Source organism: Nocardioides sp. JCM 18998 (genome assembly GCF_055391535.1).
The window spans coordinates 57,672-282,470 of sequence record NZ_AP043886.1; the positions used below are offsets into that span (position 1 = coordinate 57,672).

214 protein-coding genes, 3 tRNA genes and 1 riboswitch (2 of these 218 running past the window's edge) are annotated in these 224,799 nt (G+C 70.9%); of the genes, 73 read left to right on the plus strand and 144 right to left on the minus strand.

Going from position 1 to position 224,799, the window contains the following annotated elements:
• The 3 genes from ACZ5L9_RS00285 to ACZ5L9_RS00295 form a co-directional block, all read left to right on the plus strand.
• Positions 1–321 carry the 3' end of a response regulator gene (locus ACZ5L9_RS00285; RefSeq protein ID WP_464532156.1) on the plus strand. 321 nt of this gene lie to the left of the window's left edge, so the window shows 321 of its 642 coding nt (coding positions 322–642); its start codon lies off the left edge, out of view; its stop codon occupies positions 319–321.
• Positions 322–557: 236 nt separating this feature from the next.
• Positions 558–797, plus strand: a complete 240-nt coding sequence (locus ACZ5L9_RS00290) for a Flp family type IVb pilin (RefSeq protein WP_464532160.1) — start codon at positions 558–560, stop codon at positions 795–797.
• A gap of 142 nt (positions 798–939) precedes the next feature.
• Positions 940–1,137: a Flp family type IVb pilin gene (locus ACZ5L9_RS00295; protein ID WP_464532165.1), complete on the plus strand. Its 198-nt coding sequence runs from the start codon at positions 940–942 to the stop codon at positions 1,135–1,137.
• A gap of 33 nt (positions 1,138–1,170) precedes the next feature.
• Here the strand turns inward: ACZ5L9_RS00295 and ACZ5L9_RS00300 are convergent, their stop codons facing one another.
• The 4 genes from ACZ5L9_RS00300 to ACZ5L9_RS00315 form a co-directional block, all read right to left on the minus strand.
• Entirely contained in the window at positions 1,171–2,436 is a 1,266-nt protein-coding gene (locus ACZ5L9_RS00300; RefSeq protein WP_464532168.1) for a M48 family metallopeptidase, read from the minus strand.
• The gene (locus ACZ5L9_RS00305; protein ID WP_464532171.1) at positions 2,433–3,683 is read right to left on the minus strand and encodes a hypothetical protein; all 1,251 of its coding nucleotides are present in this window, start codon (positions 3,681–3,683) and stop codon (positions 2,433–2,435) included. The genes ACZ5L9_RS00300 and ACZ5L9_RS00305 overlap by 4 nt, the downstream gene beginning before the upstream one ends.
• A 55-nt stretch (positions 3,684–3,738) precedes the next feature.
• A complete protein-coding gene (locus ACZ5L9_RS00310) occupies positions 3,739–4,659 on the minus strand; it encodes a C40 family peptidase (protein ID WP_464532175.1) in 921 nt (306 codons plus the stop codon).
• An 83-nt stretch (positions 4,660–4,742) separates the two neighbouring features.
• Positions 4,743–4,911, minus strand: a riboswitch (cyclic di-AMP (ydaO/yuaA leader).
• Between the two features lie 153 nt (positions 4,912–5,064).
• Positions 5,065–5,271 carry a hypothetical protein gene (locus ACZ5L9_RS00315; protein WP_464532179.1) on the minus strand — a complete coding sequence of 69 codons (207 nt, stop codon included), beginning with the start codon at positions 5,269–5,271 and terminating at the stop codon, positions 5,065–5,067.
• 167 nt (positions 5,272–5,438) lie between these two features.
• Between ACZ5L9_RS00315 and ACZ5L9_RS00320 the strand changes: the two genes are divergently transcribed.
• Positions 5,439–6,392 (plus strand): phosphatase PAP2 family protein, encoded by a 954-nt coding sequence (locus ACZ5L9_RS00320; RefSeq protein ID WP_464532183.1) that lies wholly within the window; start codon positions 5,439–5,441, stop codon positions 6,390–6,392.
• Here the strand turns inward: ACZ5L9_RS00320 and ACZ5L9_RS00325 are convergent.
• Positions 6,340–7,602: an NYN domain-containing protein gene (locus ACZ5L9_RS00325; RefSeq protein ID WP_464532186.1), complete on the minus strand. Its 1,263-nt coding sequence runs from the start codon at positions 7,600–7,602 to the stop codon at positions 6,340–6,342. The genes ACZ5L9_RS00320 and ACZ5L9_RS00325 overlap by 53 nt on opposite strands.
• Positions 7,603–7,672: 70 nt before the next feature.
• Here ACZ5L9_RS00325 and ACZ5L9_RS00330 point away from each other — a divergent pair, with 70 nt between their 5' ends.
• Together ACZ5L9_RS00330 and ACZ5L9_RS00335 are read left to right on the plus strand one after the other, a co-directional pair.
• Positions 7,673–9,463, plus strand: coding sequence for a DEDD exonuclease domain-containing protein (locus ACZ5L9_RS00330; protein WP_464532189.1), 1,791 nt, complete (start codon positions 7,673–7,675; stop codon positions 9,461–9,463).
• A 10-nt stretch (positions 9,464–9,473) separates the two neighbouring features.
• The gene (locus ACZ5L9_RS00335; RefSeq protein WP_464532192.1) at positions 9,474–9,752 is read left to right on the plus strand and encodes an Lrp/AsnC family transcriptional regulator; all 279 of its coding nucleotides are present in this window, start codon (positions 9,474–9,476) and stop codon (positions 9,750–9,752) included.
• Between the two features lie 37 nt (positions 9,753–9,789).
• Here the strand turns inward: ACZ5L9_RS00335 and trpD are convergent, their stop codons facing one another.
• The 3 genes from trpD to ACZ5L9_RS00350 are packed head-to-tail and all read right to left on the minus strand — an operon-like array spanning position 9,790 to position 12,467.
• Positions 9,790–10,821: an anthranilate phosphoribosyltransferase gene (trpD, locus tag ACZ5L9_RS00340; RefSeq protein WP_464532195.1), complete on the minus strand. Its 1,032-nt coding sequence runs from the start codon at positions 10,819–10,821 to the stop codon at positions 9,790–9,792.
• A gap of 7 nt (positions 10,822–10,828) precedes the next feature.
• Positions 10,829–11,236: an Rv3143 family two-component system response regulator gene (locus ACZ5L9_RS00345; protein ID WP_464532197.1), complete on the minus strand. Its 408-nt coding sequence runs from the start codon at positions 11,234–11,236 to the stop codon at positions 10,829–10,831.
• Positions 11,237–11,261: 25 nt separating this feature from the next.
• Positions 11,262–12,467: a hypothetical protein gene (locus ACZ5L9_RS00350; RefSeq protein WP_464532199.1), complete on the minus strand. Its 1,206-nt coding sequence runs from the start codon at positions 12,465–12,467 to the stop codon at positions 11,262–11,264.
• A gap of 63 nt (positions 12,468–12,530) precedes the next feature.
• Between ACZ5L9_RS00350 and ctaE the strand changes: the two genes are divergently transcribed.
• From ctaE to ACZ5L9_RS00375, 5 genes are all read left to right on the plus strand, one after another.
• Positions 12,531–13,178 (plus strand): aa3-type cytochrome oxidase subunit III, encoded by a 648-nt coding sequence (gene ctaE, locus ACZ5L9_RS00355; RefSeq protein WP_464532203.1) that lies wholly within the window; start codon positions 12,531–12,533, stop codon positions 13,176–13,178.
• Positions 13,179–13,209: 31 nt separating this feature from the next.
• Complete coding sequence (gene qcrC, locus ACZ5L9_RS00360) at positions 13,210–14,088, plus strand: cytochrome bc1 complex diheme cytochrome c subunit (protein WP_464532207.1); 879 nt, start codon at positions 13,210–13,212, stop codon at positions 14,086–14,088.
• Positions 14,085–15,179 carry a cytochrome bc1 complex Rieske iron-sulfur subunit gene (qcrA, locus tag ACZ5L9_RS00365; protein WP_464532211.1) on the plus strand — a complete coding sequence of 365 codons (1,095 nt, stop codon included), beginning with the start codon at positions 14,085–14,087 and terminating at the stop codon, positions 15,177–15,179. Before qcrC ends, qcrA begins: the two co-directional genes overlap by 4 nt.
• Positions 15,176–16,855: a cytochrome bc1 complex cytochrome b subunit gene (qcrB, locus tag ACZ5L9_RS00370; protein ID WP_464532215.1), complete on the plus strand. Its 1,680-nt coding sequence runs from the start codon at positions 15,176–15,178 to the stop codon at positions 16,853–16,855. Before qcrA ends, qcrB begins: the two co-directional genes overlap by 4 nt.
• Positions 16,856–16,931: 76 nt before the next feature.
• Positions 16,932–17,966 (plus strand): LLM class flavin-dependent oxidoreductase, encoded by a 1,035-nt coding sequence (locus ACZ5L9_RS00375; RefSeq protein WP_464532218.1) that lies wholly within the window; start codon positions 16,932–16,934, stop codon positions 17,964–17,966.
• 2 nt (positions 17,967–17,968) lie between these two features.
• Here ACZ5L9_RS00375 and ACZ5L9_RS00380 read toward each other — a convergent pair whose 3' ends face one another.
• The 4 genes from ACZ5L9_RS00380 to ctaC all read right to left on the minus strand — a co-directional run bounded on the left by ACZ5L9_RS00380 (position 17,969) and on the right by ctaC (position 22,418).
• Positions 17,969–19,171, minus strand: a complete 1,203-nt coding sequence (locus ACZ5L9_RS00380) for a L,D-transpeptidase (RefSeq protein WP_464532222.1) — start codon at positions 19,169–19,171, stop codon at positions 17,969–17,971.
• A 201-nt stretch (positions 19,172–19,372) separates the two neighbouring features.
• Positions 19,373–19,789, minus strand: a complete 417-nt coding sequence (locus ACZ5L9_RS00385; protein WP_464532224.1) for a cytochrome c oxidase subunit 4 — start codon at positions 19,787–19,789, stop codon at positions 19,373–19,375.
• Positions 19,786–21,498: an aa3-type cytochrome oxidase subunit I gene (gene ctaD / locus ACZ5L9_RS00390; protein ID WP_464532228.1), complete on the minus strand. Its 1,713-nt coding sequence runs from the start codon at positions 21,496–21,498 to the stop codon at positions 19,786–19,788. Before ctaD ends, ACZ5L9_RS00385 begins: the two co-directional genes overlap by 4 nt.
• Positions 21,495–22,418, minus strand: a complete 924-nt coding sequence (gene ctaC / locus ACZ5L9_RS00395; RefSeq protein ID WP_464532232.1) for an aa3-type cytochrome oxidase subunit II — start codon at positions 22,416–22,418, stop codon at positions 21,495–21,497. Before ctaC ends, ctaD begins: the two co-directional genes overlap by 4 nt.
• 110 nt (positions 22,419–22,528) lie before the next feature.
• On the opposite strand from ctaC, the gene ACZ5L9_RS00400 reads away from it, so the two are divergent.
• Positions 22,529–23,659 carry a cysteine desulfurase family protein gene (locus ACZ5L9_RS00400; RefSeq protein WP_464532234.1) on the plus strand — a complete coding sequence of 377 codons (1,131 nt, stop codon included), beginning with the start codon at positions 22,529–22,531 and terminating at the stop codon, positions 23,657–23,659.
• The gene (locus ACZ5L9_RS00405; protein WP_464532239.1) at positions 23,656–23,886 is read left to right on the plus strand and encodes a sulfurtransferase TusA family protein; all 231 of its coding nucleotides are present in this window, start codon (positions 23,656–23,658) and stop codon (positions 23,884–23,886) included. Before ACZ5L9_RS00400 ends, ACZ5L9_RS00405 begins: the two co-directional genes overlap by 4 nt.
• Positions 23,887–24,021: 135 nt before the next feature.
• On the opposite strand, the gene ACZ5L9_RS00410 is transcribed toward ACZ5L9_RS00405, so the two are convergent.
• On the minus strand, positions 24,022–24,999 hold the full coding sequence (locus ACZ5L9_RS00410) for a carbohydrate kinase family protein (protein ID WP_464532242.1): 978 nt from the start codon (positions 24,997–24,999) through the stop codon (positions 24,022–24,024).
• A 64-nt stretch (positions 25,000–25,063) separates the two neighbouring features.
• On the opposite strand from ACZ5L9_RS00410, the gene ACZ5L9_RS00415 reads away from it, so the two are divergent.
• The 4 genes from ACZ5L9_RS00415 to ACZ5L9_RS00430 all read left to right on the plus strand — a co-directional run bounded on the left by ACZ5L9_RS00415 (position 25,064) and on the right by ACZ5L9_RS00430 (position 28,565).
• Positions 25,064–25,294, plus strand: coding sequence for a hypothetical protein (locus ACZ5L9_RS00415; RefSeq protein ID WP_464532245.1), 231 nt, complete (start codon positions 25,064–25,066; stop codon positions 25,292–25,294).
• Between the two features lie 84 nt (positions 25,295–25,378).
• Positions 25,379–25,726, plus strand: a complete 348-nt coding sequence (locus tag ACZ5L9_RS00420) for a hypothetical protein (protein ID WP_464532247.1) — start codon at positions 25,379–25,381, stop codon at positions 25,724–25,726.
• Positions 25,726–27,927 carry a WXG100 family type VII secretion target gene (locus ACZ5L9_RS00425; RefSeq protein WP_464532249.1) on the plus strand — a complete coding sequence of 734 codons (2,202 nt, stop codon included), beginning with the start codon at positions 25,726–25,728 and terminating at the stop codon, positions 27,925–27,927. Before ACZ5L9_RS00420 ends, ACZ5L9_RS00425 begins: the two co-directional genes overlap by 1 nt.
• Positions 27,927–28,565 carry a hypothetical protein gene (locus ACZ5L9_RS00430; protein ID WP_464532252.1) on the plus strand — a complete coding sequence of 213 codons (639 nt, stop codon included), beginning with the start codon at positions 27,927–27,929 and terminating at the stop codon, positions 28,563–28,565. The genes ACZ5L9_RS00425 and ACZ5L9_RS00430 overlap by 1 nt, the downstream gene beginning before the upstream one ends.
• Before the next feature lie 33 nt (positions 28,566–28,598).
• Here the strand turns inward: ACZ5L9_RS00430 and ACZ5L9_RS00435 are convergent, their stop codons facing one another.
• The 12 genes from ACZ5L9_RS00435 to ACZ5L9_RS00490 form a co-directional block, all read right to left on the minus strand.
• The gene (locus tag ACZ5L9_RS00435; protein ID WP_464532256.1) at positions 28,599–29,474 is read right to left on the minus strand and encodes a hypothetical protein; all 876 of its coding nucleotides are present in this window, start codon (positions 29,472–29,474) and stop codon (positions 28,599–28,601) included.
• Complete coding sequence (locus ACZ5L9_RS00440) at positions 29,471–30,130, minus strand: hypothetical protein (protein ID WP_464532260.1); 660 nt, start codon at positions 30,128–30,130, stop codon at positions 29,471–29,473. The genes ACZ5L9_RS00435 and ACZ5L9_RS00440 overlap by 4 nt, the downstream gene beginning before the upstream one ends.
• On the minus strand, positions 30,130–32,853 hold the full coding sequence (locus ACZ5L9_RS00445; RefSeq protein ID WP_464532264.1) for a BTAD domain-containing putative transcriptional regulator: 2,724 nt from the start codon (positions 32,851–32,853) through the stop codon (positions 30,130–30,132). The genes ACZ5L9_RS00440 and ACZ5L9_RS00445 overlap by 1 nt, the downstream gene beginning before the upstream one ends.
• The gene (locus ACZ5L9_RS00450) at positions 32,850–33,257 is read right to left on the minus strand and encodes a pilus assembly protein TadG-related protein (RefSeq protein WP_464532268.1); all 408 of its coding nucleotides are present in this window, start codon (positions 33,255–33,257) and stop codon (positions 32,850–32,852) included. Before ACZ5L9_RS00450 ends, ACZ5L9_RS00445 begins: the two co-directional genes overlap by 4 nt.
• A complete protein-coding gene (locus tag ACZ5L9_RS00455) occupies positions 33,254–33,607 on the minus strand; it encodes a TadE/TadG family type IV pilus assembly protein (protein ID WP_464532272.1) in 354 nt (117 codons plus the stop codon). The genes ACZ5L9_RS00450 and ACZ5L9_RS00455 overlap by 4 nt, the downstream gene beginning before the upstream one ends.
• Positions 33,608–33,654: 47 nt before the next feature.
• A complete protein-coding gene (locus ACZ5L9_RS00460) occupies positions 33,655–34,062 on the minus strand; it encodes a TadE/TadG family type IV pilus assembly protein (protein ID WP_464532275.1) in 408 nt (135 codons plus the stop codon).
• Positions 34,062–34,289: a hypothetical protein gene (locus ACZ5L9_RS00465; RefSeq protein WP_464532278.1), complete on the minus strand. Its 228-nt coding sequence runs from the start codon at positions 34,287–34,289 to the stop codon at positions 34,062–34,064. Before ACZ5L9_RS00465 ends, ACZ5L9_RS00460 begins: the two co-directional genes overlap by 1 nt.
• A gap of 60 nt (positions 34,290–34,349) precedes the next feature.
• Entirely contained in the window at positions 34,350–35,273 is a 924-nt protein-coding gene (locus ACZ5L9_RS00470; RefSeq protein WP_464532282.1) for a type II secretion system F family protein, read from the minus strand.
• Complete coding sequence (locus tag ACZ5L9_RS00475) at positions 35,273–36,139, minus strand: type II secretion system F family protein (RefSeq protein ID WP_464532285.1); 867 nt, start codon at positions 36,137–36,139, stop codon at positions 35,273–35,275. The genes ACZ5L9_RS00470 and ACZ5L9_RS00475 overlap by 1 nt, the downstream gene beginning before the upstream one ends.
• Positions 36,136–37,476, minus strand: coding sequence for a CpaF family protein (locus ACZ5L9_RS00480; RefSeq protein ID WP_464532287.1), 1,341 nt, complete (start codon positions 37,474–37,476; stop codon positions 36,136–36,138). Before ACZ5L9_RS00480 ends, ACZ5L9_RS00475 begins: the two co-directional genes overlap by 4 nt.
• Positions 37,477–37,684: 208 nt before the next feature.
• The gene (locus tag ACZ5L9_RS00485; protein WP_464532289.1) at positions 37,685–38,452 is read right to left on the minus strand and encodes a hypothetical protein; all 768 of its coding nucleotides are present in this window, start codon (positions 38,450–38,452) and stop codon (positions 37,685–37,687) included.
• Positions 38,449–39,204, minus strand: coding sequence for an SAF domain-containing protein (locus tag ACZ5L9_RS00490; RefSeq protein ID WP_464532292.1), 756 nt, complete (start codon positions 39,202–39,204; stop codon positions 38,449–38,451). The genes ACZ5L9_RS00485 and ACZ5L9_RS00490 overlap by 4 nt, the downstream gene beginning before the upstream one ends.
• 57 nt (positions 39,205–39,261) lie before the next feature.
• Here ACZ5L9_RS00490 and ACZ5L9_RS00495 point away from each other — a divergent pair, with 57 nt between their 5' ends.
• Together ACZ5L9_RS00495 and ACZ5L9_RS00500 are read left to right on the plus strand one after the other, a co-directional pair.
• On the plus strand, positions 39,262–43,770 hold the full coding sequence (locus tag ACZ5L9_RS00495) for an FtsK/SpoIIIE domain-containing protein (protein WP_464532295.1): 4,509 nt from the start codon (positions 39,262–39,264) through the stop codon (positions 43,768–43,770).
• Between the two features lie 75 nt (positions 43,771–43,845).
• Positions 43,846–44,148 carry a WXG100 family type VII secretion target gene (locus tag ACZ5L9_RS00500; protein ID WP_464532299.1) on the plus strand — a complete coding sequence of 101 codons (303 nt, stop codon included), beginning with the start codon at positions 43,846–43,848 and terminating at the stop codon, positions 44,146–44,148.
• A 165-nt stretch (positions 44,149–44,313) separates the two neighbouring features.
• Here ACZ5L9_RS00500 and erpA read toward each other — a convergent pair whose 3' ends face one another.
• Entirely contained in the window at positions 44,314–44,733 is a 420-nt protein-coding gene (erpA, locus tag ACZ5L9_RS00505) for an iron-sulfur cluster insertion protein ErpA (RefSeq protein WP_464532302.1), read from the minus strand.
• A gap of 82 nt (positions 44,734–44,815) precedes the next feature.
• Positions 44,816–45,901: a glycerate kinase family protein gene (locus tag ACZ5L9_RS00510; RefSeq protein WP_464532305.1), complete on the minus strand. Its 1,086-nt coding sequence runs from the start codon at positions 45,899–45,901 to the stop codon at positions 44,816–44,818.
• A 44-nt stretch (positions 45,902–45,945) separates the two neighbouring features.
• Here ACZ5L9_RS00510 and nadA point away from each other — a divergent pair, with 44 nt between their 5' ends.
• Positions 45,946–47,100 carry a quinolinate synthase NadA gene (gene nadA / locus ACZ5L9_RS00515; RefSeq protein ID WP_464532307.1) on the plus strand — a complete coding sequence of 385 codons (1,155 nt, stop codon included), beginning with the start codon at positions 45,946–45,948 and terminating at the stop codon, positions 47,098–47,100.
• Positions 47,101–47,102: 2 nt separating this feature from the next.
• Here nadA and ACZ5L9_RS00520 read toward each other — a convergent pair whose 3' ends face one another.
• From ACZ5L9_RS00520 to ACZ5L9_RS00570, 11 genes are all read right to left on the minus strand, one after another.
• On the minus strand, positions 47,103–48,566 hold the full coding sequence (locus ACZ5L9_RS00520) for a sensor histidine kinase (protein ID WP_464532310.1): 1,464 nt from the start codon (positions 48,564–48,566) through the stop codon (positions 47,103–47,105).
• A gap of 16 nt (positions 48,567–48,582) precedes the next feature.
• A complete protein-coding gene (locus ACZ5L9_RS00525; protein WP_464532312.1) occupies positions 48,583–49,320 on the minus strand; it encodes a response regulator transcription factor in 738 nt (245 codons plus the stop codon).
• 61 nt (positions 49,321–49,381) lie between these two features.
• Positions 49,382–51,298, minus strand: coding sequence for an efflux RND transporter periplasmic adaptor subunit (locus tag ACZ5L9_RS00530; RefSeq protein ID WP_464532314.1), 1,917 nt, complete (start codon positions 51,296–51,298; stop codon positions 49,382–49,384).
• Positions 51,295–52,242, minus strand: coding sequence for a DUF5666 domain-containing protein (locus ACZ5L9_RS00535; protein WP_464532316.1), 948 nt, complete (start codon positions 52,240–52,242; stop codon positions 51,295–51,297). Before ACZ5L9_RS00535 ends, ACZ5L9_RS00530 begins: the two co-directional genes overlap by 4 nt.
• Before the next feature lie 9 nt (positions 52,243–52,251).
• Complete coding sequence (locus tag ACZ5L9_RS00540; RefSeq protein WP_464532319.1) at positions 52,252–53,481, minus strand: ABC transporter permease; 1,230 nt, start codon at positions 53,479–53,481, stop codon at positions 52,252–52,254.
• On the minus strand, positions 53,478–54,224 hold the full coding sequence (locus tag ACZ5L9_RS00545) for an ABC transporter ATP-binding protein (protein ID WP_464532322.1): 747 nt from the start codon (positions 54,222–54,224) through the stop codon (positions 53,478–53,480). Before ACZ5L9_RS00545 ends, ACZ5L9_RS00540 begins: the two co-directional genes overlap by 4 nt.
• On the minus strand, positions 54,221–55,450 hold the full coding sequence (locus ACZ5L9_RS00550) for an efflux RND transporter periplasmic adaptor subunit (protein ID WP_464532324.1): 1,230 nt from the start codon (positions 55,448–55,450) through the stop codon (positions 54,221–54,223). The genes ACZ5L9_RS00545 and ACZ5L9_RS00550 overlap by 4 nt, the downstream gene beginning before the upstream one ends.
• A gap of 156 nt (positions 55,451–55,606) precedes the next feature.
• On the minus strand, positions 55,607–56,194 hold the full coding sequence (gene pspAB, locus ACZ5L9_RS00555; RefSeq protein ID WP_464532327.1) for a PspA-associated protein PspAB: 588 nt from the start codon (positions 56,192–56,194) through the stop codon (positions 55,607–55,609).
• A 16-nt stretch (positions 56,195–56,210) separates the two neighbouring features.
• Positions 56,211–57,137 (minus strand): zinc metalloprotease HtpX, encoded by a 927-nt coding sequence (gene htpX, locus ACZ5L9_RS00560; protein WP_464532330.1) that lies wholly within the window; start codon positions 57,135–57,137, stop codon positions 56,211–56,213.
• Between the two features lies 1 nt (position 57,138).
• Positions 57,139–57,417: a PspA-associated protein PspAA gene (gene pspAA, locus ACZ5L9_RS00565; RefSeq protein ID WP_464532332.1), complete on the minus strand. Its 279-nt coding sequence runs from the start codon at positions 57,415–57,417 to the stop codon at positions 57,139–57,141.
• Complete coding sequence (locus tag ACZ5L9_RS00570) at positions 57,414–58,205, minus strand: PspA/IM30 family protein (RefSeq protein ID WP_464532334.1); 792 nt, start codon at positions 58,203–58,205, stop codon at positions 57,414–57,416. Before ACZ5L9_RS00570 ends, pspAA begins: the two co-directional genes overlap by 4 nt.
• A 147-nt stretch (positions 58,206–58,352) precedes the next feature.
• Here ACZ5L9_RS00570 and ACZ5L9_RS00575 point away from each other — a divergent pair, with 147 nt between their 5' ends.
• Complete coding sequence (locus ACZ5L9_RS00575; protein WP_464532336.1) at positions 58,353–58,943, plus strand: DUF3043 domain-containing protein; 591 nt, start codon at positions 58,353–58,355, stop codon at positions 58,941–58,943.
• A 56-nt stretch (positions 58,944–58,999) separates the two neighbouring features.
• On the opposite strand, the gene dapB is transcribed toward ACZ5L9_RS00575, so the two are convergent.
• Positions 59,000–59,752 (minus strand): 4-hydroxy-tetrahydrodipicolinate reductase, encoded by a 753-nt coding sequence (dapB, locus tag ACZ5L9_RS00580; protein WP_464532338.1) that lies wholly within the window; start codon positions 59,750–59,752, stop codon positions 59,000–59,002.
• An 84-nt stretch (positions 59,753–59,836) separates the two neighbouring features.
• Between dapB and ACZ5L9_RS00585 the strand changes: the two genes are divergently transcribed.
• Positions 59,837–60,352, plus strand: a complete 516-nt coding sequence (locus tag ACZ5L9_RS00585; RefSeq protein WP_464532340.1) for a class I SAM-dependent methyltransferase — start codon at positions 59,837–59,839, stop codon at positions 60,350–60,352.
• Between the two features lie 89 nt (positions 60,353–60,441).
• Here ACZ5L9_RS00585 and ACZ5L9_RS00590 read toward each other — a convergent pair whose 3' ends face one another.
• From ACZ5L9_RS00590 to rpsO, 3 genes are all read right to left on the minus strand, one after another.
• Positions 60,442–61,833, minus strand: a complete 1,392-nt coding sequence (locus ACZ5L9_RS00590; RefSeq protein ID WP_464532342.1) for a M16 family metallopeptidase — start codon at positions 61,831–61,833, stop codon at positions 60,442–60,444.
• A complete protein-coding gene (locus ACZ5L9_RS00595) occupies positions 61,830–64,058 on the minus strand; it encodes a polyribonucleotide nucleotidyltransferase (protein WP_464532344.1) in 2,229 nt (742 codons plus the stop codon). The genes ACZ5L9_RS00590 and ACZ5L9_RS00595 overlap by 4 nt, the downstream gene beginning before the upstream one ends.
• Positions 64,059–64,213: 155 nt before the next feature.
• Positions 64,214–64,489 carry a 30S ribosomal protein S15 gene (gene rpsO, locus ACZ5L9_RS00600; RefSeq protein ID WP_224125380.1) on the minus strand — a complete coding sequence of 92 codons (276 nt, stop codon included), beginning with the start codon at positions 64,487–64,489 and terminating at the stop codon, positions 64,214–64,216.
• Positions 64,490–64,652: 163 nt separating this feature from the next.
• On the opposite strand from rpsO, the gene ACZ5L9_RS00605 reads away from it, so the two are divergent.
• On the plus strand, positions 64,653–65,348 hold the full coding sequence (locus ACZ5L9_RS00605) for a L,D-transpeptidase family protein (protein WP_464532347.1): 696 nt from the start codon (positions 64,653–64,655) through the stop codon (positions 65,346–65,348).
• A 14-nt stretch (positions 65,349–65,362) separates the two neighbouring features.
• On the opposite strand, the gene ACZ5L9_RS00610 is transcribed toward ACZ5L9_RS00605, so the two are convergent.
• Positions 65,363–67,522, minus strand: a complete 2,160-nt coding sequence (locus tag ACZ5L9_RS00610; protein ID WP_464532349.1) for an MMPL family transporter — start codon at positions 67,520–67,522, stop codon at positions 65,363–65,365.
• A 130-nt stretch (positions 67,523–67,652) separates the two neighbouring features.
• Here ACZ5L9_RS00610 and ACZ5L9_RS00615 point away from each other — a divergent pair, with 130 nt between their 5' ends.
• A complete protein-coding gene (locus ACZ5L9_RS00615; protein WP_464532351.1) occupies positions 67,653–68,849 on the plus strand; it encodes a sensor histidine kinase in 1,197 nt (398 codons plus the stop codon).
• Entirely contained in the window at positions 68,801–69,442 is a 642-nt protein-coding gene (locus ACZ5L9_RS00620; protein ID WP_464532354.1) for a LuxR C-terminal-related transcriptional regulator, read from the plus strand. The genes ACZ5L9_RS00615 and ACZ5L9_RS00620 overlap by 49 nt, the downstream gene beginning before the upstream one ends.
• Positions 69,443–69,469: 27 nt before the next feature.
• On the opposite strand, the gene ACZ5L9_RS00625 is transcribed toward ACZ5L9_RS00620, so the two are convergent.
• From ACZ5L9_RS00625 to rimP, 8 genes are all read right to left on the minus strand, one after another.
• A complete protein-coding gene (locus tag ACZ5L9_RS00625) occupies positions 69,470–70,537 on the minus strand; it encodes a DUF475 domain-containing protein (protein ID WP_464532357.1) in 1,068 nt (355 codons plus the stop codon).
• 56 nt (positions 70,538–70,593) lie between these two features.
• Positions 70,594–71,571, minus strand: coding sequence for a bifunctional riboflavin kinase/FAD synthetase (locus ACZ5L9_RS00630; protein ID WP_464536772.1), 978 nt, complete (start codon positions 71,569–71,571; stop codon positions 70,594–70,596).
• Positions 71,572–71,594: 23 nt separating this feature from the next.
• Complete coding sequence (gene truB / locus ACZ5L9_RS00635; RefSeq protein ID WP_464532359.1) at positions 71,595–72,482, minus strand: tRNA pseudouridine(55) synthase TruB; 888 nt, start codon at positions 72,480–72,482, stop codon at positions 71,595–71,597.
• Positions 72,482–72,931 carry a 30S ribosome-binding factor RbfA gene (rbfA, locus tag ACZ5L9_RS00640; RefSeq protein ID WP_464532361.1) on the minus strand — a complete coding sequence of 150 codons (450 nt, stop codon included), beginning with the start codon at positions 72,929–72,931 and terminating at the stop codon, positions 72,482–72,484. The genes truB and rbfA overlap by 1 nt, the downstream gene beginning before the upstream one ends.
• Before the next feature lie 66 nt (positions 72,932–72,997).
• Positions 72,998–75,904 carry a translation initiation factor IF-2 gene (gene infB / locus ACZ5L9_RS00645; protein WP_464532363.1) on the minus strand — a complete coding sequence of 969 codons (2,907 nt, stop codon included), beginning with the start codon at positions 75,902–75,904 and terminating at the stop codon, positions 72,998–73,000.
• Between the two features lie 94 nt (positions 75,905–75,998).
• Positions 75,999–76,325: a YlxR family protein gene (locus tag ACZ5L9_RS00650; RefSeq protein ID WP_464536774.1), complete on the minus strand. Its 327-nt coding sequence runs from the start codon at positions 76,323–76,325 to the stop codon at positions 75,999–76,001.
• A 263-nt stretch (positions 76,326–76,588) separates the two neighbouring features.
• Positions 76,589–77,566: a transcription termination factor NusA gene (nusA, locus tag ACZ5L9_RS00655; protein ID WP_464532365.1), complete on the minus strand. Its 978-nt coding sequence runs from the start codon at positions 77,564–77,566 to the stop codon at positions 76,589–76,591.
• A complete protein-coding gene (rimP, locus tag ACZ5L9_RS00660; RefSeq protein WP_464532368.1) occupies positions 77,566–78,078 on the minus strand; it encodes a ribosome maturation factor RimP in 513 nt (170 codons plus the stop codon). The genes nusA and rimP overlap by 1 nt, the downstream gene beginning before the upstream one ends.
• Positions 78,079–78,232: 154 nt before the next feature.
• On the opposite strand from rimP, the gene ACZ5L9_RS00665 reads away from it, so the two are divergent.
• Complete coding sequence (locus ACZ5L9_RS00665; protein WP_464532370.1) at positions 78,233–78,670, plus strand: hypothetical protein; 438 nt, start codon at positions 78,233–78,235, stop codon at positions 78,668–78,670.
• Positions 78,667–79,080 (plus strand): DUF4439 domain-containing protein, encoded by a 414-nt coding sequence (locus ACZ5L9_RS00670; protein ID WP_464532372.1) that lies wholly within the window; start codon positions 78,667–78,669, stop codon positions 79,078–79,080. Before ACZ5L9_RS00665 ends, ACZ5L9_RS00670 begins: the two co-directional genes overlap by 4 nt.
• A gap of 42 nt (positions 79,081–79,122) precedes the next feature.
• Here the strand turns inward: ACZ5L9_RS00670 and ACZ5L9_RS00675 are convergent, their stop codons facing one another.
• The gene (locus ACZ5L9_RS00675; protein WP_464532375.1) at positions 79,123–80,928 is read right to left on the minus strand and encodes a proline--tRNA ligase; all 1,806 of its coding nucleotides are present in this window, start codon (positions 80,926–80,928) and stop codon (positions 79,123–79,125) included.
• Between the two features lie 92 nt (positions 80,929–81,020).
• Between ACZ5L9_RS00675 and ACZ5L9_RS00680 the strand changes: the two genes are divergently transcribed.
• Together ACZ5L9_RS00680 and ACZ5L9_RS00685 are read left to right on the plus strand one after the other, a co-directional pair.
• Positions 81,021–81,992 (plus strand): GGDEF domain-containing protein, encoded by a 972-nt coding sequence (locus ACZ5L9_RS00680; protein ID WP_464532377.1) that lies wholly within the window; start codon positions 81,021–81,023, stop codon positions 81,990–81,992.
• Between the two features lie 174 nt (positions 81,993–82,166).
• Positions 82,167–82,697, plus strand: a complete 531-nt coding sequence (locus tag ACZ5L9_RS00685) for a hypothetical protein (protein WP_464532379.1) — start codon at positions 82,167–82,169, stop codon at positions 82,695–82,697.
• Between the two features lie 9 nt (positions 82,698–82,706).
• Here the strand turns inward: ACZ5L9_RS00685 and ACZ5L9_RS00690 are convergent, their stop codons facing one another.
• The 5 genes from ACZ5L9_RS00690 to dxr form a co-directional block, all read right to left on the minus strand.
• Positions 82,707–83,072 (minus strand): DoxX family protein, encoded by a 366-nt coding sequence (locus tag ACZ5L9_RS00690; RefSeq protein ID WP_464532381.1) that lies wholly within the window; start codon positions 83,070–83,072, stop codon positions 82,707–82,709.
• A gap of 63 nt (positions 83,073–83,135) precedes the next feature.
• Positions 83,136–83,981 carry a GNAT family N-acetyltransferase gene (locus tag ACZ5L9_RS00695; protein ID WP_464532383.1) on the minus strand — a complete coding sequence of 282 codons (846 nt, stop codon included), beginning with the start codon at positions 83,979–83,981 and terminating at the stop codon, positions 83,136–83,138.
• A gap of 101 nt (positions 83,982–84,082) precedes the next feature.
• Positions 84,083–85,228 (minus strand): flavodoxin-dependent (E)-4-hydroxy-3-methylbut-2-enyl-diphosphate synthase, encoded by a 1,146-nt coding sequence (gene ispG, locus ACZ5L9_RS00700; protein ID WP_464532386.1) that lies wholly within the window; start codon positions 85,226–85,228, stop codon positions 84,083–84,085.
• Between the two features lie 33 nt (positions 85,229–85,261).
• A complete protein-coding gene (locus ACZ5L9_RS00705) occupies positions 85,262–86,602 on the minus strand; it encodes a M50 family metallopeptidase (protein WP_464532389.1) in 1,341 nt (446 codons plus the stop codon).
• Positions 86,599–87,720, minus strand: coding sequence for a 1-deoxy-D-xylulose-5-phosphate reductoisomerase (gene dxr, locus ACZ5L9_RS00710; protein WP_464532392.1), 1,122 nt, complete (start codon positions 87,718–87,720; stop codon positions 86,599–86,601). The genes ACZ5L9_RS00705 and dxr overlap by 4 nt, the downstream gene beginning before the upstream one ends.
• Positions 87,721–87,900: 180 nt before the next feature.
• Here dxr and ACZ5L9_RS00715 point away from each other — a divergent pair, with 180 nt between their 5' ends.
• Complete coding sequence (locus ACZ5L9_RS00715) at positions 87,901–89,277, plus strand: NAD-dependent succinate-semialdehyde dehydrogenase (RefSeq protein WP_464532395.1); 1,377 nt, start codon at positions 87,901–87,903, stop codon at positions 89,275–89,277.
• A gap of 80 nt (positions 89,278–89,357) precedes the next feature.
• Here the strand turns inward: ACZ5L9_RS00715 and ACZ5L9_RS00720 are convergent, their stop codons facing one another.
• On the minus strand, positions 89,358–90,587 hold the full coding sequence (locus tag ACZ5L9_RS00720) for a saccharopine dehydrogenase family protein (RefSeq protein ID WP_464532397.1): 1,230 nt from the start codon (positions 90,585–90,587) through the stop codon (positions 89,358–89,360).
• A gap of 211 nt (positions 90,588–90,798) precedes the next feature.
• Between ACZ5L9_RS00720 and ACZ5L9_RS00725 the strand changes: the two genes are divergently transcribed.
• The 4 genes from ACZ5L9_RS00725 to ACZ5L9_RS00740 all read left to right on the plus strand — a co-directional run bounded on the left by ACZ5L9_RS00725 (position 90,799) and on the right by ACZ5L9_RS00740 (position 95,591).
• Complete coding sequence (locus tag ACZ5L9_RS00725) at positions 90,799–92,166, plus strand: aspartate aminotransferase family protein (protein ID WP_464532399.1); 1,368 nt, start codon at positions 90,799–90,801, stop codon at positions 92,164–92,166.
• Between the two features lie 64 nt (positions 92,167–92,230).
• The gene (locus ACZ5L9_RS00730; RefSeq protein WP_464532401.1) at positions 92,231–93,172 is read left to right on the plus strand and encodes a nitrilase-related carbon-nitrogen hydrolase; all 942 of its coding nucleotides are present in this window, start codon (positions 92,231–92,233) and stop codon (positions 93,170–93,172) included.
• Positions 93,169–94,212, plus strand: coding sequence for an agmatine deiminase family protein (locus ACZ5L9_RS00735; RefSeq protein ID WP_464532404.1), 1,044 nt, complete (start codon positions 93,169–93,171; stop codon positions 94,210–94,212). The genes ACZ5L9_RS00730 and ACZ5L9_RS00735 overlap by 4 nt, the downstream gene beginning before the upstream one ends.
• Complete coding sequence (locus ACZ5L9_RS00740; RefSeq protein WP_464532406.1) at positions 94,209–95,591, plus strand: flavin monoamine oxidase family protein; 1,383 nt, start codon at positions 94,209–94,211, stop codon at positions 95,589–95,591. The genes ACZ5L9_RS00735 and ACZ5L9_RS00740 overlap by 4 nt, the downstream gene beginning before the upstream one ends.
• 108 nt (positions 95,592–95,699) lie before the next feature.
• Here the strand turns inward: ACZ5L9_RS00740 and ACZ5L9_RS00745 are convergent, their stop codons facing one another.
• The 4 genes from ACZ5L9_RS00745 to ACZ5L9_RS00760 are packed head-to-tail and all read right to left on the minus strand — an operon-like array spanning position 95,700 to position 100,171.
• Positions 95,700–97,004, minus strand: a complete 1,305-nt coding sequence (locus ACZ5L9_RS00745) for an ABC transporter permease (protein ID WP_464532409.1) — start codon at positions 97,002–97,004, stop codon at positions 95,700–95,702.
• Positions 97,001–97,849 carry an ABC transporter permease gene (locus ACZ5L9_RS00750; protein ID WP_464532411.1) on the minus strand — a complete coding sequence of 283 codons (849 nt, stop codon included), beginning with the start codon at positions 97,847–97,849 and terminating at the stop codon, positions 97,001–97,003. Before ACZ5L9_RS00750 ends, ACZ5L9_RS00745 begins: the two co-directional genes overlap by 4 nt.
• On the minus strand, positions 97,849–98,997 hold the full coding sequence (locus ACZ5L9_RS00755) for an ABC transporter ATP-binding protein (RefSeq protein ID WP_464532414.1): 1,149 nt from the start codon (positions 98,995–98,997) through the stop codon (positions 97,849–97,851). The genes ACZ5L9_RS00750 and ACZ5L9_RS00755 overlap by 1 nt, the downstream gene beginning before the upstream one ends.
• Positions 98,981–100,171 carry a polyamine ABC transporter substrate-binding protein gene (locus ACZ5L9_RS00760; RefSeq protein ID WP_464532416.1) on the minus strand — a complete coding sequence of 397 codons (1,191 nt, stop codon included), beginning with the start codon at positions 100,169–100,171 and terminating at the stop codon, positions 98,981–98,983. The genes ACZ5L9_RS00755 and ACZ5L9_RS00760 overlap by 17 nt, the downstream gene beginning before the upstream one ends.
• A 148-nt stretch (positions 100,172–100,319) precedes the next feature.
• On the opposite strand from ACZ5L9_RS00760, the gene ACZ5L9_RS00765 reads away from it, so the two are divergent.
• Positions 100,320–100,802, plus strand: coding sequence for an Lrp/AsnC family transcriptional regulator (locus ACZ5L9_RS00765; protein ID WP_464532418.1), 483 nt, complete (start codon positions 100,320–100,322; stop codon positions 100,800–100,802).
• Positions 100,799–102,166 carry an NAD(P)/FAD-dependent oxidoreductase gene (locus ACZ5L9_RS00770; RefSeq protein ID WP_464532421.1) on the plus strand — a complete coding sequence of 456 codons (1,368 nt, stop codon included), beginning with the start codon at positions 100,799–100,801 and terminating at the stop codon, positions 102,164–102,166. Before ACZ5L9_RS00765 ends, ACZ5L9_RS00770 begins: the two co-directional genes overlap by 4 nt.
• A gap of 8 nt (positions 102,167–102,174) precedes the next feature.
• Here the strand turns inward: ACZ5L9_RS00770 and ACZ5L9_RS00775 are convergent, their stop codons facing one another.
• Both ACZ5L9_RS00775 and ACZ5L9_RS00780 read right to left on the minus strand, forming a co-directional pair.
• Positions 102,175–103,464, minus strand: coding sequence for an HNH endonuclease signature motif containing protein (locus ACZ5L9_RS00775; RefSeq protein ID WP_464532424.1), 1,290 nt, complete (start codon positions 103,462–103,464; stop codon positions 102,175–102,177).
• A 495-nt stretch (positions 103,465–103,959) separates the two neighbouring features.
• Positions 103,960–105,369, minus strand: coding sequence for a M1 family metallopeptidase (locus tag ACZ5L9_RS00780; protein WP_464532427.1), 1,410 nt, complete (start codon positions 105,367–105,369; stop codon positions 103,960–103,962).
• Between the two features lie 34 nt (positions 105,370–105,403).
• Between ACZ5L9_RS00780 and ACZ5L9_RS00785 the strand changes: the two genes are divergently transcribed.
• A complete protein-coding gene (locus ACZ5L9_RS00785) occupies positions 105,404–106,321 on the plus strand; it encodes an LOG family protein (RefSeq protein ID WP_464532431.1) in 918 nt (305 codons plus the stop codon).
• Between the two features lie 9 nt (positions 106,322–106,330).
• Here the strand turns inward: ACZ5L9_RS00785 and ACZ5L9_RS00790 are convergent, their stop codons facing one another.
• The 8 genes from ACZ5L9_RS00790 to ACZ5L9_RS00825 form a co-directional block, all read right to left on the minus strand.
• On the minus strand, positions 106,331–107,545 hold the full coding sequence (locus tag ACZ5L9_RS00790; RefSeq protein WP_464532433.1) for a glycosyltransferase family 4 protein: 1,215 nt from the start codon (positions 107,543–107,545) through the stop codon (positions 106,331–106,333).
• A gap of 83 nt (positions 107,546–107,628) precedes the next feature.
• Positions 107,629–108,612: a DUF2332 domain-containing protein gene (locus tag ACZ5L9_RS00795; protein WP_464532437.1), complete on the minus strand. Its 984-nt coding sequence runs from the start codon at positions 108,610–108,612 to the stop codon at positions 107,629–107,631.
• Between the two features lie 19 nt (positions 108,613–108,631).
• Entirely contained in the window at positions 108,632–109,762 is a 1,131-nt protein-coding gene (rlmN, locus tag ACZ5L9_RS00800) for a dual-specificity RNA methyltransferase RlmN (protein WP_464532442.1), read from the minus strand.
• Between the two features lie 98 nt (positions 109,763–109,860).
• Positions 109,861–112,218 (minus strand): phospholipase C, encoded by a 2,358-nt coding sequence (locus ACZ5L9_RS00805; RefSeq protein ID WP_464532445.1) that lies wholly within the window; start codon positions 112,216–112,218, stop codon positions 109,861–109,863.
• Between the two features lie 80 nt (positions 112,219–112,298).
• Positions 112,299–113,546, minus strand: coding sequence for an iron uptake transporter deferrochelatase/peroxidase subunit (efeB, locus tag ACZ5L9_RS00810; protein ID WP_464532450.1), 1,248 nt, complete (start codon positions 113,544–113,546; stop codon positions 112,299–112,301).
• On the minus strand, positions 113,543–114,850 hold the full coding sequence (locus ACZ5L9_RS00815) for an EfeM/EfeO family lipoprotein (RefSeq protein WP_464532455.1): 1,308 nt from the start codon (positions 114,848–114,850) through the stop codon (positions 113,543–113,545). Before ACZ5L9_RS00815 ends, efeB begins: the two co-directional genes overlap by 4 nt.
• 207 nt (positions 114,851–115,057) lie before the next feature.
• Complete coding sequence (locus ACZ5L9_RS00820; RefSeq protein WP_464532459.1) at positions 115,058–116,971, minus strand: purple acid phosphatase family protein; 1,914 nt, start codon at positions 116,969–116,971, stop codon at positions 115,058–115,060.
• 131 nt (positions 116,972–117,102) lie between these two features.
• Positions 117,103–118,353, minus strand: a complete 1,251-nt coding sequence (locus ACZ5L9_RS00825) for a HupE/UreJ family protein (RefSeq protein ID WP_464532462.1) — start codon at positions 118,351–118,353, stop codon at positions 117,103–117,105.
• A 114-nt stretch (positions 118,354–118,467) separates the two neighbouring features.
• Between ACZ5L9_RS00825 and ACZ5L9_RS00830 the strand changes: the two genes are divergently transcribed.
• Positions 118,468–119,157: a BMP family ABC transporter substrate-binding protein gene (locus tag ACZ5L9_RS00830; RefSeq protein WP_464532464.1), complete on the plus strand. Its 690-nt coding sequence runs from the start codon at positions 118,468–118,470 to the stop codon at positions 119,155–119,157.
• 29 nt (positions 119,158–119,186) lie between these two features.
• Here the strand turns inward: ACZ5L9_RS00830 and ACZ5L9_RS00835 are convergent, their stop codons facing one another.
• The 6 genes from ACZ5L9_RS00835 to rpsB all read right to left on the minus strand — a co-directional run bounded on the left by ACZ5L9_RS00835 (position 119,187) and on the right by rpsB (position 123,795).
• Entirely contained in the window at positions 119,187–119,555 is a 369-nt protein-coding gene (locus ACZ5L9_RS00835) for a hypothetical protein (RefSeq protein WP_464532466.1), read from the minus strand.
• 65 nt (positions 119,556–119,620) lie between these two features.
• Positions 119,621–120,499, minus strand: coding sequence for a phosphatidate cytidylyltransferase (locus ACZ5L9_RS00840; RefSeq protein WP_464532468.1), 879 nt, complete (start codon positions 120,497–120,499; stop codon positions 119,621–119,623).
• 15 nt (positions 120,500–120,514) lie between these two features.
• A complete protein-coding gene (gene frr / locus ACZ5L9_RS00845) occupies positions 120,515–121,069 on the minus strand; it encodes a ribosome recycling factor (protein ID WP_464536776.1) in 555 nt (184 codons plus the stop codon).
• Between the two features lie 39 nt (positions 121,070–121,108).
• The gene (gene pyrH / locus ACZ5L9_RS00850; RefSeq protein ID WP_464532469.1) at positions 121,109–121,822 is read right to left on the minus strand and encodes a UMP kinase; all 714 of its coding nucleotides are present in this window, start codon (positions 121,820–121,822) and stop codon (positions 121,109–121,111) included.
• A 240-nt stretch (positions 121,823–122,062) separates the two neighbouring features.
• Complete coding sequence (gene tsf / locus ACZ5L9_RS00855) at positions 122,063–122,872, minus strand: translation elongation factor Ts (protein ID WP_464532472.1); 810 nt, start codon at positions 122,870–122,872, stop codon at positions 122,063–122,065.
• 44 nt (positions 122,873–122,916) lie between these two features.
• Entirely contained in the window at positions 122,917–123,795 is an 879-nt protein-coding gene (gene rpsB / locus ACZ5L9_RS00860; protein WP_464532474.1) for a 30S ribosomal protein S2, read from the minus strand.
• A 317-nt stretch (positions 123,796–124,112) separates the two neighbouring features.
• On the opposite strand from rpsB, the gene ACZ5L9_RS00865 reads away from it, so the two are divergent.
• Entirely contained in the window at positions 124,113–124,757 is a 645-nt protein-coding gene (locus ACZ5L9_RS00865; RefSeq protein ID WP_464532478.1) for a M23 family metallopeptidase, read from the plus strand.
• Positions 124,758–124,761: 4 nt separating this feature from the next.
• On the opposite strand, the gene ACZ5L9_RS00870 is transcribed toward ACZ5L9_RS00865, so the two are convergent.
• The 26 genes from ACZ5L9_RS00870 to ACZ5L9_RS00995 form a co-directional block, all read right to left on the minus strand.
• Complete coding sequence (locus ACZ5L9_RS00870) at positions 124,762–125,706, minus strand: tyrosine recombinase XerC (RefSeq protein WP_464532481.1); 945 nt, start codon at positions 125,704–125,706, stop codon at positions 124,762–124,764.
• 9 nt (positions 125,707–125,715) lie between these two features.
• Positions 125,716–126,870, minus strand: a complete 1,155-nt coding sequence (dprA, locus tag ACZ5L9_RS00875) for a DNA-processing protein DprA (protein ID WP_464532483.1) — start codon at positions 126,868–126,870, stop codon at positions 125,716–125,718.
• Complete coding sequence (locus tag ACZ5L9_RS00880; protein WP_464532486.1) at positions 126,867–128,450, minus strand: YifB family Mg chelatase-like AAA ATPase; 1,584 nt, start codon at positions 128,448–128,450, stop codon at positions 126,867–126,869. The genes dprA and ACZ5L9_RS00880 overlap by 4 nt, the downstream gene beginning before the upstream one ends.
• On the minus strand, positions 128,450–128,818 hold the full coding sequence (locus ACZ5L9_RS00885) for a YraN family protein (RefSeq protein WP_464532488.1): 369 nt from the start codon (positions 128,816–128,818) through the stop codon (positions 128,450–128,452). The genes ACZ5L9_RS00880 and ACZ5L9_RS00885 overlap by 1 nt, the downstream gene beginning before the upstream one ends.
• Positions 128,819–128,956: 138 nt before the next feature.
• A complete protein-coding gene (locus ACZ5L9_RS00890) occupies positions 128,957–130,810 on the minus strand; it encodes a pilus assembly protein TadG-related protein (RefSeq protein ID WP_464532490.1) in 1,854 nt (617 codons plus the stop codon).
• Positions 130,810–131,289: a TadE/TadG family type IV pilus assembly protein gene (locus ACZ5L9_RS00895; protein WP_464532492.1), complete on the minus strand. Its 480-nt coding sequence runs from the start codon at positions 131,287–131,289 to the stop codon at positions 130,810–130,812. Before ACZ5L9_RS00895 ends, ACZ5L9_RS00890 begins: the two co-directional genes overlap by 1 nt.
• Before the next feature lie 117 nt (positions 131,290–131,406).
• Entirely contained in the window at positions 131,407–131,715 is a 309-nt protein-coding gene (locus tag ACZ5L9_RS00900; RefSeq protein ID WP_225286816.1) for a DUF2469 domain-containing protein, read from the minus strand.
• A complete protein-coding gene (locus ACZ5L9_RS00905) occupies positions 131,712–132,440 on the minus strand; it encodes a ribonuclease HII (protein ID WP_464532494.1) in 729 nt (242 codons plus the stop codon). Before ACZ5L9_RS00905 ends, ACZ5L9_RS00900 begins: the two co-directional genes overlap by 4 nt.
• Entirely contained in the window at positions 132,437–133,309 is an 873-nt protein-coding gene (gene lepB, locus ACZ5L9_RS00910) for a signal peptidase I (RefSeq protein WP_464532496.1), read from the minus strand. Before lepB ends, ACZ5L9_RS00905 begins: the two co-directional genes overlap by 4 nt.
• A 108-nt stretch (positions 133,310–133,417) precedes the next feature.
• Positions 133,418–133,771 (minus strand): 50S ribosomal protein L19, encoded by a 354-nt coding sequence (gene rplS / locus ACZ5L9_RS00915; RefSeq protein WP_464532499.1) that lies wholly within the window; start codon positions 133,769–133,771, stop codon positions 133,418–133,420.
• Between the two features lie 202 nt (positions 133,772–133,973).
• Positions 133,974–135,152, minus strand: coding sequence for a tRNA (guanosine(37)-N1)-methyltransferase TrmD (gene trmD, locus ACZ5L9_RS00920; RefSeq protein WP_464532503.1), 1,179 nt, complete (start codon positions 135,150–135,152; stop codon positions 133,974–133,976).
• The gene (rimM, locus tag ACZ5L9_RS00925) at positions 135,152–135,730 is read right to left on the minus strand and encodes a ribosome maturation factor RimM (RefSeq protein WP_464532507.1); all 579 of its coding nucleotides are present in this window, start codon (positions 135,728–135,730) and stop codon (positions 135,152–135,154) included. The genes trmD and rimM overlap by 1 nt, the downstream gene beginning before the upstream one ends.
• Before the next feature lie 40 nt (positions 135,731–135,770).
• Positions 135,771–136,625 carry a CHAD domain-containing protein gene (locus ACZ5L9_RS00930; protein WP_464532510.1) on the minus strand — a complete coding sequence of 285 codons (855 nt, stop codon included), beginning with the start codon at positions 136,623–136,625 and terminating at the stop codon, positions 135,771–135,773.
• Positions 136,626–136,702: 77 nt separating this feature from the next.
• A complete protein-coding gene (locus ACZ5L9_RS00935; RefSeq protein WP_464532513.1) occupies positions 136,703–136,945 on the minus strand; it encodes an RNA-binding protein in 243 nt (80 codons plus the stop codon).
• Positions 136,946–136,947: 2 nt separating this feature from the next.
• Positions 136,948–137,418 carry a 30S ribosomal protein S16 gene (gene rpsP, locus ACZ5L9_RS00940; RefSeq protein ID WP_464532515.1) on the minus strand — a complete coding sequence of 157 codons (471 nt, stop codon included), beginning with the start codon at positions 137,416–137,418 and terminating at the stop codon, positions 136,948–136,950.
• A gap of 163 nt (positions 137,419–137,581) precedes the next feature.
• Entirely contained in the window at positions 137,582–138,637 is a 1,056-nt protein-coding gene (locus tag ACZ5L9_RS00945; RefSeq protein ID WP_464532517.1) for an amidohydrolase family protein, read from the minus strand.
• Between the two features lie 268 nt (positions 138,638–138,905).
• Complete coding sequence (locus ACZ5L9_RS00950) at positions 138,906–140,951, minus strand: glycoside hydrolase family 3 protein (protein ID WP_464532520.1); 2,046 nt, start codon at positions 140,949–140,951, stop codon at positions 138,906–138,908.
• A gap of 91 nt (positions 140,952–141,042) precedes the next feature.
• A complete protein-coding gene (locus tag ACZ5L9_RS00955; RefSeq protein ID WP_464532523.1) occupies positions 141,043–141,420 on the minus strand; it encodes a hypothetical protein in 378 nt (125 codons plus the stop codon).
• A gap of 15 nt (positions 141,421–141,435) precedes the next feature.
• Positions 141,436–143,004, minus strand: a complete 1,569-nt coding sequence (ffh, locus tag ACZ5L9_RS00960; RefSeq protein ID WP_464532526.1) for a signal recognition particle protein — start codon at positions 143,002–143,004, stop codon at positions 141,436–141,438.
• A gap of 55 nt (positions 143,005–143,059) precedes the next feature.
• Positions 143,060–145,276 (minus strand): [protein-PII] uridylyltransferase, encoded by a 2,217-nt coding sequence (locus ACZ5L9_RS00965; RefSeq protein ID WP_464532529.1) that lies wholly within the window; start codon positions 145,274–145,276, stop codon positions 143,060–143,062.
• A gap of 13 nt (positions 145,277–145,289) precedes the next feature.
• A complete protein-coding gene (locus tag ACZ5L9_RS00970; protein WP_464532532.1) occupies positions 145,290–145,628 on the minus strand; it encodes a P-II family nitrogen regulator in 339 nt (112 codons plus the stop codon).
• Between the two features lie 67 nt (positions 145,629–145,695).
• Positions 145,696–146,964: an ammonium transporter gene (locus ACZ5L9_RS00975; RefSeq protein ID WP_464532535.1), complete on the minus strand. Its 1,269-nt coding sequence runs from the start codon at positions 146,962–146,964 to the stop codon at positions 145,696–145,698.
• Between the two features lie 193 nt (positions 146,965–147,157).
• A complete protein-coding gene (gene ftsY / locus ACZ5L9_RS00980) occupies positions 147,158–148,315 on the minus strand; it encodes a signal recognition particle-docking protein FtsY (RefSeq protein WP_464532538.1) in 1,158 nt (385 codons plus the stop codon).
• A gap of 34 nt (positions 148,316–148,349) precedes the next feature.
• A complete protein-coding gene (locus tag ACZ5L9_RS00985; RefSeq protein ID WP_464532541.1) occupies positions 148,350–148,541 on the minus strand; it encodes a hypothetical protein in 192 nt (63 codons plus the stop codon).
• A gap of 71 nt (positions 148,542–148,612) precedes the next feature.
• Positions 148,613–149,074 (minus strand): acyl-CoA thioesterase, encoded by a 462-nt coding sequence (locus ACZ5L9_RS00990; RefSeq protein ID WP_464532543.1) that lies wholly within the window; start codon positions 149,072–149,074, stop codon positions 148,613–148,615.
• The gene (locus ACZ5L9_RS00995) at positions 149,071–149,850 is read right to left on the minus strand and encodes a helix-turn-helix transcriptional regulator (protein WP_464532547.1); all 780 of its coding nucleotides are present in this window, start codon (positions 149,848–149,850) and stop codon (positions 149,071–149,073) included. Before ACZ5L9_RS00995 ends, ACZ5L9_RS00990 begins: the two co-directional genes overlap by 4 nt.
• A 54-nt stretch (positions 149,851–149,904) precedes the next feature.
• On the opposite strand from ACZ5L9_RS00995, the gene ACZ5L9_RS01000 reads away from it, so the two are divergent.
• On the plus strand, positions 149,905–151,104 hold the full coding sequence (locus ACZ5L9_RS01000; protein ID WP_464532550.1) for an MFS transporter: 1,200 nt from the start codon (positions 149,905–149,907) through the stop codon (positions 151,102–151,104).
• Here ACZ5L9_RS01000 and smc read toward each other — a convergent pair.
• Positions 151,101–154,673 carry a chromosome segregation protein SMC gene (smc, locus tag ACZ5L9_RS01005; RefSeq protein ID WP_464532554.1) on the minus strand — a complete coding sequence of 1,191 codons (3,573 nt, stop codon included), beginning with the start codon at positions 154,671–154,673 and terminating at the stop codon, positions 151,101–151,103. The genes ACZ5L9_RS01000 and smc overlap by 4 nt on opposite strands.
• A 122-nt stretch (positions 154,674–154,795) precedes the next feature.
• Between smc and ACZ5L9_RS01010 the strand changes: the two genes are divergently transcribed.
• Positions 154,796–156,235, plus strand: a complete 1,440-nt coding sequence (locus ACZ5L9_RS01010) for a DHA2 family efflux MFS transporter permease subunit (protein ID WP_464532557.1) — start codon at positions 154,796–154,798, stop codon at positions 156,233–156,235.
• Between the two features lie 66 nt (positions 156,236–156,301).
• On the opposite strand, the gene ACZ5L9_RS01015 is transcribed toward ACZ5L9_RS01010, so the two are convergent.
• A complete protein-coding gene (locus ACZ5L9_RS01015) occupies positions 156,302–156,499 on the minus strand; it encodes a hypothetical protein (protein ID WP_464532559.1) in 198 nt (65 codons plus the stop codon).
• 178 nt (positions 156,500–156,677) lie between these two features.
• Here ACZ5L9_RS01015 and ACZ5L9_RS01020 point away from each other — a divergent pair, with 178 nt between their 5' ends.
• A complete protein-coding gene (locus ACZ5L9_RS01020; RefSeq protein ID WP_464532561.1) occupies positions 156,678–157,676 on the plus strand; it encodes a hypothetical protein in 999 nt (332 codons plus the stop codon).
• Positions 157,677–157,722: 46 nt separating this feature from the next.
• On the opposite strand, the gene mutM is transcribed toward ACZ5L9_RS01020, so the two are convergent.
• From mutM to ACZ5L9_RS01060, 8 genes are all read right to left on the minus strand, one after another.
• The gene (gene mutM / locus ACZ5L9_RS01025; RefSeq protein WP_464532563.1) at positions 157,723–158,589 is read right to left on the minus strand and encodes a bifunctional DNA-formamidopyrimidine glycosylase/DNA-(apurinic or apyrimidinic site) lyase; all 867 of its coding nucleotides are present in this window, start codon (positions 158,587–158,589) and stop codon (positions 157,723–157,725) included.
• A 24-nt stretch (positions 158,590–158,613) separates the two neighbouring features.
• Positions 158,614–159,366, minus strand: coding sequence for a ribonuclease III (rnc, locus tag ACZ5L9_RS01030; RefSeq protein ID WP_464532566.1), 753 nt, complete (start codon positions 159,364–159,366; stop codon positions 158,614–158,616).
• Entirely contained in the window at positions 159,321–159,506 is a 186-nt protein-coding gene (gene rpmF, locus ACZ5L9_RS01035) for a 50S ribosomal protein L32 (RefSeq protein ID WP_464532569.1), read from the minus strand. Before rpmF ends, rnc begins: the two co-directional genes overlap by 46 nt.
• A gap of 105 nt (positions 159,507–159,611) precedes the next feature.
• Positions 159,612–160,160, minus strand: coding sequence for a YceD family protein (locus ACZ5L9_RS01040; protein ID WP_464532571.1), 549 nt, complete (start codon positions 160,158–160,160; stop codon positions 159,612–159,614).
• A 21-nt stretch (positions 160,161–160,181) separates the two neighbouring features.
• The gene (gene coaD, locus ACZ5L9_RS01045; RefSeq protein ID WP_464532573.1) at positions 160,182–160,673 is read right to left on the minus strand and encodes a pantetheine-phosphate adenylyltransferase; all 492 of its coding nucleotides are present in this window, start codon (positions 160,671–160,673) and stop codon (positions 160,182–160,184) included.
• 22 nt (positions 160,674–160,695) lie between these two features.
• Entirely contained in the window at positions 160,696–161,268 is a 573-nt protein-coding gene (gene rsmD / locus ACZ5L9_RS01050; protein ID WP_464532575.1) for a 16S rRNA (guanine(966)-N(2))-methyltransferase RsmD, read from the minus strand.
• Positions 161,265–163,505, minus strand: a complete 2,241-nt coding sequence (locus ACZ5L9_RS01055) for an ATP-dependent DNA helicase RecG (protein WP_464532577.1) — start codon at positions 163,503–163,505, stop codon at positions 161,265–161,267. The genes rsmD and ACZ5L9_RS01055 overlap by 4 nt, the downstream gene beginning before the upstream one ends.
• Positions 163,502–165,163 carry a DAK2 domain-containing protein gene (locus ACZ5L9_RS01060; RefSeq protein ID WP_464532579.1) on the minus strand — a complete coding sequence of 554 codons (1,662 nt, stop codon included), beginning with the start codon at positions 165,161–165,163 and terminating at the stop codon, positions 163,502–163,504. Before ACZ5L9_RS01060 ends, ACZ5L9_RS01055 begins: the two co-directional genes overlap by 4 nt.
• Before the next feature lie 193 nt (positions 165,164–165,356).
• Here ACZ5L9_RS01060 and rpmB point away from each other — a divergent pair, with 193 nt between their 5' ends.
• Together rpmB and ACZ5L9_RS01070 are read left to right on the plus strand one after the other, a co-directional pair.
• Positions 165,357–165,542 carry a 50S ribosomal protein L28 gene (gene rpmB / locus ACZ5L9_RS01065; RefSeq protein WP_028645381.1) on the plus strand — a complete coding sequence of 62 codons (186 nt, stop codon included), beginning with the start codon at positions 165,357–165,359 and terminating at the stop codon, positions 165,540–165,542.
• Between the two features lie 89 nt (positions 165,543–165,631).
• The gene (locus tag ACZ5L9_RS01070; protein WP_464532581.1) at positions 165,632–166,348 is read left to right on the plus strand and encodes an RDD family protein; all 717 of its coding nucleotides are present in this window, start codon (positions 165,632–165,634) and stop codon (positions 166,346–166,348) included.
• A 10-nt stretch (positions 166,349–166,358) separates the two neighbouring features.
• Here the strand turns inward: ACZ5L9_RS01070 and ACZ5L9_RS01075 are convergent, their stop codons facing one another.
• Positions 166,359–167,339, minus strand: coding sequence for a thiamine-phosphate kinase (locus tag ACZ5L9_RS01075; RefSeq protein ID WP_464532584.1), 981 nt, complete (start codon positions 167,337–167,339; stop codon positions 166,359–166,361).
• An 88-nt stretch (positions 167,340–167,427) separates the two neighbouring features.
• Between ACZ5L9_RS01075 and ACZ5L9_RS01080 the strand changes: the two genes are divergently transcribed.
• On the plus strand, positions 167,428–167,664 hold the full coding sequence (locus ACZ5L9_RS01080; protein ID WP_464532588.1) for an Lrp/AsnC ligand binding domain-containing protein: 237 nt from the start codon (positions 167,428–167,430) through the stop codon (positions 167,662–167,664).
• A gap of 30 nt (positions 167,665–167,694) precedes the next feature.
• Positions 167,695–168,636, plus strand: coding sequence for a D-alanine--D-alanine ligase family protein (locus tag ACZ5L9_RS01085; RefSeq protein ID WP_464532591.1), 942 nt, complete (start codon positions 167,695–167,697; stop codon positions 168,634–168,636).
• Between the two features lie 174 nt (positions 168,637–168,810).
• On the opposite strand, the gene ACZ5L9_RS01090 is transcribed toward ACZ5L9_RS01085, so the two are convergent.
• Both ACZ5L9_RS01090 and ACZ5L9_RS01095 read right to left on the minus strand, forming a co-directional pair.
• Positions 168,811–169,887: a D-alanine--D-alanine ligase family protein gene (locus ACZ5L9_RS01090; RefSeq protein ID WP_464532593.1), complete on the minus strand. Its 1,077-nt coding sequence runs from the start codon at positions 169,885–169,887 to the stop codon at positions 168,811–168,813.
• A gap of 10 nt (positions 169,888–169,897) precedes the next feature.
• A complete protein-coding gene (locus ACZ5L9_RS01095) occupies positions 169,898–171,286 on the minus strand; it encodes a UDP-N-acetylmuramoyl-tripeptide--D-alanyl-D-alanine ligase (RefSeq protein ID WP_464532596.1) in 1,389 nt (462 codons plus the stop codon).
• A 24-nt stretch (positions 171,287–171,310) separates the two neighbouring features.
• Between ACZ5L9_RS01095 and ACZ5L9_RS01100 the strand changes: the two genes are divergently transcribed.
• From ACZ5L9_RS01100 to ACZ5L9_RS01110, 3 genes are read left to right on the plus strand one after another with little or no spacing between them, the layout of a single operon-like run.
• Positions 171,311–172,378, plus strand: a complete 1,068-nt coding sequence (locus ACZ5L9_RS01100) for a trans-sulfuration enzyme family protein (protein ID WP_464532598.1) — start codon at positions 171,311–171,313, stop codon at positions 172,376–172,378.
• Between the two features lie 7 nt (positions 172,379–172,385).
• The gene (locus tag ACZ5L9_RS01105; RefSeq protein ID WP_464532601.1) at positions 172,386–172,823 is read left to right on the plus strand and encodes an N-acetyltransferase family protein; all 438 of its coding nucleotides are present in this window, start codon (positions 172,386–172,388) and stop codon (positions 172,821–172,823) included.
• 56 nt (positions 172,824–172,879) lie between these two features.
• Positions 172,880–173,659, plus strand: a complete 780-nt coding sequence (locus tag ACZ5L9_RS01110) for a PP2C family protein-serine/threonine phosphatase (protein ID WP_464532603.1) — start codon at positions 172,880–172,882, stop codon at positions 173,657–173,659.
• Here ACZ5L9_RS01110 and ACZ5L9_RS01115 read toward each other — a convergent pair.
• Together ACZ5L9_RS01115 and ACZ5L9_RS01120 are read right to left on the minus strand one after the other, a co-directional pair.
• Positions 173,656–174,657, minus strand: coding sequence for an NAD(P)H-dependent glycerol-3-phosphate dehydrogenase (locus tag ACZ5L9_RS01115; RefSeq protein WP_464532606.1), 1,002 nt, complete (start codon positions 174,655–174,657; stop codon positions 173,656–173,658). The two genes, ACZ5L9_RS01110 and ACZ5L9_RS01115, sit on opposite strands and share 4 nt — an antisense overlap.
• A complete protein-coding gene (locus ACZ5L9_RS01120; RefSeq protein WP_464532608.1) occupies positions 174,654–175,454 on the minus strand; it encodes a lysophospholipid acyltransferase family protein in 801 nt (266 codons plus the stop codon). Before ACZ5L9_RS01120 ends, ACZ5L9_RS01115 begins: the two co-directional genes overlap by 4 nt.
• Positions 175,455–175,550: 96 nt before the next feature.
• On the opposite strand from ACZ5L9_RS01120, the gene ACZ5L9_RS01125 reads away from it, so the two are divergent.
• Positions 175,551–176,177 (plus strand): CofC family guanylyltransferase, encoded by a 627-nt coding sequence (locus tag ACZ5L9_RS01125; protein WP_464532611.1) that lies wholly within the window; start codon positions 175,551–175,553, stop codon positions 176,175–176,177.
• Positions 176,178–176,332: 155 nt separating this feature from the next.
• Here ACZ5L9_RS01125 and ACZ5L9_RS01130 read toward each other — a convergent pair whose 3' ends face one another.
• Positions 176,333–177,316, minus strand: coding sequence for an HU family DNA-binding protein (locus tag ACZ5L9_RS01130; protein WP_464532612.1), 984 nt, complete (start codon positions 177,314–177,316; stop codon positions 176,333–176,335).
• Positions 177,317–177,513: 197 nt separating this feature from the next.
• Between ACZ5L9_RS01130 and ACZ5L9_RS01135 the strand changes: the two genes are divergently transcribed.
• From ACZ5L9_RS01135 to ACZ5L9_RS01150, 4 genes are all read left to right on the plus strand, one after another.
• Complete coding sequence (locus ACZ5L9_RS01135) at positions 177,514–178,020, plus strand: SigE family RNA polymerase sigma factor (protein WP_464532615.1); 507 nt, start codon at positions 177,514–177,516, stop codon at positions 178,018–178,020.
• Complete coding sequence (locus ACZ5L9_RS01140) at positions 178,017–179,243, plus strand: hypothetical protein (protein ID WP_464532618.1); 1,227 nt, start codon at positions 178,017–178,019, stop codon at positions 179,241–179,243. The genes ACZ5L9_RS01135 and ACZ5L9_RS01140 overlap by 4 nt, the downstream gene beginning before the upstream one ends.
• 97 nt (positions 179,244–179,340) lie before the next feature.
• The gene (locus ACZ5L9_RS01145; RefSeq protein ID WP_464532621.1) at positions 179,341–179,820 is read left to right on the plus strand and encodes a SigE family RNA polymerase sigma factor; all 480 of its coding nucleotides are present in this window, start codon (positions 179,341–179,343) and stop codon (positions 179,818–179,820) included.
• Positions 179,817–181,562, plus strand: a complete 1,746-nt coding sequence (locus ACZ5L9_RS01150; RefSeq protein WP_464532623.1) for a hypothetical protein — start codon at positions 179,817–179,819, stop codon at positions 181,560–181,562. Before ACZ5L9_RS01145 ends, ACZ5L9_RS01150 begins: the two co-directional genes overlap by 4 nt.
• 70 nt (positions 181,563–181,632) lie before the next feature.
• Here the strand turns inward: ACZ5L9_RS01150 and leuD are convergent, their stop codons facing one another.
• A complete protein-coding gene (gene leuD, locus ACZ5L9_RS01155; RefSeq protein ID WP_464532626.1) occupies positions 181,633–182,238 on the minus strand; it encodes a 3-isopropylmalate dehydratase small subunit in 606 nt (201 codons plus the stop codon).
• Between the two features lie 20 nt (positions 182,239–182,258).
• Positions 182,259–183,683 carry a 3-isopropylmalate dehydratase large subunit gene (gene leuC / locus ACZ5L9_RS01160; RefSeq protein ID WP_464532630.1) on the minus strand — a complete coding sequence of 475 codons (1,425 nt, stop codon included), beginning with the start codon at positions 183,681–183,683 and terminating at the stop codon, positions 182,259–182,261.
• Positions 183,684–183,797: 114 nt separating this feature from the next.
• On the opposite strand from leuC, the gene ACZ5L9_RS01165 reads away from it, so the two are divergent.
• Positions 183,798–184,517, plus strand: a complete 720-nt coding sequence (locus ACZ5L9_RS01165) for an IclR family transcriptional regulator (RefSeq protein ID WP_464532633.1) — start codon at positions 183,798–183,800, stop codon at positions 184,515–184,517.
• A gap of 78 nt (positions 184,518–184,595) precedes the next feature.
• Here ACZ5L9_RS01165 and ACZ5L9_RS01170 read toward each other — a convergent pair whose 3' ends face one another.
• Positions 184,596–185,081 (minus strand): methylated-DNA--[protein]-cysteine S-methyltransferase, encoded by a 486-nt coding sequence (locus tag ACZ5L9_RS01170; protein WP_464532636.1) that lies wholly within the window; start codon positions 185,079–185,081, stop codon positions 184,596–184,598.
• Positions 185,081–186,571, minus strand: coding sequence for a DNA-3-methyladenine glycosylase 2 family protein (locus ACZ5L9_RS01175; protein ID WP_464532639.1), 1,491 nt, complete (start codon positions 186,569–186,571; stop codon positions 185,081–185,083). Before ACZ5L9_RS01175 ends, ACZ5L9_RS01170 begins: the two co-directional genes overlap by 1 nt.
• 119 nt (positions 186,572–186,690) lie before the next feature.
• Between ACZ5L9_RS01175 and ACZ5L9_RS01180 the strand changes: the two genes are divergently transcribed.
• The 3 genes from ACZ5L9_RS01180 (at position 186,691) to ACZ5L9_RS01190 (ending at position 192,642) form a co-directional block, all read left to right on the plus strand.
• On the plus strand, positions 186,691–188,466 hold the full coding sequence (locus ACZ5L9_RS01180) for a putative bifunctional diguanylate cyclase/phosphodiesterase (protein ID WP_464532643.1): 1,776 nt from the start codon (positions 186,691–186,693) through the stop codon (positions 188,464–188,466).
• Positions 188,467–188,512: 46 nt separating this feature from the next.
• On the plus strand, positions 188,513–189,730 hold the full coding sequence (locus tag ACZ5L9_RS01185) for an LCP family protein (protein ID WP_464532649.1): 1,218 nt from the start codon (positions 188,513–188,515) through the stop codon (positions 189,728–189,730).
• 200 nt (positions 189,731–189,930) lie between these two features.
• A complete protein-coding gene (locus ACZ5L9_RS01190; protein WP_464532653.1) occupies positions 189,931–192,642 on the plus strand; it encodes a hypothetical protein in 2,712 nt (903 codons plus the stop codon).
• 191 nt (positions 192,643–192,833) lie between these two features.
• Here the strand turns inward: ACZ5L9_RS01190 and ACZ5L9_RS01195 are convergent, their stop codons facing one another.
• Both ACZ5L9_RS01195 and ACZ5L9_RS01200 read right to left on the minus strand, forming a co-directional pair.
• On the minus strand, positions 192,834–194,003 hold the full coding sequence (locus ACZ5L9_RS01195) for an acyl-CoA dehydrogenase family protein (protein WP_464532657.1): 1,170 nt from the start codon (positions 194,001–194,003) through the stop codon (positions 192,834–192,836).
• 23 nt (positions 194,004–194,026) lie between these two features.
• The gene (locus ACZ5L9_RS01200) at positions 194,027–194,875 is read right to left on the minus strand and encodes a 3-hydroxybutyryl-CoA dehydrogenase (RefSeq protein ID WP_464532662.1); all 849 of its coding nucleotides are present in this window, start codon (positions 194,873–194,875) and stop codon (positions 194,027–194,029) included.
• A 73-nt stretch (positions 194,876–194,948) separates the two neighbouring features.
• Between ACZ5L9_RS01200 and ACZ5L9_RS01205 the strand changes: the two genes are divergently transcribed.
• Positions 194,949–195,605 carry a TetR/AcrR family transcriptional regulator gene (locus ACZ5L9_RS01205; RefSeq protein ID WP_464532666.1) on the plus strand — a complete coding sequence of 219 codons (657 nt, stop codon included), beginning with the start codon at positions 194,949–194,951 and terminating at the stop codon, positions 195,603–195,605.
• Positions 195,606–195,662: 57 nt separating this feature from the next.
• Here ACZ5L9_RS01205 and ACZ5L9_RS01210 read toward each other — a convergent pair.
• From ACZ5L9_RS01210 to ACZ5L9_RS01235, 6 genes are all read right to left on the minus strand, one after another.
• Positions 195,663–195,738: transfer RNA gene (locus ACZ5L9_RS01210), tRNA-Glu, on the minus strand.
• Between the two features lie 155 nt (positions 195,739–195,893).
• Positions 195,894–195,969 (minus strand) — tRNA-Glu (locus tag ACZ5L9_RS01215).
• 39 nt (positions 195,970–196,008) lie between these two features.
• Positions 196,009–196,080, minus strand: a tRNA-Gln gene (locus tag ACZ5L9_RS01220).
• Between the two features lie 70 nt (positions 196,081–196,150).
• Complete coding sequence (locus ACZ5L9_RS01225; protein ID WP_464532669.1) at positions 196,151–197,113, minus strand: lysostaphin resistance A-like protein; 963 nt, start codon at positions 197,111–197,113, stop codon at positions 196,151–196,153.
• Positions 197,114–197,118: 5 nt separating this feature from the next.
• Positions 197,119–198,660, minus strand: coding sequence for a glutamate--tRNA ligase (gene gltX / locus ACZ5L9_RS01230; RefSeq protein ID WP_464532672.1), 1,542 nt, complete (start codon positions 198,658–198,660; stop codon positions 197,119–197,121).
• Positions 198,657–199,472 (minus strand): fumarylacetoacetate hydrolase family protein, encoded by an 816-nt coding sequence (locus ACZ5L9_RS01235; RefSeq protein ID WP_464532675.1) that lies wholly within the window; start codon positions 199,470–199,472, stop codon positions 198,657–198,659. The genes gltX and ACZ5L9_RS01235 overlap by 4 nt, the downstream gene beginning before the upstream one ends.
• A 116-nt stretch (positions 199,473–199,588) precedes the next feature.
• On the opposite strand from ACZ5L9_RS01235, the gene ACZ5L9_RS01240 reads away from it, so the two are divergent.
• Together ACZ5L9_RS01240 and ACZ5L9_RS01245 are read left to right on the plus strand one after the other, a co-directional pair.
• On the plus strand, positions 199,589–200,404 hold the full coding sequence (locus ACZ5L9_RS01240) for a 3-methyladenine DNA glycosylase (protein WP_464536778.1): 816 nt from the start codon (positions 199,589–199,591) through the stop codon (positions 200,402–200,404).
• Positions 200,405–200,546: 142 nt separating this feature from the next.
• Positions 200,547–201,038: an N-acetyltransferase family protein gene (locus ACZ5L9_RS01245; protein ID WP_464532680.1), complete on the plus strand. Its 492-nt coding sequence runs from the start codon at positions 200,547–200,549 to the stop codon at positions 201,036–201,038.
• 8 nt (positions 201,039–201,046) lie between these two features.
• Here the strand turns inward: ACZ5L9_RS01245 and ACZ5L9_RS01250 are convergent, their stop codons facing one another.
• Positions 201,047–201,610: a TetR/AcrR family transcriptional regulator C-terminal domain-containing protein gene (locus ACZ5L9_RS01250; RefSeq protein WP_464532684.1), complete on the minus strand. Its 564-nt coding sequence runs from the start codon at positions 201,608–201,610 to the stop codon at positions 201,047–201,049.
• Positions 201,611–201,694: 84 nt separating this feature from the next.
• On the opposite strand from ACZ5L9_RS01250, the gene ACZ5L9_RS01255 reads away from it, so the two are divergent.
• From ACZ5L9_RS01255 to ACZ5L9_RS01275, 5 genes are all read left to right on the plus strand, one after another.
• Positions 201,695–202,312 carry a biotin transporter BioY gene (locus ACZ5L9_RS01255; protein WP_464532688.1) on the plus strand — a complete coding sequence of 206 codons (618 nt, stop codon included), beginning with the start codon at positions 201,695–201,697 and terminating at the stop codon, positions 202,310–202,312.
• Positions 202,309–203,028 (plus strand): energy-coupling factor ABC transporter ATP-binding protein, encoded by a 720-nt coding sequence (locus ACZ5L9_RS01260; protein ID WP_464532691.1) that lies wholly within the window; start codon positions 202,309–202,311, stop codon positions 203,026–203,028. Before ACZ5L9_RS01255 ends, ACZ5L9_RS01260 begins: the two co-directional genes overlap by 4 nt.
• Entirely contained in the window at positions 203,025–203,621 is a 597-nt protein-coding gene (locus ACZ5L9_RS01265) for an energy-coupling factor transporter transmembrane component T family protein (RefSeq protein WP_464532694.1), read from the plus strand. The genes ACZ5L9_RS01260 and ACZ5L9_RS01265 overlap by 4 nt, the downstream gene beginning before the upstream one ends.
• A 17-nt stretch (positions 203,622–203,638) precedes the next feature.
• Positions 203,639–204,796 (plus strand): GGDEF domain-containing protein, encoded by a 1,158-nt coding sequence (locus ACZ5L9_RS01270; protein WP_464532697.1) that lies wholly within the window; start codon positions 203,639–203,641, stop codon positions 204,794–204,796.
• A 114-nt stretch (positions 204,797–204,910) separates the two neighbouring features.
• Entirely contained in the window at positions 204,911–206,083 is a 1,173-nt protein-coding gene (locus ACZ5L9_RS01275; RefSeq protein ID WP_464532702.1) for a GGDEF domain-containing protein, read from the plus strand.
• Between the two features lies 1 nt (position 206,084).
• On the opposite strand, the gene ACZ5L9_RS01280 is transcribed toward ACZ5L9_RS01275, so the two are convergent.
• Complete coding sequence (locus ACZ5L9_RS01280) at positions 206,085–207,506, minus strand: amidase (RefSeq protein WP_464532706.1); 1,422 nt, start codon at positions 207,504–207,506, stop codon at positions 206,085–206,087.
• Positions 207,507–207,572: 66 nt separating this feature from the next.
• On the opposite strand from ACZ5L9_RS01280, the gene ACZ5L9_RS01285 reads away from it, so the two are divergent.
• The 3 genes from ACZ5L9_RS01285 to ACZ5L9_RS01295 all read left to right on the plus strand — a co-directional run bounded on the left by ACZ5L9_RS01285 (position 207,573) and on the right by ACZ5L9_RS01295 (position 211,647).
• Positions 207,573–208,160 (plus strand): M23 family metallopeptidase, encoded by a 588-nt coding sequence (locus tag ACZ5L9_RS01285; protein WP_464532711.1) that lies wholly within the window; start codon positions 207,573–207,575, stop codon positions 208,158–208,160.
• 206 nt (positions 208,161–208,366) lie between these two features.
• Positions 208,367–209,869, plus strand: a complete 1,503-nt coding sequence (locus ACZ5L9_RS01290; protein ID WP_464536780.1) for an ABC transporter transmembrane domain-containing protein — start codon at positions 208,367–208,369, stop codon at positions 209,867–209,869.
• A complete protein-coding gene (locus ACZ5L9_RS01295; protein ID WP_464532715.1) occupies positions 209,866–211,647 on the plus strand; it encodes an ABC transporter ATP-binding protein in 1,782 nt (593 codons plus the stop codon). Before ACZ5L9_RS01290 ends, ACZ5L9_RS01295 begins: the two co-directional genes overlap by 4 nt.
• Before the next feature lie 18 nt (positions 211,648–211,665).
• Here the strand turns inward: ACZ5L9_RS01295 and cimA are convergent, their stop codons facing one another.
• A complete protein-coding gene (gene cimA / locus ACZ5L9_RS01300) occupies positions 211,666–213,234 on the minus strand; it encodes a citramalate synthase (RefSeq protein WP_464536782.1) in 1,569 nt (522 codons plus the stop codon).
• Positions 213,235–213,905: 671 nt separating this feature from the next.
• Between cimA and ACZ5L9_RS01305 the strand changes: the two genes are divergently transcribed.
• Positions 213,906–215,165, plus strand: a complete 1,260-nt coding sequence (locus tag ACZ5L9_RS01305) for an HNH endonuclease signature motif containing protein (RefSeq protein ID WP_464532720.1) — start codon at positions 213,906–213,908, stop codon at positions 215,163–215,165.
• A gap of 77 nt (positions 215,166–215,242) precedes the next feature.
• Here ACZ5L9_RS01305 and ACZ5L9_RS01310 read toward each other — a convergent pair whose 3' ends face one another.
• Positions 215,243–216,007, minus strand: a complete 765-nt coding sequence (locus ACZ5L9_RS01310; protein WP_464532724.1) for a DUF6801 domain-containing protein — start codon at positions 216,005–216,007, stop codon at positions 215,243–215,245.
• A gap of 166 nt (positions 216,008–216,173) precedes the next feature.
• Entirely contained in the window at positions 216,174–216,917 is a 744-nt protein-coding gene (locus tag ACZ5L9_RS01315) for a DUF6801 domain-containing protein (RefSeq protein ID WP_464532728.1), read from the minus strand.
• A gap of 118 nt (positions 216,918–217,035) precedes the next feature.
• Between ACZ5L9_RS01315 and ACZ5L9_RS01320 the strand changes: the two genes are divergently transcribed.
• Positions 217,036–217,464 carry a CoA-binding protein gene (locus tag ACZ5L9_RS01320; protein ID WP_464532733.1) on the plus strand — a complete coding sequence of 143 codons (429 nt, stop codon included), beginning with the start codon at positions 217,036–217,038 and terminating at the stop codon, positions 217,462–217,464.
• A 10-nt stretch (positions 217,465–217,474) separates the two neighbouring features.
• On the opposite strand, the gene ACZ5L9_RS01325 is transcribed toward ACZ5L9_RS01320, so the two are convergent.
• The 7 genes from ACZ5L9_RS01325 to ACZ5L9_RS01355 form a co-directional block, all read right to left on the minus strand.
• Positions 217,475–218,392 (minus strand): hypothetical protein, encoded by a 918-nt coding sequence (locus tag ACZ5L9_RS01325; protein ID WP_464532737.1) that lies wholly within the window; start codon positions 218,390–218,392, stop codon positions 217,475–217,477.
• A gap of 76 nt (positions 218,393–218,468) precedes the next feature.
• A complete protein-coding gene (purE, locus tag ACZ5L9_RS01330) occupies positions 218,469–218,987 on the minus strand; it encodes a 5-(carboxyamino)imidazole ribonucleotide mutase (RefSeq protein ID WP_464532741.1) in 519 nt (172 codons plus the stop codon).
• A gap of 2 nt (positions 218,988–218,989) precedes the next feature.
• The gene (locus ACZ5L9_RS01335) at positions 218,990–220,174 is read right to left on the minus strand and encodes a 5-(carboxyamino)imidazole ribonucleotide synthase (RefSeq protein WP_464532744.1); all 1,185 of its coding nucleotides are present in this window, start codon (positions 220,172–220,174) and stop codon (positions 218,990–218,992) included.
• A 46-nt stretch (positions 220,175–220,220) separates the two neighbouring features.
• On the minus strand, positions 220,221–220,520 hold the full coding sequence (locus tag ACZ5L9_RS01340; RefSeq protein WP_464532748.1) for a winged helix-turn-helix domain-containing protein: 300 nt from the start codon (positions 220,518–220,520) through the stop codon (positions 220,221–220,223).
• A gap of 138 nt (positions 220,521–220,658) precedes the next feature.
• Positions 220,659–221,606, minus strand: a complete 948-nt coding sequence (locus ACZ5L9_RS01345; protein ID WP_464532751.1) for an adenylate/guanylate cyclase domain-containing protein — start codon at positions 221,604–221,606, stop codon at positions 220,659–220,661.
• Position 221,607: 1 nt separating this feature from the next.
• Positions 221,608–222,093, minus strand: coding sequence for a PH domain-containing protein (locus ACZ5L9_RS01350; RefSeq protein WP_464532754.1), 486 nt, complete (start codon positions 222,091–222,093; stop codon positions 221,608–221,610).
• 34 nt (positions 222,094–222,127) lie between these two features.
• Positions 222,128–222,925: a biotin--[acetyl-CoA-carboxylase] ligase gene (locus ACZ5L9_RS01355; RefSeq protein ID WP_464532756.1), complete on the minus strand. Its 798-nt coding sequence runs from the start codon at positions 222,923–222,925 to the stop codon at positions 222,128–222,130.
• An 80-nt stretch (positions 222,926–223,005) separates the two neighbouring features.
• On the opposite strand from ACZ5L9_RS01355, the gene ACZ5L9_RS01360 reads away from it, so the two are divergent.
• Positions 223,006–224,598 carry an acyl-CoA carboxylase subunit beta gene (locus ACZ5L9_RS01360; RefSeq protein ID WP_464536784.1) on the plus strand — a complete coding sequence of 531 codons (1,593 nt, stop codon included), beginning with the start codon at positions 223,006–223,008 and terminating at the stop codon, positions 224,596–224,598.
• Positions 224,595–224,799, plus strand: the 5' portion of a protein-coding gene (locus ACZ5L9_RS01365; protein WP_464532759.1) for an acyl-CoA carboxylase subunit epsilon. The gene runs 92 nt beyond the window's last position; 205 of the gene's 297 nt are visible here — the first part of the coding sequence; it begins with the start codon at positions 224,595–224,597; its stop codon lies beyond the right edge, outside the window. Before ACZ5L9_RS01360 ends, ACZ5L9_RS01365 begins: the two co-directional genes overlap by 4 nt.

Here is a 224,799-nt window from a genome sequence, read left to right on the forward strand (position 1 = left end):
AGCCAGGAGGTCGTACGGGCCGCGCGGCACGCCGCCGTCTCCCCGCGATCGTTCGTCTGCTCGGGGCTGATCGGCGCGATGATGCGGCGCCAGAGCAGCGAGTCCACCCGGCTCTCCGAGCGCGAGCACGACGTCCTGCTGCTGCTCGCCGACGGGCTCGGCGCGGCCGCCATCGGCGAGAGGCTCTACCTCTCCGAGTCGACCGCGAAGTCGCACATCGCGCGGATCTACCAGAAGCTCGGCGCCGCCAACCGCGCCCAGGCGCTGGTCACCGCGATGCGGATCGGGCTGCTCTCCAGCATCAAGCGCACCGGCACCTGACCCGGACTCCGGGCCGGACTCTGACCCGGACTCTGGGCCGGACTCTGGGCCGGACTCCGGGCCGGACTCTGGGCCGGACTCCGGGCCGGACTACGGGCCGGACTACGGGGTCCCGCTGCTAGCCCGAAAGGACTAGGACCGTCGGCACCATCGCCCGATCCGCCGCACGCCCCGCTCGGCGACGATGGATGTGTCGGGCGGCACAGCAGCCCCCGGAAACGACCGAGGGGGATCCCATGTTGAGCTACCTGACCGCCATGTTCACGATGCGTCGTCGCGACAACGACCGTGGCGCCTCCGCCGTCGAGTACGGCCTGCTGATCGCCGGCATCGCCGCGGTGATCGTCTCCGTCGTCTTCGTCTTCGGCGGCAAGATCTCGAATGTCTTCAAGGACACTAGCGATTGCATCGGCAGTAGCGGCACCAGTACAACGAGCTGCCACACGACGAGTGGCACGCCGTCCCCCGGCGCCTGACCTTCTCACCCTCGAGGGAACCCCGAGGCGCCGCAGCCCCCGCTGCGGCGCCTCGCCCCCGCCGGAGGCCTGGGAGGGACCTCCGGCGCCAGGACACAGCCACACAGCCACCGAAAGCACCGGAAGTACCGGAAGGAGCCGGATGACCCGGCAGCCACGCCGCACCGACCGCGCCGATCGCGGCGCCTCGGCGGTCGAGTACGCCCTGATCGCGGCCGGCATCGCCGCGCTCATCGTGCTGGTGGTCTACACCTTCGGCGGGCGGGTGAACAACCTGTTCCACAACACCTGCGACACGGTCACCGCCCAGACCGGCCAGACCGGCTGCACCCAGCACTGATCCCGGCTCCCAGACCCTGCGGCAGCCGCAGGCTCAGCGGCCGTCCAGCACCCGGCCCGCCAAGGCGATCCGCTGCAGGGACGTCGGGTGCGAGCCGAAGACGAACTGCGACCAGGTCGGCGGCGTCGGATCGGCCAGCGCGCTGATCGCGAGCCGCTTCTGCAGCGCGACGAAGGACTCCTCGTCCTGGGTCACCTGGAGGGCGGTCACGTCCGCGCGCGTCTCGATCTGCCGGCTGATCGTGTTCTGCACCGGCAGCGACAGCGCCGAGGCGACGGCGAAGAGGGCCAGCAGCAGCGGGACGACCTCCGCCGACCTCGTGGTCAGCACCGTCGAGTCCGCACCGCTCTCGCCGTACCGCCGCCGCGTGAGCGGCCCGATCAGCAGGCCGAGCACGCCGACCGCACCGAAGGCCGCGGCGACGCCCAGCAGGGTGCCGGTCAGCACGTCGTCGTACTTGGCATGGCCGAGCTCGTGCGCGACCACCGACAGCACCTGGCCGCGCGGCAGGTCGTCGATCAGGTTGTCGTAGAGCACGACGCGGCGGGTGGAGCCGAAGCCGGTGACGTACGCGTTGATCTGGGTGGTGCGCCGCGATGCGTCGGCCACCAGGACGTCGTCGAGCCGGACGCCCTCCTCATCGGCGATCTGCATGATCTGGGTGCGCAGATCGCCCTGTGGCAGCGAGGTGAAGTCGCTGAAGAGCGGCTGGACCAGCACGGGGTAGACGAATGAGCCGATCAGCACCAGCGCCGCCAGCACGGTGCCCGCGATCGCCGGCCATGCCCGCGGCCAGCGCCGTGCGATGGCGAGCAGCACGACGACCGCGATCGAGGTGGCCACCACACCGACGAGGGTGTCGATGGCGGCGTTCTGGAGGTAGGCCGCCCAGCTCTGCCGCGACAACCCGTAGTGCCGCTGCTCGCGCTGGATCGCGATGCCGAACGGCAGCGTGGCCAGCCGGCCGATCACGGCCACCAGCAGGACCAGCACGACCGCGCGCAGCCACCACGGCCCGCGCAGGCGTCGCGCGACGGCCCGCCCGAAGCGGCTGAAGCCGAGCAGGCACGCGACCGCCAGGGAGACCAGCAGCGAGCTGCGCCCCAGCCAGCGGACGACGTGGGAGTACGCCGTGGCGCGCTCCAGCTGCTCCGGGGTGAAGACCGTGCGGGCGTCGGGGACCTGGAGCGCGCCACCGGGGTAGGGATGCCACGGCACCAGCACGGCGGCGAGGACGACGAAGGCCACCGCTCCCCCGAGGGCCATGATCAGCGAGAGGCGCCGCACCCAGCTCGTCATCGGGCCAGCTCCGTGAGCTCCTCGCGCCAGCGCGCGGTGAAGGCGGCGACGCCGAGACCGGTGTCGCGGCGCATCGCGGTGTCCAGCGTGGCACCGTCGCGGACGTCGTCGTAGAGCCGCACCAGCGCCGGCTCACCGGCGATCCGCGCGAGCTGACGGCAGGCCAGCCAGGCGGCCTCGTACTCCGCGCCGAAGCTCTCGGACTGGTCGTCGAACTCGGCCGCGCCGGGGAGATGATGCGGGGCGCCGTCGGCGCGGACGTCCGCGATGATCTGGCGGGCGGTGGTGGTGAGCGGGAGCGGGACGTCGCGCAGCGCGACGTAGTCGGCGAAGCCCTCCAACAGCCACGACGGCATGGTGGTGTTGCCGGCCACCGCGGTGGCGGCGTGGGTGGCCTCGTGGCTGAGCACGATCTGGGCGCCCTGGCTGTTGAGACCGCCGATCACCTGCGGATTGACGAGCACGTGCACCGGCCCGGACGCACTGCCGTCGACGGTCGCGGTCACCGCGGCGACCCCGTGGTAGCTGTCGGCCTTCGCGCCCATCATCTGCTCGAGCCCGGACTGGTCGGCCGGGATCTCGAGGACCAGGCCCGGATGCGGCCACGGCAGCACGCGGCGCACGGTCGCGACGGCACGGGTGGCCAGGGTGTCGAAGCGTTCGGCGCGCTGCTGGGCTGCAGCGCCGGAGCCGGCGAGCACCACCATCGTGTCGGCCGTACGCCTGACCTCGACCGGCCCGCTGAGCCAGATCGGCAGCCGGTCCCCGGCGCCGCCGAAGGCGGTGATCTCGACACCGCCCGGGGACGGGGCGAAGGTCACTCCGACGTCCTCGCTCGCGGTCACGGCATCGACGCCACCGAAACGCCAGGTCAGCGCCACGTCGGCGGTCCACGAGCCGTCGGCCGCGACCGCACCGGCGGGGGCGATGTAGCGCGCGGTGAAGTCCTGCACGCGCAGCCGGCCGGCGTTCTCGGCGGCGGTCCGGGCCGCGGTGCCGGGGGCCGCGTCCGAGTGCCCGTCCGCGATCGCCCGCTGCCACGCGGCGAGCGCGGCCGCGGCAGCGGTCGGCTGCTCGGCGGCGGCGTGCTCGGAGCCGTTGGAGGTCGGCACAACGTAGGTGTCGTCGTGCGCATGCCGGATCGACAGGCCGATCACGGCCGCGATCATCACCACCCCGGCGACGATGACGAGCCGCAGACGACTGCGGACCGCCCCTCGTGCTGAGGGGCGGTCCGTGTCAGTCATGGCGCGAGTCAATCAGACCCGTGGTCGCGCGGGTCGAGGAAGGCTCAGGCGGGCGTCAGCCCGGGCGGACGGCGCCGACGTACGGCATGTCGTGCAGGCCGGTGACCTTGACGCCGACGCTCGGGTTCTCGGCGTTCACGATGAGGCCGTTGCCGATGTACATGCCGACGTGGCTGATCGGGCTGTAGTAGAAGACCAGGTCGCCCGGCTGCAGCTCGGACTCCGAGATGTGGCGACCGGAGTTGTACTGCGCGGCCGAGGAGTGCGGCAGCGAGACGCCGGCGGCGCCCCAGGCGCGCATGGTCAGGCCGGAGCAGTCGTAGGCGCTGTCGCCGGCCGCGCCGTAGACGTAGGCCTTGCCGACCTGGGCCATCGCGAAGTCGATCGCGGCAGCGGCACTGCCGCTCGCGCCGATGTCGGAGGCGGAGACGCGGGTGGAGTCACGCGAGAGCAGGGCCTCGCGCTGCTCGGCCTGGAGGCCGTCGAGCACCTTCTTGGCCTCGGCGAGCTTGTCGTCGATCTCGGCCTTGGCCTTCTTGAGGTCGGCCTCGGTCGCGGCGACCTGGTCGGTGCGGCTGGCGGTCGCCTCACGGCGCAGCTCGAGTGCGTTGACCTGGTTGGCGTAGTCGGTGAGCAGGCTGTTCTGGATGCCGTCGTAGGCCGACATCGTGGAGAGCCCGGCGAGGAACGCCTTGGGGTCGTCGCTGGTGACGACCTGGCCGACCGCTGACATGTTCGAGCCCTCGAACTGGCCCAGCACGGAGTCGCGGACCTGGTCGCGCACGCCGCTGAGCTGCTGGCCCTGGTGCTTCTGGTCGGCCTGGAGGTCGACCAGCTCGGCACGGAGCTGCTTGAGGCGCAGGTTGGCGGCGTCGAAGCGCTCGCCGGCGACGTCGGCCTGGCGGTAGAGGTCGTCGACCTTCGCCTGGACGTCCTTGATGGACGGGGCTGCCTGGGCGGGGTTGCTGGGAAGCATCCCGACGACTCCAGCGACGGCGAGCGTCGCAACACCAGCAGCGATGAGTCGGTTCCGGCCGTGGGTCACGAGCGGGCGTTCTCCCTTGTTCTGTCGTACGCCTACCGGGTGAGCTGACGGATTCGGACACGACATGTCCTACCCCTGCTCCTCGTGTCCTGGGTGGACACGCCTCGCGGGAGATTCACCCCAGATGACGGCCAGGCCGTCGATGGTTCCCCGGCTCGCGCCCCGCTCCGGAGAGCGACTCACGACTCAGCGCGGTGCCCGCGCGAATCTGTGTGATCCGCAGCGTCGAGCACCAAGTGCCCTAGACCATAACCGAGGCCGACACGACCGTGCCAATCGCTTGGGGCGGCGTGTTGCGCCTCATTCGTCACAGAGGCCACATCCGGCCCAGCAGCATCAGGCGGACTCCACGATGGGACCCTCCGTCGGCTCGACGAGACGCAGCGGCGGCACCAGCCCGCCGTCGGCGAGGACCTCGAGCGCGCGGCGCTCCTCGTCCCCCATGGTCAGCTCGGGCGGCATGCCGAGCAGCACCGTCACCACGCAGTCGTGGCACTCCAGTCCTCGCACCACGCAGGTGCCGCAGTCGATCGTTGTGCTCATGTCGGGGACGCTCGCAGGGACCCCTGACAGTTTTGCCCCAGCGAGTCGGCCAGTGAGTCGGCCGGCGTGTCGGCCAGTGAGTCGGCCGGCGTGTCGCCCCTTATCGCCCCGTGTCGCGACGGGACCCGGGCGCCCCGGGCTCTTGCGGTGCGGGCCAGACTGTCGCCATGTGGTCCCGGCTCTGGTCTCGGCTGCGGACCCGCCGCGTCCTCGCCGTCGTCGTCTACCTCGCGCTCCTGACCGTCTGGAGCGTGACCATCGGCGTGCCGTCCGACCCGCTCGCGCTGTTCCTCTGGCTGTGGGGTGGGGCGATCGCCTGCCGCGTCGACGCGCCGGTCCGCTCCCACCTGGGCTTCGCCCGGGACTGGGCCCTGCCCGTCCTCTTCCTGCTTGCCTACACCTACAGCTACGGCCTGGTCTACCTGCTCGGCCTGCCGGTGCACTTCGAGCCGGCCATCGAGGTGGACCGCTGGCTGGGCGGCGGCGAGATCCTCGCCCAGCGCCTGCAGTACGGGATCTGCGGCGGGCCCTGCGGACCTCAGGGCGGCACGTGGATGGACACGGTGCTGACCACGACGTACCTGTCCCACTTCATCACCGCGTGGGTGCTGGCGTGGGTGCTGTGGATGCGCGACCGGCCGGTGTGGAAGCAGTGGATGACCCGCTTCGTCGCCCTCAACCTGACCGGGCTGGTCGGCTACGTGGTCTTCCCGATGGCGCCGCCGTGGATGGCCTCGCGCGACGGGCTGCTCTCCTCGCCCATCCTGGCGGCGCCGACCCGGGGCTGGTCCGGCTTCGGGCTGCGCCTCACCCGGATCCTCGACGGGCCGCTGACCAACCCGGTCGCCGCGATGCCCTCCCTGCACGCCGCCACCGCGATGCTGGTCGCGCTGTTCGCGATCAGCCGGGGCACCCGCTGGTGGCGCTGGCTCGCGCTGGCCTACCCGGCGCTGATGTGCTTCACGCTGCTCCTCTACGGCGAGCACTACGTGCTCGACGAGGCCGTCGGCATCCTGCTGGCGCTCGGCGTGCACGTCACCGTCGGCTACCTGGAGCGGCGACCAGCGCTCAGCGCACCGCCTGCAGCAGCAGAGCTGCCGGCACCGGCCGACCTCCGCTGAGCGCGACGTCGCGCGCGACCGCCCGGTCGTCGCTGACCACCAGCAGCACCCGTCCGCTCGGCTCGGCGGCCACGAGGTCCCGGATGACGTCGTCGGCGATCACCCCGGGCGGGCTGAAGACCACCCGGACCCCGCGCGGCGCGCCGGCGACGTGGCGTGCCGCCGCCCCCGGGACCGTCGCCGCGTCGAAGACGACCGTCGTCTCCGCACCGGTACGCGCGACCAGCGGCGCGAGCGCCTGCATCAGCCGGATCCGCTGAGCGTCCAGGGCCGAGGTCGGCCAGGCCTGCTTGGTGACGTTGTAGCCGTCGATGATCAGCCGGACCCGCGGCATGGCCAGGTAGCCCTCGAGCTCGCCGATGCTCGCCACCGTCCGGGCGCGTCCCGTCTCCGGCGGCTCGGTGACGGCGTAGCCGGCCTCGACGCCCTCACCCGGCGTGCCGCCGGTCTGCGGCAGTGCCAGCTCACGCTGCAGTCCCGAGGTGGCCTCCAGGAGGGTGTCGAGCAGCAGGCGGGCCCGTACGGTCGCGGCGTCCCGCTCGCTGCGGGCGGCGCGGCGGCCCTCGCCGGCCTCGGCCTCGAGCTGGGTGACCCGGGCGCGGAGCTGACGCACCTCGCGGGCGAGCGACTCCGCGCTCGCCTCCGCCTCGGCCTGGGCCGCCCGAGCCGCGGCGATCGACTCCTCGACCCCCGCCAGGGCGCCCCGGCTGCTGGCGCGGGCCTCACCGAGCCGGCGCCGCAGCAGGTTGTTCTCCTGCTTGGCGCTCTCCGCGTCCGTACGCCGGCGCTCGCGGACCTCCTGGAGCTCCGCCTCGAGCCGGTCGACCCGCAGCTGGAGGCGGGCGGCGTCCTGCTCGGCAGCCGCGGGACGGGCCTGGAGCGCGGCGATCCCCGTCTCCACCTGCTCGGACCAGCCGTCGGGCCGGGTCAGCCAGGCGTACCCGGCCGCCTCGGCGGGATCCGTCCCGGCGGGCACCGCGGCGGCACGCAGCTGGGCGCCGACCCGCTCGCGCAGGCCGCCCTCGTCCTCCGCGTCCTGATCGAGCGCGGCCAGGATCGTGGTGCCGCCGCTCTTGGCGCGGCGCGCGGGTGTGAACGCCGCGACGCGGCGCAGCGGGGCCGGCAGGTCGGGCACCTGGGGCAGCACGGCCGCGGCCAGCGCGGCGATCCGGGCGCGCACCGGCTCCGGGAGGTCTGCCAGGGTGGTCACCGCAGAAGGATAGGCGGCGCCCGCGCGTGCCCTCCCCGAATTGTCGGTGGCCCCGTCTACGGTCACCGACATGAGCACCGCAGCACCGGCACCGCCCCGATCGTCGAGCGCGTGGGAGACCCAGCGCAGCTTCGACGAGCTGGGCCGCCCGCTGCGCGACATCACCTTCTGCGTGGTGGACCTGGAGACGACCGGCGGATCCGCCGAGGGCGGCTCGATGATCACCGAGATCGGCGCGGTCAAGGTCAGCGGGGGCGAGATCCTGGGCGAGTTCCAGACGCTGGTCAACCCGCACACCGCGATCCCTCCGTTCATCGCGGTCCTGACCGGCATCAGCAACACGATGGTCGCGGACGCTCCGGGGATCGAGTCGGCGCTGCCGGCGTTCCTGGAGTTTGCCCAGGGCTGCGTGCTGGTCGCCCACAACGCGCCGTTCGACGTCGGCTTCCTCAAGCACTTCGCGGGCGCGCAGGGCCGCCCCTGGCCCGCCTTCGAGGTGGTCGACACCGCCAAGCTGGCCCGTCGCGTGATCACCCGCGACGACGCGCCCAACTGCAAGCTCTCCTCGCTGGCCCGGCTCTTCCACGCCGGCACCGAGCCCAACCACCGGGCCCTCTCCGACGCCCGGGCGACCGTCGACGTGCTGCACGGGCTGATGGAGCGGCTCGGCGGGCTCGGCGTGCACACCCTCGAGGAGCTGCAGACCTTCTCCGCCCGGGTCTCGACCGCCCAGCGCAAGAAGCGTCACCTGGCCGAGACGCTGCCGCACGCCCCGGGGGTCTACCTGTTCCGCGACGACCGCGAGCGCGTCCTCTACGTCGGCACCAGCCGCGACCTCCGCACCCGGGTCCGGTCCTACTTCACCGCCTCCGAGACCCGCTCCCGGATGGGCGAGATGGTGGGGCTGGCTAGCACGGTCACCGGCATCGAGTGCGCCACCACCCTGGAGGCCCAGATCCGCGAGCTGCGCCTGATCGCCGAGCACAAGCCGCGCTACAACCGGCGCTCGCGGTTCCCCGAGAAGATGCACTTCGTCAAGCTCACTCGCGAGCCGTGGCCGCGGCTCTCCCTGGTCAAGCGCGTCCTCGACGACGAGGCCGACTATCTCGGCCCCTTCTCCTCGAAGAGGGTCGCTGAGAAGGCGCTGCAGGTGCTGCACGACACCTTCCCGGTGCGGCAGTGCTCCGATCGGCTCGCCCGCAAGGCCTCCCGGACGCCCTGCGTCCTGGCCGAGATGGGTCGCTGCCTCTCCCCCTGCGACGGCAGCGCCGACGAGGAGGCCTACGACACCGTCGTGCGCCAGCTCCGCGACACGCTGCTGCGCCGCCCCGACGAGGTGATCGACGCCGTCACCGAGCGGATGACCATCCTCGCCGCGGCCGAGCGCTTCGAGGAGGCGGGCATCCACCGCGACCGGCTCGCCGCCTTCCTGCGCGCCGCCTCGCGCACCCAGCGGCTCTCCGCCCTCTCCCGCTGCGCCGAGGTGGTCGCGGGCCGACGGCGCGATGACGGCCGCTGGGAGGTGCACGTGGTCCGCCGCGGACGGCTGGCCGCGGCCGGCACGATGCCGCCCGGTGGCGACGCCCACGCCTACGTCGAGCAGCTGCGGGCCTCCGCCGAGACCGTCCTGCCCGCGCCCGGCCCGGTGCCCGCCGCCAGCGCCGAGGAGAGCGAGCTGGTGCTGCGCTGGCTGGAGTCCGCCGGGATCCGGCTGATCGACATCGACGGCGAGTGGACCTGCCCGGTCGCGGGCGCGACCCGCCATCTCGCTGTCCACGATGCGGTGGAGGAGTCACGCCGCACCCTGGTCCCGTTCGACGAGCGTCGCGACATCACGCCCGTCCATCAACCGGCGCGGTAACGTGCGGTCCGTGATCACCGCCATCGTCCACGTCTCCGCCGAGGTCTCCCAGATCCCCGAGGTCGCCACCGCGATCGCGGCCATCGACGGCGTCAGCGAGGTCTACTCCGTCACCGGGCCGATCGACCTGATCGTGCTGGTCCGGGTGCGCACCCACGACGACATCGCCGCGGTGGTCGCCGATCGGATCAACAAGGTCCCCGGTGTGCTCGACACCGAGACCCACATCGCCTTCCGGACCTACTCGCGCCACGACCTCGAGGCGGCGTTCTCACTCGGCCTCGACTGACCCGCGGTCGCCGCCGCGAGTCGGCGGCCCCGCGAGCTCAGCGGGACGAGCCGGCGATCCAGCGCTCCAGCGCGCCCGCCGCCGCACCCGAGTCGATCGCCGCAGCGGCGCGCTCGACTCCCGCGGCGAGCCGGTCCTCGACGCCGCCCTCGGCGTCGTCGTAGACCGCCAGCGCGGCACCGGCGTTGAGCACGACCGCGTCGCGGACCGGGCCGGCCTGGCCGGCCAGCATCCGCCGTACGACGTCGGCGTTGTGCTCGGCGTCGCCACCGCGCAGGTCCTCGGCGCTCGAGCGGGCGATCCCGAGCCGGGTCGGGTCGACCGGGTGCTCGCTCACGATGCCCCCGCGCACGGCCCACAGGGCAGACGTGGTGGTGGTGGTGAGCTCGTCGAGTCCGTCGTCACCGCGGAAGACCCAGGCGTCGGTGCCACGGGCCGCGAAGACGCCCGCCATCACCGGTGCCATCCGCGGGTCGGCACAGCCGATGGCACTGGCGCCCGCGCCGGCGGGGTTGGACAGCGGACCGAGGAAGTTGAAGGTCGTCCCGATGCCGAGCTCGCGCCGGGTGACGGCGGCGTGCCGCATCGCCGGGTGGAAGACGGCCGAGAAGAGGAACGTGATCCCGGCCTCCTCGGCGAGGGCGGCGACCCGGTCGACCGGGAGGTCGAGCCGGATGCCGAGCGCCTCGAGCACGTCGGCGGAGCCGGATGTGGAGGAAGCCGAGCGGTTGCCGTGCTTGACGACCTTCGCGCCGGCGCCGGCCGCGACGATCGCCGACATGGTGGAGATGTTGACCGACATGGAGCGGTCACCGCCGGTGCCGACGATGTCGAGCAGCCGGCCCGGGATGGAGATCGGGGTGGCGTGCTCGAACATCGCCGAGACGAGGCCGGTGAGCTCCTCGGAGGTCTCGCCCTTGGCGCGCAGCGCCACGGCGAAGCCGGCGACCTGCGAGGGGGACGCCTCGCCGGCGAGGATCTCGCCCATCGCCCAGGCGGTCTGCGCGGAGGTCAGATCGGTGCGCGCGACGAGGGACCCGAGCACGTCGGGCCAGGTGATGCTGCTCATCGGGCGCTCAGGCGGGGACGGCGGCGCTGAGCAGCAGACCGGTGACGGTCTCGGCCAGCACGAGCGGGTCCATCGGCTGCGGCACGGCGGCGTCGGCGCGCGACCAGGTCGCCAGCCAGGCGTCCTGCGGCCGCCCGGTGAGCACGACGATCGGCGGACAGTCCGCGATCTCGTCCTTCATCTGCTTGGCGATGCCGATCCCGCCGGCGGGGACGGCCTCGCCGTCGAGGATCGCCAGGTCGATCGTGCCCGCGTCGAAGTTCTGCACCACGATCGGCTCGGTGGCCACCTCGACGTACTCGACCTCGGGGAGGTCGGGGTGCGGTCGCCGGCCGAGGGCGAGGATCGCCTGCTTCCGGACGTTGACGTCGTCGCTGTAGACGAGCACCTTGAGCGGCTTCGTGGAGGCGGTCACGGGCCGGACTCTACTCGCGGATCCGTCACGGCGGGAGCATCGATCCGGCCGTCGGGATGAGGTAGTGCCCGACCCACCCGACCTGCATCCGGATCCCGAGCGCGAGGACCACCGCGAAGACCAGCGCCTGCACCCCTCTGCGCGATCCGGCCGGGGCGAGCGCCGGCAGCGGCAGCCACGGGATCGCGACGAGCAGCATGTAGCGCTCGATGGAGGTCGTCGGCCGCAGCGCCAGCATGAGGTAGAGCGCATAGCCCAGCGCCCACAGCCGTAGCTCGACCGGCCAGGCCCGCGCGGCGGGCACCACGACGGTCACCAGCAGCACCAGCAGGACGAGGATCGCCGTGACGGCGGTGCTGCCGCTGCCGTCGTAGGTGCCGCCGAAGAACCAGCCCAGGTAGCCCTGCTTCACGTCCAGCTGATTGCCCCAGGCCCGCTGGGTGGCGAAGTACGCGTCGTGACGGCCGGTCACGATCGCCGCGATCGCCGGCCACAGCAGTACGAGCGCACCGGAGGCGACGACCAGGCAGCTCATCCAGACGCGCTGGCGCAGCGTCGAGGCCCGCCAGCGCAGCAGCGCGTGGCAGACCAGGAGCGGCGCGGCCGCGATCACGATCGGCCGGGTGAGCGCCAGCGCCAGCAAGATGAGCAGCGCGACGTCGTACGAGCGCCGGGTGAGCGCCCGGACGAGCAGCACGATCAGCAGCAGCGCCAGCCCCTCGGTGTAGGCGGTCTGCAGGATCGGCGCGGACGGCAGCGCGCACAGGCCGAGAACGGTCATCACCGCGGCGAACCGGCCACCCTTGAACCCGGAGGTCCCGTCGATCACCATCCGGTAGAGCAGCACCATCGCCGCCCCGGCGCAGGCGAGACTCACCAACGACGCCGCCGGCGCGAAGCCCAGCGGCGTGACGATCATCACCGCCCGTACGATCGCCGGGTAGAGGGGGTAGAACGCCCATGCCGTCTGCGGCACCGGACCGGTCGCGGGCAGATCCCGCGGGTAGCCGTGCCGGGCGACCGTCTCGTACCACTGCCCGTCCCAGTTGCTCAGCACCGGGAAGTAGCCGGGATCCGCCGGCTTGGGCGTCTCCACGTGGATCCCGTAGGAGCCGTCCATCGCGATCTGCTGATGCGACGCGTGGGCGATGACGGCCACGTCGATCAGCCGCGTCATGACGAAGATTCCGAGGGGGGCCAGCCACCACGGCAGCCGGTCGATGAGCCTCACGGGACTGAAAACTATCCCCAAGTAAGGGGGTCGGGGTGCCCTCATGGATCGGACACCGACATAATGGCGCCCGTGGCGACAGTTTCGACTCTTCCGGCCTCCCGTCTGCACGGGCAGCACGACCGGCCCAGCATGGTCAGCGTGGGCACGATCATCTGGCTCTCCAGCGAGCTGATGTTCTTCGCGGCCCTTTTCGCGGCCTACTACACGATCCGTGCGGTCAGCCCGGACCTGTGGGCGCAGGAGACCCCGCACCTCAACGTCCCGTTCGCGTCGGTGAACACCACGATCCTGGTGCTCTCCTCCTTCACCTGCCAGTGGGGCGTGTTCGCCGCCGAGCGCGGCCAGGTGGGACGCAAGGGCTCGCTGCTCCAGATCAACAAGTGGGGCCTGCGCGAGTGGTTCGTGCTCACCTTCATCATGGGCGCGATCTTCGTGGCCGGTCAGGCGACCGAGTACGCGAGCCTCATCCACGAGGGCATCACGATGCCGAGCTCCGGCTACGGCACCGTCTTCTACCTGACCACCGGCTTCCACGGCATCCACGTGTCCGGCGGTCTGGTCGCGTTCCTCTTCGTGATCGCGAGCACGTTCGTGGCTCGTCGCTTCACCCATGAGCAGGCGGTTCGTGCCATCGTCGTGTCGTACTACTGGCACTTCGTCGACGTCGTGTGGATCGGTCTGTTCGCGACCATCTACCTCATCAAGTAGCCCGCCTGCCAGCGAAGATCAAGGACTGATTGTGCGTCTCCTGAACCGCTCCGCCGGTCGCCTCTCGCGGCACCGTCGCGGCCCCATCGCCGGCCTGGTGCTGCTGCTCCTGGGCCTGGCAATCTCCGGCGGCCTCTACGCCGCCTTCTCGCCGTCCTCCTCCGCCGACGAGGCGCAGGACCAGGCTGCCATGGCAGCCAAGGGCCGCGAGCTCTTCCTCGTCAGCTGTGCCTTCTGCCACGGGCAGAACGGCGAGGGCATGACGAGCGTCGACGGCAAGCTCCTCGGCCCCGCCCTCGCGGGCGTCGGCGCCGCCGCCGTCGACTTCCAGGTCGGTACCGGCCGGATGCCGATGGTCCAGGCCGGTGCCCAGGTCCAGAAGAAGAGCCCCAACTTCTCCCAGGACGAGATCGACGAGCTCGCCGCCTACGTCGCCTCCCTGGCCCCCGGCCCCGCCGTCCCGACCCGTGAGGACTACAGCACGGACGGCCTGAGCGACGCTGCGAAGCAGGAGGCCATCGTCCGCGGTGGCCAGATCTTCCTGACCAACTGCACCGCCTGCCACAACTTCACCGGTGAGGGCGGCGCCATGCCGCGCGGTGGCTTCGCCCCGAAGCTGCTCGACACCGACCCCAAGTACATCTACGAGGCCATGCTCACCGGCCCCCAGTCGATGGACACCTTCTCCAACGGCAACATCACGCCGGAGATGAAGCGTGACGTCATCGCCTACATCGAGTCGATGAAGAAGCAGCCGAACTACGGCGGCTTCGGTCTCGGCTCGCTCGGCCCCGTGAGTGAGGGCTTCGCCGCGTGGACCGTGGGCCTCGGCTCCCTGGTGGCCTTCGCCGTCTGGATCGCCGCCCACACCACCCGTACGAACAAGAAGAAGAAGGGAATGGCCAAGTGAGCGACTCCCACGAGATCCAGGCGCACACCGACGCGCTGCTGCCGGATCCGGGGCTTCCGGAGCACCACTGGCGTCCGACCGACGTCGACCCGAAGGCCGAGCGCCGCGCCGAGCGCCAGGTCGCCTCGCTCTTCGGTCTCTCGATCATCTGCACGATCCTCTTCGTCGTCTCGTACGTGACGATCGAGACGGGTGTCGGCGGCCCGACCTTCGCTGGTCTCGGCGCCTCCAACCTCGCCCTGGGCCTGTGCCTCGGCGGCGCGCTGCTCTTCATCGGCATCGGCGTCATCCAGTGGGCCCGCAAGCTCATGGCCGACGTCGAGCTGGTCGAGGAGCGCCACCCGGCCTCCTCGTCCGAGGACGACCGCTCCGCCACCGTCGCCGCGCTGCAGGCCGGCCTCGAGGAGTCGGGTATCGCCCGGCGCCCCCTCATCCGCAACACCCTGATCGGCTCGGTCGGCCTCCTGGTCGCCCCGGCCGTCGTGATGCTGCGCGACCTCGGCCCGCTGCCGGGTGACAAGCTCCGCCACACGGTGTGGGCGAAGAACATGCGCATCGTGCGCGACGTCGTCGGCACCCCGATCCGCCCCGCGGACCTGGAGATCGGCGACCTGGTCAACTCGGCTCCCGAGATCATCTTCGGCACCGACAAGGGCCAGCCCCTCCCCGAGGCCGACGTCCTCGAGGGCGCCGACCTGCAGGTGGCGAAGGCCAAGGCGGCCACCGTCCTCCTGCGGATGGACCCGGACGACATCGTCTCCGACGCGACCCGAAACTGGTCGGTCAGCGGCATCGTGGCGTACTCGAAGATCTGCACCCACGTCGGGTGCCCGATCTCGCTGAACGAGCGCACCACGCACCACCTGCTGTGCCCCTGCCACCAGTCCACCTTCGACCTCGCCGACTCCGGCAAGGTCATCTTCGGCCCCGCTGGCCGGCACCTCCCGCAGCTGCCGCTCGGTGTGGACGACGAGGGCTTCCTGGTAGCGCTGAGCGACTACCCCGAGCCCGTCGGCCCCAGCTTCTGGGAGCGTGAGACGAAGTCGCCGAGCGCGGTCTTCAACGAGTGGACGAAGGAGAACGGCCAGTGAGCGTCGACACGAGCAAGGTTGCCCAGAGCAACACCTCGGCGGCGACCGCGAGCAAGCCGACGCGTGTCGGCAAGGTCGCGGAGTGGTCCGACGAACGCCTCGGCCTCGCGGCCATGGGCAAGAAGAACCTCCGCAAGATCTTCCCGGACCACTGGTCCTTCATGCTGGGTGAGATCGCGCTGTGGAGCTTCGTGGTGCTGTTGATCACGGGTGTCTTCCTGACCCTGTGGTTCCGCCCCTCGATGTCCGAGGTGACCTACCAGGGCGCCTACCCGAACCTGCGTGGCATCCAGATGTCCGAGGCGATGGCCTCGACGCTGAACATCTCGTTCGACGTCCGCGGCGGTCTGCTGCTGCGCCAGATGCACCACTGGGCCGCGATGCTCTTCGTCTCGGCCATGATGATCCACATGCTCCGCGTCGCCTTCACGGGCGCGTACCGCAAGCCGCGCGAGCTCAACTGGGTGATCGGCTCGACCCTGCTGATCCTCGGCACCATCGAGGGCTTCACCGGCTACTCGCTGCCCGACGACCTGCTCTCCGGTACGGGTGTCCGCGCCGCCCAGGGCTTCATCTCGGCCATCCCGATCGTCGGCACGTACATCTCGTTCTTCCTCTTCGGAGGCGAGTTCCCGGGTGACTCGATCATCCCGCGTCTCTACACGATCCACGTGCTGCTGATCCCGGGCATCCTGCTCGGCCTGGTCGCCGCCCACATGCTGCTGCTCGTCTACCACAAGCACACCCAGTGGGCCGGTCCGGGCCGCAAGGAGACCAACGTCGTCGGCTACCCGATGCTGCCGGTCTACGCCGCCAAGGCGGGTGGCTTCTTCTTCATCACGTTCGGCGTCACCGCCCTGATGGGTGCCCTGCTGTCGATCAACTCGGTGTGGAAGTTCGGTCCCTACGACCCGACCAAGGTCACCGCGGGCTCCCAGCCCGACTGGTACATGGGCTGGCCGGACGGCGCGCTGCGCATCATGCCCGGCTGGGAGTCGCACTTCTGGGGCTCGACGTGGTCCTGGAACATCTTCGTCCCGGTCATCCTGATGCCGACGCTGTCGTGGCTCCTCGTCACGATCCTGCCGTTCCTCGAGAACTGGATCACCGGTGACAAGCGCGAGCACCACCTACTCCAGCGCCCGCGCAACGCCCCGACCCGGACCGCGTTCATCGTGTCGCTGATGACCTGGTACGCCATGTTCTGGCTCGCCGGCGGCAACGACATCATCGCGATCCTGTTCCACTCCTCGATCAACAACATCACCTACGCCCTGCGCGTGCTGGTGTTCGTCGCTCCCGCGATCGCGTTCTTCATCACGCGTCGTTGGTGCATCGCGCTGCAGCGCCACGACAACGAGGTCCTGCTGCACGGCTACGAGTCCGGCGTCATCATGCGCTCCGCGCAGGGCGGCTACTCCGAGATCCACAAGCCGATCAGCGAGAGCAAGGCGTACGCGATCACCGTCCGCGACATCGGCGAGGGCGGTGCCGGCGAGGCCGACGGCCCGAAGGAGAACGGCAAGTCCACGCTCCGCGACAAGCTCCGCACCCTCTACTACGAGGACGACGTGCAGAAGCCGACGCTCGAGGAGTACGACGACGCGCAGGCGCACCTCGCGCACGCCGACCACGCCGAGGGCCACGAGCTCGAGGGCGGTCACGGCGAGCACTGATCCGCCCGCACGACATACTGAGGGCCCGGGAGCACTGCTCCCGGGCCCTCGGTCCATTTCCGCGAGAAGGACTCCCATGCACGACGTGAAGCTCGGGCTGGACACGTTCGGCGACGTCACCGTCGACGCGTCCGGCACGCCCCTCCCCCACGCCCAGGTGCTGCGCAACGTCGTGGCCGAGGGCGTCCTCGCCGACCGGGTCGGCGTCGACGCGTTCAGCGTCGGCGAGCACCACCGCCCGGACTTCGCCATCAGCGCGCCCGACATCGTGCTGGCCGCCCTGGCGGCACGCACCGAGCGGATCGTCCTCGGCACCGCCGTCACCGTGCTCAGCTCGGACGACCCGATCCGGGTCTACGAGCGGTTCGCCACCATCGACGCCCTCTCCGGCGGCCGGGCGGAGGTCACGCTCGGTCGCGGCTCGTTCACCGAGAGCTTCCCGCTCTTCGGCTTCGACCTCGCCGACTACGGCGTCCTCTTCGAGGAGAAGCTGGAGATCTTCGAAGCGCTGCGCGCCGAGGGCCGGGTGCAGTGGGAGGGCACCACCCGCCCGCCGCTGGACGCCGAGGTGTTCCCGAAGACCGAGCGCGGCGGCATCGACGCCTGGGTCGGCGTGGGTGGCTCCCCTGAGTCCGTCGTACGCGCTGCCCGGTACCGCTTCCCGCTGACGATGGCGATCATCGGCGGGGCGCCGGCGCGGTTCGCACCGTACGTCGACCTCTACCACCGTGCGCTCGACCAGCTCCACCCCGAGCAGCCGAGACTGGCGATCGGGGTGCACTCCCCCGGCTTCGTGTGGGACGACGACGCCGAGGCGCGCGAGCTGCTCTTCCCGCACTTCAAGGCGAACCGGGACCGGATCGGGCGCGAGCGCGGCTGGCCGCCGAGCACGATCGCCGAGCTGCACGAGGAGGCCGACCACGGCGCGCTCTTCGTCGGCTCACCGGAGACGGTGGCGCAGAAGATCGCCACGACCGTCAGGACGCTCGGCCTGAGCCGCTTCGACCTCAAGTACAGCAACGGCCCGATGCCGCACGAGCAGCTGATGCGCTGCATCGAGCTCTACGGCACCGTGGTGATCCCCCGGGTCCGCGAGCTCCTCGCGGGCTGAGGTCAGCCCTTGGTGCTGCTGAGTGCCGAGCCCTTCTTGTAGTCGGCGTAGGACATGTTCCAGTCGCCGTACCCGTTGGTGACCTCCATCGGCCGGTCGGTGCCGAACTCGTCGACGACGTCGCCGATCTGGGTGAGGTGGAAGAGCCAGTCGGCGTTCTCGGTGCTCATGCCGGTGCAGCCGTGAGAGACGTTGGTGTGCCCCTGCGAGGCGACGGACCACGGGGCGGCGTGGATGAACTCACCCGAGTAGGTCATCCGCATGGCCCACTGGACGTCCTTCATGTTGTAGTAGTTCGGGTCGCCCTTGGGGATGCCGATGGTCTCGGAGTTCATCGTGTGCTTCTCGTCCTTCTCGATGATGACCTTGATGCCCGAGCGGGTCGTGAAGCCGGGCATGCCGGTGGTCACCGGGAGGGTGCGGAGCAGCTTGTCGTTGGAGTAGACCTTCATCTGGTCGGTGTCCATGTTGACCTTGTAGACGTGCTTGTCGCCGATCGTGAAGGTCGAGGTCTTGTCGCTCTGGCCGTAGATGCCGCCGCCGGCCGGGACGCTGTTCACGTCGGCGTCCACGGTGACCTTGGTGCCGGCCTTCCAGTAGTGCTTGGGACGCCAGTGCACCTCGGTGTCGGAGAACCAGTGCCACGAGCCCGGCTGGGCCGGGGTCGACTGCACGGACAGGTGCTTCTCGATGCTCGCCTTGTCGGTCACCGGCACGTCGAAATGGACGATCACGGGCATCCCGACGCCGACCTTCGAACCGGAGGAGGGCGTGATCGAGGCGTACGTCTGCTCGTCGAGGGTGAGGTCCTGGGTGCGGAAGGTGCGCTTCCACGGGGTGCTGCCGTCGCTGGGGGTCGCGGTCAGGGTGTAGGAGGTGCCGGGCTCGAGGAGCCCGTCGGCCTTCCAGGTGGCGCCGTCGGCGGCCAGCGTGCCGGGGAGCTTCTTGCCACCGGCGGGACGGAGCGCGACCGCCTGCAGTGTGCCGCCGCTGGCCGAGACCTGAACGGCGGTGTCGACCTTGACCGGCTTCGCGGCCCGGACGTTGGCGGTGATGACGGTCGGCTCCGTGGAGGCGCTCGCATCCTCTCCGGCGGTCGCGCCGACGTTCGCGGCGCCTCCGGGGTTGTCGCCGTCGGCCGAGCCGCCGCTGGAGCAGCTGGTCAGGGCGAGGGCGGCGACGGCGAGGGCGACGGTGCTCCCCATCCGCAGGCGCGTCCCCAGGCGGGCACGACGCGTCGAACGTATGGCTGCAGACATGCATGGACTCCCGGGATCGGTGACATCAGAACCCGTCCCCCATGGCGAGTCCGCATCCAGGGTAACTGCTCAGGCCGCGAGACGACCGAACCCCGCGTGCCGGGTGTCCGGCATCACGGGGTTCGGGTCGTCAGTCTGGCGTCGGGATCAGTGGCTGAACTCGCCGCGGTAGTACTCGAAGATCCAGCCGCACAGCGCGACAGCGCCGATGACGCCGGCGATGATCGCCAGCCACCACGCCGCCATCGCGAGCGCGAACACGATCGCGCCGAGGCACATCGCGGCCCACAGCGGCCACCACGAGAACGGCGGGAAGAAGCCGAGCTCGCCGGCGCCGTCGGCGATCTCGCCGTCCTTGCGGTCCTCGGGGCGGTCGTCCATCTGCCGGGCGTGGAAGCCCAGGTAGGCGGAGATCATCGCGAGCAGCAGGGTGCACATGGTCAGCGCGGACGTACCGGTCCAGTCGCCGCCGTGCTCCGAGCCGGAGGTCACGAACCAGTAGGTGGGGGTCACCAGCACGAGGAAGATCGTGCAGGCGACGAACAACCAGGCCTCGGCCTTCATCGGGCGTCTCCCTCATCGTGAACGGACTTGCCGGGAACGTGCGCGGCGAGCTCCTGCTCGGACTCGAGCTCGAGAGCGGCGATCTCCGGGTGGTGGAGGTCGAAGGCCGGGGACTCCGACCGGATCCGCGGCAGGGTGTGGAAGTTGTGACGCGGCGGCGGGCACGACGTGGCCCACTCCAGCGAACGACCCCAGCCCCACGGGTCGTCGACCTCGACCTTCGGCGCATGCCGAGAGACGTAGAGGTTCATGAACCACGGGATCATCGACAGGCTCAGCAGGAAGGCGCCGACGGTCGAGATCTGGTTGAGACCGGTGAAGCCGTCGGTCGGCAGGTAGTCGGCGATGCGGCGCTGCATGCCCTCCACGCCCAGCCAGTGCTGGACCAGGAAGGTGGTGTGGAAGCCGACGAACAGCAGCCAGAAGTGCACCTTGCCGAGACGCTCGTCGAGCATCTTGCCGGTGATCTTGGGCCACCAGAAGTAGAAGCCGGCGAACATGGCGAAGACGACCGTGCCGAAGACGACGTAGTGGAAGTGCGCCACCACGAAGTAGGAGTCGGACACGTGGAAGTCGAGCGGCGGGCTGGCCAGGATGACGCCCGTCAGACCACCGAAGAGGAAGGTCGTGAGGAAGCCGATCGACCACAGCATCGGGGTGTCGAAGCTGACGGACCCGCCCCAGATCGTGCCGATCCAGTTGAAGAACTTCACACCTGTCGGAACGGCGATGAGGAACGTCATGCCGGAGAAGAACGGCAGGTCGACAGCGCCGGTGACGAACATGTGGTGGGCCCACACGGCGACCGAGAGGATCGCGATGCCGAGCGTCGCGCCGACCAGGCCGATGTAGCCGAAGACCGGCTTGCGGCTGAAGACCGGCAGGATCTCGGTCACGATGCCGAAGAACGGCAGCGCGATGATGTACACCTCGGGGTGACCGAAGAACCAGAAGAGGTGCTGCCACAGGATCGGGCCGCCGTGGCTGGCGTCGAAGACGTGGGTGCCGAACTGGCGGTCCGACTCGAGCATCAGCAGCGCGCCGGCGAGGACCGGGAACGCGATCAGGACCAGCAGCGACGTGACCAGCGTGTTCCACACGAAGATCGGCATCCGGAACATGGTCATGCCCGGGGCGCGCATGCAGATGATGGTGGTGATGAAGTTGACCGCGCCGAGGATGGTGCCGAGACCGGCCATCCACAGACCCATGATCCACAGGTCACCGCCGACGCCCGGCGAGCGGACCGCGTTGGAGAGCGGGGTGTACGCGAACCAGCCGAAGTCGGCCGCACCCTGCGGGGTGAGGAAGCCCGAGCCGGCGATCAGGCCGCCGAACAGGAACAGCCAGTAGCTGAACATGTTCAGACGCGGGAACGCCACGTCGGGGGCACCGATCTGCAGCGGCATGATCAGGTTGCCGAACGCGAAGAACAGCGGCGTCGCGAACAGCAGCAGCATGATCGTGCCGTGCATCGTGAACATCTGGTTGTACAGCTCGTCGTTGAGCAGCTGCTGACCCGGGAACGCGAGCTCCGAGCGGATGAGCAGGGCCATCACGCCGCCGACGAGGAACCAGCAGAACGAGGTGACGGCGTACATCTTGCCGATCAGCTTGTGATCGGTGGTGGTGAGCAGCGCGTAGAGCTGCTGCCCGAGCGGCTTGCGGCCGCTCACGGTGGTGGTGGTCGGGTGAGCCGTGGCGGTCACTCTGCATCTCCCTCAGACTGGAGGCCGGCCTGGGTGTAGGCGTCGGCGCCGCCGATGAGCGGCGTGTCGGACGTGAAGCCCTTCTCCTTGAGGCCCTCGAGGTACGACTGGTAGTCGGCCTGCGAGACGACCTTCACGTTGAAGAGCATCCGCGAGTGGTACAGACCGCACAGCTCGTAGCAGGCGCCGCGGTAGGTGCCGATCTCGGTCGGGGTGACGTTGTAGTGGTTCACCCGGCCCGGGACGACGTCCATGCGCATCAGGAAGTGGTCCACGCCGAAGTCGTGGATGACGTCCGGGGAGTGCAGGTTGAACCGCGTGGTCTCGTCGACCGGCAGCACCAGCGTCGGGATGTGCGAGGCCGTGCCGGCGTCGTACACGTAGTTGCTGTACGGGAAGTTGAGGTCGGCGGCGTTGTCGTTCGCCGCCGCGTCCATCGCGCCCACGCCGTAGTTGAACGTCCACGTCCACTGCTGGCCGGTGACCTCGACCGTGTTGTCGACCTTCACGTTGTCATCGAGGATCGCATCCTGCGCCTTGACGGTGTGGAAGAAGAACACGATCACCATCAGCACCGGGGCGATCGTGTAGAAGATCTCCAGCGGCAGGTTGTACCGCGTCTGGACCGGGACCTCGTCCTCGCTGCGACGGCGGAAGCGCCAGATCGCGTAGAAGATCAGGCCCCAGACGATGACGCCGGTGACGAGTGCGGCGATCCAAGCGCCCTGCCACAGGTGGAGGACGTGCTCCCCCTGCTCGGTGGCAGGCGTCGGCATACCGAAGTTCTTGGCGGCGGTGGAGCAGCCTCCCAGCAGGACGGCGCTGGCGCCCAGTCCAGCCACCGCAGCGAGCCGGCGCACACGTGCTGCCGCCCCCTTGGCGCGCTTGGACCCCGGCGATCCGGGCATCTGCAGACCCACGAACGAGCCTCTCTCTCTACGACCAGTCACGGATATGCCGCAGACTATCGGAATCGGCTCGTGGTTGAGAGGGCGGGTCCTGCCCGTTCAGGTGTCGATAGGGTCGCGTCGTGACAAATGCCGCCGTCTATCTCGACACGGCGTCGGCCGAGCCGCTGCATCCAGCCGCTCGCGACACCCTCCTGGCCGCGCTCGAGCACGGGTACGCGGACCCGCGCCGCCTGCACGGACCGGGCCGCAACGCCCGGCTTCTCCTCGACAACGCGCGGGAGGTCCTCGCGGGTTCCCTCGGCGTGCGACGCGATGAGGTGATCCTGACCTCGTCGGGATCCCGGGCGGTTCAGCGCGGCTTGCTCGGCCTGGCCGCGGCCCGCGGATCGCGCGGCTCCCACGGAGTGATCGCGCACAGCGCGGTCGAGCACCAGGCGGTCACCGACGCCGCGTCCTGGTGGGGCGAGACGCTGGAGCTCCCGGTCGACGCGTACGGGCGGGTCGGGCTCGACGCCGTCGGCACTCTGGCACCGGAGACCATGGCGCTCGCGGTGCAGAGCGCGAACCACGAGGTCGGCACCCTGCAACCGGTTGCCTCCGTCGCCGAGGCCCTCGCCGACGCGGGTGCCGGCGTCCCGCTGTTCGTCGACGCCTGCGCCTCCATGGGCCGCCTCCCCCTGCCGGAGGGCTGGGACGCCCTCGCGGGCTCTGCGCACAAGTGGGGCGGGCCGGGCGGCGTCGGCGTCCTGGTGGTCCGGCACCGGGCGCGCTGGACCGAGCCGTTCCCGAGCGCGGACCCCTTCGCCCGTACGGACGATCCCGTCGACGTCGCCGCCGCGCTGGCCTCGGCGGCCGCGCTCCAGGCCGTCGTCGCCGAGCGGGCGGAGGTCGGCGCCCGACAGCGCGAGCTCATCGACCTGATCCGGGCACGGGTGGCGGGGATCGCGGACGTCGACGTGGTCGGTGACCCGGTCGGGCGTCTCCCCCACCTGGTGACGTTCTCGTTCCTCTACGTCGACGGCGAGGCGCTGGTCACCGAGCTGGACCGGCTCGGCTTCGCGGTGGCGAGCGGCTCGGCCTGCGCGGTCGACACGCGTGAGCCGTCGCGGGTGCTGGCCGCCATGGGCGCCCTCACCCACGGCAACGTCCGGCTCTCGCTCGGGCGGGAGACGACCCGGGCCGAGGTCGAGCGACTCCTCGACGCCCTGCCCGGCGTGGTCGCCACGATCCGCGAGCGAGCCGGTCTGTGAGCGCCGAGATCATCGACTGCCGCGGGCTGCTGTGCCCGGCGCCGGTCATCGCGCTCGGGCGGCGGCTCGGCTCGGTGCCGGTCGGTGAGCTGCTCGGCGTGGCCGCCGACGACCCGGCCGCGCGCCACGACGTGCCCGCGTGGGCGCGGATGCGGGGCCAGGAGTACGTCGGCGAGCAGGCCGCCGCGGACGGCGTCCCGGTCTACCTGGTCCGCCGGTTGAGCTAGGCGGGGTCTCGACAGGCTCGACCTCCGGGTCTCGACCTCCGGGTCTCGACCTCCGGACCTCGACGGCGGGGTCTCGACAGGCTCGACCTCCGAGTCTCGACCTCCGGGTCTCGGCCTCCGGGCTCGACCTCCGGGTCAGCCCAGGTGCGGGGCGACCTCGGCGGCGGCGCCGGCGCCGTAGGACTTCTCCAGGCGGGCGACGAACTCGGCGGGCGTGAACGCGTACTCCTGCGTCCCGACCGTCTCGACGACGTACGCCGCGAGAACGCAGCCGACCTGGGCGGCGCGCTCCAGGCTCAGGCCCCAGGCGGTCGCGGCGAGGAAGCCGGCGCGGAACGCATCGCCGACGCCGGTCGGCTCGACCGCGGTGACACCCTGGGCGGCCGGCAGCACGATCGGCTCCTCGCCCTTGCGGGTGATCCGGACGCCGTCCTTGCCGAGCGTGGTGACCTGGGTGTCGACCCGGTCGAGGACCTCCTCGGCCGACCAGCCGGTCTTCTGCTCGATCATGTGCGACTCGTACTCGTTGGAGAACAGCAGCGTCGCGCCGTCGATCAGGTCGCGGATGAGCTCACCGCTGCCGAAGGCCAGCTGCTGGCTCGGGTCGGCGATGAAGCGGTAGCCGCGCTGGCGGCACTCCTGGGTGTGGCGCAGCATGCCGTCGGGGTCGTCGGCGCCGATCAGCACGTAGTCGGGCTCGCCGACCGACGCGACGATCGGTCCGAGTTCGATGAGCCGCGCCTCGGCCATCGCGCCCGGGTAGAAGCTGGCGAACTGGGCGTGGGTCTCGTCGGTGGTGCACACGAAGCGCGCGGTGTGCTTCGACTCCGAGATCCGGACGTGGTCACAGTCGACGCCGTGGCGCTCCAGCCAGGAGCGGTAGTCGGCGAAGTCCTCGCCCGCCGCGCCGACCAGGACCGGGCGCAGGCCGAGGCGACCGAGACCGAAGCACATGTTCGGGGCCACCCCGCCGCGGCGGATCTCGAGGTCGTCGACCAGGAAGCTGACCGAGAGCTTGTCGAGCTGCTCGACCACCAGCGAGTCGGCGAACTTGCCCTGGAAGGTCATCAGGTGGTCGGTCGCGATCGAACCCGCGATCAAGAGGGTGCCCATGACGCGAAACACTACCGAGCGGTATGCATTGGGGTACCTATCGGTAACGCTTAGCGTCGCTGGTATGACCTCCAGCCTCACCGCCTACGACGACCCGTCGACCACCGACGAGATGGTCGCCGACTGCCGCGAGACCGAGCGTCGGCTCGCCTTCACGAACGTCGCCCGCGACGCTCTGCGCCCGGCTCCGAGCATCCGCTTCGAGGACCAGCGCCAGGGCCGCCCCAAGCGCGACATCGACATGCTCGAGGCCGCTCAGCGCATCTCGGGCGCCCTGGGCCTCGACCTCGACTGATCCTCCTGCTCCACGATCCGTGGTCGCCTGCCGGCGGCCACGGATCGCGTGTTTACCCGTCAGGATCGCGGGAAGTGTCCAAGCGTGAACTTCCCAGCGGATGGTGCCGGCGCTCCGTCGCTGCGCATGGACCCGGCGCTCGCCGATGCGGTGCACCAGGCGTTCCAGACCATGTCGGCCGACCTCCAGGACCACGCCACCTCGATCAGCGGCGCCCGTACGGACATCGTCGCCGGGGCCGGTGAGTTCTCCGGCAGCCTGGCCGCGGACGCCACCGTCTTCTCGACCGGCTGGAGCGACGGGCTCGGGGTGCTGTCCACCTCGGCCGGCCTGATCGCCCACAACACGAACCAGCTCTCGCTCGACCTGACGAAGGTCGACCGGGGCGGCAGCATCGACATCAGCATCGTCCCGCCGGTGAAGGTGCCCTGATGGCCGACCACTTCACCCTCGACATCCATCCGCACCAACTGCGGGCGGCCGCGCACTCGCTCGACACGGTCCGCGAGAACCTGGCCAAGCACGGCACGACGGCATCGCACGAGCCGGACGCCATCGGGCAGCGGTGGACCGGCTACGCGGCGGCGTCGGTGACCGCCGAGATGTCCGCCGTCGGCAGCCACCTCGGCGCCTTCGCCACCCAGCTGCAGAGCTGCAGCACCGCGCTGACCACCCTGGCGGGACACTACGAGAAGGCGAAGGCGACGCTCGCCGACCTCAACACGAAGTGGGCCGACAGCGAGTCGACGTACGACACCGCCTGCGACGACGCCGACAACGCGTACCACAAGTCGGTCGACAAGCTGCGCGACGCCAACGGCGGCCAGCCGCCGAACCGGGGCATCACCTCCGACCTCGACGACACCCGCACGTACGCGAAGAGCCAGGCCTACCAGGCGCAGCAGAAGACGCAGGGCGCTCTGGAGACCGACTTCACCACGCTCAAGCAGCACCTCACCACCCAGACGAGCGCCTGCGGCGCCGCCCTCTCGGCAAGCATCCCGGTCAAGAACCTCGGCCGGTGCACCGCGAAGAACCCCACCGGCCTCGACCACTCGAACCTGCTCACCGACCTGACGCTGGTCAGCGCGTACGAGGATCTCGACCAGCAGGCGAAGGACGACCAGGCGGCCGCCGATGCGGCCGCACCCGAGATCAAGGCGCTCCAGGACGCCCTGAAGGGCGACGACCCGGCGGCGATCGAGGCGGCGCTGAAGGCGATCAAGGCGCACGCCGACGGCCCGTACGGATCGGACTACTCCAAGGCGATGCTCGACGCGCTGGGCAAGGATCCCGGAGCCGTCGCCCAGGCCGTCAACGCCCTCTACAACAACCTCGACTGGGCCGTGCGCAAGAACGAGGTGAACCCGTACGACCAGAAGGACGGGATCCTCGCGCTCACCGACGCGCTGGCCGACGGTCTCAGCCAGTACGGCGACGCCGACTACGGGAGGTTCTACGGCACGCTCAGCGACATGGACCAGGGCGCCGCGCAGCTCGCGCTGATCGCCTCCTCCGGCCGTGCCGACACCCGTCAGACCAGCGGCGCACTCGCCCTGCAGAGCAGGTGGTACCACTACCCCTCGGGCTCGCGCGAGCTCTTCCCCGAGATGTTCCAGTACGCCTACGACCCGCCGCAGGACATGGTGAAGATCCTCAGCTCCCGGTCGAGCGCCGACGCCCTGGCCACCGATCTGGAGAACGTCGACCCCAGCAAGCTCGACTACATCCTCGAGTCGCTCACCCAGGTCAGCAGGGGCGATCGCCCCATGACCGACACCGAGGCGAACATCCAGTACAGCCTGTTCACGAAGACGATCGAGGTGCTCAAGCAGCACTTCATCGCGACCTCGGACGCCGACGGGCGACCGTCGACCGCGCTGGTCCACGCCCTGCAGATCGCGAAGAACGGTCACTGGGGCTCCCAGAACCTCGTGCAGCGCCAGAAGCTCGACGCGAAGCTGGACGGCGAGCTGACCTCGATCATCGACGACCCCGACTTCGTCCGTACCTACATCGACCAGTCGCTCCGGTCCTCCGACTACCCGAAGACGGTGCTGGCGGATCTGATCCACGACACGCACGCCGACAGCAAGAAGCTGATCAACAGCCTGATCGCCGCCGAGATCGGACACGACCGGGATCCCAAGCAGATCGCCACGCTGATCGGCAACCTCATGCGCGATGGCGATCTGGCCGCGATGGGCCTGGACTGGAAGGGCGCCGGCATGAAAGGCGTCGAGGAGGCGATCGACGACCTCATCGGCAAGGGCGTCGAGACTCTCGCCGAGACCAACCCGGCGATCGCCGCGGTCTACGGCCCCTTGAAGGCGGTCTTCGACGACCTGAGTGAGCAGCAGGAGAAGATCGACGAGGCGTACAAGGGCTGGAACGATGCCCAGATCAAGGACATGACCCAACACCAGCTCGCCGTGGCGCTCTACATCAAGGCGCACGCCGACGACGGTGCCTTCGCGAAGGACTTCAGCGACTACATGAACCGGCCGGAGATGAAGGGCGAGCCGGACGCGATCAACCGCTACTACGAGCACCTCATGGACCAGGGTGGCAAGACCGCCGATGAGCTGCGCGAGTACGCCGACATCATCAACGGCACCCGGGACGACAACTGATGCGAGCCCCCGCCGCACTGGCGGCCGGCCTCGCCGCATTGACGCTCGGCCTCACCGCCTGCGGAGCCTCGAAGCCCGAGGCGCTGCCCGACGACGCGACCTTCCGCTCCTGCCTCAGTGATGCCGGCGTCGCCCCCGAGGATCTCGACACGTTCGCGGCGCGGCAGGCCGCCTTCAAGGCGACGGCTGCGTGGAACTGCGTGCTCGCACTCTCGTCCGCCGAAGACCGGCACGCCGTGCTCCAGGGTGTCTATCCCGCCGACGCGCCGGCCCTGCTCGCGGCCCTGACCGGATGGATCGACACCCAGAAGGACGACGGCACCGCGATCGCCGAGAACGTCGGCACGCTGCTCGCCGCGGCCGACGACCCGATGCCGTCGGACTCCTCGAAGGCGTCGTCGCGCTCCCAGGCCGACGACATCCTCCAGGAGAAGCTCGCGATCGCGATCTACGAGCACACCGACGGCGAGCTCGCCGGCTACACCGCCTACCTCGCCCGACCCGATCTCGAGGGCGACCCGGACGCACCGGCCCGGTACTACAACGACGTGATGGACAAGGGCGGAGCCATCGCGGACCGACTGCGTGGCTACGCCAGCACCATGGACGCCACCCGCGACCGGCTCCGCGCCACCTGAGGCCACCTGAGCGGGGGCTCGGCGCGCGGAGCGTCAGCGCGCGTCGGTGACCAGCGTCTGGATCTCTCCCACCTGCAGGGTCTGCGGGGCACTCGTCGTGCCGTCCAGATCCGTCTCGACGTGGTTGCCGAGCAGGTCGAAGGCGACGTGGTAGGCGGTCCGGACCGTCACCGCGTACGCGCCGCCCACCGTGTACGCATGCTCGACGGCGCCGGTCTGGTGCACCGCGGCGTCCGCGATGCCCGTACCCGTGGCGCCCGAGCCGTCGCCGAAGTCCCACGTGACGGTGCCGGCGGTGAACTGCACCGGGATCGCGTTGCCGAAGAGGGTCACCGTCACGGTCCGGTCGGGCGCGGTGGCGTAGAAGTTGTTCGGGATGTTCACGTAGGACTGGGTGGCCGGCTGCATCGCGAAGGTCGCCTTGGGCGCGAGCGCCTGGGCCGCCTGGATCACGTCCTCACGGGTGATCGTCGGTACCTCCTCGGTCGGGGCGTTCGGACCGCGGCAGACCGTGCCGGGCTGCATCTTCCATTCGGTCGGCGGCTTGCCGGGCTCGGCGTAGACCGTGCGGGTGTAGGTCCAGAACCGGATCGCGGCATCGTCGGGGCAGGTGTTGACCGCCGCACCGCAGAGGGCGTCAGCGCCGCCCTCGGGCGCGTTGGCATCGCACGTGGGCACGTAGCGGGTCTCGGTCCACTCGGTGGGCGGCGTCCAGCCGGTCCCGGTGTCAGTGCCGCCATCGCCGCCGCTGCCGCTCTCGGAGCAGACCCACTTCACGCTCTGGCCGACGGTCTGCCACCCGCACTGCTCGGCAGACGCCGGCGACACCGCCCCGCCGAGCGCCAGGCTCATGAAGGTCAGGGTCATCGTCAGGGCGCCGAGCAGGAGCCCGATGGTCGTACGCCTCATTGGTCGGCCCCGATCCTGGCGTTGAAGTCCTCGAGCCGCCAGGTGGAGTCGGCCGCATCCCACCGCATATGGACCTCGGTGTAGTTGTCCGGGTAGCCCGGCATCGTGCCCACGGCCTTGCCGGAGGCGTCCATCACCTTCGCCGGCGCGACCTTGAACGCGACGCCGACGACGTACTCGTCGCCCTTGGCCGAGGTCGGCACAGCACCCAGGATGGTGGGCGCCTTGGTGGGCACCGCGAAGATCTGCTGCTTGGTGTCCTGCACCTCCCGGGCCGCCTTCTCGCAGCCCGGGCAGCGCTCGCCGGGCGCCACGAGGGCGAGCAGCGGCGCGACGTCACGGGTGTAGACGACACGGTAGTCGAGCAGCGTGACGTAGGTGGCGAACGCGTTCGCGGACGCCTGCGTCCTGGCCTGCGTCGCCGGCGCGCTCGGCAGCTCGGTCGGCACCCCGGAGGGCGCCGAGATCGGGGCCGGGCTCGACGCGGCGGCCGACGGCGAGGCGGACAGCGGCACGGTCGCCGGCGCGGCCTCGCTGTCCGAGCCGCAGGCGGCGAGCGGCACGGCGAGGAGCGCGAGGGCACCCAGTGCCAGGACGGAACGGGCCAGGACGGAACGGGCCAGGACGGAACGGTACGGAGCGGGACGGGCGGGCATCAGGCCTCCTGGACGTGCTCGGGGAGGAGCTCGGCGATGAGCGCCTCGGTCTCGGACTCGAGGGCGGCTCCGTCGGCGTCGAGGGCGACCACCATCTCCTCGACGACAGCGGCAGCATCGGGACCGTCGGGGTCGTCGTGCTCGGCACGCAGCAGGTCGCGCCACAGCAGCTGGGCCGCCGGCGCGAGGCGGAGCCCGGCGCGGGCCGCCTGCGCGGCGCCGCCCGGGTCGTCGCGGACGGTGATCTCGGCGAGCCGGTGCGCGGTGTCGACGACGACGTCGGCGACCTGCTGCTCGAGGCGGGTGCGCGGCAGCCACGCGTAGCGCTGGGCGGGGCGGCCGGACAGGAACGGCCCGCGCACCAGCCGCATGGCGCGGCCGAGCAGATCCCGCTCCTCGCGTACCGCAGCGCCGCGGGCGCGCTGCACCAGCGCGACGAAGGCGTGCCAGTCGACGCCGACCTCCTCGGCGAGATAGAGCCGGCCGTCGTCGGTCTGGCGCAGCAGGTAGCCGCCGGCGCTGTCGGAACCGAGCCAGTCCCGGACCCGTTCGACGGTCGCGTCGCGGACCTCGGGAGTGACGCCACGCGGCCAGATCGAGGCCGCGACGACGCTGGCATGGACCGGCGCGGGCTGCAGCGCCAGGAAGGTGGCGACCTCGGTGGCGAGATCGATGCGGCTGGGGTCGAGCCGGCCCTCGGTCCGGAGCTCGAGGTCGCCGAGGACGCCGATCCGCACGGTGGCGGTGCTCCAGGTCGCGTCGTCGGCGCCGCGCGCGTCGGTGGGCAGCGGTGCGCGGCCCGGGACGAACGGCTCGGCGGTGCGTGCCCTCGCGAAGAGCGCCGCCACCTCCTCGGCCGCGGACGCACCGAGGCGGACGGCGTCGACCTCGACGTCGAGCAGCGGGATCCGCATCCGGCCGGCCTCGTCGACGGTGAGGCGCCATCGGGCGCCGTCGAGCGGCTGCGCGGCCAGGACCCCGATGCCACGGGTGCCGGAGCGGGCGAGCTCGCCGAGCCGGGCGCCGGTCTCGGGGTCGCTCACCGTGCTGCCGAGCACGAGGTACTGGGGCGGGACGCCCGGGTGCCGGCCGAGGCGCCCGGTGAGGACGTCCTCGGCGGCGCGCGGAGCGCTCGCGGCCCAGTGCCTGACGAGTGTGTCGACGTCCTCGACGGGCTCGACGGTGGAGCCGGCGATCCGTCCGAGTGCCGGGGCGAGGTGGTAGCCGTAGACGGTCTGCTCGTCGCCCCACGGGGAGGTGGCGAGCTGGACCGCGAGTGCGGAGACGACCTCGGTGGCGACCGTCGAGGAGCCCGCGATGGAGACGATGCCGCCGGCCGCCTCGAGGTCGACGAGGACGTCGGCGCCGTGGTCGTCGCGGCCGACGCAGACCAGGCCGGGGTAGGGAGCATGGCCGGTCTCCCCCGGTGTGAGCGCGGCCCGCTCCAGTCGCCAGGTGCGACCGCCGTCGTGTGCGGACCATGGGGCCACGGCCAGGGGCACCGGCGGGGCGATCCGCAGCTCGACGGCATCATCGGTCAGCACGACGGCGTAGACCTGCGGCAGGGCGGTGCGCTCGGCACGGCACGCCGCGGAGAGTCCCCGGAGCGCCCGGTCGAGCCAGTCCGTACGGTCCGCGTCGGCACCTGCGCGCAGCGCGACCTCGGTCTCCACCTCGGCGTCGTTGGGCGCCTGGCCGCGACGCCGGCGTCGCTCGGCGAGCAGCGCGCCGAGCAGGACCGCACCGAAGAGGCCACCGCCGACCAGCGGGAGGATGCTGTGGCCCTGCTCGGCCCGTTCGACGGCGCCGCCGTCAGCGTCCGCCCGCTGGTGCGCGTGCTCCTCGGACCGGGTGGCGCGATCGCCGCGCCCCGCGGGTGCGTCGGCGAGCGCGTGCACCCGGTCGACGCTCGGGCCGGCGGCGTCGCCGGGCAGGATCAGCACCCAGCCCGGCTGGATGAGTCGACCGAGGACCAGCTGGCCGTCGTCGGGCTGGGGCCGGTCCTTGTTGAGCTCGTAGATCTCCTTCCACCGCCGCCCGTCGCCGAGGGTGCGCTCGGCGATGTCCCAGAGGTTGTCGTGGTAGCGGCCGTCCGGCGGCTGCACGATGGTGACCTTGTGACCGATGACGTCGGTCATGTCGGACGGGACACCCGGGACGTGCTCCATCCGCGGCGTCTCGTGCACCGCTTCGGCGGGAGCCTGCTCGGCGGGGACGGCGTCGGCCTGGACGCTCTGGGCAGGGGTGTGCGCGACCGATGCGGCGGCGACGGGTGCGGCGGGCGCGACCGCCTGGGCGGCGCCCGACGCGCCGAGGAAGGAGGCGCTCACCAGGACGGTGCCGACCAGGGCGCGGGCCAGCGCCTGTGACCGGCCGGAGAGCGGAACGGGCCGGGGCAGGCCGCCGCCCCGCACCAGGCTGACCACCTCGACCAGGACGCACACGGCGAACTGCAGCCAGGCCAGCCACACCACCACGCGCAGCACACCGATCAGGGTGTCGGTGGTGATCGGCTGGGTGAGCGTGTCGCGGTCCGGCAGGCCGTGCGGGACCGGCGGCGAACCGGTCAGGGCGAGCAGCGCGACCGGGATGCCGACGAGCAGGACGAGGAGCGCCAGGCCGGCGCCGAGCGCCATGGCGGCACTCGGCCGCTCCTGGGTCGCGGCCTGCTGGCCGGCGAACCGCTCCGGCCCACGGACCGGCGGTGTGCTCAGGGTGCTCATCTCGTCACTTCCTCTGCGGTGGCGGTGGCATGCACGGTGAAGGTCGAGAAGCCGACCAACCCGAGGATCTGGGTGTTACCGGTGGCGGTGCCGGTGACCGAGACCCGGCCGTCGGCGGCGACGCTGACCTGGGCGTCGGGGTAGCCGGCCGCGCGCATCCAGTCGCTCGCGGCCTGGCGGGCGGCCTCGGTGTCGACCTCGACGAGGCCGCTGTCGCGCAGCGCTTCGACGTCGATCTTGTCAGCGCCGGCACGCGCGGCCTGCTCGGCGACGTCGGCCAGTCGCATCCGGGCGTTGAGCGCGCTGCCGCCGTCGAAGACCAGGCCGGCGCACGCGAAGAGCACGACGACCAGCAACAGGAAGAAGGCGGTGGCCGTGCCCCGCTCGTCGCGGCGCCGCCTCACTCGTAGCTCCGATAGGTGTCGAGCGGCACGGTGCTGCTCGCCCGTACGGTCTTGGTGCCACCCACGCCGATCAGGCCGAGGTCGTGCAGCGGCACGTGACAGACCAGGTCGACGCGCAGCGTCGCCTGGGTCTGGGTGATCCGCGGCGGGTCGCAGTCGCTCTCCAGCGACGACGAGACCACCCGGTCGACCGCGTCACGGTCGAGGCTGCGGGTCAGGGAGACCGCGCGCGCCGAATCGCGCGCGGTGGCGTCGATGTCGCCCTGGACCGCCACGAGGCGCCCGCAGAAGACGATGAAGACCACGAACGCGAAGATCACCGGGACGATCAGCACCATCTCGACCGCCATCGAGCCCCGCTCCGATCGCCGCCCCGAACGCCGCCTCGATAGCCGCCTCACGGCTGCGCCTCCACGAACTGCTCCACCGGGGCCAGCACCCGCTCGGTGACCGCCGGCACCACGAAGTCGGGCAGGTACTGCTGGGCGCGACCACGGACCACGACCTCGACATAGCCCCCAGGGCGGTCCTCGATGGTCACCCCGTCCGTGTCGCCGTGGAACTCGAGGGTGCCGGCGCCGACGCTGCGCGCGTAGGCCATCCCGGCCTGCTCCGCGGTCGCCCGGTCGTGGGTGGTGCGATAGACCCGCGCCGTCTCACGCGCGACAGCGTTGGCCTCCTGGTTGCCCAGGTAGACCAAGCAGAACTGGACGGCGAAGAGGATGACGAGCATCAGCAGCGGCGCGTAGAGCACGAGCTCGACGTTCGACGCCCCGCGCTCGTCACGGCGCGGGGGACGGTTCATCAGTTGACGCCGCCCCCACCGCTGCCGGGCTCCTGGTCGAGGTCGAGGCCGTTGGCCTTGTCACGGAGCTTGTTCATCAGGATGAGGCCGATAGCCGCGGCGATCGCGATCAGGATCGCGGAGATGACCACCCACTCGACGGCGGAGGCGCCGCGCTCGAGACGCTGGGCCCTGGCGATCCGCCCGCGGAGAACGGTGGCCAGGAACTGGACCTGGAAGACGGTCATGGAAGGGGTGTCCTCTCCGATAGTGCGTTCGATCGGACTCTTTCCCGATCGAGCCGATGGTCAAACGCCCGAGGTGCCCGCGATCCGGGCCAGGGCGGGGTAGATCAGGAAGACGAGGAAGCCCGCGCACAGCAACAGCTGGGCGACCAGCATCGACTGGGAGCGCGCCGAGGCCCGTCCCTCCGCATCGGCCAGCTCGCGACGGCGCATCGACTCTGCACGGGCGGTCAGCGAGTCCCGGACCTTCGCACCGTCCTCGGCGACCAGCGCCAACGCCGCCGCCAGGTCGCGCAGCTCGTCGACGTCAACCTCGTCGCCGAGCGCGCCGAGCGCCGCCCACGGCGTGTTGCCCTGCAGCCGGGCGGCCTCGAGGGTGTCGCGGATACGGGACATCGCCCAGCCGTCGGAGATGCCGGAGGCGGCCTGCAGGGCCTCGGGGACGCCGCGTCCGCCGGCCAGGTTCATCGCCACCAGGTCGAGGAACGAGCTGACCACGTGTCGGAAGGATCGACGCTTCTCCTCCGCATCCCGCGTGATTCGCAGGGCGGTCCACACCAGGCCGATCAGGGCGCCGATGAGCAGCACCCACAACGGCAGCGCCGAGCCGGTCACGCCGGCGGCGGTGAGCGGTACGAGGACGACGAGCGGCGCGAAGAAGCCGATCAGGGCGCCGATCACCGACCGGGCCAGGAACATCTCCTGGGACATCCCGATCATGCTGAGGCTGGCGGCGAGGGCGCGCGGGAGCTGGAGGCCGCGCCTGTCCATCGCCTGGGCGACATCGGCGCCGAGGCGGCGCAGCCGCTGCGACTCGCCCTGGTGGCGCCGGTCGCGGGTCAGGCCGTTGTCGCGCCGGCCGCGGGCGATCCGGGCGTCGAGCTGGGCCAGCTGGGCAGCGCCGCTGGGCGGGGGCTGCAGGACCAGCCAGGCGCCGAGCAGGAGGCCGGCTCCCACCATGGCGCCCGCGAGCATGACGAGCACCATCAGCGCGCCACCTCCCCGCGGAACAGCAGGAAGCGCTCGGGCTGCTCGAAGCGCGAGAGCCGCCGCAGCCACATGATCCCGGCGCCGAAGAGGCCGATGATGAGCACCATCACGACCTGACCGACGGCGGTCCGGTAGGGCGCCAGGTAGGTCGGGTTGAAGACCGCCAGGCCGAGCACGAAGGCGAGCGTGACGGTGATGATGATCTGCACGCTGCGCTGGGTGCTGCGCCGCCCGGCGTTGATCCGCTGGCGCATCTCCAGCTCGGCGCGCGCGGACCGGGCCAGCGAGGAGAGGACGTCGCGCAGGCCCGGGCCGCGCAGTCGCGAGTTGAGGATGAGCGCGGCGATGATGAGGTCGGCGCTGGGGTCGTCCATGTCCTCGGCGAAGCGCTCCAGGGCGTCGGGCAGCGGCACGCGTACGCGCAGCCGGTCGGCCATCGTCAGGAGGCTGCTCTGGATCGCGGGCGCTGCGGCGTACGCGGTGGCGGGGATCGCCTGCTCGAGGCCGACCGCCCCGGCGACGGTGTCGCGCAGGGACTCGGTCCACGCGGCGAGCCCCTCGATCTTGGCGACCCCGTCCTTCTCGCGCCGGGTGCCGCCGAAGAGCCGGTTCCAGAAGACGACGAGGAGGCCGACCGCGATCGCCGTGACGACCCAGCGGGTGATGGCCAGGACGCCGAGACCGGCGATGATCCCGAGCGGCAGCATCCGGCCCTGAGCCCTCAGCTGGTCGAGCAGGTCCGACCTGCTCCCCGCGACGAGCGGTCGCTCGCGCGGGATCAGGGCGTAGCCGAGCAGCGCCAGTCCCCCGCCGACGAGGCCGCCGGCGAGGATGATCATCGGGACGATCAGATCCCCGTTCACACCGGCACTCCCCCGGTCATGGGCCCGGCCTCGACCCAGGTGGGTGCGGCGCCCGGCACGTACCCGACGGCCTCGAGCTCACGCAGGCAGGAGATCGCGGCGGCCGGCACGGCGTTGCCCTCCGGGCCCATCGCGAAGACCTCGCTGGAGAGCACCCGGCCGTCGACGCCGTTGACCTCGCGGATCGAGGTCACCATCCGGCGCAGCGTGCCGCCGTCGTGGTAGAGGTTCACCCGCTCGCAGAAGACGACGAAGTCGATCGCACCGCCGATGAGCATCATCGCCGCCTCGGCCGGCAGCCGCTCGGCGCTCTGGATGGCGTAGGTGCAGATCCGGTTGAAGACCTCCGCCGAGGAGTTGGCGTGGATGGTCGACAGGGAGCCGTCGTTGCCCTGGCTCATCGCGTTGAGCATCGTCACGATCTCGTCACCGAGCACCTCGCCGACGATCACCCGGCTGGGGTTCATCCGCAGCGAGCGGCGGACCAGCTCGGCCATCTGGATCGCGCCCTGGCCCTCGGTGTTGGGCAGTCGCTCCTCGAACGCGACCACGTTGGGGTGCAGGTCCGGGAACTCGCCGAGCCCGACCTCGAGGGCCCGCTCGACGGTGATCAGCCGCTCGTGCGGCTCGATCTCGTTGGCCAGCGCCCGCAGCAGGGTCGTCTTCCCGGCGTTGGTGGCGCCGGCGATCATGATGTTCTTCCGGGCCCGGACGGCCGCGGACAGGAACGCGGCGACCTCGGGCGACATCGAGCCGTAGCCCACCAGCGTGTCCAGGCTGACCCGCGAGAGGCGGGCGCGCCGGATCGAGAGCGAGGGCCGCTGGCACACGCCCATCACCGCGGACAGACGCGAGCCGTCGGGCAGGCGCAGGTCCAGTTGCGGGTTGGCGGTGTCGAAGGGACGCGAGGTGAGCCCGGAGTAGGCACCCAGCGTCTGCACCAGCTCGACCAGCTCGTCGTCGCTGTCCGCGACCGGCTCACCGATCACCTCCCGACCGTCGGCGTAGCCGATGAAGACCTGGTCACAGCCGTTGATGTCGATGTTCTCGACCTCGGGGTCGTCCAGCAGGGGCTGGAGACGACCGACGCCGAAGAGGGCGGCGTGGATGCCGTCGGCGAGCTGGGCCTCGTCCTCCTGGGCCGGAGGCGTCCGGCCGGCGCGGATCTCCTCGCGGGCGTACGCGTCGAGCACGCGGGTGACCACCGCACGGGCGAACTGGCGCTCGTCCTCGGCCGACATCGGCGGCAGGCCGTTGCCGGCGTCCTCGCGACGCTGGCGCGCCAGGACGTCGGCGACCTCCTCGCGCAGCCGGCGGACCAGGTGCTGATCGGTCATGCGGGGTCCCCGTTCGAAGCGGAGCGAAGCGAGCATTCGAATGGGGTGCTCATGCGGGGTCCCCGTTCGAAGCGGAGCGAAGCGAGCATTCGAGTGGGGTGCTCATGCGGGGTCCCCGTTCGAAGCGGAGCGAAGCGAGCATTCGCGTGGGGTGCTCATGCGGGGTCCCCGTTCGAAGCGGAGCGAAGCGAGCATTCGCGTGGGGTGCTCATGCGGACACCTCCACCGGTGCGCTGACGCCGGCGAGCTCGCGGACGGCGCCGGTGAGGGTGATCGCGGAGCGGCCGAGCAGGGAGCGTCGCACGGAGCCGAGCCGGGTCGAGGAGAGCACCGCCGCGCCCTTGTCGTCCTCGGCGACGACGCCCAGCACGACCGCATGCAGGCGGTGCGCGTCGAGGAGCTGCTGCAGATCGGCGCCGGAGCGGGTGTCGCGGTAGGTCGTGCGGACGATGACGCCGACCCGGCCGGCCTCGATCTGGCCGGCCAGCGAGCCGAGCCGCTCGCGGAGCTGGGCGATCCCCTCGACGTCGGGGCGGACCACGAAGACCACGGCGTCGGCCTTGGTCAGCACCGGCAGCACCGCCGAGCCGGGCACCACCCGGCCGCAGTCGACGATCACGTCACCGCCGTGGGCGCCGAAGACGGCCGGCAGCTGGCCCCACACGGCGCCCAGGCCGGAGAGCAGGTCGGGCGAGGGCACGCCGACCAGCACGGGCACGCCCTGCGAGGTCTCCTGCAGGTGCAGCATCAGGGCGGTCTCCCCCGCGCCGCGGCGGGTGGCGGCGCCGAGCGCCAGCAGTCCCCGGTCGGGGTCGAGCGGGTCGCCGTGGTCCGTACGCGTGCGCCAGATGACGTCGCCGCCCGCCGGGTCGATGTCGGCGAGGGCGACCGGGACGGGCCAGACGGCGGCCAGCGCGAGCGCCGTCATGGTCACGCCGGGCGAGCCCTTGGCCGACGCCAGCGCGATGACGCTCACGGGGCCGCCTCGAGCTGCACGGTGGTGGACTGGCCGCGCTTGAGCAGCGCGGCGCCGGCCTGCCCGGCGGCGGAGGCGTCGATCACCGCCGGTGCGACGCTCTTCGGGACCAGCAGGATCGCGGTGGTGGAGCCGCTCGACAGCGAGTCGCCGCCGCTGGTGGTCACGCCCATCACCAGGGCCTGGCTGATCACCTCGGCCGGACCGCTGGAGGCGCCCTTGTCGCCGGCGGTGCGCACCACCTCGATGAGGTCGCCGCCGCGCAGCGTGGATGCCGGCGCGAGCGCGGCGCTCAACGACATCGAGACCATCACCTCGTCGGTGCCGTAGGGCGCCGTCTGGGTGACGATGTTGCGATCCAGCAGGGTGCCCGGCTTGATGTCCTGGCCGGCGTACCAGGTGCCGTCGGCGAGCTGGGCCGCGTCGTCCGCGGAGATCAGGGACAGGCCGCTGGCCGAGACGCTCACCTCGCGCAGGTCCTGCGCGGTGATCCGCGAGCCCGGCACGATCTCGCGAGCCGCGACCAGCACCGAGGTGCGCGAGTCCATCCGGACCGCGAGCAGCCCGGCGAGCAGGGCCCCGCCGACGACCAGGAGGACCGCCAGGGCGGCGAGGGCGGGACGTCGCTGGCGGGGCGGCTTCACCGCGGGCCGGCCGGCTCCTCCGGAGATCGAGCGCCCGTTCGCCCCGAGCCCGCGGAACGCCCGCGAGCGCTGCTGGTCGGCCAGGCTGGTGCTGGAATCAGTGGTCACTGTGTCCTTACTCCCCCGATACGCTGCGAGCCAAACAAGGAGAAGTGGGGTCTTCTGGTGCGTTTCAGCGTGACCGCGATCGACGGCGCCAGCGGGCGTAGCGCCGATGTCCTCGTCGACGCTCTGCCCGAGCAGACGATCGGCGAGGTGCTGCCGGCGCTGCTCGACGTGCTGGGCGAGCCCGTCCATCCGCGCTTCCTCACGGGGCTGGCCGTCTACGTCGACGGGCGGCCGGTGGCGGTGGAGGAGACCGTGCGAGCGGCCGGGGTGCGCCCGGGCGCGCGGATCGCGCTGCACGAGCCCGACGCGTGGCAGCCCACATTGCCGGGCGGCGTCGTCGAGCTGCGGCTCGTCTCGGGCCCCGGCGCCGGCCGGATCCACCGGATCGGCCTGGGCGAGCACGTGATCGGGTGCGGCGGCTCCGGCATGTCCCTGCCCGACCTGCTGCTCCCGGTCGACGCGCTCACCGTCTCGGTCGGCACCGACGGCGAGCTGAGCATCGTCGCCGTCACCGTGCCGGTACGGATCGACGGCGAGGACCCCGACGCACCCGACGAGGCGGGGATCGATGGCGCCGCCGACCCGGTCGAAGAGGTCGACGACCTTCCCGACGACCTCCTCACCCGCCGCGAGCGGGCGGCGCGCCGGCGACGTACCGCCCGCGCCGACGCCGGCCCGGCCGCGCTGGAGTGGCCGCGCGGCTCCGACCTCCGCATCGGCCAGACCGTGCTGCAGTGGCACCGGGTCTGGCAGCCCGACGCGGACGTCACCGACAGCGCCGAGAGACTCGGCGTCGACTTCAACCGGCCCCCGCGGATGCTGCCGCCCGTACGGGAGAGCGCCTTCGTCATCCCCGCCGAGCCGACCGCGCCCCGTGGCCAGCGGATCCCGTGGGCGATGGTGCTCGCGCCGGTGGTGCTCGCCGGGCCGATGGCGCTGCTCCTCGGCAGCCCGCGCTACCTGGTCCTGGCGGCGCTCTCGCCGGTGATGGCGATGCTCAACTGGATCCTCAACCGCCGCGCCGGCGCACAGGACCACCGCCGGCGGATGCTGGAGTTCCGGGCCGAGGACCGGTCCGTACGGCGCCGCATCGCCCGCGCCTGGACCCTCGAGCGCGACGACCTCCGCCTTCACCAGCCCGACGCCGCCAGCCTGCTGCTCCAAGCGGTCGGCCCCGGCCACGACCTGTGGGTGCGCCGCCGGCGCGACCCCGACTACCTCAGCCTGCGGGTCGGCGTCGCCGACCGGCCCTCGGCGATCGCGATCCGCGACCGGGCGCGCAAGGAGACCGACGAGCCGCGCGCACCGCACGAGCTCGGCGACGTGCCGGTCGGCGTGCGGATGCGCCAGGACGGCGTCGTCGGGCTGTGCGGCGACGGCACCGGCGTCGATGCCCTCGGCCGCTGGCTGCTCGGCCAGTCCGCGGTGCTGCACGCCCCCGACGACCTGCGGATCGTGGTGCTGACCGGCGCCGATCGCGAGGATCAGTGGGGCTGGCTGCGGTGGCTGCCGCACTGCCGCATCGCCGGGGAGCCGGTCGGTGCGCTCATCGGCACCGAGCAGGGCTCGGTCTCGCGGCGGGTCGGCGAGCTCGGCCAGGTCATCGCCGACCGGTCGCAGCGCGACGGCCTCACCACCCAGGGCGACCTGTCGCCGCGTCCCGACTTCCTGGTCGTGCTCGACGGTGCCCGCCGGCTGCGGACGCTCCCCGGCGTCGTGCAGCTGCTGCGCGAGGGACCGGCTGTCGGCATCCACGTGCTCTGCCTCGATGACGACGCCCGCTCGCTGCCCGAGGAGTGCCGCGCGGTGCTCCAGGTCTCCGAGGGGCTGGTCGAGCTGCGCCGTACGGGCAGCGAGGCGGTCTCGCGGATCAGCCCCGACCTGGTCGAGGAGGCCTGGGCCGAGCGCGTCGGGCGGGCGCTCGCGCCGGTGCGCGACACCACCCCCGACGAGCAGGTCTCCGGCCTGCCGGCGAGCGCCCGGCTGCTCGACTCGGTCCGGATGCCCGACCCGACGCCGGACCAGGTCAGGCACCGCTGGGGTCCGGAGGCGCAGACCGAGGTCGTCATCGGCGAGGGCTTCGACGGGCCGTTCCGCCTCGACCTGCGCAAGGACGGCCCGCACGCGCTGATCGCGGGCACCACCGGCTCCGGCAAGTCGGAGTTCCTGCAGACGGTGGTCGCCTCGCTGGCGATCGCGAACAGCCCCGAGCAGATGACCTTCGTGCTGGTCGACTACAAGGGCGGCTCGGCGTTCAAGGACTGTGCCCGACTGCCGCACACGGTCGGCATGGTGACCGACCTGGACACCCACCTCGTGGGCCGCGCGCTGACGTCGCTCGGCGCCGAGCTTCGCCGCCGCGAGCACCTCCTCGCGGCGCCGGGCGCCAAGGATCTCGAGGACTACTGGGCGCTGCAGCGCCGCGATCCGTCGCTGCCGGCGATCCCGCGGCTGGCGATCGTGATCGACGAGTTCGCCTCGCTCAAGTCGGAGCTGCCCGACTTCGTGGACGGCCTGGTCACCATCGCCCAGCGCGGCCGCTCGCTGGGCATCCACCTGGTCCTCGCCACCCAGCGCCCCTCGGGCGTCATCTCCAACGACATCCGCGCCAACACCAACCTCCGGATCGCGCTGCGGGTCACCGACGACGCCGAGTCCCGCGACGTGATCGACGCACCGGACGCGGCCACCATCGGCGCGGCCCAGCCCGGCCGGGGCTATGCCCGGCTGGGGCACTCCTCGCTGCTGCCCTTCCAGTCCGGCCGGGTCGGCGGGGCCCGCCCGTCGGTCCGTACGGGCGACGAGGAGCTGCCGCCCGCGCTCGCCTGGTCGCTGCCGTGGGCCGAGGTCGGTCTGCCCGCACCCGCCCGGCCGACGACCCGCGAAGGCGGCACGGACGAGGGTGAGACCGACCTCAAGGTGCTGGTGGAGGCCATCCAGGGCGCCAACGACGCCCTCGGTCTGCCGCCGATGCACTCCCCCTGGCTTCCGTCGCTGCCGGCCGCCGTCACCGTCGCGGACCTGCGCGGGGGCTCCGCGTCGGAGGACCACGATCAGGTCACCGGCTTCTCCGCGCCCTGGGCGATGGACGACGTGCCGCAGGACCAGGCCCAGCGGCCGCGTCGGTTCGTGCTCGGCGGCTCCGGTCATCTCTACGTCGTCGGCGGGGCGCGCAGCGGCCGCTCCACCGCGCTGCGCACCATCGCCGCCGCGCTCGCCGAGACCACCGCACCACGCGACCTGCACCTCTACAGCCTCGACTGCGGCAACGGCGCCCTGCTGCCGCTCTCGGCCCTGCCGCACACCGGCGCCGTCGTGCAACGCACCGAGACCGAGCGCGCCGGGCGGCTCCTCGACCGGCTGCTCGAGGAGGTGCGGCGACGCCAGGACGTGCTCGGGCGCGACGGCTTCGCGGACATCGACGAGCAGCGCCGGGCGGCCGAGCCCGACCGGCGGCTTCCGTACGTCCTGCTCCTGCTGGACCGCTGGGAGGGCTTCCTCTCCGACCTGGCCGAGGTCGACCTGGGCCGGCTCAACGACGCGATGCTCACCCTGCTGCGCGAGGGCGCCTCGGTCGGCGTACAGGTGCTCGTCACGGGCGATCGCAGCCTGCTGAGCGGGCGGGTCAGCGGCCTGGTCGAGTCCAAGCTGCTGCTGCGCCTGCCCGATCGCACCGACTACGGCCTCGCCGGGCTGAAGGTGAAGGACGTGCCGGAGAGCCTGGGCGAGGGCCGCGGGCTGTGGTCCGAGACCGGCCTGGAGAGCCAGGTCGCCGTGTTGGCCGACGACACCTCCGGAGCCGCGCAGAGCGGGTACGTCCGCGACCTGGGCGCCCGGCTGCACGCGCACGGCGACGTGACGCCGCCCGCGCTGCGACCGTTCTCGCTGGCCGCGCTGCCGAGCGAGGTGACAGTGGCCGCGGCGCTCGACGCGGCCACTGCGGTGCCCGCCGGGACGATCCCGGTCGGAGTCGGCGGCGACGACCTCGCGCTGCTCGCCGTGGAGGCGGTGCAGAGCCCGGCACTGGTGGTGGGTCCGCCGCGCAGCGGCCGGACCAACGCCCTGATGTTCGCCGCCCGCTGGGCGGTCTCCCAGGACCGGCAGCTGCTCGGCTTCACCCCTGCCGAGAACGCGCTCACCCGCCTGCTCGACGAGCTCGGGGCAGAGTGCGTCAGCGGCACCGCCGCCGGACCGGAGGAGGTGGTCAAGCGCCTGCAGGGGCTCGGCGACGGCGCTGTCGTGCTGATCGACGACGCCGAGCGGCTGCGCGACGCCGACATGGCGCCGGTGCTGATGGCGCTCGTACGGCAGGCGCGCGACCGGGACTTCCACGTCCTCGTCGCCGGCGGCACCGCCGAGCTCGCCGCCGGCTACTCCGGCTGGATCACCGAGGCGCGCAAGGGTCGCAAGGGCGTGGTGCTCTCCCCGATGGAGGCGCTCGCGGGTGACGTCTTCGGCGGCCGGGTGGGACGCATGTCGCTCGTCGCCCGCCTCACCCCGGGCCGCGGCGTGCTCTTCGACGGCACCGGCGACCAGGTCCCCGTGCAGGCCCCGCTCTGCGAGTAGGCAGGTTTAACGCGCAGCGGCCGCGGGCAGAAGACCACCGACAGGGCGTCAACCAACGATCGGGAGTACGGACTCATGGCCGCTGAGAAGAGCATCTCCATCGACCACGGCAGCATCGCTGCCCAGGCGAAGAACCTCGCCAGCCTGAAGAACCAGCTCGAGCAGCTGCTCGACACCACCAAGGGCCAGGTCGACAGCCTGATCGCCGACGGTGGCTTCTCCGGCTCGGCCGGCGACTCGTTCAACACCACCTACGACCAGTGGACGACCGCGAACAAGAACAGCGTCGGCCTGCTGGAGGAGATGTCGACCTACCTGACGAAGGCCTCGCAGGCGTTCGCCGACATCGACAACGCCTACACCCTCAAGCAGGGCTGAGCCCCGCCACGCGAGAAAGCCCCCGCCGTTGGCGGGGGCTTTCTCGTTGCTGCCTACCTGCGATCTCCCATGCACGCGATCGCAAGGCGGAGACCCGAAGGCGGCCTTGAAGCGGAGCGGCCGCCGGGCGGCCGACTACGCAGCGAGCGTGCTGGGTGCCGCAGATCAGTGGAAGGAGTCACCGCAGGCGCAGGAGCCCGTCGCGTTCGGGTTGTCGATCGTGAAGCCCTGCTTCTCGATCGTGTCCACGAAGTCGATGGTGGCGCCGTTGAGGTAGGGCACGCTCATCCGGTCCACGACGACACCGACGCCGTCGAAGTCGGTGATGACGTCGCCGTCGAGGCTCCGCTCGTCGAAGAACAGCTGGTAGCGCAGACCCGAGCAACCGCCCGGCTGCACCGAGATGCGCAGGTTGAGGTCGTCGCGACCCTCCTGCTCCAGCAGGCTCTTCACCTTGGCGGCGGCAACGTCGCTCAGGTTGATCTGGTCGGTGCGGGTGCCGATGGCCACCGAGACCGGGGCAGCCGGAGCGCTCGCGCTCTCAGCACCGTGGTTGTGACCGCCGCCGCAACATGCGTCGCCCATGAGGACCTCCAAAGTCAAGAATCAGCGTCGTACGACAGGCCCAAGTCTCGCACACGACTGGTTATTCCCGGCCCTCGTGCGATCAGCCCGGACTCCAGGTCCGCGCGACCCTCGCCCCGAGCTCGGCCAGCGCCGCCGCCGGCTCGCGCAGCGCCCGCTCCTCACCGGCCGCATCCACGACCGCATAGGCGGACTCCACCCCGAGAGACCGCGTCTCGCGGGCGCCGAGGCCGACCCGTCCCGCGAGGACGATGGTCGGGCGGGCCCGCTCTGCGGCCATCGCGGCCAGCGCGACCGGCACCTTGCCGCCGCGGCTGGAGGCGTCGAAGGCCCCCTCGCCGGTGACGACCAGGTCGGCGGTGGCGATCCGCTCGGCGAGCCCGGTGGCGCTCGCGACCACGTCGAGTCCCGGCTCGCGGGTGGCTCCGAGCAGGAACAGCGCGAAGCCGAGGCCACCGGCGGCGCCGGCTCCGGGCTCGAGCGCGCGCACCCGGCCGCCCAGCGCGGCGAGCTGGGTCAGGGCCAGGTCGGCGCGCTGCTGGGCGTCCTCGTCCAGCCCCTTCTGGGCGCCGAAGACCTTGCTCGCGCCGAAGAGACCGGTCAGCGGGTTGTCGACGTCGCTGGCGGCGACGATCGCCACACCGGCCGTCGGCGCCGGGTCGGGCAGCTCGAGTGTCGCGATCCCGGCCAGGCCCTCCGCGCCGCGGTCCAGCGGCACGTCCGCGGTGGCACCGAGCGCGGCCAGCAGCCCGGCGCCGCCGTCGTTGGTGCCGCTGCCTCCCAGCCCGATCACGATCCGCTCGACGCCGGTGTCGAGGGCGGCGAGGAGCAGCTCGCCGACGCCGTACGTGCTCGCCTCCTCGCCCCGGACGCCGCCGGTGAGGTGCAGGCCGCAGGCCTGGGCGCTCTCCAGATAGGCGGTACGACCCGCGACCAGCACCGTCGCCGGGGTCGGGTCGCCGAGCGGGCCCCGGACCGTGACGGCCTGCAGCTCGCCGCCGAGCCCCGCATGGAGCGCGTCGACGAAGCCCGGACCGCCGTCGGAGAGCGGCGCGAGGTCGAGGATGTCGCCGGGGGCCGCGCTGCGCCACCCGGCGGCGATCGCCTCCGCCGCCTCGGCCGCCGTGAGGGTGCCGGCGTACTTGTCCGGGGCGATGAGCACGCGCATGGGCACACCGTAGTGGTGTGGGCGCCGACATTTAGGATGACGCCATGACCACCGTGGACCTCCCGCTGCTGCCGCTGGGCCGTGGCGTCGACCTCGACTCCGAGCGCGGCGTCGACTGCCCCGGCGACCTGCCGCCGGCCTCCGACCCCGACCTGGTGGCACGCGCCCGCGCCGCCAAGGAGAAGCTGGGCGGGAGGGTCTTCGTCCTGGGGCACCACTACCAGCGCGACGAGGTCATCCAGTTCGCCGACGTGACCGGCGACTCCTTCAAGCTCGCGAAGGACGCCGCGGCGCGCCCCGACGCCGAGTACATCGTCTTCTGCGGCGTCCACTTCATGGCCGAGTCCGCTGACATCCTCACCACCGATGCCCAGCAGGTCGTCCTGCCGGACCTCGCGGCCGGCTGCTCGATGGCCGACATGGCCCGCCTCCAGCAGGTCGAGGCCGCATGGGCGGCCCTCGAGGCCGCCGGCATCGCGGATCAGGTCGTGCCGGTCACGTACATGAACAGCTCCGCCGACATCAAGGCGTTCTGCGGCCGCCATGGCGGCGTGGTCTGCACCTCCTCAAACGCCCAGAGCGTGCTCGAGTGGGCGTTCGAGCGGGGCTCGAAGGTGATGTTCCTGCCCGATCAGCACCTCGGTCGCAACACCGCGGTGCTCAAGCTGGGCATCCCGCTGGAGAAGAACGTCGTGTGGAACCCGCGCAAGGCCGACGGCGGCCTCAGCGCCGAGCAGCTCCAGGACGCCACCATGATCCTGTGGCAGGGTCACTGCTCGGTGCACGGCCGCTTCTCCCCCGACACCGTCGATGAGCTGCGGGCCGAGATCCCGGGCATCAACATCATCGTGCACCCCGAGTGCCAGCACGAGGTCGTGCTCAAGGCCGACCTGGTGGGCTCGACGGAGTTCATCATCAAGACGATCGAGGAGGCACCGGCCGGCACCGCCTGGGCGATCGGCACCGAGCTCAACCTGGTGCAGCGCCTGGCCAAGGCCCACCCCGACAAGCGGATCGTCTTCCTCGACCGCACCGTCTGCTACTGCTCGACGATGAACCGGATCGACCTGCCCCACCTGGTGTGGGCGCTGGAGTCGCTGGTCGAGGGCACGGTCGTCAACCGGATCGAGGTCGACCCGCAGACCCAGGCCGAGGCCAAGCTCGCCCTGCAGCGGATGCTGGACCTGCCCGGCAAGTGACCTCAGCCGGGCAGGGCGACGCCGAACGTCGTGCTGCCCGGACGCGACAGCAGCGTCACCGTGCCGCCATGCGAGACGACGATCGCCTGCACCAGCGAGAGCCCGAGACCCGCGCCGCCGTCGCGGTACTCGCGGTGACGTGACTGGTCGCCACGGCTGAAGCGCTCGAAGGCGTGGTCGATCAGCTCAGGAGGGAAGCCCGGGCCGTCGTCGTGGACGCTGAAGCCGCCGGGCCGCACCGTCACGGTGACGGTCGTCCCCGCGGGTGTGTGCTTGCGCGCGTTGGTGAGCAGGTTGGTGATCACCTGGTGCAGTCGCAGCCGGTCGCCGGTGACGTGCACCGGGGCGGGGTCCTCGGGGTCTCCCCCGGTCGGCAGGACCAGGTGCCAGCGGTGCTGCGGGTCGACCACCCGCGCGTCGGAGACCGCCTCGAAGCACAGCTGGGTGAGATCGACACGGTGCTGCTCGAGCCCGCGTCCGGCGTCGAGCCGGGCGAGCAGGAGCAGGTCCTCGACCAGCGCGGACATCCGACCCGCCTCCTCCTGCACCTTGGCGAGCGCGGTCTTGGTGGCCTGCTCGTCGTCGGGCCGGCCGGCGGCGAGCTCGGTGTAGCCGCGGATCGTGGTCAGCGGGGTGCGCAGCTCGTGCGAGGCGTCCGCGACGAACTGGCGGACCTGCTGCTCGCTGCGGTGACGCGCGCGCAGCGACTCCTCGACGTGCTGGATCAAGGTGTTGAGCGCGGCGCCGACCTGCCCGACCTCGGTCTCCTCGTCGGTGAGACGCGCCGGAACCCGTACGGTCATCTCGATGGCGCCCGAGGCCAGCGGCAGGGCCGCGACGGCGTGGGCCGTGCCGGCGACCTCGCGCAGCGGGCGCAGCTGGCGCCGGACCACGACCACCCCGATCGCGGCGGCGACGGCGACGCCGAGCAGGGTGATCAGGGCGCCCCACCCGACCAGGTTGTGCATCGTCGAGTCGACGTCGGCGGTCGGCAGCCCTGTCACCATCACGACGTTGTCGCTCTGGCCGTCGGAGCCGCGCGCGCCGTCCGTACCGCGCTGGGCGATCACCCGGTAGCTGCCGAACCCCGGCAGTCGCAGGGTGTGGACGGCGCCGTCGCGGGGCACGGTGAGCAGTGCGTCGACGGCACTGTCGGCGAGGCCTCGGAACTGCCCGGACTCCTCGGTCAGCACACCACCGTCGGCGGGCGCCGACGGTGCCAGCGGGATCAGGGTGAGCAGCGTGCCCGGCCCGCGGTTGTGCGTGTCGGGGGCGCTGATGCTGGTCGGCAGCGCGCGGACGTCGTCGTCGAGCCGGTCGGTCAGGAACGCGCGCATCGCGACGACCGTGAGGGTGCCGCTGAGCAGGCAGACGAGCGCCACGAGCGTGACAGCGGTGACGACGAGCCGCGAGGTGAGGGAGACCCAGCCGCGCGCAGGCGTGGCGACGGGTCGGAGCGTGGACACAGGGCAGTCTTGCGCGTCAGGCCCCGTCGGCGGGAGCCGGCTTGAGGACGTAGCCGGCACCGCGCATGGTGTGGATCATCGGCGTGCGGCCGGCGTCGATCTTCTTGCGCAGGTAGGAGATGTAGAGCTCGACGACGTTGGCCTGACCGCCGAAGTCGTAGTTCCACACCCGGTCCAGGATCTGCGCCTTGCTCATCACCCGGCGCTGGTTGCGCATGAGGTAGCGCAACAGCTCGAACTCGGTGGCGGTCAGGTTGATCTCGTCACCGCCCCGGAAGACCTCGCGGCTGTCCTCGTCGAGCTCCAGGTCGCCGACGGTCAGGACCGGGCGGGCCTCCGTACGGCGGGCGCCGGCGCGGCGCATCAGCGCGCGCAGCCGGGCCACGACCTCCTCCAGCGAGAACGGCTTGGTGACGTAGTCGTCGCCGCCGGCGGTGAGGCCGGCGATCCGATCCTCGACCGCGTCGCGGGCGGTGAGGAAGACGACCGGAACCTCCGGGTCCTCGCGGCGCACCCGGCGCATCACCTCGAGCCCGTCGATGTCGGGCAGCATGATGTCCAGCACGATCGCGTCGGGCTCGAAGGTCCGGGCCGTCTGCACCGCCTCGGCGCCGGTCTGCGAGGAGCGCACGTCGAAACCCTCGTAGCGCAGCGCCATCGTGATCAGCTCCGCGATGTTGACCTCGTCGTCGACGACGAGCACACGCAACGGCGATCCGTCCGGTCGAGTCAGCTCAGAGACTGCAGCGGTCATGGGGCCAGGCTTCCGTACTCTCCTATGCAAAACCTGTGTGTCGCCCCGCCGTCCGTTGTGCTCAGCCCCCGAATGCTCGGGCCCCGCCCGCCGGGAAGGCACCGCCGCCGCTGAAGCCGCCACCGCTGAACCCGCTGCGGGTGGTGCTGCTCGAGTCACTCGTCGGCAGGTCGGTGGACATGTCGGCGAGGACGACCTCCTGGCCCGCCTTGAGCCCGTCGGTGATGACCGTACGGGCGCGCCCGACCAGGCCGGTGGTGACGCGGACCCGGCTGACCTCGCCGTCGGCGTAGACCTGGACAGCGCCATTGCTCACCGCCGAGGTGGGCACGGTCAGGACGTCGCTGGCCGAGCCGAGGGTGATGTCGACGGCCGCGGTGGACCCGGCGAGGACGCTGAGCCCCTTCTGGTCGAGGGTGACCGTCACCGGGTACGTCGAGGTCCCGGAGGAGCTCGTCGTGGGGATCCGGCTGATCCGGGTGACGGTGCCGGCGTAGGCCTGGTCCGCGCCGGCCGGGGTGACCTGGGCCTTCTGGCCGACCTTGAGCTCGGCGACCTGGGTGCTGCTCACGCTCAGCTCGACCGCGGTGGTTCCGGGCGCTATCACGACGACGGCGGCGCTGCCGGCGCTCGCCGAGCCGCCCTTCGTCACCGAGACCTGGGCGACGGTGCCGCTCGACGGCGCCTTGATGGTGGCCCCCGACAGGGACTGGCTCGCCTTGATCAGGGTGGCGCGGGCGGAGTCGATCGAGGCCTGGTCCTTGGCGAGGGTCGCGGCGGTCACGGTCTGGCTGCCGCCCATCGACTGGGACGACGAGCCCTGGGACGACGAGCCCGGGGACGACGAGCCCTGAGATGACGAGCCGGTGCTCGAGGAACCCGTGCTCTGGGTGCTGCTCTGGGTGCTGCTCTGGGTGCTGCTCTGGGAGCTCGTGCTCGGCGTCGCCTGCTGACCGGTCTTCGTGCTTCCGGTCTTGGTGCTGCCGGTCTTGGTGCTGCCGGCACTCGTGCTTCCGGTGCTCGGCGCCGAGCCGGTCGCGGCGGGCGCGGTGGCGGCCTTGGCGGCGTTGGTGAGCGTCGTCGAGAGCGCAGCGAGGGCGTCCTTGAGGTTGCCGGAGCCGGAGTACTCGGCGTCGGCGACGGCCTGCTGGGCGGCCTGGACCGCCTCGATCGCGGCCTGGCAAGCGTCCGTGCCGGACGTGTCAGCCGCCGCGCTGGCGGCGGCGGACGGGTCCGCCGAGGCCGAGGTCGCGTCGGTGGCGCAGGCCGACTGCTCCTGCTTCAGCGCCTCCTGGGAGGCGGTGATCGCCGTGTCGACGGCCTTCTGGGCGACCTCGACCGCGTGCTGCTGGGCGGCGAGCTGCGCCAGGGCCTTGCTCGTCGCGGCCGACGCACCGGTCGAGGGCGCACCGGTCGAGGGCGCACCGGTCGACGAGGAGCCGGTCGAGGCCGTGCCCTTCCCCGAGGTGCTGTTCGTGCTGTTCGAGCCGGCTGTCGGCGCCTCGCCCGTCGTCTTGGTCGACTCGCTGCTCGACGTGGTGGAGCTGCTGGTCGCACTGGTGACCGTGCTCGTCTGGGCGTCCTCGTCCTTGGCGAGCTGGGCCCGCGCGGCGGCGAGCTCGGCGTTGGCCTGCGTCACGGCAGCCTTCAGCGCGGTGGTGTCGAGGGTGGCCAGGAGCTGGCCGCGCGTGACCTTGTCCCCCACCCCGACGGTGAGCTTGGCGACCGTTCCGGAGGCGCCGAACGAGAGGTCCGAGCGGCCGGAGGGGTCGACGGTGCCGGAGAGCGCGAGGACCTGCTCGACATCGCCGAGCGTGGCGCGTGCGGTGCGGTACTGGTCGGGCGCGTTGCTGTGCGCGGCGTACGCCGCGGCGCCGCCTCCGACGACCACCGCGACGACCGCGATGCCGGCGCCGACCCGGACGACGCGAGCACGCCAGCGGCTGGGGCCGGGGCTGGGGGCGGTGGGCTGGTTCACGCCGCGCCGCCCTGACCGCTGCTGCCGGGACGGCCGGAGCCGAACCCGCTGCTGCACTCGCCGTCGACCGGGGCGCTCACGATCAGCCGGGTGGCAGCGACCGCACCGGTGTCGTCGGTCTGGCCGGTGGCGACCACGCACTGGCCGACCTTGAGCGCCGAGCTGTCCGACGACTTCGTGGTGGTGTACGTGGTCGAGGCGTCGACCGTGACCGTGCTGGTCGTGCTGGTCGTGCTGCTGTCGCCGCCCGGGAAGCTGGACTTCACGGTGAAGCTGTTGCCGTTGACCGCTGTCACCGAGCCGTTGGCACCGAAGCCGCCGCCACGACCGCCGAACCCGCTGGGGGCACCGCTCGGCATGTCGCCGCCCTGGCCGCCACCCTGGCCACCGGGACCGGCGAAGTCGGTCGGCATGCTGGTCGGCATGCCGCTGGGCGCGCCGCCCGGGAAGCCGCCACCCGAGCCGCCGCCGAAGCCGGCGGTGCATTCGCCGTCGACCGGCTGGGTGATCCGGACCGTGCCGGCGGTGATGGCGGTCTGGGTGCCGGTGTCGCCGGAGGAGGCGGAGCCGGAGCTGGCCGGCGTGACGCTGACGCAGCTGCCGACCTTGATGTCCTTGAGCGCGGCGGCGACCTGAGCGCTGACGGCGGTCTTGGCGGTGTAGGTCACCGCTACCTGACCGTCGGTGGCGTTCTGGACCTGCAGGGTGCTGCCCTGCTTGGCGGCGATCTTGCCGGTGGTGCCGGGCATCCGGCCCTGGGTGCTGCCGGTCTGCCCGTTCTGGCTGCCGCTGTCGGCGCTGGCTGCGGACGTCGGCTGGTCCGAGCTCGCGGCGTTGTCGGAGCCGGAGGAACCGCACGCGGAGAGCGAGAGCAGGGCGATGGCGGCCGTCGTGGCGGCGGCGCCGGTGATGGCCCTGTTGATGACGGGGTGGCGAAGCTTCATGGTGGTTCCTTACTCCGAACGCAGAGCGTCGATGGGGGTGAGACGGGCGGCGCGGCTGGCGGGGTAGACGCCGAAGCCGATGCCGAGGACGAAGGACGTGACGAGGGCGCCGGAGGTGGCCAGCAGGGAGAGCGACACGGGCTGGTCGATCATCGAGGGCAGCACCTGGGCGCCGACCACGGCGATCAGCACGCCGACCACGCCTCCGGCCAGGCCGAGCAACGAGGCCTCCACCAGGAACTGGCGGCGGATCACCTTCGGGGCCGCGCCGAGCGCCTTGCGCAGACCGATCTCGCGGATCCGCTCGGTGACCGAGACCAGCATGATGTTCATGACGCCGATGCCGCCGACGAGCAGCGAGATGGCGGCGATGCCGGCCAGCAGCACCGTCATGGTCTTGTTCGTCGAGTTGGCCGTCGCGACCAGAGACTCCTGACTCGAGATCGAGAAGTCGGCCTCGGCGGAGGTGACGCCGTGCAGGTTGGTCAGCAGAGCGGTGATCTCCTGGTAGGCCGCGGAGAGCGACTTCTCGCTCTTCGCCTCGACGTAGATGGTGGAGACCGAGGCGTTCGTCGACCCGGAGAGCTGCTTGGCCGTGGTCATCGGCGTGATCGCCTGGTCGTCCTCGTCGCTGCCGTTCGACGAGGCGCCGCTCGCGGCCAGCACGCCGATCACGGTGAGCTGGGTGCCGTCCACGGTCACGCTCTGACCGACCGGGCTGACCGGGCCGGCGAAGAGCTCGCTGGCGGTCTCGGAGCCGAGCACGACCACGTGCGCGGCGCTCGTCACCTCGGACTCGGTGAAGAACCGGCCGGTGGACAGGGTCCGCTTGCGCACCTCCGGCCAGGTGGTCGTGGTGCCGACGACCGAGGTCGTCCAGTTGGTGGTGCCGTTGACCAGCGAGGCGTTGGTCGAGGTCTGGGCGGCGACCTGCTTGACGTCCGGCGCAGCCGTCGCGTCACCGATCGCCTCGGCGTCCTGCAGGGTCAGCGTGGACGCCGAGCCGAAGCCGCCGCGCACGCCGGTCGAGCTGGTCGACGAGCCCGGCGAGACGATCAGCAGATTCGAGCCGAGCGCGCTGATCTGGCTCTTCACCTGATCCTGGGCGCCCTGACCCAGGCCTACGGTGAGGATCACCGAGGAGATGCCGATGACGATGCCGAGCATCGTCAGGATGCTGCGCAGCCGGTGGGCGCGGATCGCGTCCCCGCCGGCCCGGAAGGTCTCGAGCCAGTTCATACCGCCGCACCTCCCACCGCAACGAGGGCGTCAGCGGTGATCTCGCCGTCGCGGATGACCAGGTTGCGCTCCGCGCGGGCGGCGACCTCGTGCTCGTGGGTGATGAGCACGATGGTGCGACCGGCCTCGTGCAGCTCGTCGAGCAGGCCGAGCACGGCCTCCGTCGAGGCCGAGTCGAGGTTTCCGGTCGGCTCGTCGGCCAGGATCATGTCCGGCTCGGTGACCAGGGCACGCGCCACCGCGACGCGCTGCTGCTGGCCGCCGGAGAGCTCACCGGGACGGTTCTCGACGCGGTCGCCGAGCCCCACCCGCTCCAGGGCGCGTACGGCCCGGGCACGGCGCTCGGCCCGGCCGACGCCGGCGTAGATGAGCGGCAGCTCCACGTTGCGCCATGCGGGCAGCGAGGTCAGCAGGTGGAACTGCTGGAAGACGAAGCCGATCCGGCGGTTGCGTACGTGCGCAAGCTGGGCCTCGGACATCGTCGAGACGTCCTCGCCGCCGAGGTGGTAGGTCCCCTCGGTGGGGATGTCGAGGCAGCCGAGGATGTTCATCAGCGTGGACTTGCCCGACCCGGACGGGCCGATCACGGCGACGTACTCGCCCTGGTTGATCCGGATGTCGATGCCGCGCAGGGCCTCGAACTCGATGCTCCCGCTGCGGTAGGTCTTGCGGATGCCGGCGAGATCGACCACGGCCTCCGCGCTGTCCGCGGTCGTGAGGTCGGTGGTCGTGGGGCCGGTCACTGGCCACCACCGGGGAAGCCGCCGCTGCCGCCGCCGAAGTTGCTGAAGTCTGGCATCTGGCCGCCGCTCGGGAAGTTCCCGCCACCGCTGCCGTTGCGGTTCCCCGTGCTGCCGGAGCCGGACGGGATGGTGGCGCCCGGGATCTGGACGGTGTCGCCGTCGGCGAGACCCGAGGTGATCTCGGTGGTCGTGCCGTAGACGGTGCCCACCTTGACGGTGGTCTTCACGGCCTTGCCGTCGACCATCTTCATCACGTAGGTCGCGTTGCTCGCGGAGTCCGTCTGGATCGCCCGGCTGTTGACCGTGAGCACGTTCGCGGTCTGCTTGACCGTGATGGAGGCGGTGGCGCTGGTGCCGGCGTAGACGTTCTTCTGCGCGCCGGTGACGGCGATGTCGACCGGGAAGGCCGCCGCACCGCTGCTGCTGGTCTCCGCGACCAAGCCGACCGAAGAGACGGTGCCGTAGATCGCGTCGCTGGCGCCGGTCAGGGTGATCTGGGCCTGCATGCCCTTCTTCACCTTCGCGGCGTCGTCGGCCGAGACGGTCGCCGAGACGACGAACTTGTTGGTGGAGTTGACCGTCACCGCGCTGGAGCTCGTGGTGCTCGTGCTCGCCGCGTTGGACAGGCCGGTGCCGCTGGATGCGGAGTTGGATCCGGAGTTGGATCCGGAGCCGCTGACGATGTCGCCCACGGCGAGGTCGATCGTGGAGACCGTGCCCGCGATGGTGGAGCGGAGCACGGCGTCCTTGACGTCCTGCACCGCGGAGGCGAGCTGCGACTTGGCAGACAGCACGGCGGTCGAGTCGGCCGCGAGCTGGACGTCGGAGGCGCCCGCCGAGACATCGGTCGAGTGCTGCGTCACCGCGGCGTCGTACGACGCCTCGGCGGCGTCGCGGGAGGCGAGCAGCGCACTGTTGTCCACGGCGGCGATCGCCTGGCCCTTGGTCACCGTGTCGCCGGCCTTGACGTACACCTTCGTGACGGTGCCGGCGACGGCGAAGTCCAGGTCGGCGGTCTTGGCAGGCTCGAGCGTCCCGGAAGCGCTCACCGTCTGCTTGACGGTGCCGGAGCTGGCCTGGGCCGTGAGCGGCGTGGCCGTTCCGGCGTCGTCGCTACGGGTCAGCAGCCAGGCGCCGCTGCCGCCGATCACCACCAGGACGGCGATCAGGATCGCCAAGCCCCGCTTCCCGGGCCGCTTCTTCAGCCCCAGCAACCTGCGCTTCACTGCACTGCCACCTCTTCACGTTCGTTCGGACGTGAGGAGCCTTTCGGGACTGCCTGAAAGAAAGCCGTGAGCGATGCAAAGACAAGGCTGAGTTTCCGAGATCGACGCTTCCTGACGGCTTCCTGACCAGGACCAACGGCCCGGGTCGGGGCGGGATCACAGTCCCGGAGCCCCCCAGAGCGCCATCCAACGACCCAGATCGTCCTCGAGCCGGAGCTCGTGCTGGAGGGTGTCGCGGACCTGGATCTCGAGCAGGTTGTCGCGCTTGTCCGCCCCTGTCGGCGCGAACGGGTAGAACGTGCCCTGCTTGTAGAGGTAGACCAGGGCGACCCGGCGGCCCGCCGAGTCCTGGAACGGGATCAGCGAGCACAGCAGGCCGGGGCCGAACCCGTCCATCTCCAGGGTGGTGTTCACCGCGTGCAGGTCGGTGCAGAGACCGGTCAGGTCGGGGTTCTGCGGATCGAGCGGCTCGTTGTCCACGAGAAGCCAGGTGAAGCCGAAGCCGTCGGACTGGGTGGTGACCTTCGGGGCGCCCTCGCCCTGACCGATCAGCGCGACCAGGTCCTGCTGGGCGTCGGCGAAGCCAGCACCGGCGGCGGCGCGGTAGCAGACCGCGCCGTCGCCGGTCGGCACGAAGCCGAGCGCGCTCTGCAGCGTCAGCGCCGCCGACGGCACGCCGAAGAGGGCGTCGAGGTTGGCCTGCTTGGGCTTGCTGCGGCCGGTGATGGTGGTCCAGAAGCTCATGCTGTGGTGGCTCCGGTCAGGGGTTGGGCCGGCCGAGCTCGGCCTCGATCCGGGCGAGCTGGGCCAGCCGCTGCTCCAGCGACGGGTGGGTGGAGGTGAGGGTGCTCAGCGAGACGCCGGCGGCGGCCGGGGCGATGAAGAAGGCGTTCATGGGCTGGGCGGCGCGCAGGTCCTGCTGTGGGATCCGGTTGATCTCGCCGGTGATCTTCTGCAGTGCGCTGGCCAGCGCACGGGGCTTCATGGTCAGCTGCGCGCCCGCACGATCGGCCGCGAGCTCGCGGTAGCGCGACAGCAGCCGCAACAGCACGAAGCTGATCGCGTAGACCACCAGGGACAGCACCAGCACGAGCAGCCAGACCGGGACGCCGTTGTTGTTGTCGTTGCGGTCGCGCCGGTCGCCACCCCCGAAGAGCATGCCGTACTGGGCACCTCGGGTCAGGCCCCCGGCGATGATGCCGGCGCTGGACGCCACCGTCATCACCAGGACGTCACGATGGGCGACGTGGGAGAGCTCGTGGGCGAGCACACCTTCCAGCTCCTCCGCGTCGAGCCGCTGCATGATCCCGGTGGTCACCACGACCACCGCCCGGCTGGGCGAGCGGCCGGTGGCGAACGCGTTCGGCAGGTCGGTGTCGGCGATGCCGATGCGCGGCATCGGCATATCGGCCAGGGTGCAGAGCCGCTGGACCATGCCGTACAGCTCCGGTGCCTGGTGGGCGTCGACCTCGCGGGCCCGCATCGCCTTCATCGCGACGGTGTCGGAGTTGTACCACTGCCACCAGGCGACCCCGAGGCCGATGAGGGCGATGATGGGCGCCCACTGGGCTGGCAGCAGGAACATCACGGCGACGATGAGGGCGACGAAGACCGCGCCGAGCAGGAACATCACCGTGGTCATCCGGGTGGTCAGCCCGCGATCCGGTGCGAAGCGAGTGCGCGCCATGTCAGCCCGGGATCAGCCCGTCGTCGGCGAGCATCTCTCGGACCTCGTCCATCGTCGCGTCGCCCGGCGGCAGGATCAGGTCGGACTCGGCGATGTCGTCGTCCGCGTGCGGGGCGCCGACGGTGCGCACCCCGTCGAGCAGCGCGGCAAGGGCCACCCGGAAGGCACCCTCGTCGTCCGCGGCCACAGCGGCCTCCACCGCGGCGTCGAGCTCGTTGAGCTGATCGATCGCGGCGTCGGAGACGTCGTACTGACCCTCGGCCAGGATCCGGACGATCACTGCTGCGCCTCCGGCTTGGTCTCGGTCGCGGTGACGTCGATCGGCGCGGCCGTGGCGCCCTCGCCCTGCGAGATCGCCTGCGGTGCGGCGGGGGCGTCGAGGCCCTTGAGCTTGGCGAGCTCGGCCTCGACGTCGGACTGGCTGCTCAGGGCGTCGAGCTGGCGGGCGATGTCGTCACCCGGAGCAGCGGTGAGGTCGTCGAGCGCACCCGAGGCGAGGAGCTCGTCGACGGCGCCGGCGCGGGCCTGCATCTCCGCGGTCTTGTCCTCGGCACGCTGCATGGCCAGCCCGATGTCACCCATCTCCTCGCCGATGCCGGCGACGGCGCTGTTGATCTTGGTCTGCGCCTCGGCGGCCGTGTAGGTGGCCTTGATGGTCTCCTTCTTGGTGCGGAAGGCCTCGACCTTGGCCTGCAGCCGCTGCTGGGCGAGGATCAGCTTCTCCTCCTCCCCCTGAAGGTTGGCGTGCTGGGTCTGGAGGTCCGTGATCTGCTGGGCGAGGCCGGACTTGCGGGTCAGCGCCTCGCGCGCGAGGTCCTCGCGGTTGACGTTGATCGCCTGCTGCGCCTGCCCCTGGAGCTTGTCGGACTGCTGCTGCAGCTGGTTGATCTGCAGCTCGACACGCTTGCGGCTGGTCGCGACGTCGGCGACGCCCTTGCGCACGTTGGTGAGCAGCTCGAGCTGCTTCTGGTAGCTGTAGTCCAGGACCTCGCGCGGGTCCTCGGCCTTGTCGAGGGCCTTGTTCGCCTTCGCCTTGAAGATCAGGCTCATGCGCTTCATCAGACTCATGGGACGACGACTGCCTCTCTGCGGGATCTGGACCCGGTGACCCGGGGTGAGTTCACCCTATTGCGGAACGCAAGCCGCGACCAACGGATCCCCGCCGTACGCCGGTAGGCTGCTCCGCGAAACCGTCCCGTACCAGAAGGCACCTCCGTGTTCCGTCGCAAGTCCGCCGCCGAGTCCCCCGCCGACACCGTCTCCGCCGACCCCCAGCCCGGCGGCAAGGGTCGCCCGACGCCGTCGCGCAAGGAGGCCGAGGCCGCGGCCAAGGCCCGCGCCAAGGCGTCCGCGAGCGGCAGCAAGGGCGGCGCGGTCGACCGCGCGGGCCGGGCGCAGAACATGGAGCGGATGCGCACCGCGCTGAAGACCGGCGACGACCGTTACCTGCCGGCCCGCGACAAGGGCCCGGTGCGGCGCTTCGTGCGTGACTTCGTCGACGTGAAGATCACCTTCTCCGAGTGGGCGCTCCCGGTCGTGATCCTGACCCTGGTCGGCGGCTTCGTCTCCTCGACCAGCATGGCTCGCGCCCTCAGCAACTTCACCACCGTCTACATCGTGGTGGTCGCGATCAACCTGCTGCTGCTCACCGTGCAGATGCGCCGTCAGCTGGCCAAGCGCTTCCCGGGCCAGAGCACCCGCGGCCTGACCTGGTACCTGCTCGCCCGCGCGCTGCAGCTGCGCTGGATCCGCCAGCCGCGCCCGCAGCGCCGCCTCGGCGAGGAGCTCCCCGACACGTACCGCTGATCCGACATCGCGCAGAAGCCCCGGCCGCTCGGCCGGGGCTTCTGTCGTCTGCGACCTCAGTCCAGGTTGAGGAAGTGCTCGAGGCCGACCGTGAGGCCGGTGTGCTCCCCGATGGCCCGGACGCCGGTCAGCACGCCCGGGACGAACGAGGCCCGGTCCATCGAGTCGTGCCGGATGGTGAGGGTCTCCCCCGGCCCGCCGAGGACGACCTCCTGGTGGGCGATCATGCCCCGGATCCGCAGACCGTGGACGTGGATGCCGTCCACGACCGCGCCGCGGGCGCCCTGGAGGCTGGCGCCGTCGCTGGTGGCGTCCGGCACCGGGCCGACTCCGGCGTCGCGACGGGCGGCGGCGATGAGCTCGGCCGTACGCCGCGCCGTGCCCGAGGGCGCGTCGGCCTTCGTCGGGTGGTGCAGCTCCAGCACCTCGACCGACTCGTAGAACGGCGCGGCGATCGCGGCGAAGCGCATCATCAGGATCGCGCCGATGGAGAAGTTGGGGGCGATCAGGACGCCCACGCCGGGCGCCTCGGCCAGCCAGCCGCGCAGCGCGTCGAGACGGTCGTCGGTGAAGCCGGTCGTACCGACGACGGCATGGATGCCGTTCTTGATGCAGTACTCCAGGTTGGCCATCACCACGTCGGGGTGGGTGAAGTCGACGACGACCTGGGCCCCTGCCTCGGAGAGACCGGAGATCGGGTCGCCCGCGTCGATGCCCGCGACGAGCGTCAGATCCTCGGCGGCGTCGACCGCCGTGCAGATCTCCGAACCGACCTTGCCCCGTGCGCCCAGCACGCCCACCTTGATCACCCGCCTAACCTACCGGGCTGCTCAGCCGTCCTGATCAAGGACCGGTGCGCGCATCACTCGCGTGGATCTGGCAGGCTTGCCCCCATGGTGGTGCAGACGATTCCGGCGCGGATCCGCTGGGCGGTGGATTTCATGGACATCCAGCCCAGCGACCACATCCTCGAGATCGGGTGTGGTCCGGGTGCCGGCGCGGAGCTGATCTGCAGCCGCCTCGTGACCGGCAAGCTGTTCGCGATCGACCGCTCGGAGTCGGGCGTCGACCGTACGAAGCGGCGGTGCGCCAAGTACATCGACGCGGGTCGCCTGACGGTGCGTCAGATCGATCTGGCGACCCTGCGCGTGCCGGTGAAGCGGCTGCACAAGGTCTTCGCGTTCAACGTCAACCTGTTCTGGGTGCGTGACGCGAGTGCCGAGCTCGCCCTGCTGCACGAGCGCATCCTGCCCGGCGGCAGCGTCTTCATCTTCTTCGAGGCGACCCGCCGCGACCAGGTCCCCGAGATGATCGAGAAGACCTCCAAGCAGCTGGTCGCGGCCGGCTTCCGGGTCTCGATCATCGACTCGCAGCAGCCGGCTGCCGTCGGCATCATCGGCAAGCGCTGATCGAGCGAATCACCCGTCGAGAGGTCACTTCTCGACGGGTGAGTGTCCGGCGTACCGGACACTCGACCTGCAAGAAGTGACCTCTCGACCTACTGCGGGCCGACGATCGCCAGGATCTCCGGGCGTGCGAACAGCTCCGCGACGGCCTGGCACTCCTCCACCGTCACACCGGCGATCCGGTCCAGGACCTGGTCGATGGTGAGCAGCGAGTCGTGCACCAGCTCGGCCTTGCCGAGCCGCGACATCCGCGAGGCCGGGTCCTCGAGGCCGAGCACGAGCCCGCCCCGGAGCTGGCCCTTGCCACGAGCGAGCTCCTCGGGAGTGACACCGTCGGACGCGACGCTGCGCAGCTCGGCGCGGACCACCTCGAGCACCTGGTCGACCTTGCTGGGCAGACAGCCGACGCCCACGCCCACGACGCCGCTCTCGGCGTGCGCCCCGGCGAAGGAGTAGACCGAGTAGGCCAGGCCGCGGTGCTCGCGCACCTCCTGGAAGAGCCGTGAGGACGTACCGCCGCCGAGGGCCGCGTTGACGATGCCCAGCGCGAACCGGCGCTCGTCGTCGCGCCACAGGCCCTCCATGCCGAGCACGAGGTTGACCTGCTCGTACGGCTTGGTGACCCGCACCTCCCCGCCGTGCACGGCCAGCGGCGAGCCGGACCGCGGCGGGATCGGGGCGGCGGCGCCGTCGAGGAAGCCGCTGCGCGCGAAGAACCGCTCGACCAGCTCGACGACGGCGCGGTGCGAGAGGTTGCCCGCCGCCGAGATGACGACGTTCTCGGGGCGGTAGTGCTCCCGGTAGAAGGCGACGATCTGGTCGCGGGTCATCCCCTCGATCGACTCGACCGTGCCGGCGATCCCCCGGCCCAGCGGCGTGTCCGCGCCCCAGGTCTGCTCGGCGAACAGGTTGTGGACCACGTCGTCGGGGTCGTCGTCGTGCATCGCGATCTCGTCGAGGATCACGTCACGCTCCGCCTCGACGTCGTCATCGCTGATCAGCGAGGAGGTGATCATGTCGCCGATGATGTCCACCGCCAGCGGCAGGTCCTCGTCGAGGACCCGCGCGTGGAAGCAGGTGTACTCCTTGGCGGTGAAGGCGTTGAACTCACCGCCGACGGCGTCGAGCGCCACCGAGATGTCGAGTGCGGTGCGCTCCGGGGTGCCCTTGAAGAGCAGGTGCTCCAGGAAGTGCGAGCAGCCGTGCGTGGTCGGCACGCCGGGCGCGGTCGTCTCGTCGCGCGAACCGGTGCCGACCCAGACGCCGACGGCCGCCGAACGGACGGTCGGCATCTCCTCGGTGACGATCCGCAGGCCGCTGGCCAGGACCGTGCGATGCACACCCGGCTCGAGCTCCCAGGTGGTGCCGGCCGGCTGGGCGGCACCCGAGCGGGTCAGATCGGGCAGCGGGGCGGCAGAGCCGGACGGCCGGCCGGCAGTTTCCTGCCGACCGGCCGTCCGGGTGCTGCTGTCGTGGGAGGTCACTCCTCGCTCGAGCCCTCAGACTCCGCGCCCGAAGCACCCTCGGCGTCCTCGACGACCGGAGCCAGCGAGAGCTTGCCGCGGTCGTCGATCTCGACGATCTCGACCTGGATCTTCTGGCCGACCTCGACGACGTCCTCGACGGACTCGATCCGCTTGCCGTCGTTGAGCGCCTTGAGCTTCGTGATGTGAAGCAGGCCGTCCTTGCCCGGGAGCAGGGAGACGAAGGCGCCGAAGTTGGTCGTCTTCACGACGGTGCCGAGGTAGCGCTCGCCGACCTCGGGCATCGTCGGGTTGGCGATCGCGTTCACGGCGGCCCGAGCTGCTTCTGCGGCCTCGCCGTTGGTCGCGCCGATGTAGACGGTGCCGTCGTCCTCGATGGAGAGGGTCGCGCCGGTGTCGTCCTGGATCTGGTTGATCACCTTGCCCTTCGGGCCGATGACCTCGCCGATCTTGTCGACCGGGACCTTGACGGTGATGATGCGCGGCGCGTGGACCGACATCTCCTCCGGGACCGAGATGGCCTCGTTCATCACGCTGAGGATGGCCGTACGGGCGTCCTTGGCCTGGTTGAGGGCCGCAGCGAGGACCTCGGCCGGGATGCCGTCGAGCTTGGTGTCGAGCTGGAGCGCGGTGACGAACTCCGGCGTGCCGGCGACCTTGAAGTCCATGTCGCCGTACGCGTCCTCGGCGCCGAGGATGTCGGTCAGCGCGACGTACTCGGTCTTGCCGTCGACCTCACCCGAGATCAGACCCATCGCGATGCCGGCGACCGGAGCCTTCAGCGGGACGCCGGCCTGGAGCAGCGACAGTGTCGAGGCGCAGACCGAGCCCATCGAGGTGGAGCCGTTGGAGCCCATCGCCTCGGAGAGCTGGCGGATCGCGTAGGGGAATTCCTCGCGCGAGGGCAGGACCGGGAGGAGGGCGCGACGCGCGAGCGCGCCGTGGCCGACCTCGCGACGCTTCGGGGAGCCGACACGGCCGGTCTCGCCGGTCGAGAACGGCGGGAAGATGTACTTGTGCATGTAGCGCCGGTTCTTCTCCGGCGACAGCGTGTCGAGCTGCTGCTCCATCTTGAGCATGTCGAGCGTGGTGACACCCAGGATCTGGGTCTCGCCACGCTCGAACAGCGCCGATCCGTGGACGCGCGGGAGGATCTCGACCTCGGCGTGCAGCGGACGGATGTCGGCCAGGCCTCGGCCGTCGATGCGGACCTTGTCGCGCAGCACGCGCTCGCGCACGAGCTTCTTGTTGACGCTGCGGTAGGCAGCGCCGATCTCGCCCTCGCGGCCCTCGAACTGGGCGCCGATCCGGTCGAGCAGGGCGGCCTTGATCTCGTCGAGCTTGGCCTCGCGCTCCTGCTTCGGGCCGATCTGCAGCGCGGCGGCGACGTCGGCGCCGACAGCACCCTCGACCGCGTCGTACACGTCGTCCTGGTAGTCCAGGAAGATCGGGTACTCGGCGACCGGCTTGGCGGCCTGCTTGGCGAGCTCGGCCTGGGCCTCGACGAGCTGCTTGATGAACGGCTTGGCGGCGTCGAGGCCGCTGGCGACGACCGGCTCGGTCGGCGCCTGGGCGCCACCGGCGATGAGGTCGAAGACCTGCTCGGTGGCCTCGGCCTCGACCATCATGACGGCGACGTCGCCGGTCTCGGTGACGCGGCCGGCGACGACCATGTCGAAGACGGCGTTCTCGAGCTGGCTGTGGGACGGGAAGGCGACCCACTGGCCGTCGATCAGGGCGACGCGCACGCCGCCGACCGGGCCGGAGAACGGCAGGCCGGACAGCTGGGTCGACATCGACGCGGCGTTGATCGCCAGCACGTCGTAGGGGGCGTCGGGGTTGAGGGCCATCACGGTGATGACGACCTGGACCTCGTTGCGCAGACCCTTCTTGAAGGTCGGGCGCAGCGGGCGGTCGATGAGGCGGCAGGCGAGGATCGCGTCCTCACCGGGGCGACCCTCGGAGCGGAAGAACGAGCCGGGGATCTTGCCCGCGGCGTACATCCGCTCCTCGACGTCGATGGTCAGGGGGAAGAAGTCGAAGTGGTCCTTCGGCTGCTTCGAGACGGTGGTGGCCGACAGCAGCATGGTGTCGTCGTCCAGGTAGGCGGTCACGGAGCCGGCGGCCTGGCGAGCGAGGAGGCCGGTCTCGAACTTGACCGTGCGCTTGCCGAACTTGCCGTTGTCGAGAACGGTCTCGACCGCGGAGATGACGGGTTCAGTCACAGGATTTTCTCTTGTCATACGTTCAGGGGCGTCTCGCCCCCGGGAAATGGACTTTGCGTGTACGGCCCCAGCCTACCGATTCGCGCCGACAAAAACAGAACAGGCGGCTCCCCGAGGGGAACCGCCTGTTCGGACGCTTGATGATCAAGCAGAGATCAACGGCGCAGGCCGAGACGCTCGACGATCGAACGGTAGCGCTCGATCTCGGTCTTCTGCAGGTAGTTGAGCAGACGACGGCGCTGGCCGACGAGCAGCAGCAGACCACGACGGCTGTGGTGGTCGTGCTTGTGCTGCTTGAGGTGCTCGGTGAGGTGGCTGATGCGGTGCGAGAGCAGCGCGATCTGGACCTCCGGCGAACCGGTGTCACCCTCAGACTTGCCGTACTCAGCGATGATCTTCTTCTTGGTCTCCGCGTCGGTACCGATCGACATACGGGGCTCCTCTCGACTTGTTGCGCGGCGCGCCCGGGCCTGTTCACCGGGGCACTACTATCCGCGGCCGTTAGACGGCAACCGGAGAAGATTAACAGCGCACGCGCGCAGGACCGAATCGTGCGCGGCACGATCCGGCGACCCGCGTGGCACGATGCCAGGCATGAGACGCCTCGGGCTCGTGGCCATCGCCCTCACCTCGCTCATCGCCCTGCTCGGGCCCTCGGCGTCGGCGGCGCCGGCGCCGCTGGCCCATCCGCAGCGCCCCGCGTTCGCCGAGATCGTGCCGGCGAGCACCACCCAGGTGGTCCGTACGATCTCCTCGCGGCGCTGGTGCCACGAGGTCTACTGCACCGTCACCCAGGCGTGGGAGAAGCGAGCGGGCGCGTGGACGCTGCTGCGCCAGTTCCGCTCCACCATCGGCGTCCGCGGCTGGGGAAAGACCCACGAGGGCGACATGCGCTCCCCCGTCGGCGTGCTCAAGATCGCCATCACCTTCTCCACCAGCACCCGTCCCGGCGCCATGCCGTGGCGCAAACGCAACCCGACCTCCATCGTCTCCTCGGCCGCCGGACCGAGCTACAACACCTGGATCGAGGTACCGGGGGTGACGAGTGGCGATCGGCCCTCGATGCGGTGGGGCTGGTGGACCAGCTACAACAACTCCCGCGTCACGCCCGGCCGGGGCCCGGCACCCGTGCCCGGCAAGGGCAGCGGGATCTTCTACCACACCTCGAAGCCGGGACAGCCGTGGTCGCCGACCGAGGGCTGCACCCAGGTCGGCAACCCGCGATCGATGCACTGGTTGGCCCACTGGCTGAAGCCAGGGGCCAACCCGCGCATCGTGCAGGATCTCTGAGCCGGAGCTGCTCCTCAGGCCTCCGTGGCCACCAGGACCGGCTCCTCGACCCGGGAGCCGAGCGGCGCCGCGACCTTGCCCGGCCACCAGGCCTTCTCCCCCAGCATCACCAGCGCCGCGGGGAGCAGCACCTGACGCACCAGCGTGGCGTCGAGGAAGATCGCGACCGCCAGGCCGACGCCCAGGGTCTTCATCTCCAGCATGCTCAGCGTTGCGAAGATCGCGAAGACCGAGACCATCACCGCTGCCGCACTGGTCACCACGCCCGAGGTGTCGGCGATGCCCCGCTGCACCGCGAGCCGCGGCGGCAGTCCGGCCCGGACGTGCTCACGCACCCGGCTGAGCACGAAGACGTGGTAGTCCATCGAGAGCCCGACCAGCACCACCATCACGAACAGCGGCAGCCAGTCGATGATGAATCCCGGCGAGGTGAAGCCGAGGGCACCCGACAGGAAGCCGTGCTGGAAGACCAGCGTCAGCACTCCGAAGGCCACCCCGACCGAGGCCAGGTTGAGCACGCAGGTCAGCAGGGCCAGCGCGATGCTGCGGAACGCGAGCCCCATCATCAGGACGGTGAGCAGCAGCACCAGGCCGATCACCCACGGCAACCGCTGGTGCAGCTGGTGCGTGGAGTCGTAGCCCTCGGCGATCTCGCCGCCGACGTACGCGGTCCTGCTGCCGAGGACGTCGGGGACGAGCCGGTCACGCAGGTGCAGCATCGCGTCGTCGGCCCGCGGGTCGTCGTCGGTGTAGTGCGTGGTGAGGTCGAGGACGGCGACGCTGCCGTCCTTCGCCATCCGGATGTCGGCGGGCCCGGTCTCGAAGTCCGAGGTCTTCCCCGCGGCGGCCGCGAGCTCGGTCAGCTCGGCGCGGACCGCATCGGCCTGGCCCGTGGGCACGGGCACCACCACGTCGGCGCCGACCAGCTGCGAGGGGAAGGCCGCCTCGATGTCACGGTAGGTCTGCACCTGCGGGATCGACTGCGGCAGGGTGGCCAGGTTGGCCTGATGGATCTTCATCCCCACGGCAGGGGCGGCGAGGCCCAGCACGATCACCGAGCCGGCGACGAGCGCCGCGACCGGGTGCCGGACCACCGGAGCGAGGATCCGCGAGCTGACGGCGCCGGTGCCTGCGCGACGGGTGAGGCGCCACAGCAGCGGGATCCGCGGACGGTCGACCCAACGACCGAGGCCACCGAGCAGCGCGGGCAGCACCGTGATGGAGCCGAGCACCGCCACCGCGACGACCACGATGGCGCCGCCGGCCAGCGAGTCGAAGGTGACGTTGCCGACGAGGAACAGACCGGCCATCGCGGCGATCACGGCACCGCCGGAGATCAGGATCGAGTGGCCCGAGGTCGCTGCGGCGATCTCGACGGCGTCGATGGTGCTGCGACCGGCCGCGCGCTCGGCGCGCTCCCGCTTGAGGTAGAACAGCGAGTAGTCGACACCCACCGCCATGCCGATCAGCACGATCATGCTGCTGACCGACTCGTCCGCGTGGATCAGGTGCGAGATCGGCGCCATCAGCCCGATCGTGGCCGCGACGCTGGTCAGCGCCACCAGCACCGGGATGCCGGCGGCGATCAGCGCGCCGAAGGCCAGCAGCATCAGGATCAGCGTCACCGGCAGGCTGGTGATCTCGGCGGAGGACAGGTCCTGGTTCACCCGGTCGCCGACCGCTGCGTCGACCGACACGTCGCCGGTCTGGCGGACCTTCAGCTCCGGGTGTGCCTTCTGCACCGTGTCGGTGGCCGCCTGCAGCGCACTGACGTCATCGGTGCCCTTCTCGAGGTCCACGCTCACGAGCTCGGCGCTGCCGTCGGGGCTGGCCACCGGGGCGTTCACGTCGGCCACCCCGGGCAGTCCGTGGGCGCTCCGGGCGGCCTCCGCGGCGGCGGCCGCGCGCTGCGGCGCCGTGCCACCGGTCACCAGGATGCTCTCGGTGTCGGGCGCCTCCATGCCGGCGTCTCGGACGAGGGCGGCGGCGCGACCGGAGTCTCCGGTGTCGTAGTCGGCGTCGTTGGTGTTGACCGTCGGGATGGCGATCGCCAGGCCGACGGCGATGACGACGAACGCGAACCAGGCGCCGACGGCGCGCCAGGGGTGGGTCGCGCTCCAACGGGCGATCCGCAGCGGCAGACCGGCCCTGGCGGGGTGCGGGGCGAGTGACATCAGAGGCTCCTTTCGAGGGGTGTCACCAGCCTCGCGAGCCCGCGTCCTCCTGTCGGTGGTGTGCGGACCCGAACCGATGGTGGTGCTAGCACCCCTGCGCGGAGCGGTGGCGAGGAGACAGGATGGGAGCGTGACCACCGTTCCCCTGCCCCTCGAGCGGATCGAGCCGACCGTACGGCCCGCTCCGGCCGGACGACTCCGGATGACCGGGTACGCCGCCCTGCACGTCCTGCTGTGGGTACCGGTGCTGCTCGCCTTCGTGCTCAGCGCGATCGGCGGCGTCCTGACGATCGCCGTCATCGGCCTGCCGATCATCGCTGTCAGCCTTCCGCTGCTGCGCTGGGTCGCGGGCCGTCATCGTGCGATGGCCGGGCGCATCCTCGGGATCGACGCACCGCCCGACTACCGGCCGGTGCCGCCGGGCGCGCAGATCTACGAGCGCCTCATGGTCTGGGCGCTCGACCCGATGACCTGGCGCGAGCTCGCCTGGGCGCTGGTCTCGCTGACCGTCGGCTTCGCGCTGTCGCTGCTGAACGTGCTGCTCCTGGTCTGCATCGTGACCGGCGTGATCTGGTGGTACGGCACCGAGCCGATCATGGGAGCCCGGGCACGGCTCGACCTGTTGTTCCTGACCTACGGGCACACCGAGCGCCTCGAGCATCGCGTCGCGGTGCTGACCGAGACCCGCGCCGACGTGGTCGACCATGCCGCGGCCGAGCTGCGTCGCATCGAGCGCGACCTGCACGACGGCGCCCAGGCCCGGCTGGTGGCGCTGTCGATGAGCCTGGGGATGGCCGAGGAGGCGTTCGCCGACGATCCGGAGCGGGCCCAGCGGCTGGTCAGCGAGGCGCGAGCGACCACTGTCGCGGCCCTGGGAGACCTGCGCGACGTGGTGCGCGGCATTCACCCTCCGGTGCTCGCCGACCGCGGGCTCACCGGCGCGGTCCAGGCCCTCGCCCTCGACCTCCCGATCCCGGTCGAGGTGGAGGCGCGCCTCGAGGGTCGTCCGCCCGCCCCGGTGGAGTCGGCGCTCTACTTCGCGATCGCGGAGTGCCTGACCAACGTGGGCAAGCACTCCGGCGCCGGCAACGCATGGGTCCGGATGCGCCACCGCGACGGGACCCTGCGCGCGATCGTCGGCGACGATGGGAGCGGCGGTGCCGATCCCGGCTCCGGAACCGGCATGCTGGGGGTGATGCGCCGGCTGGCCGCCTTCGACGGCACGATGACCGTGTCCAGCCCAGCCGGCGGACCGACCATCGTCACCCTGGAGGTTCCGTGCGCCTTGTCCTCGCCGAAGACAACGCCCTCCTCCGGGCCGGCCTGACGCAGCTCCTCGAGGGCCACGGCTTCACCATCCTGCACGCGATCGACGACTCGGCCCACCTGGACGCCGCCCTGGCGGATCCGGCCGCGGAGGCGGCCGTGCTGGACGTACGGATGCCGCCGACGTTCACCGACGAGGGCCTGCGTGCCGCGATCGCGGCGCGCACGCTGCGCCCGGGCTTCCCGGTGATGGTGCTCTCCCAGTACGTCGAGGCGCTCTACGCCCGTGAGCTGCTCGCGTCGGGCACCGGCGCCGTCGGCTACCTGCTGAAGGACCGCGTCTCCGACGTCGCGGAGTTCGCGGAGGGGGTGCGCCGGGTCGCCGCGGGTGGCACCGTCCTGGATCCCGAGGTGGTCGCGACCGTGCTCGCCCGCCGCCGCGAGGAGCCGGTGGACCGGCTGACGCCACGGGAGCGGGAGGTGCTCGCCCAGATGGCGGAGGGGCGCTCCAACGCCGCGATCGCCCAGCGCCTCACCGTCACCGAGAAGGCGGTCGCGAAGCACATCAACGCGATCTTCACCAAGCTCGACCTGCCGGTCGACGACGACGACCACCGCCGCGTACGGGCGGTGCTCGCCTGGCTCCGGGTCTGATCCGGGCCTGGTCCGGACCGGGGCTGCTCAGGCGTCGATCTCGGTAGCGGCGTCGGCCTCGGCGTGGCTGCGGTTGTAGCGCAGCGAGCTGATCAGGGCCGCGAGGATGAAGCCGACGCCGATGAGGCCGGTGACCACCTCCGGCACCTCGTGCTCGACGCTGACCAGCAACAGCACGGCGAGCGCGCCGATCGCCCAGTGGGCGCCGTGCTCGAGGTAGACCAGCTCCGAGAGGGTGCCCTGGCGCACCAGCAGGACGGTGAGCGAGCGGACGTACAGGGCACCGATGCCGAGGCCGAGCGCGATCGTGATCGGGTCGGTGGTGATGGCGAAGGCGCCGATGACGCCGTCGAAGGAGAAGCTGGCGTCGAGGACCTGCAGGTACATGAAAAGCCAGAAGGCGGCCTTCCCGGTGGCCACCACGACCGCCTTGCCGCCACCCTCGCCGTCGCCCTCGACTCCGTGCTCGAAGCGGGACGCCGCCTGGCTGACCAGCACGTAGGTGAGCAGGCCCACGAGGCCAGCGATGAGCACGTCATGCGTGTGGTGGTCATAGACCACGGCGAAGATGCCGACGACGAGGAGCGCGATCAGCACGCTGGCGAAGCGCACCCGGCCGGCGCGCGCGATGGTCCGCTCGGCCGGGAGCCAGTGCAGGTCCTTGTCGAGGTCGATGAGGAAGTCCAGGAAGATCATCAGCAGGAAGACGCCGCCGAAGGCGGCGATCAGCGGATGCGCGTCGTGCAGGAGGTACGAGTAGCTGCCCGGGGCGTCCTGATCGCCGCGCTCGAGCGCCAGCTGCCAGGCCTTCCACGGCGAGATGTGCGCCGTCGCACCGACGATGAGCAGCGGGAACAGCAGCCGCATGCCGAAGACGGCGACGACCATGCCGACGGTGAGGAACAGCCTCTGCCAGAAGGGCGACATCCGCTCGAGGACACGGGCGTTGACGACGGCGTTGTCGAAGGAGAGCGACACCTCCAGGACCACCAGGATCGCGGTGAAGAGCAGCGCGCTCGGCCCGCCGTAGATCAGGGCGGCGACGAGTCCTGCCACCGTGAGGGCGAAGGACCAGCCGAACGTGCGCAGCACCATGCGCACACCCTAGGTGAGCAGGTGAGGCACGCCTAAAGCCGGCAGACAGGCTGCAGTCAGGATCTGTTCGACCCGTCGAGAACCGCTCGGGTCTGCTCCACGTCGGCCCGGATCTGCTCGATGAGCGGCTCGATCCCGGAGTAGGCGACCATGCCGCGCAGGTGCTCCACGAAGGCGACCTCGATCTCGACGCCGTAGAGGTCGAGGTCGGTGCGATCGAGCACGTAGGACTCGATCCGGCGCCCGACCACACCCTCGAAGGTGGGGTTGGTGCCGACGCTGATCGCCGCCGGCAGCCGCTCCCCGTCCCACGAACCGGACGCGGTGCGGCGGGTCAGCCAGCCGGCGTAGACGCCGTCCGGCGGGATGGCGCAGGCGCCGGACGCTGGCACGTTGGCGGTCGGGAAGCCGAGCTCGCGCCCGCGCTGGTCCCCCTGCACGACGGTGCCGCGCACCGCGTACGGGCGACCGAGCGCCTCGGCCGCGCCTGCCACGTCGCCGGATGCGATGCAGGTGCGGACGTACGTCGAGGACCAGACCTGCGGTCCACCGTCGAGCGGGATGCCCTCGACGGTGAAGCCCTCTCCGGCCCCGTCCCGCTCCGTGCCGAAGGCGGCCAGACAGGCGACATCGCCTGCGGCCTTGCAGCCGTAGCGGAAGTTCGCACCCACCACGACCGCGGCGGCGTGCAGGGCACCGACCAGGACGCGCTCGGCGAACTCGTCCGGCGTCCACGAGGCCATGTCGCGGTCGAACGGCAGCGCCAGCACCGCGTCGGCGCCGACCGCGCCGAGCAGGTCGGCGCGCTGCTCCAGGGTGGAGAGCATCACCGGCGCGTGCTCGGGCCGCAGCACCGCCATCGGGTGCGGGTCGAACGTCACCGCCACCAGGGTCAGGCCCCGGTCGTCGGCCAGCTCGCGCCCCCGCCGTACGACGTGCTGGTGGCCGAGGTGGACGCCATCGAAGTTGCCGACCACGACGGCGGTGCGGCCCAGATCGTCGGGGACCTCGGAGAGGCCTCGCCACAGCTTCACCACGGGCTCACCCTATCCAAGCCTCAGACGAAGACGGCGGCGGGCTTGGCCCGCGCGGCGCCGACCGGCTCGTACAGAGCGAGGAACTCCCCGTCGGGTGCGAACACGGCGGTCAGCCGGTCGATCGCGATCGCCAGCTTGCGGCCGACGCGGACGTCGGCGGCCTGGGCCTCGTCGAGGTCGAGCGAGGGGAAGGCGCGTCGCGCCGCCTCGGCCATCGGAAGCACCCGGAAGGACTCCCCGAGCTCGTCGAGCGTGTGCGCGACGTCGAGGCCGTACGGTCCGACGGCGGTGCGGCGCAGCGCGGTGAGGTGGCCGCCGACGCCGAGCGCTGCGCCCACGTCACGGGCGATCGCGCGGATGTAGGTGCCGCTCGAGCAGCGCACGGAGATGTCGACGTCGATGTAGAGCTCTCCCCCGGGACCGCCCGGATCACGGCGGACCCGGCGCACTCCGAGCTCGTGCACCGTCACCGGTCGCGCCTTGAGCTCGACCTCCTCGCCGTCGCGGACGCGCTGGTAGGCGCGCTTGCCATCGACCTTGATCGCGCTGACCGCGCTCGGCACCTGCAGCAGCGCACCGACCTGCTCGGCGAAGGCCGAGCGGATCTGGTCCTCGTCGAGCGCCGCGGTGCTCCAGTTGCCGACGAACTCGCCGTCGGCGTCGTCGGTCGTGGTCGTGACCCCGAGCCGGACCGTGGCGTCGTACGCCTTCTCGGTCAGCATGAGGTGGCCGAGAAGGCGGGTGGCCCGCTCGACGCCGACGATGAGCACGCCGGTCGCCATCGGGTCCAGGGTGCCGGCGTGGCCGACCTTGCGGGTGCCGGCGAGGCGCCGGACGCGGGCGACGACGTCGTGCGACGTCATCGCGCCGGCCTTGTCGACGACGACAAGGCCGGACTCGGCCGGCATCAGTCCTCGTCCTCTTCCCAGTCGTCCTCGTCACGCGGCTTCTTGTACGGGTCCTCGCCACCGGCGAACTCCGTGCCGCGGGCCGCGGCGACGGCGTCGTCCTGCTCCTTGGCGCGGGCGAGCACCTCGTCGAGGTGACGGGCGGTCTCCGGAAGGGCGTCGTGGACGAACTCGATCGACGGCGCGTGCCGCATGCCGAGCTGCTTGGCGACCTCGGAGCGGATCAGTCCCTTGGCCGACTCCAGCGCGGCCGCGGTCTCGGCCAGCTCGGCCGGGGTGTCGGCGCCGAGCACGGTGTAGAAGATCGTGGCCTGCTGCGAGTCACCGGTCAGGCGGACGTCGGTGATCGTGGTGAAGCCGACTCGCGGATCCTTGATCCGGCGCTCCAGCATCTGGGCGACGATGACCTTGATCCGGTCGGCGATCTTGCGAACGCGCGGGCTGCTCATGTCTCTCACTCTCTCAAATACCGAGTCGGCGCGCCCCAGGGGGACGCGCCGACTCGCTGGCGGCTATCAGCCGCGCGGAATCTCGACCATCTCGTACGACTCGATGACGTCGCCTTCCTTGATGCCACCGAAGCCACGGAGCACGGCACCGCACTCGTAGCCGGCGCGCACCTCGGTGACGTCGTCCTTCTCGCGCTTGAGGGAGGCCATGGTGAGCTCCTCGACGACCGTGACGTTGTTCCGGAGCAGACGCGCCTTGGCGTTGCGGCGGATGACGCCGTCGGTGACGTAGCAACCGGCGATGGTGCCTTCCTTGTTGTCGACCTTCGACGACTTGAAGATGGCACGGATCTCGGCGCGACCCAGGGACCGCTCCTCGAACTCCGGCTTGAGCATGCCCTTGAGCGCGGCCTCGATCTCCTCGATGGCCTGGTAGATGACGGTGTAGTACCGGATCTCCACGCCCTCCTTGTCGGCCAGCTCGGTCGCCTTGCCCTGCGGGCGGACGTTGAAGCCGATGATGATCGCGTCGGAGGCCGCGGCCAGGTCGACGTTGGTCTCGGTGATCGCACCGACGCCGCGGTCGATGACCCGGATGGAGACCTCGTCGCCACCCACGTCGATCTTCGACAGGGCGTCCTCGAGAGCCTCGACCGAACCGGACACATCGCCCTTGAGGATGAGGTTGAGCTCCTGGCTCTCGCCCTTCTCCATGGAGGCCATGAAGTCCTCGAGGGTGCGACGGACACGACGCTTGGCCTGCATGGCCGCACGCTCGCGCGCCTCGCGCTTCTCGGCGATCTGGCGGGCCATCCGGTCGTCGTCGACGACCAGGAAGTTCTGGCCGGCGCCGGGGACGGCGGACAGACCGAGCACCATCGCGGGACGCGCGGGCGTCGCCTCGGTGAGCTCGTTGCCGTACTCGTCGAGCATGGCGCGGACACGACCGAAGGCCGGGCCGGCGACGATCGAGTCGCCGACGCGCAGCGTGCCGCGCTGGACCAGGATCGTGGCGACCGGACCGCGACCGCGGTCGAGGTGCGCCTCGATGACCAGACCCTGAGCGTCCTGCGTCGGGTTGGCGCGCAGGTCGAGCGAGGCGTCGGCGGTCAGGACGACGGCCTCGAGCAGCTTGTCCAGGTTGAGGTTGGACTTGGCCGACACGTCGACGAACATCGCGTCGCCGCCGTACTCCTCGGGGACGAGGCCGTACTCGGTCAGCTGGCCACGGACCTTCGTCGGGTCGGCGTCCGGCTTGTCGATCTTGTTGACCGCGACCACGATCGGGACACCGGCGGCCTTGGCGTGGTTGAGCGCCTCGACCGTCTGCGGCATGACACCGTCATCGGCAGCGACCACGAGGATCGCGATGTCGGAGGACTGCGAACCACGAGCACGCATGGCGGTGAACGCCTCGTGGCCCGGGGTGTCGATGAAGGTGATCCGGCGCTCCTCGCCGCCCACCTCGGTCGCCACCTGGTACGCACCGATGTGCTGCGTGATGCCGCCGGCCTCGCCGGCGACGACGTTCGCGCTGCGGAGCGCGTCGAGCAGCTTGGTCTTACCGTGGTCGACGTGACCCATGACGGTCACGACCGGCGGACGGACGACCCACTCGGACTCGTCACCCTCGTCACCGAACTCGATGTCGTAGGTGGCCAGCAGCTCGCGGTCCTCGTCCTCCGGGGAGACGATCTCGACGACGTAGTTGAGCTCCTCGCCCAGCAGCTCCAGGGTCTCGTCACCCACGGACTGGGTGGCGGTCACCATCTCGCCCAGGCTGAAGAGCATCTGGACGAGCTGAGCGGCATCGACGTTGATCTTCTCGGCGAAGTCGGTCAGCGAGGCGCCACGCGGCAGGCGAACGGTCTCGCCGTTGCCCTTGCGGACGCGGATGCCGCCGATCGTCGGGGCCTCCATGGCCTCGAACTCCTGGCGACGGGCGCGCTTCGACTTGCGACCGCGACGCGACGGGCCACCCGGACGACCGAAGGCACCCTGGGTAGAGCCGCGCTGACCGGGACGGCCACCGCCGCCACCGCCACCGGGACGGCCCGGAGCGCCACCGCCACCGGGAGCACCGGCGCCGGCCGGGGCGCCGAAGCGGCCACCGCCGCCACCGCCACCGGGGCGACCTGCGCCACCGGGGCTGGGACGACCGGCACCGCCGGGACCCGGGCGACCGGGAGCACCCGGACGGCCGGGGCCGCCGGGACGGGCGCCGAAGGCGGCCGGGGACTTGGGCATCATCGCCGGGTTGGGGCGCGGCATGCCGGGACGGCCGGCACCGGCGCCGGGGGCGCCGTCGCGGGAGGCCGGGGGACGCGGCGGGCGCTGGTCGCCCGGCGTACCGCCGGCCTGACCGCCCGGCGCGCCGGCAGCGGGGCCGTCGTTGCGCGGGGCCGGGGCGGGCTTGCGGCCCATGCCCTGGCTCGACGAGAACGGGTTGTTGCCCGGGCGCGGGGTGGCACCGGGCTTGCCGACCGGACGCGGACCCGGGGCCGGAGCCTTGGGGGCCGGAGCCTTCGGGGCGGGCGCGGCCGGAGCGGCGGCCGCAGCCGGGGCCTCCGGCGCAGCGGCAGCCGGGGTCTCGACCGGGGCCGGGGCGGCGGGCGCCTCGGCGGCCGGACGCGGAGCCGGCTTGGGGCCGGGCTTCGGGCCGGTCGGGCGAGCGGCAGCCGCCGGAGCGGCCGGGGTCTCGGCGGCCGGAGCAGCGGGAGCTGCCTCGGCGGGCTTCTCAGCCTGGGGGGCGGCCTTCGGGGCCGGCGCAGCCGGCTTCTCGGCAGCCTTCTCGGGCGCCTTGCCGGCACCGAGCTCGGCGCCGTAGGTCGCCTCGAACTTCTTCACCGCGGGCAGCTCGATGCTGGACGAGGCGGTCTTTGCGAACTCACCGATAGCGCTCAGCTTCTCCAGCGCGTCCTTGCTGGTGATGCCGTACTGCTTGGCGAGTTCGGAAACTCGGGTCTTAGCCACTTCTCTCCTTGTGATGCGGCCGCAGACCCGGAGTCTCCGGGGTCCTGCGACCTTAGGGGTGGGACACGCTCATCGCGAAGTACTCATCGAGTGCTCATGAGCTGTTGCTCCAGTTCCTGGTCGTATCCATCGGGTGTGTCGAGTCGAGGTAGATCCCCACGGCAGCCGCGCTGAGCCCGCCCTCGCACCGCAGTGCTCGGCCGAACGCCTTGCGCCGGACCGCGAGGTCGTAGCACTCGGAGGTGGGGTGCAGGTGCGCCCCGCGACCGGGTGCGGCTCCCGTGGGATCAGGGACGACTGCCGGGTGGCCGTCGACGAGACCCGCGGTCACCCGCAACAACTCGCTTCTGGCGGCCCGCTTCCGACAGCCGACACAGGTCCGGACGGGTCCGGTCAGCGTCGAATCATCAGAGCGTGCCACCAAGGAAAGATCTTACCGTCTCCGCCCGGCCGTTATCGAACCGGGACCTCTTGGCACCGTCCCGCGCGAGGCGTTCGTGCCTCGCTGCTCGGTTTCGACTCGCTCGCGCGGCTTCGTCCCTCAGCCGCGTCGCTCGCTCAACCTGGGAGAGCCCACGCGAGGCGTTCGTGCCTCACTGCTCGGTTTCGACTCGCTCGCGCGGCTTCGTCCCTCAGCCGCGTCGCTCGCTCAACCTGGGAGAGCCCACGCGAGGCGTTCGTGCCTCACGCCTCGCTGCTCTCCTCATCACTACGGATGTCGATGCGCCAGCCGGTGAGGCGGGCGGCGAGGCGCGCGTTCTGGCCCTCCTTGCCGATCGCGAGCGACAACTGGTAGTCCGGCACCACGACGCGAGCCGACTTGGTCGCCTCGTCGACGATCTCCACCGAGGTGACCCGGGCCGGCGAGAGCGCGCTGGCAACGAGCGCGGCCGGGTCGTCGGACCAGTCGACGATGTCGATCTTCTCGCCGTGCAGCTCGGTCATCACCTGACGCACCCGCTGACCCATCGGGCCGATGCAGGCTCCCTTGGCGTTGACGCCCGAGGTGGTCGCCTTGACCGCGATCTTGGTGCGGTGGCCGGCCTCGCGGGCGATGGCCGCGATCTCGACGGTGCCGTCGGCGATCTCCGGGACCTCGAAGGCGAAGAGCTTCTTGACCAGCGTCGGGTGGCTGCGCGACAGCGTGATCTGCGGGCCGCGCATGCCCTTGCGGACGCTCATCACCAGGCACTTGATGCGGGTGCCGTGCTCGTACTTCTCCCCCGGCACCCGCTCGCTGACCGGGAGGAGCGCCTCGATCTTGCCGAGGTCGACCATCACGTCGTCGGGGTTGCGGCCCTGCTGGATGACGCCGGAGATGATGTCGCCCTCCTTGCCGGAGAACTCGCCGAACTTCATCTCGTCCTCGGCGTCGCGCAGCCGCTGGAGCACGATCTGCCGGGCCGTGGTCGCCGCGATCCGGCCGAAGCCGTCCGGGGTGTCCTCGTACTCGCCGATCTGCTTGCCCTCGTCGTCGAGCTCCGCGGCGAGCACGCGGACGTGCCCGCTCTTGCGGTCCAGCTCGACCCGCGCCTTGGGATTGGCGCCCGGGCTCTTGTGATAGGCCGTCAGCAGGCCCTGCTCGATCGCCTCGACGAGCACGTCGAAGGAGATCTCCCGCTCCCGCTCCAGGGATCGCAGGATGCTCAGGTCGATGTCCATCAGGCCTCTTCCGCCTCGTCGTCGTGCTTCTTCTTGAACTCGATCTGCACCAGGGCCTTGGCGATGTCCGCGTAGAGAACGGTCCGCTCCCCCGCGTCCTGGCCCTTGCCGGCGGCGACGGCGAGCGTCACCTGCTCCTCGTCGGAGGCGCCGATGCGGCCGATGACCTCACCGCCCTCGACCAGGGTCGCCTTCACCAGCCGGCCGGCGTTGCGGCGCCAGTGCCGCGGCAGGGTCAGCGGCCGGTCGACGCCGCGCGAGGTGACCTCGAGCGTGTACGGGAGCTGCCCCATCACGTCACTGGACTCGTCGTCCAGGATCTCGTTGATCGCGCGCGTCGCGTCCGCGACGTCGTCGAGCGTGATCCCACCGTCCTTGTCGACGGCGACCCGCAGCACACGGCGCTTACCCGCCGGCGTCAGCTCGATCGCCTCGATGTCGAAGCCCAGGTCTCGCAGCGGATGTGCGATGGCGTCGTCGATACGTGCTTCGGTAGCGCCGGGTCCGGCCATAGGACGTCCCTCCTGGATCCAGTTGTGGGGTGCAGTTGTGGGCTTCACCCTACCGGGTCCACAGCCCACAACCGATATGGTCGGCGCCGTGACGCGCCCGACCCCCGCCCCTGCTACGGGGCTGTCCCGACGGGCCGCTCTGAGGATCTCCGCGGTGGCCCCGTTGGCGGTCACGCTCTCCGTCGCGCTGGCCGGGTGCTCGAGCCCGGTGGTGGACGCTCTCGAGGCACCGCGCAGCACACCGCCGGCGCCGGCGAACCCCGATCAGCCGGCCGTGGACGCTGTCATCGAGGCCACCACCGGGCTGGTCTCGGCCCTGCGCCCGCTGCGCGCGAAGGACCCCGTCTTCGCCGATCTCGTCTCCCTGCACGACGCCCATCTGACGCGGCTCGGCCCCGTCGTCGCGCCGGTTCCCGTACCCACGCCGACCTTGGACGGCTCGCGAGAGCAGGTGCGCGCGCACGAGGCCCACCTCGCCGGGATGATCGCCGACCGCGCCGGCGCGGTGCAGGACGGCGACCTCGCCCGCCTGCTCGCCTCGATGAGTGCCGCCGTCTCGCAGCGCGTCACGCAGCTGGGATCGGCAGCGTGAGCACGCCGATCGCCACCCTGCGCACCGGGCTCGCCGCCGAGCACGCCGCGGTCTACCTGCTCGGCGTGCTCGCCAGCCGCACCTCCGCCGGTCCCCTGGCCGACGCGCTCGACGCCTCCTACGAGGCGCATCGCGCGACCCGCGACACGCTCATCGAGCGGCTGGCCGCCCTCGGCGATGCAAAGCCGCCCGGCGCCGCGCCGGCCTACGACCTGCCGGACGGTCTCGGGACCGAGGCGGGCGTACGGGCCGCCGCGCTGACCATCGAGCAGCGCGCGAGCGCGGGCTACGGCGACCAGGTCGCCGCGACCACCGGCACCGATCGCGCCCACGCGATCGGCTGGCTCGGCGCGGCCGCCGTTCGCCAGCTGGGCTTCGGCGGCTCCCCCGCCGAGCTCCCCGGCTCCTGACCGTCGCGCCGCGGCGCGACGGTCAGGAGCCGGGAGCGGGGCTCAGCCCTCGTACTCGTCGCCCTCCACCAGTGCGGTGACGTACGCGACCGCGTCGGGCAGGGAGACGTCGCGCTTCTCTCCGGTGGCGCGGTCCTTGACCTCGACCAAGCCGTCGGCCAGGCCACGGCCCACCGCGACGATCGTCGGCACGCCGATCAGCTCGGCGTCCTTGAACTTCACGCCGGGGCTGACCTTGCCCTCGCGGTCGTCGAAGAGCACGTCGAGGCCGGCCGCGACCAACTCGTCGACCAGGCTCCGGGCGCCCTCGAGGAGCGCCGCGTCCTTTCCGGCGACGACGACGTGGACGTCGTACGGGGCGATGTTGCGCGGCCAGCACAGGCCGAGGTCGTCGAGCGTGCCCTCGGCGATCGCGGCGACGGCACGGGTCACGCCGATGCCGTACGAGCCCATCGTGACGGTCTGGAGCTTGCCGTTGACGTCGAGGACCTGCAGGCCGAGCGCCTCGGCGTACTTCTTGCCGAGCTGGAAGACGTGGCCCATCTCGATGCCCTTGGCGGTCTCGAGGTGGCCGCCGCCGTCCACGCCGCCGCAGCTGGGGCAGTCGTCGCCGTCGACGACGTTGGCGGCCTCGATGGTGCCGTCGACGGTGAAGTCGCGGCCGGCGACCAGGTCGAGGACGTGCTTGCCGGCCTCGTTGGCGCCCGTCACCCAGGCGGTGCCGGCGACCACCCGCGGGTCCACGACGTAGCGGATCTTGCTGGCGGACTCCTCCCCGAGGGCCTCGGGACCGATGTAGCCCTTGACCAGTGCGGGGTGCTTGCGGAACTCCTCCTCGCTCATCGGGGCGACCTCGATCGGCTCGAGCTGGCCCTCGAGCCGCTTGGTGTCGACCTCCCGGTCGCCGGGCAGGCCGATGGCGAGCGGCTCGGTGGTGCCGTCCGGGTGGGTGAGCGTGACGAGCACGTTCTTGAGGGTGTCGCCGGCGGTCCAGGGGCGGTCGGCACGCGGGTGCTTCTCGTTGAGCACGGCGACCAGCGACTCGATGGTCGGGGTGTCGGGGGTGTCCTCCACATGCTTGGCCGCGAGTCCGTCGATGGGCAGCGCAGCGGGGGCCCGGACGGCCACGGCCTCGACGTTCGCGGCGTAGTCGCAGTTCGTGCAGCGGACGTAGGTGTCCTCGCCGACGTCGGCCTTGGCGAGGAACTCCTCCGACTTGGAGCCGCCCATCGCGCCCGCGGTCGCCTTGACGATCGCGTAGTCGAAGCCGAGCTGGTCGAAGATCCTGACGTAGGCGTCACGGTGCGCCTGGTAGGACGCCTCCAGGCCGGCCTCGTCGATGTCGAAGGAGTACGAGTCCTTCATGGTGAACTCGCGACCGCGGAGCAGCCCAGCGCGCGGACGCGCCTCGTCGCGGTACTTGGTCTGGATCTGGTAGAGGCTCAGCGGCAGGTCCTTGTAGGAGCTGTACATGTCCTTCACCAGGAGGGTGAACATCTCCTCGTGGGTCGGACCCAGCAGGTAGTCGGCGTCCTTGCGGTCCTTGAGCCGGAAGATGCCGTCGCCGTACTCCGTCCAGCGGTTGGTCGCCTCATACGGCTCGCGCGGCAGCAGCGCGGGGAACAGGACCTCCTGGGCCCCGATCGCGTCCATCTCCGTGCGGATGATGCCCTCGACCTTCGCCCGCACCCGCAGGCCCAGCGGCAGCCACGTGTAGATGCCCGGAGCGGCACGGCGGATGTAGCCCGCACGGACGAGCAGCTTGTGGCTGCCGACCTCGGCATCGGCCGGGTCCTCGCGCAGGGTCCGCAGGAAGAGATTGGACATCCGGCTGAGCTTCCCAGTCATGGCGCAAGGCTATCGGCGTGGCATGCGCCCACGCGAGGCGGATCCGTGCCTGAGCGATTGGACGCTCGTTAAGGTGTGGCCGAGGAGGTCCGATGAGCACGTACGACCTGGGTCCGGAGTCTCCGGACCCGCTCCTCGCGTGGGTCCCGCTGACGTGGCGCGAGCGTGCTGCGCGTGTCCGCGCGGGCGACGCCGCCGCGGCGGACGAGCCGGCCGAGGTCGGGATGGCGCTGATGGGCGGGCTGTTCGACACCATCCTGCGCAGGTCCTTCGACGCGGTCGTGCTGTGCGACCGGACCTCGGGTGAGTACCTCGAGGTCAGCGACTCGTTCTGCCGCCTCACCGGATACGCCCGTGCCGAGCTGCTGGGGCGCACCTCGGTCGAGCTCGGGATGGTCGACCCCTCCGGGCTCCGGCGGGCCATCGAGGCCGACGTCGCGCGCGGCTACGAGGGCATGTACGAGGACACCATCACCCGGCACGACGGGCAGGAGGTGGTCGTCGAGTTCACCCACAGCTTCCTGCAGGACGAGTACACCCTGGTGGTCGCCCGTGACGTCACGGCACGCAAGCTGCGCGAGGCCCAGCTGGAGCGCCACGCCCGCATCGACGAGCTGACCGGCGTGCTCAACCGCCGCGGCTTCCGCGAGGACCTCGACGTTGCACTGGCGACCGCCGCCGACACCGGCGCCGAGCTGCACGTCCTGGTGGCGGACGCCGACGGGCTCAAGCCGATCAACGACGAGCTCGGACACGAGTACGGCGACCAGCTGCTCATCTCGATCGCCCTGCTCCTCCGCGCCGCCACGTCCCCCTACGGCGTGGTCGGCCGCCTCGGCGGGGACGAGTTCGCCGCGTTCTTCTCCTTCGGCACGCCCCGGGAGGCCGCGGAGATGCTCGGCCGGCTCGGCATCGCGATGCGCCGCCGCTCCGTCGGCCCCACCCTGCGCGAACGCCCGGTCTCGGCGAGCATCGGCCTGGCGTCGGCCTCGGAGTCCGGCTACGACGCCGGCGCCCTGCTCTCACTCGCCGATGCGCGGATGTATCAGGTCAAGCACGCCTGAGGCCGCCGCCGGAGGTCGAGCCAGCCGAGACCCGTGCGCGACGGGTCGGTGGCACGGGACGGAACCCGGAGCGCCTGGCCCCGCGTCTTGTAGAACATGCACACTCGACGACGTGGCGCTCGCCTCGCCGTGGCGGCCGCTGGGGCGGCCGCGGCTCTCGCCGTGACGGCGACCATGGCGCTCGCGACCGATCGATCGCACGCGGGGCCATCGGCTACCCCGGCGACACCGCTTTCCCCGGCGAGCTTCGCCCGCACCACGCACCGCGCCCAGGCGCTGCCCGAGCCCGTCGAGAAGCGTCTGCGACGCCTCGGGATGGGCCCGTACCGGAAGCTCTTCGGTGGGTTGTCGGTCGGTGACCCGGGCAGTGACCTCACGGTCTACCTCACGCGCCTCGACCCGCCCACGGAGGCGGCGTTCCGTGCTGCCGTACCGCAGCATCGCCTCGCGTTCCGCAGGGTCGCGAACAACCTCACCCGGCTGAACCGGATGATGGCGTCGCTGGAGGCCCGACGGGACGAGATCGTCGCGAGCGGCACGCAGCTCCACGCCTTCGGCCCGGATGTGAGAACCGGCAGGCTCGACATCGCCGTCGTCGATCTCAGGCCCGGCGACGCCCACCGGCTCGCCGCGATGTTCGGCGCCACGAACATCCAGGTCCGCAGCATCACCCGGGAGGAAGCCGACTCGGACGTACTCCAGTGAAGTCCGAGGTCAGGCGGCCTTCGCTGCGCGCAGAGCGCCGCGGATCAGCGGCAGCTGGAGCGGCAGCCGGCCGAGGGTCGCGGCCCGCAGCCTGGTGTTGCTGGAGCGGCGCGCGTCGAGGGCCATCTTGATGTTTCCCGGGAACACCCCGACGAGCAGCGCGGCGCTGGCGTAGCCCGCCAGACGCCGGGTCCTCGGGTGCGCCAGGCCCGCGGCACAGACCAGCTCGGCCACCCCGCTGCCGATGACGATCTCACGATGCGCCGGCAGCTGCCGAGGGATCAGCGGCATGAAGACCTGTGGCCGCACGAGATGGACGACCCCGCTGACGGTGAACGCGCCCAGCACGATCCTGGCATCCCACGGAAGACTCATGGGCCCGACAGTAGCGGGGCCCCGGCTGACGAACCGGCGTCGGTGGACTTTCCGGCAGGCGCCTCAGAACATCACGGTGGCGAAGGTGGCGGTCTGGCGGAAGCCGACCCGCTCGTAGGCCGTGCGGGCCGGAGCGTTCCAGTCGTTGACGTACAGCGAGACCGCGGGGGCGATCTCCCGGCGGACGGTCTCGACCACGGCGGCCATCCCGCGCGAGGCGAGGCCCTCGCCCCGTCGGTCGGGGACCACGTAGACGCCCTGGATCTGAGCGGCGTACGGGGAGGCGCACGCGACCTCGGCCTTGAAGACGACCCGGCCCTCCTCGACCCGCACGAACGACCACCCGCGGCTGATCAGCTGGAGCACCCGCGCCCGGTAGAGGTCTCCGCCACCGCCGATCTCGGGCGAGACGCCGACCTCCTCGGTGTACATCGCGACGCACGCCGGGTAGAGCCGGTCGAAGTCGGCGCGGGTGGAGCGGCGCACGAGCGGGTCGGCGGGCAGCACGGGGGTGTGGTCGAGGACCAGGTGAGGTTGCACCCAGCGCTGCTCGCGGGGCCGGCCCCAGGACGCGGCGACGGTGTCCCAGAAGGCCCGGACCGGCGCGGCCGGGCCGACGATCGTGGAGACCGTACGCCCTCGGGTGAGCGCCCGCTCTCCGAACGCGCGGGCGTCGTCCGCGGTGGCGTTGATCGGCACCAGGTTGGCACCGACGTGGCAGGCGGCCGTCAGGTCCCCGCCGATCCAGCGACCCCAGACCTCGCCGCCGAGCCAGCGCGGGTCCAGGCTGGTGGTGCGCGCACGGTGATCGGCGAAGACGTTGACGACCGGGTCGCGCCCGGTGAGCTCGAGGAACGCGGGGAGGTCGGCCGGCCCGAGTGGCCGGATCCCCTGACGCATCGTGAGCATGCGGTGACTCTAGACGAGCGAGCGAGGGGCAGCGCGAGCGAGGCACGAGCGCTGGTGCCGGCCGCGAATGAGCGAGTCGGCCGCGACGCGGCCCGAGCAGGCTACGAGACGCTGACCTCGGCCGAGGCGCCCTCGACCGGCTCCATCTCCTCAGCGAGGCGCATGGCCTCCTCGATGAGGGTCTCCACGATCTTCGACTCGGGCACCGTCTTGATGACCTCGCCCTTGACGAAGATCTGGCCCTTGCCGTTGCCGGAGGCGACGCCGAGATCGGCCTCGCGGGCCTCGCCGGGCCCGTTGACGACACAGCCCATCACGGCCACGCGCAGCGGGACCTCCATGCCCTCGAGACCCGCGGTGACCTGCTCGGCGAGGGTGTAGACGTCGACCTGGGCACGGCCACAGGACGGGCAGGAGACGATCTCGAGCTTGCGCGGGCGCAGGTTGAGCGACTGCAGGATCTGGATGCCGACCTTGACCTCCTCCACCGGCGGCGCGGACAGCGAGACGCGGATCGTGTCGCCGATGCCCTTCGACAGCAGCGCACCGAAGGCGGTCGCGGACTTGATCGTGCCCTGGAACGCGGGGCCGGCCTCGGTCACGCCGAGGTGGAGCGGCCAGTCGCCGGCCTCGGCGAGCAGCTCGTAGGCCCGCACCATCACGACCGGGTCGTTGTGCTTGACCGAGATCTTGAAGTCGCGGAAGCCGTGCTCCTCGAAGAGGCTCGCCTCCCAGATCGCCGACTCGACGAGCGCCTCGGGGGTGGCCTTGCCGTACTTCTCCAGCAGGCGCTTGTCGAGCGAGCCGGCGTTGACGCCGATCCGGATCGAGGTGCCGTGGTCCTTGGCCGCGGCCGCGATCTCACGGACCTGGTCGTCGAAGGCGCGGATGTTGCCCGGGTTGACCCGGACCGCGGCGCAACCCGCCTCGATCGCGGCGAAGACGTACTTCGGCTGGAAGTGGATATCGGCGATCACCGGGATCTGCGAGTGCTTCGCGATCTCCGGCAGCGCGTCGGCGTCGTCCTGGCTCGGGCAGGCGACCCGCACGATGTCGCAGCCGGCGGCGGTCAGCTCGGCGATCTGCTGGAGCGTGGTGTTCACGTCCGAGGTGAGCGTGGTGGTCATCGACTGGACCGAGATCGGCGACTCCGATCCGACGCCCACCTTGCCGACCTGGATCTGGCGGGTCGGGCGCCGCGGCGCGAGCACCGGAGCAGGCAGTTCGGGCATGCCCAGGGAAGTCATGGCGCGAGGTTATCCATTCGGTTCGGGGCGGACTCAGTTGGCGAGGGGGTGGAGCGGGACGACGAGGTCCCCGACGATGAGCACGACACCCATCACCAGCAGGAAGCTGGCGACGACGTACGCGATCGGCAGCAGCTTGGCGGCGTCGACGTACCCCGGGTCGGGGCGTCGGCGCAGCCGCGCGAACCCGCGCCGGATCGCCTCCCACAGGGCGGAGGCGATGTGGCCACCGTCGAGCGGCAGCAGCGGGATGAAGTTGAAGAGCCCGATGAAGAGGTTGAAGCCGGCGACCAGCGAGAGCAGCCCGGCGACGCGGTCACCGAGCGGGAAGTCGGTCGCGGAGATCTCCTCGCCCGCGATCCGGCCGCCGCCGACGATGCTGACCGGGCTGTCGGCAGCGCGCTCCTTGGCGCCGACGATGGCCTCGGCCACGCCCCAGACCCGCGCGGGCAGGTGGACCAGCGCGGTCACCGAGTCCTTGGTCATGGTGCCCATCTGGCGCAGCGTGAACCACGGGCCGCCGTGGGTGACCTGGGTGTGGGACGCCGGCGCGACGCCCAGGAAGCCGACCTGCTGGAGGCTCTGGTCCGCCGGGTCGTCGCCGCTGGGGCGGGCCTCGACGGTGGTGTTGGTCTCCCCCGTCATCGCGGTCCCGTCGCGGGTGAAGCCGATGACGGCGTGACCGGCGAGGTTGCCGCGGATCAGCTCCCGCAGCTGGTCCCAGTCCTGGACGGCGGTGCCGTTGAACGAGGTGATCTGGTCACCGGGGCGCAGGCCCGCGGCGTACGCCGGCGAGACCGGGTCGCTGGCCTTGCAGGACCGGCCCGACTCGGCGTACGGCAGGACGCACTGACTGACGGTGTCGACGACCGGCGGACCGCTGTCGGCGACGACCGTGCGCGAGCCGTAGATGCCGAAGAGGCCGAGGAAGATGACGAACGCGATGAGCAGGTTGACCGTGGGGCCGCCGGCCATCACGATCACCTTCTTCCACCAGGCGAGGCGGTAGAAGAGGCGCGGCTCGTCCTCGGGGCGGATGGCCTCCCACTCGGCCGCGCGGGCGTCCGAGACCAGCTGGGTGAACATGCCGGTGTTGGACTGGCGCACCTGGCCCTCGTGGCCGTCGGCCTCGGGACCGGGCGGCAGCATCCCGACGATCTTCACGTAGCCGCCGAGCGGGACGCCCTTGACGCCGTACTCGGTCTCGCCCTTGGTCTTCGACCACACCGTCGGGCCGAATCCGATGAAGTACTGGGTGACCTTCGCGCCGAACGCCTTGGCCGGGATCATGTGGCCCAGCTCGTGCAGGCCGATCGAGACCAGGATCGCTGTCACGAAGACGACGACCCCGAGGAGGTAGTAGACGGCGGTCACGCGGTTCCGTTCAGGGCTGGGCCGATCAGGCCGGTTGCGGTGGCACGCGCCCACGCGTCGGCGGCAAGGACGTCGTCGACGGTGAGCGTCTCAGACGAGGGTACGTCCGTATGCCCAGCCACCACCTTCTCGACGGTGTCGACAATGGCGGTGAACGCGATCCGGCCGTCGTGGAAGGCGTCGACGCAGACCTCGTTGGCCGCGTTGTAGACCGCCGGGGCGGTGCCGCCACGGATTCCGACCTCGCGAGCGAGTCGTACGGCCGGGAACGCCTCGTCGTCGAGCGGCTCGAAGCGCCAGTCCTGGGCGCGGGTCCAGTCGATCGGGGTCTCGGCATCGGCGATCCGCTCGGGCCAGGCCATCCCCATCGCGATCGGCACCATCATGGTCGGGAGCCCCAGCTGGGCCACCACGGCGCCGTCGGTGAACTCCACCATCGAGTGGATCAGCTGCTGGGGATGTACGACGACCTCGATCCGGTCGAAGGGCACGTCGAAGAGCAGGTGCGCCTCGATCACCTCGAGGCCCTTGTTGACCAGGGTCGCGGAGTTGGTGGTGATCACGCGGCCCATTGCGAAGTTGGGGTGCTTGAGCGCCTGGGCCGGGGTGACCTGGGCGAGCTCGGCGCGGGTGCGACCGCGGAACGGGCCGCCGCTGGCGGTGACAACCAGTCGGCGCACCTCGTCGGCACGACCGGCGCGCAGCGACTGCGCGATGGCGCTGTGCTCGCTGTCGACCGGCACGATCTGGCTGCTTCCATCGGGTCGGCGCGACGCCACCTTCTTGACCAGCGGACCGCCGATGATCAGCGACTCCTTGTTGGCCAGCGCGAGGGTGTTGCCCGCCTCGAGCGCGGCCAGGGTCGGACGCAGACCGACCGCACCGGTGATGCCGTTGAGCACCACGTCGGCGCGCAGCGCGGCGGCCTCGATCGACGCAGCCTCCCCCAGCCCGCTGAAGGACGGCGCGAACTCGGCCACCTGCTGCTCGAAGAGCTCGGGGTGCCCCCCGCCCGCCGTCAGCCCCACGACCCGGAAGCGGCCCGGGTTGCGGCGCACCAGCTCCAGGGCCTGGGTGCCGATGGAGCCGGTCGAACCGAGGATCACCACGTCACGCACGGGCACATCCTCCCAGTCTTCGGGCCAGCCTCTGGACCCGACACCTTCCACCCCATATCGTTTGTATCCAAACATTCGAGCGCGGCTTGACCGAATCCGTCGTCTCAGATCCTTCCGGCCACTGATCCCGTCACCGTAGGGTGGAGAGGCAGACCGGAAACATCAGAACTGGAGAACCCTGTGAGCACCCAGACGCCGCCGTACCAGGTCACCGATCCCGCGACCGGCGAGATCCTCGACACCTTCCCCTTCGCGACGGACGAGGAGGTCGAGCAGGCCGTCGCCGGCGCGACCGCCGCGTTCGACGCGTGGCGCCGCCGCCCGCTCGAGGAGCGAGCCGCGATCGTCAAGCGCATCGCCGAGCTCTTCACCGAGCGCGCGCCCGAGCTGGGCGCCCTGATCACGACCGAGATGGGCAAGCGGCCCAGCGGCGCCCAGGGCGAGGCCGAGTTCTGCGCCGAGATCTTCGGCTACTACGCCGACAACGGCGCCGAGCTCCTGGCCGACAAGACGCTGCCGGGTCACACCAACGCCCGGATCGAGCACCTGCCGGTGGGCCCGATCGTCGGCGTGATGCCGTGGAACTACCCGTACTACCAGGTGGCCCGCTTCGCCGCGCCGAACTTCCTGGCCGGCAACACCGTCATCCTCAAGCACGCCGAGAACTGCCCGACCTCGGCGCTGGCGCTCGCCCAGCTCTTCGCCGACGCCGGCGTCCCCGAGGGCGTCTACAGCAACCTGTTCGCCACCCACGAGCAGGTCGCCTCGATGATCGCCGACAAGCGCGTGCGCGGCGTCTCCCTGACCGGCTCCGAGCGCGCCGGCACCGCCGTCGCCGAGACGGCCGGTCGCCACCTCAAGAAGGTCGTCCTCGAGCTCGGCGGCTCCGACCCGTACATCGTCCTCGACAGCGACGACGTCGACGCCGCGGCCGAGACCGCCTGGGCGACCCGCATGGAGAACACCGGCCAGGCCTGCAACTCCAACAAGCGGATGATCGTGATGGAGGACGTGTACGACGAGTTCGTCGCCTCGCTGACCAAGCGCGCCGCCGCGATGACGCCGCGCGCGGCCGGCCAGGACGGCGACGACCTGTACTCACCGATGGTCTCGCGCAAGGCCGCCGAGGGCCTGGCCGCCCAGGTCCAGGACGCCGTCGACAAGGGCGCCACCCTGCACGCCGGCGGCACCCTGGGCGACAACGCGTACTTCGCCCCGGCCGTCCTCACCGGCGTCACGCCGGAGATGCGGGCCTACTCCGAGGAGCTCTTCGGACCGGTCGCGGTCGTCTACAAGGTCACCAGCGACGACGAGGCCGTGGAGCTGGCCAACGCCGTCGACTTCGGCCTGGGCGGCGCGGTCTTCTCCACCGACGAGGAGCGCGCGATCGCCGTCGCCGGCCAGCTCGAGGTCGGCATGGCCAACGTCAACACCCCGGCCGGCGAGGGCGCCGACCTGCCGTTCGGCGGCACCAAGCGCTCCGGCTTCGGCCGCGAGCTCGGCCCGCTGGGCATCGACGAGTTCCTGAACAAGCGCCTGTTCTACGTGCAGCAGTAAGACCGTCGACCGACGTCATACGCCTCGCGCCGCAGTCGGGCGCGAGGCGTATGACGTTCCGGGCCGGTCTCCGGCCTCGATCAGAGTGCCTTGACGCCCCAGTCCGGGCCGTCGTACTCGTTGAGCAGCTCGAGGAACGGCAGCGCGTCGAACGCCTCCGGGCCGAGCACGCCGGAGCCCTTCCAGACACCCTTGGCCATCAGCTCGAGGGCGACGACCGGGCAGATCGCGGTCTGCCACACGACGCACTGGTGGCCGTACTCCTCCATCGACCACTCGTTGTCGACGACGTGGTAGTAGTACACGGCCTTGGGCTCGCCGTCCTTGCCGAGACCGGTGACCTTGAGGCCCGCACAGGTCTTGCCCTTCATCTGCGGGCCGAGCTTGGCCGGGTTGGGCAGCAGCGCGGCAACCACGTCGCGCGGGCTGACCTGGACGCCCTTGACGTCGACGGGCTCCACCTTGTCCAGGCCCAGCTTGGAGAGGGTCTTGAGGACCTCGATGAACTCATCGCCCAGGCCGTACTTGAAGGTGACCTTCTTGGCGTTGACGAACCGCGGCATGAGGAGCACCTCCTCGTGCTCGACGTTGACGCACTCCACCGGGCCGATGCCCTCGGGGAAGTCGAAGACCTCGGGGTCGCTGAACGGCGCGGTCGTGCGCCAGGTGCCGTTCTCCCAGATCACCGGCGGGTTGAGGCACTCCTCGATGGTCGTCCAGATCGAGAAGGACGGCGCGAACTCGTAGCCCTCCACAGTGATGTTGGAGCCGTCGCGGACGCCGAGCTCGTCGATCTCGGAGAACTCGTGGTCGGCGGCGTAGCGGGCGAAGACGTCGGCCAGGCCGGGCTCGACGCCGATGCCGACCAGCGCCAGGCGGCCGTTGGCCTGCCAGAGGTGGTGCTGGGCGAACTGCTGGTCGCCCAGCATCACGCCGGTCTTGGTGTAGGGGTCCTGCGGGTGGCGTTGGGAGAGCGACATCGCCATGTCGAGGTAGTCGGCGCCGATGATGCGCGCGGCCTCGAAGATCGGCATCACGAAGCGCGGGTCGACCGCGTTCATGATGTGGGTGATCTGGTGCTGGTGCGCGAGACCGACGACGGCGTTGACGTCGCCGGCGTCGAGCTGCGCCCACTCGAAGCGGGGGTCGACGGCGGCCGCGAGCTCGGCGGACTCGGCGTCGTAGTCGGCGATGACGATCTTCTCGTAGAAGTCGCGGCGTGCAGCGATCGCGGCGAACGCCGCGCCCACTCCGCCAGCGCCCACGAGCAGGATCCTCATCGCGGCGGTATGGGAGCCCTTGCTGGCCATTTCTACTCTCCTGTGGCTGTTCCTGCGGGGTCGCTCCCCGGAGGATACGAGGATCGTAACCCGATGTACGAAGCGCTCGCTACATTCTCCTCGGTTTGTTGTTTCGCGCAACGCAGCCCAGCCACGGCAACGGATTTCGCTACTAATCCGTACTCAAACAACGGATTCGCTTGCCAGATCGAGGAAGCGAAGGAACGATGGCCCTATGGCCATGAGCAACGAAGAGCTGCAGCGCGCCGCCAAGGACCACCTCTGGCTCCACTTCGCCAGGCACTCGGTGTACGAGTCCTCCGACGTCCCGATCATCGTCAAGGGCGAGGGCGCCTACATCTGGGACAACCAGGGCAGGCGCTACCTCGACGCCCTCGGCGGACTGTTCACCAGCCAGCTCGGCCACGGCCGCGCCGACCTCGCCGAGGCCGCCGCTGCGCAGGCCAAGCAGCTGGAGTACATGCCGCTGTGGTCCTACGCCCATCCGGCCGGGATCGAGCTCGCCGCGAAGGTGGCCTCCCTGGCCCCCGGCGATCTCAACCGCGTCTTCTTCACCACCGGCGGGGGCGAGGCCGTCGAGACCGCGTGGAAGCTCGCCAAGAACTACTTCAAGCTCACCGGGCGCCCCGGCAAGCACAAGGTGATCAGCCGCAAGTACGCCTACCACGGCACCACCCAGGGCGCGCTCTCCATCACCGGCCTGCCGGCGTTCAAGCAGCCGTTCGAGCCGCTGGTGCCCTCGACGTTCCGGGTGCCGAACACGGGCTTCTACCGCGCGCCCGAGCACGTCGCGCACGACGAGGAGGCCTTCGGTCGCTGGGCGGCGGACCAGATCGCCGAGGCGATCGAGTACGAGGGCGCCGACTCCGTCGCTGCGGTCTTCCTCGAGCCGGTGCAGAACGCCGGTGGCTGCCTGACGCCGCCGCCGGGCTACTTCCAGCGGGTCCGCGAGATCTGCGACGAGTACGACGTGCTGCTCGTCTCCGACGAGGTGATCTGCGCCTTCGGCCGGCTCGGCTACATGTTCGGCGCGGAGCGCTACGGCTACCAGCCCGACATCATCACCTGCGCCAAGGGCCTCTCCTCGGGCTACTCCCCGATCGGCGCGATGATCGCCTCCGACCGACTGATGGAGCCGTTCCTCCAGGGCTCGAACACCTTCTTCCACGGCTACACGTTCGGCGGCCACCCGGTCTCCTCGGCGGTGGCACTGAAGAACCTGCAGATCTTCGAGGACGAGAAGATCCTCGAGGGGGTCCGGGACCGCGAGGGGGCGTTCCGTGCCTCGCTGGAGTCCCTGCTCGACATCCCGATCGTCGGCAACGTCCGCGGCGACGGCTTCTTCTACGGCATCGAGCTGGTCAAGGACCAGACGACCAAGGAGTCGTTCGACGCCGAGGAGTCCGAGCGACTGCTGCGCGGCTACCTCTCCAGCGCGCTCTTCGAGAACGGCCTCTACTGCCGTGCCGACGACCGTGGCGACCCGGTCATCCAGGTCGCCCCGCCGCTGATCTGCGACCAGACCCACTTCGACGAGATCACCCAGGTGCTCCGCGTCGTGCTGGAGAAGGGCGCCACGCTCATCTGAGCATCCCCGCACCACTCGAACCACCGCCTCCCCCACATCGTCAACACGAAGGAAATCAAGCACTGTGAAGGTCATCGCCGGCCCGGCGCTCTCCTCCCCTGCCCGTACCGACTCCCCCACCCGCGGAACCCTGCGCGTCGGCCTGGTCCAGCACGCCTGGCGCGAGGACCCGGCCGCCCTGAAGGCCGCCCTCGACGAGGGCATCGGCGCCGCCGCCGAGCAGGGCGCCAAGGTCGTCTTCCTGCCCGAGCTCACCCTGTCGCGCTACCCCGCGTTCGAGGAGCCGCAGGGCAAGGCCTCGGACCTGACCGAGGACCTCGAGACCGGTCCGACCGCGACGTTCGCCCGCGAGGCGGCCCGCAAGCACGGCGTCTTCGTGCACGCCTCGCTCTACGAGCGCGCCGACCAGCCCGGTGACGACCTGGGCTTCAACACCGCGATCCTGATCGACCCCTCCGGCGAGCTGGTCGCCCGCACCCGCAAGACGCACATCCCGGTCACCGAGGGCTACGTCGAGGACAAGTACTTCCGCCCCGGCCCGGCCGACGACGCCTACCCGGTCCACCGGCCGGAGGGCCTCGGCGCCGACCTCGCCGGTGACATCGGGTTGGGCATGCCGACCTGCTGGGACGAGTGGTTCCCCGAGGTCGCGCGCTCGTATGCCCTCGGCGGCGCCGACGTGCTGGTCTACCCGACCGCGATCGGCTCCGAGCCCGACCACCCGGACTTCGACACCCAGCCACTGTGGCAGCAGGTCATCACCGGTCATGCGATCGCCAACGGCCTCTTCATCGTGGTGCCGAACCGCACCGGCGACGAGGGCCGGATCCAGTTCTACGGCTCGTCCTTCATCGTCGACCCGTACGGCCGTGTCCTGGCCCAGGCGCCGCGCGATGAGGAGGCCGTGGTCGTCGCCGACGTCGAGCTCGACCAGCGCGGCGACTGGCTGACGCTCTTCCCGTTCCTGCGCACCCGTCGTCCCGACACGTACGCGGGCCTGCTGTGACGGCAGCTGCCCCGGGCTGGCGGATGCCGGCCGAGACCGCACGCCACGACTGCACCTGGATGGCGTGGCCCTCGTCGGGCTACACGCTGGGTGAGACGGCGGCCGACGCCGAGGAGGCCCGGACGACCTGGGCGGCGGTGGCTCACGCCGTCGCCGAGTTCGAGCCCGTCCGGATGGTCGTCGACCCGTCGGCGGTCGCGATCGCCCGCCACCACCTCGGCAGCGGGATCGAGCTGCTCGAGGCACCCCTCGACGACGCCTGGATGCGTGACATCGGCCCCACGTTCGTGGTCGACGACGCCGCCACCGGTCGCCGGCTCGGCGCGGTCGACTGGATCTTCAACGGCTGGGGCGCGCAGAGCTGGGCGACCTGGGAGAAGGACGCCCGGATCGCCCGGACCATCGCGGAGTGGAGCGGCGCCGAGCTGGTGTCGTCCGAGATGGTCAACGAGGGCGGTGCCATCCACGTGGACGGTACCGGCTCCGTTCTGGTCACCCGTACGGTCCAGCTCGACCCGGGTCGCAACCCGGACTGGACCGCGGAGCGGGTGGAGGCAGAGCTGCGGCGCACCCTCGGGGTGCATACCGTCGTCTGGCTCGATCGCGGGCTGACCCGCGACTACGAGGAGTTCGGGACCCGCGGCCACGTGGACATGGTGGCCGCGGTCCCCGAGCCCGGTGTCGTGCTGCTGCACGCCCAGGCCGACCCGGGTCACCCCGACCACGCCGTGATGGCCGGCCTGCGCGGTGCCTTCCCGGAAGCCTGGCGGATCGTGGACGTGGCCGCTCCGGTGCGCACCGAGGACGAGCACGGACCGGTCGACCACAACTACATCAACCACTACGTCTGCAACGGCGGCGTGATCGCCTGCTCGTACGACGATGCGAACGACGGCCCCGCGCGTGAGCTGCTCGCCGCGGCCTATCCCGGCCGCCGCGTCGTCTCAGTGGACGCCCGCCCGCTCTTCGACCGTGGCGGCGGCATCCACTGCATCACCCAGCAGCAGCCTTCCCTGACGAACGAGAGCGACACCCTGTGAACACCCCTCAGCAGCACGACGTCATCGTCGTCGGCGCCGGCGTGACCGGGCTGGTCACCGCGTACCGCCTGCTCCAGGCGGGCCGCGAGGTCACCGTCCTCGAGGCGCGCGACCGGATCGGCGGCCGACTGCGCAACGAGACCCACGACGAGGTCGACGAGAACGGCGAGGAGGTCGACTTCGAGGTCGGCGGGCAGTGGGTCTCCCCCGACCAGACCGCCCTGATCGCCCTGATCGACGACCTCGGCCTGGAGACGTTCAAGCGCTACCGCGAGGGCGAGTCGCTGTACGTGGGTGCCGACGGCGTCGCTCGCCGGTTCACCGACGAGATGCCGGTCTCCGAGAAGACCAACGCCGAGATCGAGCGACTCACCGCCCTGATGGACGAGATCGTCGCGAAGATGGATCCCGACCGTCCGTGGGAGCACCCCGACGCGGCCTACCTCGACACGGTCTCGTTCACCCACTGGCTGCGCGAGCAGAGCGACGACCAGGAGGCGTGCGACAACATCGCGCTCTACGTCGGTCCCGCGATGCTGACCAAGCCCGCGCACTCGTTCTCCGCGCTCCAGGCGATCCTGATGGCGGCCAGCGCCGGTGCCTTCAGCCACCTGGTCGACGCCGACTTCATCCTCGACAAGCGGGTCGTCGGCGGGCTCGCCTCGGTGCCGCGCGTGCTGGCGGAGAAGGTCGGCCACGACCGGATCCGGCTCAGCAGCGACGTCACCCTGATCGAGTGGCGCGAGGACGGCGCCGTCGTCCACGTCAACGGCGAGCAGCTCAGCGCGAACCGCGTCGTGGTGGCCGTCCCGCCGACCGTGCAGCGCCGGATCCGGTTCACCCCCGAGATGCCGGCCGAGCACCGGATGGCGCGGGAGCACCAGTCCTTCGGGCTGGTCATCAAGGTCCAGCTGGTCTACCCGACCCCGTTCTGGCGCGAGCAGGGCTTGTCGGGCACGGGCTTCGCGCCGTACCTGCCGATCCACGAGATCTACGACAACACCCCCGAGGGCGACGAACGCGGCTTCCTGGTCGGCTTCATCGCCGGCCTGAGCGCCGACGAGCTCGGCCGGCTCAGCGAGGACGAGCGCCGCCAGCGCATCCTGGCCTCGGCGGCCGCGTACTTCGGCGAGCAGGCCCTCGAGCCGATCGTGTTCCACGAGTCCGACTGGCAGCACCAGGAGCTCACCGGCGGCGCCTTCGGCACCAGCTTCGACCTCGGCAGCCTGACCCGCTACGGCGCCAAGCTGCGCGAGCCGCTCGGCGTCGTCGACTTCGGCTCGAGCGACGTGGCCGGGCTCGGCTTCCAGCACGTCGACGGTGCCATCCGCATCGGCACCGAGATCGCCGCCGGAATCCTGGAGCGCGACGCGAAGTAGCAGCCCCCGGGGTTGCGAGGCTCTTAACGCTCGCACCTCGACCACCGGCTCCAACAGCAAGAGGCCCCGTCCGATGGACGGGGCCTCTTGCTGTTGCTGTGTCGCGCGTCAGGCTCCGCGGGAGCGGCGACGCCCGAGCAGCTCACCCGTCGCGACGACGGCGATCGCCAGGATGAACATGAACGTGCCGATCACGTTCACCTGCATCGGCAGGCCGCGCTGTGCGGCACCCCAGACGTACATCGGGAACGTCGTGACCGTGCCGGCGTTGAGGTTGGTGATGATGTAGTCGTCGAAGGACAGGCTGAACGAGAGCAGCGAGGCCGCCAGGATGCCCGGGAAGACCAGCGGCAGCGTGATCTTCATGAAGGTGGTCTTCTCGTCCGCGTAGAGATCCATCGCGGCCTGCTCGAGCGTGGAGTCCATGCCCGCGAGGCGTGCCTTCACCGTGGTGATGACGTACGAGAGACAGAACATCACGTGCGCGACCACGATGGTGGTCCGGCCGAGGTGGCCGCCGAGGTGCAGCGCCACGAAGAACGCCAGCAGCGCCGAGCCCATCACGATCTCCGGCGTCGCCATCGGCAGGAAGATCACCACGTTGGAGGAGGTGCGACCGGCGAAGCGGTGCCGCACCATCGCGAAGGCCGCGAGCGTGCCGATCGCGGTGGCGACGATCGTCGCGACCACACCGATGAGCAGGCTGACCTCGACCGAGTGACACATGCCCTGCGGCTTGCAGACGTTGGTCCAGTTGTCGGTGGTGAAGCCGTACCACTGGTAGACGGTCCGCTTCTGCGTCTCGTTGTTGAAGCTCATCGCCGCGACGACGGCGTTCGGGATGTAGAGGTAGGCCATCACCAGCAGACCGGCGAAGGCGATCAGGTTCCCGCGGATCCAGCCGAGCACCGAGAACCACGGGGACCGGGTCTGGAACCACGCGTTCACCGGGGCGGTGGAGAGCACCAGGAGCGGCGCGAGGACGAGGACCGCCCACACGATCGCGACCACGCCACCGACCGGGGCGCCCTTGGCGAAGAGCGTCCAGGCGACCACGACCGAGGCGACGGCCGCCGCGGTGCCGAGGCCGACCAGCCGCGACCAGGCCGCGGTGTTGCCCCGTACGGTCTCGTTGGCGCTCTTCATCGCGTACAGCGAGAAGCCGATCGCCACGACGATGACCACGACGAGCAGTGCGTAGAGCGGGCCGGCGAAGTTGAGGCCGGTGTCGTCGTGGCTGTAGCGGTACGTGGTGAGACCGATGGCCAGACCGATCAGGGCGAGGGCGCCGAGGGCGGCCAGCGCCCAGGCGATCCGGGCGCCGACCACGAGGCGGCGCGGGGCCGGGTCGTGCGCCCACTCCTCCACGTAGGAGGAGGACGGGGTGAAGAGCGGTGTCTTGGTGGTGGTCACAGGAGCTCCTCCGTACCGGCCTTGCGGACGTAGAACATCGTCATCACCAGGATCACGACGAGCAGGATCACCGAGAGCGCACCCGCGGAGGCGTAGTCACCGGTCGTGGTGAAGAGGCTCTCGATGTCCTGGCCGACCACCCGGTCGGTGGTGCCACCGAGCAGCTGGGCGTTGATGTAGTCACCGACCGACGGGATGAAGGTCAGCAGCGTCGCGCCCACGATGCCCGGCATCGTCAGCGGCAGCGTCACCTTCATGAACGCCTTCGCCGGCGAGGCGTAGAGGTCCTCGGCGGCCTCGAGCAGGCGTCGATCGAGCTTCTCGATGCTGGTGTAGAGCGGCAGGATCGCGAACGGCAGGAAGTTGTACGTCAGGCCCGCGATCGCCGCGACCGGGGTCGCCAGGATGCGGCCGTTGTCACCGATCACGTGCAGCGACTGAAGCGTCTGCACCACCCAGCCGTGGTCGGCCAGGATCAGCTTCCACGCCGAGGTGCGGATCAGGAAGCTGGTGAAGAACGGCGCCACCACGAGGACCAGCACGACGTTCTTCCACCGGCCGGTCTTGAACGCGATCGTGTACGCCAGGACGTACCCGAGGACGAGGCAGAGCGCGGTGGAGATGGTCGCCCACCACAGGGAGCGCCACATGTGCGGCCAGTACTTCGAGATCACGTGGGTGAAGTTCGCGAAGTGGAACGTGACGTCGTAGCCGGTGAGGTTCGACCCCTTCGGGTCGTAGAGGCTGTTCGCGAGCAGCGAGTAGAACGGGACCACGAAGAACAGCAGCAGCCAGACGGCGGCCGGGGCGATCAGGGCGTACGGGAGCCACCTGCGTGAGCGCATCACTCCTCCCCGGTGTCGACGCCCGCGCTGACGTCCTGACTCGCGTCGAGGAGGAAGGCGAACTCGGGGCGCCAGGTGAAGTCGACAGCGGTGCCGGGCGCCATCACGCCGCGCGCGCCGGTGTTCTGCTCGAAGGCCGTGAGCTCCTGGCCCCACGCGGTGCGCAGGATGTACTGGGTGGAGACGCCGATGAAGCTGGTGTCGACGATGGTGCCGCCGGTGAAGTGGTTGCCGGGGGCGTCGAGCTGCTCGCCGGCCGGGGCGACGAGCACCTTCTCGGGACGGATGCCGACCCAGCCCTTCGTACCGGTGACGTGCGAGCGCTCCTTCGGGATGGAGACGGTCGTACCCTCCATGTCGACCGTGACCACCGGGTGGCCGCCGAGGGTGTCCTCGCCGACGACGTGGCCCGCGATCAGGTTGGACTGACCCAGGAAGTTGGCCACGAAGGTGGTCGCGGGGTTGTCGTAGAGGTCGGCGGGCGAGCCCATCTGCTCGATCCGCCCGGCGTTCATCACCGCGATCGTGTCGGCCATGGTCATGGCCTCCTCCTGGTCGTGCGTGACGTGCACGAAGGTGAGGCCGACCTCGGTCTGGATCCGCTTGAGCTCGAGCTGCATCGCGCGGCGCAGCTTGAGGTCGAGGGCGCCGAGCGGCTCGTCGAGCAGGAGCACCTCCGGCTGGTTGATCAGCGCACGGGCCAGGGCGACGCGCTGCTGCTGACCACCGGAGAGCTGCTGCGGTCGCTTGCTCGCCTGAGCGGTCAGCTCGACGAGGTCGAGCATGTCGGCGACCGTCTTGGCCGTGTCCTTGATGCCGCGCCGCTTGAGTCCGAAGGCGACGTTGTCGGAGATGGAGAGGTGCGGGAACAACGCGTAGTTCTGGAAGACCGTGTTGACCGGACGCTTGTACGGCTTCTCGTACGTGATCTCCTTGTCGCCGATGGTGATCTTGCCGGCAGTCGGGGTCTCCAGACCGGCGACCATCCGCAGCGTGGTGGTCTTGCCGCAGCCCGAGGGGCCCAGGAGCGCGAAGAAGCTGCCCTGCGGGACCGTTAGATCGAGCGGGTGCACGGCGGTGAAGCCGTTGGCGTAGATCTTCTCCAGCTGGGTGAGCCGGAGATCGCGGGGCTCAGACGCCTGAGACATCAGAGAAGGCTCCTTCGTAGTCACGGATCTGGTACTCCTGCAGGGCCATGAACTGATGCGTCTGCTTGAGGTAGTCGGGGGTCGGGAAGATCAGCGGGTTGTCCGCGGCGTCCGGGTCGATCTTGCGCATGTACTCCTGCGCGCCCTGCACCGGACTGACGTAGAAGTTGTAGTCGGAGAGATAGGCCGCGATCTGCGGGTCGTAGTACCAGTTCACCCAGTCCTCGGCCAGCGACTGCTTCTGCGTCATGTTCGGGATCAGCATGTTGTCGGCCCAGATCATCAGGCCCTCCTGCGGCACGATGAACTTGAGGTGCTGGCGGGCCGGAGCGGCGGTGATGTCGCCGGACCAGGCGACCGAGGCGAGGATGTCGCCGCCCGCCAGGCCGTCGAGGTACTCGTTGCCGGTGAAGGCGCGGATCTGGCCGCTGTTCTTCGCCTTCGTCAGCAGATCGATCGCCTTGTTCCACTGCGCCGTGGTGAAGTTGTCCGGGTCGTAGCCGAGGCCGAGCAGGATCAGGCCCATCGTGTCGCGCATCTCGGTGAGCACGCTGACCTTGCCCTTGAGGTCGGGCCGGGTCAGCATCTCGACGATCGTCTTGGGCGGGTTCGACAGGTAGTCGGCGTTGTACGCCAGACCGGTGAAGCCGGCCTGCCACGGCGCGGAGAACTTCCGGTCCGGGTCCCAGTCCGGCGAGCGCAGCGAGCTGATGATGTTCTGGTGCAGGTTCGGCACGCGGGCGGGATCCATGGGCTGGATCCAGCCCATGTTGATCATCCGCGCGGCCATCCAGTCGGTCAGCACGAACATGTCGCGGCCCGTCGTGGTGCACGAGCCCAGCTGGTTCACCACCTTCGGGAAGAAGGCGACGTTGTCGCTGATATCGGTGCGGTAGTCGACCTTGACATCGAAGTGCTTCTCGAAGCGGGTCAACGTCGAGACGTAACCGCTCTTCGCGTCGTCCTCGTCGATGTAGACCGGCCAGTTGCTCACCGTCAGCGTCCGGTCGGTCTTCGACATGTCGGTCGCCCGGCAGTCCGCCGGGGTCTGGCGCCGGTCGGGCGTGCCGAAGAACGGCAGCACGGCGAGGCTGGCGCCTGCGAACGCGATTCCTCCGGCGCCCTTGAGCAGGGTGCGCCTTCCGAATCGTGGGGGTGGCGATGCTGCGACCACGTGAGCTCCTGTGACATGCGAGAGAGGGCGCTGGATCATTTCACGATCGTGTGTCGGATCACAATAACGTTCGCATTATTTCGGCGATGTAACAACGGACTCCGTTGTTCGGTGTCGTCCGAACAACGAAAACCGTACGCTGTCCGACATGACTCGCAAGCGGAACGGATCGGGCGGCGGAGCCGGGCTCGACGACGTCAGCAAGGCCATCATCGAGCAGCTCCAGCAGGACGGCCGCCGCTCGTACGCCGCCATCGGCAAGGAGGTCGGTCTCTCCGAGGCCGCCGTGCGCCAGCGGGTGCAGCGCCTGACGGACAGCGGCGTGATGCAGGTGGTCGCGGTGACCGACCCGCTCCAGCTCGGCTTCGCCCGCCAGGCGATGATCGGCATCACGGTCGACGGGCCGATCGAGCCTGTCGCCGAGGCGATCGCGGCGATCGAGGAGGTCGACTACGTGGTCTTCACCGCCGGTGCGTACGACCTGCTCGCGGAGATCGTCGCCGAGTCGGACGAGCACCTGCTGAGCCTGATCTCGAGCAGCATCCGGACCGTGTCGGGCGTGGCGAGCACCGAAACGTTCATGTACCTCAAGCTGCAGAAGCAGACCTACAACTTCGGCGTCCCGGCGTGAGGCCGACCGTCACGGGGTCGGTGTGGGAGACGACGGCCGGCCCGGCTCCCACAGCACGTCCCGCCCTGTCCGGGGACATGGCGTGCGACGTCGCGATCGTCGGTGCCGGCTACACCGGGCTGTGGACCGCCTACTACCTCGCCTCGGCCCGGCCCGACCTGCGGATCGTGATCCTCGAGGCCGAGACGGCCGGCTTCGGCGCCTCCGGCCGCAACGGCGGCTGGTGCTCCGCGCTCTTCCCGGCCTCGCTGGAGTCGCTCGCCGAGATGTCGTCACGTACCGCGGCGCTGGCGCAGCACGCCGCGATGCGCGCCTCGATCGACGAAGTGATCGCCGTCGCCGCCGCTGAGGGCATCGAGGCCGACATCGCCAAGGGCGGCACCATCGTGCTGGCACGCAACGAGCCGCAGCTGGCTCGTGCCCGCGAAGAGGTCGCACACGCCGGGTCGTGGGGACTCGACGACGTCCGCCTGCTCTCGGCATCCGAGGCCACCGCTCGCGTACGGGCGACGGGCGTGGTCGGTGCGACCTACACCCCCGACTGCGCGGCGGTGCACCCGCTCAAGCTCGCACGTGGCCTGGCCGCCGTGGTCGAGCGGCTCGGCGTCACGATCCACGAGCGGACCCGCGTCACCGCCATCGAGCCGCATCGCGCTGTCACCGCCCGCGGGACCGTCACCGCCGATGTCGTCGTCCGCGCGACCGAGGGCTACACGCCCGCGCTCGCCGGCCTCGAGCGCGAGGTGATCCCGGTGCACTCGCTGATCGTCGCCACCGCTCCCCTGCCGGCGTCGGTGTGGGAGGAGATCGGGCTGGCACAACGCGAGACGTTCGCCGACCACCGCCACCTCGTGGTCTACGGTCAGCGCACTGCGGACGACCGGCTCGTCTTCGGCGGCCGCGGCGCGCCGTACGCGTTCGGATCGCGCACCGGGGGACGCTACGAGGAGGACGAGCGGGTCTTCGCCGCCCTGCGTGCCACCGTCGCCGACCTCTTCCCGGTCCTCACCGGCGCGCGCTTCACCCATTCGTGGGGCGGCGCGCTCGGCATCGCCCGGGACTGGTGCGCCTCCGTCGGGCTCGATCAGACGACCGGGCTTGCGTGGGCGGGCGGGTACGTCGGCGACGGCGTCTCCACCACCAACCTCGCCGGCCGCACGCTGCGCGACCTGATCCTCGGCGAGTCCACGGCACTCACCGCTCTGCCCTGGGTCGGCCACCGCTCCCCGCAGTGGGAGCCCGAGCCCCTCCGATGGCTCGGTGTCAACGCCGGCCTCGTAGCCACCACCCTCGCGGACCGCGAGGAGGCCCTCACCGGCAAGCCCTCCTGGCTCGCCCGCGCAACAGCGCCGTTCCTGGGCTGACGCGTGGATCAGCCCGGTGGTTGAGGTGTGAGCGCGGCGAGCCTCGACGCGTCCGTCGTCCCGGTGGGGTCGACGTGGAAGGCCTGGTGGTGGGGGCTGGTCCAGAGGAACTCGCCGGGACTCAACTGGGTGTACCCCCAGCCAGCATGGGTCTTGACCCGATGATGCAGCCGACACAGGGGCGCCAGATTCGCCGAGGTGGTGGACCCGCCGTGTTCGTAGGGGTCGATGTGGTCCAGATCCGCGGTCCGGGCGCTGCGGGTGCAGTGCGGGAACACGCAGACCCGGTTGCGCAGCACGATCTGCTCCCGCAGCGTCGCTGAGGGCTGGTAGCCCGACGAGACGAGGTCGGTGTTGAGGTCGATCACCGGCCGAATGCTCACCGTCGTGCCGGGGCGGGTGAGCCGGGTGCGGAGCCGCTCGATCCCGACCACGTAGTCGCCGGAGCCGTGCTCCACACGAGCCACCTCCGGCTCGCCCACGTGCAGGTGGACGTACAGCGTCGCGGCCGACCCGCCGGTGGTGATCTCTCCGGTGGTCAGGCCGAGTGCGAGTTCGCGGCGCGCGATCTCTCCCACCGCCAACGCCCGCCGCACGTCGAGTGGCTCCTCGGAGCCGTTCAGCAGGAGTTGGTGGGCGGCGCGGGCGATCGCTGTCTCGAAGTCGCGGGCATCCACCACATCCAGGGACGCACTCAACCCGGCGCAACCACCGGTGACGTCGCGGTCATGGACGCTGACGTGGCGGTGCTCGGCAGCAGCGATCTCGTCGGCGTGGGCCTGTTCGGGGTCGAAGCGTCGGATCGCCTCGGTGACGAGGCGTTCGAGGCGCACGATCCCGATCTTGTGCGCGTCCGGTGCCACCTGGGCATCCACCCAGGCTGCCGCGTCCGGGGGCAGGGTGAGGGTCTGGGATGCGATCTGGCGGGCCTTGAACGGTTCCAACGGTCCCGACGCCATTCGTGCCCACACCAACGGGAGGCGATACCGCAGCTCGAGCACGGTCCCGAGCCACAACCGGGCCGAGTCGGCCGAGCGTCCCAGGACGGTAGCGAGCTCGGCGACGGCGAACTCCGCGACCAGCGGCGCCCCTTCGCCCGCGATCGCGAGCTCGTGGTCGGTGCCCGGCACCGTCATCGCCCGATCGATCGAGTCGGTCGAGTGCAGGTCCGCCCAGTCCAAGGCGAGGCGCATGAGCCGGATCTCGGCTTGGCGGGCGTCCTCGCGCGCCGCGCCCATCGCATCCAGGAGCCCGACAGGGGTGTCCCGGTCGAGCTCAAGGGCGAGTGCGGTGGTCATGGTTCGAATCTACGGACAGGGTCCGACAGTTTTGGATCCAGATCACCTGTTCAGAGATCCCTTTTCGAATATATCTTCCCGTGTCTCTTTCTGTGCCACGGGGCTGGTGGCCCGACGGAACTGTGCTCGTCTCGCGGTCTGTGCCAAGACACTCGACTGGCACTCTCTGTGCCGCTCTTCCCTTGAAATCGTGGCTGGGACCGTCGCCTCCGGTACGCCACCCGCCCACCGGCAGCTGCCGGTGGGCGGGTGGCGTACGTACGGCCTGCTGGCGATCACGAAGACCAACAAGAGAAGAGCGGTACAGCGGGTGCCACCTACCTGTCTTGGCACCGTCCCAGCGCGGAGCACAGCACCGTCGGACCACCATGCGTGTGGTCCCGTCCAAAGACAACGTGTCGGAGGGCCGAGTCGACCGTGCGGGAGGGCCGAGTCGGTCGTGCGGGAGGGCCGAGTCGGCGGTGCCGGAGGGCCGAGCCGGTCGTGCGGGAGGGCCTAGTCGAGGCCGTTCGCAGCCGTGCGAGCGGGGCGGCGCGGCGTCTCCAGCCACGCCTTGAAGAACCCACGGAGGTGCTCGCCCGACACGTGAGCGGCGTACTGCTCGAACTCCTTCGTCGTCGCGGCGCGGCCGGCGTGGCTGCTCGCCCAGCCCCGCATGATCAACCAGAAGTCCCGCTCCCCCACGCGGTTGCGCAGGGCCTGCAGGGTGAGCGCGCCGCGCTGGTAGACCTGCGCGGTCCACAGGCGCGACGCCCCGGGCTGGGCGACGCGGGTCGACCAGAACCGCCCGAGCAGCCGCGCATAGTCGCTCTGGAGCCGATCCTGCGCCGAGGGGCCGCCGTGGGCCTCGGTCCAAGACCACTCCATGAAGGTCGCGAAGCCCTCGTTGAGCCACACGTCGCGCCAGCGCGAGAGCCGCACCGAATCGCCGAACCACTGGTGCGCCAGCTCGTGCACCACCGTGGTGGTCCGCTCGGCGTCGAGCACCGGATAGGTCGGACGGGTCTGGTTCTCCAGCGCGAAGCCCGGGTTGAGAGCGGTGGTGACGCCGCCGACCGTCTCGAAGGGGTACGGCCCGAGCCGGCCGGTCAGCCAGTGGGTGATGGCGGGCGTCTGCCGCATCAGCCGCATCGACCGGGCCCGCTCCGGGGCCGGCAGCTCGTCGGAGACCGCGACCAGCCACGGCAGGCCGTGGCTGGTGCCCTGCGCGACCTCGTAGTCTCCGGCGGTGAAGTACGCGAGGTAAGGCGCCATCGGGTCGCGCGCGACCCAGCGGGTGGTGGCGAGCGCCCCGTCGACCGTACGGCTGACCTGGCGGCCGTTGGCGACGACCGTCTTGCTCGCGGGGACGGTGACGCTGATGTCCATCGTGGCGGCGTCTGCCGGGGTGTCGTTCGACGGGAACCACCAGGCCGCCATGTGCGGCTCGTTCATGGCGGTGACCTCGCCGCCGTCGGCGAGCCAGTCGCACTCGCCCTGCCAGCAGATCCTGCCCGGGAAGCCGGCGTAGCTGACCGTCACGGTGAAGGTCGCGCCCCGCGCGATCGGATGCGCCGGGGTGATCCGCAGCTCGTGCGCGTCGGGCCTGCTGAAGGTCGCGACGGCGCCGTCGACGCTCACCGCGGAGACGGGGAGCAGCAGGTCGAGATCGAAGACGCCCAGCGCGTCGGTCGCCCGCACGGTGAGGGTGGTGTGGCCGCTGAGCTCGCCGGTGCCGAAGTCGTACGCGTCGGCGATCCGGTAGCTCTGCACGTCGATGCCCCGGTTGCCGTCCTCGGGGAAGTAGGTGTCACCGGCGCCTGCGATGCCTGTGCCCGCCACGCCCGCATGAGCCGAGGCGATGCCGGTGCCGGCGAGCAGTCCGAGGGCGACGACCGCGACGACGGCGCGGCTGAGTGACTTCACGGGGACGACGGTAGCCCCCGTTAGCCTCACCCACGTGACCACCCGCCGACCCGTCCGCCACCGCCCTGCACCGGTCGCGCCGCCGGTGCCGCACGCGCCCGTCGACCCCGAGCGCAGCACGCTCTACCGGCCCGAGGACCTGTACAACGCCCCCGCCTACCCGGACACCCTCGACGCCCGCGCCTACTCGTGGTCGCGCGAGCCGCACACCCGCGATCGGGCCCGCGTCCGGGCGCTGCACGACTTCGGCATCGACGAGGCGCTCGACGCCTGGGTCAGCGGACGGCACATGGTCGGGGTGATGGGCGGCCACGCAGACCGGCGCGGCACCGCGTCCTACGTCGACGCCGCCCGGCTCGGCCACACGCTCGGGCAGAACCACGTCGTCGCCACCGGGGGTGGCCCGGGCGCGATGGAGGCGGCCAACCTGGGCGCCTGGCTGGCGTCGTACTCCCCCGAGACGGTGCGCACCGCGATCGAGGAGCTGGCCACGGTGCCCACGTTCACCCCGTCGATCCAGGACTGGATGGTGAGCGCGCTGGCCGTACGGGCGGGGCACGACGAGCATCCGCGGGCGACCTCGCTCGGCATCCCCACGTGGTTCTACGGCCACGAGCCGCCGAACGTCTTCTGCGACGTGATCGCGAAGTACTTCCGCAACGCCACCCGCGAGGCGATCCTGCTGGAGATCTGCGACGCGGGCGTGGTCTTCCTCCCGGGCATGGCCGGCACCGTGCAGGAGGTCTTCCAGGACGCCTGCGAGAACTACTACGCCAGCCCGGACCGGGTCGCGCCGATGATCCTCGTCGGCCGGGCCCACTGGACCGAGCGGTACCCGGCATGGCCGCTGCTGCAGCGGCTCGCGGCCGGGAGGCCGATGGAGGAGCACATCCACCTCGTCGACTCGGTCGACGAGGTGGCGGCCCTGATCAACGCGCCGGCCGGCGCCTGATCAGGAGCGTCAGGCGGCGCCGGCGATGCGGAACCGACCGAGCCGGTCGTCGATGACCTCGCGGTAGTGGTCGATGAGGCGGTCGTTGATCGACTGCCACGAGCGACCCTGGACGGCGATCCGGGCCGATCGGCCCATCGTGCGCCGCAGCACGGCGTCGTCGGCGAGGTAGTCGACGCTGCGACGCAGGTCCTCCCCGTCACCGGGACGGTAGAGCAGTCCGGTGACCCCGTCGTCGACGATGTCGACCGGGCCGCCGGAGCGGGGGGCGACCACCGGGACGCCGGAGGCGAGCGCCTCCTGCGCGGACTGGCAGAAGGTCTCGTGCCGGCCGGTGTGGACGAAGACGTCGAGGCTGGCGTACGCGGCGCCGAGCTCGGTGCCGTGCAGCAGGCCGAGGAAGTGCGCCCCGGGGAGCAGCCCCCGGAGGCGCTGCTCCTCGGGGCCTGCGCCGACGATGACCAGCGCGTAGCGGTCGTCGTGGGCGAGATGGGTGAGGAGGGGCAGTTCCTTCTCGGCGGCGAGGCGACCGACGTAGCCGACGATCAGCTGGCCGTCTGGCGCCACCCGGGCACGCAGCGCGCGGTCGATCCGAGAGGGGTGGAACGTCTCGACGTCGACGCCGCGCGGCCACAGCACCGTACGGGGCACGCCGAGCTGGTCGAGCTGGGTGAGGCTCGCGGTGCTCGGGGCCAGGGTGCGATCGACCTTGAGGTGGATCTTGCGGGTGAGCGCGGCCATCGCGCGCGAGCCGCCCGGGATGCCGTACTTCTGCTCGTAGCGCTGGGCGAAGCCCACCATGTCGGTCTGATAGATGGCCACGCTCGGGATGCCGAGCTCGGCGGCGACCTTGGCCGCCTGGTATCCGAGGGTGGCGGGCGAGGCGATGTGGACGACGTCGGGCCGGAAGCGCCGCATCACGCCGCGCAGGCGGCGGCGGGTCTCGAGCCCGATCCGGAAGTCCTTGTACAACGGGAGGCTGGTGCCGCGGGCGCGGGTCACCGTGAAGCCCGCGTACGTGGCGGGCCCGGTCGGCGCGACCAGCTCGGCCACGTGACCCTCGGTGGCGAGATGCTCCAGCACCCGCCGCACGGAGTTGGTCACGCCGTTGATCTGAGGCAGGAAGGACTCGCTGACCACCAGGACGCGCAGCCGGTCGTGGAGCCGGTCGTGGAGCCGGTCGCTGGTGGGGGTCCGGTTGACGGGCAGCTCGGTCACGGTCATGTCTCGACGGTGAACGGTGTGGCCGACGCCCTACTGATGCGTAGATGGCGAGTCGGTGAATGTCCTGTGAGCGGCTCGCGCTGCTACGCCTCGAGCCAGTGCATCGAGCGGCCGTGTCCGTGGACGTGCGCGAGCGCCCGGCCATCCAGCCCGAGCACGAACGTCTGCTTCTCCTCCGGGATCGCCGGACCGGTCGCCGTGATCGAGGGGATCACACGCTTGCCCTCGTTGCTGACCCAGCGGCACCTGCCGTCCGCGACCAGGCCGCGGATGAGGTCTTCGAAGCGAGCCCGGTCGGCCGGCTCCAGATACGCCACGACCGCCGAGTGGAAGACCACGACGGTGCCGTGCTGCGCCGCCTGCTCGATCATGCGCGGGAGCTCCTCGAGCAGGTCACCGCGCTCGAGGATGGGAGGATCGGTCCTGGCCACCTCCACGGCATGGCGGAGCCGCTCCCGCCGGTCGTCGTGCTCGGGCCAGACCAGGGTCTCCAGCCACCCCGTGTCCGCCGGGCTGCTCACGTCGAGGGGATGGAGGTCGATGCCGCCGCGCCAGGCGATCTCCGGGAGGCGGTCGGGCAGCGGCGCCTCACCCTTGACCCGACAGGTCAGCGCGGGACCGGTCCCGAGTGTCACCGGACCGGTGTCGGTCCGCCACTCGTAGGCCCAACGATCGGGATAGAGACACAGTCCGGCCGAGGCGCCCACCTCGAGGAGGGCCAGCGGTCCCTCGATGCTCGCGAGGACCGGCAGCAGCGTGGCCAGCCGGCCGACCTCGTTGGTCTGGGTCGCGTGGGTCAGGATCGTCTCGCGGATCGCAGCACCGTCAGCCCCGAGCAGCGCCTCCCGCAGTCCGGCGTACGGGCCGGGTGCGGCGACGCCGTGGAACCGGGCCGCGGCGAAGACCAGGTTGGGCTGGTGCTTGATCGCCGGCAGCCGGTCCAGCCACCCCAGCACGTCGGCGTCGCTCGCCACCGCCGTCGCCCAGTCGGCGAAGGTCGGTGAGTCCCCCTCGGCGTAGGACGCGAAGTCGAGGTACTCGGCGGCGATGTCATCGAAGAGCAGCACCCCGCCATTGTGGCGAGTGCTACTCGCTGGCGGCGAGCTGGCCGCAGGCGGCGTCGATCTCGGAGCCGCGGGTGTCGCGGATGGTGGTCGAGAGGCCCTTCGCCTCGAGGCGGCGGACGAACTCGTCCATGTCCTCGTCGAACGAGCGGGTGAACTGGGAACCGGGGACCTCGTTGAGCGGGATGAGGTTGATGTGGACCCAGCCGGTGCCGCGACCCTCGCCCGCCAGGACGTCGGCGAGCAGGTCGGCCCGGAATGCCTGGTCGTTGATGCCGCGCATCATGGCGTACTCGATCGAGACGCGCCGGCCGGTCTTCTCGAAGAACTCGTACGCCGCCTCGACCGTCTCGGCGACCGAGTAGCGGGTGTTGATCGGGACGAGGTCGTTGCGCAGCTCGTCGTCGGGAGCGTGCAGGCTCAGCGCGAGCGTGACAGGGATGCCCTCGGTCGCGAGCTGCTTGATCCGCGGCACCAGGCCGACCGTGGAGACGGTGACGTGGCGCGCGGAGAGACCGAGGCCGTCGGGCGCCGGCGAGGTCAGTCGCTGCACCGCGCCCACGACCGCCTTGTAGTTGGCCAGCGGCTCGCCCATGCCCATGAAGACCACGTTGGAGAGGCGACCCGGTCCCCCCGCGATGTCGCCGTTGGCCATCGCGCGGGCGCCGACGACGACCTGGTGGACGATCTCGGCGGTCGACATGTTGCGCTGCAGGCCACCCTGACCGGTCGCGCAGAACGGACAGGCCATGCCGCAGCCGGCCTGGGAGGAGATGCAGATGGTGGCGCGCTCGGTGTAGCGCATCAGCACCGACTCGACCAGGGAGCCGTCGAAGAGCTTCCACAGCGTCTTGACCGTGGTGCCCTTGTCCGCGGTCTGCTCCCGGATCGGGTTCATCAGGTCGGGCAGGAAGGTGCTGACCAGGTCGGCGCGTTGGGCGGCCGGAAGGTCGGTCATCTGGTCGGGGTCGTGGACCAGTCGCTCGAAGTAGTGCACGGAGAGCTGCTTGGCGCGGAAGCCGGGCAGTCCGGCGGCCTTGGCGGCCTCGAGACGCTCGGCGAGCGAGAGATCGGCGAGGTGGCGCGGGGGCTTGCCGCGGCCCTTGGGGGCGTCGAAGACGAGCGGCAGCGGCTTCGGGTTCACGGCACTCACCGAACCATTCTCCCATCGGCAGGCAACGCCGGACGAAATGCGACAGCGGCCCCGGGGCTGGCGGGGCCGCTGCGCTCGTTCAGGTGCTGCGAATCGGATCAGCGAGCAGCCTTGACTGCCTTCTGGTCCCTCTTCACCTTGGCGTTGAGCTTCTTGATGGCCTTCTTGAGCTTGGCCTTCCGGGCGCCCTTCGCGTGCTTCAGCGCCTTCTTGTCCTTGGCCAGGGTGTTCTTGTCCTTGGCCAGGACGTGCTGGGCCTGCTTGAGCTTCGTGGTGCCACCCGTCGTCCCACCCGTCGTACCGCCCGTGGTGCCACCGGTCGTCCCACCCGTCGTACCGCCCGTGGTGCCACCCGTCGTCCCACCGGTCGTGCCACCCGTGGTGCCACCGGTCGTGCCACCCGTGCTGCTCGCCGGCTGAACCGAGCCGTCCTTGTTCAGCAGGACCGGCGTCAGGTGCGGAGCCGCGCCGAAGTCGAACATCTCCTTCAGGTCGCTGTACTGCGGCGTGCTTCCGTCGGAGTAGGCGTCGAACGAGGCGCTGTCGGCGAGACCGGTCTGCTCGTCGTCGACACGCTGGCCGCCGAGGAAGTTGTCCTCGATGAAGCTGACGACCGAGGACTGCGCCGACCGCTGGTGGTCGATGAAGTTCTGCTTGGCGTACGGCGAGATGACGAGGAGCGGCAGACGCTGCGACGGTCCGCAGCGGTCCGCCCAGTCGCCGGCGTCCATGGCCGCCGAGGTGTTGGCCGGCGAGGTGCAGACGGCCGTGTTCTGAGCCGTGCTGTTGTCGTTGGTGCCGTTGAGGATGGTGGGGGCGACCTGGTCGTAGAAGCCGTCCGAGTCGTCGTACGCGATCACGATCGCGGTGTTGGGCCAGTACGAGGACTTCTCGATCGCGTTGATCGTGCGGACGAGGAAGTGCTGCTCGTCCAGCGGGTCCGAGTTGCCGCCGTGGGCGTCCTCGGCGCGGATCGGGCGCAGGTAGGAGACCGACGGCAGGGTGGCGCCGTCCTGGTTGTCGACCGCCTTGTAGAACCAGTTGAGGTCGTACTCGTGCTTGGCGGCACCGTCCTTGCCGACCTCGGCGCCGTTGGCCGGAGCGACGTGGAGCGGGTTGGCCGTCGAGGCGTAGTACATGAACGGCGCGTGGTGGGCGTTGTAGTCACCCGTGGTGTTGACGACGTCGAGCGGGTCGCCGTCCGGGTTCTTGGTGCGGGTCTTGCCGAAGTTGCAGACGCCGGAGATGTCGGCCGAGTCCGTGCCGCTGGTGACGGCCGGGACCGAGTCGTCGTGGAAGCCACCCATGAAGGAGCCCCACGTGACGTTGTTCTTCGAGAGCAGGTCGCCCACGCTCTGGCCCTGCATCTGCGCAGCGACCGAGGCGTCGGGGCAGATGTCGCCGGCCGGGGTCGGGTCGCCCGTGATCGATCCGACGACACCCTGGCTGTGATCGTTCGCGTCGACCCACGTGAGGCCGTCGACCGTGCCGGCGACGCTCGGCTGCTTGCCCGTCGGGTCGGTGCTGGCGCCGGCCTTGACGATCGGGGTCGCATCGGTGCTGTCGGCGTTGTTCGCCTTGACCGGGTAGCTCAGGTAGTTGTCGGCGGTGACCGTGACGGTCGGGTCGCTGGCGGTGGCCGTGTCACCCGAGTTGAACGGGTAGCCGGTCACGGTGTCGATGACCGTGCCGGTGGTGTAGTAGAGCTTGGCCCCGGCGGTCGAGCCACCGGCGACGTTCTCGGCGCCGACGGTCGACGGACCGAAGTTGTTGGCCCACGAGTTGTCGCTCAGCGCGTAGTTCTGCGCGTAGTTCCACAGGCCCGTGACCACGTTGCCGTCGGTGTAGGACATCGACAGTCCGTTGCGGCCGAACTCCGAGTTGCCGGCCGGAGCGGTGGCAGCCGTGTTCGCACAGGTCGAGGCCGAGGACGTGTTCTCCACGAACTTGTCCATGTTGCCCGGAGCGGTGGTCGCCGACCCGAGGACGGCCTTCTGCTCGGCGAGGTAGCCGTGGCCCTGCGAGCAGGTCCAGGCCTGGTCGAAGCCGAGGCGGAACGGGGCCACCGAGTTGGGGTTGGTGCCGGCGGCGCCGTTGGCACCCGGGACGACCGTGTTCGACACGGTGCTGCCGTTCAGACCCAGCAGGCCGGCGTTGGAGCCGGTGAAGTTGGTGATGGTCTGGGTCGAGCCCGGGAGGCCGGCCGTGCCGGTCTTCGCGGTGAACGACGGGCCGCCGGTGTTGGCGGCGTACGGGTAGGTACCGAAGTAGTGGTCGAACGAGATGTTCTCGTCGAAGAGGACGACCACGTGCTGGATCTTGTTGCCCGAGACCGATGGCAGCGCGGCGGCCTGCGTCTGAGGCGCGGTGAAGGCCAGGGAGCCTCCCACCACCGCCGCAGCCGCGACGCCGGCGCTCGCCGCAACGCGCAGGCGAGCAGACTTCTTGTTACTCATGGGAATAATGAGCCTTTCGGTTGTAGGTGTCCCTCATCAATGACCGACAGAAGCCTGGGGGTCGGGTGGCAGCCCGGCCCTCAGGCGAACATCTCCCGACCAAGCCAGTCGTCGCTCCCCTGCACACCGGGCAGAGCGAAGAAGTAGCCGCCCCCGACAGGGAGGATGTAGTCGGCGAGCGACTCCCCCGCGAGGCGACGCTGGACCGTGGCGAACTGGCGCTCGAGGTCCTGGTTGAACGTCGTGAAGAGCAACCCCATGTCGAGGTTGCCGTTGTCGTCCATGCCGGCGTCGTAGTTGTAGCCGCGGCGGAGCATCCGCTGGCCGGAGGTCGCCGATCGGCCGGAGTCGGCCGCGAGACGTATGTGAGCGCCGAGGGCGATGGCGTCGCCCTTGAGCTCGGTGTTGAAGTCCGGCTGGTCGGTCTCCTTGCTGCCCGTCAGCGGGGCGCCGGTGACCTTGTCGCGACCGATCAGCGTGTTCTGCTCCCGCACCGAGATGCGGTCCCAGAACTCCACGAGGATCCGGATCTTGCGGACCACGTGGTAGCTGCCGCCCTCGACCCAGGCCGGCTCGCTGCCACCGCCGTGGGTCCAGACGAGGTCGTCGTACGTGTCGGGGGTGATCGCGGAGTTGGCCGTACCGTCCTTGAAGCCCATCAGGTTGCGTGGGGCGCCGTCCGGCCGCGACGGCGACTGGAACCCGTCCTGGCGCCAGCGCACCGCGAGCGCGCCGCGGGTCTCGCGCAGCAGGATCCGCAGTGCCCGGTTGACGGTGTCCTGGTGGTCGGCGCAGACCTGGATGAGCAGGTCGCCGTCGCAGATCGACCGGTCGAGCAGGTCGTCATCGAAGGCCGGCATCACGCTCAGCCGGCGTGGCTTGCGCGAGGCCAGGCCGTAGCGGCCGTCGAACAGGCCGGCACCGACGCTGACGGTGATGGTGAGGCCGTCGGCGGGCGTCGAGGGACCGCCGAGGACACCGTTGTCCAGCGCGGTGGCCGTCATGCCGGAGTCTGGCGCGATGCCACCCGCCGTGAGCCAACGGGCCTGCGCCGTCAGGGTCTTGAACATGGCCTGCAGCTCGGCGCGATCGGCCGCCTCGACGTCGAAGGCGAGGTAGGCGGCCGCGGCTTGTGTCGGCGTCACGATGCCCTGCTGGTGTGCACCCTCGAACGGGTAGACGGTGTCGGAGGAGTCCGTCGCAGCGGAGGTGTCAGCGCCGTGCGCTGAGCCGGCGACGGCCGCGACCGCTCCCCCGCCCAGGGCCGCGGCGGCGATCGCGCTGCCGAAGAGGCCGCGGCGGCTGACGTCGAACGGCGGGCGGCTCATGCGGGTCCCGCCTGCACCGGGTCGAGGTCGACAGCGATCTCGGACTGGTACTCGAGTGTCTGGCTCAGGATGGACTCCAGCTTCCGCTTCTGGGCGACGGACAGGCTCTGGTACGGCGTCCAGGTGTCGGTCGCGGTGTGGTGGAACGCGTCGACGTACGCCTTGAGGCGGGCCAGCCATGCGTCGCTGTTCTTGAGGTCCGGGTCGCGCTTCTCCAGCAGCTCGCGCAGCGGCGCCATGATGTCCCGGGTCGCGTCGACCATCGCGTCGATGTCGAACAGGGTGAGATGCGCGCCCGCATCGTCGCGCAGGGTCAGCTCGAAGCGCAGCGCGTCCTCGAGGATCTCGTGGCTGCGCAGGCCCATGTCGGTGTTCGACGGCTGGACCGGGTTGTTGAACTCCGAGGCGAGCGTCCCGACCGCGGTGCCCAGCGCGGCCGAGACCGGCACGGCGCTCTTGCGAAGGTAGCGCGTCAGTCGGGCCCGGGCGCGGTTGGCGGCCCGGACCGCCTTCCGGTATTGCTTCGTGGACGTGCCCGCCCGCTTCACCCTGGCCACCGGCCGGGCGTGCCAGAGCACCGCCTCGAGCTTCGGCAGGCCGACCAGCTCGGGGTCGGTCAACGGCGCGACGCCCGGCGTGACGGGCGAGTCGATCGCGTCGCCGAGGTCACCGAAGGCGTCGTACGCGGCGCCGAGCAGGAGGTACTGGCGCTGGGCCGTCTTCCACGCCGTGCGCGCGGCGAGCAGGTCGCCGCGCCGCAGGGTCACGGAGAGCGCGGCGACGTCCGCTTTGAGGTGGACGAGCTGCCCCGCCGTCCACGCGCTGTAGTCGTTGACCGGCTTGATGAAGTCTGTCTCGATGGTCGGCAGCACGCCCGGGGTGGTGGCGCCGGCGTAGTCGCCGGTGAGCTCCCACGGGGTGCTCGCGTACGACTGCCCCTCGGCGCCACCCATGCACAGGAACCGGTAGCGGCCGGCCGGGAGTGCGAGCGTGACCGACCGGGTCGTACCGACTCCGAGGTCCTCGACGTCGAGGAAGATCTTCCGGGAGGAGACATCCTGCAGCTGCACCTCCTGCACGAGTGTCGAGGAGTTCCACAGCGCGAAGGTCAGACCGCCGGCGCTGCCGCCCGCCCAGCCGTTGCCGCAGGCCGCCTGGCCGACGTTGACCGGTGTGCCGGCGACGTCGGCGGTGCCGGTCGCCTCGTCCGCGGAAGCCGTCGAGAGCATGCCGAGACCGAGCATGCCGACCACGACGGTGGCACCGACCGTCCGCACGGTCGCGCCACGAGCGGCGAACCCCATCCTGAACCCCTGTCCGCCGCCCGTCCCTCGGGAGGCGGGAGTGACTGTGTCGGAGGGTCCCGAACACAGCGCCGTGGAAATTCGTACGGAGGATGAAGGGTGCCATGAAAAAACCTGGCTATGAATGCGCTGTGGCCGGCCCCGAAGCTCCGGGGCCGGCCACAGGCTGTGCCGTTCGCGGTCCCTACGACCGCTTCGGCGGATCGATCAGAACGAGCCCTTGATCTGCTGGTAGGCGGCGAGCTGGGCCTTCAGGTTGGCCTTCTTCGCGCCCTTGGCGTGCTTGATCTTCTTGGTGAGCTGGTTGATCTTCTTGTCGACCTGCTTCTCGATGACGACCGTGTTGGTCACGGTCGCCGTCGCGGTGGCCGTCGCGGTGACGGTGCTCGCCGCGCCCGGCACGGTGACGGCCACGGTCGGTGCCGCCGACGGGGAGGCGGTCACCGTGACGGTCGACCCCGGGAGGGTCACCGTCTCGGTCTTGACGCCCGAGGGCGGGAACGCGTTGGTGTTGCCGCCAGTGATCGAGAACTTGTCCGAGAGCGCGCCCGGGGTCTGGTAGTGGTGGATCTTGGTCGAGTCGCTCTCGCGCTTGTCACCGAGGTCGGCCTTCGCCTTGATGCCGCTGGTGTGCTGGTAGGCCGAGTTCGCGGCGTCGTTGTAGTCCTGCGACGCGATGTTCTTGACGTCGAGACCGGTCGCGGTGACCTTCACCTGGATGTAGGTGGGCGTGTACGGCTGGCTCTCCACCGAGTTGGCCCAGTGACGCTCCTGGTTGGCGTCGTTCTTGCTCGTGTTGGTCGTGTCGGCGAGGAAGTCGCTGCCGTTCGCCGTGGTGGGCGCCGTCAGGTCGTAGTACTTCGAGCCCGAGGCCGAGTCGGCGGTCACGTAGATGACGCCACCCGGCCCGGTCTGGATCGCCTCGGCACCCGGCTGCTCGGACGCCTTGGCGCGGCTGCTGCCGACGCCCTCGGTGTCGGCCTTCAGCTCGTACGACCGCGAGTAGGCGTGGTCGTGGCCCTGGAGGACCAGGTCGATGCCCTGCTTCGACAGGGCGTACGGCAGGTCCTTACGGCGCTGGCTGTTGTCGGCGTCGTTGGCGTGGCTGGCCGGCGAGTAGATGGCGTGGTGGAAGACCACGACCTGCCACTTGGTGCCGGTGCCGTGGTTGGCGACGACGTCCTTGATGTACGCGGCGTGGGCAGCGTCCGAGCCACCGGCGTACGCGTTGGAGTTGATGTCGATGAACAGGACGTCCTTGTAGGTGTACCAGTAGTCACCACCGGGCGTCGTGGCCGAGCCGCCGTAGAGCGTGTTGTCGTCCTCGTTCGGCGGGGTGAAGTGCTGGTGGTACGCGCGGCCGCTGGACTCGTGGTTGCCGATCTGCGGGGCGTAGGTGACCTGCTTGAGCACCGGGCTGATCGAGGTGCCGTCGCCGGCCGCCGAGTTGTCCGGGTCGGCCCAGTTGGACCAGTCCAGCTCGTCGTTGGCGGTCTCGATCTGGTCACCCGTCGAGACCAGGAGCTCGGTCTGCGGGTCGTGCGCTGCGATGTAATCGAGCGTCTTGGCCCAGCCGCGACCGTCGTTGTGGGCGTAGCCCGACGAGCCGATCTGCGGGTCACCGAAGGCGGCGAAGGTGAAGTCGTCGCTGGTGGTGCCGGTGTAGAAGGTGTAGTCCGACGAGACGCCCGAGCCGTCTGCGGCACCTACGCGGTAGGTGTACTTGGTGTCCGGCTCGAGGTCGCGCAGCGCCACGTGGGCGTTGTAGTAGCCCGACTGCGGCGTGTAGGTGAAGGTGGTGCCGTCGTCGTTCTTGTTGTGCGTCGACGCGACGTCGCTGACGTCGTTCTTGGCGGAGACCGCCGTGACCTTCTTCGCGATGGCGGGGTCGAAGGACGCGCCCTCGTTGATCCAGATCGCCTGCTGGGCACCCGTCGGGTAGTACCAGTTGACGACCTTCTGGGACGCGTCGGTGCCGACCCCGAGGACGATGTCGAGCGGCTTCTCGCCCGACGCGCTGGCGGCGGTGACACCCCAGATGGACAGGCCGGCGGCCGCGGTGAGCGTGCACGCACTGAGTGCAACAGCCCGGCGGAAGCGGGGCGTGTTGTTGAGCTTCATGAAGGTTCCTTTTCGAGTGAAACGAGGGGACGCTTTCCCGTGAACCTTGCTGAAACCTGGTAAATACCTGGCTAACTGAGTGGTTCCGGCGCGAGTCTCCCCAGGGACGTCTTCACGTACTCCGCGTGAATTCAGCCGCCCTCGCCGATCAGCTCGAAGCCGAAGATGCGCTGCCCGAACCAGATCAGGCCGATCAGCGAGACCGCGAGTGCGATCGCCGAGGAGAGCCACAGCGCCGTACGCGGCGCCCGGTGCCGCAGCAGCATCAGCACCGGGAAGATCAGCACGATGAGGCCGATCTGGACCGATTCGATGCCGATGTTGAAGATCAGCAGCGACGAGAGCAGCTGCCACGACCACGCGTGATCGATGCCGAGGGCGCCGGCGAAGCCCATGCCGTGGATCAGGCCGAACCCGAAGACGATCACCAGCCGGCTCCACCCGGCGCGGTCCAGGGCGAAGTGGCCCTTGCCCGCGACGTCGAGATCGGTGGCGTGCTCACCGCGCCGCCAGACCCGCCAGAGGTACCAGGCGGCGGTCGCTGCGATGGAGAGCGCGATCAGGGGCTCGATCACATCGGCCGAGCCGTGCACCACGCCGAAGGCCGCCAGGATCAGCGTGGTCGAGTGGGCCAGGGTGAAGGTCGTCGCGGCGAGCACGATCTCGCGCAGCCGGCGCGAGCCGATGATCAGAGCGGTCAGGAAGAGCATGTGGTCCAGGCCCTTGAGCAGGTGCTCGGCGCCGAGGCGCCAGAACTCCCAGAACCGCTGCTGCCAGCTCTGCTTGGTCGAGAACGACGGGTGCTCGCTGTCCAGGCCGGCCGTGCCGGTGCGGTCGTCGATGTCGTAGGTGACGATCGTCTTCGCGCCCTTGACGTAGCCCTCGTCGTCGCCGAAGAGCGTCGAGGAGACGATGTGACCGGTCCCGAGGACGTCGGCATCGGCGTCGGCCGGGCAGGCGTAGTCGACCGTGAGGTCCGCGTACGGAACGTCCTGCTCCTTGTTCAGCACGACGTCCACCGCGTCATCGAGCGTGGGCGCGCAGGCCGCCCCTGCGTACGTCACCGTGAAGCGCTCGGCCACATAGCTCTCGACCGAGGCGCGGTGGTCGGCGAGCGCGGCCTTCATCCCGTCGAAGTCCGCGTCGTCCCAGGCGGGCTGGCCCTCGCGGTAGAAGGGATCGTCCTTCTGGGAGTCGGCGACGGAGACGAGCAGCAGGTCGTACTCGAGCCCGAGGTCGACCCGGACGGTGTCGGCCGCGGGTGCGGTGATGTCCGCATAGACGACGGTGGTGAACCCGTGGGCCCCAGCGGGGGCGGCGATGCCCGCAACGGCGAGGAGACCGACGATGGCAGCAAGAAGGAAGGAACGTGATCGCAACATGACCGGCGAAGATTCTCGGTAGTCAGTTAACGATCAGTTAACGGCGGAGGCGTCCTCGGCGACGCCCGGCTTTCGGTTGGAAACCGGGGGCTGCGGTCCGGTAGGAAGTGCCCCGTGCTGCGTCGTTCCGCCCTTCCTGCTGTCGCCCTCGGCGCTCTCCTGTCCCTCGCTGCCTGCGGCACAGACACCTCCGCCGCTCCCACCTGGGAGCCCTCGCGCGCACCGCAGGCGGTCGGCACACTCGGCGCCGGCTTCTGGGACGACCCGTCCGGCCCGCCGCCGCCGGAGGGGACCATCGAGCCGACGCCGGGCTCGTGGGACGAGGTACGCCCCGCAGCCGGCTACCAGGTCGCGCTCGTCGTCGACGGCGTACCGTCCGACTCCGCCGAGCAGACGGAGGTGCTGCACACCGCCGTCACATCATGGGCTCGAAGTGTCGGTGCCACGGTCAGCGAGCACGTCGCGCGCCGACCGGCGACGTACGTCTCGACGATCCAGCGTGCCATCGACGCCGACGCCGATCTGGTGATCAGTGTCGGCAACGGCCTGGCCGATCCCCTCGCCATGGTCAGCGCGCCGAACCCCGACACCAGCTTCCTCATCCTCGGCGCTCAGATCGCCGAGCCGACGCACAACGTCACCGCGGCCGACTGGGTCGGCGCGATGTACCGCGGCGAGGGTCTCGGCCTGCCGGAGGCGTACGACCCGAGCACCTTCACCCCGGAGCGTGCCGGACGAGCGCTGCGCGCCGGCGTCGCCTCCGTGCTCAGCGGGCTGACCGGGATCGTCGTCAACGTCGACTGAGCCGCCCGGTCCCACCGGACGCGTGCGGCTCAGCCGTGCTCGACCATGTACCAGAAGACGCCGCCGCCGACGCCGACCACCACCACAGCGGTGCTGATCATCCCGAGCCACATGTAGAGGCCGAGGCGGCGGGTGCGCTGAAGGATCACCAGCAGCACGGGGACGATCAGCGTCACCAGGACGAACGGGAACAGGTCCTCCGCCCGGTCCTGACCGACGACCGCGGCCAGGATGGCGGCGTACAGGCCCGGGACGACGATCGCGAAGACCAGGCCGGCGTAGAAGCCGGTCAGGGCCGCGAAGGTCGGGTGGTCGCGGTGCCACCAGTCGGGCGCGGGGACGGACTCGGGCTCGGATGCGCCCTCGTCCTCCACGTCACTCAGCACCTGCTCATCCATGGGGCAACCGTATTCCTCCGGCCCAGGAATCACCGTGCGGAACACGGGATCGGGGCGTACCAGCCTCAGAAGACCGCGTAGTGGAGCAGCAGCCAGATCGGTGCGATCGTGGCCAGCAGCGAGTCGAGCCGGTCCATGATGCCGCCGTGGCCGGGGATGATCTGGCTCATGTCCTTGACGCCGAGGTCGCGCTTGATCACGGACTCGACGAGATCGCCGAGGACGGCCATCACGACCGCGATGACGCCGAGGGCGACCCCGACGTACCAGTCGCCGTCGAGCAGCCACACCACCAGCGCGATACCGGACGCGACGGTCGCGATAGCGGAGCCGGCGAAGCCCTCCCAGGACTTCTTCGGCGAGATCACCGGAGCCATGGGGTGCTTGCCGAAGAGCACCCCGGCGACGAAGCCGCCTACGTCGGAGGCGACCGTGATCAGCACGAAGGTGATGATGCCCTTCACACCGGCGTCGATGCCGGTCTCCCGCCACGTGCCGCCCTCGCGCAGCATCAGGGCCACGAAGGAGCCCAGGAACGGCAGGTAGACGATCGCGAAGACCGACGCCGTCGCCGTACGGACGTAGCCGTCCACGCCGCGGCGCAGCAGCCACAGCATCGTCGCCAGCGCCGTCACCGCGGTCGCGGTGACGAGGGCGTCGGCGCCCCAGAAGTAGGCGACGCCGATCATCACGACGCCGCCGAGCATCAGCGGCTGCTCGGGCAGGTCGACGTCCTTGGCCAGCATGCCGCGGCGCAGCTCCCAGATGCCGGCGATCAGGCAGAGCGCGACGAGGCCGATGAACGCCGTCTTCCAGAAGAACAGGGTCACGCCGACCGCGGCCAGGAGCACGATCGCCGAGGCGATCGACACCGGGACGTTGCGGCCGGCGCGGCCGTAGTCCTTCTGGGGCGGGGGTGCGGCGGGGTCCGTCGTACCCACCATCTCAGGTCGAGCTCCTCAGACCTCGAGGAGCTCGGCCTCCTTGCTCTTCAGGAGGGCATCGATGGCGTCGGTGTGCTTCTTGGTGGTCGTGTCGAGCTTCTTCTCGGCGCCGGCGACGTCGTCCTTGCTGACCTCGCCGTCCTTCTCGAGCTGCTCGAGGTTCTGCTTGGCCTTCTGGCGGACCTGGCGAACCGAGATGCGGCCCTTCTCGGCCTTCTCCTTGGCCTGCTTCACGAACTCCTTGCGGCGCTCCTCGGTGAGCTCCGGGAACACCGCGCGCAGCACCTTGCCGTCGTTGGACGGGTTGATGCCGAGGTCGGAGTCGCGGATCGCCTTCTCGATGGCAGGCATCGCGGAGGCGTCGAACGGCGCGATCAGGATCGTGCGGGCGTCCTGGGAGGTGAAGGTCGCCAGGCCCTGCAGCGGCGTCTGCGAGCCGTAGTAGTCGGCGCTGAGCTTGTTGAAGACGGCGGGCGTGATGCGGCCGGCGCGGATCGTGTTGAAGTCCTCACGGGTCGCGTCGACGGACTTGCCCATCTTGTCGTCGGCCTCGTTGAGGATGTCGTTGATCGCCATGTCGCTCCTAGTCGCGTTCGTCCTGCTGCTGCGTCAGCCTGCGCTGACGAGCGTACCGATCTTCTCACCCTGCACGACGCGCAGGATGTTGCCCTCGGGCTCCATGCCGAAGACGACCATCGGCAGCTTGTTCTCCCCGCACAGGGCGAACGCCGTCTGGTCCATGATCTGCAGTCCCTCGGTGAGGGCCTGCTCGTAGGTGAGCACGTCGTACTTGACAGCGCTCGCGTCCTTGTTCGGGTCGGCGGAGTAGACACCGTCGACGCCGGACTTGGCCACCAGGACCGCGTCGCACTGGTTCTCCAGCGCGCGCTGGACCGCGACCGTGTCGGTAGAGAAGTACGGCATGCCCATGCCGGCGCCGAAGATCACGACGCGACCCTTCTCCATGTGGCGCATCGCCTTGCGGGGGATGTACGGCTCGGCGACCTGACCCATGGTGATGGCGGTCTGGACACGGGTGTCCACGCCCATCCGCTCGAGGAAGTCCTGGAGGGCCAGGCAGTTCATCACGATGCCCAGCATGCCCATGTAGTCGGCGCGGGAGCGCTCCATGCCGCTCTGCTGCAGCTCGGCACCTCGGAAGAAGTTGCCGCCGCCGGTCACGACCGCGATCTGCACACCGGATTCGGCGACCGCCTTGATCTCGCGGGCGACCTTCTCCACGACGATGGGATCGACTCCCACCTTGCCTCCACCGAACACCTCGCCGGAGAGCTTGAGCAGCACTCGCTTGTAACCGGTCACATGTGGTCCTTCCGCGGGGTGTATGAGAGTGAGGGTACGGCGAAGGCCGGTCCGATGAACACGACGTGTGTCATCGGACCGGCCTCCTACGTGTTGCTTGTTGGTCCTTGCGAATCTGTCGGCTCAGGGTGCGTGCCTGGCAAGGCGCAGTCCCGCTGTACCCATCTTCGGGCGGGCCTTAGGCGGAGCGGCCTCCGAAGGGCCGACAACGCCGCCAGGTGCGTGCCATGATTCGTCAGATCAGAGACCGACCTCGAAGCGGGCGAAGCGGGTCACCGTGGTGCCGGCCGCGTCCAGGACCTGCTTGACCGACTTCTTCGACTCGAAGACCGACTCCTGGTCGAGCAGGACGATCTCCTTGAAGAAGGCGCCGATGCGGCCCTCGACGATCTTGGCGACGGCAGCCTCGGGCTTGCCCTCCTCGAGCGTCTTCTTGGTGAGGACGTTCTTCTCGGCCTCGACGACGTCCGCGGGGACCTGGTCGGCGGTGAGGAACTGGGCCTTGAGGGCGGCGGCCTGCTGGGCGGCCTGCTTGGCGGCAGCCTCGTCACCCGTGTACTCGACGAGGACGCCGAGGGTCGGGGGCAGGTCGGAGGCCTTCTTGTGCAGGTAGACCGTGGTGTTGCCCTCGAAGTACGCGACCTCGCCGAGCTCGATCTTCTCGCCGATGGTACGGGCGAGCTCCTCGACGGTCTCGCCGACCGTCGAGTCGCCGAGCGCGACAGCCTTGAGCGCCTCGGCGTCGCCGACCTTGTTGGCGTTCGCGGCGTCCGCGATCGCCTGGGCGGCGTTGACGAACGCCTCGTTCTTCGCGACGAAGTCCGTCTCGGCCTTGAGGCTGATCAGGGCGCCGCCCGAGGAGGCGACCAGCCCAGCGGAGGCCTCGCGCTCGGCGGCACGGGCGGCAGCCTTGGCGGCACCCTTGACGCGGAGCAGCTCGACGGCCTTGTCGAAGTCGCCGTCGGACTCGTCGAGCGCCTTCTTGCAGTCCATCATGCCGGCCTGCGTGAGCTCACGGAGCTTCTTGACGTCGGCAGCGGTGTAAGCCATGTCTTGTCCTTAGTACGTGGTGTGTACGGGTGGGCAGGCGTGGATCAGGCCTCGGCCGGAGCCTCGGCAGCGGCCTCCGACGGAGCAGCCTCAGCGGCGGCCTCGGCCGGAGCAGCCTCAGCGGCGGTCTCGGCCGGAGCAGCCTCAGCGGCGGTCTCGGTGCCCTCGGCCGGGGCGAGGAGCTCCTGCTCCCACTCGGCGAGCGGCTCGGCGGCCTCGGCACCCTTGGCGCCGGAGCGGGCGACGAGGCCCTCGGCGACGGCGTCGGCGACGACGCGGGTCAGCAGGCTGACGGCGCGGATCGCGTCGTCGTTACCCGGGATCGGGAAGTCGACCTCGTCGGGGTCGCAGTTGGTGTCCAGGATGCCGACGACCGGGATCTTGAGCTTGCGAGCCTCCTCGATGGCGAGGTGCTCCTTCTTGGTGTCGACGACCCAGACGGCCGAGGGGGTACGCGTCATGTCGCGCAGACCGCCGAGGGTCTTCTCGAGCTTGTCCTTCTCGCGACGGAGCTGGAGGAGCTCCTTCTTGGTGCGGCCGGAGCCGGCGACGTCGTCGAAGTCGAGGAGCTCGAGCTCCTTGAGGCGGTTGATCCGCTGCGCGACGGTCTGGAAGTTGGTGAGCATGCCGCCGAGCCAACGCTGGTTGACGTAGGGCTGGCCGACGCGGGTCGCCTGCTCGGCGATCGCCTCCTGGGCCTGCTTCTTGGTGCCGACGAACAGGATGGTGCCGCCCTTGGCGACGGTCTCCTTGACGAAGGCGTACGAGCGGTCGATGTAGGCCAGCGACTGCTGCAGGTCGATGATGTAGATGCCGTTGCGCTCGGTCATGATGAAGCGCTTCATCTTCGGGTTCCAGCGACGGGTCTGGTGTCCGAAGTGGACGCCGCTCTCGAGGAGCTGGCGCATGGTCACGACTGCCATGATGTTCTTCCTTTTTTCCAGTTATTGGAGCCTGGTGTCCACGCGCGGCCCTACCCCGTCATCGGGGACCGGGGGCCGCGCCCGCGGGCGGCCGGAGCGAGAGCTCCGACGCGGTCTGCGGACACGCGAAGTCAGCCCAGGTAGGGCTGCTTCATCCAGCGTAGTCGCTCCGGCGGCGGCTGGGCCAATCGCTGTGGCATGGCTCGACGCGGTCGTTCCGGGCCGGTTTCTCTCCACAGGAGCGCTCTCCGGCACGGGTTTCCCCAGCCCGTACGGGGCGGGCTGCAGCCGGATGCGGTCCGGTCCAGGCTGGGCCCATGCAACGCATCGCGACCACCACCGGTGGGATCCGTCGCCCGGGCGCGCGCCTTCTCGTCGTCCTGGCGGTCGCGGCCCTGCTCCTGCTCCCAAGCGCGGCCTGGCCCGTGACCGTCGGCGGCGCCGGGGCGACGGTTCCGACCGGGGTGTGGCCGCTCTCGCCGACACCCGCCGTCGTGCGTGGCTTCGATCCGCCGTCCCGCGCGTGGGGCGCCGGCCATCGCGGGGTCGATCTGGCCGGCACGCTCGGTGAGCCGGTGCTGGCCGCGATGGGTGGGACGGTGACGTTCGCCGGCGCGCTCGCCGGACGTGGTGTGGTCGTGATCGACCACGGCGAGACCCGGACGACGTACGAGCCGGTCACCGCCTCCGTCCCGGTGGGTGCTGTGGTCGCGGCCGGTGCCGTGATCGGGACGCTCACCGCGACCTCATCGCACTGCGCCCCGGCGGTCTGCCTGCACTGGGGCTGGATCCGCAACGTGGATGACGTCTACCTGGACCCGTTGGGCATGCTCGGGCTGGGGGCTCCGGTGCGGCTGCTGCCCTTGTGGCGCTCGGCGCCGGTGGCTCGTCCCGTGTCACCGTCGTGGAGCGTCCTGCCGTACGGGTCCTGGCTGCCGCTGATCGCCCGGTTGCTCGGGTAGGGCGTCAGGCGCGGGGATGCGCCTGCTGGTAGGCGCGGCGCAGTCGGTCGGTGCTGACGTGGGTGTAGAGCTGCGTCGTGGCCAGGGAGGCGTGGCCGAGCAGCTCCTGCACCGAGCGCAGGTCCGCTCCGCCCTCGAGGAGATGCGTCGCCGCGGTGTGCCGCAGACCGTGCGGCGCGAGATCGGGTGCGCCCGGGACCGCGGCTGCGCTCTTGTGCACGAGCGTGCGCACCGCGCGCTGATCCATCCGCCCACCGCGAGCCCCGAGGAAAAGGGCCGGGCCCGACCCTGCACGCACGATCTGCGGGCGTCCCGCCGCGAGCCAGCGGTCGAGCGCGTCGGCGGCGGGCCGGCCGAACGGCACGGTCCGCTCCTTGCGGCCCTTGCCGAGGACGCGCACGACGTTGCGCTGCCGATCGACGTCGTCGACGTCGAGGCCGACGAGCTCGCCGACGCGGATGCCGGTGGCGTAGAGCAGCTCGAGAAGCGCAACGTCTCGCAGCCCGAGCGGCCCCTGGTCCTCGGCGGCCGCCTCGACCGTCGCCGTCAGGAGCGCCTCGGCCTCGTCGGCACGGAGCACGGCGGGGAGGGTGCGATGTGCCTTGGGCGAGCGCAGGGCGGCGCCGGCGTCGGTCTCGGCGCGGCCCGTACGGGCGAGCCAGGCGGTGAAGACCCGCGCCGCTGTCGCTCGGCGGGCGATCGTGGTGCGGCTGCGTCCCATGGTCTGCTGCTTGGCCAGCCAGCTGCGCAGGGTGCGCAGGTCGATCCGGTCGACGTCGGTGACCTGGAGTCGGGTGGCGTGGTCGAGGAGTCCCTCGATGTCGCCGAGGTAGGCGCGCACGGAGTGGGGGGTGAGGTCGCGCTCGGCGACGAGATGGCGCTCGTAGTCGGCCAGCACGCGGGCGTACGCCTCCGGCAGCGCCTGCTCGTCGCTCACCTCATCCGTCACACCCCGATCTTAGGAAGCCATCCCCCTGCTGCCTCGGAGGGCGACGGGGGTGAGTCGCCAGCCGTCTCCGGCCAGCACCACCAGGCCACGGCTCTGCATCACCCGCAGGGCGGCCTCCACGGCGATGATGCTGATCCCGCAGGAGAGCGCGATGACGTCGATCGGCGCGCTCGCGCCCCCGGGCATCGCATCGAGGACCTGCTGCTCACGCAGGGTGATCTCGTCGCGGGGCAGGCTGGGTGCGGGCTCGTCGTTGACGAGGTACTCCCCCATCGCTCCCACCATCTCGAGGACCTCCTCGCCGCAGGTGACCACCGTCGCCTCCCCGGAGCGGAGCAGCCGGTGCACGCCCTCGGAGGCGCCGCTGGTCACCGGCCCGGGCACGCCCATGAGCGGACGACTGAGCCGGGTGGTCCAGGTCGCGGTGTTCCGAGCGCCGCTGCGCCGGCTGGCCTCGACGATCACGGTGCCGAGCGCGGCGCCGGCGATCAGCCGGTTGCGGCTGAGGAAGCGCAACCGAGTGGGCGAGGCGCCGGGCGCCTGCTCGGAGACGATCGCCCCGTCTCGGGCGAGGATCTCGAAGAGTCGGCGGTGACTGGGCGGGTAGATCCGGTCGGCTCCGCAGGCCACCATGCACATCGTCGGCGTGCCACTGGCGAGTGCGCCTCGGTGTGCGGCGATGTCGATGCCGTAGGCGCCACCGGAGACGACGGTGAACCCCGCGCGTCCCACGTGGGCGGCGATGTCCGAGGCGACCTCGGCGCCGTACGTGGTCGCGGCGCGTGCGCCGACGATGGCGACCGACTTCGCCAGGCTGTCGAGGGAGAGCGGGCCGCGGACCCACAGGCCGACCGGCGCGCCGGTGCGCTCGTAGAGCGGCGCGACCTCGTCGAGCGGATCCAGCTGCCGGGGCCACTCGTCGTCGCCGGGGACGACGTAGCGCATCCCCCGGCGCTGTCCGGTCTCGAGCTGTTGGACGGGGTCGATCCCGGCGAGTCGGGCCGCGACGTCCACCTGCGGGAGGTTGTGCTCGCCGGTGCGCAGCATCTCCACGAGGCGCACGCCGCCGAGCTGCGCGGTCAGGCCGACGATGCGGAAGTCACCCGGCTCGAAGATCTGACTGAGGGCGAGCCGTGCGACCCGCTCCGCGTCCGGGGCCCTCATCCGGCCCGCTCCGCGACGATCGCGGTGGGCAGCGGGTGGCCCTGGCGCAGGGCCAGCGCGACGCGGGCCTCGTCGTCCCCCGGGATCGGCACACCGCCCAGGTCGGCGATCGTCCAGGCGAGCCGATGCACCTTGACCGCCCCGCGCCGGGACAGCCGACCCTGCCCGATCTCAGCGTCGACGAGGGCCTGCGCCTCGCGCGTCATCGGCCATCGCTCGCGCAGCGCGGCGCTGGGTGCCTGGCCGTTGAGCCGCCAGTCGACCTCGGCGTAGCGGTGCGCCTGCCGTGCCCGGGCCCGGGTGACGCGCTCGCGGATCACCGTGCTGCTCTCCTGCTGCGTTAGGGGGTCGTAGGTGAAGAGGGCGGCTCGGAGGTGGCGGACCACGTCGATCCGGTCGGCGATCGGGCCTCGCATGCGCAGCTCGTAGTCGCGCCGCTGCACGGGCGTGCAGGTGCAGTCGGCGCGCTTCCCACCGATGCTGTTGCCGCAGGCACACGGGTTGGCGGCGAGGACCACCATGCTGCGGGCAGGCATCGTCACCGCCTCCTCTCCACGCGCGACGGTGATGTCGCCGTTCTCGAGTGGCTCACGGAGCGCCTCGATGACATCGGTGCGGAAGAACGGGAACTCGTCCATGAAGAGCACACCGCCGTGGGCGAGGCTGATCAGTCCGGGGCGCACCCGGCCGCTACCGCCGCCGACCACGGAGGCCTTGCTGGCGTCGTGGTGGGGTGCGGAGAAGGGAGGTCGGACCGCCATGCCGAGCGCCGGATCGAGCGCACCCGCGAGCGAGCGGATCGCTGTCAGCTCGACCGACTCGGAGGTCGTCAGGTCGGGCATGATGCTTGGGATCCGCTCCGCGATCGAGGTCTTCCCGCAGCCCTTGGGTCCGTCCAGGAGCATGTGATGCCCACCGGCGGCCGCTACCTCGACGGCGTACTTGGCGTCCTCCAGACCGACCAGGTCCGCCATGTCCACCTCCTCGAGCCGCTCGGCTCCTCGCCAGGCGAGGAAGCGGCCACCCGAGAGGGGCGGGACGGGAGGGGCCTCGGGCATCTCGGCGTCGGTGAGAGCGGCGACCACCTGCGTCAGCGAGCGCAGCCCGAGGACGGTCATGCCGGGCACCATCGAGGCCTCGCGAGCTTGCGGCTCGGGGACGAAGACGCAGCGGATGCCGCGCTTGGAGGCGGCGAGAACCATCGGCAGGACGCCGTGCACCGAGCGCAGCCCGCCGTCGAGGGCGAGCTCGCCGATGAAGGCGGTCGCCTCCAGGGTCCGGGGGTCGATCTCGCCGGTGGCCGCGAGGATCGCGACCGCGATGGCCAGGTCGAAGTGGGCACCCGACTTGGGCAGGTCGGCCGGGGCCAGCAGCACTGTCACGCGCTTGGTGGTGCCCGGCCAGGTGAGCTGCGAGTTCTCGATCGCCATCCGGACCCGGTCGCGGCCCTCGTTGAGCGCCGAGTCGACCCGGCCGACCAACGTGGTGCCGATCTGGCCCGGCGAGACGTCGGCCTGGACGTCGACGAGATGCCCGACAGCCCCGCTCAGAGCGAGGCAGCGGGCGGTGGCGACCGCCATCAGCACAGTCCTCGCACGTGCTCGACGCGGGCGGCGCCGCGTCGTGGGCGATGCACGGCGACCAGATCGATGCGGGTCGCCGGCGGCAGCACGCCGTGCTCGTGGATCCACTCGGCGGCCAGCTGCTTGAGGCGACCGAGCTTGGCCGGTGTGATCGCCTCGTGCGGCGTGCCGCAGGCGTCGTCGTAGCGGGTCTTCACCTCGCAGATCACCAGCGTGGTGCCGTCACGCAGGACGAGATCGACCTCGCCGGCCGCGCCGCGCCAGTTGCGGTCGAGGACCACCATTCCCTGCTCGCGGAGGTGACGCTCGGCCACGTCCTCGCCGTAGCGTCCCATCGCCTGCCTGCTCGCCGCCGTCGTCGTCATGCCTGCCTCCGTCCGAGATCGGAGACCCAGCATCGATCGACGGGCCGCACCTGCGCGACGGGCGGGTCGGGCCCTGTGGAGGAGTGGCCCTATCGGTCTTCCTGTGGATGGCAGGCGGCCTGTTTCGTACCGGTCTCGTCAGCCGATCAGCTGGCCGTTGGCGCACGTCGGTCGCGGGACGGCGTAGACGTCCGCCCCGCCGAGCGTCAGACCGAGCAGCTGGGCCAGTGGCGTGACCAGCCCCGACATGAGGCTGCTCACGAGCGGGTTGACGACGCTGGAGGTGAGCGTCGTCGTCACGTTGTTGAGGATCGACGCGAGTTGGGTGGCGTCGAGTGTCACGGTCGTCAGCCCGATCGGGATGCCCAGCAGGTTGAGCAACGGCACCTTGGCCGTCACGACCAAGGAGTCGGTGTTGGCACTCGTGGTGAGCGACGCCGCACCGAGACCGCCATTGCCGGTGCTCTTCGCGGTGCCGTACGACGTCGGATCGTTCGGGATGCGGAAGCTCATCGGCGTGGTAGAGCCGTTGGGCCCGAGGCTCGCGCCGACCGTCACGCTGCCGCTGACGTCGATCTCGACGATGTTGCCGAGCAAGCCTCCAAGCAGACCGCCGAGGAGACCACCGGCCGAGATGCTCCCGCTGACATTGATCTTCTGCGAGACGGCGACGGTCGCGGTGTCGGCGTGGACACTGACGTCGATGCCCTCGGGGTTCGCTGAGGTACCGGCGCCACAGACGATCTTCGTCAGGGTCCCCGTCGCCGAGGCGAGATGGATCGCCACACTCGTCGGCGCCGAGGCGGTGAGACTCAGCCCGCTCAGGGCGGACGGGGTGGCGATGCTGGCCAGATTGCCGACGATGCTCACGTCGGCCTGACTCGTCTGGGCGACGGTTGTGTTGACGTGTCCGCAGGCCATCTGGAGGCCCTCGATCAGCTTCACCGTCGAGGTCAGGCTCGTGCCGGTCAGCCCCAGGCTGGTGGCCAGCGCGGGGACGCTCAGAAGGTTCGTGCCGTTCGCCAGGAACAGTGATCCGCCGATGAGGTCGAGCGCGCTGATGGTGGCCGCCGCAGCCGATGCACCGCCGCCGGCGATCGCCACGAGGCTACCCAGACTGACGGTGCCGAGCGCGCCCACCTTGGCCGCGATCGCGTTGAGTACCGCGGCGTCGGCGGCGTCACCGTTGCGGCTGAGGATGGCTGCCTCGGCCAGCGCGAGGTTCGCGATGCTCACGGCGGTCGTCGCCAGCTGCTCGACGGATCCGACACCGAGCTGGGTGGCGAGCTCCGCGAGCCCGATGTTGGCGCCGGCGAGGCCCTGGTATCCGGCCGCGGTGATGCCCAGACCGCTGCCACCGACCGTGTTGTTGAGCAGCGGCGTCAAGAGCGCCGAGTTGCTCGAGTTGAGCCGGGCTGCGAACGACCCGACCTTGAGGCATGCACTGGGCACCGCACTCGCGACCGACGAGCGGCACGCGCCGCCCGAGCTGATTCCTCCGCCAGGCAGTGCCTTCGCGAGCCCGAAGTCGACCGTGGCGGAAGCGGTCACCAGCACCGCGTTCGCGACGTGCCCGGACGTCGCCGGATTCTGGAAGTAGGTCGAGTCGTACGGGGAGCCGCCACAGCCTCGAGCCTGGTTCGACGGCAGGCTCCCGGGCACGTACCCCTGGAAGACGTGGATGCTCTGGTCATGGCCCACGGCACCGCTGTTGCGGCGGGCATCCGCCGTTGCGGCGGCGTCCGTCACCGGTTGGTTCGCGGGGTCATTGGCGGCGAGCGCAGAGGCCATGTCGAGAGCGACCGTGTCGGCGAGAGCCTGCATGTCGCTGCGAGCGACCCGCTGCATGCCGATGTCGACCGCGAGGGCGCCGAGCGGGATGACGACGAAGCAGGTGATCAGCGCCATCACCAGCGCGGCCGCGCCACGCTCCTGCCAGCGGCGCCTATCGCGGAGCCGGTCGCGGAGCCGGCGATGCAGCGCCGCGAGCATCAGCTCACCTGGACCACGGAGGTGAAGGACAGGTTCGACGGGAGGGTGAAGCCGAAGCCCGGCACCGTCGGGAGCAGCGAGTTGTCCCGGTACGGATAGCTGACCGTGACCGAGACGCAGGTGTGGCCGGAGGCGCACGAGGCCGACTTGGTGATGGTGCAGGTCAGGCTGCCCGCGCCGCAGGCCAGCCGGGTGCCGCGGTTGACGTACTGCTGCACGTCGCTGCTGATGGCCGCGGCCGCGGCCGTGCCGGGTGCGCAGCCGGCGACGTTCCAGGAGGCGGCCGGCGTGCTGCTGCACCCGGTCGTGGAGGCGCCCACCGCGGCGCGCGCGCCCTCGGCAGCCGCCTGGGAGAGCGCCTGGCGGAAGCTGAACATGTACGCGTACGCGATGATCCCGAACACCAGCACGAGCAGGATCGGGAGGATCAGCGCGAACTCGACGGCAGCGGCACCACGCTCCGCGCGCACCTTCGCCATCGCTCGCTCCTCGCCCCCTGAGCCCTGAGCGCAGCGCGCTCGTCTGGACCGATGGTAAATCGCAGCGAGCAGGTGCGGCACCGGAATGCGTGCCGCACGACTAGTCCTTTCGGGCTATCAATCCTTCGGCAGGTCCAGCTCCGAGGGGCTGAGCTCCTCGACGTTGACGTCCTTGAAGGTCAGCACCTTGACGTTCTTCGCGAAGCGGGCGGGCCGGTACATGTCCCACACCCACGCGTCGCTCATCGAGACCTCGAAGAAGACGTCGCCCTGCTCGGTGCGCGCCTTCACGTCCACCTGGTTGCACAGGTAGAAGCGCCGGTCGGTCTCGACGACGTACTTGAAGATGCCGACCACATCGCGGTACTCCCGGTAGAGGGTCAGCTCCATCTCTGTCTCGTACCGCTCGAGGTCCTCCGCGCTCATGAGGCCGATCCTAGGGTCTCCCCCACAGCCACGCCGAGGCCGGGGAGGCTCCACGAGCGACGGTGGTGGACGGAGGGGCCGTGAGCGGCGAGCGCGGCGATGTGGGCCGGCGCCGAATAGCCCTTGTTCTCCGCCCACAGGTACGCCGGGAACTCCTCGTGCAGCTCCGTCATCATCGCGTCGCGGGTCGTCTTCGCGAGGATCGATGCGGCCGCGACGCCGGCGCACTTCATGTCGGCCTTGATCATCGTGGTCACCGGCGGCACCCGTACGCCGCTCGTGCGCAGCGCGGTGATCTCCTCGGGACCGCCGAAGAGGGCGTCCTGCTCGGGTTCGCTGAGGTAGTCGTGGTTGCCGTCGAGCAACAGCGCGTGCGGCACCACGTCCAGCGCGGCCAGGGCGCGATGTCCGGCCAGGCGCATCGCCGCCATGATCCCGTAGGCATCGATCTCGGCCGGGCTCGCGTGGCCCACGGCGTGCGAGATCGCCCAGCGCCGCACCTTGGGAGCGAGCCGCTCGCGCATCTCGGGCGAGAGCAGCTTCGAGTCACGTACCCCCTGCGGCGCCGTCCTGGTGGACAGCGAGATCACCACCATGCCGATGCTGACCGGGCCGGAGAGCGCACCGCGTCCGACCTCGTCGGCGCAGGCGAGCAGCACGGGTCCCTCACCCTGCATCGACTTGAGCAGGGTGCGCTCGTGCCGGAGGCTGGGGGCCACGCTCACGGCGCCGGAACGTCCTCGAAGTCCGCCGGGCGGTGGATGATGTGCGCCCGGCCCATCGGCCAGACCAGCGAGACCACCTTGCCGACGACGTCGTCGACCGGCACCCACGGCGAGTCCGAGCAGTCGGTCTCCGCGGTGGTGCACAGGTGATAGCTGGAGTCTGCCGAGTTGTTGCGGTTGTCGCCCATCACGAAGAGGTAGCCGGCGGGCACGGGGCCGGCCGACCAGTGCTTCACGTTGGGCATGGGGCCGTAGCAGGTGCCCGGGTCGGAGGTGCCACAGGCGTGGTCCGCGGGACGTGCGTACGAGGACTCGTCGAGCGCGTGGCCGTTGACGGTGATCTGGCCCGACTTGTTGACCGCGATCGTGTCGCCTGCGACGCCGATCACCCGCTTCACCAGGTGACCGCCGGTCGGGACGAGGCCGACGCGCGAGAGCAGCTTGGAGACCACGCCACTGGCTTGGGTGTCCTCCTCGCCGGTCAGCCAGCCGCCCGGGTCGGAGAAGACCACGATGTCGCCGCGCTGCGGCGTGCCGCCGCCCCAGTACGACGGCTTCTCGACCAGCACCCGGTCGTCGACCGAGACGCCCTGGCCGCCCTGCAGCCCCGGCTCCATCGACGCTGAGGGGATGTAGAAGGCCTGGACGAAGAACGACTTGATCACGATCGCGATGACCACCGCGAGCACGAGCAGGAGGATCGACTCCTGCCACACCGGCAGCCCGCGACCCTTGCGTCCGCTGTGCTTGCCGCCCTGGCCGCCGCCCCCGCCGCCGTCCCCGGCGTCGTCCTCGGGAGAAGCAGAAGACCGCGACCCCTCCGGTTCCTCATCGAGGAAGATGGAGAGATCGCGGTCTTCGGAAGTCACGCGCAGAGCCTAGAGGCTCCTCGGTGAAGATCGAGCCTTACGGCACCGATCACGCCTCGGCTTTGTCCGATCGGGCGTCGCTTCGCTCCGCCGATCAGACGCCGAGGATCACGCCTCGCGGCGCTCCTTGATCTTCGCCTTCTTACCGCGCAGGTTGCGCAGGTAGTAGAGCTTGGCGCGACGGACGTCACCGCGGCTGACGACCTCGATCTGCTCGAAGATCGGGGAGTGCAGCGGGAAGGTTCGCTCGACGCCGACGGAGAAGGAGACCTTGCGAACGGTGAAGGTACGGCCGATGCCCGAACCCTGCAGACCGATCACGACGCCCTGGAAGACCTGGACACGGGAGCGGCTGCCCTCGATGACCTTGACGTGGACCTTGACGGTGTCGCCGGCCTTGAAGTCGGGCAGGTCCGTGCGCTTGTTGGCGTTGCCGAGGTCGGCAATCAGGTGGTTGCTCATGGTTGCTCCTCACGGATGCCACAGGTCGGCCGCGGGTGTTCGGATCTTCAGATAGGAATGGTCCGCGTCGCGTGGCCGGCGGCGTCAGGCTCCCCCTGTGGCAGAAGCCCGTCGCAGATCCTCCGCGCGTGTTCTCCGGAGCGATCCTTCGGCCGACGTAGACCGAGAGTCGAGTCTGCCACAGGCGCCTCACCAGCGGAAATCAGTCGCCGCGGCGGACCTTCTTGGTCATCACCACCGCGTGCGGCGGCGGGTCGATGTCCGGGCGCAGCCGGTAGCCCGCCTTCTTGTACAGCCGCTGGTTGCGCACGGCGTGCGCGCCGGTGAAGAGCCAGTACGCCGTCGCCGATGCCGGGGCCACCCGCTCGATGTGCTCGAGCAGCACCCGGCCCAGACCGCGTCCCTGCAGGTCGGGCGCGACGCAGAGGCGGCCGACGTCCCACCACTCCCCCGTGCCGCCGGGCCCGGGACCGAGCCGGCCACGGACCGAGCCGACCAATCGCCCGCCGCTGCGCACCACGTAGGTGTCCCACGCCGTGACGTTCTCCAGGACCGTCTCGTACGACTCATGCAGGGCAGGGATGTCGAGCGACCCCTCCTCGATCGCGACCTCGGTCCAGCACGCCCGCATCAGCGTCAGCAGCTCGCCGGCGTCGGCACGCGAGGCCCGCTCGATCGTCCACTCGGTGGCCGCGCTGCTGGCGTGCAGGAGGTCCGGTCGGCGGGCGGCCGTGCGCTCGAGCTGCTGCTGGTGGCGCCAGGCGGCGACCTTGCCGTGGTCGCCGGACAGGAGCACCGCCGGGACCTCGTGGCCGCGCCACTCCTGGGGCTTGGTGTAGACGGGGTACTCCAGCAGCCCGTCCTCGTGCGACTCCTCGAGCAGCGACTCGGCGTTGCCCATGAAGCCCGGCAGCAGCCGCACCACGGCCTCGGTGATCGCCAGCGCCGCGACCTCGCCCCCGTTGAGGACGTAGTCGCCGAGGCTGATCTCGCGGACCTCGGCCCGGGTGCGGGCGTGGTCGATCACCCGCTGGTCGATGCCCTCGTAGCGACCGACCAGGAACATCAGCCGCGCACGGCCGGACAGCTCGCGTGCGAGCGCCTGGGTGAACGGTTCACCGCTCGGGGTCGTCACGATCACCGTCGTGGCCTCGTCGAGGCCGAGCTCGTCGAAGGCCTCGCCGTACGGCCCGGGCTTCATCACCATTCCGGCGCCACCGCCGTACGGAGTGTCGTCGACCGTCCGGTGCTTGTCCCTCGCCCAGTTCCGCAGGTCGTGTACCTGGATGTCGAGCAGCCCGGACGCGATCGCCTTGCCCGGCAGCGAGAGCTGCAGCGGCGCGAGGTAGTCCGGGAAGATCGTGAGGTAGTCGAGCCGCATCAGTCGGCGCTGTCCCGGGGCTCGTCGTCCAGCACCGACGGGTCGAGCAGGCCGGGGCGGTCGGCCACGACCACCTTGCGGGCATCCAGGTCGACCTCCGTCACAAGTGCGCTGACGAACGGCACGAGCACGTCACGGCGGGTCGGGGTCTTGATCTGCAGCAGGTCCTGGGCGCCGCCGTGCAGCAGCCCGGTGACCTCGCCCCGCAGCGCGCCCTCGGTGTCGAACACCTGGAGCCCGATCAGCTGGTGGTCGTAGAACTCGTCCGGGTCCTCGGGACTCTCGTCGGCGGCGATGTCGGCGTAGAGCAGCACGCCGCGGACGGTCTCGGCGGCGTTGCGGTCCGGGACCTCCTCGAAGAGGACGTGCAGCACGCCCTGGTGCCATCGGGTGCCCTCGATGGTCAGGGCGTCGAGCGTGAGGGCGGAGCCCTTCGGCGGGACGGCGCGCAGCTTCGCACCGTCGGCGAAGCGCCGCTCGGGCTCGTCGGTACGGACGTCGATGGTGACGTGACCGCGGATGCCGTGAGGCTTGCCGATGCGACCGATCAGGACTTCGATGGACTCCACGCGGGCCATTGTTCCGCAGCGGCTGCGGGTCGGCCCATTCCGGTCGACCTCAGCGCAGCAGGGTGCGGGCCTGGTGGCGACGCTCGGCTGCCTGCTCGCGGGCCTGGGCATAGAGCAGACCGAGGACGAACGCGCACTCGGCGTCGTCGATCGTGTCCGCGAGCCGGCGGATCGTCCCCTGCGCCACGACCGCATCCTGGAAGTCGCCGAGCACCTCCTGCATCCCCTTGTAGTGGGCGCGCTGGTCCTCGCCGCGGCTGAGCGGTCGCAGCACCTCGGCGGCGTAGCGGGCCCGCTTGGAGGCCTTGCGGGCGCGGTGCAGCTCCTCGTCGTCGGTGCCGTCGACCGCCGCGGCCAGACGCTTCTCCGCCTTCTTGGCGGCGGCCTTCGCGGCCTTGCGCACCTCACGGTGGCGGGCCTTGGTCGAGTCGGCCGTCACGACGGGCGGCCGCACCCGCCAGGCCTCGAGCTGGGTGCGGATGGCCCGGTAGCGCTCGGTGGTCAGCATCTCCTCGACGCGCCTGGCCGCGATCCGCTCCTCGCCGAGGAGGGTCTGCTCGATCAGGGTGGCCACCCGCAGGACGCTCTCATCCGAGACGTCCTCGGGCGGCAGCACGGCCAGCACGGCCACGAAGCGGGAGCGTTGCACCTGTCGGTCGCGGACCTCGCCGAGCACCCCGGCGAGCCATCGCAGCTCGGTGTCGACCGCCTCGTTCTCCTCGTCGCTGAGGGTCAGCAGGTCGCCGAAGACGCGCAGCGAGCTGCGCACCCGGCGCAGCGCGACGCGGGTCTGGTGGATGGCCCGCTCCTCGGGGACCTCGTCGAGGTGCTCGGTGGCGGCCCCGACCTGCTCGATCAGGTAGGCAGCCAGCGGCTGCTCGTGCGCATCCACCTGATCATCCATGCCCCCAGGGAAGCAGAACGGGCGTCACCCCACCAGGGGTGACGCCCGTTCAGGCAGTGCTCGTGCTGGCCCGACGGTCAGCGGCGACGATCGACATCCACGAAGTCGACGCGCGCCCCGGCCTTGCCGGCAAGTGCGCTGACGACGGTACGGAAGGCGGTCGCCGTGCGGCCGTTGCGGCCGATCACCTTGCCGAGGTCCTCCGGGTTGACCCGGACCTCGAGGATCGAACCACGTCGCATCTGCTTGTCGCGGACGACGACGTCGTCGGGGTGGTCGACGACACCTCGTACGAGGTGCTCGAGCGCCTCAGCGAGCATGCTCAGGCCTCGGCCTCAGCGTCGGCAGCAGCCTCGGCGGGAGCCTCGGTCGCGGTCTCCTCGGCCGGAGCCTCCTCGACCTTCTCAGCCTTCTTGGCCTTCTTCGAGATGGCCTCGACGGCCGGAGCCGCGTGCGCCTCGGCGAGGGCCTTGTTGAAGACCTCGAGCTTGTCCGGCTTCGGGGCGGCGTGACGCAGGGTGCCCTCGGCGCCCGGAAGGCCCTTGAACTTCTGCCAGTCGCCGGTCACCTTGAGGATCGCCTCGACGGCCTCGGACGGCTGGGCGCCGACGGAGAGCCAGTGCTGCGCACGGTCGGACACGACCGAGATGAAGGAGGGCTCCTCCTTCGGGCGGTAGACGCCGATCTCCTCGATGACGCGACCGTCGCGCTTGGTGCGCGAGTCGACGACGACGATGCGGTACTGCGGGACCCGGATCTTGCCCAGGCGCTTCAGACGAATCTTGACGGCCACGGTTGTGGTGTCTCCTTGAAAATCGTGAATGGGTGAGGCGCCGTCGCCAGGTGGGGAACACCGGTCTCGGATCCTCGATGAAACCTGACGCGCCGGGTGAGAGGGTCCCGAGCGCACAGGACTCAGCGGGCAAGTCTGCCAGACCTCGCGGGCGTACGCCGAATCAGGCCGTACTCCCGGCCACGACCGTGCCGCGCAGGACGACCGCGGCCGGACGCTCCAGAGTCTCGAGGTCGGTACGGGGGTCGGCGTCGTAGACGACGAAGTCCGCCGAGGCGCCCTCCTCGATGCCGGCGAAGCCGAGCCACGAGCGGGCCTCCCACGAGGCCGCGGCGAGTGCGTACTCGGCCGGCAGGCCCATCGCGGCCATCGCCCGGATCTCGCCGGCCAGGTTGCCGTGGCGCCGCTCGCCGCCGCCGTCGGAGCCGGCGTACATCGGCACCCCGGCCTCGTACGCGGTCATGATCGTCTCGCGCCGTCGCGCGTAGAGCTCGGTCATCGTCGAGGCGTATGCGGGGAACTTGCCGCCCGCCTGGTCGGCGAAGATCGGGAACTTCTCGGTCTGCATCACGGTCGGAACGATCGCGATCGATTTCTCCGCTACCAGCCCGATGAGGTCGGGGGTGAGACCGGTAGCGTGCTCGATGCAGTCGATGCCGTGCTCGATCAGGCCGGGCAGCACGTCGGCGCCGAAGCAGTGCGCCGTCACCTTGGCTCCGTGATTGTGGGCGACCTTGATCGCCTCGGCGAAGTCGTCGACCGAGAACGAGGGGCACAGATCTCCCTCCTCGCGCGAGATCCAGTCGCCGACCAGCTTCACCCAGCCGTCGCCCCGCTCGGCCTCACGGGCGACCGCCTCGGCGAGCCCGGCCGGCTCGACCTCGTCGGCGTAGCCCCGCATGTAGCGGCGGGTACGGGCGATGTGGCGGCCCATCCGGACCAGCCGCGGCATGTCGTCGCGCTGCTGGATCCAGGTGGTGTCGATCGGCGAGCCGCAGTCACGGATCAGCAGCGCGCCGGCGTCGCGGTCCTCGAGGGCCGTCTCCTCCGTCTCCTCGACGCTGATCGCCCCGTCCTCCCCCAGCCCGAGGTGACAGTGCGCGTCGACCAGCCCCGGCACGATCCACCCCCGCGCGCCGAGCTCGGCGCCGGCCTGGGGCTCGAAGGTGATCCGCCCGTCGACGACGTAGACGTCGCGGACGTCTCCGTCGGGAAGCACCGGCCCGTGAAACCTCATCACCGTCACCCCAGCAACCTAGGCGAGCGAGCAAGGACATGCGAGCGCAACGGCACCCCTGGAACGACACACGCGCGGGCCGGCCGACAGACGGTCGCGCCGAGGGGCTCGCTCGCCAGACGACGCACGTCGTGACCACGACGCAAGCCATCGTCTGGCGTGTCCCCTCGGCGTACCGGCTGGCGGACGCACCGCGCCCGGGCCGAGACGAGCGCACCGTCGCAGAGACAGCGCGCCCGCCTGGGCTCCGTTACCGAGTCGTCAACCCGAACCCGTACGGATAGAGCGGGTCGTAGTGCTTGTCTCCGACGTTGATCGGCTCCTGGGCGAGCGTCTTCGGCCAGGTGACCGGCAGCTTGCCGGTGTAGCGGTGCAGGCCGAAGAGGTCGTCGGCCACGCCGATCCCCTCACTGCCCGGCAGCCAGCCGGCGACGAGCGCGTCGGTCATCGACAGCACGTCCGGCGGGATGATCAACGGACGCCCGGAGATCACCACGACGGTGCAGGTCGCGGCGGCGGCGCAGACCGTCTTGATCGCCTGGGTGTCGGCGGTCGAGAGGGTCATGGTCTGCGGCTGGCGCAGCACACCGTTGTCGGCGGGGTCGAAGCCCCACTGCGGGCCCCCGACATCGCCGAAGCCCTCGGCGTACGGCGTCTCGCCGACCACGACGATGCCGTCCGCACCGGCCGGGACCGGGGTGGAGGCGTCGGCGCTGTAGGTCACTGCGCTGGTGCCCGCGTCGGACTTGATCCCGTCCAGGATGGTGGTGCCCGGGACGACGTTGGTGGAGCCGCCCTGCCAGGTCAGCGTCCAGCCGCCGGCCTGGTTGCCCATGCTGTTGGCGTTGCTGCCGGCCACGTACACCGGGTGGGCACCCGGCTTGATCGGCAGCGTGCGGGCGCTGTTCTTGAGCAGGACCTGCGACTCGGCCGCCGCCGTTCGCGCGACCGCGTGGTGCGCCGCGTTGCCGACGGTGCTGAGGTTGGTGCGGTCGGTGTAGGGGTGCTCGAAGAGCCCGAGCTCGAACTTCACCCTCAGGATGCGGGAGACCGCGTCGTTGATCCGGTGCATCGACACGGTGCCGGAGGTGACCAGGGAGGTCAGCGCGGCCTCGAACTCGGGTGCACCGGTGGTGCTGCCGGAGTAGGGCTCCATGAACATGTCGATACCCGCGTTGACGCCCGCGGCGACCTGGTCGCTGTAGGTCCCGGGCAGCTGGCGGATCGCCTGCCAGTCGGAGACGACCAGGCCCTTGAACCGCTGCTGCTGCTTGAGCCAGCCGGTGATGAGCTGCTTGTTCGCCGACATCTTGACCGGGTTACCGAGCCCGTCGTTGGTGTAGTCGACGCTGGAGAAGGACGGCATCACGGACTGGACACCGTGGCGATGGATCGCGTCGACGTACGGCGCCAGGGCGAGCTTCGCGAAGTCGGCCTTGGAGACCTGGTCCACGCCCTGGTCGATCGGGTACGCACCCGTGCCGGCCTTGGAGGCGTCGTAGGTGGTCAACCCGTCGCCGGCGAAGTGCTTGGCCGTGGCCAGCACCCGGTCGTTGTGCGACAGATCGCCGATCTTGTGGCCCTGGAATCCGTCGATCGCGGTCTCCATCGACTCCACCAGCTTGGGCGACTCGCCGAAGGACTCGTACGTCCGTCCCCAACGGTCGTCCCGGGCCACGCACAGGCAGGGCGCGAACGCCCACTGCGGGCCCGAGGCGCGGGTCTCCATCGCGGTGATGTGCTCGACCTTCTCGACCAGCTGCGGGTCACGGGTCGCGCCGAGGCCGATGTTGTGCGGGAAGACGGTGGACCCGCCGATGTTGCCGTCACCGTGCACCGCGTCGATGCCGTACAGGATCGGGATCGCGAGGCGGGTGCTCATCGCCGCCTTCTGGAAGGTGTCGACCATGTCGGCGAACGCGGTCGGCGTGTTCGGCGTGGGGACCGAGCCGCCGCCCGACAGGACGCTGCCGAGGTTCCAGGTGGCGACCTTGGTGGGATCGCTGAGATCCAGGCGCTCGGCCTGGGTCATCTGGCCGATCTTCTCGGCCAGCGTCATCCGCGAGAGCAGGTCGGCGACCCGCTTCGCGACGGGGAGCCGGGGGTTCTTGTAGGCCGGCCTGCTGGATCCGTGGTGACCGTGATGATGCTTGCGCGCGTCGGCGTGATGGGCTTGGTGGTGGCCATGGCCGGACGGCTGAGCCGCCGCGGGTCCCGCGGCGAAGAGGCCCAGGGCGAGGACGCCGGCGGCTGTTGCCGCTGTCGCCTTCCTGGACAGGGGGATGCGAGGTAACACGGGTGTCTCCTTTGCCCGAGAAAAAGGAAGAACGCGTTCACCCGCCAACGTAGGGACGTGACGTGGATCACGTCAATGCCCGCCCGGGACCTCAGAGCTGGTCGATCAGCCGACCCGGGCTCAGCGTCGTCGCGACGGCAGCGACGTTGGCCTGCAGCGCCCGATCCGCCGTGGCGACCGTGACCCGCTGGCCTCTCGCCGCGGCTGCTCGGGCCTCGGCGACGATCGTGGAGTCGCCGTCCTTGGCCGCGTGCACGACCCGGAGACCACGCGACCGGACGGCCGGCACGCCCTTCTTCGCCTCGCCCTCGAGGACGAGCACGATCGTGTCGTACGCGAGGTCCGCTGCGCAGATCTCGTCGTAGAGCCGGATCGCGGCACCGGCGCGGTCCTTCCACCAGCCGTCGGGGCGGGCGCCCACGACGTTGGCGGCGTCGACGATCAGGACGCTGGATGACGGATTCGCCATCGCGGTGGCTTCGGGTTACTTGAGGAACTTGGAGAAGTCGCCCGGGAGGTTGAGCTGGGCGGCCGCGGACTCGTAGTCGATCTCCTCGGCACCCGGCTGGGCGAACGGGTTCGGCTTCGGCTTGGCGGCCTCGGCGGCAGCGGCCGCCTTCGCCTCCTGCGCGGCCTTGGCCGGGTTGCCGGACTTGCGGGCACCCTTGCCCTTCTTGGCCTGCGGCGCCTGCTTCGCACCGGAGCGCTTGCCGAAGCCGGCGCCCGGCATCCCGGGCATGCCCGGCATCCCGCCGCCGTTGGCGAGCTGCTGCATCATCTTGCGGGCCTCGGTGAACCGATCGACGAGCTGGTTGACATCGGAGACCTGGCGGCCCGAGCCCTTCGCGATGCGGGCGCGGCGGGAGCCGTCGATGATCTTCGGGTTGGCCCGCTCGGCCGGGGTCATCGACTGGATGATCGCCTGGATCCGGTCGATCTCGCGGTCGTCGAAGTTCGCGAGCTGGTCGCGGAACTGGCCCATGCCAGGCAGCATCCCCATCAGCTTCGACATCGAGCCGAGCTTGCGGATCTGCTGCATCTGCTTGAGGAAGTCGTCGAGGGTGAAGTCGCCACCGGCGAGCTTCTCCGCCGCACGGGCCGACTCCTCGGCGTCGAACGCCTTCTCGGCCTGCTCGATGAGCGTCATGACGTCGCCCATGTCGAGGATGCGCGAGGCCATCCGGTCGGGGTGGAACAGGTCGAAGTCCGTCATCTTCTCGCCGTTGGAGGCGAAGATGACCGGCTTGCCGGTGAGGCTGACGATGGAGAGCGCCGCGCCACCGCGGGCGTCGCCGTCGAGCTTGGTCAGGACGACGCCGTCGTACCCGACGCCGTCGAGGAAGGCCTGAGCAGTGCTGACCGCGTCCTGGCCGATCATCGCGTCGACGACGAAGAGGACCTCGTCGGGGTTGACCGCGTCGCGGATGTCCGCGGCCTGCTGCATCAGCTCCTGGTCGATGCCGAGGCGGCCGGCGGTGTCGACGATGACGACGTCGTGCAGCTTGCGCTTGGCCTCCTCGATGGAGTCCTGGGCGACCTGGACCGGGTTGCCGGTGCCGTTCCCCGGCTCAGGGGCGTAGACCGGAACGCCGACGCGCTCGCCGTTGACCTGGAGCTGGTTGACGGCGTTGGGGCGCTGGAGGTCGCAGGCGACGAGCAGCGGGGACTTGCCCTGCTCCTTGAGCCAGAGGGCGAGCTTGGCCGCGAGCGTGGTCTTGCCGGCGCCCTGGAGGCCGGCCAGCATGATCACGGTCGGGCCGGACTTCGCGTACCGCAGGCGGCGGGTCTCGCCGCCGAGGATCGCGACGAGCTCCTCGTTGACGATCTTGACGACCTGCTGGGCCGGGTTGAGTGCCTGGCTCACCTCGGCGCCGCGGGCGCGGTCCTTGACCTTGGCGACGAACTCGCGCACCACCGGCAGCGCGACGTCGGCCTCGAGCAGCGCGATCCGGATCTCGCGCGCCGTGGCGTCGATGTCGGCCTCGCTCAGCCGGCCCTTCCCCCGCAGGTTCTTGAAGGTGTCGGCGAGCCGGTCGGAGAGGGTGGCGAACATCAGGTCCTTCTCAAGCAGGTGGATCGTCGGGCGCAAGCCTAACGGGCGCAGACCACTACTCCCCCGCCAGCGCCGCCCTGACCGCTCCCGCGGCGCTCGCGGCACGCTCGTCGCCGAGCGCTCCGGCCGAGGCCTCCTGCAGGTAGAAGACGTCGACGGCCTGGGGTCCGAGGGTGTCGACGTGGGCACTGCGCACGGTGATCCCGAGCCGGGCCAGCGTCGCCGTGACGAGGTAGACGACGCCGGGCCGGTCGTCGGTGCGGACCTCGAGCACGGTGGCGTGGGTGCCCGCCTCCGGACGCAGCTCGACGACCGGCGCGAGGCCTCGGGAGGCGGCGGCCCTGAGCCGGGTGGACGGGTCGAGCCGCCCCTCGCTCACCGCGGTGAACCGCTCGCGCAGCACCTTCGGGTCCAGGGCGGGCTCGGCGACCTCCCAGACGGTCACGCCGTACGGCTCCTGGGGCCACACCCGTGCCGAGCGGACAGCGATCCGCTGGAGCCCGAACGTCGCAGCCATGTCGGCGAGCAGGCCGACCCGGTCGGGCGCGACCACCGTGACCCGCGAGCCGTCCGGCAGCGGGTCGACGACGATCGAGACGCCGCCGCGGCGGGCCTCCTCGGGGATGGGGACCGGATCGAAGCGATCCGCCGGCTGGGTGCCGCCCCCGCTCGCGAGCCGTTGCTGCGCCCGGCGAGCCAGGTCGTGCACCTGCCGTGCTCGCCACGACGTCCACGCCTTGGGGCTGGTCGCCTTGGCGTCGGCCTCGGTGAGCGCTGTCAGCAGGCTGAGGGTCTCCGCGTCGGGGATGTGCTCGAGGATCACATCGACGGTGGCAGGATCCTCCGGATCCCGCGTGGTCGCGGTGGTGACCAGCAGCAGGTGCCACCGGACGAGCGTGGCGACCAGCTCGACGCCGCGGGCGTCGAAGCCCATCCGCTCGGCGATCGCGCGGGCGACGGGCTCGCCGGCGACGGAGTGCTCGACCAGGGAGCCCTTGCCGATGTCGTGCAGCAGCGCGCTGACCAGCAGGACGTCGGGGCGGGCGACGGAGCGGATCAGGGCGGCGGCCTCGATGCACGTCTCGACGGAGTGCCGGTCGACGGTGAAGCGGTGGATGACGGAGGCGTGCGGCAGCAGGCGGACCTTCTCCCACTCCGGCAGGATCCGGCGGAGCGCGCCGGTCTCGTCCAGGGTCTCCCACACATCGAGGAGTCCGTCACCCGCTGCGAGCAGGCGCACGAAGAGCTGGCGCGCCTCCTCCGGCCACGGCGCCGGCAGCGCGGCGACGTCGCGGGCGAGTCGGGCTGCGGTCGCCGGCGAGAGCACCACGTCGTGCTCGGCCGCATGGGCCGCCGCGCGCAGCAGGATCATCGGGTCGCGATCGGGCCGCGCCGTACGGTCCAGGACGACCTCGTTGGAGGCGAGCGCCACGCCCGGGGCGAGCGCGGTGAGCTGCGGGGTCCGGGGCGAGGCGACGCGGCGGCGGGTGAGATAGGCGTCGACCCGTCTCCAGGAGAGGTTCGAGAGGTGGGTGATGCGGCGGCCGATCTCGCGGACGAAGCGCTGCGCCTCGGCGGCGTCGTCGAGCTCGAGCCGGTCGGCCAGGTCGTCCCACATCTCCGGCACGATCCGGTCGCTGGCGCGCCCCGAGATCTCCTGCACGATGTCGCGGATGTCGAGCAGCTGCTTGCGGCAGCGCTCGAGGTCGGCCTGCGACACGTCGACCATCCAGGTGGCGACGACGGCGTTGAGCACGGTGGCGTCGCGCAGGCCGCCGGCCATCTCCTTGAGGTCGGGGACGCTCGCGTGGGCCAGCTCGCCGAGCAGCTCGTGTCGCTTCTGCGTCAGCTCGCGCAGCGCGGGCAGCCCGGCGACGGCGTGCTTGCGCCAGTGCGCCAGCATCGTGGTCCGCAGCTGCAGGGTGAGGTTGGCGTCACCGGCGAGGTGACGCAGGTCGAGCAGGCCGAGCGCGACGCGGATGTCGCCCTCAGCGGTGGCCAGCATCTCCGGGACGGAGCGCACGGCGTGGTCGATCTTGGCGCCCTGGTCCCACAGCGGGTACCAGATCGCGGAGGCGGTCTCGCCGAGATCGACGTCGGCCTCGTGGACGAGCACGACGTCCCAGTCGGAGTACGGCGCCAGCTCGCGCCGGCCGTAGCCGCCGACCGCGATCAGCGCCGCACCCGTCTCGGGACCGCCCGCAGCGGCGTACGCCTTCGCGCAGATCTCGTCTGCCTCCGCCGTACGCCGGCTGCGGTCGGTGTCCGTCATGCTGTGACCAGACTCAGATCGCGGCGTCGTCGCGCTCGCCGGTGCGGACCCGCAGGACCGTCTCCAGCGGCGAGACCCAGATCTTGCCGTCGCCGATCCGCTCGGTGCGGGCGGCCCGCTCGATCGCGGTGATGACGCCCTCGACCTCCTCCTCCGAGATCGCGATCTCGAGACGGATCTTCGGGACCAGCGCGACGTCGTACTCTGCGCCGCGGTAGACCTCGGTGTGGCCCTTCTGGCGGCCGTAGCCGCTGACCTCGGACACGGTCATGCCGGTGACGCCGATCGCCTCCAGGGCGACGCGAACGTCCTCCCACTTGTGCGGCTTGATGACTGCGGTGACGAGCTTCATTTCTCTCCTCCGACGAGTGGGTGCATCCCATGATGCCCGGATGGACTGACAGGTGCGCTGGCGAGGGTCACGCGAGCAGGCCCTTGGCCTGGGCGAGGTCGTACGCGGACTCACCGTGCTGGTCGGCGTCGATGCCGTCGACCTCGGCCTCCTCCGAGACCCGCCAGCCGATCGTGTGCTTGATCGCCAGGGCGAGGATCGCGGTCAGGACACCGGTCCACACCAGGGTGAAGACGGCCGCGATGAGCTGGTGGCCCAGCGAGCTGAGGCCGCCGCCGTAGAAGAGGCCGTCGATGCCGCCCGGCGCCGACGAGGTCGACAGGAAGCCGATCGCGAGGGTGCCGACGAGGCCGCCGACGAGGTGGACGCCGACGACATCGAGCGAGTCGTCGAGACCGAGCTTGAACTTCAGGCCGACGGCGAGAGCGCACAGGGCACCGGCCAGGATGCCGACGATGATCGCACCGGTCAGGCTGACGGCACCGCAGGCCGGGGTGATCGCGACCAGGCCGGCCACGATGCCGGAGGCTGCACCGAGCGAGGTCGCCTTGCCGTGGGTGATGCGCTCCACCAGCAGCCAGGCCAGCATGGCCGAGGCGGTGGCGACGGTGGTGTTGAGGAAGGTGACGCCGGTCTCGCTCATGAACTGGGCGACGTTCTGCTTCTCGGTGTTGCCCGCAGCGAAGACGATCGAGCCGACGTTGAAGCCGTACCAGCCGAACCAGAGCAGCCCGGCGCCGATCATGGTGAGGGTCAGGTTGTGCGGGCGACCGGTCTCACGCGGCCAGCCGATGCGCTTGCCGATGACGAGGGCGAGGACGCCGCCGGCGATACCGGCGTTGATGTGGACGACCGTGCCGCCGGCATAGTCCTGGGCGATCCAGTGGCTCGAGAGCCAGCCCCCACCCCACACGTTGTGGGCGATCGGGAAGTAGCACAGCGTCAGCCAGATCGGGACGAAGACGACCCAGGCGGAGAGCTTGACGCGGTCGGCGACCGCGCCGCTGATCAGCGCGACGGTGATCGCGGCGAACGTCAGCTGGAACAGGACACCGATGAAGCTGCTCGAGGAGACCCCGTCAAGGCCCCACATGTGGAACGGGTTGGCGATCAGCTTGCCGTTGCCGTTGCCGACCCCGTCACCACCCCATCCCTCCGACCAGCCCCACAGGACGAACACGAGCGTCGCGATACCGAACGAGACGAACGACATCATCATCATGTTGAGGACCGACTTCGACCGCGTCATACCGCCGTAGAACAGCGCCAGCGCGGGAACGGTCATCACCAGGACAAGGGCCGTCGCCACCAACATGAAGGCGTAGTAGCCGTCCATTGGACCTCCAGGGACTCACAGCATGGGTGCAGGGGTACGGTGCCGCGACCACGCTGTCGCGGCACCGCCCTGCTGAACTGGAGTAACCATGGGGCCGTCAGATTTCGACGTCGAGCGTCGGATGTTGCGGGCATGTAACAGGTCTTTCCCGCCTGTTACGACTGCGCCCTCCGCTGCGCGGGCTGACTCGCGCTCAGCCGAGCAGGGCGTCGACGAACGCCTCGGGGCTGAACGGCGCGAGGTCGTCCGGGCCCTCACCCAGGCCGACCAGCTTCACCGGCACGCCGAGCTCACGCTGGACCTGGACCACGATGCCGCCCTTGGCCGAGCCGTCGAGCTTGGTCAGCACGATGCCGGTCACGTCGACGGCCTCGCTGAAGACGCGGGCCTGGATCAGGCCGTTCTGGCCGGTGGTCGCGTCGAGGACGAGCAGCACCTCGGTGGTCTTCGCAACCTTCTCCACGACCCGCTTGACCTTGCCGAGCTCGTCCATGAGGCCCTGCTTGTTCTGCAGGCGGCCGGCGGTGTCGACGATGACCGTGTCAGCGCCGCTGTCGGCACCCGACTTGACCGCGTCGAACGCCACGCTGGCCGGGTCGCTGCCCTCGGGGCCACGAACGACCTCGACGCCGACCCGCTCGCCCCACGTGCCGAGCTGCTCGGCGGCCGCGGCGCGGAAGGTGTCGGCGGCACCGAGCACGACCTTGCGGTCCTCGGCGACCAGGATGCGGGCGATCTTGCCGACCGAGGTGGTCTTGCCGGCGCCGTTGACGCCGACGACCAGGACGACGCCCGGGTTGCCGTCGGCGCCGCTGACCTGCAGGCGGCGATCCATCGACGGGTCGACCAGCTTGACGAGCTCCTCGCGCAGGACCGTACGGGCGTCGCTGCTGCCCTCGACCCGCAGGCGGGTGCGCAGGCTCTCGACCAGCTCCTGGGTCGGGCCGACGCCGATGTCGGAGGTGAGCAGGACGTCCTCGATGCCCTCCCAGGTGTCCTCGTCGAGCTGGTCGCGCGAGATCAGCGCGAGCAGGCCGCGGCCGAGCGCGTTGGTGGAGCCGGCGAGGCGCTGACGCAGCCGCACCAGGCGGGAGCCCGGGGCCTCCGGGCGCTCGAGCGTCGGCGCGGCCGGAGCCTCGACCGGCGCCTCCGGCTCCTCGACCGGGGCCTCGCCCTCCACCTCGGGCCCCGTGGTGCGCTGGGGCGGTGCCGGGGTCGGCGCTGACGGGGCGGACGGCGGCGGGGTCGTGCGTCCGCGGCGGCGGCTGAGACCGACGAGCGCGGCGGTGACGCCGATGAGGACGAACGCGGCGAGCGCGATCGCGATGACGATGATGAGCCAGTCAGCCATGGCTCCATCCAATCAGAGGGGCGAGGTCACGCCCTCAACGACGCAGGGACCAGTCCCGGCTCTCCTCGGCCTCCAGCGTCGGCATCGCGTCGGCCGCCTTCTCCATCGCCTCCCCGACCCAGGGGGCGTACGGCGTCTTCTGTCCGCGGCCCGGGTAGGCGGCGTACACGACGACCGCTCCGGCGAGCAGCAGGATCACGATCATGGCAATGGTGATGGTGAGCATGGGGCGAGTCCCTCCCGAGAGTGTTCCCTTCCGCGCCCACCCTGCCATGGGACCGTCCCAGGCCGGGGATCTCAGCGCAGGAGTCGGGAGACAGCGACGCGGATCACATCGGGGATGGGCGCGACGCTCCGGGCCGCGGCACCCTCCCGATCGTGCTCGGCGTCGACGTACACGTGGACGAACCGGCCCTCGGCGGCGGCCTCGTCGCTGTCGCCCTGGAAGAGCCCGATCCGGTAGATGATCGAGGAGGTGCCGACCTTGTCGACGACCAGCCCCGCCTCGACCGGCTCCGGGAACCCGATCTCGCGCAGGTAGCGGCACGACGTCTCGGCGACGACGCCGATCTGAGGCAGGAACCGCACGTTGGTACCGGTCGCCTCGAAGAGGTAGGCGTTCACCGCGGTGTCGAAGTACTCGTAGTAGGTCGCGTTGTTGAGGTGCCCGTACGCGTCGTCGTCGCGCCAGCGTGTCGTGATGGTCCGCCAGTGGACGTAGTCGGCGCGGGTCGGCACGGAACGGTTCGGCTCGGTCACCTGTGGATCATCGCAGCCGTGTCCGCAGACCCGGCGGCGGCCCGGTAGCGGCCGGGCGTGGTGCCCATCGTCCGCACGAACGTGTCCACGAACGCGCTCGTGCTGGCCCAACCGCATCGGTGCGCCGTCTGGGTGACGGAGAGCCCGCCGGCGAGCAGCACCATCGCCTGCAGCACCCGCCGTCGCGTACGCCACTGCGGATAGGTCATCCCGAACTCGGCCTGGAACAGCCGCGAGAGCGTCCGCTCGCTGGCACCCACCGTGCGTGCGACCGAGGCGAGCGTCAGGGGCACGCTGAGATCGGCCTCCACCAGCCGGCACGCCGAGGCCAGCCGGGTGTCGTCCGGGGTCGGCAGGCTGACCGGCTGCACGGACGCGTGGACGAGCCGGTCCAGGATGACGCCGAAGACGCGATCGGACTCGGGTCCGGGGGCCGATCCGTCCGTGTAGGCGATCAGCAGCTCGCGCAGCAGTGGGTCGACCGAGACCACGACCGGTGAGTCGATCGGGAGCGGCACGCTCGCGGTCACCGGGAAGCCCACCGTGTGGAACAGGCTGTGACCGTGGAACCGGTGTTCGTGCCACACCTGGGCCGGCACCCAGAGCGCGCGGTCGCGCGAGGCGACCCAGGAGCCGTGCGAGGTGGCGATCGCGATCACGCCGGCGCTCACGTAGATCAGCTGGTGCTCGTCGTGCCGATGCCGCTCCACGACCGCGCCCGGTGCCTTGCCCTCGGTCTGGGTGGGCGCCGTCGGAAGGTGGCTGATCTCCGACATAGTCCGACAGATTATCGGAAGTAAGCCACGCCGCGCGTCGCCAGGGTGAGACCCGTGACCGATGCATTGATCGACGCGACCCCCACTTCGACGGCGACCCGGCCGTGGCGCCGGATGCGGCTGTGGGCGGGCGCCCACGCCGTGGACGACTTCTACCAGGGGCTGGTGCCGGCGGCCGTGCCCTACTTCGTCCTGGAACGACACTTCAGCTACGTCCAGGCATCGGGGCTCGCCCTCGCCGCCACCCTCGGCAGCGCCCTGCCCCAGCTGGTCGTCGGGGTGATCGCCGATCGTCACCGCGTCGCCTGGATGGCGCCGCTCGGCGTGGGCCTGGCGGGACTCGGCGCGGGCCTGTCCGGACTGGCGCCGTCGTACCCCCTGGTCTTCCTGCTGCTACTCCTGTCCGGAGTCGGCGTCGCGCTCTTCCACCCGCCCGCCGGACGGGACGCGCGGCGGGCGGCCGGCGCCAGCGCCGCGGCGATGAGCTACTTCGCCGCCGGCGGCAGCGTGGGCTTCTTCGTCGCACCGGCCCTGGTCACACCCGCGCTCGATGCGCTCGGTCTGCGGGGGACGGCCGTCTTCATCCCGCCGGCGGTACTGATGGCCTTCGTGCTGCTGCGCCGACGCGGCGAGGCGCACCACCCGCATGCCGGCGTCGCACGGCACGCCGGCACCGACCGGGTGGGGCTCTTCGCCGTGCTCACCACCGTCGAGGTCGTCCGGTCGACGATCTCCTTCGGGCTCAACACCTTCGTCTCCCTCTATTGGATCCGCCATCTCGGCGCCACCGCCACGTGGGGCGGTGTCGCGCTCACCCTGATGCTGCTCGGTGGGGTGGCCGGGACGATCGCGGGCGGCCGCATCGCCGATCGGTTCGGCATGGTGCGCACCGTGCAGGCCGGCAACGCCGCGCTGCTGCCGGCGCTGTGGCTGCTTCTCTCGTGCGATCACCAGCACGTCGCGCTGGCGATCGTGGCGCTGACCGGATTCGTCACCAACATCCCGTTCGCGGTCCTGGTGAAGCTCGGCCAGGACTACCTGCCGTCCCGACCGGGGACCGCGGCGGGTGTCACGCTCGGTCTCGCCGTCAGCGCGGGTGGCCTGCTCATGCCGCTGCTCGGCCTGGTCGCCGACGCGCACGGTCCTCGCGGCGCGATGGAGGTGCTGGCCGTCATCCCGCTGGTCGCGATCGCCGTCTCGACGCTGCTGCGCGAGCCGGTGCCCGCTGCACCCGACGACGGAGCCCGCCGCTAGGCCGACTCGGGCTCTCGCAGCCGCTGCGAGATGACCGTGGAGACGCCGTCGCCGCGCATGGTGACGCCGTAGAGGGCGTCGCCGACCTCCATCGTCCGCTTCTGATGGGTGATCACCAGGAGCTGGGAGTGGGCGCGGAGCTCCTCGTAGATCTCCAGCAGCCGGCCGAGGTTGGTGTCGTCGAGCGCCGCCTCGACCTCGTCGAGGATGTAGAACGGCGACGGGCGGGCCTTGAACAGCGAGACCAGGAAGGCGACGGCGACCAGGGATCGCTCGCCGCCGGAGAGCAGCGAGAGTCGCTTGACCTTCTTGCCGGCCGGACGCGCCTCGACCTCGATGCCGGTGGTCAGCATGTCGGCGGGGTCGGTCAGGATGAGCCGGCCCTCGCCGCCGGGGAAGAGCCGCGCGAAGACGTGGTCGAACGCCACCCGTACGTCCTCCCATGCCTCCGTGAAGACCTGCTCGACCCGGGCGTCGACCTCCTTGACGATGTCGAGCAGGTCCTTGCGGGTGGAGCGCAGGTCCTCGAGCTGCTCGGTGAGGAACTTGTGCCGCTCCTCCATCGCGCTGAACTCCTCGAGCGCCAGCGGGTTGACCCGGCCGAGCTGGTTGAGCGCGCGCTCGGCGGCCCGGAGCCGCTTCGTCTGCTCATCGCGGTCGTACGGGATGGCCTCGACCGGCGACCCGTCGTCGGTGCCGTCGTCGATCGGCGGCTGCGGGACGAGGGTGTGCGGGCCGTACTCGTCGATCAGGGCCTCGGGCTCGGTGCCGAGCTCCTCGATCGCCTTCTCCTCGAGCTGCTCGATCCGCATCCGCTGCTGGGCGCGGGCCATCTCGTCGCGGTGGACCGAGCTGACCAGCTCCTCGAGCTCCTTGGCGCGGTCGCGCAGGGAGGCGCGTACGGAGACCAGCTGCTCCTCGCGCCCGCGGCGGGCGAGCTCGATCTCGCTGCGGGCCGCGGCGGCCTGCTCGATCGAGACCTCGAGCCGGGTCAGGACGTGCTCGACGGCCGTGCTGACGGCCTGGGCGGCCTGGGCCTCGCGGGCGATCCGCTCGCGGCGTGCGGCGGCCTTCTTCCGGGCCTCGCGCTCCTGCTGGGCGGCGCGGCGCAGGCCGTCGGCCCGCCCATGCAGGGCACGGGAGCGCTCCTCGGCGGTGCGCAACGAGAGCCGCGCCTCCATCTCCGCGTTGCGGGCCGATCGCGCCGTCTCGGCGAGCCGCTCGCGGAGCTCGGTGTCGGGCTCCTCCTCGGGAGCCTCCTCCGCGCGGGCGAGCCGCTCCTCGAGCTCGGCGAGACCGGCCACGGCCTGCTCGCGGGCCTCCTGGGCCTTCGCGATGGCTGCGGTGAGGCGATCCGCCTCGCCACGGGCGGCGCGAGCGTGGGCTCCGTGCTGACCGAGCTCCTCGGCGACGGCGGCGAGGGTGGCGTCGGACTCGTGCAAGCGCGCGAGGGCCACGTCGACGCGCTTCTGCGCCTCCAACCGCTCGGCCTCGAGCGTGGAGGTCTCGAAGGTGGTCCGCTCGGAGGTGGCGATCGCCGCGGCGAGCTGCTCGGCGGCCTCGTCGACGGCTGCCTGGATCTCGATCAGGCTGGGCGCGCTGCTCGAGCCGCCGAACGCGTGGAGGGCCCCGAGCAGGTCGCCGTCGCGGGTGACGGCGGTGACCTCGGGGTGGCCCTCGACGACCGTACGGGCAGCGGCGAGGTCGTCGACCACGACGACCGTCGCGAGCAGGCGCTCGATGGCGGGCTGCAGCGCGGCCGGACACTCCACGACGTCGATCGCCGGGGTGCCGGCTCCGGGCGTGGACGCCTTCGCGTGGCCGGCCGGAGCGCTTCCGAGGCTGTGCCCGATCAGCAGGCGAGCCCGACCCAGGTCGTCCGTGCGCAGGTGGGCGATGGCGGCGACGGCACCCGCCGCGTCCGCGACCGCAACGGCGTCGGCGGCGCTGCCGAGGGCGGCCGCGATCGCCGTCTCGTACCCCTGCTTCACGGCGAGTAGCGCTGCGACGGAGCCGAGGACGCCGGCCAGGGAGCCTTCGGCGGCAGCGCCGAGCAGCGCGCCGGCGCCGTCCTTGCGGTTGAGGCCGAGCTCGAGCGCCTCCTTGCGAGCGGCGAGGGCGGAGCGGTCCCGGTCGGAGGCCGCCGACTCCTCACGGACCGCGGTGAGCCGCTCCTCGATCTCCTCCAGGGCGCCGGCGGCCTCCTCGTACTCGGCGTCGAGGGACTCCTCCCCCGCGTCCAGTCCGGCCACCTTGGTCTCGAGGGTGGTGAAGTCGGTCTGGGCGCGGTCGGCGCGGACGATCGCCTCGTCGCGGGCCTGGGTGAGCCGGCCGACCTCGTCGTCGGCGGCCGCGGCACGTGACGTGAGCGCGCTGACCTGGCCGGCGAGACGGGCGACGCCCTCGCGGCGGTCGGCGGCGGCGCGCTGCAGACCGGCGACGCGTCGATCCTCCTCGGCGGCGGCGTCCTCGGCCGCCTTGCGCGCGGTGACCGCCTCCTCGAGGGCGGTGCGCTGCTGCTCGACCTCGGCGTCGATGGCACGCTCCTGCTCCGCAGCGCGCTCCGCCTCGGCCTCGAGCTGCTCGGGGTCGCGGCCGCTGCGGACCTCGACCTCGCTGCTGGAGGTGGCGTTGCGGAGCCGCTCGGCGGCCAGGGACTGGGTGCCGCGGAAGCGTTCGCGCAGGCCCGAGAGCGCGAACCACGTCTCCTGGGCCTCGGTCAGTGCGGGCAGGTCCTCGCGCAGCGCCGCCTCGAGGGTGGCCTCGTGCTCCCGGCCGGCGGCGACTAGCCGCTCGACCTCCTCGCGACGGGCGAGCAGGGCCGACTCGTCAGCCATCTCCTGCTCCAGCGTGGTGCGCGCCGTGACGAGGTCGTCGGCGAGCAGGCGCGCCCGAGCGTCACGTACGTCCGCCTGGACGGTGGCGGCCCGCCGGGCGACCTCCGCCTGGCGGCCGAGCGGTTTGAGCTGGCGGCGGATCTCGACCAGGAGGTCGTTGAGGCGGGTGAGGTTGCCCTCGGTGGAGTCGAGCTTGCGCAGCGCCTTCTCCTTGCGCTTGCGGTGCTTGAGGACGCCGGCGGCCTCCTCGATGAAGCCGCGCCGGTCCTCGGGGGTGGCGTGCAGGATCGAGTCGAGCTGGCCCTGGCCGACGATGACGTGCATCTCGCGGCCGATGCCGGAGTCGGAGAGCAGCTCCTGGACGTCGAGGAGGCGGCAGGTCTGGCCGTTGATGGCGTACTCCGAACCGCCGGAGCGGAACATCGTGCGCGAGATCGTCACCTCGGCGTAGTCGATCGGCAGGGCACCGTCGCTGTTGTCGATGGTCAGCAGCACCTCGGCCCGGCCGAGCGGCGCACGGCCGGAGGTGCCGGCGAAGATGACGTCGTCCATCTTTCCGCCGCGCAGGCTCTTGGCGCTGGCCTCGCCCATCACCCAGGCGAGAGCGTCGACGACGTTGGACTTGCCGGAGCCGTTGGGGCCGACGATGCAGGTGATGCCGGGCTCGAGCTGGAGCGTCGTGGCGGACGCGAAGGACTTGAACCCCTTGAGGGTCAGGCTCTTCAGGTACAACGCAGGCTCCCGGTGTCCGTGTAGGAAAACTCGGCTGATCTTGTCAGAGGGTCCTGACAGGATGGTCGATGCGGGGAAGCTCGGCGCCCCAACACTAACCCGTACGAAAGGTCTTCCCGCTCATGTCGTCCGCCCAGGCCCCTGTCGAGATCGCTCGGCCCCCCGGCTATGCAGCCCGCTGGTTCGTGATGGCGGTCGTGATCATCGCCGACGTCATGGACCTGGTGGACAGCACCGTGGCTCAGCTCGCCGGGCCCTCGATCGAACGGGACATCGGCGGCTCCGAGACGACCCTGCAGTGGATCCTCGCGGCCTACACGCTGACCTTCGCGGTCGGCCTCATCACGTCCGCGAGGCTGGGCGACATCGTCGGTCGCCGGCAGATGTTCATCGTCGGCATGGGCGGCTTCACCGTCGCCTCGCTGGCGTGCGGCCTGGCCCCGACCGCGACCACGCTCATCATCGCCCGGGTCATCCAGGGCCTCTTCGGCGCCACCATGATCCCCCAGGGCTTCGCCCTGGTGAAGCAGTCGTTCCCCGAGGACGAGCTGCAGAAGGCGTTCATCCCGTTCGGCCCGATCATGGGTCTGTCCGCGGTGCTCGGTCCGATCCTCGGCGGCTTCCTCATCGATGCGAACATCTGGGGCAGCGGCTGGCGCGCGATCTTCCTGATCAACGTCCCGATCGGGCTGGTGGGCACCTTCATCGCCTACCGACGGCTCCCGGACATGCCGCGCACACCCGGTGTACGGCTCGACCCGGTCGGCTCGCTGCTCATCTCGGTGGCCGCCGGCGGCCTCATCTACGCGCTCGTCGAGGGCCGCGACCTCGGCTGGCCCGGGTGGCTCTACGGCGTGATGGTCGCCGCCGGGATCGTGCTCGTCCTCTTCATCTGGAACGAGCGACGCAGCGACCACCCGATCATCGAGCCGTCGCTCTTCAGCCACCGCGGCTACGTCGCCGGCCTGATCTTCCTCGGCACGTTCTTCCTCTCGATGGTCGGCGTCGGGCTGATCCTGAGCCTGTTCATGCAGCTCGGGCTCGGCTACTCCGCGCAGCACGCGGCGATCGCACAGACCCCCTACGCGCTCGGCATGGCGGTCGGCGCCGGCCTCTCCGGAGCGCTGCTCGGCCCCAAGCTCGGGCGGCACGTCCTCCACATCGGCCTGGCGATCACGATGGTCGCTATGGCGTGGTTCGCAGCGATCGCCGGCGGCCTGGAGCACGGCGCCAGCGCCTGGCACCTGTCGCTGCCCTTCCTGATCACCGGCTTCGGCAGCGGCCTGATCTTCGCGCCGCTCTTCGACATCGTGCTGTCGGACCTGGGCGATCACGAGGTCGGATCCGGCTCGGGGCTGCTCAACGCCGTGCAGCAGTTCGCCGGCGCGCTCGGCGTCGCGGTGCTCGGCACGCTCTTCTTCCACTGGCTGCCCGAGCACGGCTTCGGCATCTCCACCCGCTGGGTCGTCTGGGTGACGATCGGGTGCTACGCGGCGGCGTTCTGCTCGGCGTTCCTGCTGCCGATGCGGGCGAAGGTGCGTGAGGACGCGGCGATCCACTGACGCCAAGAGCCGCCCCGACCAGTGGTCGGGGCGGCTCTGTGGGTGGGACTCGGTGATGTCGCCGCGTCAGGCGGGCTGCATCTCCTGCATCTCAGACTCGAGCAGGTCGGCATGCGCCTGCGCCAGCGAGTCGTTCTCGGTCTTGAGGGTGAGGACGAGCTGCTCGAGCTCCTGCACGCGCGCACGCAGCCGAGCGTTCTCGGCAGTGAGGTGGTGCGGCGTCCGCAGGTCGCTGTGCATGTAGCCGATCAGCGCCTTGGCCATAGAAGAGGTTCCTTCGTCGGATCGCGAGGGCCCGGGCGGGCCGTCTACCAGAGTCGCACCGATCCCGGGCAGCGTCAATCCACGGGACACGCACCCGGCCCTCAGGGTGTCCTCACAGGCACGCGGTGGAGAGTCGCTGCCCTCATCGCCTCGGCCGCACGCACCTCAGGAGGACCCTATGCGCAGCCTGTCCCGTGGACTCGTCTCCGCGCTCGCAGCGGTCACGATCGTCGGCTCCGCTCTCGTCGGCCTCGGCACGTCGGCCGCGCATGCCGGCCCGGCAACGCGGGCCGGCTCGACGCCTTCGCTGAGCAATGTCCGGGTGCCGGCCTCATGCGGGCACCCCGCCACGAGGCTCAACGGCTACGTGAAGAACTACCCCCGGTCGAACGGTCACACGACGCTCGACGTCGACCAGGCGGTCACCGGTCAGCTCGGACGCCACCACGACGGCCCGCTGACACTCGTGCCGCTCAGCTGCAGCGCGCACGGCAAGGCCTGGCCCGACCTCGTACTCGCGTACGAGGGCCGCCGGCTCTTCGACACCATCCGGCTGCGCACGCTCATCGACGGGCAGGCCCACGCCGAGGTGTCCGACCTGTCGCTCGCCGACCGCCGGGCCCACCTGACGGTGACGACCTCGAACGCCAATGGCTCCATGCGGACCGTCTACCACGCCGCGATGGGTGCCGGCTTGAGCCGCGGCGTGAACTTCTCCCTCGGCCAGCCGCTGACGATCGATGCAGCCCCGACGGACATGAGCCCGGGCTCGGGCTCGGCGCCGTCCATCACCGGCAGGAACCAGAGCAACAGGTTCAAGCCTGCCCCCGACGGGCTGCGCGCCTTCCTCCAGCAGCAGAAGAACTCGAGCCCGCACGTCGTGTACGTCAGGCTCGAGCGGTACAGCTCCCACGACGGCGGCTATGCCCTCGTCGACTGGAACCCGGGAGATGAGGAGGAGAGCGTTGCCGCCAAGGTGAGGGGCGAATGGCGCTGGATCGCGACGTACTACGACCGCGGCGACGTGAGCTATGCCTGCTACGACGGCGAGACCGACTCAGGCGCCTGGAACGAGCTGGACGACACGACCCGGCCCGCCTGGATCGCGCTCGGGCTCGCCTGCAAGACCCACGGAGCATGGGCAACGCTGAGCACCTGGCCCGACAGCGGACTCTGACCGACCGTCCCAGCGGCGGGTCCGCCGGCCCTACGGTGCGCGACGCTCACGAGCGCTTGCGCGGAGCCGGCTGGCAGACCGGGCAGAAGTACGACGAGCGGTTCATGAACGCGACGCGTCGGATCGGGGTGCCGCAGCGCCGGCAGGGCTGGTCCTCGCGGCCGTACGCGTTGAGCGAGCGGTCGAAGTAGCCCGACTGGCCGTTGACGTTGACGTAGAGCGCGTCGAAGGAGGTGCCCCCCTGGGCCAGCGCGTCGGTCATCACGTCGGTGACGTGGCCGACCAGCTCGAGCACCTGGGCGCGGGTGAGCCGGTTGCCGGGCCGCTCGCCGTGCAGCCGGGCGCGCCACAGCGCCTCGTCGGCGTAGATGTTCCCGACGCCGCTGATCACGGTCTGGGTGAGAAGCAGGCGCTTGATGCCGCTGCCCGAGCGGCGTACCCGCGCCACGAACTCATCCGGGGAGAAGGCCGCCTCGAGCGGGTCGGGCGCGATGTGGGCGATCTCTGCGGGGACGTCCGCTCCCCCGGGGCTGAGTGAGAGTCCGCCGAACATCCGCTGGTCGACGAAGCGCAGCTCGGTCGCGACAGGCTCGGTCTCCGAGGCCGTCAGGCCGAAGCGGACGCGCAGATGACGCTCGTCGAGGGCGCCGACGGGCTGAACGAGCATCTGGCCGCTCATCCCGAGGTGCGCCATCAGCGCATCGCCCGAGTCGAGCGGCAGCCACAGGTACTTGCCGCGGCGGCGGGCTCCGGTGAGCAGGCGCCCCGCGAGCACCGATGCGAAGTCGTCGGGACCCGGCACATGACGCCGTACGGGACGCGGATGCAGGACTTCCACCGAGGCGATCCGCGAACCCACGACGTGCTGCTCGAGGCCGGCGCGTACGACCTCGACCTCAGGCAGCTCAGGCAACGGAGCGCTCAGGCACGAGGGGCGTCACTCGGCCGGGACGGCGGTGAGCTCGAGGTAGGCGGTCTCCGCGGCGGCCTGCTCGGCCTCCTTCTTGGAGCGGCCCACGCCGTTGCCGTAGAGCTTGTCCCCGACCCTGACCTTCGCGGTGAAGGTCTTCATGTGGTCGGGGCCCTCGGCGGTGATGACGTAGTCCGGGACACCGAGCGAGAGCTCGGCGGTGATCTCCTGGAGCGACGTCTTCCAGTCCAGCCCCGCCCCGAGCGCCGAGGCGTCCTCGATGAGCGGGTCGAACAGCAGGTGCACGACCTGCGCCGAGACCTCGATGCCACCACTGAGGTGGATGGCGCCGATCACGGCCTCGACGGTGTCGGAGACGATCGAGGCCTTGTCGCGACCACCGGTCGCCTCCTCGCCGCGTCCGAGCTTGATGTGCTGACCAAGACCGATGCCGCGGCCGACGACCGCGAGTGCGCGGGCGTTGACCACGGCGGCCCGCAGCTTCGCCAGCCGACCCTCGGAGAGGTCGGGGTGCTTGCGGTAGAGCGTCTCGGTCACCACCACACCGAGCACGGAGTCCCCGAGGAACTCCAGGCGCTCGTTGGTGGGAAGACCGCCGTTCTCGTACGCGAAGGAGCGGTGCGTCAGGGCACGCTCCAGCAGCTCGGGGTCCAGGATCGGATCCCCGAGCGCTGCTCGGAGCTCGGCGTAGTTGGTCAGGAGACCGGGGTAGGTCAGAGGACCTGGCGACGGTCGGTACGGGCGCCGTACTGGCCGCACTCACCGCACGCACGGTGCTGCAGGACCTTGGCACCGCAGGCGGGGTTCGCGCAGGTCGCCAGGTTGACCGCGACGGCCTTCCAGGCCGACCGACGGTGACGGGTGTTGCTGCGCGACATCTTCCGCTTCGGAACAGCCACTGTTCTCTCCTCTAAAAAAGTCCAACGCCCTTTCGGGCAACCCGGGAAGTCTAACGGGATCGCGTTCAGGGCTCCAATCGGCCCGAACCCCCACCCAGGGGACGATCAGTCCTGATCGCCCTGAAGACCCTGGAGGCTAGCCCACCTCGGGTCGATCGCCGCTTCGTGGGTGTGACCCGGGTCCTCCTTGAGGGAGGCGCCGCACTCCTGGCACAGGCCGGGGCAGTCGTCGGAGCACAGCGGCTGGAACGGGATCTCGAGCACGATCGCGTTGCGGATCGCCGTCTCGAGGTCGATGTGCTCCTCGACGACGACGCTCAGGTCGTCGTCCTCGTCGTCCTCGCCCTTCTCCGGGGCGTCGTAGAGGTAGAGCTCCTGGAAGCCGGCCTCGACCTCGTCCTCGATCGGGTCGAGGCAGCGCACGCACTCGCCCTTGAGATCGGCGAAGACGGTGCCCGTCGCCAGGACGCCGTCGACGACCGCCTCGAGGCGTACGTCCACGTCCACCTCGTCACCCTCGGGGACGGCGAAGACGTCGATGCCGAGCTCCGGCGGCGCCGGGACGGTCAGCTCGTACTCCCGCTGCGTGCCGGCGCGGCGGCCGAGGTCGCGGGTGTCGAGGACGAAGGGGCCACGGAGGTCGATGCTGCTCACGCGGCCCACTTTAGGTCGCCCTCAACGCGAGGCGTGCTTCTCCGCGTGCTTCTGGGCGAGCGCGGCCACCACGTAGGGGGGAACGAAGGCCGACACGTCCCCACCGAAGGCGGAGACCTCCTTGATCAGGCTCGAGGAGACGAAGACGTTCGTGGTGGCGCCGGGCAGGAAGACCGTCTCGACGCCGGTGAGGTGGACGTTCATCTGCGCCATCGGCAGCTCGTACTCGTAGTCCGTCGCCCCGCGGATGCCCTTGACGATCGCGACCGCGTCGATGTCACGACAGAAGTCCACGATCAGGCCGGTGAACCCCTCGACCCGCACGTTCGGCAGGTCGGCGGTCGCCTCGCGCAGCATCGCGAGCCGCTCCTCGGGCGCGAAGAGCCGGCTCTTGGAGATGTTGGTGCCGGTGGCGACGACGACCTCGTCGAAGAGGCGCGAGGCACGGCGGAAGATGTCGATGTGACCGTTGGTCACCGGGTCGAACGAGCCCGGGCAGACGGCACGGCGCATGCTCGGCACCTCCACTCTCGCGTCAGGAGCTGGTGTTTGCTGCGTGACCGTACCAAAGCGTCGTCTCGCCGTACTTCTTGCTCCGGACGTCCTCGAAGACCGCCGGCCAGCCCGGCTCGGGGCTGCGGGACCCGCGCTCCACCACCACCAGCGCGCCGGGCACCAGCCACTCGTTGTCGGCCAGCGCCACGAGGTCGGCGCCGAGCGCCTCCTCGGAGAGCGGGTAGGGCGGGTCGAGGAAGACGATGTCGTACGGGGCCATCGGCGGCTTGGCCAGCGCGGTGGCGACCGCCGTGGCGACGACGTTGGCGCGCGGGAAGCCGACGGTGGTCGCGTTGGCCGAGATCAGGGCCGCGGTCTTCTTGTCCTGCTCGACCATCGTGACGATGCCGGCGCCGCGCGACCAGGCCTCGAGCCCGACGGCGCCGCTGCCCGCGTAGAGGTCGAGGAAGCGCAGCCCCTGCAGGGATCCGCACCACGACTCGATCGCCGAGAAGAGCGCCTCGCGCACCCGGTCGCTCGTGGGCCGGGTCTGGGCACCACGTGGGGTGCTGAGGCGTCGTCCGCCCGCGGTACCCCCGATGATCCGCGTCACGACTTCTCCATGTACTCGGCTTGGATGCTGTTCTCGATGTCACGCACCACGCCCGCGAGGCGCGGCGCGTGGTGCAGGTCCACATCTTCGTCCAAGAGCTCCTCCGCCGCTGCACGGGCCTCCACGATCGTCTCCTCGTCGCGCAGGACGCGCAGGTTGCGCAGGCTCGATCGGCCGCCCGACTGGTTGGCGCCGAGGACGTCGCCCTCGCGGCGCAGCTCGAGGTCGACCTGGGAGAGCGCGAAGCCGTCGGTGGTGCTCGCGACCGCGTCGAGGCGCTCCCGCGCCGGCGTCCCGAGCTCGGCATGGGAGACCAGCAGGCACAGGCCCGGGAGTCCGCCGCGGCCGACCCGGCCGCGCAGCTGATGGAGCTGGGAGACGCCGAAGCGATCGGCGTCGACGATCACCATCGCGGTCGCGTTGGCCACGTCGACGCCGACCTCGATGACGGTCGTGGACACCAGGACGTCGATCTCGCCGGCGGCGAAGGCGCGCATCGTGCGGTCCTTCTCCTCGGGCGCGAGACGACCGTGGAGGACGGCCACCTGGAGCCCGTGCAGCGGCCCCGCGGTGAGCACCTCCGCCAGCTCGGTGACCGAGGCCAGCGGGCGCGGCGGCGGCTTGATCGGGTTGCCGTCCTCGTCGAGATCGACGACGTCGACCTCGCCCTGCTCGGCGTCGTCGCCGCTGATCCGGGGCGCGACGACGTACGCCTGGTGGCCCTTGGCGACCTCCTCGCGGACCCGCTCCCAGACCCGGTCGATCCACTGCGGGCGCTCGGCCAGTGGCACGAGCGAGGTCTGGATCGGGGCACGGCCGGCGGGCAGCTCGGTGAGGGTGGAGACCTCGAGGTCACCGAAGACGGTCATCGCGACCGTGCGCGGGATGGGCGTCGCCGTCATCACCAGGACGTGCGGCGGGGTGCCGGCCTTGTCGGTCAGGGCGGCACGCTGCTCGACGCCGAAGCGGTGCTGCTCGTCGACGACCACCAGGCCGAGGTCGTCGAACATCACCGTGTCCTGGAGCAGGGCGTGGGTGCCGATCACGATGCCGGCCTCACCGATCGCGATCCGGCTGAGCGGCTCGGTGCGCTGGCTCTTGGTCATCGACCCGGTGAGCAGCTCGACGGTGGTGCCTCCGCCCAGCAGCCCTCCCCCGGCCAGCTCGCCGAGCATGGCGGAGATGGAGCGGTAGTGCTGCTGGGCGAGGACCTCGGTGGGGGCGAGCAGGGCCGCCTGGCCGCCGGAGTCGACCACCTTGAGCATCGCGCGCAGCGCCACGAGGGTCTTGCCGGAGCCGACCTCGCCCTGCAGCAGGCGGTTCATCGGGTGCGGCTGGGCGAGATCGCGCTCGATCTCCTCGCCGACCAGCTGCTGGCCACGGGTGAGGGTGAAGGGCAGGCTCGCGTCGAAGCGCTCCAGCAGATCGCTGCGCCCGCCCGTCCGCGCCTGGGCGCCCTGCGCCTGCAGCGCGCGCCGGCGCCGGCCGAGCACGAGCTGGAGGGTCACCGCCTCGGCGAACCGGAAGCGGCGCTGGGCCGCCTCGACCTCCTCGAAGCTCGCCGGCTGGTGGATCTGGTCGAAGGCCTCGCGCAGGTCGAGGACCTGGTAGGCCTGCTTCAGCGCGTCCGGGAGCGGGTCCTCGATGCCGGTGACCACCTCGCGGGCGAACCGGATCGCGCGCTGGAGATCCCACGAGAGCACGCCGGCGGTCAGCGGGTAGATCGGGAAGACGTCGGTCAGGGCCTCGATCGTCAGGGCGGCGTCGTCGGGGACGCCGGCGCCGTCGTCGTCGTGGACGTTGCCGAAGATGACCATCTGCGGGTTGGTCAGCTGCCAGCGGCCGTTGAACGAGCCGACCTTGCCGATGAAGACACCCCGGGTGCCGGGCCTGAGCCTGCGCTCGTTCCACTCCGCGGTGTGCTTGCGCTTGGCGAAGAACGTCATCGACAGCCGCGGGCCGTCGGTCTGCAGAAGCGTCTCGGTACGGAACGCCGGGCGCCCCGTCCGCCGATCGGTGTAGCTCGCCACCCGGGTGTCGACGATCTCGCCGAGGACCGTGAGCATCAGCCCGTCCTGCAGCTCGGCGACCGAGGTGAGGTTGGCGGTGTTGAGGTAGCGGCGCGGAAAATGGTGAAGGAGGTCGCCGACCGTGCGCAGCTTCAGGCCGCTGACGATCTTCTCCGCCTTCTTGTTGTCACCCAGGACCGCCTGGACGGGCGAGTCGAGGGTGATCACTCGACCGCCACCAGCAGCGGGTAGCGGGCCTGGCCGCCGTCGTAGGTGACGACGTCGATGAGGTGGTGGTTCTGCTCCACCCAGTCCTGGACGGCGCCGGCGAGGGCGCCGTCGGGGTCGTCGGCGCCCGAGACGAGGGTGACGAGCTCGCCACCGCCGCCGACCAGGCGGCGGAGCACGTCGATCGCGACCTCCTCGAGGGTGCCGCCGACACGGACGAACTCGCCGTCGATGATCCCGAGGGTGTCGCCCGGCTCGCAGGGCCCGGCGGTGGTCAGCGCCTGCTGCTCGGCGACGGTGACGCCGCCGTGGCGGGTGTGGCGCGCCGTCGCGGTCATCTCGAGGACGTCGCGGTCGAACGCGGCCGCCGGGTCGTGCACGGCCAGCGCGGCGACGCCCTGCACCTGCGCCACGGTCGGGATGACCGCCACCCGGATGCCGAGGTCGAGCTCGGTGGAGCGGGCCGCCGCCTCCGCATAGCGCTGGGTGCGCCCGTCGTTGGGGAGCACGATCACCTCGGCCGCGCCGGTCTCGGCGAGGGCTGCGACCAGGTCGGCAGTGGTGGGGCGCGCGTCCAGCGCGACAGCTCCGGCATCGGTGAAGAGCTCGGTGAGGCCGGGGCCGCCGGCGACGGCGACGACCGCCCGGCCCGTACGGGCGGCGGATGCTCCTGCGTGGGACGCCTGGCCCTGCTCGAGGCCGTGCCGGGCGATCTGCTCGGCGATCTGCCGGCTCCGCTGCTCGGCGAAGTGCGTGACCTTCACCCGGTGGGGGCGCCCGGCGACGATGCCGGCCTCGATCGCGGCGCCGACGTCGTCGACGTGGACGTGGACGTTCCACAGCCCGTCGCCTCCGACGACGACGAGGGAGTCGCCGAGCGGGCCGAGGCTGTCCTTGAGGACCGGGATCGCGGCGTCCTCGGCGTCGAGGAGGAACATCACCTCGTACGAGGGCCCGTCCTCGGTCAGGTCGGCCTGGTCGGCCTGCGGCGCGGCCTGCACCGGGATCGAGCGTGGTCGCAGCGCACCGAGCGGCTCCGGTCGGCGGCCGGTCAGGACCTGGTCGATCGTGTCGAAGAGGACGCTGATCCCGCGGCCGCCGGCGTCGACGACGCCGGCCGCGGCGAGCAGCGGCAGCTGGTGCGGGGTCTCCTCGAGCGCGGCGCGAGCGGAGCGCGCCGCGGTGGCGATGACGTCACGGGTCTTCGCCTCCGGCTGCTGGGCCTCGGCCCAGGCGGCCTCGGCGCCGACACGGCACACGGTGAGCATGGTGCCCTCGACCGGGGCGGCGACGGCCCGGTAGGCGGCCTCGCTGCCGATGCGCAGCGCATCGGCGAACACCAGGGCGTGCCGCTCGGAGGGATCCGCCGTGGTGAGGCGGCGCAGCGCGGCGCCCAGCATCTCGGAGAGGATCACGCCGGAGTTGCCGCGGGCTCCGAGGAGCGCCCCGCGCGCGTACGCGCCGAGCGCCTCGCGCGGGTCGTCGGTCTCGGTTGCGGCAAGCGCGTCTCGGGCGGCCGCGGCGGTCAGGTACAGGTTGGTGCCGGTGTCGGCGTCGGGGACCGGGTAGACGTTAAGCCCGTTGATCTCCTCGCGGTGCGCGCCCAGGGCATCGGCCACCAGGTGGGCGAAACGACGGATGACCGTCAGGTCCAGCATCGCCACCGTCCGTCTGCCTCCCGTCGCGCCGTATGATCGCAAGGTCCACAGAGTAATGGGGATTCCCTCGATTTCGGCCCGGGGCCGCGGATCGGCTACTCTCATTCGGTTGCCAGCGCCGGGTCAACGCCTCACAGCGTCGATCTGCCGGGTGACACCAGACCTAGTTCACACGATTTTTCAGGAGTTCACGGTGGCTGCCGTTTGCGACATCTGCGCCAAGAAGCCGGGCTTCGGCAACAACCGCCCGTGGTCCCGCAAGATCACGAAGCGCCGCTTCGACCCCAACATCCAGCGCGTGCGTGCCACGGTCAACGGCACGCCCAAGCGCCTCAACGTCTGCACCGGCTGCCTCAAGGCCGGCAAGGTCTCCCGCTGACCTGCTGACGTCATCTCGCGTCCGACGGGCGCGGGTCCACTTCGGTGGATCCGCGCCCGTCGCCGTTTCTCCTCGTTAAGGTCATCGCCGTGAGCGACGTTCCGGCCGGCTGGTTCCCGGACCCCTCCGGAGCCCCCGGCATGCTGCGCTACTGGGACGGCACCGCCTGGACGCACCACGTCCACCAGCAGGTCGCACCCGTACCGCGCCCCGCCGGTCCCACCACCCCCGACGGCGAGCCGCTCGCCGGCTGGTGGCACCGGGTCGGCGCGACCGTGATCGACAGCATCTTCGGCGCGATCGTGAGCCTGGTCGTCACGATCCCCGCACAGATCTCGATGCAGCGTGACCTCGACCGGCTCAACACCGAGTTCCAGCGCCGGCTCGACGTCGACGCTCCCGGCACCCTCTCCTGGTACTTCCACCACCTGCTGGACATCTACCGCGACCGGTTGTGGGTCTACCTCATCCCGGCCGTGATCCTGGTGGTGGCGCAGGCCGCGTTCCTGCGCTACCGCGGAGGGACGCCGGGCCAGCTCGTCACCGGCCTGCGCACTCGGCTGAGCGAGCGGCCGGGCCACCTGTCCTGGGGACGCGCACTCGCCCGCGGGGCGGCCTACCTCGGCGTACCGGTCCTCCTGGAGGTGCTCGGCCTCGCATCCGGTTCCTGGGCGGCGCTGATCCCGCTGCTGCTCGTGACGCTCGCCTGGCAGCTGCTCAACCCGCTGTGGGCGGCGTGGGACCCGCAGCGGCAGGCGCTGCACGACAAGCTGGTCGCCACCAACGTGGTCCGGGTGCGCCGCTGATCCCTCGGACTCAGAAGTGGGTCCAGCCGGTGGCGCCCTCGTACGGGCTGCCGTCGACGGTGACGCCCTCGCCCTCGGCGACGGCACCGACCGCCCGGAACCCCTCGGGCAGCGCCGTCCCGGCCGGGAAGGTCGCCAGGATGGCGTGATCGTCTCCGCCGCCGAGCACGAAGCTGATCGGGTCGACGCCGGTCGCGGCGGCGACGGCGTGCAGGGGCTCGGGGATCTCCAGCTGCGCGGTCCGTACGTCGATCGCGACGCCCGAGGCGTCGGCGAGGTGCGCGCACTCGGAGAGCAGTCCGTCAGAGACATCGATCATCGCCGTCGCCCCGGAGTCGGCCGCGGCCGGGCCGGCCCAGTAGGGCGGCTCGGGGTGGCGGTAGGCGTCGACCAGGGCGCGCGGCGAGCGGAACCCGCGACCGAGCACCGCCAGGCCGCCCGCGGCCCAGCCCTGGCGCCCGGCCAGGGCGACGACATCCCCGGGACGGGCGCCGCTGCGCAGGACCGGTGCCCGGGTGACGGCACCGATGACCGTGACAGCGATGACGATCTCGTCGGCACGCGTGATGTCGCCGCCGACGATCGAGGCACCGACCAGAGCGCACTCCTCGGCGAGGCCCCGGGCGAGATCCAGCGCCCACGCGGCGGGCAGGTCGGCGGGCGCGGCCAGGCCGACGGTCACGGAGTGGGCGGTGCCGCCCATGGCGTTGATGTCGGAGAGGTTCTGCGCGGCCGCGCGGCGGCCCACGTCGTAGCCGCCGGCCCAGTCGCGCCGGAAGTGGCGGCCCTCCACCATCAGATCGCTCGAGACGACCACGTGGCCCTGCTTGATCCGCAGCAGCGCGGCGTCGTCGCCGGGGCCGACCAGGACGTGCTCGCCCTGGGCGAAGTGGGCGACCAGCTGCGAGATCAGGCCGAACTCGCCGAGGTCCCCCAGAGTCTGTCCAGTCGTCTGTCCGGCCGTCCGTCCGGAGGTCCCCTCGGTGCTCATGGGTCCATCCAACCGTGTCGCCTGTCGGTGGGTCGGTATAGGTTGAACGGCGGACCGGCGCGGGGCCGGCTGACGGAAGGTGAGCACGATGCTTGTCCAGGCCTACATCCTCATCCAGACCGACGTCGGCAAGGCCGCGGACGTGGCGGCCGCGATCGCGCAGGTTCCCGGCGTCACGCAGGCCGACGACGTGACCGGCCCGTACGACGTGATCGTCCGCGCCGAGGCCAAGACCGTCGACGAGCTCGGCAAGATGGTCGTCGCCAAGATCCAGACGCTCGAGGGCATCACGCGCACGCTGACCTGCCCCGTCGTCAACATCTGATCCTCAACCCCTGATCTGGAGCTGTTACCCATGAGTGGTCTGGTCGCCGTCATCGCCGGTGGTCTCTCGCACGAGCGCGACGTGTCGCTGGCCTCGGGGCGCAACCTGGTGCGCGAGCTGCGCGCCGAGGGCGTCGACGTGGCCGCCTACGACTTCGACCGCAACCTGCTCAACCACCTCGAGCGCGACAAGGTCGCGGTCGCGGTGCCGGCGCTGCACGGGCAGTTCGGCGAGGACGGTGAGATCCAGACGCTGCTCGAGCTGATCGACATGCCGTACGTGGGCAGCCCGTCGCGCGCCTGCCGCGTCGCCTTCGACAAGGGCACCTCCCGCGAGCTGCTGCGCCGCGCCGGGATCCCCGTGCCGGACTCGGTCGGCCTCTCGGCCCAGACCTTCCGCGACATCGGCCCCACCGCGCTGATGGAGCACGTCCTCGACCGCCTCGGCGAGCGGGTCGTGGTCAAGCCCGCCCAGGGCGGCTCGGCCCTCGGCGTCAGCGGCGTCGACGGGCTCGGCGAGCTGCCCTCGGCCCTCGTCGGCACGTACGCCTATCACGACGACGCGCTGATCGAGCGGTTCTACAAGGGCGTCGACGTCTCGGTGGTCGTGCTGGAGAACGAGGACGGCCTGAGCGCGCTCGACCCGATCGCGATCGACTTCACCAAGGGCCACGAGTTCGACTTCGCGGCGCGCTACACCGCCGAGTTCGTCGGCCTCTCGGTGCCGAAGCTCTCCGGCGAGCTGCTCGAGGAGCTGCGCGACACGGCCCGTACGGCCCACGACGTGCTGGGCCTGCGCGACCTCTCGCGCTCCGACTTCATCGTCTCCCCCGACGGCTCGTTCGTGCTGCTCGAGACGGCGGTGACGCCGGGCTCCACCGAGACCTCGGTCTTCCCGTTCGCCTGCAACGCCGCCGGCACGTCGCTGGGAGCGGTCACCAAGGGGCTCGTCGAGCGCGCCCTCGCCCGTTGACTCGGGCCTCCGCCACCGTCGAGTGATGGCTTGGTCCGCGTCGAGTGATGAGGTCGTCACCGGCGCGGACCCGCTGACACTCGTCGGCGCGCACCCGGCGTACGAGCGGGACGGAGCCCCGATTCGACCGAGACGGAGCCACCACTCGACCGGGACCGAGGCCGGAATCAACGGTCAGCGCAGGCCGAGCGGGCGCTCGAGGGCCAGCTGGATCAGCTCGTCGATCAGCTCCGGGTAGGAGAGGCCGGTCGCCTCCCACATCTTCGGGTACATCGAGATCGGGGTGAAGCCGGGCATGGTGTTGATCTCGTTGATCGTGATCTCGCCGGCCTCCGTGACGAACACGTCGACACGGGAGATGCCCTCGCCGTCGATCGCCTCGAAGGCCCGTACGGCCACGTCCCGCACCCGCTCCGACACGTCCTCGGGGAGGTCGGCCGGGCAGTCGGTGCGGGCCTGGGTGCCGGAGAGGTACTTGGCCTCGAAGTCGTAGAAATCGGCCGCGTCGTGGTCGACCACGATCTCGCCCGGGACCGACGCCCGCGGAGCGGCGCCGCTGCGGCCGCCCAGCACGGCGCACTCGATCTCACGCCCCTCCAGGCCCTGCTCGACCAGGACCTTCGGGTCGTGGAAGCGGGCCTCCTCGATCGCGTCGGCGAGTGCCGAGATGTCGTCCACGCGGGTGACGCCGAGCGAGGAGCCGGCGCGTGCCGGCTTCACGAAGACCGGGAAGGTCAACTCGTCGCTGACCCGCTTGATCGTCTCGGCCTGGCGGTGCTCCCAGTCACGCGGCTGGATGACGACGTACGGGCCGACGGGCAGGCCGTGACCGGCGAAGACGAGCTTCATGTAGTGCTTGTCCATGCCCACGGCCGAGGCGAGCACGCCGCACCCGACATAGCGGACGTTCGCCATCTCGAGCAGCCCCTGGATGGTGCCGTCCTCGCCGAAGGGTCCGTGCAGCAGCGGGAAGACGACGTCCACCTCGCCGATCTCGCTCAGCCCGACGACGCTGCGACCCGACGCGGCGGTGACCTCGGGGAGCTGGCCGGCGGTGAGCTCGAAGGCGCTCGCGTCGCCACCCGCCAGCACCCACTGGCCCTCGCGGGAGATGCCGACCGGGATCACGTCGTACTTCTCGCGGTCGATCGCCTTCATCACGCCGGCCGCGGTGGCTGCCGAGATCGAGTGCTCGCCGGAGCGGCCTCCGAAGAGGAGGGCGACCCGGACCTTGCGCTGCTGCTCGACCATGGGTGGAACGCTAGAGGAGGGCCTCGGCGACGTCGTAGAGGCGCGCCCCGTTGGAGGCCTTGAAGAGAACCGCATCACCTTCGGCGACGTTCTCGCGCACCCAGGCGACCGCCTCGGCGTTGTCCGCCAGGCTCACCGCGCGATCACCCGCGCCCGTCGCGATCGCCCGCGCGGCCTCCCCCACCACGACGACCCGGTCGATGTCGATCTCGGTCGCGTGCGCGCCGACCGCGAGGTGCGCCTCCTGCGCCTCGGCACCGAGCTCCTTCATCTCGCCGAGCACGGCGATGGTGCGGCGGACCTCCGGGTCGGCGCCGATCGCGGCGAGCGCGTCGAGGCCGGCCCGCATCGAGTCCGGGTTCGCGTTGTAGGCGTCGTTGAGCACGATCACGCCGCCCGGCAGCTCGTGCAGCTCCATCCGCCACTTGGACAGGGTCTCGACCTCGGTCAGGGCGGTGCCGACCGCCTGCAGCGTCACGCCTGCGGCCAGCGCGGCAGCGGCCGCGGCGGCGGCGTTGAGGGCCTGGTGCTCGCCGACGACCTTGAGGGCGACCGGCACGGAGGCGCCGGCCGCGGCGAGTGTGAAGGACGGTCGGCCGAGGCGGTCGAGGGTGAGGTCGGTGACGCGTACGTCGGACTCCTGCTCGCGTCCGAAGGTGAGCACGCGGGCGTGCGTACGCGGCGCCATCGCGGCGACGCGCTCGTCGTCGGCGTTGAGCACCGCGACCGACGTGGCCGCCTCGATCAGCTCGCCCTTCGCCTGGGCGATCGCCTCGCGCGAGCCGAACTCGCCGATGTGCGCGTGCCCGACGTTGAGGACCATCCCGATGTCGGGGGTGACGAGAGCGGCGAGCTCGGCGATGTGGCCGATGCCGCGCGCGCCCAGCTCCAGGACCAGGTAGCGGGTCGAGGCGTCGGCGCGGAGCGCTGTCAGCGGCATCCCGATCTCGTTGTTGTACGAGCCCTGGGTGGCGACCGTCGGAGCGTCGGCCGACAGGACGGCGGCGAGCAGGTCCTTGGCCGAGGTCTTGCCCTGCGAGCCGGTGATGCCCACCACGGTCAGGCCGCCGGCTCCGCGGACCCGCGCCACCACCGCCCGCGCCAGCTCCTGGAGCGCCGCCTGGACGTCGTCGACCACGACCGTGGGCAGCTCGGTGGGCCGGGTGCCGAGCACCGCGACGGCACCTGCAGCGGCGGCCTGCGGTACGTGCAGATGGCCGTCGGTGTGCTCGCCGACGAAGGCGACGAAGAGGCTCCCGGGGCCGGCCTCGCGACCGTCGATGACGACCGGGCCGTCGACCAGGACCGGGCGGCTCGTCCCGTCGGCGGGACCACCGGCGGGGCCCTCGACGGTGCCGCCCGTGATGGCCGCGATCTCGGGGAGGGTCAGGGCGATCATGGGTCGAAACCCTAGTCTGTGGACATGGCCGAGCAGATCAAGCCCGCGACCCTCGCCGTCCACGCAGGACGTCCGCCCCGCGAGATCGACCAGGCCCTCAACGTGCCGATCTCGATGGCGTCGACCTATGTCGCCGGCGGCGACAAGGAGTACGGCCGCTACGCCAACGACACCTGGTCCGCCTTCGAGGAGGCGCTCGGCGCCCTCGAGGGTGGTCGGGCGCTGACCTTCGCCAGCGGCCTGGCCGCTGTCGCGACCGTGCTCGACCTGGTGAACGACTCGGTCGTGGTCGCGGGGCAGTCCTATCAAGGCACGATCGGCCAGCTCGCCGACCTGGAGGCCCGCGGGCGGCTGACGGCCCGGCTGGTCGACATCACCGACACCGCGGGCGTCATCGCCGCGCTCGACGAGGACGTCGCGCTGCTATGGATCGAGTCGCCGACCAACCCCGGCATGGCCCTGGCCGACCTGCCCGCACTGATCGCCGCCGCCCACGACGCCGGCGTCCGCGTGGTGGTCGACAACACCTTCGCCACTCCCCTGCTGCAGCAGCCGCTCGCGCTCGGGGCGGACATCGTGGTGCACTCGGCGACCAAGTACCTCGCCGGACACTCGGACGCGGTGATGGGCGCCCTCGTCGTACCGGACACCGACGAGGGACGCGCCCTGTGGGACGTCCTCAAGGGGCGTCGCGACCTGGTCGGCGCGATCCCCGGCACGATGGAGGCCTGGCTCGCGCTGCGCGGCCTGCGGACCCTGTCCCTGCGGGTCGAGCGCGCCTCCTCCAACGCCGCGGCCCTGGCCGGCCGGCTCGCCGACCACCCGGCCGTCGACGAGGTTCGCTACCCCGGCTTCGGCGGCATGCTCGCCATGGTGCTGGGCTCCGCCGAGGCCGCCGAGTCGGTCACCCACGCGACCTCGCTGTGGGTGCACGCCACCTCGCTGGGCGGCGTCGAGTCGACCTTCGAGCGACGCCGCCGCTGGCGGACGGAGGACCCGGGCGTCCCCGAGGGCCTGATCCGGCTCAGCGTCGGCATCGAGGACGTCGACGACCTGTGGGCGGACCTCGCCGGCGCCCTCGACCGGCTCTGAGGTCGCGATGATCCGCCGCGCCGCCGCACGGGACCGCGCTGCCCTGCTCGGCCTGATCCGGGCCTTCTACGCCGAGGACGGACACCCGTACGACGAAGCGCACGTGCTCGGCGCACTCACCCCGCTGCTCACCGACGACGTGCACGGGCAGGTCTGGCTCGTCGTGGCCGACGACGGACCGGTGCCGGTGGGGTACGCCGTCCTGACGTGGGGCTGGGGCCTGGAGTCGGGCGGGCGGGAGGCGTTGATCGACGAGATCTTCGTGGCACGCCAGGGTCGGGGGCTGGGCACCGAGCTGATGAGCCGGGTCATCGACGCCGCCCGCGCTGCGGGCTGCCGGACGCTCTTCCTGGAGACGGAGCGTCCCAATGACGCCGCCCGCCGGTTCTACGCCCGGCACGGACTGACCGAGCAGGACTCGATCTGGATGAGTCGCGAGCTGTAGTCCGACACATCCTCGGAACCCCGACCGGCGTCGCCCCGCGACGTTTACCCTGAGTCATGGTGTTGGAGCGATGGGCGCAGCTGGTCGCGGACGAGCGCAGCGAGGCGTTCCTCGCCGCCCTCCGCGAGCGTCTCCAGCACCAGAGCCAGGTGCCACCGCTGCCGTCCGGCTGGCACGCCGACTCCTCGATGATCCCGTCCGACGGCTTCGAGTACGGCGGGGACTTCTTCGTCGCCGACGTCCACGACGACACGCTCCAGATGGTGCTGGTCGACTCGTGCGGCCACGGGCCCGCCGCGATGCCGGACGCCGTGCAGTTCGCGGGTGCGCTGGGCGCACTGGTCACCGCGGTGCCGGTCGAGGACGTGATGAGCGCGTTGAACGACTACGTCCTCCAGCGCTGTCGGGTCGACAGCTTCGTCACCGCCGTGCACCTCTCGATCCGGCTGAGCGACGGAGCGTACCGGATCCGCAGCGCCGGGCATCCGCCGGCGATGCGCTGGTGCACCGACGCGGGCGAGTGGGCCATCGACGGCGCCCGCGGTGCCGCGCTCGGCCTCACGGCGCGACCGTCGATGGAGGACACCCGAGGTGTCCTCGGCGCCGGCGAGGCGCTGATGTTCTACACCGACGGCGTGGTGGAGGCCCGCGGCGCCGACATCGACGACGGCATCGAACGGCTGCGCACGATCGCGCAGGACGTGGTCGAGGCCGGCTTCGTCGGTGCTCCCGCGCGGATCCTGGCGGGCGTCCCACGGGGTGAGGACGATCGCGCGGTCCTGATCCTGCGGCGCGATCCCCCCGGCGTACCGGAGCGTCGGCCCGGGTCGAGCTAGGCGGTCTCGGCCTTCGTCGGGCGTCCGAGCGCCGCGTCCATCATCTCGCCGGTGGTCATCCGGCCGGCGACGACCTCGTCGACGTACTGCGCCAGCGGCGCGTCCACGCCGTGCTTGGCGGCCAGCTCGCGCAGCGACTGGCATGACTTCACGCCCTCCGCGATCTGGTGGGTCCCACCGGTGATCTCCTCGACCGTCATGCCACGGCCGAGCTTCTCGCCGAAGGTGCGGTTGCGCGAGAGCGGCGAGGAGCAGGTGGCGACCAGGTCGCCGAGGCCGGCGAGGCCCATCAGCGTCATCGGGTCGGCACCCATCTTGATGGCCAGCCGCGCGGTCTCGGCCAGTCCGCGCGTGATGACCGAAGCCGTGGAGTTGTCCCCGAAGCCGAGCCCGACGGCCATGCCCACCGCGAGACCGACGACGTTCTTGTAGGCGCCCCCGAGCTCGCAGCCCAGCACGTCGGTGGAGGTGTAGGGCCGGAAGGCAGGCGTGTGGATGATGCCCTGCAGCTTCTTGGCGACGTCCTCGTCGGTGCAGGCGACCACGGCGGCGGCGGGCTCGCGGCGAGCGATCTCCGGAGAGAGGTTCGGCCCGGAGACGACGGCGATCCGCTCGGGACCGGCACCCGTCTCCTGGGCGATCACCTCGCTCATCCGGTTGAGGGTGCCGAGCTCGACACCCTTCATCAACGACACGAGCGGCGCCCGGGTCGGCAGGTGCGGCGCCCACACCGAGAGGTTGGCTCGCAGCGTCTGTGACGGGGCGGCCAGAACCACCACGTCGGCGCCTGCGGCCGCCTCCTCGACATCGTGGGTCGCGGTGATGCCAGCCGGGAGCTCGATCTCCGGGTGGTAGTCCGCGTTGCGACGGGTGCTGTTGATCTCGGTGGCGACCTCCTCGCGCCGCGCCCAGAGACTGACCTCGTTGCCGGCGTCGGCGAGCACGACGGAGAAGGCCGTGCCCCACGATCCAGCGCCGAACACTGCGACCTTGGTCATGCCTGCTCCTCGTGGGGGTCGTTATGGGGCTGGTCGTGTGTCACGTCGTGGTGCTTGGCGTGCGGGTTCCCGGTGCGGTTCATACCGTGCTGGCGTGGATCGAATCGCTCGGCCGGCGCGGTCTCGCCGCGGATCTCCTCGACCAGGCCGACGATCGCGGCCATGATCCGCTCGGTCGCCTCTCCGACCGTCCGGGCGTTCGCACCCTCGGCGCGCAGGTCGTCGAGGCGCACCGGGTCGCCGACCCGCATCGTGATGGTCTTGCGGCCCAGGAGGTGGGGCCTCTTGGAGTAGGCCGGGAGCAGCGCCTGTGCGCCCCATTGGCCGACCGGGATGACCGGCGCCCCGGTCTCGAGCGCGATCCGCGCCGCACCGGACTTGCCGATCATCGGCCAACCGTCGGGGTCCTTGGTGATCGAGCCCTCGATGTAGACGACCACGATCTCGCCGGAGTTGACCGCCTCGACGGCGTGCTTGAACGCGGCGGACCCGGCCGAGCGATCGACCGGGATCTGGCCCGCGGCGCGCAGGAAGTCGCCGAACTGCTTGTTCTTGAACAGCCCCGACTTGGCGAGGTAGCGCGACTCGCGGCCGTAGTCCCATACCAGGTGCGCCGCGGTCAGCGGGTCGACGTGGGAGACGTGGTTGAGGGCGATGATCGCGCCGCCCTCGGCGGGGATCTTCTCGCCACCCGACCAGTCCTGCTTCGTCGTCGCGAGCAGGACCGGCTTGAGGATCCCGACGGCAACGGTCCAGGCCCAGCCCCGCTCGCCCTGCAGCTTCCGATACTTCCCCACGAACGAGGAGGCTACCGGTCCGTACGGGCGGCGCGCGGTGTGACCAGGGGCAGGACCCTACGTGTCGTCGTGGTGCGTGTTGGGAGGATGGTCTCGATGTCCTTCGTCGTCCTCCTCCCGGTCAAGCCGCCCGCGCGCGGCAAGTCACGCCTCGTCGGCCTGCCCGACGAGACCCGGATCGCGCTCGCGAGCGCCTTCGCGCTCGACACCGCCGCGGCCTGTCTGGCCACCCCGTCCGTCGATGCCGTGCTCGCGGTGACCGACGACGACGCCTTCGCCGCCTCGCTGATGGAGCTGGGCTGCGCGGCGATCCCGGACGGCGTGACCGACGACCTCAACGGCTCGCTCGCCCTGGCCGCGGTGGAGGCCGTACGCCGCTGGCCCGGCCTGCAGCCGGTCGCGCTCTGCGGCGACCTGCCGGCCCTGCGCCCCGCCGATCTGGACGCGGCGCTGGGTCTGGCTCTCGGCACGGACGGCGCCTGCTTCGTCGCCGACGCCGCCGGGACCGGGACCACGCTGTACACCGCGCCGGCGGATCTGTTCGCGCCACGCTACGGGGTTGGCTCGGCCGGGCTGCATGCGGAGAGCGCGAAGGCGCTGCCCGGTGAACTGGTCTCGCTGCGTCACGACGTGGACACGCCCGAGGACCTGCGCTCCGCCGTTCCGCTCGGGCTCGGTCCGCGTACGACGCTGGTGGTCGCCGGGGCCGGTCTGCTGCGCTGAGGGCGCTGGTCGATCGAGGTATGCCGACCAACCGGCACTTCCGGTGCGGAACTCACCGTGGGGAGCGTCGGTTCGGCTGCATACCTCGATGAACCAACACGACGTACGACGAAGCGGGCCGCCCCGGATGGGACGGCCCGCTCGTGGTGCCTGAGTCAGGCGTCGGTCGACGGCGCGGCCGGCGGGACCTGGGTCGGAGCAGGGGCCGGGGCCTGGGTCGGCGCGTCGGCGGGCTTCTGGACGGGCGCGTCCGGCGGGAGCTGCGTCGGTGCCGGGCTGGTCGCCGGACCGGTGGCGGCGGTCGGCGTGTTCGCCGCGGCCGCCCGCTGCGACGCGGTCTGCCCCGGCGACGGACGCTTGACCGGGGCCTTCTTGGCCGCGGTGGTGCGCTTGGCCGGCGTCGCCTTCTTGGAGGCAGCGGTCTTGGAGGCAGCGGTCTTGGAGGCAGCGGTCTTCGCCGGAGCGGCCTTCTTCGCGGTCGCGGTGGTGGCCGTCGCCTTGCGGACCGGGGTCGCCTTGGTGGCGGTGGCCTTCTTGACCGGCGTCGCCTTCTTGGTGGCCGCCGTCTTCGCCGCGGCGGCCTTCTTCGTGGCAGCCGTCTTCGTGGCAGCCGTCTTCGAGGCAGCCGTCTTCGAGGCGGTCGCCGGGGCCTTCTTCGCGGGCGTCTTCTTGGCGGTGGCCGTCGTCGCCGGAGACTTCGTCGCCGGAGCGCGCCGCGCGGTGGCCTTCTTCAGGGCGCTGTCGGCCGACTCCACCGCCTCCTTGACCTGGTCGGCGAGCCGCTCGGCCCGAGCGCTCGCGCGGTCGGCGGCCTTCTTGGCCGAGGAGGAGGTCGGCAGCTTGGGCAGCTTGATCGCACCGGAGACGACGCCGGTCAGCTCGGAGGCTGCCTTGAACTGCGGGACGAAGGACTTCTTGGCGGGCTTCTTGGCAGGCTTCGTCTTGCCCTTGGCCTTCTTGACGTCGTCCTTCTTCGGCAGCACACGCTCGAAGGTGCCGAAGCCCTTGATCACGACCTTCTCACCTCGTGCGACCTCGCGGGTGATGGTGTCGACCACCGAGTCGAGCGCCTCGGCGGCGAGCTTCTTGTTCCCCTCGTACCGCGCAGCGAGCGCGTCGATGAGCTGTGACCTCTTCACACGTTCAGCCTTTCACTGCCGGCCGAGCCGGACCGCTCGGCGCACCTTGCTCGCCACCCTAGAGAACACCACGCGAACGCACCACGGGCGAGGAGGCGAAATTCCGTCGGCTGCGACACAACCCGATCGGCGTGCCGCGACATCGAAGAGGGGTGAAGGGGGTGTGCTCGATGGAGGAGGGCACCACACTGAGCCAGATGAGGCCGGCTGCGTCGAGTGACGACTTCAGCGCGTTCGTCTCAGCGCGCTGGCAGCGTCTGCTGCGCACCGCCTACCTGCTCGTCGGCGATCGCGTCGCCGCCGAGGACCTTCTACAGGCGACGCTGGTGCGGGCGTACGTCCATTGGGACCAGGTCCGGCGGGCGACCTCCCCCGACGCGTACGTCCGGCGGATGCTGCTCAACGAGCTGCTCGCGGGCAAGCGCCGCGACGCGCGCCGCAGCACGCGGGCACACCTCACCGTCGCGCCGGAGCCGGCGATCGTGCCGGACGACGAGGTCGACCGCCTCGATCTGTGGCATCACCTGCAGACCCTGCCGCCACGGCAGCGGGCGGTGGTCGTGCTGCGCTACTACGAGGATCTGTCCGAAGCGGAGATCGCCGAGGTTCTCGGCATCTCCCCCGGCACCGTGAAGTCGCAGGCCTCGGCCGCCCTGCGGTCGTTGCGTGCCGCCATCGACGGACAGGAGGAGGGACAGCCATGACCGGTCCTGACAGCGACCTGCGGTGGGAGCTGACCGAGCTCCTCGAGGAGCGGGCCGAGGAGCTCGAGACCAGCATCCCTCCGATCCCACGGCTGCTCGCGGTCGGCGCCGCCGCGCGCCGACAGCGCCGCACCCGTGCGTGGGTCGCCGGCGGCGCCGCGGCAGCGGTGGTCGCCGTCGTCGCGGTCCCCACCCTCCTCGTCCACGGCGACAACCCGAGCCCGCGCCCTCCGGTCGCCAGCCGGACCGCCGAGGCGGTCCGGCTCCGCATCGGGCCCCCGACGCTGCCCTACCTCGCCGGGCGTGAGCTCCACCTGGACGGGCGCACCCTGACCCTGGATGCGAGGCCGAGTGCTTTCATCAGCAGCGGCGACACCACGATCTACCGGGATGCGACGGGCGGGCGCTGGTGGCGGGTGTGGCCCGACGGCGGGATCACGCAGTTCGGGCCGACGTACGACGCGGCCCAGCCGTGGCAGAGTATCTGGATCCCGCGGATCTCGGCCGACGGGCGGATCGTCGCGGAGCTGACCCACCCGACCCGCAGCACGTCGCGGATCACGGTCTACGACGCCGCCGGCCAGGACGAGATCGGGCACGTCGACCTCGACGTGCCGTTCAGGCAGGCGAGCCACGGCGGCGACTCCGTAAGGATCACCGGCGTCAACGCCGACGGCCGCGTCTACTGGACCCAGACCGGCAAGACGCCCACGTGGTGGATGTGGGATCCGGGCTCGTCGCCGATCCGACTCCACACCGACCTCGGCCCCGATGGTGACGCGTACCCGCCGGACGGTGCGCTCACGTCCTCCGGCGAGGCCGTCACCATCGCCGACGACGGGACCGCACAGCCCATCACGGCCATCCCGGCCGCCGGAGTGGACATGAGCACGGTGCTCTGGTCGCCCAGTGGAGCCGTCCTGGCCACCGAGACCACTGGTGGCCAGCACGTCCTCGTGCATCGCGACGGGAGCGGCGGGCTGAGCCCCGCACCGCCTGGGATCGGCGTCCAGCAGTGGCTCGGCTTCGAGTCGGACGCGTACGTCATCGCGGCGGTCAACGTCGACGGCGCACCGGAGCTCGCCCGCTGCGCGACCGATCATCCGACCTGCGTGGTGATCGGCACCCTGCCGGCCGGCTGGCAGACCTGGAGCTGGGCGACCAGCCCGCCCAGCCTCGAGACAATGACCGCTCCGGCTCTTCCGTCGGCCGCCCCGGGCTGATCGCCCGCTGCTCCAAAGCTCCTCCCACAGCTACCCAACCCTGCGAGGCTGACGTGGCGTCATCAGGGTGTCAGCAGGTTCGGGGCGGGGAGGTGGGATGGAGTTCGAGCAGTACGCGTCGGCGCGATGGCCGGCGCTTTATCGGACAGCGCTGTTGCTCACCGGCAACACCGCCGAGGCCGAGGACCTGGCCCAGCAGACAATGGTGAAGGTGTACGCCAGCTGGGCCAAGGTGCGCGGCGCCGAGTCCCCCGACGCCTACGTGCGCAGGATGCTGGTCAACGAGCTCACCACCGACCGACGCCGCGGTGCACGCCGCTCGCTGATCGCCGTACCGGGGCTTACCGAGGAGACCGTGCTAGCCGTCGATCCCGGCGAGCGGCTCGACCTGTGGCGTCAGATCCAGATGCTGCCGCCGCGCCAGCGCGCCGTGCTGGTGCTGCGGTTCTACGAGGACCTCACCGAGGCCGAGACCGCTCGCACCCTCGGGGTCTCGCTCGGCACGGTGAAGTCGCAGGCCCATGACGCCCTGCGCACGCTCCGTACCCGTCTCGGTCAGCAGGAGGTGACCTCATGACCGACCAGCTCCCCCAGGACCTCACCGCGCTCTTCGAGGCCACCGTGTCCGGCGTCGAGGTGCCGCCGCTCCCCCTGGCGCAGACGCTCGCCGAGGGCCGCTCGCTGCAGCGGTTACGGCGACGCCGTACGGCACTGTGGTCCGCTGCCGCGGCCGCCGTCGCCGTGGTGGCGGTGACCGTGCCGGTCGCGATCGCGAGCCACCACCACGCCGACGGGCCGCCGCCCGCGCACCGGACGGAGACCACCTCACCGACGCCGGACGCAAGCGGCATCCCGACGACGCCGACCACCCTGCCGTACCTCGCCGGCACGACGCTCCACACCGGCGGCACGACGATTCCGCTTGATGCGAAGCCGACCGACTTCATCAGTCACGGCGACACCACCCTCTTCTGGGACCAGAAGACCGAGCAGTGGTGGCGTGTCGTCGACGGCGAGGCGCGGCCCTTCGGGCCGCCACGCTCGAGCGACCGGAACACGCCCTGGAAGGGGACATTCAGCGTCGAGGTCTCGGCCGACGGTCACACGATCGCCACGATGATGCATCCGGCGGAGACGACGACCCGGATCACCGAGTACGACGCCGAGGGTCAGAAGGAGATCGGTCACGTCGATCTGGACGAGCCCTTCGCCAACTGGACCGGCGGCGGAGACTCGGTCACGCTCACCCACGTCGCCAACAGCGGCCAGATCATCTGGGCTCAGACGGACAAGTCCACCTCGTGGTGGGTATGGAAGCCATCGATGACCGCACCGTCCCAGGTCGAAGACGAGTTGAGCGGATCCGGCGATCTGTATCCGCCGGACGCTGCGATCGCCGTCGACGATGTCGCCACCACGGTCGCCGACGACGGCACCACCCGGCCGGACGCCAGAGTGCCGGGATCGGCCGAGATCAGTAGTTGGCTCTGGTCGCCCAGCGGCTCGTTCCTGGCGACGATGCGGATGGCGACACCGTCCCACGTCGCACGACCCTCCGACGACGGCCCCGCCCTCATCGACATCGACGACGGCTCCGAGCCTGTCCGGCCACCGACAGCCTTCACCATCCTGAAGTGGTTCGGCTTCGAGTCGGAGTCATACGTGATCGGCGCTGCCGCGGTCGACCACACGCCCGCCTCACTCGTCCGATGCGCCACCGATCGCAGCGCGTGCGCAGTCATCGGTGAGCTTGCGACCGGCTGGGAGAGCTGGCGTTGGGCCACCAGCCCACCATCCGGCGACACGGCCACCGACGAGAGCAGCGCCACGACGGCGGCGGCCCCGAACGCACCGGTAGTCCACGGGACCACGCTCGACTTCGACGGGCAGACCTATGACGTCGGCCACCGGGTCAACCTGGTCAGCGCCGGCAGCACCGTCCTCATCGGGCACTGGGGCAAGCAGATCACCTGGCGCACCATCCGCAACGGACAGCTCGTCCCGATCCCGTACGGCAAGGGGCATGTGCCGGTGCTCAACCCGGACGGCACCCGCGCGGTCGTCTCCACGAACCCCACACCGCAGACCAGCCGGATCACGGTGTACGACACCAGCACCGATGCCGAGATCGACCGCGTCGACCGGGATCTGCCTGCCATCTGCTGCTCCGGCGGCTCGATCGAGTACTTGCAGATGGATGGGTCCGGCAGGATCTCGTGGGCGGAGGTCACCGATGGTCCGCCTCCCTACGCACACTTCGCCTGGACGATCGGCAGCGACCCGGTACCGATCCCGAAGCCACCCGGGGACGACTTCTAGGAGGACCGACAGGAAACGTAGGAGCGCTGGAGCCACGATGTGGCTCCAGCGCTCCTAGGTTGAGACTCGATCAGGCGTGCTGCGTGACCGGCTTGAAGCTCGGGCGCTCGGCCTCGAAGGCGGTGATGTCGGCCTCGTTCTGCAGGGTGAGGCTGATGTCGTCGAGGCCGTTCAGCAGGCGCCAGCGGGTGTAGTCGTCGACCTGGATCGGGGCCCGGAGAACAGCACCATCGTCGCCGACGCTGACTTCACGGGCCTCGAGGTCGACGGAGACCTCGGCGCCCGGGTTGGCCTCGAGGTACGCCCAGATCTGCTCGATGACGCTCTCGTCGACCTGCGCGGCGAGCAGGCCGGCCTTGCCGGAGTTGCCGCGGAAGATGTCGGCGAAGCGCGCCGAGAGGACGACCTTGAAGCCGTAGTTCTGCAGCGCCCAGACGGCGTGCTCACGCGAGGAGCCCGTACCGAAGTCGGGGCCAGCCACGAGGACGGTGCCGTTCTTGTAGGCGTCCTGGTTGAGGATGAACTCCGGGTCGCTGCGCCAGGCCGAGAAGAGGCCGTCCTCGAAGCCGGAGCGCGTCACGCGCTTGAGGTAGACCGCCGGGATGATCTGGTCGGTGTCGACGTTGGAGCGCTTGAGCGGGACGCCGACGCCGGTGTGCGAGGTGAACTTGTCCATGATGCTTTCTCCTCCGGGGATCAGGCGTTGGCCGGGGCCAGGTCGGCGGGCGAGGACAGGGTGCCGCGGACCGCGGTGGCGGCGGCGACGGGGATCGAGACGAGGTGCGTACGACCGCCCTTGCCCTGGCGACCCTCGAAGTTGCGGTTCGACGTGGACGCCGAGCGCTCCTGCGGGTTGAGCGTGTCCGGGTTCATGCCCAGGCACATCGAGCAGCCCGCGCCGCGCCACTCCGCGCCGGCCTCGACGAAGACCTTGTCGAGGCCCTCCTCGATCGCCTGGTTGCGGACCCGGACCGAGCCCGGGACGACGAGCAGGCGGGTGCCGTCGGCGACCTTGTGGCCCTTGATGATCTCGGCGGCCAGGCGCAGGTCCTCGATGCGGCCGTTGGTGCAGGAGCCGACGAAGACGGTGTCGACCTTGACCTCGCGCATCGGGGTGCCGGCGACCAGGCCCATGTACTCGAGCGCCTTCTCGGTCGCGGTCACGTCGACCGGGTCGGTGAAGTCGCTCGGCGACGGCACGTTGGCGCCCAGCGGAACGCCCTGGCCCGGGTTGGTGCCCCACGTGACGAACGGCGTCACGTCGGCGGCGTCGATCACGATCTCCTTGTCGAAGGTCGCGTCGGCGTCGGTCACCAGGGTCTTCCAGTGCGCGACGGCGGCGTCCCAGTCGGCGCCCCCCTTGCCCTGCCCAGGCGCCTCGGGACGATCCTTCAGGTAGTCGAAGGTGGTCTGGTCGGGGGCGATGAGACCGGCCTTGGCGCCCCACTCGATCGACATGTTGCAGACCGTCATCCGGGCCTCCATCGAGAGCTCCTCGATGGCCTGGCCGCGGTACTCGACGATGTAGCCCTGGCCGCCGCCCGTACCCGTCTGGGAGATCAGGTAGAGGATCAGGTCCTTGGAGGTGACGCCCTCGGCCAGCGAGCCGTTGACCGTGACGGCCATGGTCTTCGGCTTGGCCTGCGGCAGGGTCTGGGTCGCGAGGACGTGCTCGACCTCGGAGGTGCCGATCCCGAACGCGATCGAGCCGAACGCGCCGTGGGTGGAGGTGTGCGAGTCGCCGCAGACGATCGTCATGCCCGGCTGGGTCAGGCCCAGCTGCGGGCCGACGACGTGGACGATGCCCTGCTCGATGTCGCCGAGCGGGTGCAGCCGAACGCCGAACTCCTCGGCGTTCTTGCGCAGCGTGTCGACCTGGGTCTTGGAGACCGGGTCGGCGATCGGCTGGTCCCAGTTGAGGGTCGGGACGTTGTGATCCTCGGTCGCCAGGGTGAGGTCCGGACGGCGGACCTTGCGGCCGCTCAGTCGCAGGCCGTCGAACGCCTGGGGGCTGGTCACCTCGTGAATGAGGTGAAGGTCGATGTAGAGGAGGTCCGGCTCCCCGTCAACCGATCGGACGACATGCTCGTCCCACACCTTCTCCGACAGGGTCTTGCCCATCTTCACCGCTCCTTGAGTCGAACCGGTCGCTGTCCGCCTTGACAGCGTCCGTGCTCGCAACGGTACGTCGATTGACGCTTGCGATTCCACTCCGTGAGACTTTAGTCTTGCTATATGGACACCTCGAGTGGAGTCGGCGTTCTCGACAAGGCGGCCCTGGTGCTGACCGCGCTGGAGTCGGGACCGGCCACGCTGGCCGGCCTGGTCACCGCGACCGGCCTGGCGCGCCCCACGGCCCATCGTCTCGCCGTCGCGCTGGAGCACCACCGCCTGGTCGCCCGCGACATGCAGGGCCGCTTCGTGCTGGGCCCACGCCTGGCCGAGCTCTCCGCCGCCGCCGGCGAGGACCGTCTGCTCGCCACCGCCGGCCCGGTTCTGGCCCGGCTGCGCGACATCACCGGCGAGTCCGCGCAGCTGTGGCGTCGCCAGGGCGAGTTCCGCGTCTGCGTCGCCGCCGCCGAGCGTCCCTCGGGTCTGCGCGACACCATCCCGGTCGGCTCCCAGCTGACCATGCGGGCCGGCTCGGCCGCCCAGGTGCTGCTCGCCTGGGAGGACCCGGAGCGCCTGCACCGCGGCCTGCAGAACGCCGCCTTCTCCGCCGCTGCGCTCTCCGGCATCCGCCGGCGGGGCTGGGCCCAGTCCATCGGCGAGCGCGAGGCCGGCGTGGCCTCCGTATCCGCTCCGGTCCGCTCTCCCGGCGGCAAGGTGATCGCGTCGGTCTCCGTCTCCGGTCCGCTCGAGCGACTCTCCCGCCAGCCCGGCAAGATGCACGCTCCCGCCGTCCTGGCCGCCGCCGAGCGCCTCTCGGAATCGCTGCGCCGCGCCGCCGAGTAGCGCCGAATATGCAGCAAGGACCGCCGAGTTTGCACCTACTAGTGCAAACTCGGCGGTCCTACGTGCAACGTCGCGGGGTTAGAAGAGGGCGTCCGACTTCATCTCGAGGTCGAGCAGCAACTGCTTGCGCTCCAGGCCGCCGGCGTAGCCGGTGAGGGTGCCGTTCGCGCCGATCACCCGGTGACACGGGATGACGACGGGGATCGGGTTGCGGCCGTTGGCCAGCCCGACCGCGCGGGCGCCGTGGCCGGTCAGCCCCAGGCGGCCGGCGATCTGCCCGTACGTGGAGGTCGCGCCGTACCCGATCTTCACCAGCTCGCCCCACACCTTCTGCTGGAAGGGCGTGCCGACCGGCGCCAGCGGCAGGTCGAAGGTGGTGCGATCACCGGCGAAGTACTCCGCGAGCTGGCTCGCGCAGGCGACCAGCACCGGTGTCGTGTCGTCGCGGTCACCGACCAGCCGGGCGTCCGCATAGTCGAACGGGAAGAAGTCGATCGCGACGATCGCGCCGTGATCCTCCACCAGGCGCAGCTCCCCGATCGGGGATTCGATGATGGTCCACATCAGATTGCCTCCACGGCGAGTGAGTTCCACAGATAGAGCGCGGCGTACGAGCGCCACGGTCGCCAGGCCGCGGCCGTGCGACCGAGATCGGCCGCACCCCCCGGTCCGCCCAGCCGGGCCGATGCGCGCTGCAGCCCCACATCGGACGGCAGGAAGACGTCGGGATGGCCGAGCGCCCGCAGCGCGATGTAGTCGGCCGACCACGGCCCGATGCCGGCCAACGCGAGCAGACGTACGCGCACCTCCTCGCGATCGGCGCCGCGATCGAGCGAGAGGTCTCCGGCGAGGATCGCCGACGCCAGGCCGGCGAGCGCGCGTCCGCGTGCCCGCGGCATCGGCAGCGTCTCGGGGTCGATCCCCGCGATCACCTCGGCGCTGGGGAACAGGTGCGTGAGTCCCTCGATGTCGCTCTCGTACGGCAGCCCGTGCGCGGCGACGAGGCGGCCGAGCACGGTCCGGGCGCCGGCCACGCTGACCTGCTGCCCGACGATCGTCCGGGCGGCGAGCTCGACGCCGTCCGGGGTGCCCGGCACCCGCAGCCCCGGCGTCGCTTCGACGAGCGGACCGAGAACCGGGTCGGCCCCGAGCTGTTGCCCCACGGCGATCGGGTCGCAGTCTGCGTCGAGGATGCGGCGGACCCGCTCGACAGCCGCGCCGGTGTCGCGCAGGTCGGCGAGTCGGAAGGTGGCCGGCACGAACGCCGTGCCGGTGCCCGGGAGGTCGGCCAGTGCGAGGGTGACGGTGCCGGGTCCGTGCGGCAGGTCGAGGGTGCGGGCGTAGTGACCGGATCCGTCCGCCTCGACGTCGACCACCTCGACCCCGGGCACGCCGTGGTCGGCCAGGAAGCGCAGCAGGGCCTGGCCGGCGAACGGCGTACGGACCGCGAGCCGCAGCTCCATCGCTCCCCCGACAGCGACCCCCACGCCTCGCTCACGCCGTCCGCGCAGCGCCGACGGCGTGGTGTCGTACACCTCGCGCACGGTGTCGTTGAACTGCCGCACGCTGGCGAATCCGGCCGCGAACGCGACGTCGGCCAGGCCCAGCGAGGTCGTCTCGATCAGCACCCGCGCGGTCTGCGCGCGGCGCGCCCGCGCCAAGGCCAGCGGGCCGGCCCCCAGCTCGGCGAGGAGCAGCCGCCCCAGGTGACGGGGCGTGTACCCCATCCGGGCGGCCAGGCCCTCCACGCCTTCGCGGTCGACGACGCCGTCGGCGATCAGCCGCATCGCCCGGCCCGCGGCCGTGGCGGCCACGTCCCACTCGGGACTGCCCGGCGTCGCGTCGGGCAGGCAGCGCTTGCAGGCGCGGTAGCCGGCGGCCTGGGCGGAGGCGGCGCTGCGGTGGAAGGTCACGTTCGCGGCGGCCGGGGTCCGGGCCGGGCAGGAGGGCCGGCAGTAGATGCCGGTCGTGCGGACCGCGGTGTAGAAGACCCCGTCGAAGCGCCGATCGCGCGACGACACCGCGCGGTAGCAGGCGTTCACGTCGAGTTCCATGGCTCCATCCTCGCCGATCACGGCAACCCGTTCTGGCGGAAATCGGACACTGCCGTCGCCACTCCGTCACTCCAGGAAAGGGCTCACCCCTGCCGCGTGGCGACCGATGGGTCTCAACGATGGCGATCGAGTTGCCTACCCGAGTGCGCGGCGGAGCCTCCGCCGGCAGCTATCGGCACGCGCCCGCGGTCGCCACCATGAAGACGATCGGCCGCGCGACCGGCTTCTTCTACCTCATCAGCGGAATCGGTGCCCTGGTCCCGGCCGGCGACGACAAGGTCAGCGGCGGCGCGCTCCGCAGCGTCAACGTGATCGGCGGCCTCACCATCGCGCTGGCGATCTCGCTGCTGACCACGGGGCATCGCTGGCCGCGCTGGACCTACCACCTGCTCATCGGCGGCGGGGCCGTCCTGATCGGGCTCACCGTGATGCTGTCGAAGGGATCGGTCGCCGCCGAGGACTCGCTGATCGTGTTCGCGCTTCCGGTGATCGCGGGCGGTGCGTTCTTCTCCTGGCGCGGTGCCGCGGCCCACGCGGCGACCGTCGTGGCGGTCGCGGCCGTTGCGATGTCGTACGTCGGCGTCGATCCGGTCGGGATCGTCATCTTCCTCGGCGGCCTGATCTGCATCGGCGGCGCAGTGGCCTGGCTCGCGCGCCTGGCCGACCGGGTGGAGGAGGACCCGCTCACCGGGCTGGACAACCGGCGCGCCCTGATGCGACAGCTCGAGGCCGCCGTCGAGCACGCCGGCCGCTGCACCGAGCCGCTCGCGATGATCATGCTCGACCTCGACCACTTCAAGGCGACCAACGACAGCGCCGGCCACGCCGCCGGCGACGAGCTGCTCATCGCGTGCGCGCAGCACTGGCGCGCCATCGTGCCGCATCCGCAGCTGCTCTTCCGCTATGGCGGCGACGAGTTCACGTTGCTCCTGCCGGGATACTCGCTCGGCGAGGCGACCGGGCTCGCCGAGCGTCTCCGCGTCGGGCTGCCGAACGGCGCGACCGCGTCGGTCGGGGTCGCCGCCTGGCGCCGCGGCGACTCGAGCTCGCTGCTCCTCGGGCGGGCCGACGTCGCCCTGTACGACGCCAAGGCCAACGGCCGCGACCGGACCGCTGTCTACGGCGACCCGGACCACTCGGCACGCGAGATCGAGACGGCCGTACGCGCCGGCGAGTTCGTGCTGCACTACCAGCCGATCGTCGCGCTTGCGGACGGCACCACACGCGGCAACGAGGCACTCGTGCGCTGGCAGCACCCGACGCGGGGCCTCCTGGGGCCCGGCGAGTTCGTCACCCTCGCCGAGCGGACCGGCGCGATCCACGCCCTGGGCGCCTGGACCCTCGATCGGGCCTGCGCCACCGCCGCGCAGGGCCCGGACGGTCTGGCGATCTCGGTCAACGTGTCGATCTCCGAGCTCCGCAACCCCGGCTTCGTCGGCTACGCGCATGCGACGATCGTCAAGCACGACCTGACGCCGCGCCGGCTCATCATCGAGGTGACCGAGGGCGTCTACGACGAGGACGACCGCCAGGTCACGATCTCGCTGACCCAGCTGCGCGCGCTCGGTATCCGGGTGGCGCTCGACGACTTCGGCTCCGGCTGGTCGTCGCTGCGCTGGCTGACGACGTTCCCCATCGACATCATCAAGATGGACGGCTCGTTCGTGCACGCCATCGACCAGCCCGGCAGCAACCTGGAGGTGCTCAACGCCGTGATCCGGCTCGGCAAGTCGCTGGGGCTCAACGTGGTCGCGGAGCAGGTCGAGACCGAGCGGCAGGCCGAGGTGTTGCGCGAGCTCGGCTGCGACCGGGCCCAGGGCTACTACTTCGGGCGTCCCCAGCCTCCCGCCGAGCCCGCCGAGGAGCAGGCGCATCACGCCACGACCCACGGGTAACCGCGACGTTCATGTGAGTCTCAGTCTGACCTGGGAGGATCCGACCATGTCGACGACCGGCCCGATGGCTTCCCACCACCGCCGCGCCGTCGCGCTGGTCATCACCAGCACCCTCGTGGTGCTCGCGGTCGTCACCGGCACGCTGGTCTCCGTCTTCTACAAGCACCTCGACGCCAACCTGCACCCCGGTGCGGAGATCCACCACGTGGCGCACAAGAAGCAGACCGGCCCGAAGACCCCGCTCAACATCCTGGTGATGGGCCTGGACACCCGGGACTGCGCCGGCTGCCACATCGACAACGAGCCCGGCGGGGACGGCTCCGACACCACGATCCTGCTCCACATCTCGGCGGACCGGCAGACGGCGTACGGCATCTCGATCCCCCGCGACGCCCTCGTCAAGCCGGTCGCCTGCACCCGCGACCACCACTACATCCAGTACGGCGTCGACACCGGCCTGGTGCAATGGAACGCCGCCTACAGCGCCGGCGGAGCCGACTGCACCGCCACGCAGCTGGAGAAGAACTTCGGCATCTACGTCGACGGCTACATCGCGCTCAACTTCGGCGGCTTCAAGGGGATGGTCGACGCGATCGGTGGCGTCAACATGTGCATCCCGTTCGAGCTCAGCGATCCCACCTACGAGAAGTACACCTTCGAGCCGGGCGACTCGGTGCACCTCAACGGCACCAAAGCCTTGAAGTACGTCCGTCTCCGGCACGTCTACGGTCACGGCATGGACGGCTCCGACACCGGCCGGATGAAGCGGCAGCAGGCGTTCATCTCGGCGATGATCGACAAGGTCGAGTCCGCTGACACGCTGACCCAGCCGTACAAGCTGGTGGAGTTCGCCAACGCGCTGACCTCGTCGATCACCCCGAGCCCCGAGTTCGACTCGGTGAAGAAGCTGGTCAACCTCGCCCAGCAGTTCAAGAACACCGACCTGGGCCACATCCAGTTCATCACGCTGCCCAGCCAGGCCTACGACGTTCCGCGGACGGACCCGCTCTGGGGACGCGTCCAGGTCCTGCCGGCGGCGAAGCAGATGTGGCGACGCGTCGCCAACGACCGGTCCCTCTCCAAGTCGCTCATCTCCGGGGCGATCTCGGCTGGCGGCTCCGGGTCCGCGTCCACGTCGGCCACCGCCCCCTCGACGACCTCGTCGACTACTCCCTCCGGCACCCCCTCCGCATCGGGCTCCGACACCGACAGCAGCTCGGCCGGAACCGCGACAGACGGCGCCAAGTACGGCCTCTGCGGCTGACCTCAGCCGCACGCCGACCCGACGGCGGCACATCGGCGTCGGCGACCGGATCCGCCTGACGTGAGGCGCAGGTGGCCGAGGGGTCTACGTCAGGTCTGCTTCTGGTGGGGCTCGGCGCCGGACGCACCTGGCCCGGACTCTCCAGAACGTCCGTAAGCTCCGGTGGCGCCGGTCGGGGGCGAGGTCTAGGCTCGTGTGTCGTGAATCTCGGGCGCTCGTCCGGGGAGCGCACTCTGTTGAGAGGCACACCGGTGGGGTCGTTCTCCGGGAAGTCCGCCGCCTCGGTTGCGGCAGGCCTGGTTCTCGCTGTGCTTGCATCGCTGCTCGCTGTGGCGACCAGCGGCTCCAGCTCCGCTGAACCGCCCACACCAGCGTCGCCTTTCGCGGCGATCCAGTACGGCACGAACGGCTGCATCGAGGTCGGTGTCCGCCCGGCCGAGCCGTACAACCAGCCGCTGCCACGTGTCGCACCTGCCGCGGTCGACATCATGGGCGGATACCCGGCGTTCGGGTACGACCCGGCCACCTATGCGGTCACCAACGGAACGAACGCGTGTCGGTATAACTTCCGTGACACCAGCGGATCGACGACCACTATCGCGTCGGGGTACTGCGTGCAATGGGCCCGAGGCCAACGCACCGGCACCGGGTATGACCCGCTCCCGTGGGACGGCACCATCGCGAACGCCGGGTATGTCCGGCGGATCCTCGCCGACAACTGGCCAGCGACCGACCTACCGGCCGTTCCGTCCACGAACGCCACGGTCATCAACCGCCAACGCTCCGGCGCGGTCGCCATGGCTATCCATTACTTCACCGACCGCATCGTGATGCCGCCGAACTACCAGGACCCGGCCATCTACGCGGCGGTCGCCGACGTGGTGAACCGGGCATTGGCGGCCGGGCCTGTGCCCGACCCGGCCGACCCGCGCCCGTCCATCACCGGACCGTTGTCGGGGCTCACTGGCGACACGGTCGGCCCGTACGTCATCGGCTCGAACGCCGACAGCCCGGTGACGGTGACCATCACCGGGGGTGCCGCGTTCACCGACGCGGCCGCGACGCAACCGTTCGCCAGCGGCGGGAGCGTGGCGCCCGGGAGTCAGCTGTGGGTTCGGGCCCCGACCGCAGGGACGGTCGGAATCGCTGCGGCCGCGTCGGTCGCTGACCCTGTGGGCACGCTGATGGTCGGCGACCCCGCGTACCGCGTGCAGTCCATGGCCCTCGCTGGTCCGGTCACGTTGCTCGGCAAGGCCCAGGCGAGCGTCCTCGTCGAGGACCCGCCGCTGACCCCCGCGGTGACGAGCCAGGTCTCCGCGGCCTTCGTCACGGTCGAGGGAGCCGTCACCGACACGTACATCGTCACCGGCCTCGGACCCGCCGGCGCCGCCACCCTGCAGCCCACCTTGTACGGGCCGTTGCGCGTCCCGGCGGGCGGCTGCGTGAATGCCGCGTGGACCGACCCCGACGTTCCCGTCGCACGGACCTTGCCGCCGATACAGCTGGTCGGCGACCAGATCGTCGAGACGGACCCGACGACGCTTCCCGCTGTCGGCTGCTACTCCTTCGGTGCCGTCGTGACCCCTACGTCGGGCACCCCGTTCGCTCTACTCCCCGGTGACCCGACGGAGACGCTCGCCGCCGTCCCTGTCCCCGTCGTCCTGCCGTGGGTGGTCACCTCACGTGCCGCCCCTGCCCGCCTGCAAGCCGGAGAGCGAGTGCGTGACCAGATCCGCATCCGCAACGTGGGCCCGGACCGTCTCCTGACCGTGCGCCCGGCCCTCCTGGGCCCCGTCCCTCCGGTCGGTGGGTCTTGTCTGAAGGTGAGGTGGATCAGTGCTCACCCGCCGGTCGCGCACCTCTTCCCTGCCGTGCAGCAGACCGGGTCGGGCATCATCACGACCGGGTACACGCGGCCGGAGGAACCGGGGTGCTACACGTTCGTCGCGCGGGTCACCAACGGGTTCCAGACCGGTGGTCTCGTTGCAGTTCCGCACGGGTACGGCCACCCCAGCGAGCTCGTCCATGTCCTCCCCGAGGGGCCGGCCTTGCGGACACGTGCAACGGAGAGGCGAGTGCGGCCGGGCGAGGCAACCGCCGACCGCGTCCACGTCACCGGGCTGGTCCGCGGGACCAGCGTCCCCGCTGTGGCGCGGGTCTACGGCCCGTTCGCATCACGCTCCGCCACCGACTGCCGTTCCCGACATCTGGCTGACTCGGTGAGGTGGAGGGTTCGCAACGGGTGGAACCAGTCACCGCGCGTTCGCCTCGAGGAGCCGGGCATCTACACCTGGCAGGCCGCGACCGGCGCGACCGACACTGCCGGCCCGGGACGGCACCGGTGCGGCCTCCTATCCGAGACGTTCACGGTCGCGAAGTCCACCTACCCCGCGCCGGCCGTCAACGGCGGCTTCTCGGGCGTCCTTCCCGGCTATCCCGAGGGCCGCCGGTCCGCGCCCGTCCTTCGTGCCCCCGGGCTGGGGCTGCGCGCACCTGTCGCCGAGGTGGGGATAACCGCCGGTGCGATGAGTCTGCCCGACGAGGTGTCGACGGTGGGGTGGTTGCGCAACTCCGCCGGCTTCGACGACAAGATCGGAACAACGGTCGTCGCTGGCCACGTCTCGGACCGCCACGACCGGCCGGGGGCGTTGCGGCACCTGGCCAGCGCTGGGCGCGGCGACGTGGTGTACCTCGGTTACGGGAGGAACGCTCACCGGTTCAAGGTCGTCGCCACGACCACCTTCCCCCGGACGGCACCGCTACCGGACCGGTACTTCACGACGACCGGGCCGCATCGGCTCGTGCTCGTCAGCTGCACCGGCCGGGTTGTCTACCCCAACGGGCACTTCCACTACACCCGCTACGAGGTCGTCGTCGCACGCTCGGCCGCCCGGCGTTCGCGCGACCGGTAGCCCAGGCGGCGGACGTCGCGGGGCACCCCCAGGCAGTGTGGGGTGGCGGCCGCCGACTCGGCTGCAATGCGTCGCGGCTCCGATGCGGGTCACTGGTCACGCCAGGTCGACCGCCAGTGCACCCCGTGAACGACCACAGGTCGGGGCTACCGCAACACCGGCTGCGACCCTGACCTGCGGTAAGTGTCTGCTCAGATGTCCGACTGGATGCCTGCGAGGAGCTGACGCGCCATCACGATCCGCTGCACCTGGTTGGTGCCCTCGTAGATCTGGGTGATCTTGGCGTCGCGCATCATCCGCTCGACCGGGTAGTCGCGGGTGAAGCCGTAGCCGCCGAGCAGCTGGACGGCGTTGGTGGTGACCTCCATCGCGACGTCGGAGGCGAAGCACTTGGCGGCAGCGCCGAAGAACGTCAGGTCCGCGTCGCCGCGCTCGGAGCGACCGGCGGCGGCGTACGTCATCTGACGGGCCGCCTCCACCTTCATGCCCATGTCGGCGAGCATGAACTCGATGCCCTGGAACGACGCGATCGACGTGCCGAACTGCTGGCGCTCCTTGACATAGCCGAGCGCATAGTCGAGCGCGCCCTGGGCGACGCCGACGGCCTGGGCGGCGATGGTGACGCGGGTGTGGTCGAGGGTCTTCATGGCGTACTCGAAGCCCTTGCCCTCCTCGCCGATGATCCGGTCGGCCGGCAGGCGCACGTTGTCGAAGTAGACCTCGCGGGTCGGGCTGCCCTTGATGCCGAGCTTCTTCTCCGGGGCGCCGAAGCTGACGCCCTCGTCCGACTTCTCCACCACGAACGCCGAGATGCCCTTGGAGCGCTTCTCCGGGTCGGTCATCGCCAGCACGGTGTAGTACTCCGAGACGCCGGCGTTGGTGATCCAGCGCTTGGTGCCGTTGAGGATCCAGCCGTCGCCGTCGCGGACCGCGCGGGTCTTCTGCGCCGCGGCGTCCGAGCCGGCGTCGGGCTCGCTGAGGCAGTACGAGAAGCCACCCTCGCCGCGGGCGAGCGCGCCGAGGTACTTCTTCTTCAGCTCCTCCGAGCCGCCGATCTGAACCGGCAGCGAGCCGAGCTTGTTGACCGCCGGGATCAGCGAGGCCGAGACGTCGGCCCGGGCGATCTCCTCGATCACCAGCACGGTGGCGAGCGCGTCAGCGCCCGCACCGCCGAACTCCTCCGGGACGTGCGGGGCGTAGAACTCCGTCTCGAGCAGGGCGTCGTGCGCCTCCTGCGGGTAGCGGGCCTCCTCGTCGACCGCGGCGGCGTGCGGAGCGATCTTGGCGTCGCAGATCTCGCGGATCGCCCGGCGGATCTCCTGGTGCTCCTCGGAGAGGGCGAACAGCGGGTACTCGTTCATCGTCAGCGTCCTTCTCGGGTGTCTCAGTAGGGGTAGAAGCCGTGGCCGGACTTCTTGCCGAGCAGGCCGGCGTCGACCATCCGGTCCAGCAGCGGCGGCGGGGAGTACAGCGGCTCCTTGAACTCGTCGTACATCGAGACGCCGATCGCGCGGATGGTGTCGAGCCCGATCAGGTCCGACAGCGCCAGCGGGCCCATCGGGTGGCCGCAGCCCAGCACCATCCCCTTGTCGATGTCGGCGGCCGAGGCGTAGCCCGCCTCGTACATCCGGATCGCGCTCATCAGGTAGGGCACCAGCAGGCTGTTGACCACGAATCCGGCGCGGTCGGTGGCCTCGATCGGCTGCTTGCCGAGGGAGTCGGCGACGAACGACTTCATCCGCTCCAGCGTGTCCGCCGACGTGGTCAGCGACGGGATCAGCTCGACGAGCTGCATCACCGGAGCCGGGTTGAAGAAGTGCACGCCCATCACCCGGTCGGCGCGACCGGAGACTGCCCCGAGCTTCACGATCGGGATGGAGGAGGTGTTGGAGGTCAGGATCGCGTCGTCGTTCTCCAGGATCGAGCCGATGCGACGGAAGAGCTCGAGCTTGATGTCCTCGCGCTCGCTGGCCGCCTCCACGACCAGGTCGCGGTCGGCCAGCGCCTCCAGGTCGGTCGCCACCTCGAGCCGGCTCCTGATCGCCTCCAGCCCGGCCTGGTCGATCTTGCCGCGGCTCAGGGCGCGCTCCAGCGAGGCGTCGATCCGCTGGCGAGCGGCGTCGGCAGCCTCCTGGCTGATCTCGACCACGACGGTGTCGATGCCCGCCTTCGCGGTGACCTCAGCGATGCCCGACCCCATCAGGCCGCCACCGACGACTCCGACCTTCTTCATGCTGCTCCCTCTCGTTGACGGTACTACGTACCGTACTAGCGGGACGGCGTTCCAGCGAAGTAGGGTCGCGCCCATGCCGACCCCGACCACCCGCGAGCGCCTGATCGCGGCCGCGTTCGACCTCTTCGCCATCCAGGGGTACGACGCCACCACCGTGGACCAGATCGCGACGCATGCCGGCGTCGGTCGTACGACGTTCTTCCGCAACTTCGCCAGCAAGGAGGACGTCCTCTTCCCGCACCACGACGAGGTGCTGCCGGAGGTCGAGGCCCGGCTGGCCACCGCGACGCCGACCACGCGCTCGAGCGCGCTGCGCGAGGGCGCCCGGATCGTGCTGGACCACTACATCGGCGAGGGCGAGGCCGCCCGCCGCCGCTACGAGCTGACCAGCACCGTCCCCGCCGTCCGCGAGCGCGAGATGGCAGCCGTCCAGCGCTACCAGCGGCTGTTCGCCCGACACCTGGCCGGGTGGCTCGCCGAGGAGGAGGACGGCCCGCTGCGCGCCGAGCTGACCGCCGCGGCGGTCATCACCGCGCACAACCACGTGCTGCGCAAGTGGCTGCGCGGTGACGGCATCGATCTGGTCGAGGAGTTCGACCATGCCATCGACATCGCCCTTGAGGCGCTCGGCGGCGGCGCGAGCGAGCAGACGACCGTCGTGGTCACCGGCGGCGGTGACGTGGAGACGATCCTGCGCGAGGTGCGCGAGGCACTCACCCGCAATCCGTGAACCCCTCGGCACAGAAAGCGAAGAGCCCCAGCGCATCGCGCTGGGGCTCTTCCTGCGTGGTACCCCCGACCGGATTTGAACCGGCGTTACCGCCGTGAGAGGGCGACGTCCTAGGCCGCTAGACGACGGGGGCTTGCAGCTCGCTGACCAACCGGCCAACAAGAAGGAACATTAGCGGAAACGCCCTCCGGGCTCCCAATCCGCACCGCATCCCGATGCGACCGGCCGGGCCGAGCCACGACCGGAATGCGAAGAGCCCCAGCGCACAGCGCTGGGGCTCTTCCTGCGTGGTACCCCCGACCGGATTTGAACCGGCGTTACCGCCGTGAGAGGGCGACGTCCTAGGCCGCTAGACGACGGGGGCTTGCAGTGGCTCCTCTCCCGCAAGCAGGGGAGGAATCCGCTGGGATACTAGGACTCGAACCTAGAATGACGGAATCAGAATCCGTAGTGTTGCCAATTACACCATATCCCATTGACTTTGCAGTGAATCGATCACCGCGTCAATCACGCCCTTCACCGGAGTGGCTGGCGCGGGTGAAACATTACACGGACGTTCCCGCACGTACGAAATCGGGCGCACCCGTCCGGGTCGCGATCCCCTGTCGGCGCGCGGCGAGCAGCACCAGGGCCAGGAAGACCAGCGACTGGGTGAGCGTCACCGGGATCGCCCACCAACTGCCGGTGGTCGCGTTGAGCGTCTCGCTGATGTTGCCGTAGACCAGCGCCAGCCCGAAGGCGACGAAGTTGTTGAGCACGTGCATCGCGATGCCGGCCTCGAGGCCGCCGGTGGCGATGACCAGGACGCCGGCGACCAGGCCGAACGCGAACCGGTCGAAGAACACCGGCACGTCCTGCACCCCGTGCGCCAGCGCGAACAGGAACGCAGGGATCACGACAGCGGCCCAGCGCGCCCGGAAGAGCCCGCCGAAGGCCTGGGTCAGGTAGCCGCGGAAGGCGTACTCCTCCCCCGCCGCCTGCAGCGGGGTGAGGAACAGGATCACCAGGAGGTAGTCGCGCATCGTCGAGGTCCACGGGTTGACCGTGCCGCCGACCTTGGCGTCCGACGGGCCCTGCGCGGGCAGCACGGCGGAGACGATCAAGGTGGCGATCAGCGCGACCACGGCGATCCCGAGGCAGGTCAGGACCCAGCGCCACCGGACCTTCGCCCGTACGGAGGCCAGCCAGCCGGGGCGCAGCTGGTGCACCGTCCGGTTCACCAGCATCGCGACCGGGATGGCGGCCGCCAGCGACAGGTTGAGGAACGCCAGCGCTGCCGGGGTCAGGTGCTCGGTGTCGGCGAGCCGGTCGAGCGAGGCGGAGACGTCGTCGCCGGCGACCGCGTACCCGATCGCGAAGACCCCCTGCAGCGCGAGCTGGGCGGCGACGAGGGTCAGCACCAGCAGCGCGAAGACGCCCAGGAGCGTGCGGCCGGTGCCGGTCCGTCCACCGCGATGCAGCTCGTGGTAGGCCAGGCCCCGACCGGGCTCCTGGGCGGGAAGCTTCACGGGCGTCAGCTGAGGGCGCCCTGGAGGCGGCCCAGGGAACGCTCGCGGCCGAGCAGCTCGAGCGACTCGAAGAGCGGCGGGCTGACGCGGCGACCCGTCGCCGCGACCCGTACGGCACCGAAGGCGACGCGCGGCTTGAGCCCCATCTCCTCGACCAGGGCGCCGGTCAGCGCATCGCTGATCCGCGCCGCCGACCACGGCTCGACACGGGCGAGCGCGTCGTAGGAGGCCTGGATGACGGCCTGGCCCTCGTCGGTGGCGACCAGCTTGTCGCGGTCCGCCTCGTCGAGGACGAAGTCGGCCTCGGGCACGAAGAGGAAGTGCAGCAGGTCGCCGACCTCGGTCAGCTTGTTGACCCGCTCCGCCACGAACGGCATCGCCAGCTCCAGCAGCTGGGCGTCGGCCGGCGAGACCGGGTCGGAGACGAGACCGTCGCGCTTGAGGTACGGCAGCGCGCGGTGGGTGAGCTCCTCGACCGGGAGCTGGTGCACGTGGCTGGCGTTGATCGCCTCGCACTTCTTGATGTCGAAGCGGGCCGGGTTGGCGTTGACGTCCTTGATGTCGAACGCCTCGACCATCTCGGCCAGGGAGAAGATGTCGCGGTCCGCGGCGATCGACCAGCCCAGCAGCGCCAGGTAGTTGAGCAGGCCCTCGGGGACGAAGCCCTGCTCGCGGTAGGCCAGCGCGTGCGCCTCCGGGTCGCGCTTCGAGAGCTTCTTGTTGCCCTCGCCCATCACATACGGGAGGTGGCCGAACTCCGGCGTCGCCTTGGCGATGCCGACCTCCTTGAGCGCCTCGTACAGGGCGATCTGGCGGGGCGTGCTGGAGAGCAGGTCCTCGCCGCGCAGGACGTGGGTGATCTCCATCAGTGCGTCGTCGACCGGGTTGACCAGCGTGTAGAGCGGGTCGCCGTTGGCGCGGGCGAGCGCGAAGTCCGGGACGTGCTTGGTCTCGAAGGTGACCTCGCCGCGGACCAGGTCGTTCCAGGTGATCGAGCCGTCGGGCATCCGCAGACGCGGCACGGAGCCGCGGGAGCCGGCGGCGACCTCTGCCTCGAACGCGGCGATCTGCTCGGTGGACAGGTCGCGGCAGAAGCCGTCGTAGCCCATCACCGGGGCTTCGGGCTTGGTGCCCTTGCCGCCGGCGGCGGCGAACGCCGCCTTGGCGGCGGCGTACTCCTCCTTCTTGGCCAGCGCCCGGCCCTCGACCTCCTCGGTCGTGCAGTAGCAGCGGTAGACGCGGCCGCTGCTCTGCAGCTTCGCGAGGGCGTCGGCGTAGATGTCGCCGCGCTGGCTCTGGAAGTACGGCGCGTGCGGGCCGCCGACCTCCGGGCCCTCGTCCCAGTCGAGGCCGAGCCAGCGCATCAGGTCGATGATCGAGGCGAGCGACTCATCGGTCGAGCGCTCCTTGTCCGTGTCCTCGATCCGGAAGACGAACTGGCCGCCGTGGTGACGCGCGAAGGCCCAGTTGAAGAGGGCCGTACGGACGAGGCCGACGTGCGGGCTGCCGGTCGGGCTGGGGGCCATGCGTACGCGGACGTTGCTCATCGGGTTCCTACCTTGTTCGTGAGGGCGCCGACGCCCTCGATGAAGATCTCGATCTCGTCGCCCGGGGCCATCTCGGCGACGCCCTCGGGGGTGCCGGTGAGGATGACGTCGCCGGGGAGAAGCGTCATGAGGCTGGAGACGTGGCTGATCAGCGCGGGCACGTCGTGCACCATCTGCGCGGTCGAGCCGTCCTGGGCCTGGTCGCCGTTGAGGAAGGTCTGCACCTTCAGGCCGGCCTTGATCGCGGCCAGGTCGATCCCGGTCTCGATCCACGGCCCGAGCGGGCAGGAGGTGTCGAAGCCCTTGCCCGCGGTGAAGTGGCCCTGGCGGCGCTGGATGTCGCGGGCGGTGGCGTCGTTGGCGACCGTCACGCCGTAGATCACCTTGGCGACCTCGGCCGGGTCGTTGGGGACGTCGCGGCAGATCCGGCCGATCACGATCGCCAGCTCGCCCTCGAAGTCGAGCCGCTCGCTGGCGGCGGGGCGCAGGATCGTGTCACCGGGGCCGATCACCGACGTGTTCGGCTTGAGGAAGAAGAGCGGCTCCTCGGGGACCTCGTTGCCGAACTCGGCGGCATGGGCGGCGTAGTTGCGCGCCACCGCGACGACCTTGCTGCGGGGCAGGACCGGCGCGAGCAGGCGGACGTCGGCGAGCCGGTGGGTCTGGTCGAGGGGGTTGATCCCGGCGTAGATCGGGTCGCCCGCCAGCGCCACGACCTGGGCGTCGGGGTCGGGCTGACCGTACTCGTCGAGGTCGCCGGTCACGATGCCGAAGAGCGGCTCGTCTCCTGTGGTGAATCGGGCGATGCGCACCCCTGCAGCCTATCGGCGGGCGTGCGCGGCCGTGACCCCGCCGTGGTCGCACCCCGGTCTGGCCCGGATCCGTGCTTTCGGGCCGGCACGATCGGCGCGCGTACCCTCGTCCGGTGATGTCGCCCGCGCTGGAGATCGACCCCGATCTCGAGGAGCGTGCCCGCGCGCACCGCGAGCGGCTGCTGCCGTACGTCGCGCCGCACCTGGCCCGGCGCGACGCGGCAGTGAAGCACCCGGTGCACGACTTCCTCTTCACCTATTACTCCTTCCGGCCCGCGCAGCTGCTGACGTGGACGCCCGGCTCGCCCGTGCTGCCCGAGGAGAAGCGGGTCCTGGTCTCCACGATGCTGCGGCTGCTGCGCGCGACCGCTGGACGGGCCGGCAACTTCGGCTGCTTCGGCCTGCACGAGTGGGCGATGGTCCATCGCGCCGACGACACCCGCCACCCACAGCCGCTGCGGCTCGGAGGTGCGGCGACCGATGCGGTGGTCGAGTCGCACCGGATCGCGTGCTCCCACTTCGACGCGTACCGCTTCTTCACCCCCTCCGCCGCCGGGCTGAACACGCTGGCCCCGGGACCCGGCGACCGCGCCGACTTCGAGCAGCCGGCCTGCCTCCACGGTGGGATGGATCTCTACAAGCACGCGTTCCGGCTCTCCCCGCTGATCCCCTCGGACCTGGTCGCCGACGCCTTCGAGCTGGCGTGGGAGATCCGCATCCTCGACATGCGCGCCGCGCCCTACGACATGACCGGCGTGCGGATGGACCCCACCGGCGAGGAGTGGACGCCCATCATGATCGAGACCCCCGCCGGCAAGCAGGAGTACGCCCGGCAGCAGCGGGCGTTCGCGGAGCGCGGCGCCCCGATCCGGCAACGACTGATCGAGGAGTGCGAGCGCCTCTTGGGCGCCACCCGCCCGGCCGGCGCCTGACGGACTGACACGATCTGCACCCGACCCGCCGGTGGCGAGGTGCGTAGCGTGTCGGTTCGCCGCTCGGGAGCACATCACGCGGTCGAGGAAGGGGTTTCGCGGCTCGCTGCGCGGAGCACGCCATCACCGGCAGAATCGGAGCGTGACCCACTCCCGCATCCGCCGCATCCAGCCCGCCGACGTCTCCGCTGCCGTCGCCCTCGTCTACGAGCTCGCGACGTATGAGAAGGAGGTGGAGTCGTGCCACCTCACCGAGGAGCAGCTGACTCGGGCCCTCTTCGGCGACGCACCGGCGCTCTTCGGGCACGTCGCGCTCGATGACGACGACCGGGTGGTCGGGATCGCGCTGTGGTTCCGCAGCTTCTCCACCTGGCGTGGCGAGCACGGCATCTACCTCGAGGACCTCTACGTCTCACCCGGTCAGCGCGGCGGCGGGCTCGGCAAGGCCCTCCTCCAGGCGCTCGCCGAGGAGTGCGTCGCGCAGGGCTATGCCCGGCTCGAGTGGTCGGTGCTCGACTGGAACGAGCCGGCGATCGGCTTCTACCGGTCCCTCGGCGCGGTGGCGATGGAGGAGTGGACCGTCAACCGGCTCGACGGCGAGGCGCTGCAGCGGCTCGGCACCCCGGTGGCCTGACGATTCGCCTAACGGCCCGGCTGGGCCGCATGCATCACCTGGATGCCGGCGATCACGATGCCGAGTCCGGTCGTGAAGTCGTCGGCGTCGCGCAGATCGTCCGCGATCGCGCCGGCCGCGGCGGCCTGGAGATGGGTCTGCTCGTCGACGGCATGGCCGTAGACGAAGTGCAGCAGGGTGCGGGCGGACGTCGGCGCCAACGCCCCGATCCCGCCGTCGGTCAGGGTCTCCACCAGCAGGTCGTACGGGCGACGGGCACCGAGCCCGAAGGAGTGCACGGTCGCGACCAGCTCGGCGCCGTCGCGATAGGCCAGCAGCGCGTCGCGCAGCACGCCGCAGGTGGCGGCGACGCGGGTGGTCCACTCCCCCGATGCCGGCCAGGTCGCCCGGTCGAGCAGCTCGTCGGCGACCGCGGCCAGGAGCGCCTGCTTGCTCGGGAAGTGGTGGTAGAGCGCGCTGGGTCGCACGCCGAGCTCGGCGCCGAGGCGTCGCATCGTCAGATCGGGGAGGCCGAGGTCGTCGAGGACCTCGATGGCCTTGGCGACCACATCGGGGCGGCTGTTGCGGTTCATCGGTCGACACCCTAACCTGAACACCGTTCACCTGACCACTGTTCAGGTCCCTTCCTTCCGCATCCCTCCCAAGGAACCCGCATCGTGAAGAAGAGCACCACCACCGACCTCGCCCTGATCGCCGCCTTCGCCGCGCTGGTGACGGCCTGCGCCCTGCTGCCCGCGATCGATGTCGCCGGCCCGGTGCCGATCACCCTGCAGACGTTCGGCGTCCTCCTCTCGGGTGCCGTCCTCGGCGCCCGTCGCGGCTTCCTCGCGGTCCTGCTCTACCTGGTGCTCGGCGCGGCCGGACTGCCGATCTTCGCCGGAGGCGGCTCGGGGATGGCGACGTTCACCGGCCCGAGCGGCGGCTACCTGATCTCGTTCCCGTTCGTCGCGGGCCTGGTCGGGCTCCTGGTCACGACGGCCGGCGCGATCCTGCCACGTCGCTCGGTGGTCACCGGGGCGCCGCTGATCCTCGTCGCCGCGATGCTCGGCGTCGCGCTCAACCACGCCGCCGGCATCGTCGGCCTCCACCTCCGCGCGGACCTGTCGTGGCGGGATGCCTGGAACATCGACAAGGTCTTCTGGGTCGGTGACACGATCAAGGCGATCGGTGTGGCCGTCGTGGCGGCCGCCGTGCACCGCGCCTTCCCGGGCCTGCTCCGCGGTGGCCGCCCCGCGACGTCGATCGACGCCACTGCGGCGACCGTCGGCTCGTGAGTGCGCGAAGCGAGCTCGCCATCCAACGCACCAGCATCCGGCTCGACCAGGTCACCGTCCGCGTCCCCGTCGCCGACGGGGACCTGCTCATCCTCGACACCACCTCGCTTGACCTGACCGAGCAGCGGATCGCCTTGATCGGCCCCAACGGGGCCGGCAAGTCGACCCTCGCACGCCTTCTCAACGGCCTCGCCACCGCGAGCACCGGCCGGGTCACCGTCGACGGCCTGGACCCGGCGACGGAGGGCAAGGCGGTCCGCCGCAAGGTCGGCTTCACGTTCACCGACCCGGCCGCCCAGCTGGTGATGCCGACCGTGCTGGAGGACATCGCCCTGTCGCTGCGCCGCACCCACAAGCAGCGCACCGAGCGGGACGAGGCCGCCCGAGCGGTCCTGCGCCAGTACGGCCTCGAGCACCTCGCCGAGCGCAGCGTGCACGGCCTCTCCGGCGGCCAGCGTCAGCTGGTCGCCCTCGCCGGGGTGCTCGCGACCGACCCCGACATCCTGGTCGCCGACGAGCCCACCACCCTGCTCGACCTGCGCAACGCCAGGATGATCGGCGACCTGCTGCTCGGGCTGCCGCAGCGCCTCGTCCTGGTCACGCACGACCTCGAGCTGGCCACGCGCTGCGACCGCGCCATCCTGGTGGACGGCGGCCAGGTCGTCGCCGACGGCCCGGCCGACAAGATCGTCGAGTACTACCGGGCGACCACGTGATCGGCGACTACCGCCCCGGCACGACCTGGCTGCACCGTCTCCCGGCCGGGGCGAAGCTGATCGCCCTGCTCGCCGCCGGGATCCTCACCGTCGCCGTCCGTGGCCCGATCGCCTCGCTGGGCGCTCTGGCGATCGCCCTGGTCCTGCTCCGGTGGTCGGGCGCAAGCCTGCGTGCCACCTGGCGTGGCCTGCGCGGGCTGCTGGTCATGGTCGTCTTCCTGTTCGCCTGGCAGGCCTGGCAGAGCGGCTGGCCGCGCGCGGTCGAGACGGTCGGCGACATCGTCGCCCTCGCACTGCTCGCCACCGTCATGACGGTCACGACCCGCGTGGACGACCTTCTCGAGGCGATCACCGCCGGGCTGCGTCCGCTGCGCCGCCTCGGCGTCGACGCCGACCGGGTCGCCCTCGCCTTCGCCCTGACCATCCGGGCGATCCCCGCCACCCTCGAGCTCGCGGAGGAGACCCGTCAGGCCGCCCAGGCCCGCGGCCTGGAGCGCGATCCGCGCGCGCGTCTCACGCCGTTCGTGATCCGGGTGGTCGCCCGAGCCCACGAGACCGGAGCGGCCCTGCACGCCCGAGGCATCGGCGACTGACCTCTATTCTGGGGACAGTGGACATCCTGACGCTGCGGATCGCGTTCTCCGTGGTCGCATGCGTTCTGCTGGCGCTGTTCTCCGTCGGCGCCTACCGGACGACCCGGGCGCCGTTCGCCGGCTGGTGGACCGTCTCGCTGCTCTTCTTCGGGCTGGCGACGCTCAGCTACGTCGCGAACGGCACCGATCTCGAGGTCGTCCTCAACCCGCTCGGCAACGGCTTCAGCGTGCTCGGCGCCGAGGCGGCGTGGTGCGCGGCCCGGTCGCTCAGCACCCGCTCGATCCGACTGCGGTGGCTCCTGATCGCCCCGGCGGTCGCGGTGGTGGCCGGCCTGATCGACGACCCCGCGCACGACCGCTGGTCGGGCGGAGCGGTCTACCTCACTCTGATGACGGGCGTCTTCGGTGCCACCGCATGGGCACTGCACCGTGCGGCGGAGCCGCGCCTCGGGCCGAGCAGGCTCCCGACGCCGATCATCCTGATCCGCTCGCTCGGCCTCGCCTCCGCCGTGCTGACGCTCTTCTACGTCGGCCGCACGATCGCGTTCCTCGCCGCCGGCCCCGGCAGCGATCTCTTCACCAGCTGGTTCGACAGCGGTCCGACGACGCTGCTGCTCCTGGTGCAGCTGGTCGTCGTCTCCTTCAGCATGTCCTCGCTGAGCACCGTCCAGCAGCTCGACGACCTCCGGCGGCGGGCGGCGTACGACCGGCTCACCGGCCTGATGCGGCCCGAGGAGTTCCGCGATCAGGCCGTCGACCTCCTCCCCACCCTGGCCCACGACGGGGAGATCGTGCTGCTGGCGATGGCCGACCTCGATCACTTCAAGCGGATCAACGACGACCTCGGCCACGCCGTCGGCGACGACGTCCTGCGCGCGTTCGGCTGGGCGGCACGTACGACGCTGGGACCCCGCGCCCTGTGCGGGCGACTCGGCGGCGAGGAGTTCGGACTGGTGTTCCCCGCCACCAGCCTCGAGCACGCCGAGCGCCTCCTCGACCACGTCGCCACCGAGCTGCAGCAGACGTCGCACCTGCCCGACGGCAGGATCCCGACGGTGAGCATCGGCCTGGTGCAGGCCGTGCCGGACGTTCCGCTGGCCGCGTTGCTGAACCGCGCCGACCGTGCGCTGTACGAGGCGAAGGCGCAGGGCCGGGCCCGGATCGTGCGCGCCTGAGAGGCCCGCCACGGGCCCGTTTCTTGCTCGGCGGGACGCAGTCTGCGCAATACTCTCGCCCCGGGGTCGTTCGGTGACTAACGTTCCTCCGGAGGCCCGGAGGGGACGGGGAGGGTGAGCGTGCTGGACGGCATGTCGGTCCGGATCGCCTTCGGCGTGACCGCACTGACGTTCTTCGGGCTTCTGTGCATCATGGCATCGAGCACGGAGCGAGCCACGTACGTGACGTGGTGGCGCCGGGCGATGCTGGCGTTCCTCGTCGCCTTCGCCCTGTTCACCCTCGACGAGATGCCGGCCCGACGCTTCGCCGGTCCGCTGGCCGATCTGGTGATGGTCGCGGGCGCCGCGATGGTCTGGGCCGGTGCTGCCTCGTTGCGCAGCGTTCGCCCGAAGGCGTGGCAGCTGGCGCTCGGACCCGCTGCCGCCTTCCTGTGTGCCGCCCTGAGCCACCCGGAGCGCTCGTCGTGGAGCGGGGCGTGGTGCTTCATGACCGCGACCGCCGTCTATTTCGGGCTGTGCAGCATCGACACGTGGCACGCCGGCCGGTCCGCGGCGGAGAGCGTCGCCGACCGCAGCTTCGTCCTGCTCGCCCGTGCCCTCTCGATCGCGTTCGGCATCGCGGCCGCGTTCTATCTCTGCCGCACGGGGGTGCTGCTGTTCGCCGGCGCCGGATCCGACGTGTTCCAGCGGTACTTCGGCACGGGCATCACGTCACTGGTGCAGCTGTTCCTGCTGACCAACGTCGCGTTCAGCATGTCCTCGCTGGTCACTGAGCAGAAGGTCCGCGACCTGCACCGTCGGGCCAGTCGGGACCCGCTCACGGGCCTGCTCAACCGCGGTGAGTTCGTCACCCTCGCGCACGCCCGGCTCGCCCAGAAGTCCGTGCGTAGCAGTGTCGTCGTCCTCGCGGACCTCGATCACTTCAAGTCGGTCAACGATCGCTTCGGGCACGCCACCGGCGACCGCGTGATCCGGGCGTTCGCGCAGGCCTGCACGGGGGTGCTGCGCGCCGGAGACCTGATCTGCCGCTTCGGCGGCGAGGAGTTCGTCATCCTCGTCCCCGACGTCACACCCAGCGATGCCGAGCGCCTCACCCGGCTGATCACCAACCGCTTCCAGATGCTGATCGCCCTGCCCGGCTTCGTCCCGACGGCGAGCTACGGGCTGGCCTCCACCGCCGACGGTGCGGACCTGCAGCAGCTCATCGAGTGGGCCGACCAGGCGCTCTACCGCGCCAAGGAGAGCGGGCGCGACCGGGCCGTCCACTTCGCCTCGATCGCGCGCTGACTCACCAGCCCGGCGGGTGCCGATCCGCCCAGGGCGCTGCCGCCTCGACCTGCGCCGACAGCGACAGCAGCAGCTCCTCCTCGCCGGGACGTGCCGCGAGCATGATCCCGACCGGCAGCCCCTCGGCGGTGTGATGCAGCGGCAGCGAGATCGCCGGCATGCCGGTGACGTTCCACGCGCTGGTCCACGGCGTGAACCGCTTCTGCGCCTCGAAGTCGGCGCGCGGGTCCGCGTCGTCGCGCATCGCCCCGACCATCGGCGGCAGGCTCGCCAGCGTCGGCGTCAGGACGGCGTCGTACGGGGCCAGGGCCTCGAGGGCCGCAGCGGCGAAGCGACGCATCGCACCGATCGCGAGGCCGAACTCCGGGCCGCTGACACCCTCGCCCCACTCGGCCAGCCAGCGGGTGAGCGGGCGGATCCGGGCGCGCTGCTCGGCGGCGAGCGGCGTCACGGACAGCGCGGTCAGCACCGCCCAGCACGTCTCGAACGTCGCCACCGCCTCGATCGGCAGCGGCTTGGGCACGTCCTCGACGACGTGGCCGAGGTCCTCCAGCAGGCGCGATGCCTGCTCGTACGCCGCGACGCACGCGGCCTCCACCGGGGTCTCGGTGATCACCGGCTCCAGGAAGCGCGCGATCCGCAGCCCGGCCACGGGTCGCTCGCAGGCCTCCAGGAAGGTGTCCATCGGCTCTGGCGCCCACGACGGGTCGCCGGGTCGTCGCCCGGCCATCACGTCGAGGAAGGCGGCCGCGTCGCGGACCGTACGGGCGAGGGGACCCGCGGTGGCGAGGCCCACGGGGTCGCCGTACATCGGGGCGCCCGAGATCCGGCCACGGGTCGGCTTGAGCCCGACCAGGCCGCAGGCCGAGGCGGGGATCCGGATGGAGCCGCCGCCATCCGAGCCCTGGGCGATCGGGACCAGGCCGGCCGCGACCGCGGCGCCCGCGCCCCCGCTCGACCCGCCGGCCGTGCGGCGCCGGTCCCACGGCGTGACCGCCGGCGGCGCGACCTCGGGCTCGGTGTAGCAGGGGCTGCCGAACTCCGGGGTGTTCGTCTTGCCGAGGCTGATCATCCCCGCGCGCTCGATCGCGCGGACGACCTCGTCGGAGACCTCGGGCACGAAGTCGGCGAAGACGGCCGAGCCGAACGTCGTCCGTACGCCGGCGGTCTGGTTGAGGTCCTTGATCGCGGTCGGCACGCCCCACAGCGGGCTCGCCCCGGGAGGGCGGATCGCCAGCTCGCGGGCGCAGGTCGAGATGCGCTCCTCGGCGATGGTGACGAAGGCGCCGAGCGGCTCCGCGGCATCGGTGTCGAGGCGGGCGATCCGCTCGAGGTAGTGCTCGGCCAGCTCCGCGGGCGAGACCTCGCACCGCCGGATCAGCTCGCCCTGCTCCAGCGCGGTCAGGTCGTGCAGCTCGGTCACGGAGCCACCGTAGGCGAACGGGCGAAGCGCCGCGAGGGTGCTCTTCGGCGGGTTAGGGTCGGGCGCATGTTTCTGCGTCGCCTGATGGTCATCCTGATCGCGCTGCTGCCGCTGCTCGCGCCGGCCGCCGCGCACGCGCATGTCGAGAAGCACCCGGATCCGCGCTGGCAGTTCTACACCTCGGACCACCACTGGTACCGCTCGGCGTGGTTCGTCGGCCAGCACCAGATCATGATCGGCTTCGGCTGCAACGCCTCGCCCTGGTACGACCACGACCCGTCCTGCCCGGGCACGGAGGGCTTCCACCACGGCATCGACGTCGCGATGCCGTGCGGAACCCTGCTGCGCGCCGGCCACGCGGGCCGGGTCCTCTCCCCCAGCACGCCCGGCACCCCGGGCGCTGCGTACGGCGTGAATCCGTTCCGGATCCGGATCAAGGGTCCCGGCGGGGCCGTGCACGACATCCTGATCGGGCACACCCGTACGGTCTACGTGAACCCCGGCGACCGCATCCGCCGTGGCCAGGTGATCGCCCGGGCGTCCGACTCGGGGGCTCCCGACGGCTGCCACCTGCACTTCGAGGTCCGTCCTCGCGGCGGCGGCTACACCACCGCGATCGACCCGAGCCGGTGGTTGAAGCTGCAGGTCGCGTAGAGCCCTTCGACCCGTCGGCGGGAGCCGACGACCCCGAGACCGGAGCATCGAGTTAGGCTTGCCTCACTCCTCGTCGCGCGCGAGTCCCTCTCTGATGCTTCAAGACCCTGGAGGTCGTCATCCCCAGCACCTCGCGGCGGGAGCCGCTGGTCGGGCTCATCCTGCGCCGGCAGCGGCCTCGGGTCGTCGGCGCCGCCCTCTGCCTGATCGGCCACCAGACGTGCGAGGCGCTCGTCCCGGTCGCGATCGGCATCGCGATCGACAACGCCGTCGTCAGCGGTCGGGTGCCGGTGCTGCTGCTCAGCCTGGTCGGGGTGGCGCTGCTCTTCGGCGTGCTCACCACGTGCTATCGCTGGTTCGCCCGCTTCGGGCAGGGCGCCGTGATCGACGAGGGCCACGTGCTGCGGACCGAGCTCGCCACGCGGCTCCTCGGCCCGGGCGCCGGCCGGCGCAAGCACGGCGAGGTGCTCACCATCGCCTCCTCGGACGCCGACCAGGCCGCGCGCAGCATCATCTGTCTTGCCGGCGTCGTGGGCGCCGGTGCGGCGCTCGTGGTGAGCTGCGGCGTGCTGCTCACCATCGACCTGCGCCTCGGCGCGGTCCTGATCGCGACGGCCGGCCTGGCCACCTTCGCCCTCAACGCGATCTCGCGGCCCATCTCGCGCCGCGTCGAGGAGCAGCAGGAGGGTCTGGCGAGCGCCTCGGCCGTCGCGGTGGACCTGATGGCGGGCCTGCGGGTGCTGCACGGGCTCGGCGCACAGGACGAGGCGGCGGCCCGATACCAGCGGGTCAGTCGCACGGCGGAGGTCGCCGGTGTCCGCGCCGGCGTCGCGAAGTCGATCGCCCAGGGCGCGACGGTCCTGGCCGGCACCATCGTGCTGGCCGTCTCGGTGACCCTCGCGGGGCTGCTCGCCCTGGACGGGCAGATCAGCGTCGGCGCCTTCGTGGCCGCCGTCGGCGCAGCGCAGTTCATCTCCGAGCCCCTGACCACGATCGGCCTCTACCTGCAGGTCGGCGCGGCCGCGAACGCCAGCGCCCGGCGGGTGCACGAGGTGCTGGCGGACGAGACTCCCACTCCCGGTGAGGCGACCGCGACGGGACCGCAGGACGGGCCCCGGCTCGACATCGCTCCCGGGGAGTTCGTCGGGATCGTCGCCGAGCACGGTGACCTGGAGCGGATCGCCGCCGCCGTGGCTGCCTCCGCCGGCGGCCGCGCCCACGTCGAGCCCCACCGGGTCGACCTCTTCGCCGGCTCGATCGAGGGGAACCTTTCGCTCGGCCGGGCCGCGGCCGATCCGTCCGATGCCTCCGCCGCCATCGATGCGGCGGGCGCACGCGAGTTCATCGACGCCCAGCCCGCCGGGCTGGCGGAGCGACTGCGCGAGCGGGGCCTGAGCCTCTCCGGCGGCCAGCGTCAACGGCTGGCGCTGGCCCGCGCGCTCCACGCCGACCGCGACGTGCTGGTGCTCGTCGACCCGACGACGGCCGTGGACTCGATGACGGAGAAGACCATCGCCGACGGCATCCGCGCGCTGCGGCACACCGACGACGGCGCGACCCGTACGACGGTCCTGCTCACCAGCAGCCCCGTCCTGCTCGCCCGGACCGACCGGGTGATCCTCGTGCCGAGCGACGGCGAGCCGACGTACGGCGCCCATCACGAGCTGCTCGGCACCGACGAGACCTACCGCCGGAGGGTGCTGGGATGAGCGACCTGTCAGCACCCGGCGCGCGACTCCCCCTGGCGACCGCGCGCGACGTCCGCCGTGCCATGTTCCGCTACCTCCGCGCCCAGCGGGTGCTCGTCGCCGCAACCGTCGTGCTGTCGGCGTCGGCGGCGCTCCTCGGCCTGGTCGCCCCATGGGCCATCGGCCTGGTCGTCGACGCGGTCCTGCGCGGGGACGAGAAGCGCGAGGTCGTGCGTCCCGCGGTGTGGGTCGCCGGTGCGGGTGTGCTCAGCGCGATCCTGACCACCGTCAGCGCCGTCCTGGTGGCCCGCGTCGGACAGCGGGTCCTGGCCCGGATGCGCGAGGACGTCGTCTCGTCCGTGCTCCGGCTGCCGCCGGGTCGCGTCGAGGAGGCCGGGCGGGGCGACCTCGCCAGCCGCGTCGGCGACGACGTGGGCGCGATCAGCGAGGTGATCACGACCCTCCTGGCGCCCTGGATCGCCGCTGCCCTCACCGTCCTTCTCACCCTCGTCGGCCTGGCCGCTCTGAACCCGTGGCTCGCGCTCGCCGGGTTGGCCTCGATCCCGGTCTACGTGCTCTCCCTGCGCTGGTACCTCCCCCGTGCCGCCCCGCGCTACAGCACCGAGCGGGCCGCCTTCGGCGATCGGGCCGAGGCGCTCGTGTCGGCGGTCGAGGGCCGCGCGACCCTGCACGCCTACGGTGCGGTGGACGGGCACGTCGCGACGATCGCGGAGAGCTCGGACCGGGCACGGGTCATCACGCGGGACGTGCTCTGGTTCGCCACCGCATGGGGCAAGTGGATGAACATTGCCGAGGCCGTCGGGCTCGGAGCGATCATCGCCGTCGGGTTCGGCCTGGTCTCGGCGGACGCGGCGACGGTCGGCGCGGTCACCGCGGCAGCGCTCTACTTCCACCGGCTGTTCAACCCGCTCGGCGTCATCATCTACAGCTTCGACCAGATCCAGTCGGCGGTGGCCAGCCTGCAGCGGATCATCGGCGTCGTCGACGCGGGGCGCGACCTCGCGACGCCCCCGCCGGCCGCCGCGCCGACCGGCGGGATCAGGGCACACCGGATCTCCCACCGCTACGGCGACCGGGAGATCCTGCACGACGTCTCCCTGGAGGTCCGTCCCGGCGAACAGGTCGCCCTGGTCGGCCCCAGCGGGGCAGGCAAGTCCACGCTCGCGGCCATCCTCGCCGGACTGACCGACCCGACCGCCGGGTCGGTGACGGTGGACGGCGTACCGATCCGGGAGTTCTCCCACACCCATCCGCGACCCGTGGTGCTGGCAGCTCAGGAGGTGCACGTCTTCGCCGGGTCACTGGCCGACGACGTCCGGCTCGGTCGCGCCGGCGCCGGCGACGACGAGGTCGCCGAGGCGCTCGCACTCGTCGGGGCTACGGCCTGGGTCGAGGCCCTCCCCGAGGGCCTGCACGCCGTGGTGGGCGAGCTCGGCCACGCGCTGACACCCGAACAGGTCGCTCAGCTGGCGCTCGCCCGCGCCGCCCTCGCCGCCCCGGGGGTGCTGCTTCTCGACGAGGCGACAGCGGAGTCGGGCAGCACCGGCGGCGCGCGTCTGGAGGGGGCGGCGGCCGCCGTGCTGGCCGGGCGCACCGGGATCGTGATCGCCCACCGCCTGCGGCAGGCCCAGACCGCCGACCGGGTCGTGGTGCTGGTGGACGGGCGGATCGCCGAGGAGGGTCCGCACGAGGAGCTGCTCGGGGCCGGCGGGGTCTACGCCGGGCTGTGGTCGGCGTACGACGCGGGACGCGACCAGGCCGGCCGTACGTCGGCGTGACCCGCCCGCGAGGCCGGGTCAGCCGCGGGCGCCCCGCCACAGGCCGAAGGTGAGACCGTCGACGAGCGCATCCCAGGAGGCCTCGATGACGTTCTCGCCGACGCCGACGGTGACCCACGAGGTCGTGCCGTCGGAGGTCTCGATGAGGACGCGGGTCTTCGCGTCGGTGCCGTGGCCGTCATCGAAGAGGCGGACCTTGTAGTCGATCAGCTCGAACCTCTCGACCACCGGGTAGGCCAGCACGATCGCGGCCCGCAGCGCCTGGTCGAGCGCGTTGACCGGGCCGTTGCCCTCGCGGGTGACGACGTAGCGCTGGCCCTCGGCGTGCAGCTTGACGGTGGCCTCGGTGGAGCCGTCGTCCTGGGAGATGACGCGCCACGACTCGAGATCGAAGTACGAGGGACGCTTGCCCTCGACCTCCTCGAGGAGAAGCAGCTCGAAGGAGGCGTCGGCCGCCTCGAAGGTGTAGCCGGCCGCCTCCCGCTCCTTGACCCGGTCGGTGACGCGGGTGACCAGCTCGCGGTCGGTGAGCTCGTAGCCGAGCTCCTTGCCCTTGAGCTCGATGCTCGCGCGCCCGGCCATGTCGGAGACCAGCAGGCGCATGTCGTTGCCGACGCCGGCCGGGTCCATGTGCTGGTACAGGTCGGGGTCGACCTTGATCGCGGAGGCGTGCAGGCCCGCCTTGTGGGTGAAGGCGCTGGCGCCGACGTACGGCTGGCGGGTCGCCGGCGGGAAGTTGGTCACCTCCGCGATGGCGTGGGCCGTACGGGTGGCCTCGGCCAGGAGGCCCTCCGGGAGGACCTGGCGGTCGAGCTTGAGCTGGAGGTTGGCGACGACCGCGATCAGGTCGGCGTTGCCGGTCCGCTCGCCGTACCCGTTGATCGTGCCCTGCACGTGGGTGGCACCGGCCTCGACGGCGGCAAGCGTGTTCGCGACCGCGCAGCCGGTGTCGTTGTGGCAGTGGATGCCGACTCGGACGCCGGTCGTGTCGATGACGTCGGTGACCACGTCGGTCAGCCAGGTCGGCAGCATGCCGCCGTTGGTGTCGCACAGCGCCGCGACCTCGGCGCCCGCCTCGAACGCGGTGCGCAGGACCTCGAGGGCGTACGCCCGGTTGGCGCGGTAGCCGTCGAAGAAGTGCTCCGCGTCCAGGAACACACGGAGACCCTCGTGCGTCAGGTGGGCGACGGTGTCGCGGACCATCGCGAGGTTCTCCTCGAGCGTGGTCTTCAGAGCCAGCTCGACGTGCCGGTCGTGGCTCTTGGCGACGAGGGTCACGACGCTCGCGCCGGAGTCGCGCAGCGCGGCGACCATCGGGTCGTCGGCGGCCTTCAGGCCCGCACGCCGCGTCGAGCCGAAGGCGGCGAGCTTGGCGTGCTTGAGGTCGAGCTCCGTCAGCGCGCGCTTGAAGAACTCCGTGTCCTTGGGGTTGGCACCCGGCCAGCCACCCTCGATGAACCCGACGCCGAAGCCGTCCAGCTGGCGCGCGATGGCCAGCTTGTCCCCCACGGAGAGGTTGAGACCCTCCTGCTGCGCGCCGTCGCGCAGGGTGGTGTCGTAGACGTGGAACGAGCCCTGGAGATCCATCGTGGTCACTTCTGTCTATCGGTCGTCATGCGGTCGGTGATCGTGCTCGGGCAATAAAAAAACCTCTCGGGAACGAGAGGTTGGCGCATCGTGTCCCCTACTGCCGGGGTCGCGATGCGCTAGCGAATGATGATGACGCTGATTGCCACGGTCGACATCCTGCCACACCTCTGTTCTCTGTCTGCCGGGAACCGACATCCGGACCCTCGGGCACGGGTGCCGGTGGTTGAGGTGCGAGCGAAGCGAGCCTCGAAACCACCGCAATCGCTATGCCGTGATGTCTTGAACTCGACCACACGCATGGTGGTCCGACGGTGCTGTGCTCCGCGCTGGGACGGTGCCAAGACACTGTGCTGGCACCCGCTGTACCACGCTTCTCTCGTTCGTCTTCGTGATCGCCAGCAGGCCCTACAGGCGCAACCCGTCCACCGGCGGTTGCCGGTGGGTGGCTTGCGTACCGGTGGCGACGGTTCCAGCCAGAGATTTCAAGGGAAGAACGGCACCGCGGGTGCCGGTCGAGTGTCTTGGCACAGCAGGTGCCGAGAGCACAGTTCCGTCGGGCCACTAGCCCCGTGGCACGGAACAAGGACCAGAGAAGATGTTCGAAAAGAAGTCTCTGGACAGGTCCGATGAGGCCCAAAACTGTCGGTCCCTGTCCGTAGATTCGAACCATGACCACCGCACCGATCCAGGATCTCGACCGGGACACCCCGGCCGGACTCCTGGATGCGATGCGACGCGACCGCGAGGACGCCCGCCAAGCCGAGATCCGGCTCATGCTCGACGCCCTCGCGTGGGCCGACCTGCACTCGACCGACTCCTTGGACCGGGCGATGACGGTGCCCGGCACCGACCACGAGCTCGCGATCGCCGGCGAAGGGGCGCCGCTGGTGGCCGAGTTCGCCGTCGCCGAGCTCGCCACCGCCCTGGGACGCTCCGCCGACTCAACCCGCCTGTGGCTCGGCACCGTCCTGGAACTGCGCTACCGACTGCCACTCGTGTGGGCGAGGATGGTGTCGGGACCGTTGGAGCCGTACAAGGCCCGCCAGATCGCCTCCCAGACCCTCGCCCTGTCTCCGGACGCGGCAGCCTGGGTGGATGCCCAGGTGGCACCGGTCGCGCACAAGATCGGGATCGTGCGCCTCGAACGCATGGTCACCGAGGCGATCCGACGTTTCGACCCCGAAGAAGCAAAGGCCCGGGAGGTCGCCGCGGCCGAGCACCGCCACGTCACCATCCACGACCGTGACGTGGTCGGAGGCTGTGTCGGAGTCAGCGCGAGCCTGGACGCAGTCGACGCCCGCGACTTCGAGACCGCGATCGCCCGCGCCGCGCACGCCCTGCTGTTGGCAGGCTCGGAGGAGTCGTTGGACGTGCGGCGGGCGTTGGCGGTGGGTGAGATCGCGCGACGCGAGCTCGGACTCGACCTCACCACCGGCGGATCAGCCGCGACCCTGTACGTCCACCTGAACGCGGTCGAGCCGGAGATCACTCGCGTCGAGCACGGCTCCGGCGACTACGTGGTCGGGATCGAGCGGCTCCGCACCTGGCTCTCCCGGCCTGGCACCACCGTCTCGATCCGGCCGGTCATCGACCTCAACACCGAGATCGCCTCGTCGGGCTACCAGCCCTCAGCGACCCTGCGGGAGCAGATCGTGTTGCGCAACCCCATCTGCGTGTTCCCGCACTGCACCCGCAGCGCCCGCTCGGCCGATCTGGACCACATCGACCCCTACGAACACGGCAGCACCACCAACTCGGCGAACCTGGCACCCCTGTGCCGGCTCCACCATCGGGTCAAGACCCATGCCGGCTGGAGCTACACCCAGCTGAGCCCCGGCGAGTTCCTCTGGAGATCACCCCACCACCAGCACTTCCACGTCGACCCCACCGGCACCACCCCACTCGAGCGACCAGACGTGGGCCCATGAGCCACAGGGAAATACGCGAGACGCGGCACCCCTGTCGGGATGCCGCGCCTCGGTGATGCGTCAGATGACGGCGGGCGTCACTTGGAGAGCGACGCGACCTTCGTCTTGTCGGCCTTGACCGTCTTGGTGAGCTTGGCGACCTTCTTCTTCAGGACGACCTTCTTGTGGCCCTTGGCCTTCTTCAGAGCCTTCTTGGCCGCGGCCAGGGACTTGGTGTCCTTGGCGAGCTTGGCCTGAGCGGCCTTCAGGGCCGGCGAGGCGCCCGTGGTGCCGCCCGTCGACGACTTGGTCACATTGACCGACGGGAGCGCCAGGTCAGTGCTCGTCGCGGTGCAATTGATGCTGAGGCCACCGAGAACGCCACTGACAGCAGCGGGGAGCTTGACGGCCTGCATGCCGACGGCGCTCGGCGTGAAGCCAGCCAGCGTGCCGGACGCGTTGAGTGTGGCGTCCTTGGTGCCATCGGTGATCTTCGTCCCCTCGGGGATGGTGATCGAGGACGCGACGCTCTGCGAGCCGAAGGCGACGTTCCCGTTGAGAGTCCCGCTGATGGCACCACCGAATCCGACGACGATGATGTTGGCAACGTCAGCAGGAAGCGTGACCTTGGCGGTGATGGCCTTGCCCGGCACCTTGGTGCCGGCCGGGATCGACGCAGGAAGGGCCGGGATCGAGTACTCCGCGGAGACAGCCTTGGTGCCGAAGCCAGGGATGTCGCAGTTATAGGCGACCGACTTGGTGACATCGGCAGCGTTGGCCGCAACACCGGAGGCGGCAACGAGACCGGTGGCGGAGATCGCCGCGGCGGCGCCGAAGGCGGCGAACTTCTTAGCGAAAGACATGAATGGGTTCCCTCCTGATTGCCCGTGCCTGTGAGAAGACACCGCACCCGAGACAGGGTGCGCTACCGAAGAGTAACGGACTGAGACGGGCGTCACTCAACTAACGCGTAAGGCGCGGCACCCCTTTCGGGATGCCGCGCCTTACCGACACGTCAGACGAGGAGCGTCACGACAGCTTCTTGACCTTCTTCTGGTCGGCCTTGACAGCCTTCGTGAGCTTGACGACCTTCTTCTTCAGGACGACCTTCTTGTGGCCCGAGGCCTTCTTCATCGCCTTCTTGGCCGATGCAAGGGCCTTCTTGTCCTTGGCCAGCTTGGCCTTCGCGGCCTTCAGCGCCGGCGACTCACCCACCTTCACGGTGCCGAGGGAGAGGTTGCTGCCGGCCGCTGCCGTGCACTGCACCGTCACGGCGTTGTTCTGGAACTTCGCGGTCACAGCAGCCGGGAGCTTGATGGCCTGCGTGCCGACAGCGCTCGGAGTGAAGGCAGCGAGCCTGCCCGAAGCGTTCACCGTCGCCGGGGCCGTTGCGTCGGTGATGGTCTGGCTCGGGATGGTGAGCGACGAGCCGACCTTCTGCGCGCCGACAGTGAAGTTCCCGGCGACGCTACCGTCGATCTTTCCCCCGAAGCCGCCGACGATCAGGGCGGACACAGCGGTCGGCAGCGTGATCTTGGCCGTGATGGCCTTCGCCGGGACGGCCTTGCCCTTGGTGAGCGTGCTCGGCATGGCGGGGATGCTGTACGCGGCCGTCACCGGCTGCGTGCCCTGGCCGAGACCGCTCAGGTCGCAGTTGTAGGTCACCGACTTGGTGACATTGGCTGCCTGAGCCGTGCCGGTGGCAGCGACGAGGCCGGTGGCGGAGATCGCCGCAGCGGCGCCGAGTGCGGCGAACTTCTTGGTAAGAGACATGTAGCTTTCCTCCTGATCGCGCGTCTCCTTCGAGATCGCGCCCCGATATACAGGTTCTCCAGGAGCGTACGCGACCGTGTGATGCCGCTCACTTCTCTTCGCGGATACCCTGGGCTTCATGAGCCGATGGGCCGATCCGGGCGATGTGAGCTTCCTGCTCGACGAGACCGAGACGTGGGCCGTGGTGGGGCTGTCGGGTGATCCGACGAGGACCGCGTACGGCATCGCCCAGCTGCTGCAGGCGCGCGGCAAGCGGATCGTCCCGATCCACGCCGCCGCCGCGTCCGGGGATCTGACGGTGCTCGACGAGAAGGCCTATCCGACGCTTGCGGACGTGCCGTTCCCGATCGACGTGGTCGACGTCTTTCGCCGCTCGGAGGCGGCCGGGCAGTTCGCCGACGAGGCCGTCGAGGTGGGCGCGAAGGGCGTGTGGTTCCAGCTCGGCGTGATCGACGAGGACGCCTACGAGCGGGCGACGGCAGCCGGCGTGCGGATGGTGATGGACACCTGCCCCGCGATCGAGTGGCGCAACCGGGCCTCTGCCTGAGGACAGCAGCTCAGCCGACGACCCGCAGCGTGAGCCGCCGGACGATGCCGTCGGCACGCACGACGAGGCGATGGCGGCCGGGTCGCAGCAGCGCCAGCCGGACGGTCGCAGCGCGGCGTGACAGCCGGGCCTGACCGACGGAACGGCCACCGCACAGCACCCGCACCACACCGCCCGAGGGCACACTGCCCGAGGGCACGCCGCCGACGAGCCTCACCCGGACGCGGGCGTGCCGCCCGGCGAGGACGACCCGATTCACCAGCCGGGCCTCGAGGACCGGATCGCTCGGGCCGCCGGAGGTGCTGGTGCCGCCGTGCGGCGGCGGCTCGGCCGTGTGGATGGTGGTGTCCGTGACCGCGGGGCCGACCAGCACCGTGCCGAGGACGTCGGACCCGGCGTCATCGAGGACGCACGAGAGCGAGCCGAGCAGTCCCGAGACGATCGGGAGGACGAGGGTCGCGGGCGCGGTGATCGGGAGCTCCTGCCCCACCTCGGCATCCGCCGGCAGCCCGAACGAGCCGACCGTGAGCTGCCCGTTCGCCCCGAGCACCCCCGGCGCGCTGAGCGTCTCGCCCACCTCGAGGACGAGCGAGCTGGTCCCGAAGACCACGCTCAGCCCGAGCGTGGTGAGCTCGCCGATCAACGCCGTCAGGCCGGTGCTCGCGGTGAGGGCTCGGACGGTGCTGCCGATCGGCACCGTCTCCGCCTGCAGGGCGTCGATGTGCAGCGGCAGGGAGCCCAGCGACAGCAGGCCGAGGTCGACGGAGCAGCTGTAGTCGACGCCCACCGCGTCCGTGACGGCCTGCGTGAGACGCGAGACCGGGTCGGCCGCAGCCGTCGGCGGCGCGGCCGTCGCGGGGGCAGCCACGAGCACGCCGCTCAGCGCGAGCGCGCCGAGTGGTGCGACGATGCGGTTCCAGACCCCCATACGGGTCCGGTCGGCCCGCCATGTGCGGCCCTGAGCAGGGTCCCGGGTTTCCTGACCGAACGGTCAGGTGTCGCGATCAGCGCTCCCCGCGGACGACCTTGCCCTTCTCCCGCGCCATCGCCGAGAGGGACTCCTGGTAGTCGACCAGCTTCGCCTGCAGTGCCGCGTCGCCGGTGGCGATGATGCGAGCCGCGAGGATGCCGGCGTTCTTGGCGTTGCCGATCGCCACCGTGGCCACCGGGATGCCGGCCGGCATCTGCACGATGGAGAGCAGCGAGTCCATGCCGTCGAGGTACTTCAGCGGCACCGGGACCCCGATGACCGGCAGCGGGGTGACGGCGGCGAGCATGCCGGGCAGGTGGGCCGCTCCCCCGGCACCGGCGATGATCACCGACAGGCCGCGCTCGTGCGCATGCTGGCCGTACTCGATCATCTCGATCGGCATCCGGTGCGCCGAGACCACGTCGGCCTCGTACGCGACACCGAACTCCTCCAGGATCTCCGCCGCCGCCTTCATCGTGGGCCAGTCGGAGTCCGACCCCATCACGATGCCGACCTTCGGCGTTGCGTCAGGCCCGCTCACCGGATTGCTCATGCTCACTCGCTCTCGTTGCCCAGGTCGCCACGGAACCACGCGGCGGCGTGCCGCGCGCGCTCGAGACAGTCGTCGAGGTCCTCGCCGTACGTGTTGACGTGGCCGACCTTGCGGCCAGGGCGCAGCTCCTTGCCGTACAGGTGCACCCGCAGGTGCGGGTCGCGCGCCATCGCATGCGGGAAGCCGTCGTACAGACGGCCGACGTTCGCCCCGGCCGGATCCTCGGGGGCGCCGAGGATGTTGACCATCACCGACCAGCGCTGGCGCGGGGCGGGCGAGCCGAGCGGGAGGTCCATCACCGCGCGCAGGTGGTTCTCGAACTGCGAGGTCACGGCGCCGTCCTGCGTCCAGTGACCGGTGTTGTGCGGGCGCATCGCGAGCTCGTTCACCAGCACGGCCGGCCGACCCTCGTCGTCGACGGTCTCGAAAAGCTCGACCGCGAGGATGCCGGTGACGCCGAGCTCACCGGCGATCCGCAGCGCGAGCGCCTGCGCCTCGCCCGCGAGCGCGTCGGCGAGGTCGGGCGCCGGAGCGATCACCTCGTGGCAGATGCCGTCGAGCTGGGTGGTCTGCACGACGGGGTACGCGGCGGCCTGGCCCGAGGGCGAGCGGGCCACGATCGCGGAGAGCTCACGGCGGAAGTCGACGAGCTCCTCGGCCAGGATCCGCACGCCCGTACGCGCGGCGACCTCGAACGGCTCGGCCGCGTCCTGTGCGGACCGGACGACCCAGACGCCCTTGCCGTCGTAGCCGCCGCGCGTCGTCTTCAGCACGCACGGGAAGCCGAACGCCTCCACGTCGGCGACCGAGGTGACGATCGCGTTGCGCGGGCAGGGCACGCCCATCTCGCCGAGGCGGGCCCGCATGAGGCCCTTGTCCTGCGCGTAGACGAGCGCCTCGGGGCCGGGCCGCACCGCGACGCCGGCCGCCTCGAGGGCATGGAGGTGCTCGGTCGGCACGTGCTCGTGGTCGAACGTCACGGCGGCACAGCCGGCCGTGACCGCCCGCAGCGTGTCGAGGTCCTTGTAGTCGCCGACCATCTGGTCGGGGATGACCTGTGCCGCCGACACCCCTTCCGCCTCGGCCAGGAGACGCAGCGGCAGGCCGAGCGCGATCGCGGGCTGCGCCATCATCCGGGCGAGCTGACCGCCTCCGATGACAGCGAGGGTGGGAGCGAGTTCCGGCACGGGTCGAGCCTAGGAGGAACCACGGCCCGCCAGGAACTCGGCACCGTCATTCGGTCTCGAAACGCAGACCCTTGCCCCGGATCGTGGTGATGAGGTGCGGGCGGCGGGTGTCGTCGCCGAGCTTGCGCCGGACCCAGCCCAGGTGCACGTCGATCGTCTTGGACGACGTCCAGAAGTTGGCGTGCCACACATCGCGCATCAGCTCGTCGCGAGTGACGATGTCGCCGGCTCGCGCGGCAAGGGCGTGGACGAGATCGAACTCCTTGCGGGAGAACGTGATCTCCTGGTCGCCACGCCATGCGCGACGGTCGACGGGGTCTAGACGAACGTCTTGAACATTGATCACGCCATCACGGTACGAAATGTAAAGCCCTTGACCAAGTGACTGACCCTTTGTTGCCTCTGGCACTTTGATGCCATCGCTCAGGTTCGATCCTGACGGTCGTCAAGCACGTCCGGCGGAGCCGCCGTCATGAGAGCGCGTTCAGTTGCGACGGACCGCGACCGGCTCGACGATCCCGAAGCCACGCACCGGCCGGGCGGGCAGGCGCCGGGTCTCGAACTGGTCGTCGGGCAGCAGCGCAGCGGTGGTCTCGTCGATGATGATCCGGTTCTTGCGGGCGACGGCGGTGAGCCGCGCGGCCATGTTCACCGGCGGGCCGTAGACGTCGCCGAGGCGAGCCACGACGGATCCGGTGGCCAGGCCGACGCGTACGTCGGGCATCCTCGGGTCGCGCCCGATCACGTTGATGATCCCCTCGGCGGTGTCGTACGCCCGGATGGGCTCGTCGTTGACGAAGAGGACCGAGTCGCCCAGTGACTTGATGATCCGGCCGCGGTTGACCGCGACCACGTCCGCACAGCGCGACTCGAAGAGCTCGACCAGGTCGCCGATCTTCTGCTCGGTCAGCGTGTTGGACAGCGCGGTGAACTGCACGATGTCGGCGAAGCCGATCGAGAGCTGGGTGGTGCCGAGCTCGCCGGAGGATGCGGCCTCGAGACGCGCGACGGCGGCGCCCATGTGGCGGCGCCACACGTAGAGCATCAGCTCCTCGAACGTCTCGTTGAAGTCGACCATCGTCTGCGTCGCCGACTCGAGCGCGCCGGCTCCGTGGGCGACGTCGGGCCGGGTCTCCGCCTGGTGCACGAGTGCGGCGATCTCCCAGTCGGACAGCCGGGCCATGGTCTGGCCGAGGCCGCGGGTCAGGTTGACGAGCAGGTCGAGGTCGAGGGTCGAGCCCACGCTCTCGTTGAGCCGGCGCAGCGCCGCGACGTCGTTGGCCCCGAAGATCGCCTCGTCGCCGACCTCGGGGAAGCCGAGGGCGCGCCACAGCCGCTTGGCCTGGTCGAACGGCACACCGGCGCGCTCGGCCACCGCCGCTGCGGTGAGCGTGCCGGCCTCGGGGTCGTTGCCCGGGTAGAGCGGGGACATGTCAGTGCTCGGCGTCGGCGCTGTGCAACAGGTCGTTGATGCGGCGCTGGACCTGCTCGACGTGCGGGATGTCGGGGAGCGTGACCTCCCCGTCGGTGCTGGCGTCGCTGATCTTGAGCGTGCCGCAGCCGAGCATCCGGTCGATCAGGCCCATCTCGTACTCGACGTCGCTGATCCGGCTCAACGGGATGTCGTGGCCCTTGCGGGTGAACACGCCGTGGCGGGTGATCAGCCGGCGGGTGGTGACCGTGTACGAGGAGGCGAGCCATTGCAGCACCCGGGCGACGACGAACCACAGGATCGCGATCACGATCAGGACCCACAGCACCACGTGCGCCGGGTGCCAGTCGAGGAGCACCTGACCCACCACGCCGATGGCGAGGAGGATCACGAGCAGCGACAGCGGTCCGAGGAGCACCTTGGGGTGGGTGCGGGTGCTGACGACGACGTGCTCGCCGTCGTTCAGCAGCTTCGAGGAGATGGCCACGCGGCCCAATATCCCACGCCGCATCCCGTCCCGATCACGCGAAAGGCCGCAAGTGGACGATGTCGCCCGCGCCGACCGCCTGCTCCGTGCCGTCCGCACCGGTGATCAGCAGTCGTCCGAACCGGTCGATCCCGGTCGCGGTGCCGGCCAGCGCGCTGCCGCCGGGCAGCTCGGCGCGCACCCGCACGCCGAGCGTGGCGCTGAGGCTCGCGTAGTCGGCGGCCAGGCGGTCGGGGTCGTCGGCGAGCAGCCGGTACGCCACCCCGATCTCCTCCAGGAGGGTGACGAGGACGGCGGTCCGGTCGATCTCGACCCCGCGCTCGATCCACAGCGAGGTGGCGGTCGGGATCGGCAGCTCGTCGGGCGTGAGCGAGGTGTTGATGCCGATGCCGAGGACGGCGGCCGGCCCGGAGGGGGTCTCGATCCGCTCGACGAGGATCCCGCACACCTTCTTCAGGTCGGGGCCGAGCAGGACGTCGTTGGGCCACTTGAGCCGGCCCTCGACCGTGCGGGCGACCGCGACGCCGGCCATCAACGGCAGCCACGGCCAGCGCTCCGCCGGCAGGTCGGGCCGCAGCAGGATCGAGGAGGCGAGCGCAGCACGCGGCGGCATCTCCCAGACCCGGTCGAGCCGGCCCCGACCCGCGAACTGGTGCTCGGTGGTGATCACCAGCCCCTCGGCCTCGTCGGCGCGGGCGCGGTCGGCGCACACCGCGTTGGTCGACGGCGTCTCAGGCAGCACCTCGACCCGCCACGTCGGCGCCAGCGCCGCCAACCGGTCGGCGTCGAGTGCACCCCGGAGTGACGGTCGTCTCATTCCATCCGCGCTCATGAGGACTAGGGTGTCGCACGCACTTGTAGCCGACCCACCCAGGGAGCCAGTACGTGAGCGCGCAGCCCGCCGACAACGCGATCGAGCCCGATCTCCACACCACTGCCGGGAAGCTCGCCGATCTCGAGCACCGGCTCGACGAGGCCGTGCACGCGGGCTCGGCGAAGGCGGTCGAGAAGCAGCACGCCCGTGGTCGCAAGACGGCCCGCGAGCGGATCGAGATGCTGTTCGACGAGGGCACGTTCGTCGAGATCGACGAGCTGGCGCGGCACCGCTCCACCGCCTTCGGCCTGGAGAAGAACCGCCCGTACGGCGATGGCGTCGTCACCGGCTACGGCACCGTGAACGGCCGCCAGGTCTGCGTCTTCTCCCAGGACTTCACCGTCTTCGGCGGCGCGCTGGGCGAGGTCTACGGCGAGAAGATCTGCAAGATCATGGACCTGGCCGTCAAGACCGGCTCCCCGATCGTCGGCATCAACGAGGGCGCGGGCGCCCGCATCCAGGAGGGCGTCGTCTCGCTGGGTCTCTACGGCGAGATCTTCAAGCGCAACGTGCACGCCTCGGGCGTCATCCCGCAGATCTCGCTGATCATGGGCAACTGCGCGGGCGGCCACGTCTACTCGCCCGCCGTCACCGACTTCACCGTGATGGTCGACCAGACCTCGGCGATGTTCATCACCGGCCCCGACGTGATCAAGACCGTCACCGGCGAGGAGATCTCGATGGAGGACCTGGGCGGCGCCCGGGCCCACAACACCAAGTCGGGTGCCGCGCACTACATGGCGCACGACGAGGAGGATGCCATCGAGTACGTCAAGGCGCTGCTCGACCACCTGCCGCAGAACAATCTGGACGAGCTGCCGGTCTACGAGACCGTGGCCGACCTCGAGCCGTCCGACGAGGACCGCGCGCTCGACACGTTCATCCCGGACAGCCCGAACCAGCCGTACGACATCCACACCGTCATCGAGACCGTCCTGGACGACGCCGAGTTCGTCGAGGTCCACCCGCTCTTCGCACCCAACATCGTGGTCGGCTTCGGCCGCATCGAGGGCTCGCCGGTCGGCGTCGTGGCCAACCAGCCGATGCAGTTCGCCGGCTGCCTCGACATCGACGCCTCGGAGAAGGCCGCCCGCTTCGTGCGGACCTGCGACGCCTTCAACATCCCGGTGCTGACCTTCGTCGACACCCCGGGCTTCCTGCCGGGCTCCGACCAGGAGCACACGGGCATCATCCGCCGCGGCGCGAAGCTCATCTACGCCTACGCCGAGGCCACCGTCCCGCTGGTCACCGTCATCACCCGCAAGGCGTTCGGTGGCGCGTACGACGTGATGGGCTCCAAGCACCTCGGCGCCGACATCAACCTGTCGTGGCCCACCGGCCAGATCGCGGTGATGGGCTCCCAGGGCGCCGCGAACATCATCCACCGTCGCGAGCTGAACACCCTCAAGGAGCAGGGCGCCTCCCCCGAGCAGGTCGAGGCGCGTCGCGCCGAGCTGATCGACGAGTACGAGACCACGCTGGCCAACCCGTACATCGCCGCCGAGCGCGGCTACGTGGACGGCGTGATCCTGCCGCACGAGACCCGCGCCGAGGTCGTGAAGGCGCTGCGCCTGCTCAAGACCAAGCGGGCCAGCCTGCCGGCCAAGAAGCACGGGAACATCCCGCTGTGACCGCCCAGGAAGACGCGAAGCGGATTCCGTCGGGCGGGCAGGTCGAGCAAGCCCCGCGACCGACGGAGGAGGTCGCGACGGGCGCGTCGAGACCTGTCCTCACGGTGATCGACGCGCACGCCACCCCCGAGGAGGTGGCGGCGATCGTCACCGTGCTCGCCGCGCTCGGCGGCGGGACGCCGGCGCCCAAGCCGGCGCGCT

Excerpts from the sequence above, each read along its gene's own strand:
- ACZ5L9_RS00955 (WP_464532523.1), bottom strand. The coding sequence starts at position 141,420 with ATGGCGAATCCGTCATCCAGCGTCCTGATCGTCGACGCCGCCAACGTC.
- ACZ5L9_RS00535 (WP_464532316.1), bottom strand. The coding sequence starts at position 52,242 with ATGAAGCTTCGCCACCCCGTCATCAACAGGGCCATCACCGGCGCCGCC.
- ACZ5L9_RS00835 (WP_464532466.1), bottom strand. The coding sequence starts at position 119,555 with ATGGATGAGCAGGTGCTGAGTGACGTGGAGGACGAGGGCGCATCCGAG.
- ACZ5L9_RS01195 (WP_464532657.1), bottom strand. The coding sequence starts at position 194,003 with ATGAACGAGTACCCGCTGTTCGCCCTCTCCGAGGAGCACCAGGAGATC.
- tsf (WP_464532472.1), bottom strand. The coding sequence starts at position 122,872 with ATGGCTTACACCGCTGCCGACGTCAAGAAGCTCCGTGAGCTCACGCAG.
- ACZ5L9_RS00385 (WP_464532224.1), bottom strand. The coding sequence starts at position 19,789 with ATGAAGGCCGAGGCCTGGTTGTTCGTCGCCTGCACGATCTTCCTCGTG.
- ACZ5L9_RS01205 (WP_464532666.1), top strand. The coding sequence starts at position 194,949 with ATGCCGACCCCGACCACCCGCGAGCGCCTGATCGCGGCCGCGTTCGAC.
- rimM (WP_464532507.1), bottom strand. The coding sequence starts at position 135,730 with ATGGCCCGCGTGGAGTCCATCGAAGTCCTGATCGGTCGCATCGGCAAG.
- ACZ5L9_RS00500 (WP_464532299.1), top strand. The coding sequence starts at position 43,846 with ATGGCCGCTGAGAAGAGCATCTCCATCGACCACGGCAGCATCGCTGCC.
- ACZ5L9_RS00410 (WP_464532242.1), bottom strand. The coding sequence starts at position 24,999 with ATGGGCACCCTCTTGATCGCGGGTTCGATCGCGACCGACCACCTGATG.
- ACZ5L9_RS01185 (WP_464532649.1), top strand. The coding sequence starts at position 188,513 with ATGTCGACGACCGGCCCGATGGCTTCCCACCACCGCCGCGCCGTCGCG.
- ACZ5L9_RS00890 (WP_464532490.1), bottom strand. The coding sequence starts at position 130,810 with ATGCTCGCGGCGCTGCATCGCCGGCTCCGCGACCGGCTCCGCGATAGG.
- ffh (WP_464532526.1), bottom strand. The coding sequence starts at position 143,004 with ATGTTCGCCACCCTCTCCGACCGGCTCGCCGACACCTTCAAGAACCTG.
- nusA (WP_464532365.1), bottom strand. The coding sequence starts at position 77,566 with ATGGACATCGACCTGAGCATCCTGCGATCCCTGGAGCGGGAGCGGGAG.
- ACZ5L9_RS01060 (WP_464532579.1), bottom strand. The coding sequence starts at position 165,163 with ATGCTGGACCTGACGGTCATCCGTCGTTTCGCCCACCTGGTGGCCGAT.
- ACZ5L9_RS01010 (WP_464532557.1), top strand. The coding sequence starts at position 154,796 with ATGTCGTCCGCCCAGGCCCCTGTCGAGATCGCTCGGCCCCCCGGCTAT.
- ACZ5L9_RS00570 (WP_464532334.1), bottom strand. The coding sequence starts at position 58,205 with ATGAGTCTGATGAAGCGCATGAGCCTGATCTTCAAGGCGAAGGCGAAC.
- leuD (WP_464532626.1), bottom strand. The coding sequence starts at position 182,238 with ATGGACAAGTTCACCTCGCACACCGGCGTCGGCGTCCCGCTCAAGCGC.
- ACZ5L9_RS01175 (WP_464532639.1), bottom strand. The coding sequence starts at position 186,571 with ATGGAACTCGACGTGAACGCCTGCTACCGCGCGGTGTCGTCGCGCGAT.
- ACZ5L9_RS01285 (WP_464532711.1), top strand. The coding sequence starts at position 207,573 with ATGTTTCTGCGTCGCCTGATGGTCATCCTGATCGCGCTGCTGCCGCTG.
- ACZ5L9_RS01115 (WP_464532606.1), bottom strand. The coding sequence starts at position 174,657 with ATGACCAAGGTCGCAGTGTTCGGCGCTGGATCGTGGGGCACGGCCTTC.
- ACZ5L9_RS00455 (WP_464532272.1), bottom strand. The coding sequence starts at position 33,607 with ATGGCGGTCGAGATGGTGCTGATCGTCCCGGTGATCTTCGCGTTCGTG.
- ACZ5L9_RS01090 (WP_464532593.1), bottom strand. The coding sequence starts at position 169,887 with ATGGTCGAGCAGCAGCGCAAGGTCCGGGTCGCCCTCCTCTTCGGAGGC.
- trpD (WP_464532195.1), bottom strand. The coding sequence starts at position 10,821 with ATGAGCAGCATCACCTGGCCCGACGTGCTCGGGTCCCTCGTCGCGCGC.
- ACZ5L9_RS00470 (WP_464532282.1), bottom strand. The coding sequence starts at position 35,273 with ATGGTGCTCGTCATGCTCGCGGGCGCCATGGTGGGAGCCGGCCTCCTG.
- ACZ5L9_RS00755 (WP_464532414.1), bottom strand. The coding sequence starts at position 98,997 with ATGTCTCAGGCGTCTGAGCCCCGCGATCTCCGGCTCACCCAGCTGGAG.
- ACZ5L9_RS00720 (WP_464532397.1), bottom strand. The coding sequence starts at position 90,587 with ATGGCCAGCAAGGGCTCCCATACCGCCGCGATGAGGATCCTGCTCGTG.
- ACZ5L9_RS00540 (WP_464532319.1), bottom strand. The coding sequence starts at position 53,481 with ATGAACTGGCTCGAGACCTTCCGGGCCGGCGGGGACGCGATCCGCGCC.
- trmD (WP_464532503.1), bottom strand. The coding sequence starts at position 135,152 with ATGCGGCTCGACTACCTCACGATCTTCCCGGACTACCTCGCGCCGCTG.
- ACZ5L9_RS00690 (WP_464532381.1), bottom strand. The coding sequence starts at position 83,072 with ATGAGTCTTCCGTGGGATGCCAGGATCGTGCTGGGCGCGTTCACCGTC.
- rpsO (WP_224125380.1), bottom strand. The coding sequence starts at position 64,489 with ATGTCGATCGGTACCGACGCGGAGACCAAGAAGAAGATCATCGCTGAG.
- ACZ5L9_RS00975 (WP_464532535.1), bottom strand. The coding sequence starts at position 146,964 with ATGGACGGCTACTACGCCTTCATGTTGGTGGCGACGGCCCTTGTCCTG.
- ACZ5L9_RS00605 (WP_464532347.1), top strand. The coding sequence starts at position 64,653 with ATGAGACGCCTCGGGCTCGTGGCCATCGCCCTCACCTCGCTCATCGCC.
- ACZ5L9_RS00465 (WP_464532278.1), bottom strand. The coding sequence starts at position 34,289 with ATGACCGTCTTCCAGGTCCAGTTCCTGGCCACCGTTCTCCGCGGGCGG.
- ACZ5L9_RS01345 (WP_464532751.1), bottom strand. The coding sequence starts at position 221,606 with ATGTCCCCGCTCTACCCGGGCAACGACCCCGAGGCCGGCACGCTCACC.
- ACZ5L9_RS00625 (WP_464532357.1), bottom strand. The coding sequence starts at position 70,537 with ATGGTGCTGCGCACGTTCGGCTGGTCCTTCGCCCTCACGGTGGCAGGA.
- ACZ5L9_RS00895 (WP_464532492.1), bottom strand. The coding sequence starts at position 131,289 with ATGGCGAAGGTGCGCGCGGAGCGTGGTGCCGCTGCCGTCGAGTTCGCG.
- ACZ5L9_RS01355 (WP_464532756.1), bottom strand. The coding sequence starts at position 222,925 with ATGAGCGCGGATGGAATGAGACGACCGTCACTCCGGGGTGCACTCGAC.
- ACZ5L9_RS00825 (WP_464532462.1), bottom strand. The coding sequence starts at position 118,353 with ATGTTGCGATCACGTTCCTTCCTTCTTGCTGCCATCGTCGGTCTCCTC.
- ACZ5L9_RS00765 (WP_464532418.1), top strand. The coding sequence starts at position 100,320 with ATGACTCGCAAGCGGAACGGATCGGGCGGCGGAGCCGGGCTCGACGAC.
- gltX (WP_464532672.1), bottom strand. The coding sequence starts at position 198,660 with ATGAGCAACGTCCGCGTACGCATGGCCCCCAGCCCGACCGGCAGCCCG.
- ACZ5L9_RS01295 (WP_464532715.1), top strand. The coding sequence starts at position 209,866 with ATGAGCGACCTGTCAGCACCCGGCGCGCGACTCCCCCTGGCGACCGCG.
- ACZ5L9_RS00425 (WP_464532249.1), top strand. The coding sequence starts at position 25,726 with ATGGCCGACCACTTCACCCTCGACATCCATCCGCACCAACTGCGGGCG.
- ACZ5L9_RS00300 (WP_464532168.1), bottom strand. The coding sequence starts at position 2,436 with ATGACGAGCTGGGTGCGGCGCCTCTCGCTGATCATGGCCCTCGGGGGA.
- ctaE (WP_464532203.1), top strand. The coding sequence starts at position 12,531 with ATGGCGCCCGTGGCGACAGTTTCGACTCTTCCGGCCTCCCGTCTGCAC.
- ACZ5L9_RS01100 (WP_464532598.1), top strand. The coding sequence starts at position 171,311 with ATGGCCGAGCAGATCAAGCCCGCGACCCTCGCCGTCCACGCAGGACGT.
- ACZ5L9_RS01165 (WP_464532633.1), top strand. The coding sequence starts at position 183,798 with ATGGACACCTCGAGTGGAGTCGGCGTTCTCGACAAGGCGGCCCTGGTG.
- ACZ5L9_RS00750 (WP_464532411.1), bottom strand. The coding sequence starts at position 97,849 with ATGCGCTCACGCAGGTGGCTCCCGTACGCCCTGATCGCCCCGGCCGCC.
- rpsB (WP_464532474.1), bottom strand. The coding sequence starts at position 123,795 with ATGGCAGTCGTGACCATGCGCCAGCTCCTCGAGAGCGGCGTCCACTTC.
- ACZ5L9_RS00820 (WP_464532459.1), bottom strand. The coding sequence starts at position 116,971 with ATGAAGCTCAACAACACGCCCCGCTTCCGCCGGGCTGTTGCACTCAGT.
- truB (WP_464532359.1), bottom strand. The coding sequence starts at position 72,482 with ATGCCGGCCGAGTCCGGCCTTGTCGTCGTCGACAAGGCCGGCGCGATG.
- ACZ5L9_RS00840 (WP_464532468.1), bottom strand. The coding sequence starts at position 120,499 with ATGGTGGGTACGACGGACCCCGCCGCACCCCCGCCCCAGAAGGACTAC.
- ACZ5L9_RS00995 (WP_464532547.1), bottom strand. The coding sequence starts at position 149,850 with ATGTCGGAGATCAGCCACCTTCCGACGGCGCCCACCCAGACCGAGGGC.
- nadA (WP_464532307.1), top strand. The coding sequence starts at position 45,946 with ATGACCACCGTGGACCTCCCGCTGCTGCCGCTGGGCCGTGGCGTCGAC.
- ACZ5L9_RS01325 (WP_464532737.1), bottom strand. The coding sequence starts at position 218,392 with ATGGGGGTCTGGAACCGCATCGTCGCACCACTCGGCGCGCTCGCGCTG.
- ACZ5L9_RS01125 (WP_464532611.1), top strand. The coding sequence starts at position 175,551 with ATGTCCTTCGTCGTCCTCCTCCCGGTCAAGCCGCCCGCGCGCGGCAAG.
- ACZ5L9_RS00930 (WP_464532510.1), bottom strand. The coding sequence starts at position 136,625 with ATGGATGATCAGGTGGATGCGCACGAGCAGCCGCTGGCTGCCTACCTG.
- ACZ5L9_RS00885 (WP_464532488.1), bottom strand. The coding sequence starts at position 128,818 with ATGACGACGACGGCGGCGAGCAGGCAGGCGATGGGACGCTACGGCGAG.
- ACZ5L9_RS00790 (WP_464532433.1), bottom strand. The coding sequence starts at position 107,545 with ATGACCGTGACCGAGCTGCCCGTCAACCGGACCCCCACCAGCGACCGG.
- ACZ5L9_RS00675 (WP_464532375.1), bottom strand. The coding sequence starts at position 80,928 with ATGACTGGGAAGCTCAGCCGGATGTCCAATCTCTTCCTGCGGACCCTG.
- ACZ5L9_RS01085 (WP_464532591.1), top strand. The coding sequence starts at position 167,695 with ATGAGTGGTCTGGTCGCCGTCATCGCCGGTGGTCTCTCGCACGAGCGC.
- ACZ5L9_RS01020 (WP_464532561.1), top strand. The coding sequence starts at position 156,678 with ATGCGCAGCCTGTCCCGTGGACTCGTCTCCGCGCTCGCAGCGGTCACG.
- htpX (WP_464532330.1), bottom strand. The coding sequence starts at position 57,137 with ATGGCGCGCACTCGCTTCGCACCGGATCGCGGGCTGACCACCCGGATG.
- ACZ5L9_RS01320 (WP_464532733.1), top strand. The coding sequence starts at position 217,036 with ATGAGCCGATGGGCCGATCCGGGCGATGTGAGCTTCCTGCTCGACGAG.
- ACZ5L9_RS01180 (WP_464532643.1), top strand. The coding sequence starts at position 186,691 with ATGGCGATCGAGTTGCCTACCCGAGTGCGCGGCGGAGCCTCCGCCGGC.
- ACZ5L9_RS00380 (WP_464532222.1), bottom strand. The coding sequence starts at position 19,171 with ATGGGGAGCACCGTCGCCCTCGCCGTCGCCGCCCTCGCCCTGACCAGC.
- ACZ5L9_RS00430 (WP_464532252.1), top strand. The coding sequence starts at position 27,927 with ATGCGAGCCCCCGCCGCACTGGCGGCCGGCCTCGCCGCATTGACGCTC.
- ACZ5L9_RS00445 (WP_464532264.1), bottom strand. The coding sequence starts at position 32,853 with ATGAGCACCCTGAGCACACCGCCGGTCCGTGGGCCGGAGCGGTTCGCC.
- rbfA (WP_464532361.1), bottom strand. The coding sequence starts at position 72,931 with ATGAGCAGCCCGCGCGTTCGCAAGATCGCCGACCGGATCAAGGTCATC.
- ACZ5L9_RS00775 (WP_464532424.1), bottom strand. The coding sequence starts at position 103,464 with ATGACCACCGCACTCGCCCTTGAGCTCGACCGGGACACCCCTGTCGGG.
- ACZ5L9_RS00440 (WP_464532260.1), bottom strand. The coding sequence starts at position 30,130 with ATGCCCGCCCGTCCCGCTCCGTACCGTTCCGTCCTGGCCCGTTCCGTC.
- ACZ5L9_RS00375 (WP_464532218.1), top strand. The coding sequence starts at position 16,932 with ATGCACGACGTGAAGCTCGGGCTGGACACGTTCGGCGACGTCACCGTC.
- ACZ5L9_RS01150 (WP_464532623.1), top strand. The coding sequence starts at position 179,817 with ATGACCGACCAGCTCCCCCAGGACCTCACCGCGCTCTTCGAGGCCACC.
- ACZ5L9_RS00680 (WP_464532377.1), top strand. The coding sequence starts at position 81,021 with ATGAGCACGTACGACCTGGGTCCGGAGTCTCCGGACCCGCTCCTCGCG.
- ACZ5L9_RS01095 (WP_464532596.1), bottom strand. The coding sequence starts at position 171,286 with ATGATCGCCCTGACCCTCCCCGAGATCGCGGCCATCACGGGCGGCACC.
- ACZ5L9_RS00320 (WP_464532183.1), top strand. The coding sequence starts at position 5,439 with ATGTGGTCCCGGCTCTGGTCTCGGCTGCGGACCCGCCGCGTCCTCGCC.
- ACZ5L9_RS00985 (WP_464532541.1), bottom strand. The coding sequence starts at position 148,541 with ATGCTCACCATCACCATTGCCATGATCGTGATCCTGCTGCTCGCCGGA.
- ACZ5L9_RS00725 (WP_464532399.1), top strand. The coding sequence starts at position 90,799 with ATGAGCAACGAAGAGCTGCAGCGCGCCGCCAAGGACCACCTCTGGCTC.
- ACZ5L9_RS01105 (WP_464532601.1), top strand. The coding sequence starts at position 172,386 with ATGATCCGCCGCGCCGCCGCACGGGACCGCGCTGCCCTGCTCGGCCTG.
- ACZ5L9_RS01315 (WP_464532728.1), bottom strand. The coding sequence starts at position 216,917 with ATGTCTCTTACCAAGAAGTTCGCCGCACTCGGCGCCGCTGCGGCGATC.
- rplS (WP_464532499.1), bottom strand. The coding sequence starts at position 133,771 with ATGAGCAACCACCTGATTGCCGACCTCGGCAACGCCAACAAGCGCACG.
- ACZ5L9_RS01240 (WP_464536778.1), top strand. The coding sequence starts at position 199,589 with ATGTCGCCCGCGCTGGAGATCGACCCCGATCTCGAGGAGCGTGCCCGC.
- ACZ5L9_RS00815 (WP_464532455.1), bottom strand. The coding sequence starts at position 114,850 with ATGGGGTTCGCCGCTCGTGGCGCGACCGTGCGGACGGTCGGTGCCACC.
- leuC (WP_464532630.1), bottom strand. The coding sequence starts at position 183,683 with ATGGGCAAGACCCTGTCGGAGAAGGTGTGGGACGAGCATGTCGTCCGA.
- ACZ5L9_RS00805 (WP_464532445.1), bottom strand. The coding sequence starts at position 112,218 with ATGAGTAACAAGAAGTCTGCTCGCCTGCGCGTTGCGGCGAGCGCCGGC.
- ACZ5L9_RS01310 (WP_464532724.1), bottom strand. The coding sequence starts at position 216,007 with ATGTCTTTCGCTAAGAAGTTCGCCGCCTTCGGCGCCGCCGCGGCGATC.
- ACZ5L9_RS01080 (WP_464532588.1), top strand. The coding sequence starts at position 167,428 with ATGCTTGTCCAGGCCTACATCCTCATCCAGACCGACGTCGGCAAGGCC.
- ispG (WP_464532386.1), bottom strand. The coding sequence starts at position 85,228 with ATGACTTCCCTGGGCATGCCCGAACTGCCTGCTCCGGTGCTCGCGCCG.
- ACZ5L9_RS00880 (WP_464532486.1), bottom strand. The coding sequence starts at position 128,450 with ATGGCGGTCGCCACCGCCCGCTGCCTCGCTCTGAGCGGGGCTGTCGGG.
- ACZ5L9_RS00685 (WP_464532379.1), top strand. The coding sequence starts at position 82,167 with ATGGCGCTCGCGACCGATCGATCGCACGCGGGGCCATCGGCTACCCCG.
- ACZ5L9_RS00290 (WP_464532160.1), top strand. The coding sequence starts at position 558 with ATGTTGAGCTACCTGACCGCCATGTTCACGATGCGTCGTCGCGACAAC.
- erpA (WP_464532302.1), bottom strand. The coding sequence starts at position 44,733 with ATGGGCGACGCATGTTGCGGCGGCGGTCACAACCACGGTGCTGAGAGC.
- ACZ5L9_RS00865 (WP_464532478.1), top strand. The coding sequence starts at position 124,113 with ATGCAACGCATCGCGACCACCACCGGTGGGATCCGTCGCCCGGGCGCG.
- ACZ5L9_RS00510 (WP_464532305.1), bottom strand. The coding sequence starts at position 45,901 with ATGCGCGTGCTCATCGCCCCGGACAAGTACGCCGGCACCCTCACGGCG.
- ACZ5L9_RS00970 (WP_464532532.1), bottom strand. The coding sequence starts at position 145,628 with ATGAAGCTCGTCACCGCAGTCATCAAGCCGCACAAGTGGGAGGACGTT.
- ACZ5L9_RS00305 (WP_464532171.1), bottom strand. The coding sequence starts at position 3,683 with ATGACTGACACGGACCGCCCCTCAGCACGAGGGGCGGTCCGCAGTCGT.
- ACZ5L9_RS01170 (WP_464532636.1), bottom strand. The coding sequence starts at position 185,081 with ATGTGGACCATCATCGAATCCCCGATCGGGGAGCTGCGCCTGGTGGAG.
- purE (WP_464532741.1), bottom strand. The coding sequence starts at position 218,987 with ATGAGCAATCCGGTGAGCGGGCCTGACGCAACGCCGAAGGTCGGCATC.
- ACZ5L9_RS01145 (WP_464532621.1), top strand. The coding sequence starts at position 179,341 with ATGGAGTTCGAGCAGTACGCGTCGGCGCGATGGCCGGCGCTTTATCGG.
- ACZ5L9_RS01200 (WP_464532662.1), bottom strand. The coding sequence starts at position 194,875 with ATGAAGAAGGTCGGAGTCGTCGGTGGCGGCCTGATGGGGTCGGGCATC.
- ACZ5L9_RS00900 (WP_225286816.1), bottom strand. The coding sequence starts at position 131,715 with ATGAGCGCGGAGGACCTCGAGCGGTACGAGACAGAGATGGAGCTGACC.
- ACZ5L9_RS00330 (WP_464532189.1), top strand. The coding sequence starts at position 7,673 with ATGAGCACCGCAGCACCGGCACCGCCCCGATCGTCGAGCGCGTGGGAG.
- efeB (WP_464532450.1), bottom strand. The coding sequence starts at position 113,546 with ATGAGCCGCCCGCCGTTCGACGTCAGCCGCCGCGGCCTCTTCGGCAGC.
- ACZ5L9_RS00295 (WP_464532165.1), top strand. The coding sequence starts at position 940 with ATGACCCGGCAGCCACGCCGCACCGACCGCGCCGATCGCGGCGCCTCG.
- ACZ5L9_RS00965 (WP_464532529.1), bottom strand. The coding sequence starts at position 145,276 with ATGACGGACACCGACCGCAGCCGGCGTACGGCGGAGGCAGACGAGATC.
- dprA (WP_464532483.1), bottom strand. The coding sequence starts at position 126,870 with ATGAGGGCCCCGGACGCGGAGCGGGTCGCACGGCTCGCCCTCAGTCAG.
- ACZ5L9_RS01015 (WP_464532559.1), bottom strand. The coding sequence starts at position 156,499 with ATGGCCAAGGCGCTGATCGGCTACATGCACAGCGACCTGCGGACGCCG.
- pspAB (WP_464532327.1), bottom strand. The coding sequence starts at position 56,194 with ATGAGCTTCTGGACCACCATCACCGGCCGCAGCAAGCCCAAGCAGGCC.
- ACZ5L9_RS00415 (WP_464532245.1), top strand. The coding sequence starts at position 25,064 with ATGACCTCCAGCCTCACCGCCTACGACGACCCGTCGACCACCGACGAG.
- ACZ5L9_RS00480 (WP_464532287.1), bottom strand. The coding sequence starts at position 37,476 with ATGACCGATCAGCACCTGGTCCGCCGGCTGCGCGAGGAGGTCGCCGAC.
- ACZ5L9_RS00935 (WP_464532513.1), bottom strand. The coding sequence starts at position 136,945 with ATGCTCGCTGAGGCGCTCGAGCACCTCGTACGAGGTGTCGTCGACCAC.
- ACZ5L9_RS00460 (WP_464532275.1), bottom strand. The coding sequence starts at position 34,062 with ATGAACCGTCCCCCGCGCCGTGACGAGCGCGGGGCGTCGAACGTCGAG.
- ACZ5L9_RS01140 (WP_464532618.1), top strand. The coding sequence starts at position 178,017 with ATGACCGGTCCTGACAGCGACCTGCGGTGGGAGCTGACCGAGCTCCTC.
- ftsY (WP_464532538.1), bottom strand. The coding sequence starts at position 148,315 with ATGGCTGACTGGCTCATCATCGTCATCGCGATCGCGCTCGCCGCGTTC.
- coaD (WP_464532573.1), bottom strand. The coding sequence starts at position 160,673 with ATGCGCCGTGCCGTCTGCCCGGGCTCGTTCGACCCGGTGACCAACGGT.
- ACZ5L9_RS01250 (WP_464532684.1), bottom strand. The coding sequence starts at position 201,610 with ATGAACCGCAACAGCCGCCCCGATGTGGTCGCCAAGGCCATCGAGGTC.
- ACZ5L9_RS00585 (WP_464532340.1), top strand. The coding sequence starts at position 59,837 with ATGGTGGTGCAGACGATTCCGGCGCGGATCCGCTGGGCGGTGGATTTC.
- ACZ5L9_RS01305 (WP_464532720.1), top strand. The coding sequence starts at position 213,906 with ATGACCACCGCACCGATCCAGGATCTCGACCGGGACACCCCGGCCGGA.
- ACZ5L9_RS01075 (WP_464532584.1), bottom strand. The coding sequence starts at position 167,339 with ATGAGCACCGAGGGGACCTCCGGACGGACGGCCGGACAGACGACTGGA.
- ACZ5L9_RS00610 (WP_464532349.1), bottom strand. The coding sequence starts at position 67,522 with ATGTCACTCGCCCCGCACCCCGCCAGGGCCGGTCTGCCGCTGCGGATC.
- ACZ5L9_RS00525 (WP_464532312.1), bottom strand. The coding sequence starts at position 49,320 with ATGACCGCTGCAGTCTCTGAGCTGACTCGACCGGACGGATCGCCGTTG.
- ACZ5L9_RS00310 (WP_464532175.1), bottom strand. The coding sequence starts at position 4,659 with ATGCTTCCCAGCAACCCCGCCCAGGCAGCCCCGTCCATCAAGGACGTC.
- rimP (WP_464532368.1), bottom strand. The coding sequence starts at position 78,078 with ATGGCCGGACCCGGCGCTACCGAAGCACGTATCGACGACGCCATCGCA.
- ACZ5L9_RS00695 (WP_464532383.1), bottom strand. The coding sequence starts at position 83,981 with ATGCTCACGATGCGTCAGGGGATCCGGCCACTCGGGCCGGCCGACCTC.
- ACZ5L9_RS00435 (WP_464532256.1), bottom strand. The coding sequence starts at position 29,474 with ATGAGGCGTACGACCATCGGGCTCCTGCTCGGCGCCCTGACGATGACC.
- ACZ5L9_RS01110 (WP_464532603.1), top strand. The coding sequence starts at position 172,880 with ATGGTGTTGGAGCGATGGGCGCAGCTGGTCGCGGACGAGCGCAGCGAG.
- ACZ5L9_RS00315 (WP_464532179.1), bottom strand. The coding sequence starts at position 5,271 with ATGAGCACAACGATCGACTGCGGCACCTGCGTGGTGCGAGGACTGGAG.
- ACZ5L9_RS01135 (WP_464532615.1), top strand. The coding sequence starts at position 177,514 with ATGAGGCCGGCTGCGTCGAGTGACGACTTCAGCGCGTTCGTCTCAGCG.
- cimA (WP_464536782.1), bottom strand. The coding sequence starts at position 213,234 with ATGGATCTCCAGGGCTCGTTCCACGTCTACGACACCACCCTGCGCGAC.